Here is a 230,686-nt window from a genome sequence, read left to right as displayed (position 1 = left end):
AGCGTTATCCTGGCGTTTCCAGCTGGGAATCGCTTGAACATATCGGTCCGATGACGCGTAGCGTGCGCGACAGCGCGCTGATGATGTCGGTGATGGCCGGTCCGGACATGCGCGATCGGCACTCCATCCCATGCAGCGATGTTGACTGGCTGGCCAGTCTGGATCGGCCACTGCAGGGGTTGCGCATCGCTTTCAGCGCCGACTTTGGCTATATCGCCGTCGATGCGGAAGTGCGCGCCGTGGTCACCGCGGCCGCGCGTCGTTTCGCTGCGGCGCTGGGCGCAGAGCTGGAGGAGGTGGATCCCGGCATCGCTGACGAAAGCGCCAGCTTTGCTGCGCTGGTGGCGTTCGAAAGCGATCTGAGCGGCATGCGCCAGATGCAGAGTGAGCTGGGTGCTGCGATGTCACCGCACCTGAGTGCCATGCTGCAGCGCGACTGGCGCGCGGAGCATTTCACCGACGCCAATACCACGCGCAAAAAGCTCTGCAACCAGCTGTGGCGCTTTATGCAGCACTACGACCTGCTGCTGTCGCCGACGCTGGCGGTGCCGCCATTTGCGCTGCATATGCAGGGCCCGGAAGTCATTGATGGCCGCATGGTGCGCAGCGATCACTGGCTGTCGTTCTGCTTCCCGTTCAATTTTACCGGTCAGCCTGCCGCCTCGGTGCCTGCCGGCTTCACGGCCAGTGGTCTGCCGATCGGTATGCAAATTGTGGGTCGTCATCTGGACGATGGCCTGGTGCTGGCGGCCAGTGCCGCTTTTGAGCGCATCCAACCATGGAATCATCACTATCCTGCTGCTATTGGAGTTCTCCATGAGTAACAAATCTTCCCCTGCGCTGGAGCAGGAGTTCGAGCATGAGCCGGTGCCGCTTAGCCATCGCCACTCGACGGGTTCGGTGTCGGCGGTGTGGTTTGGCTTTCCGATGATCCTCACTAATGCGCTGTTCGGCGGCATTATCACCTGGCATCTTGGCTTCTGGCCGGCACTGCTGGCGATTTTGCTGGGTAACCTGGTGCTCTTTGCCTATGTCGGCGCACTTAGCTGGTTCGCCGGGCATACCGGTATGAACTTCGCGCTGCAGGCGAAGCGGACCTTTGGCACCAAAGGCTATATCCTGGTGTCCGGCTTTCTTTCTACCGTGGTGATAGGCTGGTACGCCTTCCAGACCGGCCTGACCGGGACGGTGATCAACCAGACTTTTGGCTGGAACGCGCTGGCGGTCACCGCGTTTGCCATGGTGCTGTATACCGGCGTCACCTTTCTCGGGGTGCGGGCGCTGTCGGTGCTGGGAATGATTGCCGCTCCGCTGTTTGTGGTGCTGGGGCTGGTGGCGCTGTGGCTGGTGAGCAAGGATCATGATTTCACCACGCTGACCCAGTGGCAGGGCAGTCCGGCAGCCGCTGGCGCCATGAGCATGGGCACGGCGGTCACCATGGTGATTGCCGGCTTTGCGGATTCCGGCACCATGACAGCGGATTTTACCCGCTGGTCGAAGGACGGCAAATCAGCGGTGATCGCCGCGTTTTCCGCGTTCCCGCTGGCGAATGTGATTTCCTATCTGTTTGGTGTGGTGATTGTCGCCGTCGGCGCGGCGGTCGATCCGCTCAGCAACGGCGGTAACTTCCTGCCGCTGCTGATGGGGCACGGCATGCTGCTCTCCGTCATTGCCTTTCTGTTTGTGTTTATCAACCTCGGTTCGGTGTGCACGCACTGCCTGTATAACGGCGCGGTCGGTTTCAGCCATCTGTTCAGTAGCAAAATGCGCCTGTGGACGCTGATCCTCGGGGCCATCGGTGGCGTGCTGGCGCTGGCCGGCGTGTGGTCCTGGTTCCTCGAATGGCTCAGCCTGCTTGGCATGGTGGTGCCGCCGTTTGGCGCAGTGATGATTGTTGATCTGATCTTTATGGCAAAAATCAGCGAACAGCGTCAAACCCGGCGCCTGCGCGGCAGCGCGTTCGCCGCCTGGGCCATCGGCAGCCTGTGTGCGGTGATGGCCCACCTCGAATTCCCGCAGTTTGGTGAAGCGGTTATCGGCCTGGTCACCGCGGCACTGAGCTATACGCTGATTGTGAAATGGAAACCGGAAAGCAGCACGGCGGTAATGGAGAAAAGCAATGCCTGATTATATCGTAGATTCAACCCCCTATCCGTGGCCGTTTGACGGCAACTGCACGGTGCAAAACACCGCGCTGCTGGTGATTGATATGCAAACCGACTTTTGCGGCAAGGGCGGTTATGTTGACACTATGGGTTACGACATCTCCCTGACACGCGCCCCCATCAAACCGCTGCAGCAGGTGTTAGCGCGCATGCGCGAATCCGGCTTCCCGATCATCCATACCCGTGAAGGCCATCGTCCGGACCTGAGCGATCTGCCGGCTAACAAGCGCTGGCGCTCGCGGCGCATGCAGGCGGAGATTGGTGCACCTGGGCCCTGTGGTCGCATTCTGGTGCGCGGTGAGCCAGGCTGGGAAATCATTCCCGAGCTGGCGCCGCTACCGGATGAAGTGATTATTGATAAACCCGGCAAGGGCTCTTTTTACGCCACCGACCTTGAGTTGATTCTGCACAGTCGCGGTATCCGCAACTTAATCATCAGCGGCATCACCACCGACGTTTGCGTGCATACCACACTGCGCGAAGCCAACGATCGCGGCTTTGAATGTCTGGTGCTGAGCGACTGCTGCGCGGCGACGGAGTTGAAGCATCATGAGGCGGCGCTCAGCATGATTCATATGCAGGGCGGTATTTTTGGCGCAGTGGCGGACTCGGCAACGCTGCTGGCCGCGCTGAACAGCCCGGCAGCGGCGCGGGTGAGCTAATCCGGCAACGGACGCGAATGGCGGGCTGGCCAGGCGTTGAGGTGCCGGGCCAGCCACAACCGCACACCAACCCTGCGCGGGCGTGATGATGCAGTCTGACCGGCCTCCGCCGGTCATGGCAAACTTCAGCCAACGTTGCCGGCAATCGTCAGATAGTCGGTATACATTTGCGGTGCGCCGGAGAACGAGGCCATGGTGCGCCATTCATCATACATACGCTCGCTCTCCTGATGGTTTTTCACAAACGTCAGCGATTTTTCAGTTGAGACGTCCATCGCCGGATGGAAGCTGTTGAGCGAGTCGAGGCTTTCGATCACCAGCATCACCGCATACTGCTCACTTCGATTACCGCCGGTGCCCTTCAGCATGTGAAACTTCCAGCCGGGATAGTCATCAATGCGCGCGACGTTCTCAATCATAAAGCGATCAAAGTCGGCAGCCGTCACGCCAGCGCGTAGTGCCAGATGATGAAAACCGACCACGCGTGCCACCGCAGGTTGAGCATCGGGCTGAAAGTTCGGGCCGGGCGGCAGTGAACTGTGGCGGTTTTCTGCCAGCAGCGAGAAGGTGGAGAACAGCGTTGGTAACTCCCCATAGGTAGCAAAGTTTTTCCACTCCTCAAGCAGCGCGCACGCCTCGGGCCGTTGTTGCCAGAAGGCGATGGCCTCAGCCGTGAGTTCGCCAGCCGGTGTGATATAGCGGTCATAGTCTGCCTGGCTGGGAGCCTGATACAGCATCAGGTATTGTTCCTGGCGTTCGCCACGCAGGCCTTTTAACAGCGACCATTGCCAGCCCGGATAAGCAGGAATCTGCGTGCCGCGCGCCTTGAGAAAGGCTTCGAAGGTCGCGGCATTAACGCCTTTCTTCAGATTGAGCCCGACGTAGTGCAGGCTGAACACCGGTTGCGTTGAGGTTGTCATAGAAACTCCTTGTGAATATGACAGGGCAGAGGCGCTATTTCGCTGCCAGAGCGAAACGCGCCGCGAAAGTCACCAGCAGCAACATCACGATGCCGGCGCTGAGCGTGGTGGTCAGGGACGTAAGCTGGGCGCTAAAGCCAATCAGCGCCGGGCCCAGCAGTAGCCCGGAGTAACCGCACAGCGTGACGGCCGGTATGGCGTAATGCGCGGCGACAGTGCGCTGGTTACCCGCCGCGTTGAATAAAATCGGCACGATATTGGCCAGACCGATACCCACCAGCACAAAGCCGAGCAGGGCACTCCACAGCCAGACGGAAAAAATCGCTAATGCCAGCCCTCCGCTGGCGACGAGACCGCCCCAGGTGAGCACGCGGCGACTGCCATAGTGATTAATCAGCCGATCGCCAAACAGGCGCAGCGTGGCGACAGCCGTGGCGTACAGCGTGAAGCTGAAACCGGCCAGCTGCATCGACATGGCGCGCTCACTGTTCACAAACACCGCTGACCAGTCGAGCATGGCGCCTTCGGTGAGGAACAGCAGGAAACACAGCAGGGCAATCAGCACCACGTTACGGTGCGTCAGGGCGCGCAGCGTACCGCGCGTTGGTTTTGCATCCGTGCGGCGACGGGGCAACAGGGCGGTATGGCTCATCAGCAGCAGCAATAAAATCAACACACACAGCGGCAGCAGCGCCAGCAGAGGCGCAACCTGCAGCCACAGCAGCAGACTCACCGCGCCGGCGCCAGCAATGCTGCCAAGACTGTAAAAGCCGTGAAAGCCCGACATCTTGCTGACCCCGGCCTCGCGCTCCACGATCACCGCCTGATAATTCATGCTGACATCCATCAGTCCGTTGATCGCGCCGAAGAGCAACAGCGCGCCCGCCATCGGCAGTGGTGAGGACAGCAGCATCAGCAGCGGCAGATCCAGGGCCAGTCCGGCACCGCACAGCAGCAGCAGTGTGCGACAGCCAAAGCGGGCAATCAGCGCGCCGGTAAAGGGCATAACTGACATGGAGCCTGCAGCGATACAGAACAGCAGCAGCCCCAGCATGCCGTCATTGATCGCCAGCTGCGCTTTGGCGAAGGGAATAAGCGGCGCCCAGGCGGCCATGCCCAGTCCGGCGATAAAAAATAGCGTGCGCGTCGCGCGCTGCTGGCGCAGGTTAAGCAGATTACTGTTCATCATCACATCCCGGTGTAGTACGGCGTTTAATCGCCTGGCCTTATCCATGGTCGGGCTACAGGTACACTGCAGCCTGTGCAGAGGCCCATAAAAACGTAATTAATATTTAACAGTAACAAGACTTGTCCTGGAAATGACGTAGCGTGTTCAGGTGGCTGTATTCAGTAGATTTTATTTATGGCATACACGGAAGGCATTTTAAAAAAGCGCGATGTGGGATGGGAGCGGTAATGACGGGTAAAGTCAACGATGACAAGAATTACTTTAATAAACTGAAATATATGGTAATTAGCCTGAGGTAATACAAGCTTCTCGCGCACTGTGTAGCGGTGCAACTTATTGCGCGATAAATCGCACCGCTATCCACCAGGATGAATTACCTGCACGTTGCTTAACTGAACAGCAGCGTTAATGTCATTAACCGGCAATTAAGAATATAAATATAGTTAATGATTTATCAGCGCGGTTAACAACCTGTAATCGTCAGCGCCAGGTCTCTTCACTTACTCATCCAGCTGTAAATAGCAGACACGCAGGCGGTGCCCGTCCGGGTCCAGCGCGGTAAAGGTGTAGCCAAAGTCCATGCGCACCGGCGATTGAATGATGGTGATTTCGCGCAGCACGCCCCATTCGTGATAAAGAAAATCGACATCGTCTTTGCGCGCGGTTTTAAACACAATTTCGCTACGCGCTGCACTGGCGGGCAGAGAGAGTGCGGGTTCAACGGTATACTGCGACCAGATACCCAGTTTAAAGCCGCTCTCAAACACAAACATGGCAAAGGTCGGGCTGAGTTCTGCGGGTTTGATGTCGAACAGCGCGGCATAAAAGTCAGCACTTTTCACGACGTTGGGCACATAAATAATGGTCATGTTAGCGGTAAGCATGGTGATCTCCTTGTGTGTTTACCGCTGCATAGTAGGGGGAGGCTGTGACAGATTTTGTCAGGAGTCTACCGGGTACCGCAGATTCTGATAATCCCGCCAGCGCTTCAGCAACTGATGACGCGTGCCGGGATAGAGTTCGCTGGTGACGCTGATCGCTTCAATGCGGTCGACGCGGAAGTTGCGGAACTCCTGGCGCAGTTCGCACCAGCCGCACAGCAGGCGCACGCGTTCAAAGTAGCCAATCACTACCGGCCAGATGGTGCGCGTGGAGAGGTTATCCTGCAGATCTTTGTAGCGCAGGCTGATCTTGCTGCGCTGATGGATTGCCTGGCGAATCTGCGGCAGATGGGTTTCGAACAAGGCTTCGCCCTGGGAGGCGATCAGCAGCGACTGGTGATCGATACTCTGCGTAAGATGGGACGGAATCACAGCCTGGACTTTGGCCAGCGCATGGCGCGCGGCGGACTTAAGCTCATCGTCGGTGTGTCGGGTGACCCAGTTGAGCCCGAGCACCAGCGCATCAATCTCCTGCCGGGAAAACATCAGCGGCGGCAAATGGCCGTCGGATTTCAGCAAATAGCCAACGCCCGCGCTGCCCTCAATCTCCACGCCCTGCTGCTGCAAACTAAGAATGTCACGATAGACGGTGCGCATGCTGATGTGCAGCTGTTCGGCGATACGCTGCGCGGTCAGCGGATAGCGATGACAGCGCAGCAATTGCAGCAGTTCAGGAAGCCGCTGAGTTTTAGACATGATACGCCAGCCTTAAGCGAAGAACGCGCGCCGCCAGGATTCAGGCGCGCAACAGTTGGCTTAATGTAGCCAAATCCGCCGTGCTTTGCAGCTCGCTGATAGCCAGTAACTGCTGCTGGCGCGCCGGCACTTCATGGCGCAGCGCCTGACGCAGTTTGGCCGCCACATCTACGCCATCCGCCAGCGACTGCTGCCGCGTGCGGCGCTGCTGCAGCTGACGACCCTCTTTCAGCGTCAGCGTGACGAGATGAAAACGCCGCGCCGGGTTGAGCGCATCGGGCGGCGCGGACGCATCCGGCGTGCGACGCACTTTGGCCGCCAGCGGCATAACCGCCGGATTGAGTGCACCTTCGGCAAAATCTTCCAGCCGTAAATCGTCGTACATCAGCATGGCGGCGATCACGTACTCCAGGCTAAAGCGTGCTTCGATGCCGTTAGCCGGCACGCGAACTGCCGCCGCGATGTCACCACCCGGCGGGAAGGCGACCGTGATGTCATCAATATTTTCCAGCAGCAAGTCCAGCGAGTGGCCTTCCGCCAGCCAGGCGCGCCGCAGCAGACGTGCCGCTTCGGCAGCGCTGTGAGTTCCGGCGCAGGTGGGGAAGGGTTTGAACTCCAGACCGGGGGTACTGATGCGCCACGGCGCGCCCCAGTTTTCCACCAGCCGTTGCGGCTGCGCCTCGCCGTTACTGCTGGCGGCGAGAAACGCGTCGAGCACGCCTTCATGCCGGCCATCGAATTTCGCCAGCGTCAGCTGCGCCGCCATCACCGCACGCTCTGCCGCCAGTCCGGCGTGCAGCGGCTTCACCGCTGAACCAAACTGAGCGCGCAGTCCGCTGGCCTGGGTCGCCGCGATGCCGATCAGCGTGGCGCAGTCGGTTGCATTAAGCTGCAGCAGACGTGCCAGCGCGGCCGCCGCCGCCAGCGTGCCCAGCGTGGCCGTGTTGTGATAACCCAGCGCATAGTGCTGCTGGCTGGCGGCCAGTCCCAGCCGGCCAGCCACTTCCACGCCGATGACATAGGCATCAAGGAACGCTTCGGCAGTGGCGGGCTGCTGCTGCTGCCAGGCAAACAGCGCGGGCAGAATCGCCACGCTGGGATGGCCACGAAAATCGGCATGGAAATCATCGTAATCCAGCGCATGGCCGGCATAGCCCAGCAGTAACGCCTGTGAGCGTACGCTGCCGTCGCCATAAACCTGTCGCAGCGCCGGTAAGCCGCTGTCCGGCACCTGCTGCTGTAACACCGGCCAGCTCACGGCGAGAAAATCCTGTATGCCAATGCGCGCGGCATCACGTGCCGCCGCATCCGGCTGGCTTTGCAGGATGCGCTCAGCCAGCGCGTGGCTCAGGTTCATGCCCGCTCCAGACTGCGCAGCGCCGCCACGGCGAGCTGCGCGAGGTAGCGTGAGGTGGGCAGTAACACCGCATCATTGATGCGAAAAGCCGGATGGTGCAGCGCATAAGGTTCGCCAGTGCCGATCATCACAAAGGCGCCGGGCAGTTGTTGCTGATAAAAAGCAAAATCTTCGCCGATCGGGCTGGCTTCTACCACGCGCGCCTCAAGTCCGCTGGCGGTGGCCTGTTGCAGAGCAAAATCCGCCCAGTGCGCATCATTCACTACCGCAGGCGGACCGGCGTGCCAGTTAAACTCAACCTCTGCGGCAAAAGCCGCACCTAGGCCGAGCACGATTTCGCGGAAGCGCTGCTCCAGTCGCTCACGCGTGGCCTGTGAGAAGGTGCGCACCGTGCCTTCCAGCCAGGCGCTGTCCGGAATAACGTTCCAGGTGCTGCCGCTGTGCAGCTGGGTGATCGACACCACCGCGTTGTCAGCGGAGGGGGCGTTACGGCTAATCAGCGTTTGCGCCGCGGAGACAATCTGCGCCGCGATAACGATCGGATCGTTGCCCTGATGCGGTTTGGCAGCATGGCTGCCGGTGCCGGTGATGCGGATATCGAAGCGATCTACCGCCGCGGTCAGCGCGCCGGCTTTGCTGCCCACCACGCCAGGCGGCAGCGACGGATCGTTGTGAATGCCGAAAATCGCCACCGCCTCCTGCAGCGCGCCGGTGGCGATGACATCCGGCGCGCCCTGGCCGGTCTCTTCGGCGGCCTGGAACAGAATCCGCACGCGGCCGGGCAGCGTTGCCTCCTGCTGCTTAAGCAGAATCGCCGCGCCAAGTGCAGCGGAAGCGTGAAAATCGTGGCCGCAGGCATGCATCACGCCGGGACGCTCCGAGCGAAAAGCGACGTCCGACTGCTCCTCAATCGGCAGCGCATCAATATCCGAACGCAGCACAATCAGCGGTCCCTGTGCCGGGCCGACCTCCGCCACCAGACCGGTTTTCAGTGGCAAATCAACGATGCGAATCTGGTGCTGTTCCAGCTGCTGGCGCAGGCGGGCGGTAGTTTCAAACTCCTGATTAGAGAGTTCCGGAAAACGGTGCAGTTCGTGGCGAAAGGCGATCAGCTGCTCGCCCAGCGCTGTTTCATTCAGTTGGCTCATGCCTGGCTTCCTTGTGATGCCGCCTGGCGCGTCAGCCAGGCATCGTGCGCGGTTTCATCCAGCACTTTTTTCATATATTGCGTGATGTGGCCTTTGCCGAGATCGGTGGTGTGCATGAGCACAAAACCGCGCTTGCGATACATATCAATTAGCCACGGATGGCTGATGGCGGTACCGAGCGATACCGCCGGTGCGCGTAACTGGCCGCGTAAAATTTCCTGCTCCAGACGATCCTGAACCTGGCGGCCAAACTGCTGCCCCGCATAGTCCGGGTGGGCGCCAAACCAGCCGATGTGCGGCAGGCCGAACGGACCCGGCAGCGGGCCCCATGGATAACGCACGGTGACCGAGGAGACCATCACGCCCTGGGCATACAGCGCGTACACGCCGTGGCTTTGCAGATGCCGCAGCGTTTTCTCGCGGTCGGCGGTGGCCGCATCAAATTTGATCCCCAGCGCCAGCGTGGGCGCATAGGCGGCATGCATCAGCGCCTGATAAGTGTCCACTTCGTCTTCAGTGACCTGACGAAACTCAAGTGTCATAGCTATCCCTTGGAAAACCGCCCGGCGGGCGATAAAAGAAAGAAGGCTCAGGGTAGCAGTAAAGCGCTGACGGGCTATATGTGAAATCCGGATAAGCTAATGCAAATTTGTGAAAATGAAATGGCGGCTTTTTCATTGCACAAATCGCCATTTACCGTAGTATGCATAAAATACATAGCGCTATAACTATTTCGCATTAATCCTCTGAAATATAACAATTTTGTTATGGCGTTTTTCCTAATCAGGGTGACAACGTGTTAGCGATTAAATCTCCGCGTGCCTACGCACACGAACCGGGACTGCGTGCGCGCACCGGTGAATTCATTAAACCTTATGCTACGCATATCCGTATTTTCACCTCTCCGCGCGCCTGGCAGGCGGTTAATCCGCAATTAACGCAAAGTCTGGAAACCTGTGGTATTCGCTGGGAAATCGAGTATTTGCACGGCGAATGCACCGATGCGGCCATTGATACGCTGAAAAGCAATCTGCAACAGCAGCAGGCTGAACTGTTGCTGGCAATTGGCGGCGGGCGCGTACTGGATGCGGCTAAAGCGGTCGGCAGTCAGTTACCGGAAATCACCGTCGTCAATTTCGCCACCGTCGCGGCGACCTGTGCCGCCTGGTCACCGGTAGCGATTATTTATGACGCGCAGGGCGGCCACGTGCGCAGCCAGCCGCTGGGCAAAATGCCTGAACTGGTACTGGTAGACAGCGAAGTGATTGCGCAAAGTGATGTGCGTTACCTCAAAGCGGGCATCGTTGACGCGCTGGCTAAATACTACGAGTTCTCTCCTTATCTGCGGCACAACCCCCACGATCTCGCCCTCGATCTTAAAGTGATGACCGCGCAGCGCGCGCTGGATGTTTATCGCCAGCACGGTGCCGCCGCCGTGCTGGCCAACCAGCAACAGCAGGTGACGCCGGAACTGGTGAAGGTGATCGATGCCAGTATTGTGCTGGCCGGCCTGGCCAACAGTGTGCGTGACGTGCTGCCAACGCCAGGCTTTGCCCATGCGATTCATAACCGTCTGACCCATCAGCCAGAGCTGCACCACTGGCTGCACGGTGAAAAAGTCGGTTACAGCCTGCTGGTGCAGTCGCTGATTGAGCACGACGGTGAGCCGGACGCCGCGCTGCTGGCGCTGCTGCGACAGTATGATATGCCGCTGACCTTAGCGCCGCTGCACGGTGATCGTCGCGCAGCCATCAGAAGCATTGCTGAACAGATCAAATTCCCGGCGTCCAGCGCCGAACGTCTGCCGTTCCGCATCAGCGCGGATGCCTTAGAGCAGGCGCTGCTGGCGACCGAGAACGCCTTTTAATTGTTATTGACCCTTTTATTGACCAGGAAAAAATATGGCTACTTCATCTTCACGCCGCATCCGTTTAGGGCTGTTTGTGCAACCGGTAGGACAGCACGTGAGCGGCTGGCGGCTGACGGAAAATCTGGGCGATCCGACGGATATTGACTGGCTGATCACCATCGCGAAAAAAGCCGAAGCCGGTAAGTTTGATCTGTTCTTCGTGGGTGATGCACTGGCGACCAGCATGTATCGTCTGCCTTCCACCATGGCGCGTCTGGAGCCGTTAACGCTGCTGTCGGCGCTGGCGGTCAACACCAAACGCATTGGCCTGGCGGCGACCGCCTCGACTACCTTCAGCGACCCGTTCACCATGGCACGCAGCTTCTCGTCGCTGGACCACATTAGCCGCGGCCGCGCCGCCTGGAACGTGGTGACGTCGTTCTCTACCGATGTGGCGCGTAACTTCAGCCGCAGCGATATGCCTAATCATGCGGAGCGCTACGCGCGCGCCCGTGAATTCCTTGATGTCACCTATAAGCTGTGGGACGGCTGGCAGGCGGGGGCGGTGCAGCCCAACAAAGAGACCGGTCAGTACTTCATTGATGACAAAATTCAGCCGATTAACCACGTCGGCGAGCATTTCCAGGTGCAGGGCCCGCTGAACATTACCCGCTCACCGCAGGGGCGTCCGGTGATTATCGAAGCCGGTTCTTCCAGCGATGGGCAGAAGCTGGCGGCAGAGACCGCCGAGGTGATTTTCACCGCCTCGGCCAGCCTGGAAGAAGCACAGAGCTTCTACCGTTCGCAGAAAGATCAGGTGATTGCCGCCGGACGCAATCCGGATCATGTGGTGATCATGCCTGGCGTGATGCCGATTGTTGGCCGCACGCGCGAAGAGGCCAAAGCGCTGTGGAAAGAGCTCAACACGCTGGTTGATATCGACAACGGTCTGCGTCAGCTCTCGCTGCGTTTCAATATGGATCTGAGCCAGTATCCGCTCGACGGTCCGGTGCCGGAAGTGCCGCTGGGTGAAGGCAACCAGAGCCGCGTGAAACTGATGACCGACATGGCGAAACGTGAAAATCTGACGCTGCGCGAACTGGCCGCGGTAGCTGCCGGATCGCGTGGTCACCGGGTAATCGTCGGTACCGCACAGGATATTGCCGATGACTTTGAGCTGTGGCTCAACGAGGGCGGCGCCGATGGTTTCAACATCATGCCGGCGATTATGTCCGAGCAGCTGGATTTGTTTGTGGAGCTGGTGATTCCGGAACTGCGCCGTCGCGGTCTGTTCCGCGAAGAGTACGAGTTCGCCACGCTGCGTGAAAACCTCGGCCTGCCGGTGGTGTGAGAGACAGACAGGAGCGAAACATGATCACCCTATCGAAGCGCGTACAGTCTGTGTCGCTCTCGGCTAACGCGGCTGCACGTCAGCTGACGCGCCAGCTAAAAGAGCAGGGCGTGGATATTCTTGACCTCACCACCGGTGAGCCGGATTTTGATACGCCCGCGCACATCCGTGCCGCCGCCAGCGCCGCGATGGATGGCGGTGAAACCCGTTATACGCCGACCAATGGCACCACCGCGCTGCGTAAAGCGGTGCAGGCCAAACTGGCGCGCGAGAACCAGCTGCAGTACGCGCTGGTTCAAATCTGTATCGCCAACGGCGCAAAGCAAATCATCTTCAACGCGTTTGCCGCGACGCTAAACGACGGCGACGAGGTGATTGTGCCCACGCCATACTGGCCAACTTTCCCGGACAGCGTGCGCTTCAACGGTGGCGAGGCGGTGCTGCTGCCTTGTCCGCTTGAGCAGCAGTACAAGCTGCAGCCGGCGCAGCTGGCGCAGGCGATCACTGAGAAAACCCGCTGGCTGGTGCTGAACAATCCCGGCAATCCCTCTGGCATGGTGTATAGCGCACAGGAGTTGCAGGCCCTGGCGACGGTGCTGCGCGATCATCCCAATGTGCTGATTATGCTGGATGAGCTGTACGAACATATCCTGTTTGACGATCGTCAGCACGTTAGCCTGCTGCAGGTGGCGCCGGATCTGGCTGAACGCGTTTTGCTGGTGGGAGGCGTGTCGAAAACCTATGCCATGACCGGCTGGCGCATTGGCTTTGCTGCCGGACCGCAGCCGCTGATTGATGCCATGGTGGTGGTGCAGTCGCAGAACAGTTCTGGTGCCAGCGCCATCAGCCAGGCGGCGGCGGTTGCAGCCTTTAACGGTGGGCTCGATTTCCTGCTACCGCAGCGCGCCGCGTATCAGGCGCGACGCGATGTCATTGTGCAGCAGTTGCAGCAGGTGGCCGGCATTGAAGTGCTGCAACCTCAGGGCGCATTTTTTGTCTTTTGTCGCTGTGCTGGTCTGTTGGGAAAAACCCGGCCTGACGGCGCCGTACTGCATGATGAACAGGATGTGCTGAATTATCTGCTGGAGAGCGGTGTGTCCGGCGTGGCGGGCAGTGCTTACGGCCTGTCGCCGTATTTCCGTTTGTCGATCGCCACGGATATCGATAGCGTTGAGGAGGCGGGTAAACGCATTGCGCGCGCCTGTGCAGCGTTAATCTGACGGGCGGGTGTGGTAAGGCGTAATGGCCTGATCACCTCGCGGTACACTGTATGAAAGGAATGCATGAAAGGAATGCATGAAAGGATTGCATGAAAGCATTTAGGGTGCCGCGATACAGGGGCGGTGATGCGGCAATTAGCCGGTTCCGCCCCGATTTCCTGCGACTGGATTAAATCAGAAAATCATCCAGCGAACCGCCAGCGTCAATCGCTGACTTTATCGGCGAGGGAGTACGACCCTGACCGGTCCAGAATTTCTCATTACCCTGTTCGTCGGTAAATTTATACTTCGCCGGACGCGGTGCACGTTTTGCTTTGCTCTTCGTTTCACCCTGGTTTAATTGCGCCAGTTCATTAATTGTAATGCCGTCTTTGCGCAGCATCTCTTTATATAACGCCAGCTTCTCTTCTTTTTCGCGCTGTGCAGCACTCTCTGCCGCCGTCTCTTCGCGGCGTTCGGCGACCACCACGGCAAACTTCTCCAGCATTTCGTTTAATACCGCAACCTCAATATTACGTGCTTCAGCACGCAGCGTACGAAGATTGTTCAATGCCTTGAGTGCATCGCTCATGTATAAACCCTTATTACTGATATCACTGATTTGAAAGCGTGCATTCTACGGCAATTTTATTCAAATGAAAATATTCACCCGCCGACAGATTTGTCCGGAAATATGCCCCGACCTGTACAGTTTTTGATTGGGCGTAAAGATTTTTGTCTATTCATTGATTACGCATAAACATGTTAGCGGCTGATTTAATATTGCCAGCCATATACGTTAAGCCGTTCATTTAACATCGCGGCATCTCACACAATATACGTCACGGCGATTTACAGCTTAATAAATTGCGCCATGTTAACAACGCAGCGATTGCTGCAGGGATTAAAAGCATAACTGGTCAACCTTAGCGCAGAAAAGGAAATTTTATAAACACCTTTCCCATCGGCAGCGTAATTATAAATCAATGGCGGTGACCGGGTACCAGGCTGGTAAATGCGTGGTGTTCAGATGCCAGATCAGGATGCAGGCATAACCGTTCAGGCGGGGAGGCCATAGGTTACGCACCGGATGGCCCAGATTAAGGATGATTTCAGGCGTGATAGTTTCCTGTAAAGCAGCCTCAGGGCCGTTACTCCCTGAAGCATAAGATTTTTTCGCAGTGTAAAGGCGTCAGAAAGGCCGTAACAATTTCTTGCAATGTTAATCTTAATGCGTATATTTCTCATTTGCTTTCTTAACCAAATGCTCACCACAAAATAACGATAAGCCGATTGAGGAATATTATGTCTTGCAAAGAGATGCGCGTCAGGGACGCAGGTCTTGCGCCGCAGCGCGCGCTGCGCCTGTCACTGCTGGCAGTGCTGGTTGCCTCGGGTGTCGCTCAGGCGGCCGATACGCAAAACAGTGAGGCCACCCTGACCGTAGATGCCAGCGCCAGCGCAGAAGCGCAGCAGGCGCAGGCCGCAGCGGATTACAGCGTACCGGTGACGCGGGCCGGCACCAAAATGGCGCTGACCGCACGTGATATTCCCCAGTCGGTCACCATCGTCAGCAAGCAGCGCATGCAGGATCAACAGCTGCAGTCGCTGAATGACGTACTGAGCAACACCACCGGCATCCACGGTGTGGCCGCCGATATGGACCGCATAAATTACTATTCGCGCGGTTTTCTGATTGATAACTATATGACCGACGGCATTCCGACCGCGTTTGCCCAGCGCTGGAACCTCGGTGATGCGCAGACCGATACCGCGCTGTACGAACGCGTCGAAGTAGTGCGTGGCGCAACGGGCCTGCTGACCGGACCGGGCAATCCTTCCGCTGCCATCAACATGGTGCGTAAACATGCCGACAGCAAAGAGTTTACCGGTAGCCTTGAAGCTGGCTATGGCAGCTGGAATAAGCAGCGTTACGTCGCCGATCTTTCTGCACCGCTGTCACCGGAAGGCAACGTGCGCGGTCGCCTGGTGGCCGGCTATGAAGACAAAAACAGCTTCATTGAACGCTACGGTGCCGATAAGAAGTTTATCTACGGCGTGGTCGACGCTGATGTGACGGACGCCACCAGACTGTCTGTTGGTTATGAATTCAGCCAGGTAAATACCGATTCACCGATGTGGGGCGGTGCGCCGCGCTGGTACACCGACGGCACGCAGATCCACTCCCGTCGCGGCTATAACACCGCACCTGAATGGGCTTACAACAACAAAGAAAATAAAAAGGTCTTTGTTAACCTGCAGCAGAATTTCGATAACGGCTGGAACATCACCCTTAACGGCACGCATAACGAGATGTTCCTCGACAGCAAGCAGCTGTATCTCGACGGTTACTTCGATAAAACCACTGGCGCAGGCGTCTCTGGCTATGCCGGCTATCCGGTGGTGGGCGGAACCGGCTACAACACCGGCAAACGTAAGGTGGATGCGGTAGACGCCTTCGCCAGCGGTCCTTATGAACTGCTGGGCCGCCAGCATGAACTGATGGTCGGGGTGAACTACAGCCGTCAGGACAACAAATATTACAGCGCCTGGGCCAACATTTCGTCAGCCGAGCTGGGCAACTTCAACCAGTTTAACGGCGATTTCCCGGAAACCGACTGGAATCCGCGTGAACCTGCGGCCGACACCCAACTGGTACGGCAGAAGTCAGCGTATCTTGCGACGCGCATCAATCTGGCCGATCCGCTGCACCTGATTGTCGGGGCGCGCTACACCAACTGGAACCGCCAGACGCTGACGGCAGAGATGGAGAAAAACAACATCACGCCGTACGGGGGGGTGATTTGGGACTTCTACGATAACTGGTCTGCCTACGCCAGCTACACTTCGGTGTTCCAGCCGCAGGATTATCAGGATGCGTCAGGCGCTTATCTCTCGCCGGTGATTGGCAAAAACTACGAAGCCGGCGTGAAGTCTGACTGGTTCAACAGCCGTCTGACCACCTCGGTATCGATCTTCCGCACCGAACTGGATAACGTCGGTCAGAGCACCGGACAGACCAATGCGCAGACCGGTAACACCATTTACGTGGCGAAGAAGGGCGTGGTAAGTCGTGGCGTCGAGTTTGAGGTGAATGGGGCGCTGACCGATAACTGGCAGATGACCTTTGGCGGGACTTCGTATGTGGCGGAAGACGCCAACGGCGATCGCTATAATTCACAGCTGCCGCGCACGTCGTTCAACCTGTTCACCAGCTATCGCCTGCCGATGCTGGACCAGCTGACGCTGGGCGGCGGGGTGAACTGGCAGGCGGGAACTTACGCGGATATCAGTGGCCCGGATGGCAATGGCACCTGGCGCACCCGACAGGGCAGCTATGCGCTGGTGGATCTGTTCGCGCGCTACGACGTGACCAAAAACCTCAGCCTGCAAGCCAACCTGAATAACCTGTTCGACAAAGAATACGACGAAAACGTCGACAGCACCGGCATCGTCTACGGCGAACCGCGCAATTTTATGCTGTCCGCGAAATACCGTTTCTGATCATTAAGCCAGAGCCCAAAGCGGCACCTGACGTTCCCTCTCCCTGGGAACAGGCCGCACCTGACATTCCCTCTCCCGCGTGCGGGAGAGGGTTAGGGTGAGGGGAAAACCGCACCCACCCCAAACCATGCACCTCAGCATCCCGCCGCAATATAATCCCCGTTGGCACTCACCGGCACCACGGTAAAAAACAGCACCAGCGCAAACATCACCAGCAATATCCCACCGGCGATCCGTACCGCTCTCAGCAGCGATGCCGCCTGCGGCGAGCGCTCTGCCAGCCATAGCTGCCCGGCGCGCTGACGGTAATGCTGCACAAACAGTGCCAGCGCCACCAGCGCCATGCCGGTACCGAGCGCCATACTCATCACCGCCAGCATGCCCCAGCGCGTAATGCCGATGACGCTGGCGAACAGCAGCACCGTCAGCGCACCGCTGCACGGCCGCACGCCGGTGGCAATAATAATACCCGCCCAGCTTTTCCAGTCCCTGCCGTGCCCAGCCGCGACGCCATGCGCGTGGCCGCAATGATCATGATGATGCTCCGCTGGTGGCCTGCGCCAGGCTTGCAGCAGCAGCATCACGCCCAGCCCGGCAATGAACACAGCGCTGGCTTTCTCCAGATACCAGCGGCTCAGGCTGAGATCGCCGGTGGTCAGGTTAAAACCAACCGCCAGAATAAAGACAAAGGCAATCGCGCTCAGGCCCTGCACCAGGCTGCCCAGCAGCGGCACGCTCAGCGCCACGCCGCGCGGGGGCTGATGGGTGGTCAGCCAGGTGGTAACGATAAATTTACCGTGCCCGGGACCCACCGCGTGCAGAATGCCGTAAATGAAGGTCACGGCCAGCAACCACAGTCCGGCACTGTACTGGCCGCTATTGATTTGCAGTAAATGGGTAACCAGCAGCCGGTGCAGCTGAATCTGACTTTGCAGCCCCCATGCCTGAAACGCGCTCCAGTGCAACGACAGCAGCGTCAGCGCGCTCAGCAGCAGCACGCTCGCGCAGAGAAATCCGGTTTTGGTGGCGGTCATAGTAATGAAGAATGTGGTCCTGAATGTCACCAGCATGCGGATTTCTGCCGCGTTGTAAAGCCACGGCGGTTAAACGGCTGCCGCTCTCCGCATCGTGACGCATTCCCCTGCCTTGTGCAGCTGTCTATAATCTGCCGACAATTTCTCACGGATGCCTTTTATGTCTGCTGATTCTCCTTTGCTGGCGGTACAAGACGTCACGCTGGCCGTGCAGGGGCGCACCTTGCTGACGCCGGTATCACTGCAGCTGTACGCAGGTGAAACGCTGTTGCTCACCGGCCCGTCCGGCAGCGGCAAAAGCACGTTGCTGAAAATTATTGCCTCACTGCTGGAGCCCGATAGCGGCCAGATCCTGTTTCAGCAGCGGGATATTCACTCGCTGAAAGTCGAACACTATCGCCAGCAGGTCTCCTACTGTTTCCAGACACCGCAACTGTTTGGTGACACGGTCTACGATAACCTGGCGCTGCCGTGGCAACTGCGTCAGCAACAACCGTCGCGCGAGCAGCTTGTGGCGGCGTTGCGCAGTCTGCATTTATCCGGCGACATGCTGGACAAAAACGTTGCCGGACTCTCTGGCGGTGAAAAGCAGCGGGTGGCTTTGCTGCGCAATCTGCAGTTTCTGCCACAGATATTGTTGCTGGACGAAGTGACCAGCGCACTGGACGAGCCCAATAAACAACGGGTTAACCAGCTGATTGCCACGCTGGTGGCGGAAAAAGGGCTGGCGGTGATCCGCATCAGCCATGACGTACAGGAGATTGATGCCGCTGAGCGTATTCTGCGGCTGACCCCACCCGCAGCGGGAGAACAGCATGAATCAGCATAATATCAGCGACAGCTCGCTGCTGCTTTCACTCATGCTGGTGCTGGTGGCGCTGCTGATTAGCCAGAAAGAGAAGCTGGGGATGAGCAAAGACATTTTGTGGAGTGTCACGCGCGCCATTATCCAGCTGGTGATCGTCGGTTACGTGCTGAAGTCAATTTTCGATGTCAATAATGACTGGCTGACGCTGCTGATGGTGCTGTTTATCTGCGTCAATGCAGCGCTGAATGCGCGCAAACGCAGCCGGCAGATCGATCATGGTTTTATCATCGCGCTGGTGGCGATTACCAGCGGTACGGCACTGACACTAACGGTGCTGTTGCTGAGCGGCGCCATTGCCTTTGTTCCCATGCAGGTGATCCCCATTTCCGGCATGATTGCCGGTAACGCCATGGTGGCGGTCGGGCTGTGTTTCACCAATCTCAATCAGCGCTTTAGCGACAACCAGCAAAAAATCATGGAGATGCTCAGCCTGGGGGCACCAATCAAACGCGCATCCGCCGGGCTGATGCGTGACAGTATTCGTGCCGCGATGATCCCCACCGTTGACGGCGCGAAAACGGTGGGGCTGGTGAGTCTGCCAGGCATGATGTCCGGGTTGATTTTCGCCGGGATCGATCCGGTAAAGGCCATCAAGTACCAGATCATGGTGACGTTTATGCTGATTGCCACCGCCAGCCTGTCGACCATCATCGCGGCGTATCTGTCCTACCGTCGCTTTTACACCGCGCGGGCGCAGCTCAAACAGTAGATTACGCCTGAAACCGCAGCGCCACGCCGCTGGCCTGTTCCGCGCTGACCATGATGGCGTCTGGCATTTCCTGTCAGCGACGATCAGCTAAAATCCGGGCAGGTTATATGCGACATCAGCTGCTGATAATGCTGATGCTTGCCCATCTTCAGCGCATCAGCAGCCTGCAACAGCGCGTTGTGATTGCTCTTATCCGCCAGAAAGGTCTGCTTGATTTTTTCGTCGTCGATGGAGACCGGCACGCGGCAGTGAGTGCGCAGATCGTTGATCATGGTCTGCTGCCGCAGCGCCAGCGCCAGATTCTCATACGGCGATACCGCCAGCGCAGACGTGGCACTCAGGGTGAGCAGGGCGATCATGGCAGTGAAAGGTAATGTTTTCATTTTGCTTCTCCTTGATGAACGGAAACGGCGGCCGGGCACTGGGCGGGATCGAACACCGTACCCCAGTCCTGTTTCATATCGACAACGGTCCAGCCATAGTGCGCGGCCAGCCTGAGACCGTTAACCAGTTTGCCGCTGGCCGGCGGATGCGCATCGTAGGCGTATTCCCGCTGCGCATCGGTGTGATGCACCAGCAGGCCGAAGGTGCTGGCGGCAGGGTTGCCCGAGGTGTATTGCAGCATCGGCACATCGCCGTCGCTGTTGCCGAACGCTGCTACTGGCCGATGACCCATGAACAGATGGATGGCCACCGGTTTGGCCGCTTCATCATCATAAAATGCACCATTCATGGTTTTCCGCAACTGCGTGCCGTTGTCGCTGAGTGAAAATTCCGCAAGGGAAAACGAGCCAACCACCTGCTCAGGTGGAATGCCGTACATCTGTTCCGCCAGCACGCGCATAAAATCGATGCCGCCGCCGGAGATAATCCAGGTGCGGAAACCGTGAGCGCGCAGATAATCCAGCAACTGGCGCATCGGCAGATAGCCCATGCGATCGTAGCGGCAGCCAAAACGCGTATCCCGCTGCGTCGCCACCCAGTTCTGCACGCGCCGGGCAAACTCATCGGTGGTGATACCGCTGTGAGTCAGCGTCAGCAAATGCATCAGCCCCTTTTTCCCGCTGGCGGCAATAGCGGCCGTGTTGTTGCTGAGCACTGCCTGTACCAGCGCATCCTGCTGCCACTGCGGATGCTGCGGCGCCAGCCGTTTCACTTCATCGAGCGCAAACTGCAGCTGAAAGGTGAGCGGTGCTTCCGGCCATAGCGTGCCGTCATTATCGAACACCACGTAGCGCTGGTTAAGAGGAATAAAGTCAGCGCTGCCGGCGCGGGTGGTGTCATCCACCCACTGTGTAATGGCACGCTTTGCCGCACCGTCACGCCAGGCGGAGAGATCGTCAGCCTGACTGACGCTAGCGAGGCACAGCGTGAGGCCCGCCAGTATAGAAACAGTTTTCATCGGCGACTCCTGTGATGTGGAACGAGATCGGGCAGCGTATGAATACGCCACAGGCGGCTCCACGCATGGCCGGCAAAGATCAGCGCCTGACGCAGTAAACGGCGGCCAGGCCACAGCACCGCGACGAGAAGAACCACGGTTGCGGCGAGCAGCAGCCACTGCCACCAGGGGCGTTCAGGCCCGGCACGCAGCACCTGTTCGCTGCCGGCCGTGCGCGCAGGCAGAATGTCATAATGATGGGCGGGCAGCGTGGCGAGCTGCCATGTCTGTTGTCGGGTATCCCACCAGCGCAGCTGCACCGGCGGCAGCGTCAGGCTGCCGGCGCTGTCCGGCAGATAGCGCAGCCGCTCGCGTCGCTGGCTGCCAGTGATTTCACCGCGTCCGCTGGTCAGGACGCTAACCTCGGGCGTCAGCAGCTGGGTACTGGCACCGGGCAAATCGATCAGCACCGGTGGAATCTGTCCGGCGACCACACCACTGGCCTGCAGCGTTATCTGCCGTTCCACCACGTCGCCGACATGCAGCGCGTCGCCCTGCGCGGCACGATACAGCGTCACTTTTTCCTGCAGATGCAGCGTGGCGGCGGGCAGGAAGCGATCCGGCTGCTGCACACCCGGCGGCCAGCGCACATTTTTTTCCAGCGCTGGCAGCGTAACGGTCTGCGGCGGCTGGCCCGCGGATTGCAGGGTGATGTCCAGCGCCGGCAGCTGCAGTTTGCCCTGATCCCAGGCCATCAGCTGGCGCTCCATGCGGATGCCGCTCCAGCTGACACCGTCACGCTGACGCGATACCAGCTGATTGGGAATGGCCGCCGGCAACAGCGTGCCGTTGCTGACCGGGAAGTCAGGCCACTGTGGCGGCGGGTTAAACCAGCTATCGGTCCAGTAGGTTACCGCGACGCGCAGCGGCTGACCCGGCACCAAACGGTCATCGCCAACCAGCTCGCGCGTGATGTCCATTGCGGCGCGCGCGGGCCCGGTCAGCAGCAGCAGGCAAATCAGCAGCGTTCTCATGGTGACTCCTGACGATAGAGATATTCCAGCAGGCCACCGGGCGACAGGCTGAGATTGTCGTACCACTGACTGACCTGCGGTGCCGCGTGACCTGCAGGCTGCATGACCTGCTGCGCGACGCCTTGCTGTTTGTGCAGGTCTTTTTTGCTGCCGTCAGGATCGTAATCCTGCTCTTTTCCCTGTGCCGCCTGGCGATCGCGCTCCTGCTGACGAAGCTGCATCACAATGCGCGCGATACTGGCGCGATTTTGCTGTGCCATTCGCCAGTCGGGACGCAGGCTCAGCGCCTGATCGTAATGCTGCAGCGCCTGCTGCCACTGTTTCTGCTGCGCCAGGCTGTTGCCCAGCCACAACAGCGATTCAGGCGTCACGGGTGCCTGACGAAAAGCGCCGCTGGCGGCGGAAAAATCACCGGCATAGTAGAGCGCAATGCCGCGGCGCAGCGGATCGACATAGTGCTGCGCCGCGCGCGCGTAATCCTGCCGTTGAAAGGCATGTTGCCCTTGCAGGTCGGGCGGGATAAACGCATCCAGCAGCGCGGCGGCGGCCGGCGGCGTTATCCCACCGAGCGGCAACACAATCAGCACGATCAGTATCTGACGACGCCACCACAGCAGCAGCAACAACATCGGCGCAATCAGCCAGTAGCCGCTGTTGTGCCACGGCAGATCCTCGCGACTGTTTTGCTGGGCGCTGAGGCTTTGCTGAATATGGCGTCTGATGGCAGGCAGATCGCTGTCATCGGGGGTGGCGAGCGTAACCGCCACGCCGTTGGCGCGTAGCTGCTGGAAGCGCGCCACGTTGAGGCGGGTATCAATAGCCTGACTGGCGAAAGCGGGCGGCAAGGGGCCGCCTGGCGCAGTGCCGGGCACCCACAGCTGCAGCGGCAGCGAGGTCTGGCCGAGCAACCGGGCATCATCCTGGCGCAACGTATCGGCCACCAGCACAATGCTGCGTGGCGTGTCCGGCAGATTATCATCGGCCAGCCTGAGAGCGGCCGCCAGGCCATTGCCCTGACCGTCCGGCAGTAACGTTGGCTGCTGCGCCTGCAGGAACAGCGAGTAAAAGGCCGGATCGTTGGTCAGCGGCGTGGTCAGCCAGGCACCGCCGCGATACACCACCAGGCCAAAGTGGCTGCCCGGCATCTGCTGCATCAGCTGGGCGATCTTATGTTGCATGCGCTGATGCCGGTCGGGCGGGAGATCCTGCGTCAGCATGGTGAGATCCTGTTGCAGAATCACCATCACGTTACTTTGCGGCGTAACGCCGCCCGGTAACGCCTTCTGCCATGACGGCCCTGCCAGCGCCAGCACGCCGAGCGCCAGCAGCCACGGTACGGGTGACAGCCGCTGCAGTCGCTTACCGGTAATCAGGGCGTGAAACGGCGCTGTCATAATGCGCTGCCAGGCGCTGCGCGGCGCGCGCAATAGCCACGCCAGTGCCAGACAAACCAGCAGCCCGGACAGCCACCACGGGTGCATAAAATGAAAGCCATTCATGCTGCACGCTCCCGCAGGCGCGCCAGCAACAACGCCGCGGTTAACAGCGCCAGCGCCGCGCCGAGCGGCCAGGCAAACAGCGGGCGCGTAAACGACAGACCGAGCGTCGCCACCTGCGCGGGCGTTTGGGCGTCAATGGTTTGCCAGACACGTTGCAGGGCGCTGCCTGAGGTAGCCGCCTGAAACGCGCTACCGCCGGTGATGCGGGCAATATCCTGCATCAGCGCGCTATCGACTTTGTCCTCGCCGCTGGCATTAAGATCGCCAAAGGCGATGGTATCAACCTGCACCTGATGCTCTGCTGCCAGCTGCGCAGCGAGGGCGGGCGGCAGCTGCGAAGCGGTATCGTTGCCGTCGGTAAGTAAAATCACCATGCGGCTGGCGTCCTGTTCCAGGCTGCTGTCCAGCAGTTTGACCGCCACCCCCAGCGCATCGCCGATGGCGGTTTGCTGGCCCACCATGCCGGGTGCCAGCTGGTTGATGCGCGCCAGCAGTGCCTGCTTATCGGCACTGATCGGCGCAAACGGCCACGCCTGACTGGCAAAAATCACCAGCCCGATGCGATCGAGGGTTCGCTGCAGCACAAAATTGTGCACCGAGCGCTGCACCGCCTGCAGGCGAGTGGTGCCCGCGCCGGCGTCGTTTTTCGCCATCGAACCGGAAACATCCAGCACCAGCACCACATTGCGCATCGGCTTATGCTGTAGCTGCGGTGGCAACAGCAGCTCAGGGCGCGCCAGCGCGGCCAGTAACAGCAGCCACACCAGCCAGAACAGCAGCGTCTGAGGCCAGCGGCTGGCCGGAGGGGCATTCTCCAGACGCAACTCCCTCACCAGTTCCGGCAGGAACGGCACGCGCACCTCTTCGCTGACCAGCTGGCGTTGCGGTAGCAGAAAGCGCATCAGCAGCGGCAGCGGCAACAGGAGCCAGATCCACGGCCAGGCAAAATCGAAGCGGGTAAGCAGTTCAGACATCGGGCAGTGCCTCCAGCCAGCGCCGCAGCTGTCTGCGCAGGCGCTGCATTTCATCAGGCGACAGGCTATTGTCCGGCTGGCAGTAGCCGCCAAGCAACCGCTGATAGGTCGCGGCATCCAGCGGTAGCTCCTGCAGTAACTGGCTGAGGCTCAGTTCACTCTCCTGAGCACGCGGCTGGTGCACCAGCCGCACCCGCTTAATCAGCCGCAGCCAGCTATCAATGCTGTTGTCGTGACGTAAAACCTGACGCGCTTCACGCCGCCAGCGGTTGCGCCGCCAGCGCGCTGTGCGCCACAGCGCCAGCAGCACAAGCAGGGCCGCTAACGCGCCTGCCAGCCACCACCAGCCCGCAGGAAGCGGCAGCCAGGAGACCGCGGGCGGCAGGTCAGGCTGCAGCAGTGGCGGAACGCTAAAGCCTTTTTCCAGCATGCTCGTCTCCCTGCGTCAGCTGACGCAATAACGGTTCACTCACCACAATGTGCTGCACGCGGATGCCGAGCCGCAGCAGTCGCGTTTGCTGCTGTGCCAGCCGGGCGGTGACCCGCTCGCTAATCTGCTGACGCAACGAGGGTGAAAGCGGCAGCGTAACGTGCTGATGCTGGTAATGCGCGGCGAGATAGCCCTGATGCGGAAGCCGCAGATGCAGATCGTCGAGCAGCACAAAGGCGGTGATATCACACCGGCGCGCCAGCGCCGCCAGCAGCGCGTCACTCTGAGCGTCAAGATCGTGGAAATCGCTGATCAGTGCCAGCCAGCTTCCGGCAGGCACCTGCGCCCGGATACGTTGCAGCACCTGATGGAGTGGCAGACTGCTGGCGGGCTCCTGCGGATAGCGCGCCGGCAGCTGATTATTCATTTGATGCAGGTCGTTCAGGCACGGCGCCAGGGCGAGTTTCGGCGAGCGGCAGCGCTGCAACCTCAGGGAATCATCGCTGAACACGGCGGCCCCGAGGCGATCGCCATCGTGCCAGCTACGCCACGCCAGCAGCGCTGCCAGATGGGCGGCGGCGACCGATTTGGTGTGTCCGCGTGTGGCGAAATACATGTCCAGGCGCTGATCAACCAGCAGAAATACCGGCCGCTCGCGCTCTTCGTTATACAACCGCACCCAGGGTGTGCGCAGACGCGCGGTGGCCTGCCAGTCGATCAGCCGCACATCATCGCCCGGCTGATAGCGGCGCAGGCTGTCAAAATTGAGTCCGCGTCCCTGCTGACGCGACACGCGCTCGCCGGCCATCGCGCCGGGCGGCAGCTGAGCCGGCGGATTGCGCAGCTGCTGCGCTGCACCCGCCAGCGCCAGTAGGCCGGGCAGGGTGACGGCCAGTGCGGTATCCGTCATGCGACCACCGCATCCAGCAGCATGCGTACCACGTCATCGGCGGTCACCTGGTCGGCGCTGGCCTGATAACTCAGCAGCAGACGATGCCGCAGCACGGCCGGGGCAATGCGCTGAATATCGTCCGGCAACACCGCATCACGCCCTTCGAGCCACGCCTGCGCGCGCCCGGCGCGGTCCAGTGCCAGCGTGCCGCGCGGGCTGATACCCAGCGCCACATAACTGGCAAAGGTGTCGCTGACCTGCTGCGGCTGGCGCGTCATTTCCACCAGCGAGACGATGTAATCTTCCACCGTGGGCGCGACGTAAATGTCGGAGATGGCCTGCCAGCAGCGACCCATATCCGCCTGGCTGATCCTCACTGGCGGCGGCGTAGCGGCGCTGACGGCAGGGGTGTCCTGTTCGCGATATTTTGCCTGCTGTTCGGCGCGCACCAGTTGCATCACGCGCTGTTCATTCTCTTTCGAGGGATAGTGCACCAGCACTTTCATCAGGAAGCGATCCAGCTGCGCTTCCGGCAGAGGCCAGGTGCCTTCCTGATCAACCGGGTTCTGCGTCGCCAGCACCATAAACACGCCGGGCAGCGGCCAGCTGTTGCCCGCCACCGTGACATGACGCTCCTCCATGGCTTCCAGCAACGCCGACTGCACGCGGGCCGAGGCGCGGTTGATCTCATCGGCCAGAATCAGGTTGCCGAACACCGGGCCTGGCCGGAAACGAAACTGCTCCTCTTCACGCGTGGCGTGTTGCTGATAAATTTCGCTGCCGGTGATATCCGAGGGCAGCAGATCCGGTGTGAACTGAATACGGCTGAAGTCGCCTTCAATGTGGCGCGCCAGCTCACGCACCGCACGGGTTTTGGCCAGTCCGGGCAGTCCTTCCAGCAGAACGTGGCCGTCGCACAGCAGCGCGATAATCAGCATGCGCACCAGCTCTGGCTGACCCAGCACCTGCTGGTTTATGCTCGCTTCCAGGTCGAGAAACCGTTGCCGCAGGGTCATTGCGTCACTCCCTGTTTTTCCCGCTCAAGCAGCGTGGCGATACCTACCAGGATCGGCTGAGCATAGGAAAAAAACGCTTTGATGCCGGGACAGAGATAGTTAAGGCCGGGTTCACCCTCTGCGCTGCGCACGATGCGGTTTTTCGGGCATTCGCCCCAGCATAATTTGAGGTAAGGACAGCGTTTGCAGACGGCGGGCAGGGTGTCGCGTTTCCCGAGGCCAAACGCTTTTTGCCGTTCGGAAAACGCCAGGTGCGCCAGTTTAGTGTTGGCAATATTGCCCAGCTGATACTCCGGATAGACGTAGTGATCGCAGGCATAGATATCACCGTTTTTTTCAATGGCGAGGCCTTTGCCGCAGAACTCTGAGGTCACGCAGATCTGGCCCGGCAGGCCCAGGGTTTGCGCCACTGCCGTTTCAAACAGGTTAACCTGTACGCGCCCTAAATCATTGTTTACCCACTCTTCAAACACGGCGATGAGAAAGCGTCCCCAGTCATCGGGATCGACCGACCAGTCGGTCACCACCGAGTCGAGATCGCCCGGCCGCGCGCGGCGGGAACCGCTCACCGGGATGCTGTCATCGCGCCAGAACTGCGGCGCGGTTTGGGTAAAATCGACCGGCTCGACGCAGGGATTGAATTGCAGATAGGTCGCGCCCAGTTCGCGCGTGAGAAAGCGGTACACCTGCAGCGGAAAGCGTGCATTGGTCCGGTTGACCGTGACCAGCGCGTTGAACGGCACGCCGTGGCGTTGCAGCGCCGCCACACCCGCCATCACTTTGTCGAAAGTCGGTTTACCGCTGCGCGTTACGCGATAGCGATCGTGCAGCTCGCGCGGGCCATCAATCGACAGCCCGACCAGAAAGTGATGCTGCTTCAGAAAGCGCGCCCAGCTATCGTTCAGCAGGATGCCATTGGTTTGCAGATCATTCTCGATGCGTTGTCCTGGCTTCTGATACTTTTGCTGCAGCGCCACCACCTTTTCGAACCACGGCAACCCCATCAGCGTCGGTTCACCGCCTTGCCAGGAGAACACCACCTGATCGCCATCCTGACTATCAATGTACTGGCGAATATAGTTTTCCAGCACCTCATCAGACATGCCGCTGTGATGATCCTGCTGCAGCAGTTGCTCTTTATGCAGGTAAAAACAGTAGTTGCAGTCGATATTGCAGCGCGAGCCGGTGGGCTTGGCCATCACGTGAAAGCGGCGTTTATACGCCGGGCCGATGCCGTTGTATTTTTCCGCCGAGGGCAACGGGCGAACCGGCAGTGTGGTGCTGTATTTCATCAATGCCTCCGAATACCGGGCACGGCGTGCCCGGCTGTGAGTGATAGCTCAGTTGGTGGCCGGGCTGCCTTCGTCAATCAGTTTCTGCACATCCGAAACGGTGAAGGAGCCGGGTTTCTGACGAGGCGGGAATTCTTTGAAGCTTTGCAGCATTTCTGCGGCATATTTCTGCGCGCCACCCAGCAGGAACAGACGGTCATAGAACCAGTGGTTGTAATCCATACCGCTGTCACCGCGCTCCAGCGGGTCGATCTCCAGGTCGAAGATCAGTGGCGTGCGCAGTTTAACGAACGGATATTTCCACAGGTCGAGGCCGGTGTGTTCCTGAATCATGAAATGCGCTTTCCAGCGACCGTAGCGCATCGCTAACAGATCGCCGTCATCGCTCCAGTAGAAGAACTCATTACGCTGGTCGGGCCCTTTGCCCTGCAGGAAATCCAGCTGGTTGTAACCGTCCAGATGCACTTTGTAGGTCATGGCGCTGGTCTTATAGCCTTTCAGCAGCTGCTGTTTGATATCCGGCACGCCCGCTGCGGCAACCAGCGTCGGGAACCAGTCATTGCTGCCGAAAATATCGTTGATCATCGTGCCAGGCTTAATGTGTCCCGGCCATTTGATCATCGCTGGGACGCGGAACCCGCCCTCCCAGCCGGTATTTTTCTCGCCGCGGAATGGCGTCATGCCGGAATCAGGCCAGGTGGCGATCATCGGACCGTTGTCGGTGGTGTAAATCACGATGGTGTTATCTTCGATACCCAGATCTTTGATTTTCTTCAGCACCTCGCCGATCATTTTATCGTGCTCAACCATGCCGTCTGCGTAGTCGCCGAGGCCGGTCACGCCCTGATCCTGCGGTTTAATGTGCGTTTTGTTGTGCATGCGCGTGGTGTTGAACCAGGTAAAAAACGGTTTGCCCGCTTTGACCTGACGCTCCATGAAATCGTTGTTGGCGGCGAGGAACTCTTCATCCACCGTGCCCATACGTTTCACGTTTAGGGGCCCGGTATCTTCAACCTTGCCATCCGCGCTGGCTTTAATGACGCCGCGCGGACCGAACTGTTTACGGTACTCAGGATCCTTCGGATAGTCCGGGTTCTCCGGTTCTTCTTCGGCGTTCAGGTGATACAGATTGCCAAAGAACTCATCGAAGCCGTGTGCGGTAGGCAGGAATTCATTGCGATCGCCCAGATGGTTTTTACCAAACTGACCGGTGGCATAGCCGAGCTGTTTCAGGATCGAGGCAATGGTCGGATCTTCTTTCTGCAGACCCTGCGGTGCACCTGGCATACCGACTTTACTCATGCCGGTGCGGAACGGCATCTGCCCGGTGATAAACGACGAGCGTCCGGCGGTGGAGCTTTGCTCCGCGTAATACGAGGTGAATTTAGCGCCCTCGGCGGCAATACTGTCGATGTTGGGCGTTTTGTATCCCATGGTACCCTGGTTATAGGAACTGATGTTCCAGTAGCCAATGTCATCGCCAAAAATCACCACGATGTTAGGCTTGCCCGAATTTTGCTCGGGCGCGGTAGAGGGCGTCGGGGATTGAGGAGCCGCATGGGCGCTCCAGGAACAGCAGGCCACAGATAGCATGGACGCTAATAGTGACTTGCTAAAAGGTAATCTGGACATTTCTGCACTCCGATAATTGTATTCCGACCAGGTCAGAATTTTTCCGACCGAATAAGTGCTGCGCAGACGGTTATTTCCTCCTTACCCTGAAAGGACGGCAGATGAATAAACGCATCTTTTTGATAGCTATTTCCCGGTGCGGAATGGCGGTGCTCAGTCAGTCTGATTATCTGTGATTTTAAATAGTTTTTATTAAAGCGTGGCCCGCTGCACGCAGGCTGCGTGCAGGCGAAAAATATGCGGTGTGCGAGAGGATATAAGTAACCAAGGTATAAAAATGCAAAAAATGAGCAGGCTGTGTATCTGGTTATGTAGCAACCATAGCGGCTCATAACTGGAATGCCAAGTGCTATTTTAAAAATGTGAGCGGCAGAGTGATTTTTTTCTGCTGTATCGCACTGCTCCGCATTTCGTCTAGGGAATTTCTTATTTTGAATAAGCTTAAAATAACTTAATATATTGTAATATATGAATAAATTTTCTGTGGGCTGAAAGTGGCTGGTTATTTTTTACGAGGCGGGTCATATTTTTCAGCGTTCAGGTTTGCGTTATTTTTATGGCTCACCTAAGCCTTAAAAGGCCATCCGGAACGGGATGGAATCAATTAATCTGGGGTGATTTATGAAAAAAATTACGGTAGCAATAATGTCATTGCTGGTGGCGTCAACTTTCTCTTTATCGGCTCTGGCAGCGCAGGAGATTACTAAAGAAGAGGCTAAGCAGTATCAGGAAGTTGGTAAGGTTAGTACCAATAATGAATACAGTTCACCGGCAGAGGCCATGGCTGAAATCTCGAAAAAGGCCGATGAGATGGGGGGTAAATATTTTGTGATCACCTCCGGCAAAGAAGGCAAGAAAATACAGGGTACGGCAACAGTGTATAAATAATAAATTATACGCTGCAAATCAGGCGTCATAGTCATTGCAACAGGCCGTTTTAATAACGGCCTGTTGTCGTGTTTCTATTTCTACAGTAAGCGATGAGATTAAGATCTGGTTCGCTTGCCAGGTCGTCAGCAGGCAATCTACTCCGACAATGCTTTCATAGCTGAAACCGCAGCGCCACGCCGCTGGCCTGTTCCGCGCTGACCACGATGGCGTCTGGCTCTTCGCGAAAAGGCACATCGCCCAGCAGCAGGCTGGCTTTCACCCTGCGTAAGTCGCTGCTGCGCAGCGTCAGCGCGGCCATACGCGCACTGCCGTCATAATCGGGCGGCAGGCCGGTAAAGCGCTGCGTCACATAGTGCGCAGCGGCAAAGCGCACGGTGGCCACGCCCGCTTTCAGCACAAACGCGCCCTGCTGGCAGGCGGTGAGCTTATCGGCACCAAATAAACGACTGTAGGGCAGCGCGGCGGCTGCCGGATCCTGGGCCACCACCACAAACTCAATAATATCGGTCACCGCGTTGGGATGCTGCTGCCACACTGTCTGCCAGACCGCCTGCGGTGTCTCATGCTGGCAGAAAAAACTGCGTCCATTTGGCACCAGAGCGGGGCGCAGGCGAACGGTGCGAAAACGCGCCTGCTGTGCGCTGCCATCCGGCAACTGCACCGGCCGGTAAAAACTGGCGGCGGGATCGCCATCAATACCCTGACTTTCCAGATAGCGCCACACCGCATCGGCATCGCCGGTTTTCCATACCAGACCGCTCAGGCCCGCCGGTGCCTGCCAGATATCCTGACGCTGGTGCGCACGACCGGCTTCATAGCCCAGCAGTTCCAGATAATTATCACCAAACACCGCCAGATGATTACTGGAGCCCAGCGAGTGATGGCCGCGTGGTGTGAGCTGGAAACCGAGCCGGCGATACAGCGCGCTGGCGTCATCCAGCCGATCGGCAACATTGATCACTGCATGATCGAGCTGTGGAACGGGTACCGGTATCGCCATTATCTGCCTCCTGGTTCGCATCATTAAGATGACCGCGATGTCGCGCTGCGTTCGGCTTCGCGTTGCGGTTGCCAGGCGAGCTGCGCGTCGGCGCCGAACGCCCGGGCAATATGGCTGACCAGCGTCGCGGCCTGCGCCGATGATCGCTGGCGCGCGCTGGCATCCTCGCTGTGCAGCACGCCTTCCACGACGACCTCTGGCGGCAGCACGTTCCAGCTGTTGCCACCCTGAAAGCGGGTGATATCCAGGCCGGCGGCCGCCAGCGCGCTGACGATGTGGCTGCCGGTAACGATACTGTCGATGCCCTCATGCGGACGTGCAGCGTGAGCGCCTTTGCCGTGAATGGTGATATAAAAATGGTCAGTAAACGCTGCCGGTGTGGCAGATAACGTGTGTGTCATGGTCATTCCTGCGGCTGTTCGGGTAAGAAAGGTTCGCCCAGCGTTAGCATCAGGCGGTTGGCCCAGGCAAAAAACGCGGCGGACTGGATCAGGTCCAGCAGTTGCAGCGTATCCAGTCCGTGCTCGCGCAGCGCCTGCAGTTGGGTCTGGCTGCTGGCGACCGGAGTTAGCGATAAGGTGGCGACAAAATCGATAATCGCCGCCCAGCGCGCGGACTGGCCGTGTGCCAGCTCGGCACCCGGCGCGACATTCAGGAGTTTCTGCACCGCAGTCTCATCTTTTGACAGCTGACTGGCTTTGCGGGCATGCACGGATGCGCAGTAAATGCAGCCGTTGACTTTACTCACTACCGTGGCCGCCAGTTCACGCTCGGCGCGAGGCAAACCGCCCGGCGTATAAAAGATGCCTTTATCCGTCAGCGTGCGTTGTTCCAGCAGCGGCAGATTGCGCGCCAGCAGACGGAAATAGTCGGACTCGCTATGACCGTTTTTTACCAGCGTCGCCTGTTCTTCCGCCGTAAACTCGCTGAGCGGTTTGGCTGCCAGCCACGGCTCCCAGCCCAACTCCTGCTGGGTAAACGCGGTGAGCGCAGTCTGTCCGCTGGCCGTGAGCGGGGCGCTATGCCATTTGCCGGCCACCGCATGCGGCTGCGCGCGCGATGCTTCACCGCTCAGCAGGCGCAGGCCGGTCAGCAGGCGACTCTGAAAGCTGACAAATCCCACCAGCTGCGCCAGCGTGACGATGCCGCGCGGCGTCCAGCCGGCATGGCGCAGCGTGGTCAGTTGTTGCGGTGTGGCGTCGACCGGATGCAGGCTCAGCAGTTCAGCAAAGGCGCGACCGGCGGCAAAGCGCGTATCTGTCGGGGTTTCGCTGGATTGCTGCTGATAGTGTGCCTGCAATGATGTGACGCCGTGCCAGCCCGCGACCTGCCCGGCGAGCGCGTAACGCTGCGCCAGCGGGAAATCGTCGTCATCCTGGCCAAACAGCACCTCATAGCTGCCCTGGGCGTGTCGGGTCGCGGCCTGACGCACGCTGCGCGCCTCTGCCAGTTGCGCCGCCGGGTCGATATCGGCCAGCGCCGCCAGTAAATCTGTAGCCTGAGACATGATTTTCTCCTGTTAAGCGGTCCCCAGCGCACGCAGCGTGGGGGCAATATGTTCAGCAATTAACGCCACCGAACGCAGCGTATCGGCGTGCGGCGGATCGATAGAGTGCACCTGGAAGGTGATGTCGGTGGCGCGCGTCAGCGTGCTGTCGGCCAGCAGCGAAGCCAGCACCGCGTCCGCATCGCCGATATGTGCATCAAGCTGGCGCGCGTGGCTCTCCAGCGTGCTGCCGGTGATGTCGTGGCCCGCCTTGCGAAACTGCTCCGCCTGGCGCTGCAGGCCGGGTGCGGCAAGGCGGCGCGCGTAGTCGTTCGAGTCGGCAACAAACGCGGTGCGCGAAGCCAGGATGCGGGGCGCCACGCCCGACGGCAGCGCCGCGAGATAAGCATCGATCATCGGGTTTTGCAGCTGCTGCAGCGACAGGTCCGGCTGGCCCGCCGGCCGCGGCTGGGTGCGCGATAACATCAGCCCGTGACCGGCCTGGCCGGCACGCGTCGCGCCTGCAACGGAAAAGGTGGCGATCCACACACGCTGCGCCAGCGTGGGAGCCGGCGGATAGAGATGATTGTCCGGATGGGCCAGCGTGTCGCCGCGCCACGCGCTGAGCAGCGTATGCAACTGGTCGGCAAACACGCCAGCGCGCTGTTCGCTGGTCAGGCCAAACGGCAAAAATGAGGTTGGCGTGCCGCCGGAGCCGAGCCCCACCTCCAGGCGTCCGTCGCTCAGCAGGTCCAGCACCGCCGCGTCTTCGGCCACGCGCAGGGCATTTTCCAGCGGCAGGGTGATGATGCCGGTGCCGAGGCGGATATGACGGGTGTGCGCGGCCACGTGGGCAAGAAACACCAGCGGTGAGGGCAGCCCGCCTTCTTTTTCATGAAAGTGGTGCTGCGCGATCCAGGCACTGTCAAATCCGCAGCGTTCAGCGTGCTGAATTTGTTCCGTCGCCAGCCGGTAGCGCTGTTGCGCCGTGGTGTCGTCGAGCAGGCGGGTAAAAAAACCGATGCGTTTGCGCGTCATGCAGACTCCTTAATCAGCGGACGGAAAACCGGAATGGCGTCAATCAACGCGCGGGTGTAAGGATGCTGCGGCGCATTGAACAGTGTGACGGTGTCACCTTGTTCAACCACTTCGCCGGCGCGCAGCACGGTAACGCTGTGTGCCAGTCGTCGTACGGTGGCTAAATCGTGGGTGATAAACAGATAGGTGAGGCCCAGCTCGCGCTGTAACTGTTGCAGCAATTGCAGAATCTGTGCCTGCACCGTGACGTCCAGCGCTGACGTTGCCTCATCCAGCACCAGGATCGCCGGTTGCGGGATCAACGCCCGTGCGATGGCGACGCGCTGACGCTGGCCGCCGGACAGCTCGCGCGGCTTGCGCGTCAGCAGATCCAGCGGCAGTGCCACCCGCTGCGCCACCTCGTGCACCCGCTGCTGGCGAGCGGCGGCGCTGAGCGAGCCAAAGTTGCGCAGCGGTTCTTCAACGATGTTAAACAGCGTCTGGCGCGGATCGAGCGAGGCGAACGGATTCTGGTAAACAAACTGGATTTTGCGCCGCAGCTGACGCAGCGCTTCGCCGCGCAGGCTGCTGGCATCAATGCCGTCGATCACCACTTTGCCGCGATCGGCGCGTTCAAAGCCAAGCAAAATGCGCGCCAGCGTGGTTTTGCCGGAGCCGGATTCACCCACCAGCGCGTGCGTCGTGCCGCGTGGCACCGTCAGGCTGACCGCTTTCGCCACCGTCAGCGTCTGCTGCCTGCCAAGCGCAAACTGTTTATCGATGGCGTTGAGCTGAATCGCCGGAGTGGAAAAACGGGCTGCGGACGGATAAGGCAGAGCGGTAACGTCGGGCACCGCGTCCTGTAACAGCTGGCGGGTATAAGGATGCTGTGGCGCGCTAACCAGTGTCGCTGCGCTTCCCTGTTCCTGGAACTCGCCGTGACGAAACACCAGCAGACGATCAGCGCGTTCCGCGGCCAGCGCCAGGTCGTGGGTGACAAACAGCACGGCGGTGGCGAACTCACGGCGCAGCTGGTCGAGCAGATCGAGAATGCGCTTTTGCACCGTGACATCGAGCGCACTGGTCGGCTCATCGGCGATGATCAACTGTGGTTGCAGGGCGAGCGCGATGGCAATCAGCACGCGCTGCTTCATCCCGCCAGAGAGCTGATGCGGATATTGATGCAGGCGCTGCTCAGGATGGCTCAGTCCAACTTTTTGCAGCAGTTCCAGCACGCGCTGCTGGCGCGCGGTCCGGCTAAGCTTCTGATGCAGCTGCAGGATCTCGCCAACCTGATCGCCAATGGTCTTCACCGGATTAAGCGAATTACCGGGATCCTGCGGCACCAGGCTGATATGCACGCCGCGCACGCTGTCCATGCGCCGGGATGACCAGCCAGCGATATCGGTGCCGTTCAGCAGGATTTTACCGCTATCGCGCCGGGCATTGTCCGCCAGCAGACCGATAATCGCCTGGGCCGTGGTGGTTTTACCTGAGCCGGATTCACCGACCAGCGCCACCATTTCGCCCGGCTGCAGGGAAAAGCTCACGTTATGCACCACTTCACGCCACACGCCGCGCTGGCGATAGCTGAGGCTGAGGTTTTCCACGCTTAATAGCGCTGTCATGCGTCACCTCCTGCCAGCTGACGGCTAACGCGGTTCGCCGCCAGCACCACGGCGACCACCACCACGCCGGGAAAGGTAGTCAGCCACCACGCGGTAGCCAGATAGTTGCGGCCTTCGGCGATCAGCAAACCCCATTCGGGGGTCGGTGGCGGCGTGCCATAGCCGAGAAAGCTGAGAGTTGAGAGCGCCAGAATGGCCTGACCAAACTGCAGTGCGGCGAAGGCAATCACCGCGGTCAGCGAGTTGGGGACAATGTGGCGCCACAGTACCTGCCAGAAACGGCCGCCACTGCCATAAGCCGCTTCCACATATTCACTGCGGCGTACCCGCACCACTTCGCCGCGCGCCAGCCGGGCAAAACTGGCAATCGAGGCGATGCCCACCGCCAGCGCAGCGTGCACGGTGCCAAAACCCAGCAGGATCAGCAGGCTTAATGACAGCAGCAGCGCCGGGATTGAAAGCAGCACATCAACCAGTCGCATCAGTGCCTGTTCAGTGCGGCCGCCCACGGCCCCGGCCAGGACGCCCAGCGCGGTCCCGCCAGTGAGCCCCATCGCCACCGCTGCGACCGCCGCAGAGAGCGACTGCGAGGCGCCATAGACGATGCGCGCCAGCAGGTCGCGTCCCAGTTGATCGGTGCCGAGCCAGTGCGCACTGTGCGGCGCTAAGCGCTGCGCGCCGGCAATGCCTTCGGTCGGGCTATAGTGGGTAAACAGCTGCGGTGCCACGGCCGCCACAAACGCCAGCGCCAGCACCGTCCATGCCAGCCACAAGCCGGGCTGCAGGCGGCGGGCACGATCGCGCCGCAAGGCCGGCTGTCCCTGACGCGCGGTAGAGTAATCGACCAGACTCATGAATTTCCTCCGGCTACGGTTTGCAGACGTGGGTCGAACAGCGGCATCAGCAGATCGACCAGCAGGTTGATCAGTACAAACGCCAGTGCGGAGATCATCACCACCGCCTGTAACACCGCCACATCCTGATTGTTGACCGCCTGCTGGGTCAGCTGGCCGATGCCGCTTAAGCCGAACACGGTTTCGGTAATCAGCGCGCCCGCGATCAGTTCCCCCAGCAGCAAACCGGCCACATTGAGCACCGGCAGTAGCGCGTTACGCATGATATGGCGCCACAGCACGTGTTGTGCGCTGGCACCTTTGGCGCGGGCCACGGCGACAAACGGCTGAATAGCAACCTGATCGATGCTGCGCAACAGAATCTGGGCCAGCGGGGCGGAGATGGGCACGGCGACGGTCAGCACCGGCAGAATCAGCCCCTGCAGGGGCGATGGGTTGATCACCGGGATCCAGCGCAGTTGAAAGGAGAACAGCTGAATCAGCGCGATACCAAGCCAGAACGTCGGCAGCGAAATAAACAGCGCCGGCAGCGACTGCAATAGCGCGCGTAGCAGGCGCAGCGCCGGCAGCCGCGCCAGCGCCGCCAGTGCGAAGGCCACCACGCAGGCAACGGCAAATCCGGCCAGCGCCAGCTGCAGCGTGGCGGGCAGATTGCTGCGCAGCAGATCGCTGACCGGCACACCTGCCTGCACCGAGTAGCCAAAGTCACCGCGCAGCATCGCCAGCAGCGTATGCAGATACTGCTGCCAGATCGGGCTATCGGCACCGTAGGCCTGCCGCATCTCTGCAATTTGCTGCGGGCTGAGACCCAGATCCGGATTCTGGAACTTGATCAGCACCGCATCGCCCGGCAGCACCTGCAGCAGCAGAAACGACAGGGTAAACGCCGCCCATAACACCAGCAGGCTTTGTCCCGCTCTATGCAGCAGTGCGTGTCGCATAATTATCCTCTCAATGTTTTTCCAGCCATGCGCCGTAGAACGACGGTCGGCCTACGGCTTCAAAGCTCACGCCCTTCAGCCACGGCGCGCCGGCAAACACCTGCGGCTCTTCAAAGATCGGGATCACATAAGCCTGATCCAGCAGATAACGCTGGGCGTCTCCGGTGAGCGCCAGACGTTTCGTCGGATCGACTTCGGCCGAGATCGCCACCAAAAGCTTGTTGAGTTGGTCGTCACGGAAATGCCGGACTTTGTCGCTGGAGCCGCCTTTTTGCAGCAGCGCATCGCGGTTGGCGGGATAAAACATGCTCTTCACCACGTCCGGGTCGGCGCGGCCCACTTCCGAGACCGTGAGCGGGGTTTTTAGCGGATCGAGGTTGTCCAGCGTGCGGCTGCCGGCGTCACCGGCTTTCACCGTGAGCTGGACGCCAACCTGACGCCACTGCTGAGCCACCAGCTGCAGCACTTCTTTGTTCTGCGGCTGCGGCAGCGATTCATACACGGTCAGGGCCAGCTTTTGCCCCGCTTTAGCGCGGATGCCGTCGCTGCCGGGCTGCCAGCCAGCCTCATCAAGCAGTTGCCTGGCGCGGGCGGGATCGTATTTCAGTTTGTCCGCGAGGTTGATATACCCGGCGGCCGAGGCGGCGAGTACCGAGGTGGCCTGCGGATAGTTAGGTGAAAACAGCGTTTGCACCACCTGCTGCGCGTTGGTCGCGTGCAACAGCGCCTGACGTACGCGCAGATCGCTGACCAGCGGGTTATCCGGGCGGAAGCTGATGCTGTCGTTGACGCCACGCGTCGGCGCTGCGTAAACCGGGAACGCCTGCTGCTGCGCCTGTTTTTCGTCATACGCCTGCACCTGGCGAATAAAATCGGCCTGGCCGGCCAGCAGTGCGCCGATGCGCACGCTATCTTCCGGTGTGACGATAAATTTGATGCCAGCCAGATTCGCCGGTCCCTGCTGGGTGCTGTTTTTCGGTCCCCACTGGTAATCTTTGCGCGCGGTTAAATCCACTTCCCGCCCGAGCTTTTCATCGCTGACCACAAACGGCCCGGAGCCAATAATATGGCGCGCATCGCCGAGCTGGTCGAAACTGCGTTGCAGCGTGCTGAGAGAAACCAGCCCGGAGCCAATGGTGGCCGTGCCCTGTAAAAATCCAGGTGAGGGCTGTTTGAAATAAAACTTCACCGTCTGGGGATCAATCACTTCGCTGCGTTCGTAATTATTAATCACTTCAGATACCGGCAGGCGCTGGGCTTTATTACCGAGTCCGTAAGTATCAAAGTTTTTCGCTACGGCATTCGCATCCAGCGGCGTGCCATCGGAAAAGGTGACGCCAGGACGAATTTTAAAGGTGTATTCCGTTTTATCCGCGTTGCTGCTCCAGCTTTCGGCAATCCACGGTTCCACCTGCAGCGTTTTCGGATTTTGCCACGTTAGTTTGTCGGTGATCTGATTGAGAATGCCGCCGTTGGGATAAAAACCCCCTGCCGGCGGATAAAGATTGGTATGTGCCTGCTGTTCCAGATAAATCAGCGTGCCGCCTTTGACCGGCGTCTCCGCCGCGTGGGCGCTAAATATCCCTGTCAGCAGGGCTAAGCTCAGCGCCCGCAAGTGAAAATGCGTCTTCATGATGATTTCCTTTGTTATCAAGTGCCCGGTGGGCTGAAATCATCATCAAATGTGCAACCCGTGAGTTGAACCAATGAATTGCACTAAGCTTTTGCGAAAATAACAAAAGCGGAGAATTAATTGTATGCCGCAATTACCGGGTTGTTTTCCTGGCCCGATAAAATTGTTTTTTCTCAACCTGAAAACCTGCGCTGATGTTATTGCTTCTGCGGATCATTACCTCCGCGCGTAATGTTAACCCGACAGAAAGCGAAATCCGCTTTACGAAAAATCAGGCTTTCATCCACCAGTATTATGACTATTTCTCATTTCCTGAATCGCTTTGCCGATTTAGTTGTTTTACGAAATATAAATCTCCCCGCCACACTAAGCGCCATATTCATCGCAACCCTATTCATCGAAATAAGGAACAGGCGCATGTCATACCGACTGAGTTTGCTCGACAAATCACCGATTGCAGCCGGTGAGAGCGCCACGCAGGCCCTGCATCGCACACTGCAGCTGGCTCAGCGCGCGGAAGCCTGGGGTTATCACCGCTTCTGGCTGGCGGAACACCACAACAGCGACCAGCTGGCGAGTCCTTCGCCGGAATTGTTGATTGCCTGGATCATTGGCCAGACCCGGCATATCCGCGTGGGTTCCGGCGGCGTGATGTTGCAGCACTACAGCCCTTATAAAGTGGCGGAAAACTTCAACCTGCTGGCTGCGCTGGCACCTGGACGTATCGACCTGGGCGTGGGTAAAGCGCCCGGCGGACTGCCGCTTTCTACCCGCGCGCTGCAACTGGGGGTGCGCCAGCAGGAGAAAGGCAGCTTTGCCGAACAGCTGGCGCTGCTGGATAGCTGGCTCAGTGTGCCGCCGGTGGGGGATGATGAGATCCTGCGCGCCACGCCGCAGCCGCCGCGTCCGGCCAATCGCTTTCTGCTCGGGGCCAGCGAAGCGAGCGCCCGACTGGCGGCAGAGCTCGGCTGGCAACTGGTGTTCGCCGCACACCACAACGGCGATCCTCAACTGATGGCGCAGGTGCTGAACAGCTATCGCCAGCACAGTCAGGGTCAGCGTGCGCTGGTGGCGGTACAGGTGGTGGTGGCGGATTCGCCGGCAGAAGCTGACCTGCTGGTCGACACACTGCGCATTTATCACGTCAGCGTGACGGGCGGACAGAGCGTTAACGTCGGCAGCATTGAACAGGCTGAGCGCTATGTGCGTCAGGGCGGGTTCAGTGACTACGTGATTGAGCCACGCACGCCGTCGCTGCTGAAAGGGACCGCGGCACAGGTGCACGCGCAGCTTGATGCGCTGCACCAGCGCTACGGCATTGAAGAGTTTGTTATCGATACGCCGGTGGCGAAGGAGCAGGCGCGGGTGAAATCCCTCGAACTGCTGGCGACGCATCGTCTGGTTAGCGCCTGACCGGGAGGTCCTGTGACGATAGTAAGCGAACAGCAGCTGATTGACTGGCGGCGCGAGCTGCACAGCTGGCCGGAACTCTCCGGTCATGAAGTGGAAACCAGCGCGCGGCTGCGCCGCTGGCTGCAGCAGGCTGACGTGCGCCTGCTGGATTATCCGCTGCACACCGGCGTGGTGGCGGAAGTGGGTCAGGGCGCGCCCCTGATTGCCCTGCGTGCCGATATCGATGCATTACCGATCCATGAAGCCACCGGGCTGCCTTTTCGTTCACGGCAAGCCGGCGTCATGCACGCCTGCGGTCACGATGTGCACAGTGCAGTGATACTGGGTGCCACGCTGCAGCTGAAAACACGGGAAGCTCAGCTAGCGGGGCGGGTGCGCATCCTGTTCCAGCCGGCGGAAGAGATTGCCCAGGGCGCGCGGCAGTTCATCGATGCGGGGGTGCTGGATCAGGTACAGGCGATTTTTGGCATGCACAACGAACCGGGTTTGCCCACGGGCACCTTTGCCACGCGCAGCGGTGCGTTTTATGCCAACGCCGATAAATTTGTGGTGCGCGTGCACAGCACCCGCGCGGACGTGAACAGCATCCTGGTCGCCAGCCAGATTATTCAGGCGCTGCAATCCCTCACCAGCCGCAGCTTTAATACGCTGGACAGTCTGGTGCTGAGCGTCACGCGGATTGATGCACACAGGCACGACGGTCAGCAGACGGCTGAAGCGGAATTTGGCGGCACGGTGCGCACGCACGATAAACAGGTGCGCGCGCAGCTGGAGCAGCGTGCACGCGAGGTGGTGGTCAATATCGCCGCCGCCAGCGGTGCCACGGCCACTTTTAGCTGGCATCCGGGGCCGCCGGTGCTGGAGAACGACGCCCACTGGGCACAGTTTGCCAGTCAGGTGGCGCAGCAGGTGGGTTATCAGGTGCAACAGGCTGAGCTGCACCTTGGCGGCGAAGATTTCGCTTATTACCTGCAGCAGCTACCGGGCGCGTTTGTCAGCATTGGCAGCGCCAGTGAATTTGGCCTGCATCACGGTGGCTTCAACCCCGATGAAGCGCTGATCGCCCCGGCGGCACACTACTTCAGTCAGCTGGCGCAACAGGCATTGCAGCAGCTAAACGCGCGATGTCGCGACGTCATCCTTAACTGATTTCCTTCCATTTCTGGCAGCGCTGTACGGCGATAAGGCTATCGCCGGCAGGCTGCGCCATGAGCAAAGAGAGACGATTATGACTGCAAGACAACTGCGCCTCGGCACCATTCTGCACGGCGCATCCGGCAACATGTCCGCCTGGCGTCATCCGGCGGCGCAGGCGGATGCCAGCATCAGTTTTGATTACGCCCGCCGTATCGCCCGTAAAGCCGAGGCTGGCAAACTGGATTTCCTGTTTGTCGCCGATGGCCTATTCATTAATGAAAAATCGATCCCGCACTTTCTTAACCGCTTCGAACCGCTGACGCTGCTGTCGGCGCTGGCCGGCGTCACCGAGCATCTCGGCCTGGTCGGTACGGTGTCCACCTCCTACAGTGAGCCGTTCACCGTCGCCCGCCAGTTCGCCAGTCTCGACCATCTCAGCGGCGGGCGCGCGGGCTGGAATGTGGTGACATCGCCGCTGGAGGGCTCGGCAAAAAACTTTTCGCGTCAGCAGCATCCCGAGCATGCGCTGCGCTACCGCATCGCCGACGAGTACCTGCAGGTGGTGAAAGGGTTGTGGGATTCCTGGGAAGAGGGCGCGTTTGTGCGCAATAAAGCCAGCGGTCAGTTCTATGCACCTGACAAACTGCACACGCTGAATCATCAAGGTGATTTTTTCCAGGTACAGGGGCCCCTGAACATTGAGCGCACACCGCAGGGCCGGCCGATTATCTTTCAGGCGGGCGCCTCGGAAGATGGCCGCAAGCTGGCGGCGCGTCATGCTGACGCCATCTTCACCCATCAGCCAACGCGCGAAGAGGCGCAGGTGTTCTACCGGGATGTGAAGCAGCAGCTGGTGGCGAACGGGCGTGAACCGGGCGAGCTGCACATTTTCCAGGGCGTCAGTGTGATCGTGGGGGAGAATGACGCAGACGTTGAGCGCCAGTACCAGACCACCGCGTCGCTGGTCTCAATTGAGGATGCACTCAACTACCTTGGTCGCTTCTTTGACCATCACGACTTCTCGCAGTATCCGCTCGACCAGCCGTTCCCGGACATTGGCGATATTGGCCAGAACAGCTTCCGTAGCACCACCGACGAAATCAAACGCAAAGCGCGTGAACACGGCCATACGCTGCGCCAGGCGGCGCTGGAAGCCGCAACGCCGCGTCCGCTGTTTCACGGCACGCCACAGCAGGTGGCGGATGGTCTGCAGCTGTGGTTCGAAACCGAAGCCACTGACGGTTTCATTATTCAGGGCGGCACGCCGGACACCTTCGAGCGTTTTGTTGATCAGGTGATTCCGGTTCTCCAGGCGCGCGGCCTGACGCGTCGCGAATACCCGGGTAGCACGCTGCGCGCCAGCTTTGGTCTGAAACAACCGCTCAACCAGTTCACACCACAATAACGATGAGAAAACACGCTATGCAGAAAAAATCCCTGATTGCGCTGCTGTTACTGGGCCTGAGCAGTGCGGCACTGGCCGAGGACGTGGCCGTCAATGGTCAGCAGGTGAGCCTTGCCGCCAATAAAACGCCCATCAACACGCCAGAGAATCCTGCCGCCGTGGCGCAAATTCCGGCGGGCCACAAATTTGCCGTGCCGGGATCGTTCACCGTGGCGGTGGCGGCACTCAACTCGCCGCCGCTCACGGTATTCAGCGACGACAATAAAACGCTGCTGGGCAGTGAGGTGGATATCGCGCGTCTGGTGGCCGACAGCCTCGGGCTGAAGCTCAACATCGTGCCCACCTCGTGGGAAGACTGGCCGCTGGGCGTGGCATCGGGCAAATATGACGCGGCGATCACCAACGTGACGGTGACCAAAGATCGTAAACAGCGTTTTGATTTTGCCACCTACCGCAAAGATTCGCTGGGCTTCTATGTGAAAACCAGCAGCCCGATTACCTCGCTGAGCAAGGCAGAAGATATCGCCGGCCTGCGCATCATCGTCGGCTCCGGCACCAATCAGGAGGCCATCCTGCTGGCCTGGGATAAAGAGAATCAGGCTAAGGGACTGAAGCCTTTCACACCGGTTTATACCAAAGATGACGCTGCGCAGACGCTGGCGCTACAGGCCGGGCGCGCCGACGCTTACTTCGGCCCTAACGTGATTGGCGCGTGGAAAGCGGCGCTGACCAAAAAGACCCGGCTGGTGGGCAGTGTGGACGGCGGCTGGCCGAAGGCGGCGCACATCGCGGTGACGGTGAAGAAAGACAACGGGCTGGTGCAGCCAATCAATACCGCGCTCAACGGCGTGATCAAAAACGGTGACTACGACAAAGTGCTGAACCGCTGGGGTGAAGGCGTGGAGCGTCTGGATCGTTCCGAGATCAATCCGCCCGGACTGGGCGATTAAGGAGGCGGCATGAGCCAGCAATTTTTCCGCGAAGTGTCACCGGAAGCGCCGGAGCTGCAGCCGATTCTTGACGGTCTGTTTGGTGAATATGCAGCACGCTACGGCGATTTCTTCAGGAAGCACAATGAAGTTGAGCTGACCGAGTGGTATTTGCCGCCGCGCGGGCTGTTCATCGTGCTGGAGCGCGACGGTGAGATCATCGCCATGGGCGCCTACAAACCGTGGGATGCTACCACCGCCGAACTGAAGCGTATCTGGACGCGGCGTGACCTGCGCCGTCAGGGACTGGCACTGCTGATCCTGCAGGAGCTGGAGCGCCGGGCGCTGCGCGCAGGCTATCAGCGCGTGTTTCTCACCACCGGTTTCCGTCAGCCGGAAGCGGTACAGCTGTATATCGGCCACGGCTATCAGCCGCAGTTTGAGCTGCGCGAAGATATGGAGATTTACGGCCAGCCGCCGCACGATGGCCGGCTGCGTTTTCTCAAAGTGATTGATGTGCACAACGTGGCGCAGGCCAGCTAAGGAGAGCCACCATGAGTAAGCAACAACCTTTGACCGTGGTGCCGGCACGCTATCCGGCGCGTACCGTCGGTGCCATCATCGCGCTATTTATCCTTGCGGCGGTGATCGATTCCGTGGCCTTTAATCCGCGCTGGGAGTGGAGCGTGTTTGCCCGCTGGTTTTTTGATCCGGTGATCCTTAATGGCCTGGGACAAACGCTGCTGCTGACGCTGTGCGGCACGCTGCTGAGCCTGATATTCGGCGGCCTGCTGGCCCTGGCGCGGCTCTCGTCATCGTGGCTGCTGAGCACGCTGGCGTTTGGCTATATCTGGCTGTTTCGCTCGCTGCCGCTGATTGTGGTGCTGATCATTCTGTATAACTTCTCGTACCTGTACGACACGCTGTCGTTCGGTATTCCGTTCACCGCCCTGTCGTGGGGGCACTTCCAGACCATCAACGTGCTCGGCCAGTTCCCGGCGGCGGTGATTGGCCTGACGCTGGTGCAGAGCGCGTACAGCGCGGAGATTATTCGCGGCGGGTTTCTCGGCGTCGATCACGGCCAGTTTGAAGCCGCTTCGGCGCTGGGATTATCGTCGTCGCGCCGCACGTTTCGCATCATTCTGCCGCAGGCGCTGCGCGCGATTATTCCCACCACCTTTAATGAGATCATCAGCCTCGCCAAGGGCACCTCGATGGTGTATGTGCTGGCGATGCCCGAGCTGTTTTACACCATCCAGATGATCTACAACCGCACCCAGCAGGTGATCCCGCTGCTGATGGTCGGAGCCGCCTGGTATCTGATCATCACCACCGTGCTGTCGCTGCTGCAGCACAGCGTCGAGCGCTGGCTGGCACGCAGCGTCACGCGTGAACCGCAACCTTCGCGCTGGCGCCAGTGGCGCAACCGCAGCGTGAACCCTGCCGTCAACGAGGAGCTGTCCCATGTCCGAAGCCATTGATTACCGCTATCTGCATACCACCGGCGCCATCAGTATTACCGGCGTCAGCAAGACGTTTGGCCGGCATAAAGCGCTGGATGAGGTGTCGCTTGAGCTGGCTCCCGGTTCGGTGACGGTGATCCTCGGGCCGTCCGGTTCTGGCAAATCGACGCTGCTGCGCACCATCAATCATCTGGAGCGCGTGGATGAAGGCTTTATTCAGATCGATGGCGATTACATCGGCTACCAGCGGCGCGGCGATAAACTCTATGAGCTGAAAGAGAAGGCGATTTTGCGGCAGCGCATCAACGTCGGCTATGTGTTCCAGAACTTCAATCTGTTTCCGCACCTGACGGTGCTGGAAAATCTGATTGAAGCGCCGATTGCCCATCGTCAGCTGTCGCGCCGGGCAGCGATCGATCGCGCCGGTGAGCTGCTGGATGTGGTCGGCCTGCGGCACAAAGCCGATGCCTGGCCGCGGCATCTCTCCGGCGGTCAGCAGCAGCGCATTGCGATTGCGCGTGCGCTGATGCTCAACCCGCGCGTGATGCTGTTTGATGAGCCGACTTCGGCGCTCGACCCGGAACTGGTGGGCGAAGTGCTGGATGTGATTAAAAAGCTGGCGCGCTCCGGCACCACACTGGTGATTGTCACGCACGAGATCGGCTTTGCGCGCGAAGTGGCGGATAACGTGGTGTTTATGGTTGACGGGCGCGTGGTTGAGCAGGGCAGCAGCCAGCAGGTGCTAAATCAGCCGCGTCATGAGCGCACCAAACGTTTCCTCGCCAGGGTGCTGTAATGAAGCAAGCGATCATAGTCGCGCTGGCGGGTGCGGTGCTGGCGGCACCCGCGACAGGCGCGCAACAGCTTGACGCCAGTCATAACGAAACGCCGATCACTATGGCGGCCAATCCGCAGGCGATCGCGAAGATCCCCGCCGGATTTCATTTTGTTCACCCCGGCTATTTAACCGTCGCCACTTCAGCCAGTAATTCACCGCCAATTGGCCTCTGGGCGTCCGATAATAAAACGCTGATCGGCAGCGACCCGGACATTGCGCGCCTGCTGGCCGACAGCCTCGGTCTGAAACTCAGGCTGGTGCCGGCGGCGTGGGAGGACTGGCCGCTGGGCATCACGGCAGGGCGCTATGATGTGGCGATGTTTAATATCGCGGTGACCGAGGAGCGCAAGCAGAAGTTTGATTTCGCCACCTATCGCGCGGATAACCACGCCTTCGCGGTGAAAGCGGACAGTAAAATCAGCGCGATTCGTCGCCGGGAAGACGTGGCCGGCAAACGGATTATTGTGGGCTCCGGTACCAATCAGGAGCGAATCTTACTGAGCTGGGATGCGAAGAATCGGGCGCAGGGCCTGGCCCCGGTGCAGCCGATTTATCTCAACGATGATGCCTCCGCCACGCTGGCGCTGCTCTCTGGCCGGGCCGATGCGTCATTCGGCCCGCAGGCCATGGCGGCGTGGAAAGTGGCTTCGCGCGGGCAAACCAAAATTGTCGGGCACGGACCGTTTCGCGCCTGGGTGGCGGTCACCACGAAGAAGGGCAATGGTCTGGACGTGGCGCTGCAGCAGGCGATCAACGGCGCTATCGCTGGCGGCCAGTACCACCAGGTGCTGGCAAGATGGGGTGAAGAGGGCGAGGCGGTGGAGATTTCGCAGGTTAATCCGCCCGGGATTGTTTATCAGGAGAATTAGGGCGGGGTGGTCAGGCGCACGGTGTGGTCACCATAAATGGCGACCCTACAGCTCGCATGGGCTTTCGTAGGGTGCACATTGATGCGCACCGGCTTTAAAAAATGAAGGCTCGCCCGGTTTATCCTGCTTTTTTTATCCACTGCAATGCTTCGGCGGCGGGCAGCGGGCGGGCAAAATGGTAACCCTGGAATAAATGGCAGCCCTTATTGCGCAGGTGCTCGAAATACTCCTCGCTCTCAATCCCTTCCGCCAGCACGTTCAGCCCCATCGCGCGCGACAGCTCAATGGTCTTTTGCACCACAATCGCTGCCGATTCGTTTTCAAAAATGTGCATGATCAGGGATTTATCAATCTTAATATCATCAATAGCGAAATCACTCAGCGACTTAAGCGAAGAGTAGCCGACGCCGAAATCGTCGATCGCCCATTTAATCCCTAACTGGCTGAAGTGGTTGATGACATCCCCAATGCGCTGCTGATCGTAAATAAAGGTGGTCTCGGTAATTTCAAACTTCAGCCGCTCGGGACGGATTTTGTAATGCGACAGCGTCAGCAGCGTGTCATGGGTGAAGTCGCGGTGCATCAACTGCAGCGGGCTGATATTGATGGAAAACACCAGCGGAGGCAGCCGCAGCACACGATCCCACTCGACGATTTGCTGCAGCATGCGCTCCAGCACCCACTTGCCAATATCAATGATCAGCCCGCTTTTTTCGGCTACCGGGATAAACACCTCCGGCGAGATAAAGCCTTTCTCCGGGTGCTTCCAGCGCAGCAGCGCTTCAAAACCGATGAGATTTTTGTCGCCATCGACCTGCGGCTGATAATAGAGCTCCAGCTGCTGGCGCTCGATGGCGGACGCGAGCTCGCGCTTGATAAGATCGGTGGCGGAATAATTGCCGCCATAGGTAAACACCGTCGACAGCAGTGCCGTCACCGGCACTGCACAATTGAAAACGGTAAAAACGGCTTCCTGCGGAATATTGAGATGAAAACGATTATTTTCCCAGATCAGACCGGTGGTGACAAAAAACAGATAACACAGCAGGCACAGCAGCGGAAATATTTTACTCAGATAAAAGGATTGCTGGCGCAACACCAGTGCCGAACCGATGATCAAGGCCACCAGATAGTTATATTCTGAACGCTTGCCGGCAGCGTGATGATTATCCACCAGCAACAGCACGATGATGGTGAATAATAACGCATGGGTAATGATCGCCAGATGCCGCTCCAGCCGGTCGCTGAAGGCGCCGATGATGATGTAGCCCCCAGCGCTATACTGGCGATATACAGACAGCCAATGTCATGATGACCGCGACTGAAATTCAGTGTTGCCATAAAGATACCGGCCACGATACTGGCGACGCCGGCAATCAGCAGCGTCAGGCGGAGCTTTTTTTCCGGGCTATCACCCTGCAGAATGAAGGGCAGATTACGGATGCGCGACCAGGCTGAACTCAACAAAGGGTTCATAAACGGTTCCGGGTTTTATTGTCATGACGCGTGAAGGTGTAAACGCCACATAATATATTTAAGCGAGACGACTGTCATAATTGTTTTCAGATTATTTGCGCGTTAAGCGCGGATTTTTATATTTGACATAAGCGGCGTCAAATAGCGCTATTAACGCATTCAGGTGCAATATTTAACGCCGTCAGCGATAAGCGATGCGCTATACCGGCGAAGGCGCGCGCAGCGCGACCCGATTGTTCCTCGCCAGTGGCGTCGCCGCAGAGTAGAATGACCACGCGGCACGGCGACAGCGTGCCGGACAATAACAGCCGGAACCGCAGCCGGATACGCGTCACCAGGTTGGACTAACCCACTTTCAACATACTGATTGCAATGAAAATTCGTTTCTTATCTGCTAATGAACTCAAGCTGGCCGAGGTGCGTACCATCCTTGAGCCGGTGGGTGTCGAAGTGGTGCCCATTGCGCGCCGTATTGAAGAGATTCAGACCGAAAATGAGGTGGAGCTGGTTCGTGACAAACTGACTAAAGCCTTTTCAATCATTGGCCGCCCGCTGTTTGTCGAGCATACCGGCCTATATCTGGATGGGCTCAATGGCCTGCCCGCCGGTCTGACGCGCATCTTCTGGAGCCGGCTGAACGCAGAACGCTTTACCAAACTGGTGAACGGACTGGACAGCCCGGGCGTGACCGCCAAAACCGTCCTCGGCTACTGTGACGGGCGCAAAATGTACCAGTTTGAAGGTCAGCTGCGCGGCACCATTGCCCGGGAGCCGGCGGGGCCGCGCGAATTTCAGTGGGACTGCGTCTTTATCCCGGAAGGGCACACCCAGACATTCGCTGAAATGGGCGAACTGAAAAACGAAATCTCGATGCGCCGCCTGGCGCTGGATCGCTTTGCCACCTTTCTGAAAACTTCGCGGGGACTGGCATGAAACCGGAACTCAAACGCGCTTACGATGCCGGCAAACTGATTCTGTTCGCCGGTGCGGGCATCTCACGCAATCTCGGACTGCCGGAGTGGCACGAGCTGATTGCACATCTGGCTAATGAGCTGGGCTACGATCCGAAGATCTTCAATACCTACGGCACCCATTTGTCGCTGGCGGAGTATTACAAACAGCGCAAAGGCTCGCTCGGCCCGCTGCGCAGCTGGATGGATCGCGAGTGGCACCGTCCGGACATCGACGTGCGCAGCTCTGAAATCCACACCATGATCACCCAGGGCAATTTCTCGCGCATCTATACCACCAATTACGACCGCTGGCTGGAGATGGCGCATGAAGCGCACAATGTGCCGTATAGCAAGGTCGCTAATGCCGCCGATCTGGTGTCGCTGACTGAAGATAAGCGCCATATTATTAAACTTCATGGCGATTTTGACGATGATACCTCCATCGTGCTGGATGAGAGCAGCTACTTCGAGCGGCTCTATTTTGACTCGCCGCTGGATATCAAACTGACCCATGATGTTATGGGTAACTCCGTGCTGTTTGTTGGCTACAGCATCAGCGATTTCAATATCCGCCTGCTGTTTTATCGCCTGACCAAGATGTGGGGCCGCACCGGGCTGGCGACCGCACGGCCTAAATCCTACCTGTTCACCAACCGTAATAATCCGGTGGCGAAAGAGGTACTGGGGCAGTGGGGCATTGAAATGATCGTGTCTGAAGAGGACGATCCGCGCAAAGCGCTGGCAACCTTCCTCGAAGAGCTGCTGGCTTAAACGGCAAGCAGAAAATCGTTGGCTAAAAAAGCTGAATGAAATATACTGTATATAAACACAGTAAATGAGGTGCATCATGGCAGTCGAAACCAAATATGTTGTGGTCAGAAAGGGTGAAGAGAAGATGACGTTTGCCAATAAAAAAGACGCAGATGCATGGGACAAGATGCTCGATATGGCCGACGCGTTCACCGACTGGCTGCAGCAACATCAGCCAGCGATGGATGAGGCCCAGGCCGAAGCGCTGGGTATGCTGCTGGCCGAACAGAAAGACGCGGTGCAACACATTCTGCGCACCAGCAAACTGCCGGACGCGGTGAAAGAAAGCGGCGAAACCGCTGCTGACGACAGCGATACGGCTGTGCCGGAAAAAGAGAAGAAGGTGCGTGCGGTCAAAGCCGCCTGAGGAACCGCGCGTTCGCTTTGTACTGCTGCTGAATCCGGGCCAGCCTCTGTGCTGGCCTGGGAACCGTGCTAAGGATCAGTGCGTGAAAAGAGAGAAGGTGCCTGAGTAGTAACTGACCATCCACGCCACATACACCAGCCAGACCACCATTAACCCTGCCAGACTCAATTTACCTGCCATGTTGCATTCCTCTTGTTATGCGGCGCGTTGCGCCCGTACGCAATAACCTGACAGCACAACGAAGTGGCGATCTTGCGCCAGATCAAATTCCCTCTTTTTTACTGCATCGTCTTAGCGTTTTTAATGGCGACTCAACGCCGCAACAGCGGTTGATGGTTTTCTGATCGGACCTGCCAGGCCATCAAGTTCCCGGATTGTGCGCCGATAGAGTGATTACAGGGATGCAGGTGCACAGGGCGTGATTCTTTTTCAGTAATAAAGTGTCAACACCAGGAGCGCCGACATGGCCACAACCGTATCTAATAAGAAAAAAATGAGCACCCGCACACAAATGCTGCTGACGGGCGCCTTAACCATCACCCTCGGCTTCGCCGTGACTATCGGCGTGCTCAGCTGGCAGTCCAGCAATGAGCAAAAATCGCTGGCGGAAAGTTACTTACAGCAGATTGCGCAGAGTCAGGCGCTGCAAATCCAGCAGGAGCTGAGTTACGCACGCGATGTCGCACACAACCTCGGCCACAGTCTGATTGCCCTGCCGGCTGCCGGCGTGCAGGACCGCAAAGTGGCCGATAAGCTGCTGGTCTCTGCACTGCGTGATAATCCGGACTATCTCTCTATTTCGGTCATCTTCGAAGAAAACGCATTTGACGGACGCGATGCTGAGTTTGCCTCTCAGGCTGGCGCGGCACCTAAAGGACGTTACGCCTATTTCGTCGATCGCGACCAGGGCGGCAATTTTGCCCTGCATCCGCTGACCTCAATCTTTACGCCAGGCCAGGGCGATTACTATCTGCTGCCGCAGAAAAGCCAGAAAGATACGCTGATCGAACCTTATAGCTATGCCTATAACGGTGTGCCAACGCTGCTGACCTCGGTGGCCGCGCCAATTATCAGCCAGGGCAAACTGTGGGGCGTGGTGACGTCCGATATCTCACTGGCGTCACTGCAGGAAAAAGTGAACAGCATCAAACCGTGGGAAGGCAGCGGTTACGCCATGCTGCTCTCCAGCGCGGGGAATGTGGTGTCTTATCCGGACAAAAGCCAGACCAGCAAAGCCTGGAAGGGCGACACGCATAATTTCAGCAGCACGGTCACCGAACAGCATGACGCTATTCTGGGCGAGGATGCGCTGGTAGCCTGGCGGCCTGTGGTGATCGGTAACAGCGATCAGAAATGGTATCTCGGCGTGGTGGCCCCGGTGAGCAAAGTCATGGAAGCGGCGCACCGTCAGCTGATTAACGCGGTGATTTTAATGGTGATTAGCATCCTGGTGGTGTGCGCACTGCTTGGGCTGGTATTTAGTCGCAAAGTGCTGAAGCCGATTGGCGGTGAGCCACTGACCGCAGCCACCATTGCGCTGGCGGTGGCCGATGGCAAACTGGATAACGCTATCCCGCTGAAAGCGCGCGACAGCAGCAGTCTGTTCTTCGCCTTGCACACTATGCAAAACCAGCTGCGCGAGATTGTCGGGCAGATTCAGGATGCCAGCGCCTCGGTGCGCCAGGGCGCGGGTGAAATCGCCAGCGGCAACCTCAACCTCGCGTCACGTACCGAAGAGCAGGCGGCCGCACTGGAACAAACTGCCGCCAGCATGGAGCAGATTACCGCGACGGTGAAACACAACGCTGCTAACGCGCATCAGGCGACGACGCTGACCGATAACGCCACGCACATCGCCAGCCGCGGTGAGTCACTGGTGGGCCAGGTAGTGCAGACCATGGCGCAAATCGACGACAGCGCGAAGAAAATCGGCGACATCACCGCCATTATCAACAGCATCGCCTTCCAGACCAACATTCTGGCGCTCAACGCCGCGGTTGAAGCGGCGCGCGCCGGGGAACAGGGACGCGGTTTTGCCGTGGTGGCGTCAGAAGTGCGTAATCTGGCACAGCGCAGCGCCAATGCGGTGAAGGATATCGCTGCGCTGATTGAAGAGTCCGGGCAGCGCGTCGGCAGCGGTGTGCAGCTGGTGCAGGATGCCGGTAAAACCATGCAGGAGATGACGCAGGCGGTGAACTCGGTGCGCACTATTATCGGCGAGATTGTTACCGCGTCAGACGAGCAGGCGCGCGGCATCAGCCAGGTAACGATCGCGGTGAACGAGATGGATGGCACCACCCAGCAGAACGCCGCGCTGGTCCAGCAGATGTCAGCCGCCGCCAGTTCGCTGGAAGACCAGGCGGCACAGCTGGCGCATACCGTGGGACGTTTTCACCTCAGCTGAGGTCGGTGACCGATCGCCGGCACGCTGCGTAAATCAGGACGGTCGCCACGTCAGGCGACCGTCTTATTCCTTTCATCCGTTTCGCCGTGACGGCATCATGCGCAGCAACGTATTGTCTTTAATCAGATAATGATGCACCAGCGCGGCCGCCGCGTGCAGACCAATCAGCCAGTAGCCGTATGGCGCGAGGGTTTCGTGCCAGTCGCTCAGCATATCGGCAAAGTCGGGATCCGGGCTGGCGCTGACCGGCATCGGAATCGCGAAAATCCACCAGTTACGGCCCATGTAGAAGCGCGAAAGGATGCCGAGAATCGGCAGCACGATAAAGAACAGATAAATCGCCAGATGCATCAGATGCGCCAGTCCGGTTTGCCAGTGTGGCGGCTGGGGTTCGATTTTCGGGCTGCGATGGCGAAAACGCAGCACAATGCGTGACAGCATCAGCAACAGCACACAACTGCCGGCGCTGAAATGTCCGACGATCATGGTGTAACCTTGCCAGGATCCGCGCGTGAATAAGCCGCGAAACTCCATGGTGCAGTAAGCGGTGGCCACCAGTACCAGCGTCAGCCAGTGAATAAAGATTTGCGCAGGGGCATATTTGTTACGCATAGCCAGTCCGAAAATAAGCGGTGTGGGATGCTTAACATAGCGAAAAACGCGCTGAATTAATTCATTTTTTGCCACATCCCGTTCGGCTTACTGTTCGGCTGCCTGCAACAGCTGGCGCAGCAGGGCGGCAAGCTGCTGCTGCTGCCGATCGTCCAGCGTGGACAGCAGCGCGTTCTGCGTTTGCGTATGCATCTGCAGCGCCTGCTCAATCTTTGCCAGGCCGGCCGGCGTCAGCATCACCAGCGTACTGCGCTTATCATCGGCATCGGCAACACGCGCAATCAATCCCTCTTCTTCCAGCCGGTTAAGCCGGTTAGTCATGGCACCGGAGGTGACCAGCAGCGATTTGTAGAGCTGCGTGGGCGACAGCCGGTAAGGTGCGCCAGCACGCCGCAGCGTCGCCAGCACATCAAATTCGCCATCGCGAAAACCAAAGGGCGCCAGCGCCTCAGCGCGCTTTTTCGCCAGATGCTTCATCAGGCGCAGCATGCGGCCAAAAATCGCCATGGAAGAGGCGTCCAGCTCCGGCATGGCGCTGGCCCATTGCGCAACGACAAAATCTACGTGGTCAGTCATGTTAATTCTCATCAGTTCACGGCGGGCAATGTGTCGCTTTGTGCGCACCCGCTATCGTTCTTCCGCAAAGTATCTTAACGTTAAGATACTTTGGTGTATGGAGACAGAATGTGAATCGTACCTTACCTGCTATTTGCATGTTTGCTTTACTGGTTTTTGTGGTGGCGCTGAATTTGCGTCCGGTGATGGCGGCCATCGGACCGCTGTTCCTGCAACTGCAGCACGATGCAGGTCTAAGTGCCACGCAGCTGAGCCTGCTGACGACGCTGCCGGTCATTATGATGGGGCTGGCGGCGCTGGCCGGGCCGCTGCTGCTGCGCAGGCTGGGTGAAGCGCGCGGCATTACCGCTGGCCTGATAGCGCTGGTGCTCGCGGGTGGCGCGCGTGGCGTTGATCACAGCGCCGCCATGCTAACCGCCAGCGCGCTGCTGGCCGGCTGCGGCATCGGGCTGATCCAGGCGCTGATGCCCGCGCTCATCAAACGTCACTTCGCCTCGCGTGCCGGTACGTTAATGGCACTGTTCACCACCGGTATTATGGCCGGAGCTGCAGTGGCCGCAGCCAGCGCCGCACCGCTCGCCAACCATGCCGGACTGACGATCGCCCTGATGCTGCCGTCGCTACCGGCGCTGATCGCATTGATACTGTGGCTGCGCCTGCAGCCTGTGACCACGAGGGTAAACACGCCACCGGCCGGCGGCGTACACCGCACGCCGCGCGCCTGGCTGTTGATGCTGTTTTTTGGCATCGGCACCGGTGCTTACACGCTGGTGCTGGCGTGGCTGCCGCCATTTTACATGCAACACGGCTGGCTGCCGGCGCAGAGCGGCTACGTGCTGGGCGCATTAACCCTGACCGAAGTCGCCGCCGGATTTATGCTCTCCGCGCTGATTCATCGCTGCCGCGATCGCCGCTGGCCGCTGCTGGTGGTGCTGGCTTCTATCCTGCTGGGGCTGATCGCACTGCTGTGGCTGGGCGGCGAACACGCCTGGTTGCCGACGCTGCTGCTGGGATTGGGGATCGGTGCGCTGTTTCCGCTATCGCTGATTGTCACGCTTGACCATGCCCGTACGCCGGAAGAAGCCACTGTGCTGCTGTCTTTCGTGCAGGGCGGCGGCTATATGCTGGCCGCACTGATGCCGCTGATGGCCGGCATTGTGCGCGATCGCGCGGCATCACTCGACAGCGCGTGGCAGATCATGGCGGCGGGCGTGCTGCTACTGATGCTGATGGCGCTGCGACTCAAACCCCAGCGATAACGGCAGGAAACCATTGTCAGACGGAATACGCTGTTTTATAAACCGTGCAGAGTGAGAGGATCGATAAATCAGGAGCAATGATGTCCCCGCAGGTCGGTGTTGGCGTATTAATTTTCCGCGATGGCAAGCTGTTGCTCGGCCAGCGTAAAGGCAGCCACGGTGCCGGTGACTGGTCGGCGCCGGGCGGCCATCTGGAGTTTGGTGAATCACCGGAAGCCTGTGCGCGTCGGGAAGTGCTGGAGGAGACCGGTTTACTGCTGCACAGCGTACACAACGGCGCCTTCGTCAGCGATGTGTTTCCGGCGGTCAACCGGCACTATATTACGCTGCTGATGGTAGCGCCGGACGCCAGCGGTGAGCCGCAGCTGCGGGAACCGGATAAGTGCACAGGCTGGCACTGGTTCGCGCCTGAGGCGCTGCCTGAACCGTTGTTTGCCCCGCTGCAAAGCTGGCTGGATCGCGACGGTCTGGCGGCACTGCAGGCGCTGGCCCAGCGTAAAGATCGCTAACCGTATTGCTTCATCGAGGCTTCGGCATCTTCTCCGGCCGGGATGCGCATCGGTGCGGCGGGATCGGTCGCGGCACGCCACACGGCAGCGGCAACGTCCTGTGCTTTAGTGGTTGGCTGGGGCTGCTGCATGCCGGCGATGATGCCATCAAACATCGGCTGGTAAGGCTCAAGCAAGGTGTTTTCCATGCGCGGCCGGGCGTTTTTGCCGAAGTCGGTGGTGGGTGCCAGCCCGGGTAATACCAGTCTCACCTGAACATTAAAGGGCTGCAGTTCCAGCGCCAGCGACTCGGTAAAGGCGTTGACTGCCGCTTTGCTGCCGGTATAAACCGCCAGCAGCGGCAGGGATTTCAGCGTCACCGTCGAGGTCACATTGATCACCATGCCACTGTTTTTAGCGCGAAACTGCGGGATGACCGCCTGCGTCATGGCGATGGTGCCCAGCGTGTTGGTTTCGAACACCTCCCGTACCGAGGACATCGGCGCGCCTTCCAGCGAAGTTAATAAACCGATGCCGGCATTGTTGACCAGCACATCAATCTCTCCTGCTTCAGCCAGCGTTTGCCTGATGCTGGTGGCATCGGTGACATCCAGTGGCAACAGGCGCAGATGGGCGGATTCAGGAAACAGTTCGGCGCGCGGGGTGCGCATGGTGGCGATGACTTTCCAGCCGCGCTCCAGAAACCAGAGCGCGGTAGCATGACCAAAACCAGAAGAGCAGCCGGTGATTAAAATGGTTTTCATGGTTCACTCCTGCATTGCGTTGGGTAAGAGCTCACTATAGAGTGCCACTACCGGACTCACTACAACGTACAGTCCTGGTTTCATTTGCAGGAGTCCATTATGATCGATCCGCTCGCCGAAATGGTGTCACTGTTACAGCCCGGGGCGGCTTATTCCAAACGCGCGCGTGCCAATGGATTATGGCGTGTGCAGCGCAGTGAGACCGGCCAGCCGTTTTACTGCGTGGTGCTGGAGGGGCGCACCCGGCTGGAAATGAAAGGTCATCCTCCGGTTGCGCTTGAGCAAGGGGATTTTGTCCTGATTCCGGCTGCGTGGGAGTTTTGCATGACCAGCGAGCAGCCACCGGCCGCAGATGCGCCTGATTCGATGCCGGAGATGCTTGCGCCGGGCGAAGTGTGGCTTGGCGATCGGCAGCAGCCAGCCGAGGTACAGACGCTGATTGGTTACTGCCAGTTTGCCGCACCCGACGCGGGATTGATTGTCTCGTTACTGCCACAGTTTATTCATGTGCGTGGCGCATCGCGCCTGACCACGCTGGTGCAGCTGGTCAGGGATGAGTGCCGTGCGCAGCGTCCGGCACGGCAGATCGTGCTGGAACGTTTGCTGGAATTACTGCTGATCGAAGCGCTGCGCGCAATGCCAGCGGCGAGTGCATCGCCTGGCGTGATGCGGGGACTGGCCGATGAGCGGCTGGCCGGGGCAATCCGCGCCATCCACGCCAGGCCAGCCCATGGCTGGACGGTACCCCAGCTGGCGAAACACGCGGCGCTATCGCGCTCGGCGTTTTTCGTACGTTTTCGCGATGCAGTGGGCATGGCACCGATGGCGTATCTGCTGACGTGGCGCATGGCGCTGGCGAAAAATCTGCTGCGAAGCAGCCGCCTGTCAGTGGCCGACGTGGCTGAACGGGTGGGTTACCGCTCTGCCAGCGCCTTCAGCATCGCTTTCACCCGCTTCACTGGCCAGACGCCGAGCGGCTTCGCTGGCGCGGAACGGCGCAGCGGCACCGCAGAAGCTGAGCCAGCAATCGCCCAGGTAAGTTAATCACGCCCGGAGTGGCGGCCAGCGTAAGATGGGCCGCCATAAAGCGTGCAATGCCGTTCAGTTCAAAAATACCCTGTTAATGCCGGTGCGCATCAATGCGCACCCTACAAAACCGTGCTGTACCCTGTCGGGTCACCATTTATGGCGACCTAAAACACGTTACAAAACCGTGCAATTAAACCGTAGGGTCGCCATTTATGGCGACCAGGGAATACTTGTGTAGGCAACAGACGACCATACAAGAATCGTTTTAAATCAAAGCATCGTTAAAACAAAGAATTACAACTTCATCACAGAGCAATAATTGCTTCAATTTCGATTTTCAGATCGGGGCAAAACAGCTGGCTAACCTGCACCAGTGAACTGGCGGGCAGGTGTTCGCCATAATGCCGGTAAAGCACGTCGCGCAATGCATTTATATCGGTGAATGAAGTGATAAAAATCGTCACTTTAATTAGATTTTTTAGCGAAGTATTCTCCTGAGCGGCGAGCAGATGTAGTTGCTGAAAAATCACTTCTGCCTGCGCAGCAATATCCGCCTGCTGCGCCGTTGTTGCGAAAGCGGTCAGACCCGAAACATAAAGCGTGTCGCCATGCTTCACGGCGTGCACGTAAGGCGCTTTTACTTCGCCCAGTTCTGGATAGTTTTTACGTACCAACATCTTCTTTTCCTTAAAAGATTTCCCTTCGCATCACGCTAACCTGTTCTGACGACACGATGCGCTGCTCGATTTCCTGCCAGCCATAGCGACGGTAAAACGCCTGCTGATCCGGCGTATACAGCCACAACTCTGGCATGTGGCGCTGGCGAGCTTCTTCAATTAAACGCAATACCAGAGCAGAGGCCACGCCTTTACCGCGGTGTGCCGCGACAGTCAGTACTTCGCCCATCCAGAACTGGCGTTCATGGATGTCATCAAGCTCGTGAAGAATCGTGCTGGCGGTGGCAAGCACTTCATTTTCTGCATTCAACGCGACCAGCGTAAACGTTTTTGCCGGCTGCGCGTTGCGCATCAGCAGGCGCTGACGAATGGCGCTCCGGTCGCGCCAGTGAGAAAACCCGGACCACTCCTGATGAAGCATAGTTGCCACCGTATCCAGCAACTGCGGACACTGGCTCAGTAAACTGATATTCATTGTTATCCCTCCGCGACAACCCGAGGGATAACACAGCGTGGTGGTAAAGACTACCGTTAATATGCCGCTACACTATCGCGTTAAGCCGTTTCACCGGTCAGCCAATCACCGGCTTAGCGTTTCGCCACCTGCTCGCCATCCGGGGTTTTGCCATGCCCGGCAGCAGCCAGCTCGGTATTAAAGTGGGAGACCAGCACCGAAAAAGTTTCCTCTGCTTTCATGCGGTACAGCTGTTCGGACGGATGAATACAATCGGGTGACATCAGCGACTGCCAGTCTTTCATCTGCAGGATGCGCTGATACTGACGCGCCAGCGGCACCGATTCTGCTTTAGCCAGCGCGTCCAGTTTGGTGACGTAAGGTGCAACGTGCCATTTCTCCGCGCGGCCACAAATCGGGTGCGGCTCCTGTAATATCACCTGCTTACCCTCTTCACGGGCAATAGTAATCAGCTGTGTCATCACCTGGGTATATTTGTCCGGGCTAACCTGGTAATCCTTTTCTATATCGCGGAAATGGAAATGGCGTGCATCGTTGGTGGCAAAATTCAGCAAAATGATTTTTGCCGGCGATTTCTTCATCTCTTCGCGCCAGCTTTTATTATTCTTGTAGAAATATTTGCCATTTAACAGGTCCATGGCCTGCGATGAGGACGCGCCTTTATTCACTACGCGAATGCCATCGCCATACTTCTCCTGTAGCCACTGGTTAATCAGAGCAATCTCATTGTCTTTAATATAGATTGCGCGCAATTTGCCATTTTCCTTTATCGCCATGGCACCGCGCGTACTGGAACCGCCATAGGCTTCAATAATAAAGTTATTATCGGGCTTGCCGCTTTCGGCGAATGCGGTATTGCACAGACAGGCTGTGGTAATCAGCAAAGTGACGATGCCAGATAGCGCTCGTTGCATAACAAATTTCCGCCTTTTGATACTCAAGGTTACATGGAGAATCGGTTGTTAACCGTAAGCGAATTACCTTAACAGGGGAGATTGCGGGTCAACAATCCGAAAGCACGGTTGCGGGGTGAAAATTAGGTCAACTCTGAGAAAAAAGCCGCTTGCTGAATAAAAGTTATTTAAATTCAATCAGGTAAAAACCAGCCCTGCCTAATAGCCTCCCTTCAGCCAGAAAATCCCGCATTGACGCCTGCTTAAAACATCACGGTTGCTTCAGGACATAACGCGGTTTGATTAGCGAATTTTCGCACTGCGAGTCGAACCGTTAATCCACAACCTGTTGTAAAAGAGTGGGTTTTCGCTATTTATCCGGCGGTTAGCAGCGAATAGGCGCTGCCTGACGATAACTTTTACCATCAGAACATTCTGGCTTAAGCTTTATGGCCATTGCACAGTGACATTCTTTACACTATGGCGAAATTCCGAAACGTTTCTAAACATAATGTATACAGATTAATCCGGTGTTAGCATTCTGACTGAATCATTATGATTGCGTTACAACTCATTTCAGGATGTGCAATGTGAAAACAGAATCCTTTTTATCCAGCCGTAATATTGGCCTGGATCTGCTGCGTGCCGGCCTAATTCTGGAAGGGGTGTTATTACACGCCTCACGGAGTTTGCCGGGAGAGAATGGCTGGTATTATGTCGCGCAGCGCGATCCCTCGGAAATATTTACGGCACTGCTGAGCATGGTGCACACCTTCAGGATGGAAGTGTTCTTCTTTCTTTCGGGCATGTTCTCCGCGCTGATTATTTTGCGCAAAGGGCAGAAATTCTTTACGGATAATCGCCGTAAGCGCGTCCTGATTCCGCTGATATCAGCCTATCTGTTTATTCCGCCGCTGATGTATTTTATCGCGGGACAGATGAATAACACCCCGCTGAGTCTCGAAGGCTGGCTAAACAGCTATACCATGATGCACCACCTGTGGTTCCTCGTGTCGCTGTCGGTGATGTCGCTGCTGGTACCCGGCGCGTTCTATCAGTGGAGCGCCCGTCAGCTGGGCAAAATGTCGTTGCCAATGCTGATCGCCACGCTGGTGGTTCTCGGTAACGCCTGCTTCGTGCTGAAGTTTCTGGTGAAAGGCCGCGGTGAATTTGTCGAGCTCATCCCGGTGACCGCACGCTTCCTCGTCTACTACACCGCCGGTTTTGCGTTATACGTCAACCGCGAGAAAATTGCCCGGTACGCCAACAGTAAACTGATGAATGGCTGGCTGGTGGCCGCGCTGGTGCTGGCGGTGTGGGCCGCCTGCTATGTCGTCGCGCACAACCACATCACCGGGGTGATGAAATATGTGCCGGTGATGCTGGGCAGCGTGCTGTCGGTGATGCTGTCCTACTGGCTGGTATTTAGCTTCGAACGCATCAACGTGAAAGAGAGTCGCATTCTGACGGCAATTGTGGATTCCGCGCTGATCATCTATTTGCTGCACTATCCGGTGGTGATCATTTTCTCATGGCTGCTGGATGTCTGGTTACCGGATAACCTGTCAGTCCTGTATGTCCTGATCGATTTTGCCCTCGGCATTGCGCTGAGCGCGGTGTGTTACGCTATCGTCAAACGTTCACGCTTCGCCTCATTCATGTTTGGCCTCAAGCCGAAAGATAAAAAGGTGGCGGTGCCGGTCGAAGCGCGACTGTAATTGTCATCATGCCCGGCCGCCACTGGCGTGCCGGGTATTATTTCCCGCCATCTGATTTTTGCCATTTTTTGCATTTTTAGTTCCAGATAATTATCTCAGGCCGTTAGCGCAATTCTTAAAGCTTATCGCCGTCATCACAATTCCTTAAGTCAAACTGGACGTTTTAACCTGATCGCGGTAATACTCATTTCAACGGATTTCCAGCCGTAAGCTATTACGACAATATATTTCGCTTCGCTATTTCCCCCGCACTGCGCATTCGCTGTGCGGCATTTGTCTTTTCTCTGGTGAGGAAAATAGTGTGTTTAAATTAAATCCCTTGTTACTGAGCCTGCTTGCTGCGCAGGGCTTAATGCTGTCTGCCACACCGGTATCGGCGGTGGTATTAAAACCTTTCACTCCCGAACGCAACGACAATAAAGTTGGCGCTTATTGCTTATGTAATGGTTCAACCCAGACCCTAAGCGGTATACCGCGCTTTACCGTTGGAGAAAGTGGCATGAGCAGCGTCACGCTGGGTGAACTACAAAAGGTTGGGCGTATTATTAATGACAATTTAATCGGCGAGCCCCGCCTGCAACTCGGCGCACAAAATTATGCTATTGGTATTCCGGATGAAGAAACAGGCAGTTATCGTGTCTATCAGGTTTATAACAGTGCGGAAATGATTACGCCGGCGGAAATTAATGGCGCTACGGTAGTGCCAGATTATTATGATGTGAACGATAAGCAATATATTGATGCGCGCGTAGCGACAGTCATTAATGGCCGGTTAAATATCAATATTGGTCAGCAAGGCGCAGCCGCTAACGCCAGCACCAATCGCTGGTCAATGGCTGCCAAACAGAGTCAGTTATTTGCCAGCAGTAATAACGGCCAGATTAACTGGGACAGCAATAACCGTATCCGCTTTACCGCCGCCACGCCGCCGTACGGTGGCGATCGGCTGGCATTTGATGCCGGAGGTGTGGTGACCTACGCCGGTCTGTTTGATGTCACGCTTAAGGATGGCAGCAGCAACGCCTATTACGTCAGTAACCTCAATGAATTGCGGAACTATAACGACTGGCTGATTGACCAGATTAGCGGCGGCAACCTGAGCCCGGAAAGTTATAACGCTGCGCTGAACCAGGCGTTCAGCCTGCGCGACGGTCGTGTGGTTTACCGCATGAGCACCGGTAATTACGATGATGAAGTGGCTGCCGCTCTCGGCGATCAGGTGGTGCTGAGCGCCGATGGCGCGAAAGCCAGTGTGAAAATCAATCGCGGCAAAACGCTGGAAGTGGCTAATAGCGCCAGCGCCGTGATGCGCGCCAGCAACGGTGCAACGACGATTATCGCCGGAAAACTGGCGACCAGTAACGCGCTCTCATCCGAAGCGGGCGCGCTGGAGCTGATCAGCGGCGCGCGCGGTATCAATAATGGTGTCATCAACAGCGGTTTTTTCAACGCCGCCAATGGACGCGGCGTGGCGGAGGATTCCCTCGGCTATGCGGGCACGGCGGTGTCAGCGATTTATGACAGCGACTTCCGCAATAACGGCGTGCTCAATGTGCATATCGGTGATGCGCCGTGGGGCACCGCCGGCTTATTCCTCGGCAGCAGCAGTGCGGTCAACCACGGCAATATTAACATCGGCATTAACGATGTGGCGAACGGCTCCTCAGCAGCGGCGGTGAGTTTCAGCGGCGAGGGCAGCTTCGTCAACGCGCGCGATGGCACGATTTATCTCGGCCGCACACCGCAAAATCACAAGGGCGACGTCACGCAGGATGTCGCGGTCAGCCTCGGCGGTGGCATCAGCGCCATTTCCGGCCTGCTCGACTCACGTGCCATCAATGATGGTCGTATTGTTATCGGCTCAAAAGTCGAGAACGCCGTTGGCATGCGCATCGAGGCCGGGCCCAATGCGGTGTCACTGAATAACGGTGTTATCGATGTCAACGGTATGGCGCAGGCGCTACCGCGCGAAAATATCGCTATGCTGGCGATGGATTCCGGCAGCGGCGGCCAGGTGGGCAACCGCGGCACCCTCAATCTGAATGGCTATAACAGCACCGGCCTGAAAGTGATCGCCACGGCGGGCAATCAGGCGCACGCCTTCTCCAGCGGGGCGATCAACGTGGCGGGTGACGCCGACCGCTTTGGCGGCACCAACAATACGGCGGTGTGGGTAACTGGCGAACCGGGCGGTCACGCCAGTGCTGATATCACCGGTCCAATCCGGCTCAGCGGTAAAGCGGGCATCGGGATTCGTGCTGAAGGCCAGGCAACGGTCAACGTTAGCGCCCGCGCCATTCCCACCTCCAGCGGCAGCGACAGCATGCTGGATAGCGGACAGATCAGTTTCTACCGTATCGGCCCGGATGCGCGCATTAATCTGCCGGCCAACGGCCGCTACAGCGCTTCCGTGTGGAACGGCACGATTTTTCGCCTCGAGCAGGGAGCGGATTTTGACGGGCGCGGCCTGACTCTGTCGATGAATAGCCCGTTTGCAACCGGTGTGTACGGCAGCGGCGCGGGCACCAACATTGATACCCACGGCGCGACGCTGAACATCGCCAGCTTTGCCAGCGGACTGACTATCACTGATGGCGCCCGCGCCACCATTGATGCCGCAACGCGTATTCACCTCAACGGGTCTGATGCCCGCGTCGCCATCGCTGACGGTAATCGCTATACGCTGCAGGGTAACGTTGTTAACCCTAATACGCAGTTCGACCCGAACACTTTACTGATCAATCAGGCGGCGATAGACGGCCGCGCCAATAACCAGCAGCCGTTTACCGTGATGAATCATGCGCGGCTGGTGAATCGTGGCGCTATCTCCCTGCGGGGTGAAAGCGTAACGGGTATCTACGCGCAGTATGGCGCCACGGTCGACAACCGCGGCGATATCAACATTTTACGTAACGGCCGGGCACTGTTCGCCGATGGTTATCCAGGCGCCGGCGACGGCAAAACCCTGACGGAGATTAACAATAGCGGCACGCTTAATCTCTACAGCGGCCAGAGCACCCAGCAAACCACCACCTTCGGTGCGGTCTCGTATCACCAGCTGGGGCGGATTAACCAGAACGGCACGATTAATCTGTACGGCGATAACGTGGTCGGCGCGAAAGCCTTTGCCGGCGGTCGTATTACGCTGGGCACGAACAGCCGCGTGGTGTTCCATGACGCACAGCAGATCGGCTATCAGGCTTTTGATCCCGGCTCACGCCTGATCGTCAACGGCAGCCCGGTTGATGTCAGCAGTCGTAACTCGACGTTGTATGAAATCCGCAACGGCGCGTGGCTGTACAACCAGGGCTTTGGCAACGTCATGCTGAGCGGCAGGGACAGCACCGGCATCGTGGTCAGCGGGACGGATGCGCTGGTATCCAGCACCGATGTTTATCAGGTCACCGGTAAGGGTGCCACCGTGCTGCGCGCCAGCGATCGCGCGAAGGGGATCATTACCAGCCTTATCGCGCTGAACGGCAAAAACACCCTCGGCGCGCAGGCGACAGGCGATGGCACCGAGGTCTACGCTGCCTCGCTCATCACCGGCACCGGGCGCAACGCCACGGCGTTTGATGTCAGCGGCGACGCGCGCCTGTTTAATCAGCAGCAGGGCGTAGTGGATTTGCGTGGCCGCAACAGTACCGGGGCCCGGGTGCATGATGGCGGTAACTTTATCAACCGCGGCTCGGTTAGCGTCGCCAGCGGCACCGGCGTGGATGTCAGCAGCGGTTATGGCCAGTATGTACCGCTCGACAGCACCTTACGCGTGAATGACGGCACCGCCGCGCTGCGCGTGGGCTCCGGCGGCGCGATGATAATTTACGGCGACGGGCAGGGGGCCAGCACGCTGGCGGCTTACGGCAAAGCCGATGGTTTGCTGCTCGACAGCGGTGCGCAGCGCTTTGAAGCCAACGACATCATCATCGGCGCTTACGGCAGCGGTACTGCGCTGAACAATCGCGCCGGCATCAGTGATATTTCGCTGAGTAATGTGCGCTTCGAGGCTAACGGTGGCACCGGCATTCGCTCTGCCACCTCGTTCGATCCGGCGGGCAGCGCGCAGATTCACGTCGGCGCAGGCGGTACCGGCTATCGCTTTGAAAACGCAGATGGATCTACCACGGGCAACGATTTGGTGATTGGGCGCGACTACCGCATTGAAGTCAACGGCAGCGGCACCGGCGTGCGTGCCAACACCCGTGGACGGGTAATCGCTCAGGGCCTGATTGATATCCGCGATGCCGATGGCGGTTCGGCGATTGTCACCCGCAGCGCTAGCCAGGTGATCAACCAGGGCACCATCCGTTCACAAAGCCGCGTCGCACCGCTCATTGATTTGCGCGGCGGTGAGACGGTGTTTATCAACCAGGGCACGCTGGATGCGCCGTACGCCGATCAGGTGGTAGTGGCGGGCGGCGCGACCCGTGATGTGGTGGCACTGCTGGCGGGCAAAGTCACGGGCGAAGTGAACACCGGCAACGGCAGCGATACGCTGCTGGTTACGGGCGGCACGCTGGATGGCGGCCTGAGTATGGGTGACGGCAGTGCGAATCAGGCGACGGTGCAGGCTATCAGCCTGAACCAGACCCGCCATATCACCAGCGGCGGCGCGGATAGCACGCTGAACCTCAGCCAGCTCAATGCGCGCGGCGGTTCGTTCCGGCAGGACGACCTCACCAAAGGCACCAACCTCGGCGCGGGCTGGAGCACGCTGAACTTCATCGATACGCAGTGGACGCTGAGCGACAACATTAAACTGGCGCACAGCACCATCAATATCGATACCGGATCCACGCTGTTCGCCGGCGATGGCGTCAACGCGCGGCTGCAGGGGGCCAGCAATGATTCGCTGGTAGTGAATAATGCCGGCACGCTCGACCTTACCAACGGTGGCAATGTGGCGGCAAATACCCTGACCATCGAAGGTAGTCTGGCCTCCGCGCAGGGCCGCCTGAAACTCAATTCGACAGCCACCCACAGCGACGTGCTGCTTGTTAACGGTAACGCCAGCGGCACCACCTGGGTGGATGACCGCCTGCAGGGCGGCGGACTGCTGGACAGCAATCGCGACAACGTCATCGCGGCCAGCGAAGGCGTCTCGCTGGTGCAGGTGACCGGCAGCGCCAGCGCCGACAGCTTCAGGCTGAGCAATGGCTATGTGGCAGCCGGGCCGTGGCAGTATGGTCTGTACAGCTTTGCATCGGGCAGTAGCGCGGGCGGCAACGCATGGGACTATCGTCTGGCAAACAATTTCATCTGCAGCGATGGCTCGCTGTGCCAGCCGCAGGCGGGCAGTGCGGTTAAGGCGGTCCGTCCGGCGGTTACGCCGCAGGTGCCGTCCTGGATCTCCGCACCGGTCGGGCTGGCGTACTACTCGCTGGCAGTCACTGACGATCTGCATAAGCGACTCGGCGAACTGCGCCAGCAGCCGGCAGACAACGCAGAGATGTTTATCCGCTACCTCGGTTCGGATTTGCAGTATCGAAGCAATCGCGGCCTGGACGCTTGGGGTTATGACTTCGACCTCAACTACAGCGCCGTACAGCTCGGCGGCAATTTGCTGCGCGCCGATGGCGCTGAAGATAGCGTACGTGGCGGCGTCGCCTATACGCGCGGCAATACGCGCATTCGCCCGCATGCCGCTGACGGGTACAGCTCCACCAGCTTTGATAGCGATACGTTGTCACTTTATGGCACCTGGCTGCGCAGCAGTGGCTGGTATGTAGATGGTTCGCTGAGCTGGAGCGGCTACCGTGGCGAAACCGACATTGCGCGGCAGAAAGCGGTCGCCAAACCCAAAGGGCACGGCTGGACGGCGTCAGTCGAGTCTGGCTATCCGCTGATGCTGGCGGGTGATGTGCGCCTGGAACCGCAGGCACAGGTTAGCTGGCTGCGTATGAACATGGACAGTTTTACCGATGCTGACGGCGCGCGTGTCTCTTATAACGATTACGATCAAACCATTGGCCGGCTCGGCGCACGCGTGGCGCGCAGCTGGCAGGACAGTAGTCAGAACCAGTACACTCCGTATCTGCGCGCTAACTACTATCGCGGCTGGGGCGGTACGGCGCAGGTCAGGGTTGGCGCCAGCGACAGCGACCTGAGCCAGAGCTTCAGCAGCGGCAAATTTGGCCAGATGTGGGACGTCGGCCTCGGCGGCACGGCGACCCTCATCAACAACGTGGCGCTGTATGCCGAGGCGGATTACCGCAAAGAGATTTCCGGCAACGGCGTCAAAGGCTGGCGCTACAATGCCGGGGTGCGCTGGTCGTTTTGATCGCTTAAACGTGCAATTACAGGCGGCGCTGTGATGCGGCGTCGAACAGCATCGCACGTTCGCTGTCGAGCGTGACCGGCAAAATATCACCGGCGCGCGCGCCGGAACGCTGGGTGGTAAACAGCATCAGCGGGTGGCCAAACAGCGAACCGTGAATCAGTTCGGACAGGCCGGTCGGCTCCACCAGCGACACTTCAAGAGGCAGCGCATGCTGCTCACCCGGCTGCGCCAGACTGATGTTTTCCGGCCGGATGCCGTAAATAACGTCGCGGCCAGCGGCCTGTGCCGCCCAGTGCGTATTCAGGGGCAACTGTGCGCTGTCGCTGATACGCACGCCGCTGGGGGTCATCACGCCGTTGATAAAATTCATCGACGGGGACCCGATAAAACTGGCGACAAACTTATTGGCCGGTGTGTCGTACAGCTCCAGCGGTGTGCCCACCTGCTGAATGACGCCGTGGTTGAGCACCACGATGCGGTCAGCCAGCGTCATGGCCTCAACCTGATCGTGGGTAACATAAACGATGGTGTTGTTCATTTGCTGATGCAGCTTTTTGATCTCCACGCGCATCTGGCCGCGCAGTTGCGCATCGAGGTTGGAAAGCGGCTCATCAAACAGAAACACCTGCGGCTGACGCACAATGGCGCGGCCCATCGCCACGCGCTGACGTTGTCCACCCGACAGCTCTTTTGGCCGGCGATCAAGCAGGTGTGTCAGGCTGAGAATCTCCGCCGCTCGCCGGACTTTCTCCTCAATCTCAGCACGCGGTCGTTTCTGAATTTCAAGGCTGAAGCCCATGTTGCGCGCGACCGTCAGATGCGGATAGAGCGCATAGCTCTGGAACACCATCGAAATATCGCGGTCTTTAGGCGCCACCTCGTTCATCAGCTGACTGCCGATATGGATATTGCCGCCCGTCGCTAATTCCAGGCCGGCAATGGTGCGCAGCAGGGTGGATTTACCACAGCCGGACGGGCCGACCAGCACCACGAACTCACCATCTTTAATGGTCAGATTGATGTCGCGCAGAACCTCAACGTTGCCATAGCGCTTTTCGATTTGCGCCAGCGTAATTTCAGCCATTGTTTACCCCTTAACCGCACCGGCGGTGAGTCCCTGAACCAGGTAGCGTTGAATGAAAGCGAAGAACAGACAGGCTGGAATTAACGCCAGCACGGCGGCAGCCATCATTTCGCCCCACGAAACGGCGAATTTGGAGACGAAACTGAGCAGCCCGACCGGAAAGGTTATGACTTCGTTTTTGTTGATCAGCATCAGTGAGAACAGCAACTCACTCCACGCGGCGGTGAAAACAAAGCCGAGCGTCGCTGCCATGCCGGGCAGCGTCAGCGGCATCAGCACGCGGTACAGCGCCTGAAAGCGGGTGCAGCCTTCCAGCATGGCGGACTCTTCGAGATCTTTCGGGATGGCATCAAAAAATGACTGCATCAGGAAGGTGGCGAACGGGACATTGAAGGCGCTGTAAATCAGAATCAGCCCCAGCAGACTATTCGTCAGTCCCAGCGGGGCCATCACCCGGTAAATCGGCGCAATGATCATCACCAGCGGAAACATCTGCGTAAACAGCAGCAGGGCCGCCATCACCATCTTGCCGCGAAACTGAAAGCGGGAAAAGGCATAGCCGGCAGCCGCGGCAATCAAGGTGGTCAGCGCGGCAGTGCTGCAGGAGACAATGAGACTGTTAATAAAAAACGTGGGGAAATCACTGTCGGTCAATACCTTCGCAAAGTGGCTCAGGGTGAAACCGCCAGGTAACAGCGTCACGCCCTGACTGAACAGCAAACTGTCCGGCGTGACGGCAATTTTAATGATCCAGTACAACGGAAACAGCGCAAACAGCAAATAGGTGGCGATGCTGAGACGATGACCGATCAACGGTAACAGGCGCATGCAGACTCCTTACTTAAGTAACTGATGGCGGATGCGCAGCAGTACCAGCGCATAGCAGGTCATCAGCAGTAACAGACACACCGCCATCGCTGAGGCATAACCAAAATCCAGTTTGCGGTAAGCGGTGGTGAAGATGTAGCTGGAGAGAATCGAGGTTGAACCGGCCGGACCGCCGTCGGTCATCACCACGATCAAATCGGCAAAGTTAGCGATCCAGATGGTACGCAGCATCACGGTAATGGCGATCATCGGGGCGAGAAACGGCAGGGTGACACGGCGAAACTGCTGCCAGCCGCTGGCACCGTCGATGGCTGCTGCTTCATACAAATCTTTGGGAATCGACTGCAGTGCCGCCAGTAAAGTGATGGCAAAAAACGGGATGCCGAACCAGACGTTAGCAATCACCGGCCCCCACATCGCCAGTTGCGGATCGGAAAGAATATTGTAAGGTTCACTGAGAATGCCTACGTCGCTGAGCCACTGTGGCAGCGGACCCACGACCGGGTTGAGCAGCCAGGACCAGGTCAGGCCGGAAAGAAACGCCGGCACCGCCCACGGTAAAAACACCAGCGCCTGCACCCAGCGGCGAAAGCGAAACTCGCGGTTAAGCAGCAGCGCCAGCGCGAGGCCGAAAAAGAACTGCAGCAGCAGTGAACTCAGCGTCCAGTTAAGGGTATGGCCGAGCGCGCGAAAGAAGCGGCGATCGTCAAGCATCTGCGCAAAGTTCGCCCAGCCAACCCAGCCGCTTTCCAGCGGATTGAGCAGGTTCATGCTCTGAAAAGCGTAAGAAATGCCGATCGCCATCGGCACGAAGATGAACAGGGCGATCAGCAACAGGCCCGGTGATAGATACCACCATGGCTCAGCAAGCCGGGTCCAGCGCCAGCGGCGACGCGCCGGGCTGGCAGGAAGAGAGATTTCAGGCGTCATTTCAGGGCTCCGGTTTACGCGGGATTACTGGCTGGCGAGCCAGGCTTTTTGCTCTTTACTCAGATAGCTGGCCCAGTCCTGCACCATATCTTTGGTGTCGTTTTCGCCCAGTAACGTCTCCTGGCTGCTCTCTTTCACGATCACTGAATTGAAATAGCCCCAGCCTTTGAGATGGGTCGGCATGGTGAGCGGCACATAATTTGGATCGTTCAGCTCCTTAAACCAGCCGGCAAACTGCGGCGTCTGATAGAACGGGTCCTGTTCCGCACCTTTATAGATGGGTAGCGTGCCGACAAACTTCGCCCACGCCAGGTTGTTGGTTTTATTACTGAGGAAGGTAATCAGCGGCCAGGCGACATCGTTTTGTTTACCCTGTTTGAACATCGCCCAGCCGGTATAGCCGATGGTTGGGAAGGCTTTACCGGACGGTCCGACCGGCATGGGCGCCACAGCAAAATCCTCAGCCGCCATGCTATTTTTAATCGCGATCAGCGCGTCCGGATCCTGATCGAGCATGGCGCATTTGCCGGAATAAAAGCCCGAGACAATCTCGTTAAAGCCCCAGTTCACGCTGTCTTTAGGTGCGCCACCTTGCTGATACAAATCGACCAGCAGTTGTGCCCCCTTTATCGCCCCCGGCTGGGTTAAAGTACTGTTGCCGTCTTTATCAAAGAAGGCAGGCGAACCGTTCATCGCCGCCATAAACATCATCCACGCATTGGTTCCCCCCACGCCGCCGCGCATGCAGTAGCCGCTGATACCGTTACCTGACTGACTAATACGCTTCGCGTCGCTGGCAAACTCTTCCATGGTTTTCGGCGGCTCACTCAGTCCTGCCTGCTTAAACAGCTTCTTATTCCAGAACAGCGCCCGCAGGTAAAAACCGTACGGCACCATGGTGGCTTTGCCGTTCGCGGCCCGCGCCATTGCCAGCGTTTTGTCAGTCAGCTGGGCGCTTTCAGGCCAGCTTTTCAGGCGGGGTTCAAGATCCTCCAGCATATTGTTGCTGGCGTATAAGCCTTGCCAGGTATCGGGCATCTCCACCACATCCGGTACCTGTCCGCTCTGTAACATGGTGCCCAGTTTTTCAAATGCCTGACCCCACGGCAGCGAAATCAGCTCAATCTCGGTACCAGGATGCTGCGTCTTGTATTCGTCGAGCATTTTTTGCAGAAGCGCGGTACGTGGCGGGCTGGTAATAACTTCCACCACGGTGAGTTTGGCTGCGAGGCTGCAAAAGGCGCTGCCTAAACCCACGGCGAGTACCAGGGCTTTCAGGGCGAAACGTGTTGTCATGGCTGGTTCTCCGGAGCGTGATTAACGGTGAGTGGCGGCAGCAAGTGCCTGATTCAGATCGGTCCAAAGATCGTCGGTCTCTTCGAGGCCAACAGAGATACGGATCAGGCGCGGCGAGACACCAAAATCCTGGGCTGAATTAAATTCACTGGCCTGATTAATGACCGAAATCGCCGGCATCACCAGGCTCTCGAAACCTCCCCAGCTAACGCCCATGTGGAACAGTTGCAGGGCGTTGCAGAATTGCGGTATGTCGACCTGTTCGGTCACGGCAAAGGAAAAAAGCCCGCTGTAACCGCGCAGCGTGGACCATGCAGGGGGATTGAGCCCGGGATGGCAAACCGCGCTGACCTGCGGATGGTCACGCAGCTTTTCCGCCAGCTGCAGGGCGCTTTGCTGATGCTGCTTCATGCGCAGCGGCAGCGTGCGCAGGCCACGCATCAGCAAAGACGCTTCGTTCGCAGACAGTTTGCCGCCAAGGAACGGACTAATGTGACGGGCAATGTTGTTGATGTGCTGGTGGCTGGCAATCACCAGGCCGGCCACTACATCGCTGTGGCCGCTGATGTACTTCGAGGCGGAGTGCACCACGATGTCGATACCACACAGCAGCGGCTGCTGGAAAATGGGCGAAGCCCAGCTGTTATCAATCAACGTGACGACGCCCGCATCGCGCGCCAGCGTGGCCAGCTGCCGCAGGTTCTGTTCACTCATCACCCAACTGGAGGGACTTTCCAGATAGAGCAGGCTGGCACCGGGCAGCGCGGCGGCCATCGCCGCTTCATCGTCGCCATCAACAAACTGCGTCGTGATACCGAAACGCTGACAAAAGCCGCGCAAAAAGCGGTAAGTATCGGGATAGACATGATTAACGCAGACCACTTTCGCACCTGGCTGAACCACACTCAAAATCGCGTTGCTGATGGCGGCCATGCCGCTGGCAAAGGCGAGGCAGGCGTCACCGCCTTCCAGCGCGGCAACTTTATCCTGTAGCGCTTTGACCGTCGGATTATCAACGCGGGAATAGAGCGGCTGGTCGCTCTCACCGCGAAAGCGGGCGATCATGCTGTCGTAATCGCTGAAGGTAAACAGCGAGGACTGATAAATCGGTGGCGTTACGGCGCCCTGTTCGTGGCGCTGGTCGTGGGTCAGCAGTGTTTGTTGCGCAATAGGTTTAGCGTTTGGCATGGATCACGTCCTTCATGTCGCGTTCGGTGATATCAAGAATCTGGTGGCAAAGGGCGCGCGCGGCCTGGCTGTCGCGGGCGCGGATGGCGTTAAACAGTTCACGGTGCAGGGGAAACGAGTCTGAAAACAGCGCCTGCTCCGGCGGGGACTCGAAAAAGGCATGCAGCGTGTCGTAGACGCCGTTAAGCATCTGCAACAGCAGCGGATTACCGGCGGCGCGGTAAATGCTGGTGTGGAAAGCCCAATCCTCCGGCCCGGCGGAACCGATAGCCAGGTGCACACGCTCCATCTCTTCCAGCCGCCGTTCGATTTCCAGCAGGTCGTCGGCGCTGGCGCGCTGCGCGGCCAGCACGCAGGATTCGGACTCAATGATGCGGCGCACTTCCAGCGCATGAAGCATGTTGGCGGAGTCGTTTTTAAAGCGCAGAGAGAGAAAGCTGTCATGCAGACCGACCTCCGCCTGCAGAAAGGTGCCGCTGCCTTTTTTGCGCACAATGATGCCGAGTGCTTCCCAGCGCTTGAGCGCCTCGCGCACCGTATTACGGCTGACGCCCAGTTTCTCCGCCAGCTCGCGCTCCGGCGGCAGGCGACTGCCCGGCTGCGCGCCGGCATGCGCCATGTAGCGCGTGAGCGCATCAAGAATCAGCGTATCGCTGCGCGTGGGAATGATGGGATGGAGTTCAGCCGGGTCATGCATCGCTTTGCCTTAATTGGTCCAACATCTCTACCAAAGACATAGCAACCCGCATGCCAGAATCGTGAGCTTTTGATTCAGCGAGAAATTTGATGTCTTAATAAGCGCAGATTATGAGATCTGCTGGTGCAAAACCCGCCAGGGTGCACCGTGGTGTGGCGGTATACAGCCGTTGCCCAGGGAACGATAGTGGTGCGTGACCAGGCAAATCAGCAGCAGGATGTTGCTGCACTTAGCCGCGACACCGAGCACGCTAATGACAGCATCAGCCCGATTTTCGACAAAGAGAAGGAGCAGAAACGCCTGCAGACGGCTCAGCTGATCGGTGAAATAGGCAGCCAGGTTGCTGATATCGCCCGGACGCAGGGGCAGATTGAGGCGACGGAAGCAGGTAAGAAGGAACTGGCAAAAAACAACATAAACCAGCCGGATGCCGACGCTCCTGCGGCTGAAAAGAAAGCGTATCAGGAAGCGCTGGAAAACAGCAGTGATTATAAGAAGACCATGGCACTCTGGGGCACCGGCAGCGATATCCAGAAAGGGATTCAGGCGGCGACTGCGGCAATTCAGGGTTTGGCGGGTGGCAATCTGGCGCAGGCAGCCAGCGGCGCAGCGGCACCGTATCTGGCCGAGCAGATACACAAATATACCGCCGACAATCAGGCCGCAAAAGCGATGGCTCATGCAGTGGTAGGTGCGGTAACATCGTGGGCTGCAGGCAACAGCGCGGCAGCAGGCGCGACCGGTGCGGTCAGCGGAGAGCTGATGGGTCAGTTGATCATGCATTCGATGTATCCGGGTAAACAGGTCAGTGACCTGCAGGAGTCGGATAAGCAGATCATCAGTGCACTGAGTACACTGGCTGCAGGTCTGGCAGGCGGCGTGACCGGCGGCAGTAGCGCCAGTGCGCTGGCCGGCGCTCAGGCAGGGAAGAATGCGGTTGAGAATAATGCGCTGAGTGACGGATTCCAGTTACCGAAAGGGATCACAGACTACGGGATGGCGGTGAGATCATGGGGGCAGTACGTACAGGATAATAATATCTCCCAGGAACAGAATCAGGCTGGGCTGGATAAACTGGCAAAAGGTGATTTACCGGAAGGTGCCAATATCCCGAAAGTAATCGTTGAAGCTTATAAAGATGGCGTCCTGGCTGCCGGGGCGGCTTATCTCGGACCTGCTGCATCTTTAGGGAAGGTGGCAGTGAGTGCTGTTATTGCCGGTATCGCGAATGGTAGTTATCAGTTGCTTGATATGAGCAGTTCAGGCAATGAAAGTAAGACGTATGATTACTGGAGTACTGCGACAGCCGCTGCTACTGGTGCTATGGCTCCGGGACGGGGAATTTGGGCGAATACAGGAATTGCGGCCGGTAGTGCTGTGTTTACGGACGGGCCAGATGCTGGGGCTGTTGGTGGAGCCGTTGCAGGTGCGGTGGCCGGAGGATACTTTGGTGAATATGCGCCCGGTTTACTTAAACCTGCTTTAGGGGCTTCGTCTGGTTTTTGGGCGGAAATAGGTAGTGCTTATACATCAGAAATTTTGGGGGACGCAACTAAAGATGCAATTAATAGGGGGGGGAATAATAAATGAATAAAAAACCTACATTTCATCTTCTTATTTTAAGCATGTTATATGGGGTTGTCTGTTTTTTCTGCTTAGGAATTGTTTTACGGCTAATCGTTAATTATTTACATATAGGTAATTTTCAAATTGGCTTAGATGCAATATATAAAACTATGGTCATGAGTGGAATAGCTGGAGTGGCCGCTGGTTTTGGCTCATGGATCTTTGCCAAGATAGATGAACATAAAACCCGAAAATCACCGCCTTCCGACCCCAAACCCTGAATAAAAATCCCGGCCAGCGAGCCGGGAATTTTATATTGTCACTCAGCTGCCGCCAGCCGGATGATCATCTGCCCCGGCGTGGTGATCACCTCGACCTTCTGCCCGATGTCAAATCCCAGCTCAGCCATCCAATGGCATCGTAGCGTGATAGACGGTGAAGGCCTGTGCTTCAGGTGATCGCGGATATAGTCCACAGTATAACGTCTTGATTTATTTGTGGGCGTGTCGGTCTCTGACTTATGATGAGTCTTAGCCATGATCAACTCCTCGTTAATTGCTTGCGGTCAGCGGGCTGGGGTATTCGAGCACCTCAATTCCGCGCCTGTTAGCTAATCCGTTTACCCATCACGTTATCCAGCATCTCAGAAATAAACTTCTGCTTCGCCATTAGCGTCTGTCGGATCGCATCGATCTGCCTTTCCAGCCGTGGCACCGTGCAGTGGCTAGTGTTATAAAATCGCGGGCGGCAGGAAACAGCGCGGCAGCAGGCGCGACGGGTACGGTCAGCGGAGAGTTGATGGGCCGCTGATCATGCATTCAATGTATCCGGGTAAACAGGTCAGCGACCTTCAGGGTCGGATAAGCAGATCATCAGTGCACTGAGTACCCTGGCTGCAGGTCTGGCAGGCGGCGTGACCGGCGGCAGTAGCGCCAGTGCGCTGGCCGACGCTCAGGCAGGGAAGAATGCGGTTGAGAATAACTCGCTCAGTGACCTGAGAGATGCATTGGCGCAGGGTAAGACTCCTCAGCAGGTCGCGAAAGGATGCGTTGAAGCAGAAAATGACCGCTATAAGAAGGAAAACTGTGCCGGGATGAGCGCGAAAGCGTGCTCGGTGAAGATGTACACTCAGCGTCAGGAAGAACTGAAAGATATCCTTTCAACGGGCGCAGACTTTATGCCGGTGGTCGGGACCATCAAAAGCGTAGATGAGGCATAATCGGCACTGGATTATCTTCTTTCTGCTGCCTCAGTGATCCCCGGAGAGCGCATTGCTTCCGGTGTTTTGAAAAATGTGGAAAAAGCTCTGGCTAAGGGCGATCACAATGAAGCATCCAAGCTGCTCAACTAGGCCAGCGATGAAATTTCTGGATATCTTCCTGGTCCAGGGAAAATATCCATACCAGCTTCTGGTATTGGTGCTGGTGCCAAGTTCTCGGTAACCAATGCACAGGTTGGGAAAAAACTGGGTAAACATGTTGAGGATTTTGCTGGGAATACATCAAATGCGGCCGACCGAGAACGTGTTTTAAATATTATAAATGATATATGCTCTAGTCCATATAAAGTTGTTGCAGGGAAATTTGCAGGGCAAGGAGCTGGGGCAGGTGCCAGTGGTGGTGATGTATTCTTCAGAATAAAAGGAAATGATGTTGTTGTTACTAAACCAGATGGTAGCTTTATTATCATCCTTAAAGATAGTGTGTTAAATAACACCTATGTGAAAAATGCACTGAAGGGGCCACCGCAATGATGCTTTTGGGGGAGGGGTATCAAGAGCTGTTACGTAATGTAGTTGGACAAAAACTTCAAAATGTAAATGGTCTGATATATGTTTATGACATTCCAGATTTAGGAGCGCCGCAACAACTTCATCTTGTTTTTTTTGATGAAAATCAAAGAATTGTATTCAGGTGCGGACTGGATGGGGCTTCACTTGAACTAACTGATTTGCCAATGCAAGAAAATGATCTCGGAGAGTATGGCAAAGAGGTAATCATGGATTTGTCAAATTCATGTTCGTTTCAGAAAGTTATTGGGAAAACACTCTTACGATTTAACGTGATTTATTCTGAAATTGAACAAAAAGTGATTGGGGTAAAGTTATTTTTTGATAAAGGTCTTACTTTAATAATTATTAACCTCGGGGATGAAATTAAAATTTTTGATTCTTTGCCAATTGAATATGAGCGAGACGAGAAAATTAATTACTTTGATGTTTCATCTATTTTTTAAAAACAGCCTTCCCGACAGTTAATCTCTTAACCGTCTGAGTCTCCTGACTCTCAGACTGCACCATCGCAGGTTTCTGAAGGGTGCCAGTCATAACGCTGATTATGCGTGGTTCGTCCTCCTGAACTGTGCATAACCCTGCATTATGTTGAATAGCTGCAGGCAATTTACCCGGTGGGTGGGTTCTTCAACGGGGGAGGTAGCGTGTTCAGGCTAAAAAGGCGCGTCGGGGCAAAAAGTTGTCGCACCGGAAGAGCGGCAGGCAAAAACGACGGTAATGAACGGAAAGTAACGGGAAAAATCGGCCTCGCCTCTGTAATCCGCGTCAGAGAAAGTTGTTGTTGAGAATAATGCGCTGAGTAAGGAAGATGAGAAGCGCCACGGTCTGCGGCCAGTAGATATGATTGACATCATTCCACTGTTCAACGGGACTGCTAAAGTTTTTGATGATATTATTGGTTCAGTAGGTGGAGAGTTTATAAATAACACTGTTGAGGATGAGGTTTATAAAAATGATAAGAAAAAATAAGCCTACAATATGGTTGTTGCTTATAAGTATTGTATATATGGTCTTTTGCTGCTTAGTTTTTTTCTCTTTGGCGCTGATAGCTGTTCAGCTAATCATTAGCCATATAATTGCTGTTGAACAGTCAGATATTAAATATATTCTGATTGCGAGTATCATTGCAGGAACAGCCGCAGCTTTTAGATCATGGCTTTTTGCCAAAATAGATGAGCGTAAAGCCCGTTAATCTCCGCCCTCCAAACCTGCATAACCTCAGAAATCCCGGTCCTAAAAACCCGGGAGTTTTCATCTGTCACTCAGCCAGCGGCCGGATTATCAGCTGTCCGTGACCCCGCCTCTTCAAGCCAGTTACCCTTCAGGTTAAGGCTGGGGTAACAGCTGTAACGGGTGGTTCTGCCGGTGAGGCGGCACTCATGGCGGATACTGGTATATCCGACCTTAAGCTGGCGTAACGCTTTGGAAATGCTCACTTCTGGCTTAGTATCGTGCTCAGCCATATCAACTACTGAAAAAACCTTTATAAATGCACCGGGAGGGCAATAATGAGGAATGGTCAGGAAATTTATAAAGATATCGGTACTGTTTTATATAGTATCGCTCCCGATAAAGCTAAGAAGATCATTATGCGAGCAGAATTGTCACCGGAAAATGATCATTGTGAATATGAATATGATTATCTTGATGATGATGATAAAACTCAATGGTTAACGGCAGGTGGAAGGGCGAATACAGATATCCTTCATTATCTGGTAGAGCTTCGTAACTATTATATTGAAAACAATCTGACCAATGGCCGCCCTGCGTGGCATGGATGTGAAGTGACTTTGGATGTTAAAAAAATGAAACTAAATATAGACTTCCGCTACGACGATTAGCCATCAATGAGCCCGGCTCTCAAACCGGGATCTTCTTATTTTTTAGCCGTCAAATTTACCCACAATGCCCGTTCCCGCGCTTGATCACCGGCAGATTGCCAGTGTCGTTCAGCGCGCCGGGGAACACCTTAAGTCACTGCTTCATCTTCGGCCTGTTGACGAATACCACGCCACATTTAGATAACACAAGAACTTATGAACATGAAACATACTTGTTAGTTCCAGAATCGAAAGTATTTTTTAACCCGCAAAAAAATAATGTAGTTGTGGTTGATAAAACAGGTAATTTTGTCAGTTGATGGAAGCTTGATCCTCAAACGAAACAGTATGATAACTTTATGGATAACGGGGTTTTAAGATGAGTCAATCACTTAAGAGCTACATTGATAGTTTTATATCGAGGGACATAACAGCTGGCTGCTTTGTGGACACTTATATGATTAAGTGGAAAACAGAACGTGATAATGAATTACTTGCACAGGATGATGATAATTTAAGTGAGTTACTATCCAGCGTATTTTGTATTGCTGATATGTATAACCCAGATAATGATCGTGAAGAACATGAATTTAATGAAAATAAACTTTGGTATGAAATAAATAAGCTAATAGCCGCTTATACAGATAACTAAAAGGAAATCCCGGCCATTGAGCCGGGATTTTTACATTATCAGTCCGCCGCCAGCCGGATAATCATCTGCCCCGGCGTGGTGATCATCTCGACCTTTTGCCCTGTCGCAAACCCCTGCTCAGCCATCCAGTGACCGCGCAGGTTAATGGACGGTCAAGGCCTGTGCTGCAGGTGATCGCGGATAAATCCCACGGTATAACGTCTTGATTTAGATGTGGACGTGTCGGTCTCTGACTTATGATGCGTGCCAGCCATAATCAGCTCCTCGTTAATTGCTTGCGGTCAGCGGGCTGGGATATTCGAGCACCACAGTTCCGCGCCTGTTAGCTAATCCGTTTACCCATCACGTTATCCAGCATCTCAGAAATAAACTTCTGCTTCGTCATTGGCATCTGTCGGATCTCATCGATCTGCCTTTCCAGCCGTGGCACCAGTGCAATGGTTCGTGTGATAAGATCGCGGGCGGCAGCACGGCAGCACGGCAGCACGGCAGCACGGCAGCAGGCGCGACCGGTGCGGTCAGCGGAGAGCTGATGGGTCAGTTGATCATGCATTCGATGTATCCGGGTAAAGAGGTCAGTGACCTGAAGGAGTCGGATAAGCAGATCATCAGTGCACTGAGTACCCTTGCTGCAGGTCTGGCCGGCGGCGTGACCGGCGGCAGTAGCGCCAGTGCGCTGGCCGGCGCTCAGGCAGGGAAGAATGCGGTTGAGAATAATTTCCTTGGTTCAACATCTTCAAAGAAACTCGACAAAGCCATTGATAAAATTAAAAACGGCGATAAAACATTAGCTACCGCTAATGAGCTTATTAAGCTGGAAAATGCTGACAAACGCAGTGATGCGCTGGTTTCTAAATTTACCAAAGACCCTTCTCAGATGAGTGGTACTGAACGTGCTGAACTGGCTGGTTATCTGCGGGTTTATGCATCTGAGATGGAGAAGGAATACGGCCCCGCTGTCTCACAGGAACTGGTTAAAGGTCTGCTGTCCGGGCAGGATTACGTTAAACGTACACCTGATTCTGAAGCCATGTCTAAAGCTCAGAGTATTATGAATACCTGGGGCTATCACAAGTCGAATGCCAGCATAGGCGATGTGCCGTTGATGTTTGGAAGCAGTGTGCTGGGGCTTACGGTGAAAGGTATGGCTGCTAATGCAGCAATCGGTGTGGGAGTTAATGCTGGCGTTCAGCTTGCCGGAAAAGATCCGTTCAGTTATGTGGATGTGATTATGGCAGGGGTAACAGCGGCAGCAACGACGGGTAAAGGTATTATAGCTTCAACACCTATCAATATGGGCGGCACAGTAATTGGCAGTAGTATTAAGGGGGAAGAACCAACAAACGCTGTTGCAGGTGCTGGAGCGGGTACTGTTATTGGTGGTCTCGGAGGGGAAGTAATAAAAGGAGCCGCCTCAAAACTAGGAAAAGATGCTATATCTGATTTAACAGGTACAGTTATCGGGGGTTACATCAGTGAGAAAACAGGAAATGCTGTAAAAGATCTTCTCGATAAAAAGGATGATGCGAATGCTAAAAAATAACCTTATTACATTATCTAAGTTGATATTATGCTGCCTGGCTTTGTTTTTAGTTGCTGATACGGCAGTAGTACTTCTTGCATCATTAATTGTATATTTTAAAAAAGATTTTTTTTCATTCAGTTGGCAGGACGTTTTTTCATCCTTTTGTGAATCAGGATATGTTGGAGGCCTTATTTTAGGTGTTGGGATATGGATAAAGGTCACGTTAGAAGAACGTAAGGACCGAAAAAAGCCAGCCAAATAATTCTATAACAAAAATCCTGGCCTAAAAAAGGCCGGTATTTTTTGTCTGCCAGTCAGAACCGCAGTTCAGTCTCAATCACCAGCCGCCCGCGCTCGACGGTAACGATAACGGACTGTCCGGTGTTAAAGCCGAGATCTTTGAGCCAGCGGCCCTTCAGTATGAGTTGCTGCTGCGGGTTGACCTTCATGCCATTGGGAGTGTAGCCGAGGGTGTAATGCCGTTGGGGTTCGTTTACTGCAGTTGCGCGGGGTTCTGCTTTAGAATCGCATTCAGCCTGCCGTAACGCTTTGGAAATGCTCACTTGTGGCTTAGTATCGTTCTCAGCCATGATTAACTACCTCTTATAGTTGGTTGTGGTTAGCAGGCTGGGGTGTTGGCGCACCTCAGTTCCGCGCCTGTTAGCTACTCCGTTTATCCATCACGTTATCCATCATCTCAGAAATAATCTTCTGCTTCGACATTGGTGTCAGTCGGATCGCATCGCTCTGCCTTTCCGGCCGAGGCACCAGTGCAATGGTTCGTGTGATAAGATCGCGGGCGGCAGGAAACAGCGCGGCAGAAAAACCCTTTGTTCGAGGTAAATTCTGTTCCTGGTTCGGGTGCTATTGAAAGCTTTCCAGCAGCCCTGTCGGCACTGGATTACCAGGCTGCAGCAATCGAAATTATTTCGGCTTCAGTTAACGCCGCCGCTTCGTCACTCAAAGCACCGTTCCTCACGCTGCGGTTACCAGCCCGAAATCCCTGACGTGCCGATCCACCCCGCAAATTTCTGCTCTCTGCCTGGTAAAGGCGCGCCTGCCTGACTACACCTTAAGCATCCTTGTTATCACTGTCCTTTCCGCTGTTTAAGCGGTTTTCAGCCTGCGCGACGGCATCCTGCGGCGCCGGCACCTTTAGCGGTCAGACATGACCTCTGGCCTGATTCGGAGTGAATGATGAAGAGTCGCAACCTGGCGCGATCGGCGGTCGCGTTTGCCACAGTGAGTTGCCTGTGTGTGCCGTTTAACGCTCTGGCGTGGGATAACCTGACGGTTTTCGGCGATAGCCTGAGCGACGGCGGTAATGTCGGGCGTTTTACTTATGATGGCGCGCAACATCCACTGTATGACGAGATCCTTGCTGCACAGTTCGGGCAAACGCTGCAGCCGTCGTCGCGCGGTGGCAGCAACTATGCACAGGGCGGCGGCGTTACCGTGCCGGCGCTGGATGCCAGCCTCAATACGCAAGACCAGCTGGCTGCTTATCTGCAATCCACCGGCGGACGCGCAGATAGCAACGTACTGTACATTCACTGGGTGGGCGCTAACGATATCGCGGCGGCGGTGACCAATCCGCTTACCGCGCGCGCGACCATCAGCAACAGCGCCAGCGCGGCGGTGTCGCAAATCAAAACCCTGCTGGATGCCGGTGCGGGGGCGGTGATCGTGCCAAACGTGCCGCAGCTCGGCTCCACGCCTTTCATGGTGCAGGCGGTGCTGAGTGTGCTGGGGCCGGCGGCGCAGTCGGCGATGGTCGCGGCGTTTGCCTCGCTGGACAGCCATGCCACGCCCGACGTGGCTGCGCGCCAGCAGGCGGTGCGCGACGCATTCGATCAGGCCGCCGCACAGGTATCGACCATCCCGGCGCTGCGTGCCGCGCTGGCGCAGCAGCTGTTTTCGGCCTGGCAGGTGCTCAGCGAGCAGGTGACGGCCCTCTCCGATGGCTATAACCAGCAGGAAGAGGCCGGGCTGGTGGCGCTGAATGGCAACATTGTGCGTGCCGACATCGCCGGCCTGTTCAACGAGGTAATTGCCGATCCGCAGCGCTATGGCCTGAGCAATACGCTGGGGATGGCCTGTCCGGTCGGCACCTCCGCCGCCGAATGCACCTCGTCAACGCCCGGTTTCAGTAACGCGCAGGCCTATCTGTTCGCCGACCGGCTGCATCCCAGCCCGGCGGTACATGCCATGATCGCCGACTACATTCAATCGATCCTTGACGCACCCGCGCAGGTGGCGGCACTGGCACGGGCGCCGCTGATGCTGTCGCGGGATATGCAGAACACCCTCGACGGCCATTTACAGCAGCAGCGTCAGCAGCGGGCCAGTGCCGGTCAGGTCAGCGTGTTTGGCGGCTATGCCGGTCAGCATATTGATTATCGCGGCGATAGCCTGCTTAACGGTGACGCCAATACCGGCAGCCTGACGCTGGGATTAGGCTATCAGTTCACGGATAACTGGCAGGCAGGTCTGCTGTTGTCCAGCACCGCGCAGCACCAGCATCCGTCGGCGCACTACGACTACAAGCTGCGCGGCAATTTGCTGGCGCTGTATAGCCAGCTGACGCTGCTGGAGCAGGGCTGGATCAATGCGGATGTGCACTATGCCGATCTCGATTTTGACAGCATCGAACGTCGCATCAATATCGGCCCGGCAACGCGCACCGAACAGGGCAGTAGCAGCGGAAAAATGCTCGGGCTACGGGTGCAAACCGGCTGGGATCTGCCGATAGGCGAACACCTTTCTACCGGTCCGGTTGCCAGCTACGCACTGGATTATGTGCGGGCAGGGGGCTACAGCGAAAACGGCGACAGCAGTACCGCTATGCGCTTTTCCGATCAAACCCTGCATTCGCAAATCGGCGCGCTTGGCTGGCGTATCGACAGCAAACAGTGGCCGGTGAATCCGTGGGCGCAGCTCAGTTATAACCACCAGTTCGGCGATACGCAGAACGCGGTGCGCGCCGGGCTGAAGTCAACGCAGACCGGCTTTGTACGCAGCGTCAGCGCCGGTGATAAAAACTGGCTGGATATGTCGCTGGGGGCCAGCGTGCCGCTGGGTGAAACGGTCAACGCCTTTGCCGGGGTTTCTGCGGTCGGTGGCAACAGCGCCTATCATCAGCTGAGCTGGAATATTGGCCTGAACGCGACATTTTGACGGCGACGCGCCAGTCGAAAATTTTTACTGGCGCGTTATCTCGCGTAAAAAATTAAACTGATGATCGCGGGAAATATTTCGATAATTCAAGCCATTCTTCTTCGTAAGTCAAATTAATCAGAACGTTCGTACCGGCGATTACCACAATTATTCTGCGATAAATCTGTAAAACGTAATTTTGTCGCTTCGCTTTCCTTCCGGAATCATATCGTTATTCTGTTCCGGCAAATCACCCCGCTGAAAAGCTCCCGTATAACCTGGCACAGGTCAATATATTAATTTTCAATCACTTATACTGCTGATGCTCTGTCGTATTACGTTAATAATTTATGGGGAACACCATGGCGAATACATCTGGCACCACCAGCACTACCACACCATCTGCCACCGGGACGGTGATTCAATTACATACCATTGACGATTTACGTAAACAGGAACCTGTTTCGATTGGCGAAATTGCGTCGGTGCTGGAATACAGCCGTGGCAGTCGGATGGGCGGCGGCGTGTTTGTCTACGATGCCACCGACAACAGCACGCCCGATGACGGCGGGCTGAATTTCGTGACGTCCGGTAAAAAGCGCTGGAAAAGAGTGGTCCTCGATTATAGCGCGGTCACGGTGGTGGATTTTGGCGCGATAGCCGATGGCACCACCGATTGTATTGATGCGGTAATCCGCATGTTTAAATGGTCGCAGCGTGTATTACCCTCCGCAGGCATTCGCTTTACTGCCGGTGAGTTCAGCCTGTCCGGCTTTGATTTAGCGGAAGTGCTGGGCAGCGACAGAGAGATTAACCGCTTTAAAATTTCCGGCGCGCCGGTCAACTTCGGTTATTTCCCCACCACCACGCTGAAATTTAACTGGGGACCGAAACCGCGCAAAACCCATTTCTTTAGCGTACGCGCACGCTATGTGGAAATTTCCGGCTTTGTGGTGAAAGGCATGAGTTCTGACAGCGGCGAAGACGGCGGCACGGCGTTTAATAATGTCGGCTTCTTTACCAACAGCATTATCGGTGGCCAGTTTCTGCGCGTCAGCAGCATGGAGTTTCGCTACCTCGGCGGGCGGGCACTGGAACTGATTGACACGCTGGACTGTAAAATCGACCAGTTTTATTCACGTGGTTGTCAGGGCAGTATTGTCTATGCGCGCTGGTCCGATCGGGAAAAAGGCGCCTGGGATCATTCGACCGCCATTGAACTCTCCAACTTTAATTTGCAGCGCAGCACCAGACAGCCGGTATTCGATCTGCCGCGCTGTACGCAATCGTTTATTCGCAATGGCTGGATCGAGCACTCCGAATTTGCCGGCGATCTCACCAATGGTCAGTGGACCATTGAAGGGCTGGTAATTGAATCGACGCAAAATCCCATGAAAATGGGCTATTGCCGCGCGATGATTATCCAGAAAAGCGTGCACCGCGACAGCGCGGGTTTTGACTTCAGTAAAGAGGGTATTGAGCCATGGACGCTGCTGGCGGAGGGCGATCGTGGCGTGATGGAGATTTCCGATCTCGGCGCGATCATTCAGGGATCGCTGAGTTATGACTTCACCACCTCGCAGCATCACATGGATAACCGTGGCAAAGACGCGAAATGGTTTTACGTCGGTGAATTTAATTTTTCCGACGCCACCTCACAAATTCACGTGCGCATTGTCGGCAGTGCGCAGTATGTTTCCCAGTCGGAAACGCAAACCGATTACAGCTACCGGACACCGGAGGGCGTGGCGCATATTTATCTGCAGGCGCGCAACGACGATAACACCATTGGCAGCTGGTACAGCGAAGGCTCCTCACCCGTAATTAAGGTGCATATCGAGGGCAAAGGCGCACACACCAAACTGTACGTTAAAATTGCGGCCTATACCGGCTTCTCGATTGCGCTGGTGGAAACCAACGGGCGCGATCGCTATCAGTCCGGTCAGTGTTTTATTTTCCGCAAAAGTTTTACCGCCTGCAGTGCGGAAGAAGCTACGGCGCTGGACAACCAGCCGGTCGTCGCCTTTGAACAGCACTGGGTGGGCAATAAAGATGTCGGCTTTGGCTACAACAATAATAAAGAACTGCTGCTGCGTGGGCCGTTTTTTGAACGGCAGGAGCAGGACGCCACGGGGAAGTGGATCACCCGCCGTTTCCTGAAAGTCCGCGTGAACGGCGTGCCGCGCAGTATTGAATTACTCGATCCGGATAACCCGCGCTAACGCTTCAGGCCAGCAGAGGAATACTGCTGGCCTGAATAAATCATTTTCCCCAGCGCTGACGTAAATAATCGACTGCCTGCTGCGTCTGCGGCTGATTAAGGTAATCTTCGCGAAACAGAATGGTGCCGTCGATGTGCGGCAGCGATTCATTCAGATCGAGCTGTTTTTTCAGTTCGGGAACGCCGCCCTGAACCGTCCAGTCCGGCTCACTTTTCGAGGCTTCACCCACCTTATACAGCGCCACGCCAATGTACAGCCGGGTGTGGGTTGGCTGTACCACATTGGCCCACCAGCGCGCCAGGACGTCATAGCGCGCAGCCTGGCGGGCAAACGGCCAGTAGAGCTGCGGCGCGATGTAATCCAGCAGGCCAAGCTGCACCCAGCGGCGCGTGTCGGCATAGGCTTCATCATAAGCCGCCGCACCGCGCGTATCGGAGCCGGCCGCATCGTGCGACAGATTACGCCATACGCCCGCCGGGCTGACGCCGAACTCAACGCCAGGCTTGAGCTGTTTTATCGTGCGGGAAACCTGTTCGATCAGCAGCTGGGTATTGTGCCGCCGCCAGTCGGCTTTGCTGGCAAAGCCCGCGCCGTACTGGCGGAAGGTGGCGCTGTCATTGAGCGGCGATGCCGCGGTTTCGGTGTAGAAATAGTCATCGAACTGAACGCCATCAATGGCGTAGTTTGACACCACTTCCGCCACGATGCTGGTGATCCAGTCGCGCGCCGCCGGAATGCCCGGATCGAGCACGAAGCGGTCGCTGGCGGTGCGGATCCAGTCACGATGCAGCACAAACACGCTGGCCGGCTGCAGCTGGAGCGTGTTGTTTAACGCCGTCACAGTCGCAGGTTTGGTATTGGTCGACACGCGATAAGGATTAAACCACGCATGCACCTTCATGCCGCGTTTGTGCGCCTCGTCGAGGATAAATTGCAGCGGATCGTAACCCGGATCCTGCCCGATATTGCCGGTCAGGGTATCGGACCATGGCAGGATACGCGAACGCCACAGCGCGGTGCCATCGGGCTTCACCTGGAAAAACACCGTGTTGATACCCAGACTATGCAGCTTATCCAGTTTGGCCGTCAGCGCCTGCTGCTGCTGGCTGATACGCAGTGCCGGGCTGGCTGTGACGGAGGATATCGGCGGCCAGTCGAGGCGCGACACCGTGGTGAGCCAGACGCCGCGCACTGGTTCAGCCTGCGCTGCGGGTTTAGCCGGAACAGGAGGTTTGGTCGGCGACGGAAACGGGGTGACCAGCGATTTTGGCGGCTCCGAGGCGCAGCTGGCCAGCAACAGCACGGCAGACAGCAGACGGGCGACGCGTTTAATGTGGGTAACAGAGAGGTAACGCGCTGAACAGGCTATGATAAACTCCGTTTCTTGTAGTCCGTTATTCGCAGGCGTTCATTCTCTGATCCTCAGACATAATGTCAAGACATTGGCTAAGATGAATGCCGCCGCGGCGCTGTCGCGCGTCCCGCATCTTACAGGAGTTCTCACTATGCAATACGAAGACCTTTATCGCCGCATTGGCCAGATCATTTTCAGCTGTGGCCCCGACGGTGCGCAGGTGCTGGTGGTGCAGGCGGAGCTGTTTGCCGATGAGGAGGGCGGGCAGTTTCAGTTTAACTACCTTGATGAAAACGGCGAACCGGACTGGTTCGAGCCGGACGCGCGCGCGATTGGCGATCTCAGTGCTGCGCTGAAAGACTTTCAGCAATACTTTATCGAACATGAGATGACTGAAGGGCAGCCGGTGTGGACGCACTGCACCGTGACGATTAACGTGGCGGAAGAGTCGATCAGTATTGATGTGCATTAACGGCGGGCTTCCGTGCCCGTCATGGCGAGCGTTACGAACGCAGCGCTACCATCTCCTCGCTGTTTTTACGCGCCGCGCGCTTGCGGTGCACTATCTGGCTGGCAACCAGCACCAGCAGCGTTAACAGCCCGGTGGCGATAATTTCTGAACGATGCTGCGCATTGAACAGCATTGACGTCAGTACGCCAACAATGAACACCATGGTGGCCCACGTCAGACCCGGGAACAGCCACATGCGATAGCTGAGCTGCTCGCCGCGCGCCTCGCGCTTTTTCCGCAGCACCAGATGCGAAGCGGCAATGACCAGATAAACCAGCAGCGCAATGGCGCCGGAGCTGGCCAGCAGGAACTCAAACACCGCGCTAGGCGCCAGATAGTTGGCGATCACCGCCAGAAATGCTGCGGCGGTAGACATCAGCACTGCGACCCACGGCGTGCCGCTGCGCGTGGTGCGCGAGGCCGCCGCTGGCGCATCCTGACGACGCGACAGGGAATAGAGCATGCGCGACGCGGTGTAAAGCGCAGAATTAAGACAGCTGCATACCGCGATCAGCACCACCACATCGACAATCTGCCGGGCATACGGCACGTTCATCATCTCCATCGCCGTCTGGTAAGACCCGGCTTTCATCAGCGACGGCGTGTTCCACGGTACCAGCGCCACCACCAGAAAGATCGATAGCAGATAAAACAGCGCGATACGCCAGATCACCGAGTTGGTGGCGTGGGTGATTTGCTTGCGTGGCTCATTGGATTCGGCGGCGGCAATGGTGACGATTTCCGTGCCCATGAAAGAGAACATGGTGGTAAGAATGGCGGCGAGCACGGCACTGATACCGTTAGGCATGAAGCCGTGAGTGTCGTACAGGTGTGAAATACCCTGCGTGCTGCTGCCGGGCAACAGGCCAAACAGCGCCAGGCTGCCGGCACAAAGGAAGGCGACGATAGCCACCACTTTCAGCAGCGCGAACCAGAACTCAAACTCACCGTAGTTTTTCACGCTGAACAGGTTGCTGATGGTCAGGAAGCTGGTGATCGCCAGCGTGTATTCCCACACCGCCACCTGCGGGAACCAGCCGTGCAGAATGGTGCCGGCGGCGTTGGCCTCCAGCGGGATCACCAGTACCCAGAACCACCAGTAAAGCCAGCCGATGGTAAAACCGGCCCAGCGGCCAAGGGACTTGTCGGCGTAGGTGGAGAAGGAGCCGGAGTCCGGTGAGGCGACCGCCATCTCCGCCAGCATGCGCATGATCAGTACCACCAGCGCGCCGGCGGCGATATAGGCCAGCAGCACCGCCGGCCCGGCTTCGGCAATCGCATGGCCGGAACCGACGAACAGCCCGGCGCCAATCACACCGGCAATCGACAGCATGCGCACGTGGCGGGGTTTCAGGCTTTGTGCCAGTACATCGGCATTCTGAGCAGTCATCAATATCTCTCCAGATCGTCTCTCAGGCAGGGCAGACCCCGCCTGTTATGCAGGTGAAACTTGCCTGCGCGCAGCAGGCAAGCGATCGGACAATGGGTGGAACGCTAAGGCTGGCTGAGCAGGCTGTCGAGAATATCCAGCGCCTGGCGGAACTGGGTATCCGGAATGGTGAGCGGATAGAGGAAGCGGATCACGTTACCCTGCGGGCCACAGGTCAGCAGCAGCAGACCGCGCGCCATCGCCTGTTGCTGCAGCGCCTGCGCCTGCTGCGCACTGGCAAACTCCACCGCTACCATTGAGCCCAGCGCACGCACGTCGGTAATCGACGCGTTAGCGCGGCGCGCGCGGTGCAGCAGTTCGCTCAGCGTCGCGCCCAGGTCGCTGGCGCGCTGGCACAGCTGTTCTTCGTCGATGACATCCAGCACCGCATGCGCGGCGGCAATCGACAGTGGATTGCCGGCGTAAGTACCGCCCAGCCCACCCGGACCGGGCGCATCCATGATGTCAGCGCGACCGCTCACCGCCGACAGCGGCATACCGCCCGCCAGACTTTTCGCCATGGTGATAAGATCGGGCTGCACGCTGTAGTGTTCCATGGCGAACAGCTTGCCGGTGCGGCCAAATCCGCTCTGTACCTCATCGGCAATCAGCAGAATGCCGTGCTCATCGGCCAGCGCGCGCAGCTGCGTAAGAAACTCTGCCGGCGCGATGTGGAAACCGCCTTCGCCCTGCACCGGTTCCAGTACGATAGCGGCCACATCCTGCGGCGCGATGTCGTGGCTGAACAGGTCGTGCAGGCTGGCGATAGCGTCCTCAACGCTGATGCCGGTCACCGCGTTAGGGTAGCGGGCGTGAAACACCGAGGCCGGCATCGGGCCAAAATCGCGCTTGTAAGGGGCCACTTTGCCGGTCATCGCCATGGTCATGAAGGTGCGGCCGTGAAAGGCGTTACCGAAGGTGATGATGCCGTGACGACGGGTGGCGGCGCGCGCCACTTTAACCGCATTCTCTACCGCTTCAGCGCCGGTGGTGAAAAAAGCGGTTTTGGCTTTACCGGCAATTGGCACCCGCTGATTGATGCGTTCCGCCAGCGCCACATAGCTCTCATACGGCGTGACCTGGAACGCGGTATGGGTGAATTTTGCTAACTGATCGGCAATGGCCTGCACGATGCGCGGATGACGGTGGCCGGTGTTGAGCACCGCGATGCCGCCAGCGAAATCAATCCAGCTATTGCCCTCAACATCACGCAGCGTGGCGTTTTCGGCCTGATCGACATACCACTGACAAAGATTACCGGTGCCGCGCGGCAGCGCGTCATCTTTGCGTTGTTGCAACTGGCTGTTTTTACCTTCCATAACCTTTCCTTAGCGATAAGCGTCTTTACAAATCACGACAAACACGCTTATTTATGCCTGCACTGAGCGCGGTTGCCAGAGCCAATTTCACTGAGAAGGATGGAGCCAATTGCGGAGTTTGTACGCCGATCATGTATTGGAACGACTACAGTTTGTCGCGGAAGGCACGCTGCAGCAGCGCCTGCTGCACTGCATGCAGGCGGCGATTGTAGAGGGCATTTTCCCGCGCGGCTCACGCCTGCCGGCGACGCGTGATTTAGCGCGCGAGCTGGCGGTGTCGCGTAATACGGTGCTCAACGTCTATGAGAATCTGGTCGCGCAGGGATATGTCAGCGCGCGCACCGGCAGCGGCACCTGGATTGCAGAAAACCTGCCGGAAGGGTGCCTGAACAGCGCGCCGGCGCTGCCGCTTAGTGAACCCCTGATGAGTAAACCGGCGGCGATCTCTAAACGCGGCGCCACGCTGCTCGGTCACGCCAATGCCTCGCCTTATCAGTGGGGTGCCTTTGTGCCCGGCGCGCCGGATGTGCGTGAGTTTCCGCATAAGTTGTTTAGCCAGATTCAGTCGCGCCTGAATCGCGAACCCGACATCGAGCGGCTGATTTACAGCAGTAACGGCGGCTGTCCGCAGCTGCGCCAGGCGCTGGCTGAGTATCTCAGCGTGGCGCGCTCGGTGCGTGCCGACGCCGATCAAATCATCATTACTGAAGGCATTCATCAGGCGGTGGATCTGGTGACGCGCGTGCTGTGCGACGCGGGCGATCCAGTGTGGATCGAGGAGCCAGGCTACTGGGGCACGCGCAACCTGTTACGCATTAACGGGCTAAAAATTCAGGCCAAAGCGGTGGATGAACAGGGCATTATCCCGGAGCTGGCACCGCGCAGCAAAGCGCCGAAGATGATTTTTGTGACACCGTCACACCAGTATCCGCTGGGTGTGCATCTCAGTCTGGAGCGGCGCAGACAGCTGCTCGACCTGGCGCGCAAACACAAAAGCTGGCTGGTGGAAGATGACTATGACAGCGAATTTCGCTTTGCCGGCCAGCCATTCCCCTCGCTGCAGGGCTTTGAGCCGGATGCGCCGGTTATCTATATGGGCACCTTCAGTAAAACGCTCTATCCCGCGCTGCGTCTCGGCTATCTGGTGGTACCAAAAGCGCTGGCGCAGCCGCTGCGCGTGGCGGCGGCCGAACTCTATCGCGGCGGGCATCTGCTGGTGCAGCGCGCGCTGGCGGAATTCATCCAGAAAGGCCACTACATGACGCATATCCGCCGCATGCGCAAACTCTATAGTCAGCGCCGGCGCTTTATGATGACGCTGATTGAGCGCTACCTGGGCGCGGCCTTTATGCCGGTGGTCAATCATGAAGCCGGGCTGCATCTGGTGCTGAATCTGCCCGCGGGCTGTGATGATGTGGCGATTGCCGCGCTGGCGCTGCGACGCGGCGTGAAGGTGCGGCCGCTGTCGCAATACTACATGCATCCGCAGGAGCGACGCGGTCTGCTGCTCGGTTACGCCTGCGTGGATGAGCGCCAGTGCCAGGATGCGTTTGGTGTGCTCAAAGCCTGCCTGATAGAAGCGGGCATCGCCGGGCGGGGATAGCCCCGGCGTGTGGCTTACGCCCGGCCAATGCTGTCCAGTTGCGCAACCACCTCCGGGCTCAGCGTCAGCGCCGCGCTGGCCAGATTTTGCTGCAGATGCTGCGGCGAGGAGGTGCCGGGAATCAGCAGAATATTATCTGAGCGTTGCAACAGCCAGGCGAGCGCCACCTGCAGCGTACTGGCGTTGAGCGTGCTGGCCACCGCGCTGAGCTGTTCCGACTGCAGCGGCGAAAAACCGCCGAGCGGAAAGAACGGCACGTAGGGAATGCCCTGTGTGGCCAGCTGGTCGATCAGCGCATCATCCTGACGATTGGCGAGATTAAACAGATTCTGTACGCAGGCAATCGGCGTCATCTGCTGTGCCTGCGCCACCTGACTGGCAGTCACGTTGCTCAGGCCAATGTGCCGAATCAGGCCACGCTGCTGCAACTTAATCATCGCCTCAATTTGCGGCTCCAGCGATCCTTCTGCTGGCCCATGAACGCTCAGCATCGAGCGTAAATTGACTACCTCCAGCACGTCGAGCCCCAGATTACGCAGGTTATCTTCAACCGCCTGCGTCAGCTCCTCCGGCGTGCTGGCGGGCAGCCAGCCGCCTTTGGCATCACGTCGGGCACCCACTTTGGTCACCAGCAGCAGATCGCTGGGGTAAGGATAAAGCGCTTTTTTGATCAGCTGATTGGTGATGTGCGGCCCGTAAAAATCACTGGTGTCGATGTGATTCACACCGGCAGCCACGGCATCGCGCAGCACCTGTAGCGCGCGGGCTTCATCTTTTGGCGGGCCAAATACGCCGGGACCGGCCAGCTGCATGGCACCGTAGCCGAGACGGGCAACCTGACGGTCGCCCAGCGTATAAGTAGTTGTAGCCTGTGACATGTAAACCTCCTTCATCGGATAGTGTTTAAATTGTAATCACAACGGTGCTGTGCGACTATCCGTGTAAATCAGGACAGACTGTACGGAGTGACGCACAATGGCGCTGGATATGGCGTTGCTGCATGCGGTAGTGGCGGTGGCAAAAGCCGGCGGGTTTCGCGAGGCGGCACGCATGAGCGGCAGCAATCCGTCGCGTTTGAGTGATGCGGTGCGGCGCGCCGAAGAGCAACTGGGCGTTCGGCTGTTCAATCGCACCACGCGAACGGTGGTACTGACCGAAGCGGGCCGGGCGCTGATGTCACGGCTGCTGCCCGCCATGAACGAAGTGGATGCGGCGCTGGATGCCCTGAACACGTTCCGTGACACGCCGGGCGGCACGCTACGGCTGAACGTGCCGGTCAGCGCGGCGCGGCTGGTATTACCGGCGATTGTGCCGGGATTTTTGCAGCGCTATCCCGACATCCGGCTGGAGATCGTGGCGGAAAGTAATGTGCAGGACATTTTTCGCGACAGCTGCGATGCCGGTATCCGTTATGACGATCATCTGGAGCAGGATATGGTGGCGCTGCCGATTGGTCCGCGCGTGCAGCGCTTTGCCGCGGCCGCGGCGCCGGCCTATCTGGCGGCTTACGGTACGCCGCAGCATCCGCGCGACCTGATGCAGCATCGCTGTCTGTATGGTCGTTATGCCACCGGGGTGACGGCCGAATGGGAGTTCAGCCGCGGCGCGGAACGCATCACGCTACAGCCGCAGGGGCCGCTGATTTGCAGCATCGGTGCGGCGATGGAGCTGACGGTGTCAACGGCCATCGCCGGTGCCGGCGTAGTGTATCTGTTTGAGGACTGGCTGAAGCCGGCGCTGGCCAACGGCAGTCTGCAACCGATTCTTGCCGACTGGTGGCTCAGCTTTCCCGGCCTGTGGCTGTATTACAACGATCGTCGGCTGATCCCGGCACCGCTGCAGGCGTTTCTCAGCTGGATACGCGAACTCAATGCGACGCCGGGTTGACCAGCAGCCCGGAAACCAGCAGCCGGAAGGCCTGCACCGCACGGGGCAGCGCCGCGACCGGCTCATCGGCAGCGGCAATCCACAGCGCGGCATTGAGCGCGGCGCCGTTGACCAGTTGCGCCGCCGCTTCGGTATCGACCGGTTTCACCGTACCTTCCTCAATCAGCTCCGCCAGCATGGCGGCGGTGGTGCGCAGACAGGCGGTCTGATTAGGCCAGCGCGACGGATCGCCCAGCACCGCCGGGCCATCCAGCAGCATGATGCGCTGGACTTCCGGCTCCAGCGACATCTCGATATAGGTAATGGCTTCCGCCAGAAACGCGTGCCAGCGAGTGTGATACTGCTGTCCGGCTGCGCGCATCTGCTCAAGAATCTCACCATCAATCTGGTCAATAACCGCCTGCAATAACCCTTTCTTATCGCCGAAATTATGATACAGCGCACCGCGCGTCAGCCCGGCGGCTGCCGTGAGGTCATCCATTGACGCTTCGCTGTAACCTTTCTGCGCGAACGCGCGTCGTGCAGCGGCAATCAGTTTGCCGCGTGTCTCTTCCACCTGGTCTGCCCGTCGTCTGGCTGCCATCGCTGTTCCTTAAATTTTGCATTGACATACGCCGCGTATGTAAAACATAGTAATACATACGCGGCGTATGTTAAAGCGAAAACGGGCATAGCTAACCCGCTTTCTTCTCTCATCTTCAGGAGTACGATTATGAACAAACGCGATGCTGTTTTTCCAGCGGGCCGTCAGGCGTTGTACAACATCAATAAATACTCTGCGGCGATTCGCTCCGGCGACCTGCTGTTTGTTTCCGGCCAGGTGGGCAGCCGGGATGATGGCACCGCCGAGCCCGATTTCACGCGTCAGGTTAATCAGGCATTTACTAACCTCACGGCGGTGCTGAAGGCCGCCGGTTGCAGTTTCGATGACGTGGTTGATGTCACTACGTTTCATACCGATCCGGAAGCGCAGTTCGCCACGGTGAACGAAGTACGGCTGCGCTTCTTCGGCGATGAGCCTTATCCCAACTGGACGGCGGTGGGCGTCAACTGGCTGGCGGGCTATGATTTTGAAATCAAGGTGATTGCGCGCATTCCGCAGTGAGCCAGCGTGCGGCGATCAGTCTGTAACCCATAAAAAAAGCCGCTAACCGTTGCCGGTTAGCGGCTTATTTACTTCACGCCTAATCAGGCGCTCAGCAATTGATCAGCAGTTTTTTCTACCAGCGCCAGCAGCAGCTTGATGTCTTCCAGCGTGACGGTCGGGTTCAGCAGCGTCAGCTTCAGGCAGGTCATGCCTGCATGCTCGGTCACACCGACATTAGCGCGGCCTGATTCCAGCAGCGCATCGCCGATACGCTGGTTGAACAGGGCGATCTGCGCGCTGTCGCTCAGCTGTTCTGGACGATAGCGGAACAGCACGCTGGCCAGCTGTGGCTGCATTACCAGTTCCAGACGCGGCTCAGATTCAACGAACTGCGCAACGTCCTGTGCCAGGCTCACACCGTGGTCGATAATCGCGGCGTACTGTTTCTGACCCAGCGCTTCCAGACCCATCCACAGTTTCAGCGCATCGAAACGACGCGTGGTCTGCAGTGATTTGGACACCAGGTTCGGCACGCCTGCTTCTTCATCGAACTCGGAGTTCAGGTAAGCCGCCTGATAACGCATCAGCTCATAGTGACGCGCGTCTTTCAGCAGGAACGCGCCGCAGCTGATGGTCTGGAAGTATTGTTTGTGGAAGTCGAGGGTGACGGAATCCACCAGCTCCAGACCATCCAGGTAATGACGATACTTTTCAGACAGCAGCAGCGCACCGCCCCAGGCCGCATCCACGTGCACCCAGATGTTGTGCTCAGCGGCGATGGCTGCGATTTCACGCAGCGGATCGATGGCACCGGCATCGGTGGTGCCTGCCGTCGCGACGATCGCCAGGATTTGTTCACCGTTGGCTTCAGCCTGCGCCAGTTTGGCTTTCAGGTCATTCACGTCCATACGGGCGAACTGATCCGACTTCACCTGCACCACAGACTGATAGCCGTGGCCCAGCAGCGCCATATTCTTCTGCACGGAGAAGTGGGCATTTTCTGAGCACAGCACTTTAATCTTGCGCAGATCGCCAGTGATGCCGTGCTGCTGCACGGAATGGCCCTGACGCGCATAGAAAGCGTCACGTGCCAGCATCAGGCCCATCAGGTTGCTCTGCGTACCGCCGCTGGTGAACACGCCCGCATCACCGGCCGGATAGCCAACCTGCGCACGCAGCCACTCAATCAGTTTGATTTCAATAATGGTGGCAGAAGGGCTCTGATCCCACGAATCCATACTCTGGTTAGTGGCGTTGATCAGCACTTCAGCCGCCTGGCTTACCACCAGGCTCGGACAGTGCAGGTGCGCAACGCACTGCGGATGGTGCACCGCCAGACTGTCTTTGAGGAAATATTCAATCGCACGTTCAATCGCGGCCTGGTTGCCCAGGCCGTTTGGATTGAAGTCGAGCGTGATACGCTCGCGCAGTTCGGCAACCGTTTTGCCCTGGTACATCTCAGGCTGTTGCAGCCACTGCACAACCGCGGCGCTGCTCTGGGCAATCGCCTGCTGGTACGCCTCAATGCTCGGGGCCGAGGCGGCCAGAATCGGGTTTACTTCAGACATTTACTCTTCCAGTCAAACAGGTTTGACGCCAGCGCCCAGCAGCGCCTGCTCAAATTTATCCAGGAACACGGCCAGCTCTTCGTTGCTGATCAGCAGTGATGGCAGCAGGCGCAGTACCGCACCATGACGACCGCCACGCTCCAGAATCAGACCGGCTTCGAAGCATTTTTTCTGCAGCAGTGCAGAGAGTTCGCCGTCGGCCGGGAAGCTGCCCATGTGGTCAGCTGGCTCGTGTGGCTTAACGATTTCGATACCGATCATCATCCCGAGGCCGCGTACGTGACCAATAACCGGGAAGCGTTTCGCCATCGCGTTCAGCTGGGCTTTCAGCCATTCACCCTGTTCTGCCACTTTGCCGGCGATGTTCTGCTCGGTCAGGATCTTCAGCGTCGCCAGACCGGTTGCCATCGCCAGCTGGTTGCCGCGGAAGGTACCGGTGTGGTGGCCAGGTGACCAGGCGTCAAACTGCTTTTTGATACCCAGCACGGCCAGAGGCAGACCGCCGCCCACCGCTTTAGACATCACGATGATGTCTGGCTCAATGCCCGCGTGTTCGAAGGCAAAGAACTTACCGGTACGGGCAAAGCCAGCCTGGACTTCGTCGAGGATCAGCAGAATGCCGTGTTCCTGAGTCACTTTGCGGATGCGCTGCAGCCACTCAGCTGGCGCCGGGTTCACGCCGCCTTCACCCTGAACCGCTTCGAGGATCACGGCCGCAGGCTTACGCACGCCGCTTTCAACGTCGTTGATCAGGTTTTCGAAGTAGTAGGTCAGGGCTTTCACGCCAGCTTCGCCGCCGAGGCCCAGCGGGCAACGGTACAGGTGCGGGTAAGGCATGAACTGCACTTCCGGCATCATGCCGTCAACCGCTTCTTTCGGCGACAGGTTGCCGGTCACGGACAGCGCGCCGTGCGTCATCCCGTGGTAACCGCCAGAGAAGCTGATTACGCCGCTGCGGCCGGTGACTTTTTTCGCCAGCTTCAGCGCCGCTTCAACGGCATCAGCACCGGATGGACCGGTGAACTGCAGGCAGTACTCTTTACCCTGACCTGGCAGCAGCGAGAGCAGAGATTCGGAGAACTGATCTTTCAGAGGCGTCGTCAGATCAAGAGTATGTAACGGCAAGCCGCTGGTAATGACATTTTGGATGCTCTGCAGAACATCAGGATGGTTATGACCAAGTGCCAGCGTCCCTGCGCCAGCCAGACAGTCAAGATATTGTTTGTTTTCAACATCCGTAATCCACACGCCATTGGCTTTGGCAATCGCTAAAGGCAACTTGCGCGGGTAACTCCTGACGTTTGATTCAAACTCAGCCTGACGGGCTAAGAATGCGTCGTTGTTTCCGTTGAATGAGTTGGCACCAAAAGTATCAATACGGACTTTATCCGTCATCATATCTCTCCTTCAACCGGGGCTCGAACAGGCTGGCCGATTGACTAGTTGAACAAAAAAGTATCAGTGGCTCAAAAAACGCGGCCAATATAGAGCCTTTTGACGCACATCACAATGATTAATTTTGTTTAGAATTGTTTATTCTTTTCATATAGGAATCAGGACGTTGGACAGAAACTGGCCACTTATTTTAGCGCCGCGATATGAACAGGCGATTAAATAATCGTGTGAATAAAAAGACTTATGCCCGCCAGTGCCAGCCACGGACCAAAGGGCAGCACGTGATACAGCTCGCGTTGCCAGCCTAATCGGGCCAGCAGAACAAACAAAATTGCGCCTGTGCAAGCCAGTAACAGCACAAAGGGTAAAAGCACCCAGCCGAGCCAGGCACCCAGCGCAGCCAGCAGTTTGGCGTCTCCGCCACCGAGGCCGGGGCGCTTGTTTATCAGCTGATAGAGTTCACCCACTAGCCACAGCGCGCTATATCCCGCTACTGCGCCGAACACGGCATCATTCAGCGTACCGGGCAGCCAGTGCAGCGCTTTGAACAGCAGGCCAAGCCACAGCAGTGAAAGGGTGAGAGCGTCCGGCAACAGCAGATGCTCAATGTCGATGAGGGTTAGCGCCAGCAGAATCCAGGCGAGCAACAGGGCGGCAGGCAGGCGGCTATCGGGCGGCAGCAACCAGGCCAGCGCCAGGCTGATCGCGGCGGTGAGCAGCTCCGTCAGCGGGTAGCGCAGGCTCACCGGGTGGTGGCAGTAGCGACAGCGTCCGCGTAACAACAGCCAGCTGAGCAGCGGCAGCATATCGATCGCGCGCAGCGTGGTCTGGCAGTGTGGACAGTGCGAGCGCGGCAGCAGCAGGGTAAGGCCGGGTTGCGGGTTCATTACCTGCTGCGGCAGGCGATAAATGACTACGTTGAGAAAGCTGCCGACACACAGCGCCAGCAGTGTACCGATCAGCCAGTAGGCGATTTCCATGAGGTTTTCTCCTGCTGTCCATGCAGCGTTGGGTTTTTCTGTCGCCATCAATAGCGACCGGGCAGGTCATGGCGCGGTTGCCGTGGAGGCGCATTTGTGCGTACCGGTGTAAACGGGGCGATTTTTGCCTGGTTGCACGACGGGTTGGCATAAAGGTGCCGCGTAACCCGTTTGCGCGATAAATCGCGCCGCTACCAGTTCTGTGCGGTTTGACGAAAGGTCGCCATAAATGGCGACCCTACAGGTTTCACAGGGTACGCATTTATGCGCACCGCGAAATCGCGCCGCTACGGATTTGTGCGGCTTGACGACAGGTCGCCATAAATGGTGACCCTACAGGTTTCGCAGGATGCACATTGATGCGCACCGCGAAATCGCGCCGCTACCAGTTCTGTGCGGTTTGGCGAAAGGTCGCCATAAATGGCGACCCTACAGGTTTCACAGGGGGCGCATTTATGCGCACCGCGAAATCGCGCCGCTACGGATTTGTGCGGTTTGACGACAGGTCCCCATAAATGGCGACCCTACAAAACCTGTAGGGTGCGCATTTATGCGCACCGCGATCTGTCGCTAACCCTGGCCGGTGTGCGAGAGGCACAATACGCCGGCGGAGACGGCGTGGCGAGCAGCAAAGCGGCGTTGCAGCGATTTGCAGCAGGATTTACGAGCGGGTTCCAGAGAACAGCGGAGATATAAGCGGGGGATGCCTGAGTGCTGTGTGCAGGCAATGACCTAATCGATGCGAAGACAGGCGAAAATCCAATCGATGGGCCAGTTGAGGCTGACAAAAATCTAATCACTACACCAGCGGAGACAGATACTAATCCAATCAATGCGCCAGCGAATTTACTGGCTCTGTTTAAACTGCTGCATGGCTTCCAGCACATTGCTGGTGGCGAGCGACATCACCCATTCGCTGTTGCGAAACACGTCGTAATGGCCGGCGTTATAGCGAAACACATACAGCTCACCGCGGAAACGCAATCCTTTTGTTTTCACGCCAATGTGATGCCGGCGCAGTGCTGCCTGTGAAAGTCTGTCAGTCGCGGTTCTCATCATCATTCTCCTGTCCAGCCTCTGGTGTCACTATCCCAGGGAAGAATAAGCAGCCAACCTTAGGATAACCTTAAGAACAGTATAGTCTCTTAGTTAATGTATTGAAAAATAGCCACTTTAATTGCCGTGTGTCGTCATGCAGGCCAATGATGTCTGATCCGATGCTGATTTCCGGCCCCGGCGCGCAATCTTCTACCAATCTTCAACATCACGTAAAAAAGTCAGCGTGCCGCTTTGCCATTTAATGTTCAGTTAAGTTTTCCCCCGTATTTTGGTTTCTTATAGCGATAAAACAGACCTGCTTAAGTTTTATTGCGCGCAGATGACAGCAGCCCTGCGAACGCACTCGTTTAAGTAACGTTTAAACAATAGGTTACAGGGTGTTTCATCAGGTTGTCATGCGCAGCAATAACGCTTGTTTTATTTTTCAGCATGTTTTCAGGCACAACAGTAAGGTTATCTTATGAGTTTCCTTCCGTTTTCGCGCCCGGCATTGGGTGAGGAAGAACTGGCCGCGGTGCAGGCGGTATTTGCATCGGGCTGGATTACCACCGGACCGCAGAATGCTGCGCTGGAGCAGGCGTTTTGCCAGCTCACCGGCAACCAGCACGCCATTGCCGTCAGCTCCGCCACAGCAGGCATGCACGTCACGTTGATGGCACTGGGTATCCAGCCCGGCGACGAGGTGATCACCCCGTCGCTGACCTGGGTTTCCACGCTCAATATCATTACGCTGCTGGGCGCCACGCCGGTGATGATCGATGTGGATCGCGATAACCTGATGGTGAGCGCAGAACAGATCGAAGCGGCCATTACGCCGCGCACCCGCGCCATCGTGCCGGTTCACTATGCCGGTGCGCCGGCGGATATCGACGCCCTTCGCGCCGTCAGCGCGCGCCACAATATCCCGCTGATTGAAGATGCGGCCCACGCGGTAGGTTGTTACTACAAAGGCCGGCACGTCGGGCAGCAGGGCACTGCAATCTTTTCGCTGCACGCCATCAAAAACATCACCTGCGCCGAAGGTGGCATCGTGGTGACCGATGACGCGCAGCTGGCTGACCGCCTGCGCAGCCTGAAATTCCACGGCCTCGGCGTCGATGCCTACGATCGCCATACCCATGGCCGCAAACCGCAGGCCGAAGTGATCATGCCCGGTTTTAAATACAACCTGCCAGACATCAACGCCGCGATTGCGCTGGTGCAGCTGCAAAAGTTGCCGGCCATCAATGCACGTCGCCAGGCTATCGCCGAGCGCTATTTGCGCGAGCTGGCAGATACGCCGTTGCTGCCGCTGGTGCAGCCGGCGTGGCCGCATCAGCATGCGTGGCATCTGTTTATCATTCGCGTGGACGAAACGCGCTGCGGTATCAGTCGCGATGCGCTGATGGAGCAGTTGAAAATTCATGACATTGGCACCGGCCTGCATTTCCGCGCCGCGCATACCCACAAGTATTACCGTGAAAGCTATCCGCAGCTCTCGCTGCCGGCCACCGAATGGAACAGTGAACGTATCTGCTCGCTGCCCCTGTTCCCCGACATGCACGATGACGATGTAACGCGTGTGATTGCTGCCTTACGCCACCTTGCGGGAGCCTGAGATGCTGGAAGAAAAACCGATTCGCAAAGTCTCCGTGGTGATCCCGGTGTACAACGAAGAACAGAGCCTGCCGGAGCTGGTGCGCCGCACCGACGCTGCCTGCCGCACGCTCGGCCTTGACTATGAAATCTTACTGGTGGATGACGGCAGCGCCGACCGCTCCGCGCAGATGATCGCCGATGCGGCGGATATGCCAGGCAGTCACGTGGTCGGCGTGCTGCTGAATCGCAACTACGGACAACACTCAGCGATTATGGCCGGTTTCAGCCATGTTTCCGGTGATGTGATCATTACGCTGGATGCCGATCTGCAAAACCCGCCGGAAGAGATCCCCAATCTGGTCAAAGCCGCGCAGCAAGGCTACGACGTGGTCGGCACCGTGCGTCAGAACCGTCAGGACAGCTGGTTCCGTCGCCGCGCCTCACGCACCATCAACCACCTGATTCAGCGCGTGACCGGCAAAGCGATGGGCGATTATGGCTGCATGCTGCGCGCCTATCGCCGCCACATTGTCGATGCGATGCTCAACTGCCACGAACGCAGCACCTTTATCCCGATTCTGGCGAACACCTTCGCGCGCCGCACCATTGAACTGCCGGTTACGCATGCCGAGCGTGAGTTTGGCGACTCCAAATACAGCTTCATGAAGCTGATCAACCTGATGTATGACCTGGTAACCTGCCTGACCACAACGCCGCTGCGTCTGCTGAGTATCGTCGGCAGCTTAATCGCGCTGGCCGGTTTCGCCTTTTCTCTGATCCTGATTGTGCTGCGCCTGTTCCTCGGTGCCAGCTGGGCCGGTGACGGTGTGTTCATGCTGTTTGCCGTGCTGTTTATTTTTGTCGGCGCGCAGTTTGTCGGTATGGGCCTGCTGGGCGAATACATCGGTCGTATTTATAACGACGTACGCGCCCGTCCGCGCTACTTCATTCAACGTGTTATCCATCCGCAACAAGATGCCCCGTCTGTACAGGAAATTAAGCAATGAAAACTATCGTCTTCGCCTATGCCGAAATGGGCTGTGCAGGCATCACTGCGCTGCTGAACGCAGGCTATGAAATCAGTGCCATCTTCACCCATGCGGATACCTCGCCGGAGAGCCATGCGTTTCCTTCGGTAGCACGCCTCGCGGCTGAGCAGGGCATTCCGGTTTATGCGCCGGAAGATGCTAACCATCCGCTGTGGGTGGATCGCATCCGCACCATGCAGCCGGATTTTATCTTCTCGTTTTATTATCGCGCACTGCTGAGCGACACCATCCTGAACTGTGCGCGGGTTGGCGCGTTTAACCTGCACGGTTCGCTGCTGCCGAAATACCGTGGTCGTGCGCCGCTTAACTGGGTGCTGGTCAACGGCGAGACGGAGACTGGCGTAACGCTGCACCGCATGGTGAAACGTGCCGATGCCGGCGACATTGTGGCGCAGCAGCGCGTGGCGATTGACCCGCAGGATAATGCGCTGACGCTGCACCGTAAGCTGGTGGCCTGCGCCGGCCAGCTGCTGGAAGGCGCGCTGCCGCCGATGAAGCGCGGTGAGATTGCCGCCACGCCGCAGAACGACGCGGAAGCGACCGTGGTCGGTCGCCGCACGCCGGAGGATGGCCGCATCAACTGGGAGCTGCCGGCGGCTAAAGTGAATAACCTGGTGCGTGCAGTCACCGATCCCTGGCCTGGTGCGTTTGCGTATGCCGGCACGGTGAAATTCGTGGTGTGGAAAGGGCGGGTTCACCAGGATGCGCCCAGCGCCAAACCGGGCACGGTGCTGTCAGTTGAGCCGTTCCTGATTGCCTGCGGCGAGGGCGCGCTCGAAGTGGTCACCGGGCAGAGCGACAACGGTGTTTACATGAACGGCAGCCAGCTGGCGCAGAGTCTGGGCATGGTGCCGGGTGCGCTGCTCTATTCGCAGCCGGTTGCTGCGGTGAAACGCCGCACGCGGGTGCTGATCCTCGGCGTAAACGGCTTTATCGGCAACCATCTCACCGAACGCCTGCTGCAGGATGATAACTTTGAGGTTTATGGCCTGGATATCGGTTCCGATGCCATCAGCCGCTTCCTGGATGAACCGCGCTTCCACTTCGTTGAAGGGGATATCAGCATCCACTCTGAATGGATTGAGTATCACATCAAGAAATGTGACGTGGTGCTGCCGCTGGTGGCGATCGCCACGCCGATCGAATATACCCGTAATCCGCTGCGCGTGTTCGAGCTGGATTTCGAAGAGAACCTGAAGATTATTCGTGACTGCGTGAAGTATAAAAAGCGCATCATTTTCCCGTCGACCTCCGAAGTGTACGGTATGTGTACCGATCAGCATTTCGACGAGGATCACTCCAACCTGGTGGTCGGACCGATCAATAAACAGCGCTGGATCTATTCAGTGTCGAAACAGCTGCTGGACCGGGTGATATGGGCCTATGGCGAAAAAGAGGGGCTGCGCTTTACGCTATTCCGTCCGTTTAACTGGATGGGCCCGCGTCTGGATAACCTCAACGCCGCGCGTATCGGCAGTTCTCGCGCCATCACCCAGCTGATCCTTAATCTGGTGGAAGGCTCGCCGATCAAGCTGATCGACGGCGGCGCGCAGAAGCGCTGTTTCACCGATATTCGCGACGGTATCGAAGCGCTGTTCCGCATTATCGAGAACAAACACAACAACTGCGATGGCCAGATCGTTAACATTGGTAACCCGGAGAACGAAGCCAGTATTAAAGAGCTGGCGGAACACCTGCTGGCCAGCTTTGAGCGCCACCCGCTGCGCGATCGCTTCCCGCCGTTTGCCGGTTTCCGTGAGGTAGAGAGCAGCAGCTACTACGGCAAAGGCTATCAGGACGTGGAGCACCGCAAGCCGTCGATTAAGAATGCCCGCCGCCTGCTCGACTGGACGCCAACCGTGGCGATGGATACCACCATCGACAACACGCTGGACTTCTTCCTGCGCACCGTTGAGCTACAGGAAAAGCCATGAAGCGAGTGGGTTTGCGTGTTGATGTCGATACCTGGCGCGGCACGCAACTGGGCGTACCGGCGCTGCTGCAGCAGTTCAGCCTGCATCAACTGCAGGCCAGCTTCTTCTTCAGCGTCGGGCCGGACAACATGGGGCGCCACCTGTGGCGCCTGATGAAGCCGCGCTTTCTGTGGAAGATGCTGCGTTCGCGCGCGGCCTCGCTGTACGGCTGGGATATTTTACTGGCCGGTACCGCCTGGCCGGGCCGCGAAATAGGTAAAGGGCTGGCTTCGATTATTCGCGCCACGGCAGATCACCATGAAGTGGGCTTACACGCCTGGGATCACTTTGCCTGGCAGACCTGGGCTGGCGTCTGGTCGCCACAGCAGCTGAATGCGCAGATTGCGCGCGGTAAAGCGGCGCTGGAAGCCATTTTGTGTGACAGTGTCACCTGCTCTGCGGTGGCAGGCTGGCGCGCCGACAGCCGGGTACTGGATGCCAAGCAGCCGTTTGGCTTTCGCTATAACAGCGACTGCCGCGGCAGTGGGCCGTTCATTCCGCGCCTCAGCGATGGCAGCCTCGGCACGGTGCAAATTCCGGTAACCCTGCCAACGTGGGATGAAGTGGTGGGCCAGCGGGTCAGCGCGGAGGGGTTTAACGACTTTATTCTCGCGCAGATACATACCGCCAGCGGTACGCCGGTCTATACCATTCACGCAGAGGTCGAAGGCATCGTCGGTTTGCCCGCCTTTGCCGATCTGCTGACGCGCGCGCAGCAGCAGGGCATCCGGTTTTGTCCACTGAGCGAGCTGCTGCCGGACGATCTCAGTACGCTGCCGCAGGGCCATGTGGTGCGCGGGCACATTGCCGGCCGGGAAGGCTGGCTGGGTTGCCAGAGTTAACATTTTACAGGACCCAAGTATGGAAACACCGATGCGCAGCCGCACCCGCATAGTGCTGCTGATAGCGCTTTTTGCTCTCTATTATCTGATCCCGGTGCCATTCCGCGATCTCTGGCAGCCGGATGAAACCCGCTATGCCGAAATCAGCCGCGAGATGCTGCTGAGCGGTAACTGGGTGGTGCCGCACTTTTTCGATTTGCGCTACTTCGAGAAGCCGATTGCCGGTTACTGGGTCAATAATCTTGGCCAGCTGTTATTTGGGCATAATAATTTTGGCGTGCGCGCCGGTGCGATTATCTGTACCACGCTGAGTGCCCTGCTGATCTACTGGCTGGGCAAGCGGATGTTCGCCAGCCGCAAAATAGCGCTCACCGCCAGCGTGATCTTTCTTACCTCGCTGCTGGTTTACGGCATCGGCACTTACGCCGTGCTCGATCCGATTCTGCTGTTGTGGCTGGTGGCGGCGATGTGCAGCTTTTGGTTTGCTGCGCAGGCGCACAGTACCTCACAGCGGCTGACGGGCTATGTGCTGCTCGGCGTGGCCTGTGCCATGGGCTTCATGACCAAAGGCTTTCTGGCGCTGGCGGTGCCGGTGCTGGCGATTGTGCCCTGGGTGCTCTGGCAGCGACGTTTTGGCGAACTGCTGCGCTGGGGCCCGCTTACTGTACTGGTGGCGGCCGCGATCAGCGCGCCCTGGGCGCTGTCCATTCAGCATCAGGAAGGCGATTTCTGGCACTACTTCTTCTGGGTCGAACATATTCAGCGCTTCGCGGAGAGCGATGCGCAGCACAAAGCCCCGTTCTGGTATTACCTGCCGGTGCTGCTGGCAGGCTGTTTGCCATGGCTCGGCCTGTTGCCGGGCGCGCTGAGCGGCGCATGGCGACAGCGTCAACAGCACGCTGCCGCGATCTATTTGCTTAGCTGGGTTGTACTGCCGCTGTTGTTCTTTAGCATCGCCAAAGGCAAACTGCCGACCTATATCCTGCCGTGCTTTGCGCCGCTGGCGTTGTTGATGGCGCATTATGCGCACGGTAACACCGCGCGCCTGAAACAGGCGTTGGCGGTAAATGGCTGGATTAACCTGCTGTTTGGTCTGGGCGCTACGCTGCTGGTTGTGGTGGTGCTGGCACCCTGGGGGCTGGCGCACCATCCGGTGTACGCGCGCGATGAGTTGCTGCGGGTACTGTGCGCTGCGCTGGCATTTGCCGGCTGGGCGGTGATGGGCTGGTTAAGCCTGAAAACAGGCCGCTGGCAACTGGCTGCGCTTTGCCCGCTGGCATTGGCGCTTCTGGTCGGGTTTGCTATCCCGCAAAAGGTGCGTGATAGCAAACAGCCGCAGAGCTTCGTCAGTGCCGTGCGGCCACAGCTGGCGCAGAGCCGCTATCTGGTGGTGGACAATTCCGGCATCGCTTCTGCGGTCGCATGGGAATTGCGCCGCAGCGATATCACTTTCTTCGATGAAAAAGGTGAGCTGGAGTACGGACTGGGTTATCCCGATGCAAAAACGCGCTACGTCGACGGGGAAGCCTTCGCCGACTGGCTGCGCCTGCATCGCCGGCAGGGTCCGGTAGCGCTGGTGCTGCTGCTGAATTCTGACGAAAAGCAAGCGGATGCGCATCTGCCGGTGCCGGACGATGTCTATCAGCAGGGACGGCTGGTCTACTACGGCTACAACGCGACACCATGAATCTGCTGCTGATCCTGCTGGTAAGCCTGCTCAGTTGTGCCGCCCAGCTGTGCCAGAAACAGGCGGCCCACTGCGGCGGGCACCGCCTGTTCGGCTGGCTGGTGCTCAGCCTGCTGCTGCTGGGGACGGCGATGGTGCTGTGGCTGGTGGTATTGCGCACCGTGCCGGTCAGCGTGGCTTACCCGATGCTGAGCCTGAATTTTGTGCTGGTGGCGGTGGCGGCGCGCGTCATCTGGCGTGAGACCTACACGCGGCGGCAGTGGCTGGGTACGCTGGCGATCGTTGCCGGGGTTGCGCTGATGGGGAGCCATCTGTGAAGGGCTGGCTGCTGGCGCTGGCCAGCGTGCTGCTGGTGTCACTGGCACAGCTGCTGCTGCGCACGGCGATGCTCGCACTGCCACCGCTGGATACATGGATCGCACTACCGTGGCAGCATGGTCTGATACCGTTAATCGGCGGACTGGCCGCCTACGGCTGCTCGATGCTGTGCTGGCTGCTGGCACTGCGGCTGTTGCCGCTCAACCGGCTCTATCCGCTGCTCAGTATGAGCTATGTGCTGGTGTGGCTGGCCGCCATTTCCCTGCCAGCCTTGCATGAAATCTTCCGCTGGAGCAGTCTTGCTGGCGTCATATTGATCGTCTGCGGCCTGCTGTGCGTGGCGCTGCCGCGCCGTTAACCGTTAATGCTGCTGCCATGGGTGATATTCACCCTGGCGGCGGGCTGGCGCCGTTTCCGGCAGACGCAGCAGGCCGAACAATGAAATCACCCCCAGCACTGCAACATACAGCGCCAGACCATACCAGTGGCCGTGGGTCACCTGCAGAATTTTCACCGCCACCAGTCCGAGTACGCCGCTGCCGATAAGCGAACCGATCTGCCAGATCACCGCGATACCGCTGCAGCGAATGTGCGTGGGAAACAGTTCGGGGAACCATGACGCCTGCGGGGCATAACACATGCTGTGACCCAGCGTCAGCGCCACGATCATCGCCAGCTGCGTGAGCCAGTAGCTGTTGTGCGCCAGCGCGAGAAAAAAGGGCACGATCGAGAGCATGATCAGCAGCGTGCCGATCAGGTAAACCGGCTTGCGACCGATGCGGTCGGAAAGGGCACCCATCAGCGGGATCGCCAGTACTTCGAGGATCACCGCGACGATCATACAGTTCATCAAAATGCCGGCATCAAGCTGATTAGCCTTACCCCAGGCAAGGATGATGACGGTAAACAGGGCGAAGGCGCAGGCTTCGATCAGTTTCGCTGCCACACCGTTGACCACCAGCCGCGGATTACCACGCAGCACCTCTTTTAACGGCCTGGATTCTGCTGCTTTGGTTTCACGAATGGCGGCGAAGACCGGCGATTCATCAATGCGCAGGCGAATAAACAGGCCGACAATCACCAGCAGGGCGCTGAGCAGAAAAGGCACGCGCCAGCCCCAGTCCATCATCTGCTCCGCGCTCAGCGCGGCATTAAGCACAGCGAACAGCGCCAGCGGCAGCAGAAACCCGACCGGAGCACCAATCTGCACCCAGCTGGCAAAGAAACCGCGCCGGGAAGGCTGCGCATATTCGGCCGTCATTAATACCGCGCCCGCCTGTTCGCCGCCGACGCCAAACCCCTGCAGCAAGCGGATGGCAATCAGTAATACCGGGGCCCAGACGCCAATTTTTTCGTAGGTTGGCAACAGGCCAATGCAGAACGTGCCAAGGCCCACGATCAGGATGGTCGCCACCAGCGCCTTTTTGCGTCCCACTTTGTCGCCGATGTGCCCAAACACCATGCCGCCAATGGGACGTGCGAGGAAGCCAACCGCATAAGTGGCGAAGGCAGCGAGTGTGCTGACCAGCGGATCGTGACTGGGAAAGAACAGATGGCCAAAGAACAGTACCGCTGCCGTACCGTAAGCGAAAAAGTCGTAATACTCTGCCGCTGTGCCTATCGCCGAGGCGCTGGCGACGCGGCGGATCAACGATTTAGGGTGAGCTTCAGCGGTATCAGATTGAGCAACAGTTGATGAGGCCATGACAAATCCCGAAGAGGTTAAAGAGCGACTACCATACAAGAAGGTTTGTGCAGTTGTTGCGCGATTGATCACAAAGCGTGGCGACTCTCGGCGTAAAGGGGCCGATCTGCTGCGCTTCCATAACCACCTCGCCCGATCTTCATTCGCCTTTTTTCGGCTGATGTAAATCCATCAAAATAAACCGGTCAAAAGGCTTGAACTCACAATTTGAAAAGCAGGTTTCAAATATAAATTAACATGAAATAAAAATGCCGATAGCCTGGACGCGCTGCTTTGTTCTGATGCTTTTCCTAACGCATTTTTTACCAGGAGGTATTATGGAAAAAGAACTTTATCTCTCCACCAACACCGCGTCCGGCCCCAACAGCACAACAAAAACCGAACCCTTCGTAAAAATCATCGCGCTGGTGGCGACACTCGGCGGGCTGCTGTTTGGTTACGATACCGGCGTGGTATCCGGTGCGCTGCTCTTCATGCGCAGTGATTTGCATCTCACGCCGTTCACTACCGGGCTGGTGACCAGTTCACTGTTGTTCGGCGCTGCCTTTGGCGCGCTGCTGGCAGGGCACTTCGCGGATGCCCTCGGGCGCCGCAAAATCATCATCACGCTGGCCTTTATTTTTGCCCTCGGCGCGGTCGGCTCTGCCTTCGCACCTGATGTGGTGACGATGATTGCGTCACGCCTGTTTCTTGGTATTGCCGTTGGCGGGGCGGCTGCCACCGTGCCGGTGTATATCGCGGAAATTGCCCCGGCGAATAAACGCGGTCAACTGGTGACTCTGCAGGAGCTGATGATTGTCTCTGGCCAGCTGCTGGCCTATGTCTCCAATGCCGCCTTCAATGAAATCTGGGGTGGCGAACACACCTGGCGCTGGATGCTGGCCATCTCCACCGTGCCCGCCGTGCTGTTGTGGATCGGGATGATCTTTATGCCGGAAAGTCCACGCTGGCACGTCATGCGCGGCAACACCGCTGGCGCGCGCAGGGTGCTGGAGAAAACCCGGGCGGCGGAGGACGTAGAGTGGGAACTGGAGGAGATCGAAGAGACCATCGAAGAGCATCGCCAGCAAGGCAAAGGTCGCCTGCGTGATCTGCGCACGCCATGGTTGCGCAAAGTGTTTTTACTGGGAATTGGCATTGCCGCCATCCAACAGCTGACCGGTGTGAATACCATCATGTACTACGCGCCAACCATGCTCACTGCTACCGGCCTGAGCAACGATGCGGCGTTGTTCGCCACCATCGCCAACGGCGTGATCTCGGTAATCATGACGCTGGTGGGGATCGTGATAATCGGTAAGGTTGGTCGTCGTCCGCTGGTGCTGATAGGGCAGATGGGATGTACCGCCTGCCTGTTCTTTATCGCTACGGTGTGCCTGCTAATGCCAGAGTATCACGCCGGTGGTGCGGTTAATCTGCTGCGGGCCTACCTGGTACTGGCCGGAATGCTGATGTTTTTATGTTTTCAGCAGGGCGCGCTGTCACCGGTCACCTGGTTGCTGCTGTCGGAAATCTTTCCGGCGCGCATGCGCGGCATTTGCATGGGGGGGGCCGTTTTTGCCTTGTGGATTGCCAACTTCGCCATTTCCATGGCCTTCCCGCTGTTGCTGGCCGCCTTTGGCCTGGCTGGCGCTTTCCTGACTTTCGCTGTGATCGGGATCGGCGGCGCCCTGTTTGTACTGCGCGCTATCCCGGAAACCAAAGGGCGCAGCCTGGAACAGGTCGAACACTATTTCTATGAACTGTATGACGGCAAAGGCTAAATGTGAGGGCGATCAGATTGCGCTCAGGCTGATGTAAATCACTCAAAGAAGCCGCAGAGCGGGCAAAAAAGATAACTTACTATCAGGGCATGTCAGTACCTTGCAGCAAACAGAACCTTACCCAGTGATTATTATCCAGGAAAGATCATGACCTACAAAATAAGCAGTGACCGATTCTGTGTTAACCGTAAAATTGCCCCTCATCTCAGCATGGCGGAATTCTTCGCGCTGGTGGAACAGCTGGGATTAAATAAAGTTGAAATACGCAATGATATGAAAAGCGGCAGCGTGACCGACGGCGCAGGCGGTGAGGAAGTGCGTCGCCTGGCAGCGCAGCATCAGCTTGAGATCGAAACCATCAACGCGGTGTATCCCTTCAACCAGTTAGATGATGCGGTGCTGGAAAAAACGCGCGCGCTGTTAGCCGATGCGCGCGCCACCGGGGCGAAAGCGCTGGTGCTCTGTCCGCTCAATGATGGGACGCCGGTGAGTAATGAGCAAACCGTACAGGCGCTGCAAATCCTGGCGCCGCTGTTTGCCGAATATGGTGTTGCCGGGCTGGTTGAACCGCTCGGTTTTCCGCAGAGCTCACTGCGCTCCGCCGCGCTGGCGCAGCAGCTTATCGCTCAGGCCGGCGTGCCGTTTAACATCGTACTCGATACCTTCCATCATCACCTGTACGAAGGCGCCGAACAGGATTTTGCCGGTGGCGTAGACGTGAATCACATCGGCCTGGTGCATCTCTCTGGCGTAACGGATGCGCGCCCGACTCATCAACTCACCGACGAAGAGCGCATCATGCTGAGCGCGGATGACCTGCTGAAATCCCGCGAGCAGGTGCAGCGCCTGGAAGAGATGGGCTATCGCGGTGTTTATGCTTTCGAGCCGTTTTCTTCGGTGATGGAGAGCTGGAGTGCCGAGGATATTGCGCGTGAAATCCGCAGCAGCATTGACTATCTCAACCACTAACCAATCCGGCATTTTGCTGAAGGAACCTCGCATGACACTCAATATTGGTGTAATCGGCACTGGCGCTATCGGCCGTGAACACATTCGTCGTTGCAGCCAGGTGCTGCAGCATGCGCGCGTGGTCGCGCTTAATGATATCAATCGCAGCAACTGTGAGCAGGTGATTAGCGAGCTCGGCTTGCAGGCGGAGATATACGACAACGCGCACGATTTAATCGCCGCGCCGGAGGTGCAGGCCATTCTGGTCACCTCATGGGGCCCGACTCATGAAGAGTTTGTGCTGGCAGCCATCAAAGCCGGCAAAGCGGTATTCTGCGAGAAGCCACTGGCAGTGACCGCGCAGGGCTGTATGAACATTGTCGAAGCGGAAATTGCCGCAGGCAAAAAACTGGTGCAGGTGGGTTTTATGCGACCGTACGACAGCGGCTATCGCGCGCTGAAAGCGATTATCGACGGCGGCACCCTGGGTGAGCCGCTGATGCTGCACTGCGCGCACCGCAATCCTGCGGTCGGCGATGCTTATACCACCGATATGGCGATCACCGATACGCTGATCCATGAACTTGACGTGCTGCGCTGGCTGCTGAATGATGATTATGTCAGTGCGCAGGTGATTTACCCACGCAAGACCCGCCACGCGTCATCGCACCTGAAGGATCCGCAGATTGTGCTGCTGGAAACCGCGAAGGGCATCCGCATTGATGTCGAGATCTTCGTTAACTGCGCCTATGGTTACGACATTCAGTGTGAGGTGGTTGGCGAGAGCGGCATTGCCCGCCTGCCTGAACCAATGTCGGTACAGACCCGCCACGCGGCGCAGCTCTCCACCGGCATTCTGACCGACTGGAAAAAGCGTTTTATCGCTGCGTATGACGTTGAGCTGCAGGATTTCATCAACAACGTGCTGTCGGGCAATATGACAGGCCCGTCGGCGTGGGACGGCTATGCCGCCGCCGTGGCAGCCGATGCCTGTGTTGCGGCACAGAACAACGGTGACATTGTCCCGATTACCATGCCGCCACGTCCGGCTTTCTATTGTTAATCCCGCAAAATCACGGCTGGCGCACCGGAACCGGTGCGCTTTTATGTGACATTGTCACCTGTTGACAGCTGTCTTCCCGTCAGTCACCGCCGCGCCTCACATTTGTTAGCGATCCCGTGTATCATCGCCGCCTTTATGTTGTGCAAGGAAAAGTGTGATGACGGAGAGCGTAATGGCGCGCCGCCAGCCCTCGATATGGTGGGGCGCCATGATCATCTGTGGGACGGTAGTGGGCGCCGGTATGTTTACGTTGCCGATCGTGATGGCCGGGGCGTGGTTTGGCTGGGCGCTGCTGCTGCTGGGCATCAGCTGGGGCGCAATGCTGCTCTCCGGGCTGCTGTTTATGCGTGTCAGCCTGCATTATCCGCCGGGCGCGGGTTACGATACGCTGACGCGCGATTTGCTCGGGCGCGGCTGGGCCAGTATCAATGGCCTCAGCATCCTGTTTGTGCTGGGCATTCTCACCTACGCTTATATTTCAGCCAGCGGTCCGGTTTATCAGCACTCGCTGAATCAGCTTGGCGTGCCGCTCTCAACCGCCGGGGCCAAAATCGCACTGACGTTGTGTGTCGCCGCCGTGGTGTGGCTCGGCACCACCGGTGTCAGTCGTTTGATGACGTTCTGCGTGCTGGCAAAAATCCTGCTATTGATTTTGCTGTTTGGCGGACTGTTAACCCAGGTAGACGTGCCCTCGCTGTTCGCTGCCGCCGCGCCGGGAGACAGCTACTGGCCTTACGCACTGGGCGTGCTGCCGTTCTGTCTGGCCTCTTTTGGCTATCACGGTAACATCACCGGACTGGTGAGTTATTATCAGCGCCGCGAGTCGCCGGTGACACGCGCGCTGGTGCTGGGCACGCTGATGTCGCTGGCGCTGTACCTGTTCTGGATTGTCTGCACCATGGGGAATTTGCCGCGCGCCGCGTTTCCTGACATCGTGCAGCAGGGTGGAGATATTGCCGCGCTGATGGCCGCGCTGCGCGATCATCTGCACGTGCGCGCGTTGTCGCTGATGATGTCGGTGTTCTCACATTTTGCGGTGATTGCCTCGTTTCTCGGCGTGACGGCGGGCCTGTTTGATTTCATCGCTGACCGCCTCGGCTGGGGGCATTCCCCGCGCGCGCGGCTGCAAACCGCGTGCCTGACATTTTTGCCGCCGCTGCTCGCTTCGCTATGGTGGCCGCATGGCTTCGTCGCCGCCATCGGTTTTGCCGGTCTGTTTGCCACGCTGTGGGCGGTGATTATTCCTGCGCTGCTGGCGCGGCGTGCGCAACAGCGTTTCGCCGATCGGCCGCGTACGCCACTGGCGATTGGCCTGGTGCTGCTTTTCGGCGCGTTGAATGTGCTGGCATGGACGCTGAGCTGGCTGGGTGTGTTACCGCAATTTGCTGCGGCCTGAGTGGCGAGAGCCATGGGGTTCAGAGGTATTCGTAGCGGCGCGATTTATCGCGCGAATCTGGCCACCGCGCCGTTGTAGATTGTGCGATAAATTGCACCGCTTACGGTCACAGCACCAGCTCGTAGCGGCGCGATTTATCGCGCTAATCCACCCGCCGCAGCGTTGAAATTATGCAATGAATTGCGCCGCTACCCGGCGCTGGGGCTACGACTGGGTTGAATAATTCACTCTGCTTAAATCAGCGATAAGACCCGGTCCGTTGGGCTGCCAGTTGAGCTGCTGCCGCGTCCAGGCACCGCTGGCACGCAGATCCAGCCTGGCGAAAGCGGCGAACCAGCCGAAATGCTCCGCGGCCTGATCGGCTTTCAGCGAAACGGCAGGAATACCCAGCCCTGCTGCCACGGTTTCAGCAATCAGCCGTGAGGCAATACTTTCCTCTGCTACCGCATGATACCGTTTGCCGCGTTCGCCTTGCTCAAGCACTTTTACGTACAGCCCGGCGACGTCATCAACGTGTGCCGCGCACCAGGCGTTTTCACCTCCGCCGATATAAGCTGCCGCGCCTTTCTCCCTGGCAAGAGCGATGTAATAGCTGATTAATCCCTGACGTTCGGTGTTGTGAACCTGAGGTAAACGCACCACACGTAGATCGATTCCCGATTCAAGGAGCTTAGTACCTTCCAGCTCCGAGGCGACGCGTGGGTTAGGGTGTGCCGGGTTGAAATTCTGCTCAAGAGCGGGCTGGCCGCTGCCGTCATCACCCATTCCAGTACCAGAAGTGATGAGCAGCGGACGCTGACTGCCCTGCAACACAGAGCCAATCGCGCGAATAACGCGGCGGTCTTTTTCGCAATTATCGACAAAACGACTGAAATCATGATCGAAAGCGGTATGGATCACCGCATCACATTGGTCAATGCCAGCAATCCACGCCTGGGGATCTTCCAGCGTACCGCGCTGGGCTGTCGCGCCCTTATCGTTTAACTGCTGAGCTGCTTCTTCTGAACGTACAAGACCGGTCACCTGATGGCCGCGAGCCTGCAGGGCCGATACTACGCGTGAGCCGATAAAGCCCGTCGCACCCGTTATAAAAATACGCATAGCCTGTCTCCTGAGTGATTTAGTGCGACAGCGTAAGCGCGGATCTTTTACTATTAAAGTAGTGAGGTTATCAGGGTATAAACATTAACAGGGTGATTTATGACGCTGCTTTCTGAAAATCCGCTGGGTGAGTTTTTAAGGGCACGCCGTCTGGCAATTGACCCGGCTTCGTTTGGTTTTTTGCCCGGCCGCCGCCGTACGCCGGGCCTGCGCCGCGAAGAAGTTGCCCAGCTCGCGAATATCAGCCCGACCTGGTACACCTGGCTTGAGCAGGGCCGGGGGGGAGCGCCCTCGCGTGAGGTACTGAACCGCATTGCTGCCGGACTGCGGCTTACGTCTACCGAGCGCGATCATCTGTTTATCCTCGCGTTTGGGCATCCGCCAGAAAACCGGGTAAGTCGGTCCGACAGCATAACCCCACGGCTGCAACGCGTACTGGAAAGCCTGACGATTCCGGCGATTATCAAAACCGCCACCTGGGATGTGGTGGCATGGAATCACCCGGCGACGGTTGTGCTGAAGGATTACGGGCAACTTCCGCCCGCGCGGCGCAATATTCTGCGCCTGCTTTTTACCGATCAGGATGCGCGGGGGATGCAAGACGACTGGGAGGGTGTGGCCCGGCTCATCGTCAACGCCTTTCGGGCGGATGCCGCGCGCCTGGGTGCTTCAGAGGAAATTGATCGACTGGTTGAGGAGCTATCCGCTCAAAGTGCTGACTTCGCCCGCCTGTGGCGTAACAACGATGTGGCCGGGCATGGCGAAGGGTTTAAGGTGCTGCATCATCCGCAAATGGGAACGATTGCCCTGGAGTTCTCGACCTTTTCTGTTGAAGGCAGGCCGGATTTAACGATGATGCTCTTTAATCCGGCAACCGATGAAAGCAGAGCGAAAACAGAGCGCTGGATTTCACAGAACCCAGCTCAGCGCGAAAGCTGAGTCAGGCAGTTTTTAATGCGTCAGCCAGCACGCTATAGCAATCACACCAGCCGAAAAAACAGGCTTACCCTGTAATGGGCAGGAGAAACGGAATAGAGATTCTCCTGCCTCATTCAATCGCTTAACGAGGCAACGGTTCAACAAAACGTACTGGTATAAATATACCGTCCGCAGCGCCTTTTTTGCTTAGTTGCCGCGATAGGTGGAGTAGCCGTACTGGCTGAGCAGCAGTGGAATATGGTAGTGCTGATCGGCATTATCCAGGTTGAACATCACCGGGATTTCCGGGAAGAAGGTCGGCTGACTGTTTTTTTTGTAATAGTCACCGGTTTTAAAAATTACGCGGTAAATCCCGATCTGCGCCTTCTGGCCCGCCGGGTAAAGCGCCGGAATACGTCCCTGTTCGTTGGTGGTGCCCTGCGCCAGTTTCACCCACTCTTCACCCTGTTTCTTATCCAGTTCGACCTCAATACCTGCGGTCGGTACACCGGTTTGCAGATTCAGCACATGCACGCTCAGGGGATTTTTCATCTCAGCGGCCAGGCCGCTCACGCTGAAAGCGCAGAGCGCGCCGCCCAGTAAATAATGCTGCAATTTCATCTCATCTTCCTTTTGGTTAATTGGCCGGGAAAGCATAAGACGAAAATAGTGCGGTCGCGCACAATGGGCTGAAATCTGTGAAATTTCCCAGAACAGAACAGAACAGAACCGGCAACCGGGCGGCTGCCGGTCAGGGGAACTACTGGTTGCTGATCAGGGTGCCTTTCAGGCCGTGCGGTTCGGAACGCAGATACTGCGGCGGCGCTTTGGCCTGCGCGCCCAGTTCGGCGGCGGCGTGCCATGGCCAGCGTGGGTCATACAGCACCGCGCGTGCCAGCGCAATCAAATCGGCATCCTGCTCCTGCAGCGCCTGCTCGGCCTGTTTCGGTTCGGTAATCAGCCCCACGCCAATCACCGGAATCGAGACCTGCTGGCGAATCTCGCGGGCGAACGGCAACTGATAACCTGGACCGACGCTGATTTGCTGCTGTGGCGCCAGGCCACCGCTGGAGACGTGAATATAGGCGCATCCTGCGGCTTCAAGCTGCTGGCTGAAAACAATCGATTGCTGATTATCCCAGCCGCCCTCGATCCAGTCGGTGGCAGACAGCCGCACGCCAACCGGGATTTCCGCTGGCAGCGCAGCGCGCAGCGCCTTGAACACCTCAAGCGGAAAACGCAGACGGTTCTCTAATGAGCCGCCATATTCATCGCCACGCTGGTTGCTGAGCGGCGACAGAAACTGGTGCAGCAAATAGCCGTGCGCAGCATGCAGTTCGACCAGCTGAATGCCGATGCGTACCGCGCGCAGAGCGCTATCGACAAAGGTTTTTTTGAGCTGCGCCAGATCCTGTTTGCTCAGTGCGGCCGGCGGACGTTCATCCTGTCCAAACGGCTGCGCAGACGGCGCGACGGTCTGCCAGCCGCCGTGTTCCTCAGAGAGCTGCGCACCGCCTTGCCATGGCGCAGCACAGGACGCTTTGCGCCCGGCGTGACCCAACTGAATGCCAATCGGCAGGGTAGCGTAGCGCCGCACGTCCTGCAGCACGCTGGCCAGCGCGGCTTCTGTCGCGTCGTCCCATAACCCCAGGTCGCCCGGCGTGATACGGCCAATGGGTTCCACTGCCGTCGCCTCGATAATCAGCAGTCCCGCGCCAGAGAGCGCCAGCTGGCCGAGATGAATGCGGTGCCAGGCCGTTGCCTGACCTTCTTCCGCTGAGTATTGGCACATCGGTGCAATCACAATACGATTTTCCAGCGACAACTCGCCAAGCTGCGTCGCGCTAAACAGTAAACTCATGCATACCTCATATCCGCACGTTAATGACTCACTACAGCATAGGAGCTACAGCCGGATTTGCAGCAATGCCAGATGTAAGCGGCAATGACACACATTAATTACAACATACTTTTAGTGATTGATATAATGGCGCCGGGTTCGGCTAACGCGCCGGTAAGGCTGATTAGCGCCTTCTATTCAAACCGGGGGCTGAGGTTTAACAGAACGCAAGCTAACGCTAAGGGATGCTGAATTGTTGGTAGGGTGTACGAGCAAGGATATTTAATAAAGCAAAGCCACAGATAAGGATGACAACGGTGTGCATTTCCGGCGCTCCTGTTTGCGTGTTAAAGCGACCGGCGAGCGATCCCGCCGGTCACGCCTGTTATCCTTCACACGACGGTGCTTTTGCTGGTGTCAGAAGATCGGACAGTCCAACCCGATGTAGCATTTCGGCGCGCAAACGGTCGATGACCGCAAAGCCGATATTCGCGCCGTCTTCGGACGGATCGTTATGCACACGAAATGGACGCGTACCAAAAGGCATACCGACAACATCGGCAATCTGTGCTGCAACGCGCGCCGGATCGGCATCTTCCGGCACTATCTCCGCAAAGGCCTTTTGCACAACATCTCCGAAACCGGCATAAGGACCTGCTTCATACTCCGCGACACGCCCGGTGTCGGCAGGACTTCCAGAATGGGCAAAATGGTTGGTCCCTTTGGTAAAGGCTCCCGGCACGATGATTGTCGTCTCAATGCCGAATCGGCTGAGCTCGCGCGCATACTGAACGGCAAGCGTATCCATCGCCGCTTTGGCGGCAAAATAAGGGGCCAGATAGGGCGGTGTGCCGCCGGTCACGCTGGAACTGGAAATCCAGACCAGCAGGCCTTCACGTCGGGAGCGCATATGCGGCAGTATGGCCCGGTTGACGCGCTGCGTTCCCAGTACGTTAACGTCATATTGCTGGGCGAACTGCTCTGGCGTGAAGGCTTCGGCCGGACCGAACATCATGTGGCCAGCATTGTGTACCACCACATCAAGCTTTCCGGCGTCGGATATTACCGTTTCAATGGCAGCATCAACCGATTTATCGCACTGAACATCAAGTTCCAGCGGCCGAAGGTCAATTCCTTCCCGCGTGGAAAGTTCGTTTAACTGGCGGACATTTGCGGCATTACGGCCCGCAATACCCCGCATTGATGCATAAACGGTATGGCCAGCACGAGCCAGCGCTTCGGCAGTCATGCGACCGAAGCCGCTTGACGATCCGGTCACCAGGATAATCTTCTGAGACATAACAGTACTCCTTTGACTCAATCTGCAGTTTGCGGCTCAGACCATTCCGCCATTGGCGCGCAGGATCTGTCCGTTCATCCAGCTGCCCTGTGGTCCGGCGAGGAAAGAAACAACACTGGCGATATCCTCAGGCGTGCCGAGGCGTTCCAGCGGATTCATTTTGGACATGCGCGCGATCAGTTCATCGCTTTTCCCGTTGAGGAAGAGGTCGGTGGCAGTCGGACCGGGCGCGACGGCATTGACGGTGATGCTGCGTCCGCGCATCTCTTTGGACATGATGGTTGTCAGTGTTTCGACGGCCGCCTTGGTCGCGGCATAGACGCTATAATTCTCAAGCTTAAGCCCGACAACCGACGTGGAGAAGTTGATGATGCGCCCGCCAGAACGCAGGCGGTTTGCCGCTTCGCGCAGGGTGTTAAACGTCCCCTTCAGATTGATGTCAATCTGCTTGGTAAGACTCTGATCGTCGGCGCTGGCCAGCGGAGACAGCATCATTACGCCGGCATTATTGACGAGCACATCAATAGCGCCAAACGCAGATTCGGCTAAATCGAACATGCGTTTTACCTGGCTGGCATCAGCAACGTCCGCCTGCGCGGTGATGGCTCTGCCACCGGCGGCTTCGATCTCCTCAACCACGGCGGCAGCAGCCTCTGCGTTGCCGGCATAGTTCACCACGATGGCAAAGCCGTCCGCAGCAAGCTGCCTGGCAATGGCGGCACCAATTCCGCGGGATGCACCGGTTACGATTGCAACTTTCTCTGAAGCAGACATAGATATTCTCCCATTTTCGCGCGGTATCGCGCCTGAACACGGAGAAACTCTAGCACTGTATCTTTTCCGGATAATCAGTCACTATCTGGTATCAGAATTCGATAATGACGAACAATACCATGGATAGAATTGATACGATGCGCGTCTTTACTCGTGTGGTAGCGCGCCGTAGCTTCACAAGGGCGGCGCAAGACCTCGGCCTGCCACGCTCGACCGTAACGGACGCAATTAAGCAACTTGAGTCGCGCCTCGGGATTAAGCTGCTGGAACGCACCACGCGTCACGTCAGCCCGACGCTGGACGGTGAAGCCTACTACAAGCGCTGCGTTTCTATACTGGACGATATCGAGGATGCCGAGGGGGCGTTTGCCGGCGCCCGACCGAAGGGATTGTTGCGTGTCGATGTTCATGGCACGCTGGCAAGACATTTTGTTCTGCCGCATCTTCCTTGTTTTCTCGAAGCTTATCCTGATATCGAAATCTATCTGAGCGAGGGTGACCGGCTGGTCGATCTGGTGCGTGAGGGAATTGATTGTGTCCTGCGTGTCGGAACGCCGCAGGACAGCGATATGATCGCACGGTGCGTCGCCACGCTGGAAGAGGTCACGGTCGCTTCGCCCGGTTACGTCTCCCGGTTCGGGCTTCCGTCGGATCCGGATGAACTGCATTCCGGCCACAGGATGATCGGATTCCGCACCACGGGCAGTAGCGGCATACTCCCGCTGGAATTCAGGGTGGACGGCAAGCGCATCACCACGACGATCAAAACTTCAATTACCGTTAATGCGGCTGATACCTTTGTATCCGTGGCGCGCATGGGTCTCGGCATCATCCAGGTGCCGCGTTATCACGTGGAAGATGATCTGAAGACGGGGGCGCTTGTCGAATTGCTCAAAGCCTTTCCACCTGAACCGTCTCCCGTCTCTGTCCTGTATCCGCGTAACCGACAGCTATCACCCAGAGTCAGGGTCTTCATCGAATGGCTAAAAGAACTCTTCCTGCAGCACGACGTGGATAGCAATGCCGGCAAGTAATCTGTGTGAAAATCGAAAACGGTGCAGAGGAGGCTGGCGCCGTCACAGATTACACAGATATTGATAGAGCTCCGCGTCCCGCTGATCTGGCGTAAAGCGCGGGCAGCTGTGGCACTGCTGGCTCAGCGTGCGGTAGTGCTGCAGTAAACCAAGTTCACGCAGCATGCGAAGCCAGCCCATCGGGCCATAACACTGCTGCTCATAAATTTTGTCGCGGATACTTTTCACGTCCACGCGCAGCAGCGTGGCGTTAAGGTCACTGTAATCCGGGTGCTTTTTGGTGCCGCCGACCTGTTTGAACAGAAAATTGCGCTCGTAAAACGCAGCAACCTTCTCTTTGACCTGAATAAAGATGTCATCCACCTGTTCAATGAAAATGGTGTAGATCATGATTTTCAGGTACAGCATAAACACAATATTTTCACTGTCTGCCTGATAGCGTACCGACAGCGTGCCAATCTCTACCACTTTGCGCTTTTCCAGCTGCAGGGCGGCCATCTCTTCACGGAAAAGTTTGCTGCATGGCAGACAGTTATTGTGATTGGCGATGACGCTTAGCGTGCCGAGGATATCCTGGCCTTTGCGGGCGAGAAACAGCGTGCTTTCCGGATTCAGCAGCCCTTCGTTATAGAGAAAAATTGAGCGTTTTTCCTTAACGATGCCACTGCGCCGGTACTGTTCGTTGGTCACCTCCATCCCTTTGAGGAAGTCAATCAATCCGCTTGCCGGTGTAATGCTGATGCGCTGATCGATACCATTAAGTATCCTGCACATTCTGTGGGTTCTTTTTGTCAGTACGCCATCAGAGATAGCGCTGCTAATCACTGATTTCCTTGTTAAATGCACTGTAATCCTCAACCAGTCCACATTAAAGTTTCGCTAATATAATAAATATAATTTAATGATTGAATAAATTTTTGCTGCAAATTTAGATCGCCTTAAAAGCGTGGCGGCAGCGGTTGAGGCGCGTTGCAGGGGAGAAAATACTAGCGGTAACAACCGGAACGATAGCAGGGTTAATGATTAGCATGATTTAATATTTGTCGTCGGACAAGCAGCGTGGCGCTTGCTGATTTCAACGCCTGGTCGCGACAAATGATTTTAACTGGTCAATAAACGCTCTCAGCGAGGCCGACATATGGGGATTGTTAACGTAATAGAGATGAAGTCCTGAAAACACTGCAGACCACTCGCCCAGTACCTGCCTGAGTTCGCCGCGTTCAATCCAGGGTTGTGCGAACTGATCGCTGATATAGGCCAGCCCGGTTCCTTTCAACGCGGCGTCGAGCACAAAATCCGTTTCGTTGGCGGTGACTATGCTTTCAACATTTACGCTGTGCGCGCCTTCCGGCCCATGAAATTCCCAACGTTGCAGCACCCCGGTATCGGCCCAGCGATAGGTGAGGCATTGATGCTGGCGCAAATCCTGCGGATGTTGTGGCTCGGGATGGCGTGAAAAGTAGTCCGGGGAACCGACCACAATCATCCGCATGTCGGGCGTCAGCCGCACGGCAATCATATCCTGCTGCACGAGTTGTCCCGATCTGATGCCGGCATCGAATCCCTTGCCGACAATGTCTGTGAGGCTGTCATCAATGACCACATCAAGAGAGACATGCGGATAGTTCTCCCTGAATAACGGCAGCATGGGCGCAATCAACATGCGGGCAGCAATACGCGGCAGATTGATGCGAACCCGTCCACGCGGCTCGTCCTGACAGGCACCGACGTCCCTGACGGCCGAGGCGATCTCTGCCATCGCCGGCATCAGGCGATTGAGCAGGACCTGTCCTGCTTCCGTCGGCGCCACACTGCGGGTGGTCCGGTTGAGTAGCCGGCTACCCAAACGCTCTTCGAGCGCGCGGATGGTATGACTCAGCGCGGAGGGCGATACACCCAGGCGCTGCGCCGCCCGTCTGAAACTGCGTTCCTCCGCGACACAAACAAATGCCCGGAGTTCGCTATATTCGCTGCCTTTCATTGTTGCTTCCCGGCTCAATAAGCTGTGTCGATTATAGCGTATTGTTATTCATAATCAGAAGCCGGAGACTAACAACACCAACAAAATTAATTACCTGGAAGGGCTTAACGATGACAAAACACATGCGGCGCTGGGAAACAGACGCCATCGGGCGCGATAACCTCGAACTGAGAACGGTCGCGATGCCGGTTCCGGGTCCGCAGCAGGTGCTGGTGAAAGTTGAAGCTGTTGCCCTGAATCACCGGGACAAGATGGTGATTGAGAATGGCCGGGGCCTGCCGCTTGCGTTTCCTTTTACACCGGGGTCCGATCTGGCCGGCGTTGTTGTTGGCCGGGGGGAAGGGGTCAGCCGCTTCAGCAACGGTGACCGGGTTATTTCAACGTTTACGCCCGACTGGATCGACGGTGTGCGTCCCGGCGATGCGCGCACGCCAGCCTATAAAACGCTGGGCGGCTATTATCCCGGCGTGCTGGCTGAATATGTGGTTATGCCGGAAGCGTGGCTGGTTACCGCCCCCGCGACGCTTAACCCGATTCAGGCTGCCACATTGCCCTGTGCCGGTCTCACCGCCTGGTTTGCGCTGGTCGAACGTGCCGGCTTGCAGGCTGGCGACATTGTGCTGATTCCCAGTACCGGCGGGGTTGCCCTGTTTGGTTTGCAGATTGCCAAAGCGCATGGCGCGCAGGTGATCGTCTCCGGCAGAGCCAGCAACGCCGACCGGGCAAAAGCGCTGGGGGCCGACCATTATGTGGATCGCCACCGTGAAGACTGGATGGAAGAAATTTACCGCATCACCGCCAATCACGGCGCCGATCATATCCTTGAAGTCATCGGTGGCGATCACCTGGGGAAATCCGTGCAGCTGGCGGCGGTCGGTGGGCACATCTGTCAGATCGGCGCGCTTGATGGCTTTGACTTTAGCTCACCGGCAATGCCGCTGATGATGAAAGACGTGACCCTTCATGGTATCGGCACCGGTAGCCGCCGCGCACTCACGCGCCTGATTCGTGCAGTTGATCGGACCAGCATAAAGCCGGTGATCGACTCAGTGTACGCGTTTTCTGACCTGCCATCAGCGCTGGACCATCTGGACCGGGGGCCTTTCGGTAAGGTGGTCATCACGATGAGCAGCGAGTGAGACGCGCGCTGATCGCTGGCGATTTATGCAAAATACAACCGTCGTCCAGCGGCCATCGCCACGCGTGACATCATTACCGTCTTTAATCCTGAAAATCCCGTCGCTGATTATGTGCTTAACTTAGCGTTGACACGGCAACAGGGTGAAACATGACGTTTAAAAGGAAAAATGAAGCGGCAATCATTTCAGGTTCCTCGCTGCTGCGCAGTATTTTGCTGTCCGGCGGATTGCTGATATGCGCGATCATTGCGCTCACCCTGTGGACGCTGCGGGAAGACTGGCACGGCGCGGTGCGCCAGACGGAAGAGATGGCGGTCAATCTTTCCCTGTCACAGTCACGTCAGGCGGAAGATACCGTGCTCCAGACCGAACTGGCCCTGCGTGAAGTGCAGCGCGACCTGCAGGCGCAGCCGCTGGAAAAGCTAAACGCCGCCAACCTGAGCCAGATTATGCGCGATCTGCAAAGCCGTCTGCCGCAGCTGCACGGGCTGTTTTACTACGATGAGCAGGGACGCTGGATCGCCACCTCCACGCGCAGCGTGCCGGTGGGCACCAACAACTCTGACCGTGAATATTTCCGCTATCATCGCAACAACAGCCGTGACAGTTTGCACATTGGCCCGGTGATTCGCAGCCGCAGCACTGGCGATCTGGTTATTCCGGTTTCCCTGCGCGTCAGCGATGCCGCGCGTGATTTCAAAGGCATCCTGTTAGCCACCATTAAGGTGGATTATTTCCGCCGTTTTTACAGTTACTACGAACTGGGGCCGCGCGACGTGCTGGTACTGATGCTGGCAGACAGCACGGTGCTTTATGCCCGTCCGATGCCCGACAGCTATATCGGCAAAAGTCTCTCCGCCAGCCATCTGTTCCAGCAGATGCTGGTGAAAGCCGATCGCGGCAGCGGCGAGTGGAACGCGGCGCTGGATGGCCAGGTGCGCATCTTCGGCTTCGCCAGCTCAGAACGCTATCCGCTGGTCGTCGCGGCGGGTTATGACAAGCGCAATCTGTATCTGCGCTGGGTGAAAGGAAGACTGCAGGATATTTCCCTGAACGTGGCGCTGCTGGTCGCGATTATCCTGCTGGGACTGTTTGTCATTCGTCAGGCTCGGCATAGCCAGCATTATCAGGAAGCGCTGCTCAAACTAAAAAACGACCTCGCCGATGCCAATCACCATCTGGATCAGCTGGCGTTTTTTGATGGGCTGACCGGTCTGGCTAACCGCAGACAGTTTGACCGCTTTTTGCAGAATGCTCTGCATAATCTGCGGGAAAAATCAGCACCGGTGTCGCTGATTTTGATGGATATTGACTACTTCAAACACTACAACGATCGCTACGGGCACGTGGCAGGCGATCACTGTTTACGCCAGGTGGCCGACGCGCTTAAACGCCTTAAGCTACGGCAGAGCGACATGGTCGCGCGCTATGGCGGCGAGGAGTTTGCCATCATCCTCGCCGGTGCCGATCAGCATGCGGCGCTGAATATTGCGCGTCAGGCAGTACAGGCGATTGCTGACCTGCATCTGCCTCACACCGCCTCCGCACTGCCCGACGCGCAGGTGACGCTCAGCGCGGGCTGTGCGACCACCTGGCATGACGATCAGGCCGGCAACCTGATCGAGCATGCTGATGCGGCGTTGTACCAGGCCAAGCATAGCGGACGCAATCAGGCGCAGGCCTGGCGGGCAGTGAGTGATTAACGGTTAAAACCAGGAATGAAGCGTGAAACATCGACTTCCATAAACTGCGAGCGCTGGAAGTTGTGTTTCAGGTCATACGGCACCGTACAGTCAAAAATGGTTTTACAGGTAATGCCATGGGCGCGAATCGAGTTGCTGAAGGCCGGATCCTGTGAGGGATCGAGCGGGTGACAGCGCACGCCGGGAATAAAGATGGTATCCGCGTCGCCCTGATAACGCGTGGTCATCGCCCAAATCACGTCATTTAAATCGAACACATCAACATCCTCATCGACCAGGAACACGTGCTTCAGCTCTGAAAAGGCCGAGAAAGCCAGCAGGGCAGCCTGACGCTGTCGTCCCTCATCCTGCGGGCCGCGCTTATTTATTTGCAGCACCGCAACATATTTCCCGGTGCCTGGCGAAGGGCAATGTACATTCTTCACCAGACCCGGTAACGCACGCTCAACCATATCGAGAATGCTGGCTTCGGTCGGGATTCCGGCCAGATTGGTGTGCTCGTCGCTCGGTCCGATGCAGGTTTGCAGGATGGGATTTTTGCGGTGCGTCACGGCTTTGACTTTAATCACCGGCACTGCCGCCTGCGCTTCACCTGTATAACCCGGGAATTCCGGCATCGCTTTACCGCTATGGGTATGCTGATCTTCCTGTACGCGATAATCCGGCACCAGTTCACCCTCAATCACGATCTCTGCATGGGCAATGGCGCGGGCATCAACGGCGACCCCCTTAACCAGCTCAACCGCCCGACCGCGCAGACCCCCGGCTATCGCCAGCTCATCAAAACCGAGCGGCGTGGTCGGCGGCTCGAAGCAGGCGCCAATTTCGATGGCCGGATCGACGCCAATACTGATGGTAATCGGCAACGCTTTGCCCGCCTGCTCAGCCTTAATGCGGAACTGATCAAGATGGCGGCCTGGCACAAAGTACATCGAGATCTCATCTTTGCCCTGAACACACAAGCGGTGAATAGTGACGTCATGTTCGCCGGTTTCCGGATCGGCGGCATAACACATCCCCATGGTGAAATAGGGGCCGGCATCTTCAGGCGTGTTGGTTGGCGCGGGCAGCAGGCGGCGGATATCAAAACCGTCGTCCGTGGCGAGGTGCACCACTTCCTGACAAACTGCCTGCTGCTGGCTTATTTCCACCGGTGCTATGGCGTTATGTACCGATGAACGCAGCAGATGCGCCAGCTTTTCTTTCGGCACCCCTAACAGGCGCGCCACGCGCTGCCGTGAAGCCAGCAAGCCAATCAGTACGCGAAAGTTGTCGTAACCTTTGATGTGATTAAACACCATCGCCGGTCCGGTCTGTGTGGGACGCATCACGGTGCCGCCCGCGCCAACGTAACGATAGACACCGGACAGTTCCGCTTCGGGATTCACCGGTTCATCGGTCTCAATATACTCACCATCAAATTGTTTCAGCAGTTCAATGGCAGAACGCAGATCGTAAACCTCACTGCTGTGCGAAGAGGGAGATGTGTTTGACATAGGCTGTTCCTTAATTTGAGAGTGTCAGGTCATCACTGGCGGGATGCAAACCCTGCCAGCGCGTGGCGCCAGCAGTGTCGATGCCAAGCTGATCCAGCACGCGACCCACGATATGATTTTCCACATCGGCAATCGTGGCCGGATGGTTGTACCAGGCCGGCACAGGGGGAATCAGGCTGACGCCCATGCGTGACAGCGCCAGCATGTTTTCCAGATGAATGGTGTTAAGCGGGGTTTCGCGCGGTACCAGAATCAGTTTGCGCTGCTCTTTCAGGATGACATCGGCGGCGCGGCCAATCAGCCCTTCCGCATACCCGCTGCGGATACCGGCCAGCGTTTTCATGCTGCAGGGAATAATCACCATCCCGTCGGTGACAAATGAGCCCGAAGAGAGAGTCGCGGCCTGGTCACCGGCCGGATGAAACACATCGGCCAGCTGTTTGATTTCGTTGAGAGAACAGTTGGTTTCATGTTCCAGCGTCACTTTTCCCCAGCGTGACAAAATGAGATGCGTTTCGATGTGCGGAATGTCCGCCAGCTGCCGCAGTAATCGCAGCGCGAGTGGGGCACCGGTGGCGCCGGTTACGCCGACAATGATGCGCATAAGGCCTCCTGTGAAAGGCAAAAAATTTCCGGCGCGTTTCTGCCGTCGCCGTCCTGCTGGCAAAGATAATGCGCTCGCTAATCAGGGTCTAATTGGTATTATGCTTTTATTAATAACGAATCCTTATCAGGTGTGGCATGGATTACCGTAAGCTGCGTTCTTTTCTGGCACTCGCCGATACGCTGCATTTCGCACGGGCGGCGGCGGCGGTTAACCTCACGCAACCGGCGTTGTCTCAGCATATTCAGGCACTGGAGCAGCAGTGGGGCGTGAAGTTATTTGCGCGCGACAAGCGTAAGGTGAGTCTGACGCGCGAAGGCGCATTGCTGCTCGGGGAAGTCCAGCAGACGGTGCAGCGTGTGGAGCATCTGCAGGACACGATTAAGCAGGTGGCCGCCGGACGACGCGGCATGTTACGCATTGGCTATGTGGGCACATCTATGCTGGAGCCGGCGCTGGTCAAAATTATCCGTGCCTTCAGGCGTGATTTTCCACAGATCGCGCTGCAACCCGTGGAGTACAGTGTCAACCAACAGCTAAGCCTGCTGGAGAGCGGCGATTTGGATATCGGCATCCTGCGCGGGCCGCTGCCGGAACGTCGCCAGATTAGCCGGCAAATTCTGCATCAAACCTCGCTGTGTGCGGTGCTGGCCGACGACCATGCGCTGGCGCAGCAGGCCTGCGTCTCGCTGGCTGATTTAGCGGCGGAGCCGCTGATTTTGCAGGAAGATCCGGAAGGCATCGGGCTGGGTGGCGCGGTACTTAATCTCTATGCGGTCGCCAGGCAGATTCCCGCCAGCGTGCTCCGCGCGCGCGATGTGGCCACCGCCGTCGACCTCGCCGCGCTGGGTCTGGGCGTGACCTTCATCCCCCACGCCCCGGAGAGATTTTTGCGGCAGGATGTGGCACTGCTGCCGCTGGCGCAGCAGGATGTCACAACGGCACTCTACCTGTGCTGGAAAACCGGCGCTGCTAACCCGGAGATCCGGCGCTTTGCCGGGTACGCGCAGTCACAGTATGGTGAGGAACCCGCTGCGTAATCAGCCGGGCATTCCAGCCTCAGCGGCGTTATGGAGATCAATATGGCGAATTGCTATGCCTTATCGGCCAACTTGTGATTCACTGACCTAATCTATTGTCAGATTATGCGTGAGAAGCGCAGTCATGAAGCCAACACTGAATCAGCTAATGAGTTTTTGTACCGTGGCAGAAGTGGGGAATATAGGCCGGGCAGCAGAAAAGTTGAATATTTCGCAGCCACCGCTAAGCAGACAAATAGCCCAGCTCGAACGTGATGTGGGTGCGAAACTGTTTACCCGTAATGCCAAAGGCATGAAACTTACCTTTGCCGGCGAGCAATTTTTAAAAGATGCTTACGCCGTATTAAGAATGATGCAGCAGGCGTGTAGTAATGTGCAGGCTGTTTCAGAAGGGCAAATGGGATTGATTAAGCTGGGCGCAACCATGTACGCATCGTACAGTGTTGTGCCGCAACTGGTCATGAAACACAGAATGAATTATCCCAGTATTGATCTGCAATTCCAGGAAATGATCCCGACCGGGTTAAACGCTGCGCTGGAGGATGGGCGGCTGGACGTTGCGATCAGCTTTTCGGAAGTCACCAGCTCCGCGATTAACTCGCTGGTGTTATTGCGTGAACCGTTAATTGTCGCGCTGCCTGCGGATCATCCCCAGGCTAATGTCGAAAATTTCGCCCTGGAAACGCTGGCCAATGACCCGTTTATCATTGTGCCTCGCCCTATGTCGCCGCTGCTTTATGACAGAATTTTTAATCAATGTCTGAAAGCCGGTTTTAGTCCACACATTGGCGTTGAGGTTTCAGTCCAGCAAACCATCGTTAATTTCGTCGCTCATGGATTAGGGGTGGCCATCATTCCGGCAAGTATGGCGACAGCGCAGATAAGAGGCATTAATTATCGGAAAATTGCGGACGCAAATACCATCGAAAATATCCTGATGTGGTCTTCTGGTAATAAAAATCCAGCGCTGGAACACTTTGTTAACCAATGCCGTGCCCTCGCAGAGGAGTTAAGCACGGCAACGGATACCCGCATCAGTTCTTAGCAATCACGATTTCGATCAGGCTGGGTTTACCGCTGGCGATAGCCTCCTCGACAGCCGCAGCGATCTGTGAAGCCACCTCAATCTTACGCGTTTTCAGCCCCAGCGCGGTGCCAAGTGCCTGATAATCAATCACAGGATCTACCAAATCCATGGCGATAAAGCGATTGGTTTGCGCCGAGGTATAATCTTCTTTAGACCGCATAAAGTTCTTAAGAACATTATATTCAGTATTGTTCATCACAATAAAGGTTACCGGCAATTGCTCATGGGCGGCGGTCCACAGCGACTGAGGCGAATACATTGCCGCACCATCCCCCACAAAACAGACAACAGGGGCTTTGCCCAGTCCGAGGGAATATCCCACTGCAGCGGGCATTCCCCAGCCCAGACCGCCACCGCGCATAAAAGCATATTGATCTGCTCTGTTACTCGACAGCGATCTACGCAGCGATTGTGAGGTCGCAATGGCCTCGTCAACAATTGTTATATCCGGACCAATAGCGCGCGCGGCCTCAAATGCGGCGATCAATGGCGTAATCTTCGTGGCCGACTGCTGCTCTTGTACCGACTGTAATAAGTTCTCTTTAGTTTGTTCGAACTGTGCTGCCGCAGCCGCGAAACGACGCTGATAATCCGGGCGATTATGCGCGGTAGCCTCTTTCAGCTCAGGTAGCAGCACCGCCAGCGATAATTTAATATCGCCGAGAGTTGAGAGCTCGCTACGATAAGTTCGTCCCAAATCGCCTGCATCGGCTGAGAGCTGGAACACTTTACAATGCTCCGGCACGGCACGCCCCTCGGTATAGAGGATGGTGATGAGCGATTTACCGCCGAGCGCAAAGATTGCATCGTATTGATCAAGCGCATTGGCAATGTCCGTCGCCTGAGTAGAGAGATTGCCTCGCCACAGAGGATGCGCGGTGGGATACGGAATCCGATTCGGCCAGGTTGAGCCGTAAACGTCAGCGGCCAGCAACTCAGCCAGTGCGACAACTTCCGCAGCCGCGCCGCTTTGATGAATCTCATCGCCGGCAATAATCGCGACCTTGCCAGGGTTGAAGGCGGCTAACTTTTTGGCTAACAGCGGCAGTGAACCTGCGACCGCTTTACGATCAACGTTAGACGGCGCGCCGATGTCGACGGAGCTCATGGCTTCCATCACATCCATCGGTAAAGAGAGGAAAACCGGGCCTTTGGGCGCAGCGTCCGCATCATGAAAAGCACGGCGAACCAGGATTGGTAACTGGTCAACGCTGGTGACTTCCTTCGACCATTTGGAAAAAATCTTACCCATACTCACTAAATCCCCCAACAGCAGGGGATCGGTGATGCTGTGGCGTAAATCCTGCTGGCCAGCCGTCACCACTAATGGCGTTTGCGAGCAAACCGCATTGTGCAGATTGCCCATGCCGTGCCCCAGACCACCGGCCGTGTGCAGATTGAGAAAACCGGGCTTACCGGCAGCCTGCGCGTAACCATCGGCCATCGCAACCGCACTGGCTTCCTGCAAGGCAAGCACATAGTTGATGTTGGGATTTCTGAGCAGGGCATCCATGAACGGTAATTCAGTCGTACCTGGGTTACCGAACACATACTCAACGCCTTCGCTCTCTAACACTTCCAGCAGGACATCACCACCGCGGCGTACCGGGGTGTCGTTTAATTTTGCAATGGGTTTATTCATCGTTGTTCACCTCTGACTATCGGTTAATAATCCGCCAGTTTCCGGGCTGAATTTATCTTAGAAGCAGGGTGAGCGTTGATTCCAATACTAAGATTGGCCTGTTTGATACCCTAAAAGGTATGGCAATGAAGCAAAGCCGCGTGATTAAAGGTGCCCATTCATCAAATCCACCATCGCCCCGGCATGGGCATCAACGTGGCGAATATAGCGCATCACCGTTTCCGGCTTCTTCCAGGTGCCTTCCTGCATGATCTGCGCGGTGCTGTACTTATTGCTGGCCATGTCGATGGCGGCCCCGACCCGGGTGCTATGTCCCGACCAGCCGCGATAACGATTCTTATTGGGTTGCACGCCGGTACCCGGTCCCGCTTCACGCCAGGCACGGACGAAAATATCCTCCAGCGCGCGGGTTGAGAGCGGTTTATCGCAGACAATCTGCGCCTGGTTGGCGCGGTGCACCGGGCCAAAAATGAACGCGTCGGGTTCAGCGATCAGCCCGGATGCCACCAACCATTCGGTCAGCCGTTGTGATGAGAGATCGCCGAGTGCCTTAATTAGTCCTCCGGTCATCACAATGGTTTTGGTCCAGGCGACATCAAGAATGATAAGGCCATCGGCCGAGCGCGAAATGTCACGCACCCGCAGGCGGCTCAGTTCACTGATGCGTAACAGCGTGGCGTAAGCTACATGCAAAAATGCCAGATCGCGCTGTTGCTGCAGGCGGTCAGAGCCCGCCCAGCGCTGATCCAGCTTAAGTAAATCGCGAATGCGAAAGGGGATAGCCTGACCGGCACGTTCACCGGCTATCACCGCGCTACGATTGATTTTTTTCACTGCGCGAAACACCAGCGGCGAAACATTGGGCGGCACCAGACCGGCGTTACGGTGTAACATGGAAATTAATGCAGCATGGGTCGCGATGGTCGAAGAGGCGCGCCCAGATGACTGAAGCCACAGCAGGTAATCACGCAGATCGGCAGGATCCATCGGCAAAAATTGCCGGCCATGTTCAGTCGCCCAGCGGCTGCCGATCCGCATAACGCTCAGCAACTGTCGCCACGTGTTGTTAGAGAACGCTTCTTTATCACTAACAAATTCTCTCAGGCGTTCAGCAATATCCTCATCAGCACTGTGCATCAGGGCCGGCCTGGCAGTAATCCCGGGCAGGGTGTCCGTTTTACTCATTAATTTATGACGTCGCTACGTGAATTCTGTGCATGTAGCAGGGTCATCACCCGCCAGATTTAACGTAGCGGTGCCGGTTTTTTATGCACGGCGTGGCACTGACACACTGCATCATGTTAACCAAAGGTGATGATCCTGCGGATCCTGACTTCATATAATGCCAATTATATGAAGTCAGCTATTCTAACCGCTGAAAATCTGGATGGACAGCGGTAAAGGGGATGGAAAACGGTGATGGTGAAGTTTTTTCACCTGACAATCGCGCCGTCAGCTGTCAGGCTAAGGATGGGCAGTGTGATAGCGCAGATTAGCGCCTGATTTTGCAGGTTTTTTGCCCAACCTTTGCTTACTTACCCTCAGCGCGAGCCTGGTGCAGGCAACATGAAGTTAGCTCATCTTGCTTTGAAATTTAATCACTTTTCCTCACGCAGGGACTCTGGCATAACTAAGGTCATGTTAAATATTTTCGACAATATGACCACTGCTGAATTTGCAAACCTGTAAACGTTTTGAGAACTCCGGTAAAGGAGAGAACAGCGTCAGGTTGCAAGCAGAAATCAGGATGCCCGCTCGCGATGAAAAATGATTTTACCTTTAGTATAAAAAGCACGCGCTTCGATGAGAATTACAATCCCTCCAAAGATACGCGCATTACCACCAATTTTGCCAACCTGGCGCGCGGCAGCAATCGTGAAGAGAATCTGCGCAATGCGCTGATCATGATGAATAACCGTTTCAATTCGCTGGCGAACTGGGACAACCCGAAAGGCGATCGCTATGCGGTTGAACTGGATATCATTTCTGTGGAAATGAATCTGGGTGCAGGCGGCGAGGGCAAAAGCTTTCCGGCGATTGAGATCCTGAAGACCAACATCGTTGATAAAAAAACCAGTGAGCGCATTGAAGGGATCACCGGCAATAACTTCTCTTCATACGTGCGTGATTATGATTTCAGCGTTTTGCTGTCCGAGCATAATAAAGGCCGTACCGGTTTCAGTATTCCAGATGACTTCGGCGTGCTGCACGGCAATATTTTCCGCCATTTTGTCAACTCAGAGACGTATAAAGCCAACTTCCGCAAAGCGCCGGTCATTTGCCTCAGCGTCTCCAGCAAAAATATTTACCGTCGTACCGGTAACCAGCATCCGGTGCTGGGCATTGAGTATCAGCAAAATGAATCTTCATTGACCGATCTCTATTTCGCCAAAATGGGACTCAGGGCGCGCTATTTCATGCCGGCCAACAGCGTGGCGCCGTTCGCCTTCTACTTCGCCGGTGATTTGCTCAGTGATTACAGTAACCTGGAGCTGATCAGCACCATCAGTACCATGGAAACCTTCCAGAAGATTTACCGCCCGGAGATTTACAATGCGAACTCACCGGCGGGCATTGAATATCAGCCAGACCTGTATCATCAGGATCACTCGCTGACCAAAATTGTTTACGATCGCGAAGAGCGTACCCGCCTGGCGATTGAGCAGGGTAAATTTACCGAAGAGCAGTTTATTAAGCCTTACCACAGCATTCTGAAACAGTGGTCTGATCATTTCGCTCTTTGATTAACGAATAAATAAGGTTATTGATTAATGAAAACATTATTACCGACGTCAACGGCTGGCAGCTTACCGAAACCTTCCTGGCTGGCACAGCCAGAGACATTATGGTCGCCTTGGAAATTGCAGGGCGATGAGCTGATTCAGGGCAAACAGGATGCGCTGCGTTTATGTCTGGACGACCAGCAGCAGGCCGGTATTGATATCGTCAGCGACGGCGAGCAAACGCGCCAGCACTTCGTCACCACCTTTATCGAACACCTTAACGGCGTTGACTTTGAAAACCGCAAAACGGTGCGTATCCGTAATCGTTATGATGCCAGCGTACCCGGCGTGGTGGGCGAAGTGAGCCGGCAGAAACCAGTCTTTGTCGATGATGCCAAATACCTGCGTCAGCTGACGCAGCGTCCAATTAAATGGGCGTTGCCTGGCCCGATGACCATGATCGACACGCTGTATGATGATCACTATAAAAGCCGTGAGAAGCTGGCGTGGGAATTCGCTAAAATTCTCAACCAGGAAGCGCGCGAATTAGAAGCCGCTGGCGTTGATATTATTCAGTTTGACGAACCCGCCTTTAACGTCTTTTTCGACGAGGTGAATGACTGGGGCATTGCCGCCTTAGAACGCGCTATCGAAGGACTTAAATGTGAGACCGCAGTGCATATTTGCTACGGCTACGGCATCAAAGCCAACACCGACTGGAAGAAAACGCTGGGTACCGAGTGGCGCCAGTATGAGGAGATCTTCCCTAAACTGCAGAGTTCCGGTATCGATATCGTTTCGCTGGAGTGTCAGAACTCACGCGTTCCGATGGATTTGATTGAACTGATTCGTGGTAAAAAAGTCATGGTTGGCGCGATTGATGTCGCCACCAACACCATCGAAACACCGGAAGAAGTGGCTGCCACGCTGCGTAAAGCGCTGCAGTTTGTAGATGCCGATAAACTCTATCCAAGCACCAACTGTGGCATGACGCCGCTGTCGCGTCATGTGGCTTACGGTAAGCTGCAGGCATTAAGTGCCGGCGCAGAGATTGTGCGGAAAGAACTGCAGGGCTAACGCGTAACGCCTAATTTGTCTCTGATTCAGTCCGCAGGGTTTAAATACCCTGCGGACTGAGCGTTTGTCATTAACATCTTTGCCGTGCCGCCTCTAAGGCCGCCAATATGTCGCCGATGGCAATACCATCCTGAAGAATCAGGTGGGCGATCACGCACTGCCGGAATAATACAGCGCAGTCAGCAAACAGAGTGGAGCCACAGCGCTCCACTTTTTTTATGCCTGTAATAAAAACGGCGGCCATTGGCCGCCAAAACCTCAACAGGTGGTTGCCGTTGAGGAAGCAGTGGTACTGATGAATCTTTAACCTTTTACACCGCCCGCCGTCAGCCCGCTCACCAGCCAGCGCTGTGCCAGTAAAAACACCAGCGTGATGGGAATGGCGGACAGCACAGCCGCCGCGGCGAAATCGCCCCACAGATAGTTCTGCGGATTAAGATACTGTTGCATCCCGACCGCGAGGGTATAGCTGTTGACGTCGCGCAGCAGCAGCGAGGCGACCGGTACTTCGGTGACCGCAGCGATAAACGCCAGGATAAACACCACCGCGAGGATTGGCACCGAAAGCGGCAGCAATACCAGACGAAACGCCTGCCAAGGCGTGGCACCATCCAGCGCCGCCGCTTCCTCCAGCGAACCATCAATGGTTTCGAAATAGCCCTTAATGGTCCAGACGTGCAGCGCAATGCCGCCCAGATAGGCGAAAATCACGCCGCCGTGGGTATTGAGGCCGAGAAACGGCAGATATTGCCCCAGCCGGTCAAACAGCGCATAAAGCGCCACCAGCGACAGCACCGCCGGGAACATCTGAAAAATCAGCATGCCCTTTAGCAAACTGGCGCGACCGGCGAAGCGCATGCGGGCAAACGCATAGGCGCAGGTGGTCGAGAGTGCCACAATCCCCAGTGCACTAATGGCGGCGATCTTCACCGAATTCCACAGCCACAGCAGCACCGGGAAGGGCGGCGGCGTCACGCGACCATCGGCATGGGTGACGCTGAACCCGAGCGCCAGCCGCCAGTGTTCCCATGAAATCTGTTCCGGGATCAGACTGCCGGTGGCGAAATTGCCGCTGCGTAGCGAGATGGCAATCACCATCAGCAGCGGGAACAGAATTGCCGCGATAAACAGCAGCAGCAGCAGATGCGTCAGCAGCAGACGCAGCTTCTGCGATTTCGGTTGTACCATGGCCATAACGCCTCCTTAATCAAACTTCATGCGTAGCGCTTTCAGGTTAATCACCGCCAGCGCACCGACCAGCAGGAAGATCAGCGTGGCGATGGCTGCCGCCAGGCCGAAGTCCTGACCGCCGCCGCCCTCAAAGGCGATGCGCCAGGTGTAGTTGACCAGCAGATCGGTGTAGCCCGCCGGCGTAGTGGTGCCGAGTCGATCGGGGCCACCATTAGTCAGCAGCTGCACCAGTACGAAATTATTGAAGTTAAAAGCAAAGCTGGCGATCATCAGCGGCAGTAGCGGTTTCAGCAGCAGCGGCAGCGTAATCAAAAAGAAATTTTGCAGCGGCCCGGCGCCATCCATCGCGGACGCTTCATACAGATCGTCCGGGATCGCCTTGAGCAAGCCCATGCACAGGATCATCATGTAGGGATAACCCAGCCAGGTATTGACGATCACCAGCATGGCGCGCGCCAGTGTCGGATCGCTGAACCACGCTGGCTTGAAGCCAAACAGCGCATTGAGCATGACGTTGATTTCGCCAAAACTCTGGTTAAACAGCCCCTTGAAAATCAGTATCGAAATGAATGCCGGTACCGCGTAGGGAAGAATCAGCATCACGCGATAGATGGCCTTGCCCCGCAGCGCTTCCCACTGCACCAGACACGCCAGCACCATGCCCACCGCGACCGTCAGCAGCACGGTCAACAGCGAAAACAGCAGCGTCCAGCCAAATATCGCCAGGAACGGTTTCTGAATGCCTTCGTCGGTGAACACGCGGGCAAAGTTTTTCCAGCCCGCGCCAACGGTAAAGCCGGGGCTGAGCTGTTCGCTGGCCCAGCTGCCATCGGCGTTGATCTGCTGATAGAACCCAGTGTCCCGGTTGGCCTGATAGCGGGCGCCGTTTTGCTGATTTCTCAGCTGTCCCGGTGCGTCCAGCACATACAGCGGCCGCGTGCCGGAAAACTGGCGCAGCGAACTCATCACCAGCTCGCGACCGTCCGGCAGCCGGGCAGTTAACTGACTCAGCGCCTGACGGTTTTGGGTGATGATTTTTAAGCTGGCGCGCGCGGTGGCGGGCAGCGCGGCTGGTGTGAGGCTGAGCTGCTTTTCACCACCCAGCGTAAACGGCGCAGACAGGAAGCTGTTTTCGCCCGCGCTGAGCGCCAGCTGCCAGCGATCGCCCTGCGGATAGAGCGCGAAGTTCATCGCGTCCCCGGCCTGATACTGTCGACTCAGCAGCACCTGCTGCGCGCGCGCCTCACTGAGCTGATTGGTACTGCTGTAGTTGGTGAAGGCAATGGCGACGGTACAGGCCAGTGGAAACAGGACGAACAGCGCCATGCCGGCCAGTCCCGGATACACATAGCGCCAGGCATAGGCACGCCGGTTGGTGTAAATCCACAGGCCTGCCGCGCTGACTACCAGCGTGACCAGCGCAAACAGGTATTCACCCTGAGCATACATCAGCACCAGAAGGTAGCCGACCAGCAGACAGCCGATCCCGACCAGCAGGCTGCGCAGCACCAGGCTGTGCCGTCTCTTTTGCGGTATTCCTGACATGATACGGTGTTCCTTAACAGCCAGTGGCGAGCCGACAGCCGTCGGCTCCGTAACAGCATTACTTATTGAGACGCGCCTGCGCATCCTTCAGCGCCGCATCGACGTTTTGACGACCACTCAGCGCATTCAGCGTCGCGGTGCGCATCGCATACCAGAAGGCCGCCATCTGCGGGATGTTAGGCATGATGTCGCCATTGCGCGCATTGTTCATGGTGGCGGCGATGCGCGCGTCTTTCTCCAGCGTTTGCTGGAATGACTTCAGGGTGACCGCGCCCAGCGGCTTGTCCTTGTTAACCGCGTTGAGACCGGCGTCAGTCAGCAGGTAATTTTCCAGAAACTCTTTTGCCAGCTCTTTATTAGGACTGGCCGCATTGATGCCCGCGCTCAGTACGCCGACAAAGGTTTTGGTCGGCTTGCCGTTCAGCGTCGGTAACAGCGTAACGCCGTAGTTAATGCCGCTTTTGTCGATATTGCTCCACGCCCACGGACCGTTGATGGTCATCGCGGTTTGGCCTTTATTGAAGGCCGCTTCGGCAATTGAATAGTCGGTATCGGCATTAAGGATTTTGGCTTTCACCTGATCGACGAGGAACTGCATGCCTGCTTTCGCGCCGGCGTTGTCGACGCCGGTATCTTTCACGTCATAGCCGCTATCGGTCTTTTTGAAAGCATAGGCGCCACCGGCGGCCAGCAGCGGCCAGGTGAAATAGGGTTCCTGCAGGTTAAACATGATGGCGCTCTTGCCTTTGGCGCGCAGCTGCTTATCCAGCGCCGCCATCTCTTCCCAGCTTTTCGGCGGGGTGGGCAGCAGATCTTTGTTGTAAATCAGCGATAGCGACTCCACAGACACCGGATAGCCAATCAGTTTGCCGTTGAAGCGCACCGCATCCCAGGTAAACGGAAACAGTTTTTGCTGGAAGTTTTGATCCGGTGTGACTTCGGCGAGCAGCCCTGACTGGGCATAGCCGCCAAAGCGATCGTGCGCCCAGAAGATGATGTCCGGCCCGTCACCCGTCGCGGCGACCTGCGGGTATTTCTCTTCCATTTTGTCAGGGTGTTCGACCGTCACGCTGATACCGGTGTCCTGCTCGAATTTTTTGCCTACCTCGGCGAGGCCGTTATAGCCCTTATCACCGTTGATCCAGATGACCAGTTTACCTTCTTCAATTTTGGCCACGGCCGAAGCCGAAAACAGTACGGCCGTAAGGGCGGAAAGGGCCAGAACGCGTGCGCCGGTTTTCATTGTCATAACTCCATCCTGTTAGCGGAAGCGGAAATCATTAGTGGCATCATTGTGCGGCGTTATGCCATTTCCTCATCCTCCTGCGCTCTACGCCCAAAGGCACTAAGCCGTGATCGCGCTTGCAAAACAGCGCCTTAATACGCGCTGGCGCACACTATTGACGCATCAGCTCTGCGTGACAGCTCACAAAATTGCCGTGAACGTCGCGCCGGCGCGGCTGGCGTGCGCGTACTCCTCCTCCCGCCTCATCCCCCAGTAAAAACCCACACGGTGGAGGATGTTGCGCCGTCTGCGCCTGCCCATAGTGGTCGCCGGAGTCTGCCTGCGGTGCTGCAGGCAAGCATGAGCCTGCGAAGAGGAAAGCATCATGGCGAGCGTTGCGTTACACCATGTCACCAAGGCCTGGGGCGATACCGAGGTATCAAAAGACATCAATCTGGAGATCGGCGAAGGGGAATTTGTAGTGTTCGTCGGTCCATCCGGCTGCGGCAAATCAACGCTGCTGCGTATGATCGCCGGCCTGGAAACCATCACCCGCGGCGATCTGCTGATTGGCGGTCAGCGTATGAACGATGTTCCGCCCGCTGAGCGTGGCATCGGCATGGTGTTTCAGTCTTACGCCCTTTATCCCCACCTTTCAGTGGCCGAAAACATGTCGTTTGGCCTGAAGCTGGCCGGCGTAAAGCGTGCTGAGATCCAGCAGCGCGTCAATCAGGTGGCGGAGGTGTTACAGCTGGCGCACCTGCTGGAACGGCGACCCAAAGCGCTATCGGGCGGACAGCGGCAGCGCGTGGCCATCGGGCGCACGCTGGTGGCCGAACCGCGTGTGTTTCTGCTCGACGAGCCATTGTCCAATCTTGATGCCGCGCTGCGCGTACAGATGCGCATCGAAATCTCACGCCTGCATAAGCGCCTGAAGCGCACCATGATTTACGTTACGCACGATCAAATCGAAGCGATGACGCTGGCCGACAAGATCGTGGTGCTGGACGCCGGTCGCATCGCCCAGGTCGGTAAGCCGCTCGAACTCTATCACTATCCCGCTAACCGCTTCGTTGCCGGTTTTATCGGCTCGCCGCGCATGAATTTTCTGCCCGTCAAAGTGACCGCCACCGCCATCGATCAGGTGCAGGTGCGCTTGCCCAACGATCAGCGGGTCTGGCTGCCGGTGGAGAGCGCCGGCGTCCAGGTCGGCAGCAACATGTCGCTGGGTATTCGTCCGGAACATCTGCTCTCCAGCGACATCGCCGATGTCACGCTGGAGGGCGAAGTGCAGGTGGTTGAGCAGCTCGGCCACGAGACGCAGATCCATATCCAGATCCCCGCCATTCGTCAGAACCTGGTGTACCGCCAGGAGGACGTGGTGCTGGTAGAAGAGGGCGCCCTGATGGGTATTGGCCTGCCGCCGGAGCGTTGTCACCTGTTCCGCGAGGACGGGAGCGCCTGCCGCAGGCTGCATCAGGAACCCGGTGTTTAGCCCTGCAAAACAATAAAAGCAATGACCTCAGGAGATAGAAAATGTTAACTCTGCGCAAACTTCCCGTCGCGATTGCCATCGCAGCGGGTACGCTCTCCGCTCAAGCCATGGCGGTCGATTTTACGGGTTACGCCCGTTCAGGTATCGGCTGGACCGGCAGCGGCGGCGAGCAACAGTGCTTTCAGGCTACCGGCGCGCAAAGCAAATACCGTCTGGGCAACGAATGTGAAACCTATGCTGAACTGAAACTGGGTCAGGAAGTGTGGAAAGAGGGCGATAAAAGTTTCTATTTCGATACCAACGTCGCCTATTCCGTTTCCCAGCAGAATGACTGGGAAGCGACTTCACCGGCCTTCCGTGAAGCCAACGTGAAAGGTAAAAACCTGATCGATGCGCTGCCGGGTTCCACCATCTGGGCCGGTAAACGTTTTTATCAGCGTCATGATGTTCACATGATCGACTTCTACTACTGGGATATCTCCGGTCCGGGTGCCGGTCTGGAAGATGTCGATCTCGGGTTTGGTAAGCTCTCGTTCGCCGCGACGCGCTCTTCCGAAGCGGGCGGCTCTTATACCTTCTCCAGTGACCAGATCCGTGATTACGCCACCAGTACCGCCAATGACGTTTTTGATGTGCGTCTCGCCGGCCTGGAAACTAACCCCAATGGCGTGCTGGAACTGGGTGTCGACTATGGCCGCGCCAACGCGCGTGACGGCTATCGCTTAGACGACGGCGCGTCGAAAGATGGCTGGATGTTCACCGCGGAACACACGCAGAGCATGCTGAAAGGCTACAACAAGTTTGTGCTGCAGTACGCCACTGATGCGCTGACCTCGCAGGGCAAAGGCCTGCCGCAGGGCAGCAACATCAATAACAACGGCAATATGTACCGCATCCTCGATCACGGTGCGATCTCGCTGGCCGATCGCTGGGATCTGATGTACGTGGCGATGTACCAGAACGTCGATCTGGATAACAACCGCGGAACTGAGTGGTACACCGTCGGCGTACGGCCTATGTACAAATGGACGCCGATCATGAGCACCCTGCTGGAAGTCGGCTATGACAACGTTAAGTCCCAGCAGGTCAGCGAACGCAACGGCCAGTACAAAATTACCCTGGCGCAGCAGTGGCAGGCTGGCGATAGCATCTGGTCACGTCCGGCGCTGCGCCTGTTCGCCACCTACGCCAAATGGGATGAGAAGTGGGGCTACAGCAAAGACGCCTCCGGCGATATCACGTCGCTGGCCGCGGCGGACAGCAGCGGCAACGGTCTGTTCACCAACAGCCGTGGCGACAACGATGAGTGGACCTTCGGCGCACAGATGGAAATCTGGTGGTAAGGCGCTGCGCAGGTTAAGCAAACATCCGCCGTGCGTCAGACGCACGGCGTTTTCGGACAGCGGCGGCCATTGCCTGGTCCACGCCGCTGCCTGACAGCTTGTTGGGATATCACAATGCAAAAAAATCTTATCGCTTTCTGCCTGAGCAGCGCGCTGCTGACCGGCGTCATTGCGCCAGTCCAGGCCGACATCAATCTGGTGCCGCAGGATCTTTCCGCGGCGCCGTCCATTCCCACCGCGCGGCTGCAGCAGCTCAGCTGGCAGCCGGTGGATGCAATGCGTGCACAAACCACCACGCTGACACAAAGCGCAACGCCGCTGGATGTACGTGGCGTCACGGGGGCCATCGCGGCTTACAGCCTGCCTGCCAATCAGGGCGAGCTGACGGTTACGCTGAGCAGCGAGGTGGTACACAATCAGGTCTTTGCCCCTAATGTGCTGGTACTGGATGAAAACCTGCAGCCGGCCGCGTGGTTTCCGAGCCGCTTCTTTAGCTATCAGCAGCCCGGCGTGATGAGCGCCGATCGGCTGGAAGGGGTGATGAAGCTGACGCCGGTGCCGGGCCAGCAGAAGATCTATTTGCTGGTGTTCACCACCGACCAGGATTTAACCCAGACCACCACGCTGCTGGATCCGGCCAAAGCTTATGCCAAAGGCACCGGCCATGCGGTACCGGATATTCCCGATCCGGTGGCGCGTCACAGTCGCGACGGCAAAATCAAACTGAAAGTGGCAACCAGTTCCGGCTCCTCGATTCTGGTCGGCCCGCTGTTTGGCTCAGCCGCGCCTGCCGCTGTCACCGTTGGCAGCACCCGGCCGGCCATGGCCGCCACGACGGCGCACGCGCCAGCGCCTGAACCGGCACCGCTGGTGAATGAGACGGAAAGCTATTTCAATCAGAGCATTCGTCAGGCGGTGCAACAGGGCAATATCGATAAAGCGCTGAAGCTGCTGGATGAAGCAGAGCGTCTGGGATCGACATCGGCGCGGCAAACCTTTATCAGCAGTGTTAAAGGCAAGGGGTGAAACTGCCCCGACAGTGCTGAGTTGCCCCACCTGGTGCGCTTCGGCGCACCTTTTTTATGGCACTCCGACCTGCACGCAGCAGGTCGGTTTCGTGCTACTTACGCTGACGCTGACGTGATTGTACCGCCGTTAGCAACGCATCGATCCTGTCATCCTCCGCCATCGCTTCCAGCGTTACACTCAGTTTACGTCGCCAGTTGGGATACTGATCGACGGTGCCCGGCACGTTGACCGGCAGTGCCATATCCAGCCACTCTTCCGGCTGCAAACCGAGCAGCGCACATTGGCTGCGGGCCAGATAGCGATGGATCGCCTGACTAAGCTGATGACTCATGCGGACGCTGGCCCGCCGGAAGCGGCGGCGCGGCGGCAGGTCACCGCTGCGCAACAGCGTACGCAGCAACGCCTGTTTAGCCAGGCGCCGATCGCGATACAGGCCAGCGAGAATCGCCCGATCGGGGTAAAGCCCCAGCGCACTGCCCAGCCGCAAATCGTCACTTTGCCACCAGCCGCGCAGCGTCGGCATATCATGGGTGGTGGTAACGGCCATCGCCTGACGCGGCCACGTCGCTGGCGCGCGGAAGTGGCGCTGCGATTCCTGCTCAAAGTAGAGCACTTTGTAGGAGTACACCCCGGCGTCGCGCAGTTTATCAACGATGGCTTCCGGCACGGTGCCCAGATCCTCGCCAATCACCATGCAACGATGGCGCTGGCTCTCCAGTGCCAGAATCGCCAGCAAATCATCCACCGGATAGTGCACATAGGCACCGTGCGCCGCGCTTTCGTCCTTCGGTATCCACCATAAACGCAGCAGCGCCATTACATGGTCAATGCGCAGCGCGCCGCAGTCGCGCATGCTGGCGCGCAGCAGGTCGATCCACGGCTCGTAGCCGCGCGCGGCCATCACCTGCGGGTCCATCGGCGGCAATCCCCAGTTCTGACCGAGCGGACCGAGGATATCCGGCGGCGCGCCAATGCTGGCGTCCAGGCAGTAAAGCTGCCGATCGCGCCAGGTTTCCGCGCCATCCGCCGCCACGCCCACCGCCTGGTCGCGATACAGCCCGATCGCCATCTGCTGCTGCTGACACAGCTGCCAGCAGGCGGCGAATTGCTCTGCCGCCAGCCACTGCAGCCACATGTAGAAACGCACCTCGTCGCTGTGCTCAATGCGAAACGCCAGCACTGTCGCACTGTTGGCCTGCTGCCATTCGGCCGGCCAGTGTTGCCAGCCATAGCCCGTGCCATCCTGGGCGCTGCGCGCCGCGTGCAGCGTATCAAACAGTCCCTGATGCAGCAGGCTGTCGCCCCCGGCACGCACAAACTCCGCAAACGCCTGCGCCTGCGCATCATCTGCCGTGCGCCGGCGAAACTGCTGCCAGGCAAGCCGCAGTCCCTGCAACTTAAGCCGGGTGACGGCAGTGTAATCCACCCACGCGGCATCACGCGCTGCCCGAATCGCCTGCTGCGTCTCCTCAGCTTGCCACCAGGCTTGCGCCGCGTCGCTGAGGCCAAAATCGGCCACGGCGCTCACATCGATATAGAGGATGTTGAGCCAGCGCCGGGACGAGGGACTGTAAGGGCTGGCGCTTTCCGGTGCGGCAGGAAACAGCGCGTGCAGCGGATTGAGCCCGACAAACGCGCCGCCGCGCCGCGCGGTTTCAGCGATCATCTGCCGCAGATCGCCGAAATCCCCGATGCCCCAGTTAGCCGCAGAGCGCAGCGTATACAGCTGAATACAGCTGCCCCACAGCGATTCACCCGCCAGCAGTTCCGCAGGTTCGTAGCAGCGGCGGGGTGCCACTATAATCGGGCAACAGTGACACTGTAACTCCTGGGTCAGTGTCAGCTGGTGATAACCGGCGGGCAACGCGGGCAACACCAACGCTTCACCCGGCTGGCAGCGCCCGGACCAGCTTTCGCCGCTTTCGCTCGTCAGCTGCCATTCCGCGCTGGCGTTGAGCAGCGGTGCCAGACTCAGTGGCTGTCCGACATAAAAAATCACCACCGGCGGCAGCGGTGCGGAGCCGTTCGCAGGGGCCTGCATCAGCGCGGCGAGACGCTGATGGGTAAGAGCAGAAATCTGCCGCGGTTTTCCGTGCGCATCAATATATTCCGCAGCAATAAGCGCGTCAGCACGGCGATCAAGAACATCTTTGGGTTTCATGGCGTTCCTTAGCGGCTGGCCTGCCAGATGCGTTGCTGATAGTCACGAATGGCGCGATCGGCACTGAACATGCCGCAACGCGCGGTATTGAGGATTGCGGCGCGCGTCCAGGCCTCAGGATCGGCCCACAGTGCTTCAACCTGCTGCTGCGCGTTGAGATAGTGGCGAAAATCAGCCAGTACCAGATAAGGATCGCCACCTTGCGCGCCCAGACTGTTGACCAGATCGCTAAACGCCGTGCGGTCGCCGTTACTGAAGGTGCCATCTTCCAGCGCGGTCAGCGCGCGATCGAGCTGCGCGTCCTTACTGCGCCAGTTCAATGGCGAGTAACCGGCCTGTTTCAGCGCGCTGACCTGCTCTACGGTATGGCCAAAGATAAAGATATTCTCTTCACCGACCTGCTGCGCGATTTCAACGTTGGCCCCATCCAGCGTACCGATGGTGAGTGCGCCGTTCAGCGCCAGCTTCATATTGCCAGTACCGGATGCTTCTTTGCCCGCAGTAGAGATCTGTTCCGAGAGATCGGCGGCCGGGATCAGGCGCTCGGCAACCGACACGTTGTAATCAGGGATAAAAACAATTTTCAGCCGATCGCCAACGCGCGCATCGTGGTTGATGGTTTCCGCCACTTTATTGATGGCGTAGATGATGTTTTTTGCCAGCGCATAACCCGGCGCCGCTTTGGCACCAAACAGCATCACGCGCGGAGCCAGATTGGCCTGCGGATCACTGACCAGCGTTTGCCACAGCGCAATCATGTGCAGCAGCATCAGGTGCTGCCGTTTGTATTCGTGCAGCCGCTTGATCTGGACGTCAAACAGCGCATCAGGCTGCACCGCAATGCCGGTTCGGGCGGCGATCCACTCTGTCAGTGCCTGCTTGTTGTGCTGCTTAATAGCGCGATATTCGGCGCGGAAGGCGGCATCATCGGCGAATGGCGTCAGATCCTGCAGCGCATCGAGATCGTTAAGCCACGGACGCTGCAGCGTTTTGTTGATCAGCGCCGCCAGCGCCGGATTGCACTGGTTCATCCAGCGACGCGGCGTGATGCCGTTGGTGACATTGTGGAACTTCTCCGGCCACAGCGCGTGATACTCGGGGAACAGGTCCTGTACCACCAGCCGCGAATGCAGCGCCGCCACGCCGTTGACTGCAAAGCTGCCGACCACGCACAGATTTGCCATGCGCAGTTGCTGATCGTGCACCAGCGCCAGTTTTGACCAGATCGCCTGATTACCCGGCCAGCGTGCCTCAACCTGCTGTTTCAGCTGCGCATTGAGCGTATTGATGATCAGCAGATGGCGCGGCAGCAGGCTACGCACCAGGCGCAGGTTCCAGCACTCCAGCGCTTCCGGCATCAGCGTGTGGTTGGTGTAGGCGAAGGTGCGCTGGGTAATGCGCCAGGCGTCCTGCCAGCTGAGCCGGTGCTCATCCAGCAGCAGGCGCAACAGCTCCGGGATGGCCAGCGTCGGATGCGTATCGTTCAGCTGGATCACTTCATAATCCGCTAACGTTTCGATGGATCGTCCCGCCGCCTGATGACGACGCAGAATATCCGCCAGCGTACAGGCACACTGGAAATACTGCTGCATCAGACGCAGCTTTTTGCCGGCCTGATGGTTGTCATTCGGGTAGAGCACTTTGGTCAGTTTTTCCGCCTCAATGCCTTGCTGTTCCGCGCGCAGAAAATCGCCGTTATTGAAACGCTGGAGATCAAACGGACGGGCATGCTTTGCCTGCCACAGACGCAAGGGCTGCGTGATGCCGTTGCGGAAACCAACCACCGGCAGATCCCAGGCTTCACCCTGCACAACAAAAGCAGGCTGCCAGTGCGTCACGCCGTCAATGGTGGTCACGCTGCCGCCCAGTCCGACCTGCACGTCAAGCGCCGCGTTGTGGCGAAACCAGGGATAACGATCGCGCTGCCAGTCATCCGGATGTTCGTGCTGCGCGCCCCCGACAAAATGCTGGCGAAACAGACCGTACTGGTAGTTCAGGCCATAGCCGATCGCAGGCTGGCCGGTGGTCGCCATCGCATCGAGAAAACAGGCGGCCAGCCGTCCCAGACCGCCGTTGCCCAGCGCCGGATCGGTTTCACGCTCCAGCACGTCACTCAGCGTCACGCCTGCGGCGGCCAGCGTCGCTTTGACGCCGTCGTACCAGCCGAGATTCAGCAGATTGTTGCCGGTCAGCCTGCCCAGCAGAAACTCCATTGACAGATAATTAACGTGGCGCTGTCCGCCAGCGGCCGGCTGCACCGGTATATCCGCCAGCAGTTCGGCCAGCGCGCCGCTCAGCGCCTGCCACCACTGGTCGGGGCTCATTTCCTGCGCATCCGGCAGGCCAAAACGTTGCCACTGGCGCACCAGCGCGGCAGAAAAACGGTCAGGGTCAAATGTGGGCAGTGCCATAGGGAAACTCCAGTCAAATAAATAGGGTTTCAGGCAGTGTGACGCTGCCGCCAGGCGGCTACCTCCTCCTGTAAAAAATTCCACGGGGAGGACAGGGAGGGTGGCGAGGCTGAGGTAAATCTGAAAGCGCGGCAGGAGTGTGATAACACTCGCTTTTGTAAAGCGTAACTAATCAGTTCGCTTGCATTCAGTAACCGAATCTCCGAACGTGTATGACTATTAATTACGAAGCGTAAAAAAATGATGCGCTGAACGTTAACGGAGAAGCGTGCGCCCATGTTGATACCCTCAAAACTGAGTCGTCCCGTTCGTCCTGAAAGCACGGTTACCCGCGATCGTCTGCTGCAAAAGCTCAGCGCAGCGGCGAATTACCGGCTGGTGCTGATTGCCAGCCCGGCGGGCTACGGCAAAACCACGCTGGTATCGCAGTGGGCGGCTGATAAAAGCGAGCTGGGCTGGTATTCATTAGACGAGGGCGACAATCAGCCGGAGCGCTTCGCCGATTACCTGATCGCCGCGCTGCAGCAGGCTACCCGCGGCGCATGCAGCCGCAGCGAGACGCTGGCGCAAAAGCGTCAGTACGTGAACCTCAATGCGCTGTTCGCCCAGCTGTTCAATGAGCTGGCCGCGTGGCAGCAGCCGCTGTGGCTGATCATCGATGATTATCATCACATCACCAATCCTGCCGTGCATGAAGCGATGCGCTTTTTCCTGCGCCATCAGCCGCATAACCTGACGCTGGTGGTGCTGTCCCGCAATCTGCCGCAATTGGGTATTGCTAACCTGCGCGTGCGTGAACAACTGCTGGAGCTGGGCAGCCAGCAGCTGGCCTTCACCCATCAGGAGGCGAAACAGTTCTTCGACTGCCGCCTGAGCGCGCCGCTCGCGCCGGATGAGAGCAACCGTCTGTGTGATGATGTAGCAGGCTGGGCGACCGCGTTACAGCTGATCGCACTCTCCACCCGTCAGGGCGCGGCATCGGCGCAGGACTCCGCACGCCGGCTCTCCGGTATTAATGCCAGCCACCTTTCCGATTATCTGGTCGAGGAAGTGCTGGATAACGTCGATGCCGCCACGCGCCATTTTTTGCTGAAGAGCGCGTTATTGCAGTCGATGAATGATGCGCTGGTCGCCTGCGTGACCGGTGAAGACAACGGGCGCATGCGGCTGGAAGAAATTGAACGTCAGGGGCTGTTTATTCAGCGCATGGATGATTCAGGACAGTGGTTCAGCTATCACCCGCTGTTCGGCAGCTTTTTGCGTCAGCGCTGCGAATGGGAGCTGGCCAGCGAGCTACCGGCCATTCACCGCGCGGCCGCGCAAAGCTGGATGGCGCAGGGTTTTCCCGGCGAGGCGATTCATCACGCGCTGGCGTCCGGCGATACCGATATGCTGCGTGACGTGCTGCTCCAGCACGCGTGGACGCTGTTCAACCGCAGCGAACTGGCACTGCTGGAACAGTCGCTGAATGCGCTGCCGTGGCGCACGCTGCTGGCCAGTCCGAAACTGGTACTGCTGCAGGCCTGGTTGATGCAGAGCCAGCATCGCTTTTCTGAAGTTAACCGGCTGCTGGCGCGCTTTGAGGAAGGCTGCGACTGCGAAATTGACGCCGCGCTGCAGGGCGAATTCAATGCGGTGCGCGCACAGGTGGCCATCAATCACGGCAACGCCGACGAAGCAGAGCGACTGGCACGGCTGGCGCTGGAAACGCTGCCGGAAACGCGTCGCTACAGTCGCATTGTGGCCACCTCAGTGCACGGCGAAGTGATGCATTGCAAAGGTGACCTGACCAACTCGCTGGCGCTGATGCGGCAAACCGAACAGATGGCGCGCCGCGATGAAGCCTGGCACTACGCGCTGTGGAGTCTGATTCAGCAAAGCGAAATCCTGTTCGCACAGGGTTTTTTACAGTCAGCGTGGGAGATTCAGGAAAAAGCGTTTGTGCTGGTGAGTGAACAGCACCTGGCTAACATCCCGCTGCACGAGTTTTTACTGCGCATCCGTGCGCAGCTGATGTGGGCGTGGGGCCGGCTGGATGAAGCCGAACAGGCGGCGCGCGCGGGCATCAAAGTCCTGAAAGGCTATCCGCCCCAGCAGCAAATCCAGTGCCTTGGGCTATTAATTCAGTGCTCGCTGGCACGCGGCAATCTGGATAATGCGCGCAGCTATCTCAGCCGGCTGGAAAACCTGATGAATAACGGTGTGCTGCACAGCGACTGGATTGCCAACGCCGACAAAGTGCGGCTGATCTACTGGCAGATGACGGGCGATGCGCAGAGCGCCAGCCACTGGATGCGCCATACCGATAAACCCGCCTTTGCCAACAATCATTTTTTGCAGGGCCAGTGGCGCAATGTGGCGCGGGCGCAGATCCTGCTGGGCAATCTCAGCCAGGCCGAAGTGATCCTCGATGAGCTGAATGAAAATGCGCACGCGCTGCGGCTGATGAGTGATTTAAACCGTAACCTGCTGCTGCTGAATCAAATCTACTGGCAAACCGCGCGCAAAGCAGAGGCACAGCAGGCGCTGATCGAAGCGCTGAAGCTGGCACGCAGCACCGGCTTCGTCAGCCACTTCGTGATTGAGGGCGAAATGATGGCGCAGCAGCTGCGCCAGTTAATTCAGCTTAATACGCTGAGCGAACTCGATCAGCATCGGGCCCGGCGCATTCTCAGTGAGATCAACAAGTATCACCGGCATAAGTTTGCCCATTTCGATGAGGGCTTCGTCAGCCGGCTGCTGAACCACCCGGATGTGCCGGAGCTGATTCGCACCAGCCCGCTGACCCAGCGCGAATGGCAGGTGCTGGGGTTGATCTACTCCGGCTACAGCAACGATCAGATCGCCGGCGAGCTGGACGTCGCGGCAACCACCATCAAAACCCATATCCGTAATCTGTACCAGAAGCTGGGCGTCACCCATCGCGCCGAAGCGATGCACCAGGCACAGTCAATGCTGAAACTGATGGGCTACGTTTAAGGCAGAAGTCGTGTGGCGGTGAATCTCATTACCTGCAGAGCGCGTATAACGCTGGGCAGGACTTGATATATACATGAGGGAGTGAAATACTTGTAATGACATTTGTATGTACAAGAGGAGTAGGACATGGGCAGCATCAACCTGCGTATTGATGATGAACTCAAAGCACGTTCTTACGCTGCGCTTGAAAAAATGGGGGTGACTCCCTCTGAAGCGCTTCGTCTCATGCTTGAGTATATCGCCGAAAATGAACGTTTACCGTTCAAACAGACACTGCTGAGCGACGAAGATGCTGAGCTGGTCGAAATAGTGAAAGAGCGGCTTCGCAATCCTAAGCCAGTTCGTGTGACGCTGGATGACCTTTGATGGCCTATTTTCTGGATTTTGACGAGCGGGCACTAAAGGAATGGCGAAAGCTGGGCTCGACGGTACGTGAACAAAAAAAAAAAAGCTGGCTGAAGTACTTGAGGCACCCCGTATTGAAGCGAACAAGCTTCGCGGTATGCCTGACTGCTACAAAATAAAGCTCAGGTCTTCAGGTTATCGCCTTGTCTATCAGGTGATAGACGAGAAGGTGGTGGTTTTCGTGATTTCGGTTGGTAAAAGAGAACGCGCGGAGGTTTATAGCGAGGCCGTGAAGCGCACTCTCTAAAACTAAGCCGGGCATTTCTGTTTCACCTTTAAAGTATCATTTTGCTTTAAGCTAACAGACTCATCGTATTGCCACGGACTCTGCTCCAGACGCTCCCCGGCGTACACTGAACCACACCTCAGCGTTGTGCCGCGAGCTGGCGCGTCAGCCACGCATCCAGCTCGCTTTCCGGCAGCGGGCGCGCATAGAAGTAACCCTGCGCCTGATCGCAGCCGTACTCCGCCAGCGCGGCAACGGTGTCGACATTCTCTACGCCTTCAGCCAGTACGGTGTAATCCAGCTGTTTCAGCATGGTAATGATGCTGCGCGCGATAATCCGCGACGCGGTATCTGAGGCGATTTCGCTGATCAGCGCGCGATCAAGCTTGATCACATCCAGCGGCATCCGTCGCAGGTAGCCGATATTGCTGTAGCCGGTGCCAAAGTCATCCAGCGAGATGCCAAACCCACGCAGCTTCAGCATCTCCAGCCCCTGTAGCGCCGCGGGACTGTTAATAATCTGCTCGGTCTCCAGGCATTCAATGCCCAGCAGCGAGGTCGGCAGGCGGGCCTGCAGCATTTTCATTTCCAGCGCATCGGCAAAACCGGGATCTGAGAAGTCGCGACTGCTGATATTGATGGTCACCGGCAGCTGGAGGGGGCTGTGCTGCAGGCGTTTTAACCTGGCGATCGCCTTGTCGGTCACCCAGCTGGTTAAGGCACTGAGCAGCTCGGTCTGTTCCGCCAGCGGGATAAACAGATCGGGAGCGAGTTCGCCGCGCTGCGGATGCCGCCAGCGCACCAGTGCCTCCAGGCCAACGGGCCGGCCACTGTTCAGGCAGATCTTCGGCTGGAACGCCAGCCACAGGCCCTGATCCTGTTGCAATGCCGCAGCCAGATCGTTCATCAGAAGAAAGTCCTGAGTGCGGCGCTGATCGGCTACCAGGCTGAAGCTCATGGCGGGCACCCGGTTGCCAATCGCCTCATGCAGCGCACTCACCGCCCGGCGCAGCACTTCCTGCGCGCGAAGTTCTGCTGGAATGAAAATGACCTCGCCGGTAAAGCAGGTGAGGGCGACAGAGATGCCCGCGTCCAAATCCGCGCTGATCCCTGCCAGGTTTTCTGCCACCGATGCGGCGGTCAGCGGGCTGTTGTCCATGGTGAGAATCGCAAAACGCCCGGTGGCGACGGTATAAATGATGTCGTCCGCACCGGGCTGCAGGCGCAAAGGCAGTAACGTGGTGACGTGCTTCAGCAGGCTTTCCACCGGCCCCATGCCCATGGAGCGCGCCAGCTCATAGGCGCGCGGCATATCAATGCAGTCGATCAGGATCAGCCGCTGCGGCGTCCGGTCCCCGATGGAGGCCAGACGCTGCAGGTCACGAATCAGGCGCTGGCGGTTAGGCAGTGCCGTGACCGGATCGGTGAAGCCGGCGCAGTGCCACGCTTCGAGGAAGGACATCACCAGATCGGCCAGCAGCTGTAATACCTTCACCTGATCAGCGCTGAACGCGTGTGGCGCGACGTCCGTGACGCACAGCGTGCCCAGCACATAGCCATCGCGATGCCTGAGCGGCACACCGGCGTAAAAGCGGATAAAAGGGGCACCGATGATCAGCGGATGGCGGGCAAAACGCGCATCCAGCAGGGTGTCGGAGATAACTACCGCGCCGTCACTGTCTACGGCGTGGCGGCACAGCGAGTCCTCGCGGGACGAGTGCTCCAGCGCAAAATTGTGGGCGGCGCAGATATGCTGATGTTCATCATCCAGAACGGAGACAAAGCTACCTGGAATACCCAGTGCCTGACTGGTCAGCCGGACAAAGTTTTGCAATACGTCGTCACGGCTTTCGTCGCGACTGCGCAGCGCCTTCAATGCCCGTGCGCGGCGATCATCGTCACCGTTGAAATTCATCAGCATAATTTCCTCCGCGCCGGCCTGGTTCCGGTGCGAAATTTAACAGCAAAAAGTACAGTATGCGGCCTGCAACACCCTGCCGCTGGCGTGGTTAATAAGCGTAAATATTATAATGGTCTTTCTCATGGTAGGCTTAACACCGGCATCTGTCATTTTTATTTTCTTTAACGAAATTTTTAAGCAGCGACGATTCTGATAATTTATCGTAATATTTTTATCAGTCTGATAGATAACAGGTTACGCGTCCTTACTGCTAACTCTAATTAAGTAGAAGGTGCAGGTATTAGACATTGCCAATGAAGACGTTATTAATTTCTGGCAGGGTGAGTCGGGTAATAATGCTGATTTTTAGTGATTGATGAGCAAAATAATAGTATCGCTGCGTATTATTATCCTGATAAAAACGCACCTGCCGGTATATTTATTATCCCGGCTAATGTTATATAAGCGTATTGTTCAGTCCGCTCTGTCACCACAGACATCAGATTTCCCCATCAAATTATTCCCCGTTAAGCAAACTCAGCAGGTGTAACACCGTTTTGGCTGGATGATTACGCCGCCAGGCAAAGGCAATGTCGGTGAACAGCGTATTGTTTTCAATGTCACGAAATACCAGCTGTGGATTGTTGACGCAGCACAGCGAAGCCGGCACCAGCGCAATCCCGCAGCCTGCGCCCACCATGCCGAGCGAGGAGGTAATCTGCGGAGCCTGCTGAAAGCGTGTTGCATCAAAGCCGGCGCGCAGACAGGCACTGACGATTAATTCGTACAGGCTGGGCGCCACCTCGCGCGGGAAAATAATCAGTGATTCTTCGGCCAGCTGCGTTAGCGCAACACTTTGCTGCTGGCTGAGCGCATGGCTGGCCGGCAGCGCCACTTTCATCTCCTCGGTAGCGATCACTTTCAGGTTAAACGCCTTACTGCTCTCACACGGCAGACGAATGAACGCCGCATCCAGCAAACCTTCCCCTAAGTCCTGCATCAGCAGCGCCATGTTCTCTTCCCGGGTGATGAGCTCCATCGCCGGGTAGCGCGTTTTGAAGGCGCGAATCAGATCAAACACCGGCGCGCCAAACGCCACCGAGCTGGCAAAACCCAGTGACATCTGGCCGCTCATGCCGCGCGCCACGCCGCGCGCCTTTTCCAGCGCCATATCGGCCAGCTGCACAATCGCTATTGCATCGGGCAGAAACGCGCGGCCCGCATCGGTCAGTTCCACGCCGCGCGTCAGGCGCTTCAGCAACGGCGTGCCGATCTCGTGCTCCAGCCGCTGGATTTGCTGGCTGAGCGGTGGCTGCGACATGCCCAGCAACTCGGCGGCGCGGGTAAAGTGCTGCGTTTCAGCAACGGCAACGAAATAACGCAGGTGGCGAAGTTCCATATCAAAAACGTCTCGAAGTTGGCAGTTTTCACTATTGGATTCTGTGAGCTATGTAGCCCACCATGATATTAACACGGCTTAACTATCTGATTGTGAGGCAGCAAATGTGTAACTTTGTATCTGATTGTTCATGCGAAGATCAGCTAAAGGCATCCGTCACTCAACTGGGACAGCAATCACCAGAAAAGGTTATCTATCAGACCTCCCTGATGAGTGCGTTGCTCAACGGCGTCTATGACGGTTCAACCACCGTCGCGCAGCTGTTACAGAAGGGCGATTTTGGCCTCGGCACGTTCAATCAGCTGGATGGAGAACTGGTGGCATTTGACCGGCAGGTTTATCAGCTGCGCGCCGATGGCAGCGCCAGCCCGGCACGGCCTGAACAACAAACCCCGTTCGCCGTGATGACCTTCTTCAAACCGGAACATCAGCACCGCTTTGCGCATACCGCCACGCGTGATGACGTCCATCAGGTGATTGATCGCATTATCACCTCCGATAACCATTTCTGCGCGCTGCGTTTGAGCGGACGATTTGCCTCGGTGCAGACGCGCACCGTGCCCTGCCAGTGCCGCCCGTATCGCTCGATGCCGGAAGTGCTCGGCAATCAGCCCACCTTCGATTTTCGCCAGCGCGACGGTGAGCTGATTGGATTCCGCACGCCGCAATATATGCAGGGTATTAACGTCGCCGGCTATCACGAGCACTTCATCACTGACGATCGTCAGGGCGGCGGGCATATCCTCGATTATGTGCTGGAGCAGGGCACGCTGACGTTTGGTGCCATCAGCAAGCTGGTGGTCGACCTGCCACAGGATCGCGAGTTTTTACAGGCCGATCTCAATCCTCAGGATCTGGATGCCGCGATCCGTTCCGTCGAAAGTTAATCGCAGAGGTGATCATGAAACAGCTTAAAACCCAGACGCTGTGGAACAGTGGCGCAGACCTGGTTGTCGCTCAGCTGGAAGCGCAGGGCGTAAACCATATTTTTGGCATTCCCGGTGCCAAAATCGACAAGGTGTTTGATTCGCTGGTAGATTCTTCCATTCAGCTGATTCCGGTGCGTCATGAGGCTAACGCGGCGTTTATGGCCGCGGCAATGGGCCGCCTGACCGGCCACGCCGGCGTAGCGCTGGTGACTTCCGGGCCCGGCTGCTCAAACCTGGTGACCGGCATGGCCACCGCCACCAGCGAAGGCGATCCGGTGGTGGCGATCGGCGGGGCGGTTAAGCGCTCCGACAGTGCCAAACAGGTGCATCAAAGCATGGATACGGTGGCGATGTTTCGCCCGGTGACCAAATTTGCCGTAGAAGTCACTGATGCCTCGGCGCTCGCGGAGTGCGTATCGAACGCGTTTCGCCATGCCGAAAACGGGCGCGGCGGCGCATCGTTCCTCAGTCTGCCGCAGGACATTGTTGACCAGCCGGTGTCAGGCAGCCTGTTACAGCGTTCAGGACACATCACGCTGGGCGCTGCGCCCGACGCGCTGGTGAATGCCGTAAGCCGCGAGATTGCGCGGGCGAAAAATCCGGTGATCCTGCTGGGCCTGATGGCCAGCCAGCCGGAAAACAGCGCGGCAATTCATGAATTGTTAACCAAAAGCCGTATTCCGGTGACCAGCACCTATCAGGCGGCGGGCGCGGTGCGGCAGGATCACTTCTCACGCTTTGCCGGGCGGGTTGGCCTGTTTAACAATCAGGCCGGTGACCGATTGCTCCAGCAGGCGGATTTGATTATCACCATCGGTTACAGCCCGGTCGAGTATGAACCGGCCATGTGGAACAGAAGCAACGCCTTGCTGGTGCACATCGACGTGCTGCCCGCCGAGACCGATAACCACTATCAACCCGACGCTGAACTGGTGGGCGATATCGCCGGGACAGTGCGCAAAATCGCCGCGCAAATCGCGTCACCGCTGCAGCTCAGCGACGCTGCCGCCACCATTCTGCAGGATCGTCAGCAACAGCGTCAGCTGCTGGCGATGCAGGGTGCCAGCCTCGATCAATTCGCCCTGCATCCGCTGCGTATCGTCCGGGCGATGCAGGATATCATTAACAGTGACGTCAGCCTGACGGTCGACATGGGCAGTTTTCATATCTGGATTGCCCGTTATCTCTACAGCTTCCGGGCACGGCAAATCATGATTTCCAACGGGCAGCAAACCATGGGCGTGGCGCTGCCGTGGGCGATTGGCGCCTGGCTGGTCGATCCGTCCCGTAAAGTGGTTTCGGTGTCGGGCGACGGCGGCTTTCTGCAATCCAGCATGGAGCTGGAAACCGCCGTCAGGTTAAAGGCCAATATTCTGCACATCATCTGGGTCGACAATGGCTATAACATGGTGGCGATTCAGGAAGAGAAGAAATACCAGCGCGTGTCCGGTGTGAACTTTGGGCCGGTGGATTTCAAAGCTTACGCGCAGGCGTTTGGTGCCGCTGGATTTTCGGTGAACAGCGCCGCTGAACTGGAACCCACGTTGCGGCGGGCGATAGAGGTGGAAGGACCGGCCGTGGTGGCTATCCCGGTAGATTACAGCGATAACCCGCTGCTGATGGGGCAGCTGCACCTCAGCCAGCTGCTTTGATCGGCTGTCACCTGAGCCAGTCCGGACCGGCCGTCAACGTCACGGCGGTCCGGAGTAATGCGCTATTTAGCGCCAGGCTGGCCGTATTGGGTTAAAAGCTCTGCCAGTCCGCGTCCATGCCGTGACCGGCGGCCACGGGTACAGCAGCCGGACGTTTCAGCGCGGAGACCGTTTTCGGGCGCTCAGCAGGTCGCGCGGACCCGGCCAGTGAAAACTGATTCACCAGGCCGGACAGGGTTTGCGCCTGATCCTGCAATGACGCCGATGCGGCAGAGGCCTCCTCTACCAGCGCCGCATTCTGCTGCGTCACATCATCCATCTGATTGATCGCCAGGTGCACCTGCGAGATGCCGGTGTTTTGCTCTTCCGCAGCCGCCGCAATTTCGCTGACTAAATCATTCACCTGGCGGAACGCGGTTTTCAGTCCTGTCATGTTCTCTTCCACCGCTTCGGCCTGTACCGCACCCGATTCCACCAGGCTGTAGGAGGTATCAATCAGCTGTTTGATCTCCCTGGCTGCCTGGGTTGAACGCTGCGAGAGGTTGCGCACTTCACCCGCGACCACCGCAAAGCCCTTTCCGTGTTCGCCGGCGCGCGCCGCTTCGACGGCAGCATTCAGTGCCAGAATATTGGTCTGGAAGGCAATGCCTTCGATCAGCGTGACAATTTCGGTGATTTTTTTCGAGCTGGAGCGGATCTCCGCCATGGTGTTGAGCATATTGCCCAGCGACACCGCGCTGGCGTCTGAAAGTTCTGTCGCGTTACCGGCCAGACGATTAGCCTGCCGGGTATTGTCGGCCGTCTGACGCACGGTTTCGCTCAGTTCCGCCATACTGGCCGCCGTCTGTTCCAGCGAGGCGGCCTGCTGTTCCGTCCGCGAGGAGAGATCTTCGTTGCCGGCGGCGATTTGTGCCGACGCCGAACTGACGGCGTGAGAAGCGGTACTGACCTGCGCCAGCGCGCTGCCAACCCGGTCAAGTAGCTGGTTAAAGGCGCGGGCCATATTGCCGACTTCGTCTTTTTTGCTGTCATCGGCGGTGACGCTCAGATCAAGGCTGCTGCCAACGTGATCCATCACCTGCCCAATTGCTTTCAGGCTGTGACGAATGCGCATCAGGGTTAACGCGGTGAGCGTACCCAGTAACAGCAGTGTCAGCGTGACCCCGGCACTCAATCCCCAGAATGTGCGGTGATAGATCTCCTGGTTCACCACGCGCAAGCCGTCACCCAGCGACAAATTAAGCGCCATCTGCTGGCGATAATCATTTTTTAACTGGCTGATGGCGCCGCCAATACCGCTCTCGGCTTCCAGCATGCCGAGCGTGACGTCATCCTGATGAGCATGCGAAGCAGCAAGAAACGCCGGCAACCGTGATTCAACCACGCGCAGCGTCGCCAGGCCTTTAATGGTCATCTGCTTATCTTCGTCGCTGGAGATATCATTGGCTAAATAATATTCTGCCAGCGTTTTAATGTCGGCCAGGCGCTGAGCGATTTCTTTCTCGACCGGCGGCATACGCGCATTGTCAGTCTGGCTTTGATGTTTATACAGGGAGAGCGACAGTTTATTGCTGCGATCGATCAGCTCGGATAAATCGCGAATAGAGGGAATCGCATTGACCTGAACATATTCAAAGCGCTCCTGAAAACCGCCTAACAGTCGTACAGAAATAATGCCCGTCACCACCAGTGAAGCTGAGAGTAAAATGAAAGCCAGGGTAAGTCTTTGAGTAATATTCATCATATTGTTACCTGGTAAAAAGTTAAAAGGAATAAAACGACAACCCACCGTACATCGGCAAGACCTCACAAAAGGTTATTTCAAAAATTATGAATAAATTAACTTTTCAGGATCATTAATTTTGAAGTAATTAAATAACTTTCAAAATGCGTGACGTATTATTTTGCGCTAATTACCCGCGCCTTACGGTGTGCAATCCACTCACGATACTGGGCCGGCGTCATCGCCATCACCTGATGGAAGGCTTTACGAAAGGCGGTATCTTCGCTGTAACCGCACTGCAAGGCGGTCTGACGCACGCTGGCGTCGGTGCTGGCCAGAATGGTACAGGCCAGTTCAATGCGGATGCGGGTAATAAACTCTTTTGGCGTTTCCTGCGACAGGGCTTTCATTCTGCGCTGCAGGGTGCGCCCGGTAACGTTGAGTGCGGTTGCTAGCTGCGCGGCATTGATGGCGGGATTTTCCAGGCGGATGATCTCCTGCGCCCGCACCAGAAACGGCGTGCTGCTTTTCCCCGTACCCGGCAAGCCGGGAAGGTGGGTGTGCAGCACAGGGTTATCGGCCAGCGACATCTCCCGGGTGAGATCCGCCACCGCCTTGCCGGCGCTTTTTTCAATGATATACAGGGCCAACGATATCCACGAAAAACAGCCACCGCTGGTAATGACGCGATCGTCTTCCTCCAGCGTTTTGCCTTTCGCCAGTCGCGCCTGCGGATAGCGCGCCTGCAGCATATGGCTGACCCACCAGGTGGTGGTAAAGGAACGGTCATTCAGCAAACCCGCCTCGCCGAGGATCACGCCACCGGTGCCCGCAGCAGCAACCCAGACACCCTGCTGATAGAGTTTGTTAAACCAGCCGGCAGCCTGGCGGATACTGTCGAGGTTGATCGGTTGCAGGTCGGGCCCCAGCAACATGCCGGGCGCAATTACCACATCAACCGCACCGGCCCCCTGAAATGAGCTGTCGATGTGAATCAGGCGGCCTTCCGTATCCCACACCGGGTCACCGTTGGCGCTGACAATCAGCGTTTCAAAAGCTTTATCGGGAAAGCGTGCGGCGTGCACGGGGGAAGAGGCAATCGCTTTGTTGGTTATCCAGAAAAGGTCGGTCATTCCGGCAACGGCGGACAGTACGCTGCCTTCCAGGGCGAGTATGGCGATACGCATAAGGGATTTCCTGTGTTCAGATTGTCGTGATTTGCGTGAAAAATGTGACATTTTCCGCCGCTGAAGCTTAGTGGCCTCAATAGCGGACTCTTATTTTATCTGGCCCTGGCGGTTGTCATCGGAAAAGAAACCGGCAATACGCGGATATCAGACCAGCAGGGAAGCGAAAAGGGCGCGTGGATGAAGCGATGGGATCGGGCAAACGAGAGGTGTGTGACAGACAACAGGGCGTGTAGCCAGCGCCACCATCATCGTGGCGCTGGTCATGACGTTAGCTGAATCTTTCCGGGCGGAAGGTCGCCAGCATCGGGTGTTTAACGCCGGTGAGTATCTCCTGCGTCAGTATCTCACCGAGGATCAATGCCAGCGTGGCGCCGGAATGGGTGAAGACAACAAAACAGCCGGGAACCTGCTGCAGCTCACCGACCACCGGTTCGCCATCGCCAGGAATCGGTTTGAGACCGATTTTCCAGCTGCTGGCTTTCAGCGGCGCGCCGTCAGCGATCAGGTTACCCGCTTCCGCCATCAGCTGGTTAATGACTGCGGTATCAATGCTGTACTGCCCGTCGGCCTGCGCGACGATGTGCTCTTCATACCAGTCATGATCGACGGCGATGGTGTTGCCGGGATTGGGCCGGACCGCCGCGCGCGGCGTATTCATTACCACCTGCAGCCGGTGATCGCCGGGCTGGCTGGTTACCAGCATAGAGACCGGAGAACCGTTGGGGATGTGCACGCCGAGCGGGGCAACCACTTCCGGCGTCCACGGGCCACACGCTACCAGTACGCGATCGGCCAGCAGCTCACCGTGTTTTTCGCTGCGAATGCCGCTGGCCCGGCCGTCTTTGGTGATCACGCTGGCTTTACCGGCGTGCTCAACGATCTCTCCGCCCAGCGCGCGCAATGCCTGAACCAGATGCTCAACCAGATGCGGCAGGCTGACCCAGCCTTCACCGGGGTTGGCAATCGCCACCTGACTCAGACTGGCCGGATTCACCTGCGCATCGACATCACCGACCGAGGTGCGATTGATCAGCTTTGAGTCGTAGCCCTGCGCTTTTTCATAGTGATGACGCGCTTTGGTGCCCGCGTCATCGTCAGCGGCCCAGTAAATCGCGCCATCGAAGCGCAGCCAGTCGAGCTGCGGATGACGGGCAAACAGCGTGCGATAGCGGTCAATGCCCGCCATGCGCAGCGCATGGTAAGGCTGCGAACGCTCGCCCGCGGAGTTGAGCCAGGAGAGGGATCGGCCGGTGGCACCGGAGCAGAGTGCCGCTTCCGTCACCAGCGTGACCTGCGCGCCCGCCTGCGCCAGCTGCCAGGCGGTTGAGACGCCGAGGATGCCGCCACCCAGCACGATGACGGTTTTTGCCACGGTTTTGTCAGACATCATTCATTCCTTCTGTTAAAAAATGTTCGCCCTTCAGGCAATACGTACGCGATGCTGCTGATGGAGCTGCTCAATAAGCTGTAAAACGCCGAGCGCTTCACGCGCATCAACCGGCGGCGGCCCGCCATGTAACAGCGCGTTGGCTAACAGTTGATAGAAAGCGGGGTAGTGACCACGTTCAATCGGCACCGTTGTGGTTGCCCCGACCGTGCCGGCCCGGGCAGAGTTTTCTGCCGGCGTGACGCCGTACTGGCTATCGCCGGGCGACATGCCCGCCGCCAGCTGCGGCTCCTGATTGTCCAGCCCCCAGTGGGTGAAGGCGCCTTTGCTGCCCAGCAGGTGAAAGCGCGGCGCATTCAGTGCCGCCTGGCCATTCATCCACAGCCGCGAGCGTACGCCGTTGTGGTGCAGCAATGAGACAAAACAGTCCTCGTCGCTGTCCGATTGCGGGCCGGAATGGCGCGCCAGCTCTGCCGTGGCATGGGCGACCGGGCCAAAGAGCTGGATGGCCTGATCAATCAGATGGCTGCCGAGATCCAGCAATAAACCACCGCCCTGTGCCAGCGTGACGCTGTCACGCCAGTTGCCGAATCCCTGCGGTCGCCACCACTCGAAACGCGACTCAAAACTCCTTACGGTGCCGAAGGCTTCCTGGTGCACCAGGCGCTGCAACGTCAGAAAGTCGCCGTCCCAGCGTCGGTTATGAAACACGGTGAGCAAGGTATTGGCCTGCTGCGCGGCGGCGATCATCATTTCTGCCGCCTGCACGTCTGGTGCGAACGGTTTATCCACCACCAGATGGATCGCGCGCTGGCTGGCCTGCACAGCCTGCTCCGCGTGTTGCGCCGACGGCGTGGCCAGCACGATGAGATCGATGCCGATCTCGCCGCCATCAATGGCCTTAAGCAGCGCAGGCCAGTCCGGCAGCACGCGCGCCTGGGGGTAACGTTGCTGCGCGGTCGCTACGCGTTGGGCATCGCCTGTGACGATAACGTCGAGACGATAGTCGGCGTTATGGGCAAGCAGCGGTGCATGAAACACGCTGCCGGCGACGCCAAATCCCACCAGCGCCGTGCGGACTGGGCCGCTAACCTGAAGATGTGTCATTACAGCACCTCCGACAGAAAACGCTGCAGGCGCGCGGACTGCGGACGGTCAAAGATTTGTTCCGGCGTGCCGGCTTCCACGATTTCACCTTCATCCATAAACACCACCTGGTCGGCCACGCGCCGGGCGAAGCCCATCTCATGGGTCACGACCACCATGGTCATGCCGCGCTGGCACAAATCGGCCATTAACGTCAGAACGCCTTTCACCAGCTCAGGGTCGAGTGCCGAGGTGGCTTCATCGAACAGCATCACTTCCGGTTCCATCGCCAGCGCGCGCGCTATTGCCACGCGCTGCTGCTGACCTCCGGAGAGATCGCGCGGACGGTGATCGGCTCGCTGAGCAAGCCCCACCTCGGCCAGCCGCTGACGGGCAATCTCCAGTGCTTCGGCTTTAGGACGGCCTTTTACTTTCCACGGTGCCAGCGCCACGTTTTCCAGCGCGCTGTGATCGGGAAACAGGTTGAAATGCTGAAACACCATGCCAATTCTCAGCCGCAGCGCATCGGGCTTGTCCTTCAGCACAGAACGCCCGGCAAGTAAGACATCGCCGTTCTTCGGCTCATGCAGGCGATTGATGCCGCGCAGTAGGGTGGATTTTCCCGATCCCGAGGGACCGATGATGCAGGTGGTGGTGCCCGGTTCGATGCTCAGCGACACATTGCGCAGCACCTCAATCGGGCCGTACGCCAGCGTCAGATTGCGCAGCTCGAGGCTGGCGCCGTGAAATGCAGATGGCATGGCCATATTAATGTCCTCGCTCGCTGGTAAGGGAGACCGCCGGAACCACGTTGCGCTTTTGCTGCACTTCATCGAGCTCCTTCAGGCCGCTTTGTGGCGCGGTGGCGCGGCGACGTCCGGTACGGTAGCGGACGTCGATGTAGTTCACGGCGTGGGTGAGCGGCACGGTGATCACCAGATAGAACAGCCCGGCCAGCATCAGGGGTGACAGGTTGCCGCTCAGCACGGCGGCATCCTGACCGACGCGGAACAGCTCACGCTGACCGGTCATCAGACCCAGCAGATAAACCAGCGACGAGTCTTTGATGATGGCGATGAACTGATTGACTATCGCAGGCAACACGCGGCGGATGCCCTGCGGAATGATCACCAGGCGCATCGCCCGGCCATAGCTCATTCCCAGCGCCCGGCAGGCTTCCATCTGCCCCTGTTCCACGCTCTGGATACCGGAGCGGAAAATCTCGCCCATGTAGGCGCTGGCAATCAGGCTCAGGGCAAAAATGCCGAGCGGATACGGCGTCGGGCCAAACAGTTGATAGCTAAAACGCGCCAGACCCTGACCAATCAACAGAATGGTGAGGATGGAAGGCAGGCCGCGAAACAGATCGGTATACAGCCGCGCGGGCACGCGCAGCCAGCGCGAGGGCGAGATGCCCATCAGCGCCAGTATCAGGCCGAATAACGTGCCCAGCACGGTGGCCGCCACGGAGATAATGATGGTGTTGACCAGTCCGGTTGCCAGCAGTTGTGGCAGGACGTCCATCATCGATGGAATATCAAAAAACGTACGGGAAAGAATAGTGATCAGATCCATAGCCGATTCTCGGTTGCGGGTGACGGACATGCGCCGTCACCGGATGCAGTCTCACGCATAACGATGCGCAGGGTTATTGGCCGCCGGGCAGATACTGTTGCGGCATTGGCGAACCCGGGAACCACTTCTGGTACAGCTGTTTCCAGGTCCCATCCTGCATCGCCGCTTTGATGGCTTTATCCAGCGCCGCTTTGAACTCCGGCTTGCCTTTGGCGATGGCGACACCCGCAGGCGCGTCAAATGAAGGGATGTTCGCCGCCGTGACCAGCTTAAAGCGGGTGGCATAATCTTTGGCGGCTTCGTAATCGAGGAACATAGCATCCAGCGTGCCGTTATTCAGCGCGGACACCGCTGCGTTGTTATCGGGGAAACGCACCAGATCGGTCTGTTTGAAGTGCTGCAGCGCATAGTTCTCCTGCAGCGTGCCCTGAATCACTCCGAGCCGTTTATGCGCCAGGGTTTCTACGTTTTTCACCCCGGAATCGCTGCGGGTCAGCACCGTCAGATAGCCCGCAAGATAGCCGGTGGAGAAATCGACGGTTTTTTCGCGCAGCGGCGTGATGCCAATCGCGGCGACGCCGGCATCATACTGGCCATTTGCCACTGCCGGCAGAATGGCGGAGAAGTCCTGACCGATAAAATCCACCTGATCGATGCCCATGCGATGCGCCACATTTTTGAAGAATTCGACGTCAAAGCCGGTGAAGTTGCCGTTTTTATCGGTGAAGGTGTAGGGCTTCGCGTCGCCGAGGCTGGCAACGCGGAGATGACCGGGTTCGATCAAACCCCAGGGATTACTGTCGCTGGCGGCATGGGCGCTCCAGCTGGCGGAAACCAGCATTGCCGTGCCGAACAGGGCGGCGGTCAGGTGATTGAAACGTTTGTGCGATGTCATAAGGCTCTTCCGTCTGTGCAGGTGAAACTTCAGAGTTCGCCAAGCCGGTTTATTGTTATTGAGACCGGTCTCAACGCGGGGCAAAATGAAACCGGCTCTGGTTGTGAGACCGGTCTCATTCGGATATACTGATATTAAGCACACGCTATCAGCAGCGTCAATTATGTTGTTATCAACTTGTGATTCGAAATAATTATGACCAATGAAAATGCTCGTTCACGCGGTCCGACCGTTGCCGACGTCGCCCGCGCCGCCAATGTTTCCAAAGCTCAGGCGGCACGTGCGCTGGGCGGGTATGGTTCCGTCAGTGAAGATGTGCAGTCGCGGGTGAATCAGGCTGCTGAAGCGCTGGGATACCGACCGAACGAGCTGGCGCGCAGCATGAACACCGGCCGCTCCAATACTATCGGGGTGATTGTCGGCGACATTGAAAACCCGCACTTTGGCCTCGCGCTGCGCGGCATGGCCGACGTCGCGCGCCAGGCGGGCTTTCACCTGCTGCTGAGTAACAGTGATGAAACGCTGGACGAGGAACGGGAAGCCGTACGCGTGATGCTGGATAAGCGCGTCGATGGCATCATCGTCGCGCCGTGCAGCTCATTGTTTGAGGATAACGAACATCTGCGCCAGGTGCTGGCAGAAGGGCGTTCATTAATGATGTTCGACCGGGCAGTGCAGGGGATGGAAGTGGAGACCATCCAGGCGAACTTTGTCGCAGTGGCCAAACAGGCGACGGAGCTATTACTGGCGGCCGGGCATCAGCGTATTGCTTATCTCTCCAGCATGCGCAGCGCTGCACCGTATTCGCCGGCAATCACGCTGGGCCCCACGCCGGTGGCGCAACGTGTTAGTGGAATGATTGATGCCTACCGGGCCGCAGGTAAGGAACTGGATCCAGCGCTGATTCGGCTTAATGCACTCAGCGAAGCCATCATTGAGCAGATCCTGACTGAACTGCTGGCGCTCGCCGAACCACCCAGCGCGCTGATTGCCTCCGATAACCTGATTGCGATGGGCATCCTGCGCGGTCTGGCCAAACGCGGCCTGCGCGTACCCGAAGATATCTCTTTTGTGATGTACGACGATTTTCCCTGGACCGAGCTGATGTCACCGCCGCTGACCGTGGTCGCCCAGCCGGTGTATGAAATGGGGCGCGAAGCCGCGCGCCGGTTGATTTGCCACATCCGCCAGCAATCCGCCGGCGCCTTACCCGCATTTGACAGCTGGATGGTGGTGCGCGGTTCGGTGGGAGAAAACCCGTCGGCCCGGTGATACAATGTGCGGCGGCGGGTTTGTGCTAATTACTGCCTGCTGTTTTTTTTGGTCGCCATAAATGGCGACCCTACAGAAAACGGCGCAGTTTTGTCCTTTCATACGCGCCAGAGAAAAAGTAAATTGTGCGATGCCTCGCAGGGTGCGCATTCATGCACACCGGAGAAACATTAAATTGTGCGATATCTCGTAGGGTGCGCATTCATGCGCACCTGGATAACACTGCATAGGCGTAATCAAGGAGATACCCTCGTTTCATTAATTTGTCAGAGTGGGTAAGTTTTAAATCCAGCGCTATGATTAATGAGATGGTTGTAATAACCCCGGATAAATTTCAGCGCTTGCCAGTAGTTATAAAGCGATTCTCTTTTGATTTGAGTTAGCGCAGCACACAACATCAAATTAACTGCTATCAAAGAATCATTCTCGTTTTATTTCTCCATCAGGAACTTTCTGATTGTTTAAGTGATATTCTGCGCAAGCAGGCTTACAAAACATTTACAATCAATTTCACTTAAGTCTTCTATGATGGCAAATACAGGGAAGTTACTGGCGCTAAGCGTCAGCTTATTTACTGCTTCAGCGCTGGCCGCACCGTTGAATCCCGGCGACCGCGACTATATTCAGAATCAGCAGCAACAGCGACTGCAGCAAGACCAGCAGCAGCGAGACGCGCTTTGGAACACTGCCGCGCCGCAGGCCACAGCATCTGAAGAATCAGGTGCATCAGGCCCATGTTTTCCTGTACATCATATCAGTCTACGCAATGCCTCTTTACTGCCTCAAAGTGAGCAACAGAATATTACCGCAACCTATATTAACCGCTGCCTGAACTTAACGGAAATTAATTCACTGGTTCACGCCATTTCCGACTGGTACATGCAGCGGGGTTATATCACCAGTCGGGCTTTTTTAACCGAACAGGATTTATCCACTGGTGAGCTGGTTATTCCAGTGCTTGAAGGAAAACTTGACGAAATACGCCTCGACGGCCAGCATCCGCGATCGCTGGCTATGGCGTTTCCCGGACTCGAAGGAAAAGTACTCAACCTGCGCGATATTGAGCAGGGCATGGAGCAGATTAACCGCGTGCAGACCACGCCGGTGCAGATTGAAATTCAGCCGTCGCCCAAAGCCGGATATTCCGTCGTGAACCTTACGGCAAAGCCAGAGTTCCCTCTCAGCGCCTCGCTGGGCTTTGATAACAGCGGACAGAAGAGCACCGGCACCGGCCAGCTGAACGCCTCGCTCACCGGTAACAACCTGCTGGGTCTCGCTGACCGCTGGTTTGTTAGTGGCGGGCGCAGTAGCGCCTTCAGCGAATGGCGCGACGCCCAGAATTTACAGGCTGGCGTCAGCGTGCCTTACGGCTACGGACTGCTCGACTACAGCTATAGCTGGAGCAGCTACCACAGTAGCTTTATCAATAATGGCTTTACCTGGCTAAGCAATGGCGACAATGTCGCGCACCGCCTGAACGGCTCCTGGGTCCTGTTCCGTAACGGTGATATCAAAACCGGTGTGCAGCTTGGCCTGAATCACTACTCCAGCCATAACTTTCTCAATAACACGCTTTTGCAGAGCAGCAGCCGCAAAATCACCAGTCTGCAAATCGGGCTGAACCACACGCAGAAGATCTTCGGCGGCGTAGCCACGCTCAACCCGACTTTCAGTCGCGGCATGCCATGGTTTGATGCCGAAAGCGATGACGGCAAAAACGGCGACCTGCCAAAAGCACAGTTTCGCAAATGGAGCCTCAGCGGAAGCTTCCAGCGCCCGCTGACCAATAACCTCTGGTGGCTCAGCAGCGTGTACGGTCAGTGGTCGCCGGACCGCCTGTACGGCAGTGAGCGTCTGACGCTCGGCGGCGAAAGCTCGGTGCGCGGCTTTAAGGAACAGTATCTCTCCGGCGATGCCGGGGGCTATCTACGTAACGAGCTGAACTATAACCTTTTCACCTTACCGGTGTTCGGGGAGGTCAGCGCGCTGGTCGCCGTTGACGGCGGATGGATCCAAAGCGATACGCAGAACCGTGAGTCCACCGGCACGCTGTGGGGCAGCGCGGTGGGCCTGAGTACCCGCGGTCGTTATTTCTACACCCAGTACACCGTCGGCATGCCGCTCAGCTATCCCGGTCACCTGCAGCCGGATCACGTCAGCATTTACGCCCGCGTCGGGCTGGTTTTTTAAGAGGCAAAGATTATGGACGATCGTCAACCCGTTTCTCTCGCCCGTCGCGCGCTGAGCTACCTCATCTGTTATCTGGTGGCGGTACAGCCAATGCTGCCCGCTATGGCGGCACAAATCACCCCGGTGACACCCGGCACAAAAATGGATGCTGCTGGCAACGGCGTGCCGGTGGTCAACATCGCTACCCCCAACGGAGCGGGCGTGTCGCATAACCAGTACCAGCAGTATAACGTCGGTCAGGAAGGGCTGATCCTCAACAACGCCACCGGCCAGCTCAACCAGACGCAACTCGGCGGCCTGATCCAGAATAACCCCAACCTGAAGGCCGGGCAGGAAGCGAAGGCCATCATCAATGAAGTCACGGGCGCAAATCGTTCACAGCTGCAGGGTTACACCGAAGTGGCAGGCAAAGCGGCCAACGTCATGGTGGCCAACCCTTACGGCATCACCTGCAACGGTTGCGGCTTTATCAATACCCCGAACGTCACGCTCACCACCGGCAAGCCGCAGCTGGACGCAAACGGCAACCTGTCAGCCCTGGAAGTCACTAAAGGCTCGGTGACTTTCGAAGGCAAAGGGCTGGACGGCAGCAGCGCCGACGCGGTGTCGATCGTCGCGCGCGCCACCGAGATCAACGCCGGGATTTACGCGAAGGACCTGTCGGTCACGGCAGGGGCCAACCGCGTGGGCGCAGACGGCTCCGTCACGCCGATAGCTGGAGAGGGCACCGCGCCTTCGGTTGCGGTGGATACCGGCGCGCTGGGCGGCATGTACGCTAACCGTATTCATCTGGTGTCTAGCGAAAAGGGCGTGGGGGTCAACCTCGGCAATCTCGCTGCGAAGCAGGGTGATATTCAGCTGAATGCGAACGGTAAACTGACGCTCGGCAACGCGCAGTCCAGCGGCGACGTCAGGATTTCGGCCCAGGACGTTGTGTTACAGGGTGAGCAACAGGCTGCCTCTGCGCTTCAGGTGCAGTCGCGTGGGGATATCGCGCTGAACAGGAGCAAACTTAGCGCAGGCACGCTGAACGCTGAAGCCACTGGCACAATAACACAGGATGAAAACAGCGCAGCCACGACCAGTGGCAGCACCTCAGTGAGCGCCGGAAGCCTGGTGCTTGCCGGCACGTTAAGTAGTGGTAACGCGCTCTCACTGCGGGCAGGGCAACTGACCGCCACTCGAAATGCGTCAGTCAGCAGTGTCGGGAACAGCAGGCTTGAGATTGCCGGAGATTCTGACTGGCAGGGTTCGCTGACGTCTGGGGGCGATCTGTCCGTGACGGCCGCAAAACTGACAAACCAGGGGCAGCTGGCGGCAAACCGTGACACGACGTTAACTTTACAGCAACTCAATAACAGTGGCCGGATCCAGGCCAAAGGCAATCAGACACTGAAGGCCGATCGCCTGCAAAATGCCGGCACTTTGCAGGCGGGTGGGTCACAGTCGCTGATCTCTCAGACGCTGAGCAGTAGCGGCGTGATTGCGGCACAGCAGGGGCTGGATTTTGATGTGGCAGACGGGCTGACACTGGGCGGAAGCAGCACTGGCAATCTGCTCAACATCAGCGCCGGACAGACAATCCTCAGCGGCAGCGCCTACGGACTGCAGGGCACGTCCCTGCAGGGTGATTTTTCAGGGCTGGAAAATTCGCAGCTCCTCAGTGGCGGTAATCTGTCGTTACAGGGCAACCGTTTAAGTCTTGCGGGGCTGATCTCAGCAGATAAACAGCTTGAACTAAACGCAGATACCCTGACAAGTGGCGCAACCGCGCAGACTCAGGCGCAGAATGCCCTGACGGGACATTTCCGCGAGGCCACGCTGGCGGGCAGTTTCACCACGCCGGGGGCGCTGCATTTTAACGTTGGCAGGGCAGATAACCGCGCGTTATTCAGCGGCGAGACCATTGGCTGGCAGGGCAGCAGTCTTTTACAACAGGGTCGCATTGCCGCTGATCAGAATCTTGACCTGAACGTCGCGGCAATTGATCAGCAGGGAAGCCTGCTGGCGGGCAACAGCCTGAAGATCACCGGCAATACGCTCAACAACAGCGGCACCACCTCCGCCGGAGAAATGCAGGCTCAGCTTACTGGCGGGCTGCAAAATACCGGGGCACTTATTGCACAGGGCGCTCAGACACTTGCAGCCGCCGGGCTCGATAACAGCGGCACGCTAGCCGCTGGTGATTTGCACGTTCAGGCCAGCGATATCAGTAACCGTGGACGCATTCAGGCCAGCCGCTCGGGTGAGCTCAACGGGAACCTGAGCAACCAGACTCCGGGGGTGATAGTAACAGGCGGCAGCCTTCACACTCACGGCAACAACCTCAGTAACGACGGTAAGCTGCAGGGACAGCAGCTACAACTTGAGGCCGGTGACATCCGCAACGGCGGCAGCGTTCTGGCAGGCGGACCGCTGGTATTGAGGGCGCAAAACCAGCTGAACAATACCGGTCAGCTGATGGGGCAGCAGGATACCCAGATCAATGCCGCTGCGGTGAATAACCGAGGGGATATTCTCAGCCAGGGCGCGTTACAGGTTTCTGCCCCCACGCTGGACAACAGCGGAAAGCTGCAGGCTGATAGCCTGAATCTGAGCGGCACGCAGCTCAACAATAGTGGCAACCTGAGCGCGCTGAAAGATATCGTCTTACAGCTGCAGCAGGATGTCAGCAATCTGCAGAACGGACAGATGCTCGCAGGTAATGCGCTAAGCATCAATGCCGCCAGCCTGACTAATGCCGGGAAGCTGACCGGGGTGAACCAGCTCAGCGCGACCAGTAGCGGCATGACGCAGCAATTCGCCAGCGGACAGATGCTCAGCCAGGGAGACCTGGTGCTAACGGCTGCACAACTGACTAACAGCGGACGGCTGCAGGCGCAGGATACCCGGTTGCGCGGGGGTGGACTGACCAACAGCGGACAAATTAATGCCATCAACAGTCTGGATGGGCAGTTTACCGGTGCACTGGATCATCAGGCCGCAGGGTCGCTGTTCAGCCAGAATAGCCTGCTGCTAAGCGCAAAAACGCTCAACAGCGCTGGCAACGTGCAGGCCGGTGGCGCGACTTCACTCTCAGCGGATTCCCTGACCAACCGCGGCACGCTGGTGACGGGGGGCAAACTTAACCTCCAACTCCCGGTGCTGGTCAATATTGGCTGGCTGCAAGGCAATCAGCTGGAATATCGCGGCAACAGCCTCAGCAATAGCGGCACGCTGATCAGCGATAATGCCGGCGAATATCATTTCACGTCACTTGAAAATGCCGGCACTCTGCAGGGGCGTGACCTCACCCTCAGCGGGCAGAGCCTGACCAATAGTGGCACATTGATGGCAGCGCATCAGCTTAATGCCACAGCTGATCATCTCCTCAACAACGCCGGCGGACGGATACTCAGCGCAGGTGGTGCAGTGCTGATCGGCTCCACATTCAGCCAGCTGGGACAAATTGCGGCACTCGGCGATGCGGTGTTGAAAGTGAGCGATGCGTTTGCCCAGCGCGGTACGCTGGCTGCGGGCGGGCATCTTCAGCTCAGCAGTACCGGTAATCTGACAATTGAAGGTGCGACCCAGGGTAATCAACTCACGCTGAGCAGCGACGGCAGCATAGTGAACAATAATAAGCTGCAGGGCGGTAGCGGGCCGTTGAATATTACCGCAGCCAACATTACTAACAGCGCCAGCGGATCAATTCAGTCCGGTGGCGCGGCAAGCCTCACCAGTCATGGCACTCTCACCAATAACGGCTTTATTGGTGCGGCAGGCGACATGGTGCTGAACAGTGCCGGGCAGTTGCTAAATACCGCGCTGCTGTACAGCACGGGCAATATGCGTCTGTTCTCTGCGAGCCTGAATAACCTGCGTGGTGATGTACTGGCAGACAATAATCTGACCATCGCGCGCAATGCTTCGGGTCAGGCCAACGATGAGGTCATCAACACTTCCGGCAATATTGAAACCGCGAACGGTGATATTACGATTTCAACCGGGCATCTGCTGAACCAGAGGGATGGTTATCGGGTAACAGAAGAAACGCACCAGTATTTTGATGGCAGTTCCGCTTACATCGATTTGCCTTTCTCCAGATTCGACGCAACACAGTACACACTAACCAAAGATGAGAGCTGTGGGGGCGGACGGAACGACAGTTGCCACGTAAGATATCCACTGACACTTAATCAGGAAGTACGCGATCAAAAAGTATTAATTAGTGAAAAAACTGTTGGGGCAGTCGCTGATGGAGGGGCTGCACGTATTGCGTCAGGCCGGGATTTAACCATCACCGCCACAACCCTTGACAATCTTGCAAGTAATCTTCTTGCAAACAGGAATGGTAACCTCTCCGGTTCCAGCCTAAACAATAGTTCTTCAGAGACGGGTAGCTATCAGATCTGGCAGACCTATAACTGTAACACCGCTGGCAACTCAGGCTGCACTCAATATATTAAAGATGGCAAAATAACTAACGCCTATCCTTTCCGTTTTGGCATTGTCGGGCAGCCGGAATACATTGAAATCACTAATGGCAGTTCGTATCGTGCCGTCATTCAGGCGGGTGCAAATCTCAGTGCCAATTTCAGCCAGAACATCAGCAACACCAGCCTGACGGCGAATGCAGGATCGATTGGTCAGCCAACAATTCAGAAACCTGCTCTGACAACGGGCATATCTACCGGGCAGGTCAATGGTGCTCAGACAAAATCACTCAGTCAGAACAGTGCAGCACCCGGCGCGGAAACCGGCTGGCAAAACAGTCTGAAAAATGCGCTCGGTAGCCTGGGCAATAGCGCTGCCTCTCTGGGCGATTACCCGATACCGACCGGTAACAACGGCCTGTTCGTGCCGACAGATAAGCCTGACAGCCCCTACCTGATCGTCACAAATCCCAATATTGCCGGGCTCGGTAAACTGGACAGTAGCTTGTTCAAGGGACTTGATATCTCTTCATTGACTGCACCACAGGAAGTGCGCAGTCAGTTTACCGATACCAGTAAAGTTCTTGGTTCGAGCTATTTCCTTGATCGCCTGAATCTGAAACCCGAAAGCGACTACCGTTTCCTGGGCGATGCCGCATTTGATACCCGCTATGTGTCGAACGCCGTGCTTAGCCAGACAGGCCAACGTTATATTCATGGCGTGGGTTCTGACCTCGATCAAATGCAGACACTCATTGATAACGCCGCCCATCAGCAGCAGAGTCTTGGCCTGCAACTGGGGGTCAGCCTGACACCTGAGCAGGTTGCAGCGCTAACCGAAAGTATCGTCTGGTGGGAGACCGTTGAGATTGACGGCCAGAAAGTACTGGCGCCCAAACTCTATCTGGCCACCCAGGATGTTCAACCTCTCACCGGCAGCACCATCCTGGCAAATAACGTCAGCCTGAAGGGCGGAACCCTCACCAACGCGGGCAGTACCTTGCAGGGCGGCAGTAGCCTGAGCCTTGCCAGTGACAGCACCATCAGCAACACCCAGCAGGGTGTAATAACCAGCAGCGGAGCGCTGAATCTGAGCGCGCTGGATGATATCCGTAATATTGGGTCCAGCATCTCCGGCCAGCAGATCACACTGGAAAGCACAAACGGCAGCATCATCAATCAGACTGAAACGCGCCAGTGGACAGCAGCAGGTAAGAGTTTCACCGGCGCGATGTCGATGTCACGGACTGAAACCGGAGCAGCTGCAACCATCAGTGCGTCAGACAGTCTCGAACTAAATGCCGGGCAGAATATCGTGTTGCAGGGCAGCAAACTCGACTCTAAAGGGGACATGTCGTTACAGGCAGGCAATGACGTTCAACTTCTGGCAAATCAGACGCTGGCAGCAGATTCGACGAGCAACAGGAGTGGTCTGAGGCAATCCAGCACCAGCGGATTTAATGCCAGCGTGCTTTCCAGTGGCGGCAATTTGACGATTAAAGCCGGGCAGGATATCACCAGCCAGGCGGCAGCGCTGGCAGCCGAAAGCGATATCGGCCTGCAGGCAGGGCGCGATATTAACCTGAACACGGCTGAAAACCGCACCGGTAATAGCCAGCACAGCAGCAAGAAAACCGTGATTAACGAAACGGTGCGTCAACAGGGTACCGAAATTATCAGCGGTGGCAGCACCACGCTGCTGGCGGGTAATGACATCACCAGTAAGGCTGCGACAATCACCGCTAATAAGGCTCTGGCACTGCAGGCCGGACACGACGTCAACATCACTACCGCGACGGAAAGTGATTACGCCTACCGCGAAGAGACCAAAACCAAAAAAGGTCTTTTCAGCAAGAAAACTACACATACCGTTAGTGAAGACAGTTCAACCGCAGAAAAGAGCTCCAGCCTGAGTGGCGATCGCGTCTCGATTATTGCCGGTAATGACCTTCTGGTAAAAGGCTCAGCGGTGGTAGGCCAAAGCAATGTCGGCCTGAAAGCGGGCAACGACCTTACCGTCACGGCCGCCACCGATACCCAGACAAGCTATCGCCTGAGCGAGACCAAAAAAAGCGGCATGTTTAGCGGAGGTGGTATTGGAGTGACCTTCGGCAGTGCATCGTCGAAACAGGAGCTGAAGCAGAACGGCATAACCGAAAGCCAGAGCGCCAGCACCATCGGCAGCACGGCTGGAAACGTGACGCTGGTTGCGGGACATGACGCACACATAGCGGGTTCGGATGTGATTGCGAAGCAGGACATCAGTGTGGTTGGCGGATCGGTCACTATAGATCCGGGCAACGACACCCTGTCGCGTCGTCAAAGCTTTGAACAGAAGCAGAGCGGCCTGACGCTTCAGCTTACCAGTCCAATCACGGATGCGCTGCTAAGCCTCGGCTCACAAGCTAAAGCCGCCGGTGAGGCGGGCGACGATCGTCTCAAAGCGCTTAACGCTGTGAAGATGCTGGAAAGCGGCTGGGCGATGTCGGGGGCCGCCGGGCAATCGGCAACAGCGCTGGCGAAGGGCGACATGAAAGATGCTGGCATCAAAATTTCACTCAGCGTAGGGGCCAGCAAAAGCAAATCATCATCGGAGTTCAGCAGTAACACCGTCAGCGGCAGTTCGCTCAGCGGCGGTGGCAATATCGCCGTGGTTGCGACCGGTACAAACGGCGCCAGCGGCGATGTAACACTGGCAGGCAGCGGCATAACCGGCAATAACGTCACACTTGCCGCCGCACATGACCTGAATCTGGTTGCTGCCAGCAACAACACCGAGCAGAAGAGCAGTAATAAATCATCCGGCTGGAGCGCAGGCGTGCACATCGCTATAGGCAAGGAAACCGGCTTTGGCGTGCAGGCGAGTGGCTATATGGCCGACGGCTCGGAAAACGGCAGCAGCACCGAATACGTAAACAGCCGTGTGAATGCCAAAGACAACCTGACGCTGAGCAGCGGCAATGACACGCTGCTATCTGGTGCCCAGGCGCTGGGCAACAGTATCAACGTTAATGCCGGTAATAACCTGACATTGGCCAGCCTGCAGGATACCGACAATTATCACAGCAAGCAGCAGAGCGCCAGCGGCGGCTTCAGTTTTACCTTTGGTTCAATGACGGGCTCATTAGGGCTTAGCCTGAGTAAAAGTAAAGTAAACAGCGAATATGCCAGCGTCGGTGACCAGAGCGGGCTATTCGCGGGAGATGGCGGCTATAACATTTTCGTCGGTAACCACACTCAGCTGAATGGCGCTGTGATTGCTTCAACAGCGGAGGCGGCAAACAACAAACTGTCGACTGGTACGCTCGGGTGGGACAACATCAATAATCACGCTGAGTATTCAGCCAACAGTACGTCTGTTGGAATCAATCTGAGTTCGTCAGGGCAACAGTTTGCCGGCGGAGCGCTCCCTGCAGTTGTCAACATGCATGAAAGTGCATCCGGTACCACACGCTCGGCGGTGGCTGACGGGACAATTACTGTACGTGATGAGCTGAATCAGAAACAAAACGTTGCAGATCTGAGTCGGGATACCGAAAACGCCAATGGCAGCATTGGGAAGATTTTCGACAAGGAGAAAGTTGCCAACCAGATGGCTTTTGCGAAGGGCGTGCAAGAGCTGGCTGGAAGTGTTGTCGGCGACTTAAAAGCCTACAAAATGGATGCGGCGGAAAAAGAAACCTCTGACCGCCTGCTTAAAGAACATCCTGAATACGCAAACCTCTCGGAAGATGAGTTTAATGCGCGCGTACAGAGCGATCCTGCCTATAAAGCAGTAGCAGATTTGTGGGGCACAGGTGGTACCTATTCGATGGTGGCAACGGCGGTTGCGGGTGCTCTGGGCGGACTGAGTGCCAGCAATCTCGGCGCGGCGGCCAGCGGGGCGATGGCCCCTTATATCGCTAACGCGATTAAGCAGGCCACTACAACTCATAACGCTGACGGCACTGAGAACGTCAACCTCGTAGCAAATACTATGGCCCACGCCGTAGCGGGTGCTGTACTGGCTCAGATGTCCGGCAGCAGTGCGGTCTCGGGCGCGGCCGGAGCGGCCGGTGGTGAACTGGCTGCGCGTGCGATTGTAAAAGTGATGTATCCGGACACAGACATCAGTAGTCTGACCGAAAGTCAGAAGCAGATGGTCAGTACGTTGAGCCAGCTTGCAGCAGGACTGGCTGGCGGTATTGCGTCGGATTCGTCAATGGGGATTGGAACCGGAGTCAGCGCCGGGAAAAATTCGGTTGAGAATAATGCGCTGAGCGATATTGCTGAGAACAAAGTATCTGGCATTTCGCAACAGGAGAAATACCAGAAAGCCCAGGATGATCTCAAAAAAGTAACCGATGACTTCAAGGCGAAGCACTGTATCGGACTTAGTTCAGCAGCCTGTGGTGCGACGATGGATGCTCACCGGGATGAACTGCTGGCAGGCTTCGCAGAAGCGGGCAGTGACTTTATTCCTATCTACGGGGATATTAAAAGCTTCCAGGAAGCAGACAGTGCGCTGGGTTATCTGGCCGCTGTTGTTGGTATACTGCCGGGGCTTGGCGATGAAGCCGGAGCTTTACTTAAAGGTGCGGATAAGGCACTCAAAGCAGGCGATCTTGAGGCAGCGTCTAAACTGATCGCGAGAGCTGGTGATAATATCAGTTCTGCGAAATACTTTGGTCAGGAGAGAAAGTTCTGGTCAGCAGAGCCAGTTGAGTTTAGTGGTAATAAAGTTTATCAACGTAATGATCTATTTGATCCTCAACAAGTGTCCTCTTGGAAGGAAAAAGGCCAAACTGTGACAGGTACTAATATTGAAAGAATGGCATCGGGAAGGGCGCCTATAGGAACTGATGGTAAATCTGTGAACTTGCACCATATGACGCAAAGCCAAAATGGGCCTATCGCGGAAGTGACTCAGTCATTCCATCAAGAAAATAGTGCAGTCATTCATATAAATCCTAATACGACGCCATCAGGGATAAATAGACCTGTTTTTGATAAGTGGAAAACTCAATATTGGCAGCAGCGTGCTGCGGGATATGGTAAATAAATTATGAGCGAATATACGTTATCAGATGTTGCGAAGCTTATTGCTAATAATAGTGATTTTGTCGATTTTGGAAATGCTGAAAATGCCGTTGATAGTGAGTGGATTGAACGAGCTGAAAAAACTCTTGGTCTTCCATTTACGCCATCCTATAAAGCTTTTTTAAAGGAGTATGTTGGCGGCGAAATTGGTGGCGAGGAAATATATAGTATTTATGGCATAGATTTTAAGGATGTCTGTGGTGGAGATATTGTTTATCAGAATCTAACTGACGTGAAAAATGGTAAGGCAAAAGAAAAACAACTAGTTGTGAGTGAAACTGATTTTGGTGAAATATTCTATTTTGACTACTCGCAACTTAAAGATGGAGAGTGTCCAATATTTCAGAGGTTACCCTCTGGGAATTCACTGCATTATGCGAACAACTTCTATGAGTTTTTGTGTAAGCGAATTAAAGCTCACCTGAAATAGGGGGGGTTAGCTTGCCTTTAAGCTACATCTGACTGATCGAAATGATATTCTTAAGCCTTAATGGTGAAGAGCTGAGTAAGGGAAGATTCACTGTTACACGCACTATTTTGACCCAACAAATACAATCCCGGCCATCGAGCCGGGAATGTTAAGAGTATCAGTCAATAATCATCAGTGCCGCTGTGGGGATAAGAGGCGTAAAGGACGAAACTGAAGGACTGCGATACCTGACGAGACGTTTTATTTAACATAATCATGATTATGCGCACTTTGACCCGAAAGGTGAATCAGTAGTATCCGCACACAGCCCCATTTGTTTAATGGCTACCAATTATGGCGCACTCACCATATTTAAACCCTCGCCGGCAATAACGGATAACACTTCGTCCAGTTGTAGTTAGTCTTCGCCAGCATCAGTTCTCCCGCCACCGCACCAAAATTGATGTCCTGACGTTCATAAAAGAATTGACGCAAAACTGCGGGTAAAAACTCAGCGCTGTAGCGCAGTAGCGTGCTATGCCAGAATGGTGCCGGCAACGAGCTGTTGCCATGCCGCATCAGCAATTCATTTTTCCAGTCTGAATCGAGAACCTTTTCACAGAATGAATGGCGCATGGCAATCGCAGGCGTATCAGGTATGCCCGCAAGCAATAACTGACTGGGCAACGCCACTAAGCGCAGATCCCGGATAAGGATTTTTTTCGCAGCAAATTCCTGCCAGATTGTGGTCATTTGTGCCGCTTTCGCTGGTAAAGGCTCGTTGACGTTATACAGCGGTAAAGTCAGAGGCAAAAAAGTAAAATGAAGGCCTTGCGCTGGCAGCGTATCGGCAAGCGGATCTGCCAGTGTGAGTCGTTGCAATTCATCAATCAGACGTAACACCGGTAAGGAAACTGACGGCTTTATCCCTGCGGCAAGCGCCAGTTTTACCGGATCGTAGTAGTTCTCTTCACGGATGTTCCCGATGCCTGCATTTTTCGCCCACAGCGCAATGGTGTTCTCGTTTGCAGAACGGTATCGGGTTTGCAGACTGATTGGTTGCATGTCAGACCTTAGGGTATTTGGATGAGCGCAGATAATTAATTATGAAACGTTTTTTAGAAGATACCCCAGCCTGATTGTGGTGAAAACGCGTGATTATCTCATGCCTGTTCAACCCCGCTTAAACGATGCGCGATTTGTCTTCGCTCTGACGGAGCAAAGCGTCTACAATGCCGGCGAAATTTTTACTGATGAGGATACACAATTGGACACCTGTCCCACACGATTACAATCGGTGCCGATGCTGAGATAGCCTCATCGCTGTCTTAGCCCTGCGTTAAGACGGTGGATTTCCCTCCCCCCTTTTTCCTGCGTTCTGTCTGGCCCCGCTGTAATCCATTCTTATAACCCTGAACATCCATTGCCCGGCGGTGATGGAGTGAGGTCTGACATGGACTGGAAAATCTTTTTATTGCGCGTCACGGTCGCGCTGATTCTGGGCGCGCTGATTGGCAGCGAGCGCCAGCTGCGCCAGCGCCTGACCGGGCTGCGCACCAATGCGCTGGTCAGCACCGGTGCCTGTTTGTTTGTACTGATGACGCAAAGCGTGCCGGGAATTGCCGCAGATGCCTCGCGCGTCGCCGCCTATGTGGTTTCCGGCATTGGCTTCCTCGGCGGTGGCGTCATTATGCGCGATGGCCTGAATGTGCGCGGCCTTAACACCGCGGCCACGCTGTGGTGTACCGCGGCGATTGGCGTGTTATGCAGCATGGGCTTGTTGCTGGAGGCAGGCATCGGTTGTGTGGTTATTCTGTGCGCCAACATCCTGCTGCGCGAGATGGCACAGGGTATCAATCGGCAGAGCATCATTACTGCGGAAGACGCCAGCCAGTATTACAAAGTGCAGATCATCTGTCTGGCGGCCGATGAGGTGCAGGTGCGCAGCCTGATGCTGCACAGCCTTGGCGGCAGCGGTCTGCGGCTGCAATCCCTGCACAGTGAGGATCTGGAACCCTCACACCGCATGGCGGTAAATGCGGAAGTGCTGGGTAAACCCAGCCTGACCGATCAGCTGGAAAATCTGGTCAGCCGCATCAGCCTGGAAAAAGGCGTCAGCTCGGTCAGATGGCAGGTGTGTGAGCCGGAGACCGATTGAGTCGTGAAACGCAATGCGGCTGCGCTACTTGCCAAAGCGCAGCCGCAGCGTTGCCGGCAGCACGGTATGCTGGCTGATGGGGTCATCGCCGTTAATCATGGTAGTGAGCAGCGTAAAACACTCCTGCGCCAGGCGCGGCACATCCTGCTCGACGGTATCGATCGGCAGTGTCAGTGAGTCATACAGATAGTGATCGTCAAAGCTGGCCACGCGGATGTCGCTGTGCAGCAGGTGATGCTGGCTCATGTAGCGTAACACCCCTTCCAGCAGGCCGCAGGCGGCGGTGAAAATCGCTTTGGGTGGACGCCCCAGCCGGGCGCACAGCGCGGCAAACATTTCATAACCGCTGCTCGGGTGATAGTTGCCGTGAATGATCCACTCCGGCCGTGGCGTCACACCTGCCCGCTCAAGACCCTGCATAAAACCGGCCAGACGGTCTTTGGTGGGTGACAGACGCGGCTGACCGCCGAGGAAATAAATCTCATCCGGATTGGCACGCGCCAGCCGTTCCACCAGCTCGGCAGTCGGCGTGACCGAATCGGTCATCACCAGCGGCAACTGCGTATCATTAACGTAGCGGTCAAACAGCACAATCGGCAGTTGATCGCTCAATTTGACGTAGTCACTGTCGCTTAACATGCTGGACGCCACAATCAGCCCATCCACCTGACGCGCCACCAGATTATCCACCACCACCCGCTCCTGCCCGGCGTTCTCGTCAGTGCAGGAGATCAGCAGCTGTAAGCCCGCCTCGCGACACAGATTTTCCAGCGCGTGCGAGAACACGGCAAAACCATGGTTGGTGATCTCCGGCACCACTAAACCCAGCGTATGGCTGCGATTATCGCGCAGCGAGCGCGCGTGAATACTGGCCTGGTAGTGATGTTCGCGCGCCAGCGTCACTACCCGTTCGCGCGTCTCTTTCGCCACGCGCAACTCTTTGCCACGGCCATTCAGCACCAGGCTGGCGGTGGCTTTGGACACCCCCGCCAGCGCGGCGATATCCGCTATGGTAACGCGTTTGGTTTTTCTCACGTCAGTGCATCGGTTAAGGAAACAATGACTTATTCTACCATGCACGGCCGCAACGACCAGTAGCGCGCCGTCACTTCTGCGTGTCCGGTCAGGGTTAATTGCGCCGGATGCGCCGGGAAGTAGCGGCTGCTCATCACCCCTTCCCCTTCATTAATGAAAATCTCAACGCTGGAGTGATCGCACAGTAACTGGAGCTGACTCACCGCGCCGCGCCAGTAACGGAACTGCCACTCGCCGTTTGCCAGACTGCGCCGCGCGAGCCGCAGCCCGTCGGCGCGCCACTCCAGCCGTAGCTGGTCGGCGAAATTCAGGGTGATGTCGCCCTGCCCGCTCAGCAGTAACTCCAGCCGCTGCGCATCAATGACCGGCGCATCATCTGCCGGGCCCTGATAGTGCTGTTCAGCGCTGCGCAGCGCCTGCAGTTCAGTAACCGGACGCTGGAACAGCCGGCCATCACGCGTGCCCAGTTCGCGCACGCAGGTCATCTGATGGATCCAGCCATTGGCCACCGTAGGCTGTAGCATCTCCTCGCCATCCGGCACGCCCATCCATCCCACCAGCAGCCGGCGTCCGTCGGCGGTTAGCGTGGTTTGCGGCGCGTAAAATTCGAAACCGGCGTCAAGCTCATGCAATTCGCCATGGTTAAAGCTGGCGTTAGCGTAATCAAGATCGCCGGAGAGCCACGCGCTGGGATGTGCATTGAGAAAACGATGCTGTTCCTGCGCAAGCCCCTGCGGACAGCAAATCAGGAAGGTGGTATCGCCGAGGGTAAACATGTCCGGGCATTCCCACATGTAACTGGCTGCCGCCAGCCCGTTCAGGCCGCTACCGGCAATCTCGCCCAGATTGTGCCACTGCCGCAGGTCCGCCGAGCGCAGCAGCAATACTTTGCCCTGCTTTTGCAAATCCTGCGCGCCCAGCACCATGAACCAGTGTTCGCCATGCCGCCACACTTTCGGGTCGCGCACGTGTCCGGTATAGCCGTCGGGCAGCGCGATCACCGGCCCGAGCTTGTCAAAGCCGCCCTGCGCATTCTGCACCGCCAGACACTGCCAGGCGGTACGCGCGCCATCGGCAAACTTCACGTTGCCGGTATAGATCAGGGTCAGCGCGCCATTATCGTCAACGGCGCTGCCCGAATAGCAGCCGCTGCGGTCATACTCTTCATCCGGCATTAACGCTATGGGTTCATGCTGCCAGTGCAGCAGATCGGCTGAACTCCAGTGGCCCCAGCATTTATGCTGATGCTGGCAGCCCAGCGCATTCCATTGATAGAACAGATGGTAACGCCCGGCGAAGTGAATAAAGCCGTTCGGATCGTTAAGCAATCCGGTGACGGGTGCCAGATGCCAGCCCGGATAATGCGCATCGTTCAGCGCGCGCGGCTGACCGCGCATCACCGCCTGTAAAATATCGGGTAACAATGTAGAAGCCGCCATTATTCCGCGTCCGTTTTGTATTTGAGCAGATAAGAGATCATAAATGCGCTGCTGAACGCAATCACCATGCCAATGGCATAGTTAAGCAACGAACTGGCCTGCACAATCGCCATGCCCGGCAGCCCGGTGAGACCGACAGCCGTCATATACACATGCACCGACACTACCCAGGCACCGCCCAGCGCGCCGCCAATCAGGCCGGCGATAAAGGGTTTCATAAAGCGCAGGTTGATACCGAAAATCGCCGCCTCGGTAATACCCAGCAGCGCTGAAAAGCCGGACGGCAGCGAGATGGCTTTGATTTTCACATCTTTGGTTTTGAACCATACCGCCAGACAGGCACCGCCCTGCGCCACGTTAGCCATCGCCCAAATCGGCAGCAGGAAGTTGACGCCAATCGCCGGATTGCCCAGCAGCCCGGCTTCAATCGCATGGAAGCTGTGGTGCACGCCGGTGATCACGATAACTGAGTAAAGCCCGCCAAACACCAGTCCGGCCAGCCAGCCGGCATGGGCAATCAGCGTGCTGAGGACGAATGAAATACCATCGCCCAGCATCCGCCCTGCCGGACCAATCACCAGCAGCGCAACGAAGCCGGCGATAATCACCGTCAGGAACGGCGTCAGGATCAGATCCAGCGCGTCCGGAATCACCCGGCGCAGCTGCTTCTCCAGCACGCTCATAAACCACACCGCCAGCAGCACCGGAAACACCGTGCCCTGGTAGCCGATCATCGCCACTTCGATACCGAAAAAGTTCATGGTATGGAAGCCGGCCGCCACGCCCCAGGCGTTGGTGAGCGCCGGATGCGTCAGGATGCCGCCGAGCGTGGCGCCGAGGAACGGGTTACCGCCAAACTCACGCGCCGCGGTGAAGCCAATCAGGATTGGCAGGATAATAAAGGCCGCCGAGCTGCACATATCCAGCATGATATACAGCGCGTTGTCGGGGTTAACCCAGCCGTAGGTTTTAACCATGCCGAGCAGTCCCATCAGCAGGCCAGAGGCCACAATCGCCGGGATGATCGGTACAAAAATGTTCGACAGCAGACGCGCAATACGCTGGAACGGATTGAGCTTGCGCGCGGCGATGTCCGCGGCTTCAGATTTACTGGTTTCACTGATGCCAGCTTCGCGGATAAACGCGGCATACACTTTATTCACCACGCCAGTGCCAAAAATCACCTGCAGCTGTCCGGCATTGCGAAAACAGCCCTTCACACCCTCCAGTTTGCCAATCGCGGCGGTGTCGGCTTTGGCATCATCCACCAGTACCAGGCGCAAACGTGTGGCACAGTGCGCCGCACTGGCGATATTTTCCCGGCCTCCCAGCAGCGGCAGCAGCGACCGGGAAAGAGTAACAAAATCCATAGTAACCTCTGTTTTTGGTTGTTATGCCATCATGCGCTAAGCGGCCCGCATGCGGGCCGTTTCATCAGAACCAGGTTTCCATTTGCACGCCAAAGTTCCACTCGCCGCCGGACTTAAAGCCGGTGCTGCCAAAGGCGTCATCGCTGGCGTAGTTATCCAGACGATGATCCCAGTCCATCCAGCTGGCGAACAGGCGGATTTCCGGACGCTTGAGGAATTCGCCCACGTCGCTGGCTTTGAGCGTGGGGGCAACGGTGAGCTTGTAGAAGTTGCCGCTGACGGCCTGGCGATTGTTATAGCCTTCAGGCCGCAGATCCATGTACTGATATGAGCCTTCATACTGCATCTCAAAGTTCTGGGTAAATTCCTGTATCAGGCGCAGGTTCACGGTGGCCCACTCATAGCTGTCGCCTTTGACATAGCGGTCTTTGCTGCTCTGCGCCAGCAGCGCCGGCGCGATGTGCCAGCCCGCGCCCAGCGGCGTCATGCCGTAGCTGGCGAGCCGCCAGGTGTTCGCCTGCGGCAACAGCGCGCCGTCGGAACCAATACTCTTCACTTCTGCACCGAGGCCATGACCGTACAGCAGCGCGGTTTTCGCTGAACCTTCACCCAGACCGTAGAAGCTGTCGTTGTGCAATCCGACCAGGGCGTGCACACCGTCACTGGCGGCATCACTTTTCACGCGGTTGCCGTCAATATCGGTGCGCTGATCGTTATCTTTCGCGCGCATGCCGCTCACCATCAGCTGCAGCGGCCCGACGAAGTTATTCAGCGACAGAATGTAGTTTTGCGCGGTGTTGTCGTTATTTTCGATGTCCCCGAAGGTGCGACCATAAATCGACAGGTTGCTGCGGGCGTCATCGCCCCACTTCATGTCGTAAATACCGGCCCCTGTTCCGGCGAGAAACACCACATCGGAATCGATCCAGTGGATGTCGAAGTTATCGCGGTCGAAACGCTTACCGGCCCACACCGTGGAGTCTTTGAACGCACCGGTGAAGGTCGGTAGCTGCCCCAGTTCGACAAACGCCTGACGCAGGTTGAGATCGCTGCTGGCGGCAGTCCAGTCGTTGTAGGTGCGCTGTCCGTCGGCCAGCATCGCCTTGAAGCGCGTGGTGGCACCGTTGGCCAGCGTTTGTTTATGTTCGAGGTTAAGTTCAACGTAGGTATCCGGCTCATTGCCGAGCCGCCCGACGTGACCGCCGGTCTCACCGGCTGGCGTGACGGTGGGCCCGCCCAGAGTTTTCGCAGCGGAGCTGTTCATCAACAGGCCAGAGCGTGCGTAGCCATGAAACTCAAAGCCCTCTGACTCGCTGCTGGCGGCGGGCGCAACAGGCTGAGCGGCGCGCGGTTCGGTCTGTGCGACGGCAACCGGCGTCGGGTTCTGCTGCTGCACCACAGCCAGCTTTTGCACCTGCTGTTCCGCCGCCTGCGCGCGCTGCTCCGCCACGCTGGCACGCTGTTCAGCCGCGGCTAGCCGTTTTTCCATCGCCGCCAGGCGCGCTTCAATACTGCTCATGTCGTCTGCCGCCCAGGCTGAGCCTGAGCCTAATACGGTACTAAGGGTTATCGCGATTATGCTTTTTTTCACTGTTTTGCATCCCTGAGGCAAGGCTATCATCAGATGTATTTTTTTGCTAAACCGGTTTAGGCACCGCATCATAGCGGTGCCATTTTTTAAAGCGCAATGGATTTTGCTAAACCGATTTAGTGGATGTGAGATACATCGCAAAACAGGGAAAACGGCGGGGTCAGATACTGTGCTGCTGTAGCTGTTGATGGTTGGGTAACGCGGTCATCGCGCCTTTGGCGGTAGTGGCCAGCGCCCCGCACGCCTGCGCCGTGCGCAGGCAGGCCGCCAGCTGCGCTTCATCCGCCGGCAGGCCCTGCTGCGCCAGTTCCCACAGCAGTCCCGCCACGAAGGCATCGCCGGCACCGGTGGTATCCACGCTGATCACCGCGCGCGCGGGATAGTGAATTTGCCGGCCATTAAAATAAGCACGCACGCCAGCGCTGCCCTGCGTGACTAGTAACAATTTAACGGAGAAGCGCTGCGCCAGTTGCGCGATGCCGCTGTCAATGTCGGCGGTGTCCGTCATAAAGGCCAGTTCTTCCACGGAGAGCTTCACCACATCCGCCCGTTGCAGGGCCGCACTGAGGCATTGCAACAACTCCGCCGCATCGGACCACAAATCGAGACGGATATTGGGATCGAAGCTGACAAAACCGCCCGCCTCACGCACGCGCTGCATGGCGGTTAACGCCGCCGTGCGCGACGGCTCGGCGAGTAACGCAATCGAACAGCTGTGCAGCCACTCGCCACACTGAAATCGCGGCAAATCGTCCGGCGTGAGAAATAAGTCGGCGCTGGGGCGCACCATGAAGGTGAAGGTACGCTCGCCCTGCTCATCCAGGGCCACGACCACCGTGGAGGTGCGCTGCTGCGCATCTTTGCGCATATGGGAAACATCCACCTTTTCCTGCGCCAGCGTGCGACACAAAAACTGGCCAAAAGGATCGTCGCCCACCCGTCCGATAAATCCGCTACTGCCCGCCAGCCGGGCGATACCCACTGCCACATTGGCGGGCGCGCCGCCGGGACACTGCAACAAACGGCCTGCGTCATCAGGCAGCAAATCCACTACGGCATCACCCAGACACCAGATACGTTTCATCATGATTTAGTCTCACTTAATCGCTAAAACGGTTTAGCAAAGCATGCATATTAATCATGAATGTGGGTATTTGTCACCGTGAACAGTCCGACAGGCTTCAGACTTGTCCGTTGCTGAGATCCGTTTCCCCCTGCCGCATGGTCGTCTGCGTATTGACGTCTATGCTTAAAGTTTTCCAAAACCTTATAAAAATCGGTGTCATTGAGATTTCATTTCGCCACTTGTCCGGAGGCAAAGGCATGAGCAACCCACGCGATGAGAAGACGCAGCGGTATTCACCGCAGCAGGAAGAGACAGAGCGAGCCCGGCTGACAGCCGGTGCCGGTTCCGCCGCGCCGGCCCCCGTCACGGTGCCAGTCACGCTGCAGGTGAACGGCGAACCTCAGCAGCTTAACGTGGATACCCGTACCACGCTGCTGGACGCGCTGCGCGAACATTTACACCTGACCGGCACCAAAAAAGGCTGCGATCACGGTCAGTGCGGCGCCTGTACCGTGCTGGTCAATGGCCGGCGCATCAACGCCTGCCTCACTCTTGCGGTGATGCAGCAGGATGCCGAAGTGACCACCATTGAAGGCGTCGGCACGCCTGATGATCTGCACCCGCTGCAGTCCGCCTTTATCCGCCACGACGGCTATCAGTGCGGCTACTGCACGCCGGGGCAAATCTGCTCCTCGCTGGCGGTGCTGCAGGAAATTGCGGCGGGCATTCCCAGCCATGTCACGGGCGATCTGACCGCCGTGCCAGCGCTGAGCGATGAAGAGATTCGTGAACGCATGAGCGGCAACATCTGCCGCTGCGGCGCCTATGCCAACATTCTTGCCGCCATTGAAGAGTACGCCGGAGGCCAGAAAGCATGAGAGCCTTTACCTTTGAACGGGCTGCGACGCCTGCACAGGCCGCCAGCAGCGCGATGCAGCATCCGGGCGCACGCTTTATCGCCGGCGGTACCAATCTGCTCGATTTGATGAAGCTGGAAATTGAAACCCCGTCGCACCTGATTGATGTTAACGGACTGGCGCTGGACAGCATTGAACCCACCGCCGGGGGCGGCTTACGTATTGGTGCGCTGGTGCGCAATACCGATCTGGCGGCAGATGCGCGCATCCGGCGCGACTATGCCGTGCTGACGCGCGCGCTGGTGGCGGGTGCTTCAGGCCAGCTGCGCAATCAGGCCACCACCGCTGGCAACCTGCTGCAGCGCACGCGCTGTCCCTATTTTTATGATGTTAATCAACCCTGTAATAAGCGTCAGCCGGGTACGGGCTGTGCCGCACGCGAAGGATTCAGCCGCCAGCATGCGGTGGTGGGGGTCAGCGAAGCCTGTATTGCCACCCATCCCAGCGATATGGCGGTGGCGATGCGAGTGCTGGATGCGGTGATTGAAACCGTCAGCCCTGATGGCAGCCAGCGCGCTATTCCCATCGCTGAATTCTACTGCGCACCGGGCGACACGCCGCATATCGAAACCGTGCTGCAGCCGGGTGAGCTGATCGTCGCGGTTACCCTGCCTGCACCGCTGGGTGGCACGCACATTTACCGTAAGGTGCGCGATCGCGCTTCTTACGCCTTTGCGCTGGTCTCAGTAGCAGCGGTTATCCTGCCTGAGGGTGGCGGCCGGGTGGCCGTCGGCGGCGTGGCCCATCAGCCGTGGCGCAGCGCGGCGGCGGATGCTGAACTTCCTCACGGGGCACAGGCGGTCTGCGACGTGCTGTTTGCTGATGCGCGTCCCACTGAAGCCAACCGATACAAACTGTTGCTGGCGCAGCGCACGCTCGCCTCAGCGATCGCGGAAGCGAGGAGCAACGCATGAAATTTGACACACCTGCAACCGCCAATCCTATCGACCAGCAGCGCGTCGTCGGCCAGCCGCTGGCACGCATCGACGGGCCGTTAAAAACCACCGGCTCGGCGCATTACGCCTATGAATGGCACGCTGAAGCACCGGATGCGGCCTACGGTTATGTGGTCGGCGCGCCAGTTGCCAAAGGCAATATTCTCTCGATTGACACCCACGCCGCAGCACAGGCACCGGGCGTGCTCGGCATCGTCACCGGAGCAACCGCCGGTAAGCTCAACAAGGCAGAGCGCAACACCGCGACGCTGCTGGCAAATAATAAAATCGAACACTACCACCAGGCCGTGGCGCTGGTGGTGGCGGAGACCTTTGAGCAGGCACGTGCAGCCGCGCAGCTGGTTAAGGTTAACTGCCAGGCTGAAACGGGAGCTTACGATCTTGAAGCGGCCCAGCCAGAGGTGACAACGTCACCCGAAGGTGAGCCGGATAAAACACTGGGCGACGTCGATGCTGCCCTGCACAGCGCAGCCTTTACGCTGGACGCCACCTACACCACGCCCGATCAAAGCCATATGGCAATGGAACCGCACGCTTCCATGGCGCTGTGGCAGGACGATCACCTGACGGTCTGGACCTCGAATCAGATGATTAACTGGTGCCATACCGACCTGGCGCACACGCTCGACATGCCGATGGAAAAGGTGCGCGTGCTGTCTCCTTACGTCGGCGGTGGCTTCGGCAGCAAACTGTTTTTACGAAGCGATGCGCTGCTGGCGGCTCTGGGCGCGCGCGCCGTGGGACGCGCGGTGAAAGTGATGGTGCCGCGCCCGATGATCCCCAACAACACTACGCACCGGCCAGCGACGCGGCAGCGCATCCGATTAGCTACCGATGCGCAAGGCCATCTCACCGCCATTGCCCATGAAAGCTGGTCCGGTAATCTGCCGGGCGGAACGCCGGAAACTGCGGTGCAGCAGACTGAATTACTCTACGCCGCCGCCAATCGGCTTACCGGGCTGCGCCTCGCCGAACTCGATCTTCCCGAGGGCAACGCGATGCGTGCGCCGGGTGAAGCACCCGGTCTGATGGCGCTGGAGATTGCCATGGATGAAATGGCCGCCATCGCCGGTATCGACCCGGTTGAGTTTCGCATCATCAATGATACACAGGTCGATCCGCTGCATCCGGAGCGCTTCTTTTCACGCCGCCAGCTGGTGCAGTGCCTGCGCACCGGCGCCAGCAAATTTGGCTGGGCGGAGCGCTGTGCTAAACCCGGGCAACGGCGCGAGGGGCGCTGGCTGGTGGGCATGGGCGTGGCAGCCGGTTTCCGTAACAACCTGCTGGCGCCCTCTGCCGCGCGCGTGCAGCTGGATGCGCAAGGCACAATCACCGTCGAAACCGACATGACCGATATCGGCACCGGCAGCTATACCATCATCGCCCAGACGGCAGCCGAGATGATGGGCGTGCCGATTGAGCTGGTCAGCGTGCGGCTCGGCGATTCGGCGTTTCCTGTCTCGGCGGGTTCGGGTGGCCAGTGGGGAGCCAACACCTCCACGGCCGGAGTGTATGCGGCCTGCGTCCGGCTACGCGAGAAGGTTGCCGCTCAGTTGGGTCTGGATGCGGAAAGTGCAGAGTTTGCCGATGGGCACATTCACGCCAACGGGCAGCGCCTGCCGCTTACTGCGGCGGGTCCGCTGATGGCGGAAGAGACCATGGAATTCGGCGATCTGGACAAAACCTTCCAGCAATCCACCTTTGCCGGCCATTTCGTCGAAGTGGCGGTCGACAGCGCCACCGGCGAAGTGCGCGTGCGGCGCATGCTGGCGGTGTGTGCCGCGGGGCGCATCCTCAACCCCAAAACCGCGCGCAGTCAGGTGATCGGCGCGATGACCATGGGCCTCGGCGCCGCGCTGATGGAGGAGCTGGCGGTGGACACCCGGCTCGGCTACTTCGTCAATCACGACATGGCAGGCTATGAAGTGCCGGTACACGCCGATGTGCCCGAGCAGGAGGTGATTTTCCTCGATGACACCGATCCGGTCTCTTCGCCGATGAAAGCCAAAGGCGTCGGTGAACTGGGGCTGTGTGGCGTCGGTGCCGCTCTGGTTAATGCGGTCTACAATGCCACCGGCGTTCGGGTGAGAGACTATCCGGTGACGCTGGATAAGTTACTCGCCGCGCTGCCCGATCAGCCGTAATGCAGGCCCCCTCCGCCAATGCATGCGGGCTGGCGGAGGGGGGAAAATGTGAATGGCTAAGCCGTCAGGACTGGTTAACAGGTCATCAAGCTGATAATATTGAGACCTGTTAACCAGTCTGGAGAGACGTATGCCAAACATCATTCTCAGCGATATGAGCGCCAGCGTCAGTGAATTAAAAAAGAATCCTATGGCGACCGTCAATGCGGGAGAAGGCTTGCCGGTGGCGATTCTCAATCGTAATCAGCCCGCCTTTTATTGTGTTCCCGCACAACTTTACGAGCAAATGCTGGAAGCGCTGGACGATCAGGAACTGGTTAAAAAGGTAACTGAACGCCAACAGCAGCCGCTGATTGACGTGGATTTGGACAGCTTTCTGTGACATGGACAGTTAAGTTCAGGGAAGAAGCCCTGAAGGAGTGGCATAAGCTGGATAAAGCCATTCAGCAGCAGTTTGCCAAAAAGCTCAAAAAATGTTGTGAAAATCCTCATATCCCCTCAGCCAAATTGCGTGGCATTAAAGACTGCTACAAAATTAAACTCAGGGCTTCCGGGTTTCGCCTGGTTTATCAGGTGATTGATGACCAGTTGATCATCGCCGTGGTCGCGGTGGGTAAACGCGAGCGCAGTGACGTTTATCACCTTGCCAGTGACAGAATGCGCTAACGCATGACGCCGGCCCTCTGCGGCCAGCGTCACTGCGGTGGTTAATGCTCTCAGCGCCCCGCTTCCTTCGCCAGCCCGCACCAGTGCACCAGCGTCAGCGCAATGGCTTTGGTACAGGCCACCAGATCGGCAATCGGCACATGTTCGTTAGGCTGATGCGACAACGCCGGATCGCCGGGACCAAAGTTGACCGTCGGCGTCTGGCCCAGCGTGCTGGGCAGGCCAATGTCGCTGTGGGCACCAAAGCCGGCCAGCTGCGGATTCAGTGCCGCGGCGCTGACACCCTGCTGAAAAGCGCTGACAAACGGATGATCGGCCGGGATCTCGGCGCAGTCGGCATCCAGTATCCACTCCACGCGCGCCGGATGCTTTGCCAGATAGGGATCCAGCGCGCATACCTTCGCCACGTGCGCCTCAATCTCCTGTTTTACCTTACCGCCCAGCCCCATCTCATCCTTTTCTGCCGGCAGATACTGCACGTCTATGACGATCTCGGCGCGGCCGGCAATCGACGCCGGATGCTCGCCCACTTTTAGCTGCGTCACGATAATCTGGTTGGGCAGATCCATGAGTGGATGGTTTTTGTCGGGCTGCGTCTGCCAGCGGCGGTTCAGCACATCGAGCCCGTCCAGCATCTGGCGACACAACATCACGGCATCAACCGGACCGCTGCTGTCCCAGCTGTTCGGCGTTAATTCCGCATGGCCGCCGATGCCATCGAGGATGATGCGCGCCCACAAAATGCCGTGGCAAATCGGCGCGATGCGGTTGGCAGTGGGCTCCGTCATGATACCGGCATCGGCTTTGAAGCCGCGATCCACCATTGCCAGCGAGCCCATGCCGCCGATCTCTTCATCCACTACCGTGGTGAACACCACGTCGCCGGCCAGCTGCACGTTGAGATCCTGCAGCAGCTCCACCGCCATCAGCATGCAGGCCACGCCGCCTTTCATATCGACCGCGCCGCGGCCATACACCGCCTCGTTGCGGATCTCCGGCACAAATGGATCGCTGTGCCAGTGCTCCGCCGGACCCGGTGGTACCACGTCAATATGGCCGGTAAGCATCAGCGACCTGCCGCCACCGGATCCGCTCAGGGTGCCGCCCAGATTCGGCCGGCCTTCGAAGGTGCGGCCTTTATTGGCGCCCGGACGGCCCTGATACTTCTGGTACAGCGCCGGGCCATCCGGATCCCACAAATCAGTGTCCATGCCCAGCGCCATCAGCCGCTGCTGCAGATAGCACTGGCAGTCGCGCTCGCCTGGCCCGGCCTCGCGCGGATCGACCTTTACCACCGAGGGAAACGCCAGCAGGTCGCATAATGTCTGCGCGATACGCTGCGCGCTGGCATCGACGTGTGCGCTAATTTTTTCAGTCAGACTCATGTGTTATCTCCGATAGATAAAAAGTCGTTGTGCCATTAACACCATGATTAACAGCATGCCCACCACGCCCAGTTGCCACACGCTGTTCAGCCCCAGCTGCAACATGCAGGTTTTGAGGGTGACCAGCATCAGCGCGGCGGCGAGAACGCCAGCTACGCTGCCGCGCCCGCCAAAGATCGCCACGCCACCCAGCAGCGCGGCGGTCAGCGACTCCAGCTCAAGATTCACGCCGATTTCCGGACGGGCGCTGCCGAGCCAGCACAGGGAAATAAAGCCGGCGCAGCCCGCCAGCGCACCGCTCAGGCAGTAAACCAGCAGCCGCAGGCGATCGACCGGAATGCCCACCAGCCGCGTGGCGTGCTCGTTGAAGCCGCAGGCGTAGATCCATTTGCCCCACGCGCTATTGCTGAGGATCAGCCACGCCAGCAGAAACGCCGGGATGACACAGGTTAAGAAAGGCAACGGAACGGACAGCATGGCCGCCCGGCCCCACTGCGTCAGCAGCGGCGGCACGCCGGCCAGCGCCGCACCGCCGGTTAATGCCAGCGCCAGGCCGGAGAACAGATAAAAACTGCCCAGCGTAACGATCAGCGGCCAGAGGCGTAAGCGCGCCACCAGCAGGCCGTTCAGCGCGCCGGCCAGGCTACCGCTCAGCAGGCAAATCAGCGGCAGCCAGCCGGACGCAATGCCCTGATCGAGCGCCAGCATGCCGATGACCGCCGAGAGCGAAACGTTACCGCCAACCGACAAATCAATGCCGCCGCCGCCAGTCATCACCACCAGCGACTGCCCGAGCGCCACCAGCGACAGCAGCGTGGCAAACTGCAGGATGGAGGTCAGCGACCATGCCGCCAGCATCTGCGGCAGCACAATCGCGATGGCGCCCAGCAGCAACAGCCACAGCGCCAGCAGCAGCGTCAGGTCGGGGGCTTTGCGCCACAATTTCATGCCAGCCTCCTTAGCGATAACAGCCGCCCACTGGCTGCTTCACTGCTCAGCACCAGCAACAGCACCGCCCCGGTGACCACGGTTTGCCACAGCGAGGGCACGCCAATCAGCAGCAGGCCATTTTGCAGAATGCGCAACAGCAGCACGCCGAGCAGCGTGCCGAGCAGACTGCAGGAGCCGCCGGTAATGCGCGTGCCGCCCAGCACCACTGCGGCAATCGCCTCCAGTGCCAGCGTGCCGCCGACGGTCATCTCCACGTTACGATAGGTGGCGATGTAGCAGGTGGCGGCCAGGCCGCACAGCACGCCGCTGAGAGCAAAGGTCGCGACACGCACCTGGGTTACCGGAATGCCCGCCAGCCGCGCTTTTTCTTCGGAGTTGCCGGCGGCCAGCAGCCATAACCCGTACGGCGTATGGCGCAGCGCCAGCCACACCAGCGCCCAGGCCGCGATAATCAGCCAGGCCATCAGCGGCAGCCCCAGCAGCGGCCGCATCAGCGCGTGCGTCAGATCGCCCGGCAGACCGGAAAGCCACTGCCCGCCCAGCAGCACAAACAGCGCCGTGCGCCAGACGCCGAACAGCCCCAGCGTGCCAACAATCGCCGGAATGCGGCCAATCACCACTACCAGCGCGGTGATCAGCCCTGCCAGCAGGCCAATAAGCGGTCCGGCCAGCGCCGCCAGCAGCGGGGATTGCAGCATCAGCAGTTGTCCAACGCCCCACGCGGCCACGCCCATCACCACGCCCACCGAGACGTCCACGCCGCCCATGGCGATCACCAGCGTCATACCCAGCGCGATCAACAGCAGTTCGCTGCTGTTGCGCAGAATGGTCAGCAGGTTGTCAGCGGTGGCAAACCACGGCGAAAACCACGTAAAGCAAGCGCCAGCCAGCACGGCGATCGCCAGCAGAACGATTTCCCGCGAAGTCATATGCATCACAGGCCTCGTCAGAATTTGAACTGGTCGACGTTATCTTTGGTGAACACCGCCGGCTTGCCGAGCAGCAGCACACCGGTTTTGCTGTCAAAGGTCACCGGTTGGGCAAAGCCGGGAACGTGGTTTTCGGCGGCAAAGGCTTTCCCGTCGATCAGCTGTTTGCCCGCCCACACCGTCAGATAGCCAAGCTTTTCCGGGTCCCACAGCACGGTATAGCCAAACGCCCCGCTTTTCAGATAGGCGCGCGCGGTGTTCGGGCTGCAGAAACCGCTGCCAATTACCTTGCCGTTTTTGCCGGCGGTTTCGATGGCCTGCGCCACGCCCGGACAGGTTGTAGAGGCCATGGCAATCACCCCTTTCAGATCGGGGTTAGCGGACATCAAATCGGTGGTGATTTGCGCCGCGCGGCTGGCGGAGCCGCCGGCGTACTGGGGTTTGAGCAGCGTAATGTGCGGGTATTTGCTTTTCACCCGCTGCTGCATAAAGCCAATCCAGCTGTTGAGGTTTGACGCGGTGGCTTCGCCGGAGACGATGCCAATTTTGCCGCGCTCGCCGACGCGTTTGACCATCTCATCGATCACCGTATCGCCCAGGCCCTCATCGGTGGCCTGCGCCACATAGACCGGCCGCCCGCTGTCGGGCGCATCGCTGTCGCTGGTGAACAGATGCACATTACTCGCCTGCGCCTGCGCCATCACCGGCGCAATACTGGAGGCATCCAGCACGCTGATGCCAATCGCATTGACCTTCTGCGCAATCAGGTTCTGCACGATCTGCAGCTGATCCATCGGGTTGGTATCTACCGGACCGCTGTAGACAAACTCCACGCCGAGATCGTGCGCGGCGCGCTTGCCGCCCGCCTCCATCGCCTGAAAATAGGGAATACCGATGATTTGCGGCACGAAGGCCACCTTTTGTGCCGCGAAGGCGTAACCCGATACCAGCAGCGACAGCGAACAAACAGCAGTAGCAATGCGATGCATGATGATTTCCCCTGGTGTGAGTGCTTAGGTGTTTTCGAAAATGCGCGCATCAGGATGCGCACCGGTAATGAGTGCAACGATTTCGTCTGGCGTGGTGTCCGCGTGACGGCGCTCGGCGATTTTGCGGCCGCGACGAAACACCACCATGCGATCGGCCACGGCAAACACATCGCTGATGTTGTGGCTGATCAGCACCACGGCGCAGCCGCGTTCCGCCAGGCGGCGCGTCAGCTGCAGGACTTTCTGCGTCTCCGCGACCGCCAGCGCGGCGGTGGGTTCATCCATGATCACCAGCTGCGCGTTGAGATTGAGTGCGCGACAGATCGCCACCGCCTGGCGCTGGCCGCCGGACAGACTGCCAACCGCCGCTTCGGCATCGGAAATGTGCGCATCGAGTTCGGTCAGTAGTCGATCCACCGTTTCGCGCATCGCGCGGCGGCGCAGAAAAGGAATGCCGAGCACGCGGCGCTTCAGCTCGCGGCCAAGAAACACGTTCTCGGCAATCGACAGATTCTCTGCCAGCGCCAGCTCCTGATAGATGGTGGCAATACCGTGCTCGGCGGCCTGGCGCGGCGAGGTGAATTTCACCGCCCTGCCGTCTACCCACAGCTCGCCGTCGCTGGCGCTATACGCTCCGGATAACACTTTGGTAAAGGTCGATTTGCCTGCGCCGTTGTCACCCAGCAGCGCCAGCACTTCGCCGCGATGGATCGACAGATTGACCTGGCTTAGCGCTGTTAACGCGCCGAAGCGTTTGCCAATGTTGCGCGCTTCGATGAAACAGCTAGTCATGGGCGCTCTCCGGATAAGCCGCGCTGTGGAAATCGATCTCCCACTGCAGCACGCGGGCGTAAAGCTGCGACAGCTGAGCCTGTTGCGCCGCGCTGAGCGTCAGTGCACACTGGTCCAGCTCGGTTTTCAGCCACTGCGCCTGCTGATGGAACTCGTCTTCGGCATGCATCTCTACCCAGCGGCGCACGTCAGCGTCCTGCTGCGATTGCGCGCTGACGCGCAGGCACCAGTGGTAATACATCCACTCGGCACCGAACATCAGGGTGATGATTTCCGCATAGCTGCCCTGCTGCGCGACTTTCAGCATGCCATCGCGGAATGCGCTGACGCCGGGCAGATCGTCCGGATAATCCGCTGGCTGAATGCCGCGCCGCGCCAGCACCGCCTCAAACCAGGCGATTTGCGTATCCACCAGCGCATTGAGCACGCCAATCAGCCAGCGCTGCTGACGAATGCCGGGTGCCTTGCTCACCGCCAGCGCAAAAATAGCGATGGCGGTGGCGACGAAGTTACCCTCAAACACCAGATAGCGATTAAACACGCTGTCCGGCAGCCGATCGTGCTCAATGTCGACGACAAAGCGGTGCTGCTGCATCGCCTGCCATAGCGCCTGATGCTGCGTCAGCAGCCGGTCGCTGAAGCTTTCCATCACGCCTCCTCCAGCGCAGCCTGCGCCACCGCCATAAAGTGCTTCACGCGCGCAAGTTCCACCGGGTTCCACCACACGCCATCAACTTTCAGCGTGCTGGCGACAATCACCCCCTGCGTGCGGCCAAGGATCTGGCAGACGTTGTCCGGCGTCACGCCTGAGCCCACCAGCAGCGGCAAGGCCGTTGCGGCGCGGATTTCGTCGATCTCACTCAGCGTGGCGCTGTCGCCGGTGCGCTGGCCGGTGGCGATCACCGCATCGGCTTCGAAGAAGTCGACGTCACGCGTCAGCTCCTGAATCGAGCGGTCGGCGACAATCGCGTGGCTGCCGTGTTTAACATGGCTATCGGCAAACACGCGGATGTGATCGGCCCGCAGCTGATTGCGATAGCGCAGCGCTTTAGCGGCTGCCCCTTCGATAAAACCTTCATTGGCGATATAGGCATTGGCCCACTGGTTAACGCGCACAAAATCTGCCCCGCCGGCTAATGCCGTAGCAATCGCCGGAATTGCCGCATTGGCCAGCACGTTAATACCCAGCGGTGCAGCAAAACGCTCGCGAATTTTATCGGTGATCACCGCCATAAATGCCGCTGTTTCCGGACCAATATCGTCGGGCTTGGCAAAGGGAATATCGCCATGATTCTCAACGATTAAACCGTGTACGCCGCCAGCCAGATAATTATCCGCATCGCGCAGAGCGCAATCGATAATTTCACTCACCGATTTACCACGATATTTCGGCGAGCCGGGAAAAGCATCACAGTGAATAACACCAATCACCGCTTTACTGCGTGAAAAAATATCTTGTATCGCGTTACTTTTTTCTGCTGATATAGAAGCCATCTCTTTCACCTTATTAACGAGAAAACTATGCGTGTCTATGTTGCAGGCAATATTGTGGTGGATGAAACCTGGTCCATCGATCAACTCCCTGAAAAAGGCGCCTCAATTCATGGCAAAAAAATTGCGCAGGATATCGGTGGCAAAGGTGCCAATCAGGCAATCATACTTTCGCGTTGCGGCATCGATACGCGCTTAATTAGCGCCACCGGCGATGATATTAACGGCCAGTGGATCCGCGAACGCATCCGGCACGAGAAATTAACCTTACTGCCGCCTCAGTTTTTGTCTGCTCACAGTGACACCTCAATTATTTTTAATAGCAGCGATGGCGATAATGCCATTATTACTACCACCGCCGCGGCCGACGCGCTGGCAGCGGATATTATCCTGGCTTACTTAGCCGATGCCGCTGCCGGCGATATTCTGCTGCAGCAGGGCAATTTTTCTACGGATAAAACCCGCCGGTTATTTAGCTGGGCAAAAGCGCACGGCTTAACCACGGTATTTAATCCTTCGCCGGTCAATCCGGACTTCGCCGATCTCTGGCCACTGATTGACATCGCGGTAGTCAATCAACCGGAAGCCGATCTGCTGCAACCCGCCGGCGTTAACACGCTGGTAATTACCCAGGGTGCTGCCGGTGCGCTGCTGATACGCGGCAATCAGCGCGTGTACTGCCCGGCGATCAACGTCGCGGCCGTCGATACCACCGGCGCCGGTGACACCTTCCTCGCCGTGCTGCTGGCGTCTGCCCTGCTGCGCGGCGTCGCGCCCGACCTGCTGGCGCTGCAGCATGCCAGCGCGGCGGCGGCGATCACCGTCAGTCGCACTGGCACGCTGAACGCGTTTCCCGATGCTGATGAATTACAACGTATTCTGGCACAGCGCTAAGCCCGGGCGCAGACGTTCGCGTCTGCGCCTGGCGGTTACTTAAACAGCGAACGGTAGCTATCGACGTTGGCTTTGGTCACCACCGTGGCCGGAACCAGAATGGTTTTGCTCACGGTTTTGCCGGCCGTCAGGCTATTCAGCGCTTTCAGCGCTTCTTCACCCATTTTCTTCGGATCCTGCTGCAGCACGGCGGTAACGTAGCCACCGTCAATGCCGCTGATGGCTTTTGCCGTCAGATCCCAGCCGAATACCTTGATGTCCTTCTGCCGTCCCTGGTTTTCTACTGCGGCAATGGCACCCAGCAGCGCCGGCTCGCCGGTGGCATAGATCGCGGTGAGATCCGGGTTGCCGGTAATCAGGTTTTCGGCAGCGGTCATGGCGTTGTCCTGAATATTCTGGCCATCGACCACATCGGCGACCGTTATCTGGCTGTTGCTTTTAATCGTCTCTTCAAAACCTTTCTGACGCTGGTTTTGGATGGCCGAATTGAGCGCGCCGACAATTCCCAGTCGCGCTTTGCCGCCCATCTCTTTCGCAACATAATCGACAAAGTATTTACCAAGGATTTTTCCGCCTTCGAGGTTATCTACGCCCACCTGCGCTGCCTGCGGACCGGCAGGCAATACGGCATCAATCGCAATCACCGGAATATTCGCCGCTGCGGCTTCTTTTATCGCTGGCATAATACCGTTGACATCGATTGCATCCACCAGAATGCCTTTCACTCCCTGCTGAATATAGTTTTCAATCGCATCGTTTTGCGCCACGGGATTATCATTGGCGTTATAAATCACCAGCTGTTTACCGCTGGCTTTGGCCGCTTCCTGCGCGCCCTGATTCATCAGGTTAAAAAAAAGCGCCTGCTGATTAATCTGGACTAACGCATAAGTGGGTGCGGCATGAGCCTGAACGCATAATGAACCTGCGGCGAGTAAACCACTCGCAATGAACAGTGAACGCAGTTTTCCGCTGAAAGATGACATCATTGAGTTCCTCGTCGGGAATAATAATAACCAGCGCTTCTCAGCGACGTACCGCTGAGCGTTTTTTTTGGCAGGTAAATATCAGTTCAATGATTCTGAGCACGGCGATAATGCCGTGTTTTGATGCCGCCGGCGTTGTCTTTTTCGGCATCCCATCCACTGGGAGTGCGGGGTGAAAAAAAACAATGTCGGGTTGGGAAGTTAATCCCGGTACTGCGGTAAACGCTTTATACAATTCGCCCGACGAATTTTTTTGTCAAGTGTTTATTTCTCCAGCAATGCAATCGGGAAAGCGCTGTATTAGTCGCGCTTAACTGTGTTACAGATAAGCCACCCCGGCAAACATGGCGGAATGGATGAGTACAAAACGCGTGTTGTTATCTGACGTGGCAAAGCTGGCTGGCCTGTCAAAAGCCACGGTGTCACGCTATCTGAATCACAGTATTGTGTTGCCGCAGGACACCGTTGACCGCATTGAAAGCGCGATCCGCACGCTGGACTATCGCGGTAATTCTCTTGCGCGGCGTTTAAGCAAAGGCGGCAGCGAAACCCTGGGCCTGGTGCTGCCGGATATCACTAACCCGTTTTTTGCCGAACTGGCGGATGCCGCCGAAGAAGCGGCGTCAGCGCACGGTTACAGTCTGGTGCTGTGCATCACGCGTAACAACCCGGACAAAGAGGCGCAGTTTATCCGCTGGCTGGATACGCGCCAGGTAGATGGCCTGCTGTTCACCACCAACCGGCCGGACAACGGCCTGCTGCGCGATGAAATTCAGCGGCAGCGCCATGTGGTGCTGCTGGATGAAGACATTCCCGGCAGTAACGTGCCGAAGGTCTTTGCAGATAACGTGCAGGGTGGCCGCATGGCCACCGAGCAGCTGATCGCCGCCGGGCACACGCAGATTGCGTTTATCGGCGGCCCGGAGCAGCTGATGAGCGTGCGCGAACGCTATCTTGGCTTTTGCACCGCGATGCAGCAGGCCGGTTTAACCGTACCGCCGCAATGGGTGATGTATGGCAACTACGAACGCGAATTTGGTCAGCAGGCGTTGCAGCACCTGTTCCGCTGCACGCCGCGCCCTAGCGCCGTGTTCGCCGCCAGTGACTATCTGGTGCTGGGACTGCTCGACGGTCTGCGCGCCATCGGCCTGCAGGCACCGGCGGCACTGTCGCTGGTCGGCTTCGATGACGCCAACTACAGCGATCTGACCCAGCCGCGTATCTCCACCATCCGCCAGCCAGCGCGCCAGCTGGGCCACACGGCGGTGAGCATCATGCTGCGCCTGCTCAACAACGACAGCAGCATCCCGATGGAGACACGTTTACCGGTGGAATGGATCGGTCGCGATTCGGTGGGATTTGTTAGCGATGTCCCAAAATGAGGCAAAACTGCACAATCATGGCGCAAAAAGTGAGCGATTTTTTCCGTTAGCGGTATAGTGAGTAAACCGGTTTACTTGCTGATTACATAACATACGATGTATTACAACAAGTTAGCCGCGAGTGCAGTGCCTGTTATTCAGGCTGGCATGGATGCTGCAATGTCATACCTGGCGAGTAAATATCATTGTAGCGTTTACCCTGTTGCTGTGAGTTAAGGGTTTATCTGACAGGTAAACCGGTTTACTAGATTGTAAATCGTGTTAGATAGCCTCTTTTTCGCGACCGGCTAAACATTTCCCACAGGCGTTGATGGGAGTGATCCAATGCAGCAATTACAAGCTCTTCCGGCCCGGGTGGAGATGATTAACATCACCAAAACCTACGGCTCAATTCGTTCACTGCGCGGTGTCAATCTGCAGCTGGCCCCCGGTGAAGTGCTCGGTCTGGTGGGCGACAACGGCGCCGGCAAATCGACGCTGACCAAAGTGCTGTCCGGCGCGGTGATCCCTACCAGTGGCGCGATCCGCATTGATGGCGAACAGCAGCACTTCAGCAATCCGGCGGATTCGCGCCGTTGCCATATCGAAATGGTTTATCAGGATCTGTCGCTGTGCGACACGGTCGACGTGGCCGGTAACCTGTTCATGGGCCGCGAACCGACCAGACGCATCCTCGGCGTGCCGTTTCTCGATCAGGCCACAATGCATGCGCAGGCGCGAGAGATGCTGAAAGGTCTGGGCATCTCGATTCCCGATACCCGTCTGCTGGTGCGTAACCTCTCCGGCGGGCAGCGTCAGGCCATTGCTATCGCCCGTGCCGCCGCGTTCGATCCTAAAGTGCTGATTATGGATGAACCCACTGCCGCGCTGGCGGTAGCGGAAGTCGAAGCGGTGCTGGAACTGATTCGCCGCGTGTCGGCGCGCGGCGTCAGCGTGATCCTCATCACCCATCGGCTGCAGGATCTGTTCCTGGTGTGCGATCGCATCATGGTGATGTACGAGGGCACCAACGTGGCCGACCGCCGTGTGGCGGACACCAGCCTGAGCGATATCGTCAACCTGATCGTAGGTGAGAAATTTACCGCGCAGTCCGCGGCAGCACACTGAGGTAACAGGATGAGCATCATGAATTTAGGCAGTTCACGCATGATCCAGCACTCTCTGCCGCGCCGCTTGTTGCATAACCATTCGGGTGTGGTGAGCATCGCGCTGTTTTTTGTCTTTTGCTGCGTGGTGTTTTCGCTGATAACCAGCAACTTTCTTACCAGTACCAACTGGCTGAATATCATCCGGCAAAGTGCGCCGCTGCTGATCGTCGCCACTGCGATGACGCTGGTGATTACTACCGGCGGCATCGATTTGTCGGTCGGCTCGACGCTGGCGCTGGTGGGCGCGCTGTCGGCCATTGCGCTCAATAACTGGGGCCTGCCGTGGCCGGTAGTGCTGCTGGGCGGGCTGCTGCTCGGCGCGCTGGTGGGTGCTATCAACGGCTTCTTTATCGCCTGGGAAGGAATACCGGCATTTATCGTCACGCTGGCCACGCTGGCAGTGGTGCGCGGCATCGCGCTGCTGGTGACGCAGGGCTATTCGATTCCGGTGCCGGCTGACAGCCTGTTCACCTTTATGGGTCGCGCCTGGGTGCTGGGGATTCCCATGCCGGCGCTGATCGGCATCGTGGTGCTGCTGGCGGGTCACATTGTGCTTAATCACCTGCGCTTTGGCCGCTACGTCACCGCCATCGGTGCCAACGCGGAAGGCGCACGGCGCAGCGGTATCAATACCAAAGCGGTGACCATGAAAGTGTACATTCTCAGCGGCATGGCGGCGGCGCTGGCTGGCATGATCATCACCGCGCGCCTCGGCAGCGGCTCCTCTAACCAGGGCGAAGGTTTTGAACTGCAGGTGATTGCGGCGGTGGTGCTGGGCAGTACCAGCCTGTTTGGCGGCTTTGGAACCGTGATCGGTACGCTGCTCGGCGCGCTGTCGATTGCCATTATCCAGAACGGCCTGATTTTATCGCATATCTCACCGTTTTATACCCAGATCGCCACTGGCACCATCATTCTGCTCGCCATCTGGCTCAACACCCGCATTCTCAACCCGAGCCGCGCGCCCGCCAAAGGATAGCCCATGAAAGGATCAATTTTTCGCCATGCAGATCCGTTGCCGCTCGGCGTCAGCAGCGGTCAGGTGATGACGGTACTCGGTCCGCTGCCGGTGGCGGAGATGGGCGTCACGCTGATGCACGAGCACATTTTACTGGATGCCTCCGGTAAATGGGTGCCGCCCTGCTGCTGTAGCGACCGCCACATTGCTGAAATGCCGGTGCGCATCGAGAACCTCGGCGAGCTGTCGCTTAACCCGCTGATGAGTCGCGACAACTGCCAGCTGTTTGACGTCGATACCGCGATTGACGAGCTGATGAAATACCGCGCGCTGGGCGGCGAAACGGTGATCGATCCGACCAATATCGGCATCGGCCGCGATGGTAAAGCGCTGCAGCGCATCGCCCGTCTCACCGGCCTGAATATTGTAATGGGCACCGGCCTGTATCTGGAGCCGTCGCATCCGGAGTGGGTAAAAACCATCAGCGTGGAACAGCTGACCGACAAGCTGATTTATGACCTCGGCGGACTGCCGGAGAAGCCGGAGGTGCTGGCCGGGCTGATCGGTGAAATCGGCATATCCAGCCGCTTCACGCCCGATGAAGAAAAATCGCTGCGTGCCGCCGGGCGCGCCAGTGCGGCCACCGGCGTACCGATTCAGGTGCATCTGCCCGGCTGGGAACGGCTCGGCCATAAGGTGCTGGATATTCTGGCGCAGGAAGGTGCCGATCTGCGCCACACCGTGCTGTGTCACATGAACCCCAGCTTTGCCGACAAAACCTACCAGCGCGAGCTGGCGGATCGCGGCGTGTTCCTCGAATACGACATGATCGGCATGAGCTACTACTACGCCGACGAATCGGCGCAGTCACCGTCCGATGAGGAGAACGCGCGCGCCATTTGCGCACTGATCGACGACGGTTATCTGCCGCAGATTTTGCTGTCGCAGGATGTCTTCCTGAAAACCATGCTGACGCGCTACGGCGGTCACGGCTATGGCTACATCCTCAAACATTTTGTGCCGCGCCTGAAACGTCATGGCGTCAGCGGCGAACAACTCGAAACCCTGATGATCACTAATCCGCAACGGGTGTTTGGCGGATAAACGGAGAAGTTGGCATGCAAAAGAACGTCTTGCTGGTTGGTGAATCCTGGACCAGTACCGCAACGCACGTAAAAGGCTTTGATCAGTTTGCTACCGCCACCTGGCACAGCGGTGCGGCGGATTTTCTTGCCGCGCTGCAGGAGAGCGCCTATGCCGTCACGCATATGCCGGCCCACGCCGCCGCCACCGATTTTCCGCAGACGCTGGAGGATTTGCAGCGCTGGGACGTGATTATTCTGTCCGATATCGGTGCCAATACCCTGCTGCTGCATCCGGACACCTGGCTGAAAAGCCGGCGCACGCCCAATCGCCTGGCGCTGATTCACGACTATGTTGCCGCGGGTGGCGCATTGATGATGGTAGGCGGTTATTACAGTTTTCAGGGAATTAACGGCGGCGCACGCTATCGCAATACGCTGGTGGAGAAAGTGCTGCCGGTGCGCTGTCTGGCCTGGGACGACCGTATCGAAACGCCGGAAGGCAGTTACGCTGAGGTGACAACGTCACACAAAGTGGTTGCCGATCTTCCCGGCGACTGGCCGTGGCTGCTCGGTTACAACGAAGTGGAGATGCAGCCGGAAGGCACGCTGTTGGCCACCGTGGCGGGCACCGGCCATCCGCTGCTGGCGGTGCGCGAGTATCAGCAAGGCCGCTCGCTGGTGTGGACCAGTGACATGTCAGCCCACTGGCTGCCGGAAGAGTTCAGCCGCTGGCCGGGCTATCGCCAGCTGTGGATTAACTGTCTCGACTGGCTGACGGAGCGTGACTGATGCCAGCGCGCTCACTGCCTCTGGCGCAGCAGCTGCTGAGCTTTGACACCATCAATCCACCGGGCAATGAGCTGGCCTGTCTGCAATTCCTCGCCGCGTGGCTACAGAAGCAGGGCTTCGTGGTCGAACTGACGGGGTTTGGCGAGCAGCGCGCCAACCTGATCGCCCGCCTGCCGGGCCAGATGCCGGGCAAACCGCTGGCCTTTACCGGCCATCTGGACACCGTGCCGCTGGGTAATCAGCCGTGGCAGTTTGATCCGTTTGGTCACGACATTGATGGCGACCGGCTGTACGGGCGCGGTGCCAGCGATATGAAAGCGGCGGTAGCGGCGTTTGTGCTGGCCTGCGTGCAGCACAAAGCGGCGATTGCCGCCGGGCGCGGCGTGGTACTGCTGCTGACCGGCGGTGAAGAGACCGGCTGCCACGGTGCGCAGGCGCTGATCGCGGCCGGGCAGTTGCCTGAGGTTGGCGCGCTGATCGTGGGCGAGCCGACCGCCAACCAGCCGGTGATCGGCCACAAAGGCGCGCTGTGGCTGCGCTGCGAAACGCGTGGCAAAACCGCGCACGGAGCCATGCCGGAGCTGGGCATAAACGCTATCTACCTGGCGGCCGATGCGCTGGGTAAAATTCGTCACTTTTCACCGGGCGCGCCGCATCCACTGATGAAACAGCCGACGCTGAACGTCGGCCGCATTGAGGGCGGCCTCAACATTAACTCGGTGCCGGACCGCGCCGCGTTTGATGTGGATATCCGCAGCGCGCCCAACCTGCAACACGCGGTGATTCGCCAGCAACTGGCGACCTTTCTCGGTGACAGCGTGCACATCAGCACGCTGGTCGATCTGCCGGCGGTGCTGAGCCCGGAGCGGCACCAGTGGATTCAGTCGGTGTACCGTGCCTGCGAAGACGTGACGCAGCAACCTGCGGAAGCGCGTATCGTGCCCTATTTTACCGATGCCTCGCTGCTGCTGCCGGCGCTCGGCGATCCGCCCTGCATCATTCTCGGTCCCGGTGAGCCGACGCAGGCGCACCAGACCGATGAATACTGCCTGGTGAGCCGTCTGAGCGAGGCTGAGCAGATTTACGGGCAGCTCATTGCTGACTGGATGCGCTGAGTGCCGCTGATGCGCTAAAAACGGATTTTTTCCCTCTGCGCCGCCGGAAACGCGCAGCAGCCTGTTACACTCGTCGGCTATAACAACTTTTTAACGTCAGCGGCGCAGTGTGCTGGCGTTATTACGCAGGATAGTCGCGGTTATGCCCGTCAATTTTGACCTCAACGATCTCTACGCCTTCCGCGCGCTGGTGGAGTACGGCAACTTTCGTCTGGCGGCGGAGTCAATCTGCCTGTCGCAGTCAGCGCTCAGCCGCAGAATTGAGAAGCTGGAAGCGGCGCTCGGCACCCGGCTGTTTGACCGCACCACGCGGCGCGTCACGCTAACGCTGTATGGCCAGAACTTTGCTCAGCGCTCGGAGCAGCTGCTGGATAATGTCGAATCGATGCTGGCCGACGTCGAGCGCGCCAGCCAGGATCGCACCGGCCTGATCACCGTCGCTACCGTGCCCTCGGGCGCGTACTATTTTATGCCGGAGGTGATCCGCCGCTTTCAGGCGCGTTACCCGCGCGTGCGCATCAAGCTGATTGATAGCAGCGTCGGCAACGTGATGGATGCAGTGAGCAGCGGACAGGCCGATTTCGGTATCTGTTTTGCGCGTAATCTACCGCCGGAGCTCACCTTCACGCCGCTGGTGGAAGATGTTTACGTCGCCGCCTGTCGCCACGATCATCCGCTGGCGACGCGCCAGCAGCTCAGCTGGCAGGAGTATTTTGCGCAGGATTATGTGGCGCTGGATAAAGTGTCCGGCAACCGCAATCTGCTGGACAGTGCGCTGGCGCATCTTAGGCCCGCCCGGCAAAGTATCTGCGAAACGCGCCATGTCACGACGCTGCTGGGGATGGTAGAAGCGGGCATCGGCATTGCTGCCGTGCCCGCGATGTCGATGCCGGCGAACGGGCATCCGCTGCTGCGCCAGCTGGCGCTGACCGATCCACAGGTCACCCGTTCGGTGGGATTAATTCGCCGCAGCGGACGTATGCAATCTTACGTCGCTGCGGAGCTGGAAAAGCTGATTATCGAACAGTCTCAGCACGCTTAACGCGCGGTTTGCAACGTCAGCGCGCGGCGGCGATACAGGTACAGCGTCGCCAGCAGCGCGCAAATCGCCGCGAAGCTCATCCAGTAACCCGGTGACGCTTTGTCGCCGGTGTATTCGATCAGCGCGGTAGAGACCACCGGCGTGAAGCCGCCAAACAGCGCGGTGGCCAGGCTGTAGGCCAGCGAGAAACCGGCGACGCGCACTTCTGCCGGCATCACTTCGGTCAGCGCCGGGATCATTGCACCGTTATACAGGCCGTAAATAAACGACAGCCACAGCAGCACGCTCAGCATCATGCTGAAGGTCGGCGTCTGCGCTAGCAGCGTCAGTGCCGGATAAGCGGTCGCCAGCGCCAGCAGCGTCATCGCCAGCAACACCGGTTTACGCCCAAAGCGGTCCGACAGCGCACCGCCAATTGGCAGCCAGATAAAGTTGGAGATCGCCACCAGCAGCGTCACCAGCAGGCTGTCCGAGGCGCTCAGCATCAGCACCTTTTTGCCAAAGGTAGGCGCATAGACGGTAATGAGGTAGAACGCGGTGGTGGTCATCGCCACCATCAGCATCCCGGCAATCACCACCGGCCAGTTCTGCAACAGCGTGCTAAATACCTGACGCATATCCAGATGATGACGGCGCGCGCTGAACTCCTGCGTTTCCTCCAGACGGCGACGCAGAATAAAGATAAACGGCACGATCAGGCAGCCAAACAGGAATGGAATACGCCAGCCCCAGGCGCTGATGGCGCTCTGCTCCAGCGCGGCATTGAGCGCGAAGCCCATCGCGGCCGCGACCATGATGGCAACCTGCTGACTGCCGGATTGCCAGCTGGTGTAGAAACCTTTGCGCCCCGGTGTGGCAATCTCTGCCAGATAAACCGACACGCCACCCAGTTCAGCCCCGGCCGAGAAGCCCTGCAGCAGACGACCAATCAGCACCAGCAGCGGCGCCCACAGCCCAATCGACTGGTACGACGGAATCAGCACGATCAGAAAGGTGCCCGCCGCCATGATCGACAGCGTGACGATCAGCCCTTTGCGCCGGCCAACCTTATCGATATAAGCGCCCAGCACAATCGCGCCAATCGGCCGCATCAGGAAGCCGGCACCGAACACCGCAAAGGTCATCATCAGCGACGCGAATTCACTGCTGGCGGGGAAAAAGGTGTGCGCGATATAGGTGGCATAGAAACCGAACAGAAAGAAATCGAACTGTTCGAGGAAGTTGCCGGAGGTGACGCGGAAAATAGCGCCAACCCGGGCTCGGGTGGTCATCGGTAAGGCAGAGGAATGCATAAGTATCTCCAGTTTGTCCCTGGCGCTGTTATCAATCGCGCCTGCTTCGGAAGACTGGATCAGAACGTTAAGGTTAATAAGCGCAATAAACGCATGGCGTGATGCGTCTGACGCATTAATCGCTGCCGGAAACGGGCCGCCCCCAATATTAACAATGAGTTAACAAAGCCAGCCCCGTTTTTACTCCGCTCAGGCCCGCGGGCAATACAGTACAGATTTGTGACCGGCTTCAAGCCTCCCACCGTGAGCCTGGCGCATCACAGAATTAACACATCTCTTTTTTCGCATATGTAGTTGACTTCATCACGTCGCCGCAGGACACTATCGGCTTTCCATCCAGGAGGTATTATGTCGCCGCTAACGCCACTGCAGCTGTTTAAAAACCTTTCCGACGAGACGCGTCTGACGCTGGTGCTGCTGCTGAAAGAACGCCAGGAGCTGTGCGTGTGCGAGCTGTCTGCCATCCTGCAACTGCCGCAGCCGAAGATTTCCCGTCATCTGGCGCTGTTACGCAACAGCGGTTTGCTGAGCGATCGCCGTGACGGCAAGTGGATCCACTATCGCCTTTCGCCACATATGCCGGTGTGGGCAGCGACGGTGATCGAACAGGCATGGCAATGTCAGCGCGATGCGATCTATGCCCTGCTGCTGCCGGTGCAGCGCGACCAGCTGACCACCGATGGCCGGGCGGTGTGTCTGTAAAAAATTTTACCCATACATATTCGATTTTCCATATATGAAACGAACACAACCTGACTTTCCGGAGGAAACATGTTACTGGCAGGGACTATTTTCGCCATTACTTTACTGCTGGTGATCTGGCAACCGCGCGGGCTGGGCATTGGCTGGAGCGCCAGCGCCGGCGCGCTTCTGGCGCTGCTGACGGGCGTGGTGCATCCCGGCGATATCCCGGCGGTGTGGCAGATTGTCTGGAACGCCACTGCCACCTTTATCGCGGTGATCATCATCAGCCTGCTGCTTGATGAGGCCGGCTTTTTTGCCTGGGCGGCACTGCACGTGGCGCGCTGGGGCGGTGGCAGCGGTAAAAAATTGTTCTCCTTTATTATCCTGCTGGGTGCCGCAGTCGCCGCGCTGTTTGCCAATGACGGCGCCGCGCTGATTCTGACGCCTATCGTGATCGCGATGCTGCTGGCGGTGGGTTTCAGCCGGCGGGCCACGCTGGCGTTTGTCATGGCGGCCGGGTTCATCGCCGATACCGCCAGCCTGCCGCTGGTGGTGTCCAATCTGGTTAACATCGTCTCGGCCGACTATTTCCGGCTCGGCTTTGGCGATTACGCCGCTGTGATGGTGCCGGTCACGCTCGCAGCGGTGCTGGCGACATTGCTGATGCTGCATCTGTTTTTCCGCAAAGAGCTACCGCTCAGCTACGATCGCGCCCGGCTGACGTCGCCTGCGGCGGCAATTCGGGATCGAGCTACTTTCCGCGCGGGATGGCTGGTGCTGCTCTTGTTGCTGGTCGGCTTTTTTGCCCTTGAGCCGCTGGGCGTACCGGTGAGCGCCGTGGCCGCCGCAGGCGCACTGATGCTGTGGCTGGTGGCGCGGCGGGGTCAGGTAATTGATACGCGTAAAGTGCTGCGCAGCGCGCCGTGGCAGATTGTGGTGTTTTCGCTCGGCATGTACCTGGTGGTGTATGGTTTGCGCAACGCCGGGCTGACCGTCTGGCTTACCGGCTTGCTGGATAGTTTTTCTGCAATCGGCCTGTGGGGCGCAACGTTTGCCACGGGCTTCTTCAGCGCCCTGCTCTCCTCCATCATGAACAATATGCCGACGGTGCTGGTGGGTGCACTGGCGATTGATGCCAGCACGGCGCAGGGCGTGGTGCGCGAGGCGATGATTTACGCCAACATTATCGGCTGCGATCTGGGTCCGAAAATCACTCCGATTGGCAGTCTGGCAACGCTGCTATGGCTGCACGTGCTGGCGCAAAAAGAGATTCGCATCAGCTGGGGCTACTATTTTCGCGTCGGCATCACCCTGACGTTACCGGTGCTGGCCGTGACGCTGGCAGCGCTGGCGCTGCGCCTTTCCCTTTGACCGTTAAGAGACTGACAATGACTAACATTACGATCTATCACAACCCGGACTGCGGCACCTCGCGCAATACGCTGGCACTGATTCGCAACAGCGGCGTCGAGCCCACCATTGTGCTTTATCTGGTTACGCCACCCACGCGTGAAACGCTGCAGCAATTGATCGACGCCATGGGGATTGGCCTGCGCGCGCTGGTGCGTCAAAACACCGACGCCTGGCAGGCGCTGGGGCCCGCACGTGAAACGCTGAGCGATGAGCAGCTGCTGGATGTCATGCTGGCGCAGCCGATTCTCATCAACCGCCCGATTGTGGTGACGCCACTGGGAACGCGTCTGTGCCGTCCTTCTGAGCAGGTGCTGGATATCCTGCCCGATGCGCAGCGCGGTCCGTTTACTAAAGAGGATGGTGAGGTGGTGATTGATGCGCAGGGCCGGCGCGTCAGTCTTTAGTCGGTCAGAAATCGTCCCGGATAATCTGCTTCAATCGCGTGCACCTGGTCATAACGGCCAAACAGGCGATAGCGATTGCGGGCAATCAGGTTGTAGATCAGATTAGTGAGCCCGTCCGGCAGATAACGCAGAACGCCGCAGGCGCGCCACGGCCAGGGCAGCGAGTGCATAATGCGACAGATAGCCTGCGCGCGCAGCCAGTGCTGCCCATCGCGCAGTAACACGATGGTGCGGATGTTATCGTGCGGTAATCCGGCGCGCTGCAGCAGCTGTTTGCCGCGCTCGCTCTGGATCGCCGCAAAGTGATAATCGCGCGGCAGGCGGTGGCGCAGCAGAAAAATCACCCAGGCATTGCACAGCTTGCATTGTCCATCATAAAGAATGATCGGCTGGCCGGACTCGGGTTGTACGGATGATGACACCTGACCTCCGCATTGCAGATACAAAAAAACCGGTGAGGCGACACGCCCCACCGGTTCTATTATATGTCACTTATCAGAAGCTGACTTTCACGCCCGCCACCGCGCAGGTGAGCGCGGTTTCAGGCGCATCAGAATTGCGCGAGAGTCTGCAGGGTTTCAGGATTTTGCTGCACCATGCGAATCAGCAGTACGGCCTGAGCGTTAGGTTTTGCCCTGCCCTGTTCCCAGTTCTGATAGGTAGTTTCGCCCGTGTGAAGATAGTGCGCAAAAACGGCCTGTGACAGGTTAAGCTTTTCGCGCACGTCGCGCAGCTCCTGCGGCGCAATGGTGACAGGCGCGCGCTTACTAACCTTATAGGTCTTAAGCGTGATTTTTCCGTCCTGGTGGTCTTTCAGCTCCTGCATACCCGCCATCAGTTCACTGAAAATGTCGCGTTCAGTCATGTCTCAGCCCCTTTTTGATCACGTTCAGCGCCTCCGCCAGGGCATCGCGCTGTTGTTTGGTCAGATCGTCGCGTTGATCTTTATCATATATGCTGAACAGGATGAACTGGCCTTTTTCATTCGTCCAGTAATAGATAACTCTAATTCCGCCTCGCGCTCCCTTGTTCCGGCGTTCATCCCTGAAACGAACTTTACGAAGCCCGCCCGTATCGGGAATGACGTCGCCCTTTTCAGGGTCGGCCAGCAACATATTCTGAAACAGCCTGAATTGATCGTCGCTCAGGTAATCTGCCCGGTATTTCTGAAAGCTGGAAAGCTCAATAAACGTCGCTTGCATGGCCCTTTCCCTGTCCCCATCTAAGGGACATCATATCCCCATATTGGGGATAGTTCAACTCAGGTAAAAAAGAAAGGGCCCCCGTTAGGGAGCCGTTCATTATCAGAAGCTTACTTTCACGCCCGCCACCGCGCTGGTGTCGCTGTAACTGTGGTTGCCCAGCTGCTGCGCCACGCTGCCCCACAGGTTGACGTTCGCGTTCAGCCGCGCGTCCACGCCCAGCTTCACCTCGGCGGCGTTACGCGTGCCCGCCTGCTGGATGTTCACGCCGTTCAGCGCGGTGCCGAACGCCTTGCTGTTGTGCAGCCAGTTGGCCTCGGCGTACGGCTCGATGGCGCTCTGCGACTGCGGGTCGAGCAGCGTGCGCAGCGAGGCGCGCACACCGAGTCGGCTCTGCAGGTTGTCCTCGCCGGTGGCCTGCACGCGGCTGCCGTTCTGCTCTTTTACGTCGTCCGCCTTCACGCCCTGCCAGTTCAGCTGCGCCTGCGGACGCAGCCACAGGCTGGTGCTGTCGCTCAGCGTCGCCACCTGTGCGCGGTAGCCGCCGGCCAGCGACGCGCTGATGCCTTTGGATTTATACGACTGCTGGCCGATGTCGTCGCCCTTGACGCTGTTGTTAAACCAGCCGTAGCTCAGCGAGCTGTCAACAAATGCACCGCTCTGCTCTGCCGCGTTCTGCAGCCAGCTGCCGTACACGCCCAGGCTGTAGCCGTTCACCTGGCCGCGCGACTGGTAGCCGCTTACCGACGAGCGCGATTTGCTCTGCGCGTTGCCGTAGCCGGCCATCGCGCCGAAGCGCAGGCTGTCGCTGCCGGTCAGCGTGCCGCTCGCCACGTCGCCGCCCAGCTGGATGGCGTAGCGGCTGGTGTCGGACTTCAGCTGGCCGCTGCTGTCTTTCACCCGGCTGTGGCCGGCGCTGTTGTGCAGCCACAGGCGCGTGCTCTGCTGCTGGCCGTTCGCGTCGGTGTAGAAGGTTTCCGCCGGACGGTCGTCCATGCCGGTGGTAAACAGCGTGTTGGCCGCCGCGAGGTTGGCGCTGTAGCTCGCCGCTTCCGGACGCACGATCATGTTGTGCTGATTTACCGGCGGCTCGACGATCTGGCCGCCCTCGCCTTCGCCCGGCGTCACCACCGGATCGGGCTCGCTGCCGTTTTTATCGCTCACCAGATACCAGCCGTGCTGATCCGCGCCCTTCACCAGGTTGTAGTCATAGGCACCGGCGACAATACGCCCTTTCTGACGGAACTCGCCGTTGTTAGCGCCGTCCACCTGAATGATGTTCAGGCCCTGGATAGTCTGCGCGCCGCTGCCGCCGGCGTTGTTGACCACCACGTCGGTGCTGCCGCTGCTGTCGCCGAGGATGTGAAGTTTATCCGTCGCCGAGTTGTCGTCGCCCAGCGCCGCGTTCATCACCAGCGTGCTGTTGTCGCCGCTGTAGTTACCGTTGACCGTCAGGGTGCTGAAGCCGGCGCCGTCGTGGGTGAAGTTCAGCGTGCTGTTGCTGGCGTTGAGCGTATCGACGCTGCTGTCGCCGGTGATGTTCCACTGGCTGTTGTCGTTCAGCGTCAGCGTATTCAGGCCGGATGACGCGCCGGTCCACACCGAGCTGCCGCTCAGGTTGATCTGGCTGTCAGCGGTCTGGCTGCGGTCAATATCCACGTTACCCTCGAACAGCGAGTGGTTGCTGCCGTTCAGCACCACCGAGCCGGCGGTCGAACCTTCTGCTGTGTTATAGCCGGTTTTCAGCAGCGTGCTGCCGCTCAGCACTGAATTATCCGCGTCGATATTCATACTGGTGCCGGTCAGCACGTTAACGGCGGTGCCGCCGGTGGCGGTGACGCGGGTATTCGAAAGTTTTATATCCGCCAGCGTGGTTTGATACTGCGATAGAATACCGGTGGCGTTTTCGCCGGATACATCAATATCGGAATCGCTCAGGGAAAGAGTATTCCGTGGATCCGGATAATATAAATTCAGCACGTTGATGGCTGCGTTAAAGCCTTGAGAATCTGTGCCGCTTTTTTCAATGGTAACGTTATTACCCTTAAATGTGCCTCCGTCCTGAACTTCAATACCGTAACCGCCGCTGCGCGCCAGTATGGAAACATTCTCAGCTTTGATATTGCCTGAATATCCTGAAGCCAGGGCTGCATTGTTCGCATCAGTGATAATATTAACGTTTTTCAGGTTGATGGTTGCACTGTAATTGCTTAAAGCAGCGTATCCGCTATTCTGGCCGATGTTGATTCGACTGTCAGAGAGATTGAGGACCGTTCCGGAACCACTGGCGGCCACGCCTGAGCCACTGCCGGTGACTTTTATGTCAGCATTTGAGGCATTCAGTGTCGATTTTGCGTCTGCATTCAGGCCATTAGCGCCTGCGCCGCTCACTGCAAATGAACTGTTGTCCACGTTCAGCACAGTGCCCTCGCCGCTGGCGTAGCCGCCGTGTGCATTCCGGCCAGAAGTGCCGACCTGCTCATCGCTGACGTTCAGGGTCGAGCCGGTTCTGGCATATAAGCCATGCGCACCCTGTCCGGTCGTTGCCACTTCCCCGCCACTTATGGTTAATACTGTGCCTGCACTTTCCGTGACTGCGCCGTGTGCCTTATCACCGCTGGTGGTGACCTTTACGTTTCTGGCATTTAAGGTTGAAGCGCTGCCGGCATACAGACCAAAAGCACTTGCTCCGGTGGTTTCGAACGTACTGTTATCCAGGTTCACTTGCGTACCGGCATTGTTTGCAGTCACTCCATTCGACTGGTTACCGCTGGTGCTGACCTTTACGTTTCTGGCATTTAAGGCTGAAGCGCTGCCGGCATACAGACCAAAAGCACTTGCTCCGGCGGTTTCGAACGTACTGTTATCCAGGTTCACTTCCGTACCGACATTGTTTGCAGTCACGCCATTCGACTGGTTACCGCTGGTGGTGACCTGCACGCCGCTGGCATTGAGTTTGCTGCCGGTACCCGCGGCCAGACCGTAGGCTTTGGTGCCGGTCGTGGTCACTTTGCCGCCCGTCATCGTCAGTTCACTGTTTTTGTCTGTGGCCATCACAGCATAAGACTGATCGCCGCTGGTGCTCACCTGCACATCGCTGGTATTAAGTTGGCCGCCGGAGCCTGCGAACAGACCGTAGGCTTTCGCACCGCCAGTGGTGACGCTGCCGCCGGTTAAATCGATTAGCGAACCGGTGGCACGGGAATAAGCACCGTGGGCACTGTCGCCGTGCGTAACATAGTCTGCGTTCAGGCTGTTAATGATCCCGGCCGAAGAGGCATAGGCGCCGTAGGCGGCCTGTCCGGTGGTTTCCACGCGGGTGCCATTGAGTTTTAAGGTGCCAGTCCGGCTGGCGACCACGCCGTAGCCACCGGTGCCCGTGGTTTGCACGCTGCCACGCGTCATTTCAGTCGCTGAAGACGCCAGGGTGGAGAAGACACCGTAGCCGTTATTGCCGGCATTCAGCACCGTCACATCCGTGGCGCTTGCCTTGCCGCCATTCTGCACCAGCAGTCCATAGGCTTTGTCACCGGTCGCCTGCAGCGTCTGATTATTCAGTTCAACCGGCTGCGCCGGATCGCTGATGGTGGCACCGTTGGCCGCCAGCGCCGCCGGTGAACCGGCCAGCAGCAGCGCCGAGCCCAGCGCGCCGCCGATCAGTGCTGATTTATTCGCCGCTTTACCGGAGCAGGATGATTTGACTTTGCCGCGCGCCAGTTCCGAGGTGACGACATAACATTGCAGGGCATAATTCCAGATAACGCGATAGCTCTTGTTCATATTCTTTTCCTGATTCAGGTTAAAGCAATCCCTTCCGGCAATAAGCGGAATAAGCGGTTATTAACGGGCAGGCGCGGAAGAAACAGCCATCACGCTATTTACGGTGACGCGCTGTCTTACCGGCCTTAATTAATCTCTGCCAGAGCGGCTGATGGGAAAATATTCGCAAAATCGCGGAAGGGTGAATATGAGAGCACCGGCATACGGCTGTAGTCGCAGGACTACAAAAAGTAAGTCGCCGCGCTATGTTCCAGATCAATTAATTCTGTGTTAACACGTCAGGTGAGCAGTAAACAAAAGCGGAGAACGCAGGCGGGCATAAAAAAACGGCCCCCGTTGCGGGAGCCGTTGAGCATCAGAAGCTGACCTTCACGCCGGCGATGGCGCTGGTGTCGCTGTAGCTGTGGCTACTCAGCTGCTGCGCTACGCCGCCCCACAGGTTGACGTTGGCATTCAGCGTGGCATCGACGCCCAGCTTCAGCTCACCGGCGTTGCGCGTGCCGGCCTGATGGATGGTAACGCCGTTCATTGAGGTGCCCAGCGCGCGGGTGTTGTGCACCCAGCTGGCCTCGACGTACGGCTCCACGCTGCGCCCCTGCTCCAGCCCGGAGCGCAGTGAGGCGCGCACGCCGACGTGGCTCTGCAGGTTATTTTCACCGGTGCCGCGCACGCGGGTGCCGTTGCCTTCCGTCAGGTCATCGCCCTTCACGCCCTGCCAGTTCAGCATCGCCTGCGGACGCAGCCAGAAGCCGGTCGACTCGGAGAGCGTCGCCACTTCGGCGCTATAGCCGCCGGCCAGCGACGCCAGGATGCCCTTCGACTTGTAGGACTCCTCGCCGATGTCCTCGCCCTTGATGCTGTTGTCGAACCAGCTGTAGCTCAGCGTGCTGTCGATAAACGCGCCGCTGCGCGCCGCCGCGTTCTGCTGCCAGGTGCCGTAAATGCCCAGGTTGTAGCCGTGCACCTGACCGCGCGACTGATAGCCGCTCACCGCCGACCGCGATTTACTCTGCGCGTTGCCGTAGCCGGCCATCGCGCCGAGGCGCAGGCTGTCCGTGCCGTGCAGCGTGCCGGTCGCCACGTCGCCGCCCAGCTGGATAGCGTAGCGGTTGGTGTCGGTTTTCAGCTGGCCGCTGCTGTCTTTCTGATGGTTGTGACCGCCGCTGTTGCGCAGCCACAGGCGGGTGTGCTGCTGCCGGCCGTTCGCGTCCGTGTACTGCGTGACGCCAGGGCGGTCGTCCATGCTGGTGGCGAACAGCGTGTTGGCCGCCGCGAGGTTGGCGCTGTAGCTCGCCGCTTCCGGGCGCACGATCATATTGTGCTGCTCCACCGGCGGCGCGATGATGTCACCGCCGGTGCCTTCGCCCGGTGCGGTCACCGGATCGGTGTTAACCGGATCGGTCTCGCTGCCGTTTTTGTCGCTCACCAGATACCAGCCGTGCTGATCGGCGCCTTTTACCAGGTTGTAGTCATAGGCACCGGCGACAATACGCCCTTTCTGACGGAATTCGCCGTTGGTCGCGCCGTCCACCTGAATCAGTTGCAGGCCCTGAATGGTCTGCGCGCCGCTGCCGCCGGCGTTGTTCACCACCACGTCGGTGTTGCCGTTGACGTCACCCAGCACGTGCAGCCGGTCGGTGGCCGAGGTGTCGCCGCCCAGCGCCGCATTCATCACCAGCGTGGCGTTGTCCGCCGTGTAGTTGCCGTTAACAGTCAGCACCGTGAAGTTCGCGGTGTTGTGCGCCACGTTGATCACGCTGTTGTTCGCGGTCAGCGCATCGACGCTGCTGTTGTCCATGATATTCCACTGGCTGTTGTCGCTGAGCGTCAGCGTCTGCAGGCCGCTGGAGGCGCCAGTCCACACCGAGCTGCCGCTCAGGTTGATCTGGCTGGCGGTGGTCTGGCTGCGGTCAATGTCCACGTCACCGATGAACAGCGAGCGGTTGCTGCCGTTCAGCACCACCGAGCCAGCGGTCGAACCTTCTGCTGTGTCATAGCCGGTTTTCATCAGCGTACTACCGCTCAGCAGCGAGTTGTCGGCGTCGATATGCATATCGGTGCCGGTCAGCACGTTGACGGCGGTGCCGTCAGTGGCGGTGATGGTGGTATTCGCAAGCTTAATGTCCGCCAGCGTGGCCTGTCGTCTGGAAAGAATGCCGGTGGCATTTTCGCCGGGTACATTGATATCTGAATCGCTCAGGGAAAGAGTATTCCGTGCATCAGGATAATATAAATTCGTCATATTTATTGCAGCATTAAACCCTTCAGAGTCCGTGCCACTTTTTTGAATTGTAATATTATTACCGCTGAAAGTACTGCCATCCTGGACCTGAATGCCAAAACCCCCGCTGCGCGCCTGCACGTTAACATTATCGCTGTTTAATGTAGCGCCATAACCCACTGCCAAAGCAGCATTACTGGCGTCAGTGATGATTTCAACATTTTTGAGGTTGGTCGTGCTGTTATACGTCCCCAGTGCTGCGTTTCCGGCATTCTGCCCCATGTGAATGTGACTGTCGGACAGGTTCAGCACCGTGCCTGTTCCCGATGCGTAAGTGCCTGAGCCGTCGCCCGTAATCTCAATCGCGGTGTTTGTGGCATTAAGCGTCGATTTTCCGTCCGCCTGCAGGCCATTAGCTTCTGCGCCACTGACAATAAACGAACTGTTGTCCACATTCAGTACAGAGCCTTCGCCAGTAACGTAGCCGCCGTGCGCATTTTTGCCAGCGGTGTTGACTATCACGTTGCCGACGTTAAGAGTTGAATTAGTTCTGGCATATAAGCCATATGCACCTTGTCCGCCAGTCGTCACTTCTCCACCCGTGAAAGTCAGTGCAGTGCCGGCACTTTCGGACACTACGCCATAGGCCTTATCACCACTGGTAGTGACCTGCACATTACTGGCATCCAACGTTGAAGCACCACTGGCATACAGACCAAATGCACTGGCTCCGGCGGTAGTAACCTTGCTGTTATCCAGATTCACTTTCGTACCGGCATTGCTGGCAGTTACGCCATTCGACTGGTCACCGCTGGTGTTCACCTGCACGCCGCTGGCGCTGAGTTTGCCGCCGGAACCCGCCGCCAGACCGTAGGCTTTAGTGCCGCTGGTGGTGACGCTGCCGCCTTGCAGAGTGACTTCCGTGCGGGCCAGGTTGCTAAAAACACCCGATGAATCGTTACCCTGGGTAATAACGGTCACATCGCTGGCATTAAGTCTGCCGCCGGAACCCGCCACCAGACCATAAGCTTTAGTGCCACTGGTGGTGACGCTGCCGCCTATGATATCGATCAGCGAACCCGCAGCGCGCGAATAAACACCGTAGGCACTGTCGCCGTGAGTGACATAGTCGGTGTCAGTGCTGTTAATGATACCGGCCGAAGAAGCGTAGGCGCCGTAGGCTGTTTTTCCCGTGGTTTCTACACGGGTGCCATCAATTTTTAATGCGCCGGTCAGGCTGGAGACCACGCCGTAGCCGCCATCGCCCGTGGTTTGCACGCTGCCGCGCGTCATCTCAATCGCAGAAGACGCAAGGGTGGAGAATACACCGTAGCCGTTATTGCCATCATTGAGCACGATGACATCCGTGGCGCTGGCCTTAGCGCCGCTCTCAACCAGCAGCCCGTGATGATCTTTGCCCGTCGCCTGTAGCGTCTGGTTGCTGAGATTCAGGGTTTGTTCCGGTCCGGTTGCAGTCGCGCCATTATCTGCCAGCGCCGCCGGTGAACCAGCCAGCAGCAGCGCCGAGCCCAGCGCGCCAATAATCAGTGATGATTTATTTGTCGCTGCACCAGAGCAGGAAGACTTCACTTTGCCGCGCGCCAGTTCCGAGGCCACGACATAACATTGCTGGGCGTAATTCCAGATAACACGATAGTTTTTGTTCATGCTTTTTCCTGATTCTGATTATGTCGAACCCTGACGGATACGACGTAACGTTTTAAACGGCGGCGATGCGATAAGAATTTTCTCCTTCACCTGATGCCGCAAAATAATTAAAGCTACGGGATTGGGCTGAATTCTAACGTTGAGACAGGTCTTAACCTCTTTAAGACCTGTCTCAAAACCTATCGCCAGACAAATAAAAACCATCAGGTTACGCTGTAGGCTGAGGACTACAGGTTTACTCACCTTGAAATTTAAATAATTCAAAAACAATGCATCAGCGCAACCTGAGTGCGCAGAGAATAAACGCCACATCTCCCTTTGCAACCTGCAATGCAGCGTGGTTAATTCAGCGTTTATTCATTTACCCGAATTACTGCACGTCCGGCTTTTTACCTAAATACAACAACAACGGCTAATTTATTTATCAAATAATTCATCTGATGCAGATCTCATAACTTACCCATAACATCAAACATTTAAATGGTTACGGTAAGTCGCTGTTATTAAAGCGCTAACCTTGCCACCCTCTGTTGCCATGTTAACTTTTTAAAAACTTACGAACCTTTAATCTTCAGCACTTAAGTTTAATAAATTCGCGCCGTTTATCCTTAGTGAATAATCTTTATGCTAAGCAGAAAAGTCGCAGGCGAGATTTTATCGTTGTAAATAAGACAGCCAGTAATCAGCTGTAAGCTATGGACTACATTTAAAAATAAATGCCCATGTACAGAATGATCTTGAGTTGATTAAGATGACATTATATAAGTGTGCTTTTGAACGAGCGTACTCAGTTTAATTAAGAGAAAGGCAGTGCGTATGGCTAACTTTGTTATTGTTGATGATCATCCCATTGTGCGCGTGGCGATAAGACTGGTGCTGGAAAATGCCGGGCATCGTGTTTCAGCAGAGGCTGTTGATGGCGACAATATATTTAGCCTGATCAAAGAGAATGGCGCCGATGCGGCAATTATTGATATAGATCTGCCCGGCATTGATGGTATTGAAGCGGTCAGGAATCTTCGCACCGCGGGCTCATTAATTCCGGTGATTGTCATGAGCGGGAAAAACGCGGAATTTTACGCCTATAAGAGTAAAAAAGCCGGTGCCAATGGTTTTATCAGTAAAAAGAACAATCTGAACGACCTGGCACAAGCCGTTGACGCGGTGCTTTCCGGCTATAGTTTTTTCCCGCTGCGCCTGAGTCACCAGGCAGAGGGCGATCAGCTGGTGCAGGACAGCGACAAATTACTGCTGCTGTCGCATCGCGAATACGAAGTGCTGCGTTACCTCGGTGAAGGCACCGAGATTGTCAAAATTGCCAACCGCATGAAGCTCAGCAATAAAACGGTCAGCACCTATAAAGCCAGACTGATGGAAAAGTTATCGCTGAAAAATCAAAAGGATTTACTCGATTTCACCCGCCGGAACCAGATTAACTGATGCGACTTTTTTCCCTGTGCGCGCTGTGCTGCGCGCTGCTGCTGGTCGCCCCACTGCGCGCGGCGGTGCAGCAGCTTAACTATCAGCCCAACGATTTGCCGGCGATGCCCGCGCCGATGCTCAATGACGCCGACTGGCACTGGCTGGGGCAAAAGCGCGACAGCATGATTGGCATCTATGGGCCGGATCGGCCACCGATGTTGCGCACCAATCCTGAGGGAAGAGTGTTTGGCTACATTCCCGATGCGGCTTACGCTGCGCTACACAGCCTGGGTATCAGTTTTCGCGTCAAACATTACGACACCGCGCCCGAAGCCTTTGCCGCGCTGGCGCGCGAAGAGCTGGATATGATATTTGTGCCGGCCGGTGAAGCGGTGCCGGCGCATGTTAACGACACCATTAGCGTAACCGCGCTGAAAGCCAGCCCGGTTCGGGTGGTACGCAGCAGCAGTAACCCGCTGGCCGGTCAGGAGTTTTTACCCGGCCCGGCGATAACTTCCCCTTACAGCCAATTGCCGCAGGTCGCAATGGGTACGCTGCCCTATGCCGATGTGCCGGCGGTGGAAGCCTATTACCTGATTGAACGCAACTACCTGAATACGCTGACCATCGATCACATTCTGCCCGATCTCAGCTCGCCGTATCGCTTTGTGGTTAACAGCAAAGAGCACGTGCTGGCGCGGGCGATGCGTATTGCCTTTGACGCGCTGCAGCGCCACGCGGCCGGCGAGATCATCGCTGCGCGCTGGGATATTGCCAACATCACGCGCTTTGTTACTACACCGCTGTCGCTGACGCCCACCGAGCAGGCCTGGCTGCAGACGCACAACCAAATCAACATGGCGGTCACGGACCTGGTCGCACCATTCTTTATTAAAAACGCGCAGGGCGAAATCACCGGCATCGTGCCGGAGTTGCTCAACCTGATTGAAATGCGCACCGGACTGAGCTTCAACTTTGTTGAAATTAGCGACAGTCGCGATCTTACCGCGCGGATGAAACGCGGCGATGTCACGATTGCTGCACCGCTGATCTGGAGCCAGCAGCGCAGCCGTGACTTTTTGATGACCACACCGTTTATGTTCACGCCGGAAGTGCTGGTGACCAACACGGCCGCGCAGGATGCGCCGCCAAAACGCGCCGCGCTGGTACGCGAGCAGGATGCCTCCCACTGGTTTCTGAAAAAATATCCCGATGTGCCAGTTGATTATGTTGGCAATCCCAGTCTGGCGATGCAGTGGGTGGCGGATGGGCAAACCGACGCCACCATTAATACGCTGGTGGGCGCACGCTATCTCTCCGAAGGTCTGTATCCCGGCAAACTGCGTTTAACCGAGCTGAAACCGGCGCAGGAAGCGGCTATCGCCTTTGGCATCAGCCGCAGCGAGCCGGAACTGCAGGACATCATGAACAAAGCGCTGGCCGCGATTCCGGCCGGCATGATGACCGATGTATTAACCCACTGGCAGGCCACGCCCGCCGCGCATTTCGACACCTGGAAGCTGTACCGCAAAGAGTTTTATGTCGGCGCGCTGGGCGCAGCCACCATCATCGCCGTCACCTTTGTCTGGGCAGTGTTGCTGATGCGGCAGGTCAAACGCACGCGCCGCACCAAAGCGCTGCTGCGCCAGGAAATTCAGCTGCGCGATCGCCTGATCAATGGTCCGCCGCGGCCGTTTTATGTGGCCTCGCTGGATGGGATGATCGTGCACACCAATCCGGCGTTTACCCAGTTTTTCACCCCGGAAGAGCAAACCCATCTGGGCTATTCGCTATATGACTGTCGCCATCCGCTCTATCACGTGTGGCAGCAGATCGACAAAAACATCCAGCCCGGCGACATTCCGGAAGAAGCAGAATTTGTTATTGATGACGGGCGGCAAAAGCGCCATATCCGTCACTGGATGACGTCGTACACCGGCGATGAAGTCGGCAGCGGCGGGCTGATTTGCGGCTGGCAGGATGTCACCGACTACCTGCAATTGCTGGAAGATCTTTCGCTGGCGCGCGAAGCCACTGAGCTGGCCAGCCAGAGCAAAAGCGACTTCCTCGCCACCATGAGCCATGAAATTCGCACGCCGCTCAGCGCGGTGATTGGCCTGCTGGAACTGCAGACGCAGGAAGGCCGCGCCGATACCGAACTGATTCGCGTAGCGCACGAAGCGGCGGTCAGCCTGATGGATATCGTCGGTGATATTCTGGATATGGCGAAAATTGAGTCCGGCCGCATGACGCTGCAGCCGCAGTGGGTTAGCCTGCATGCGCTGGTGCGCCCGGTGATCTGTGCCTTTGACGGACTGGCGCGACAAAAAGGCATCAACCTGAACCTGATGCTGCCGGTCGGCGATGACGATCTGTTTTGCGATGCCAGCCGCGTACGCCAGGTGCTGTCTAACCTGGTGGGTAACGCCGTTAAGTTCACCGATCAGGGTGAAGTGAAGGTGACGGTGGGTCTGACGCCGCTGGAAAGTCATACCGAGCTGCGGATTCAGGTAGCCGATACCGGACGCGGCATCGATAAAGCGGCGCAAAATGCGCTGTTCCGCCCGTTCGAACAGGCGGGCCTGTCGGATAACGCCGGCACCGGGCTGGGCCTGTTTATCTGCCAGGAGATCACCCGCCTGATGGGCGGCAGCATCGAACTGGAGAGCGAACCCGGCGTCGGCACCGTGCTGAACGTCGCCGTGCCGGTCAGCGTGCGTGATATCGCTACCCCGCTGCCGTCTCCGGTCGCGGAACCGTTGCCCGCTGCGCCGCTGGTCGCGCTGAATGTGCTGATCATTGACGATCATCCGGCCAACCGCCTGCTGATTTCGCGTCAGCTGACGCTGTTAGGTCATAGTTTCCGCGAAGCGAACAACGGTGAAGAAGGCCTGGCGCAGTGGCGGCAGCAGAAGCCGGATGTGATCATTACCGATTGCAATATGCCGGTGATGAACGGTCTGGACATGACGCGCAACATCCGCCGGGAAGATAAGAGCACCTACATCATTGGTATCACCGCCAACGCGCAGCAGTCCGAACGTCAGCGCTGTCTCGAAGCGGGGATGAACGAATGCGTGTTCCGGCCGGTTAAGCTGGCGCAGTTAACCACGATTCTGAGCCAGATTCACAGCGCCAGCGCGCTGTCGGTCGGTGATGATTTTTCTGACTGGGTCGACATCGCCGAAATCGAGAAATATATGCCCAACAGCCCCGGCGCTATCGCGGATTTTCTCGACATCGTGATTAATGAAGCACGCACCGATCTGACGCAGGCGATTGACGTGGTGCAAAGCGGCGATCTCGCCACTGCCGCCAGCCTGTTTCATCGCATCACCGGATCGCTGCGCGTCACCGGCATCCGTCAGCTGACGGAGCAGTGCGAAATGCTGGAAGAGCTGGCGGAAATGCAGGAGGACCGGGAAATTATCCTGCTGCATTTACGGGAAGCGCTAACGCTGGTGGACAGGATGGAAGCTTCGTTCCGAAATCAAACCACACCCGCCCAGGCCGGCGCGCACTGATTGTGCGCCGTCAGGCGGTTTTGATCAGCTTATGCAGCAGCGGATGAGTAATCTGCTCAAACATCCCGGCGTTATTAAATGCCCGCGCCGCCAGCATCGCGCCGTGCACGCTGGCCATCAGCGTTTTGGCTTCGTTTTCAGCGCTGTCGCTGAGCTGGAAAACGCCGCTGGCGGCGCCTTTACTCAGCTGGCGCGCTAACCAGCCGGAGAGATCGCTGAAGTGGCCGCTGACTTCCGTGGCAACATCCGGCGGCAGCGTGGGCATTTCCGCCGCCAGCATCGCGCAGATGCAGAAAGGCGAAGTTCCCTCTTTAATGCAGTGCGCCCAGTAATCGACGTAGGCTTTTACTTCGTTCAGCGGATCGTTGATCTGTTCATCCATCGCCTGCATGCCCGCCTGCGCTTCAGCACGATATTCCTCTACCACCGCTTTCACCAAATCGGCTTTGCCGGGAAAATGGTGGTGGATGCTGGCCTTGCGGATATCCACCTGGGCGGCAATATCGGCATAGCTAAAGCTTTTATAGCCGCCGGCAGTGAGCAACTGGCGGGTGCAGGCCATGATTTCGCGGGCTTTAGAGGAACGGGCAGTCATAACGCAATCCGGTAGAACAACAGAGATCGGTCAACCTACTGGCAGGCAGGGAAGAAGTCAAGCCAGCGGCCTGGCGCGCACTTTTTTCATTTGTTCAGCAATATTTTCATCGCTGATTCGTCTACCTCATCACCAACCCTGTTTATCACCGTAATGAGGAACCCCAATGAGAGATTTTGACAGACATCAGCATTCACGTGGTCACCGTTTTGGTCATCACCGCATGGCGAAACCGCTGCTGCTCGGCGTGGTGCTGTTTGCTGCCCTTGGCCTGCTGGTGATGTCGCTGTGGAATGCGCTGCTGCCGGAACTGACCGGCGTAAAAAGTATTGGCTTCTGGCAGGCGCTGGGACTGCTGGTGCTGTGTCGCATCCTGTTTGGCGGGCTGGGCTTCCATCCCGGCATGTTTGGCATGGCACGCCGCCGCATGCATGAACGCTGGATGCAGATGACGCCGGAGCAGCGTGAAGCCTTTATGCAGCAGCGGCGCGAGCGGTTTGGCGGCCGTGGTCATCATGGTGGACGCTGTGACTGGCACGATCGCCGCAGCCAGCGTGACGATCCGCGCCCGCCCGCGGACGATGCGCCCGCCAAATCCCCGGATGCAGAGTAAGCGGTATGGCGCAGGATTCGCGGCTGCTGGCGGCCCTCAGCGCCTGCCGCACTAAGCTCAGCGCCTTTATTCGCGGCCGCAGCGAGCGGCACGATGAGGCCGAAGATATCCTGCAGGAGATCAGCTGGAAACTGCTGCAGGTGGAACAGCCGGTGGAGAACGTCAGCGCCTGGCTGTTTCGCGCCGCGCGCAACGAGATCACCGATCGATCGCGAAAAAAACGCGAACTCTCGCTGTTTAACGCCGCCGGAGACGAGGATTTTCCCGAAGATGAAATTGCCGAAACGCTGTTTGGCGTGGCGCAGACGCCGGAGGATGAGTATCTGAAAACGCTGCTGTGGGAAGAGCTGGACGATGCGCTCGCGGAACTGCCTGCTGCGCAGCGCGAGGTATTTGAAAAGACCGAGCTGCTCGGCTTCAGCTATCAGGATCTGGCCGCCGAAAGCGGCGACAGCGTGCAGGCGCTGCTGTCGCGCAAACATAAAGCGGTTCTGTTTCTGCGCACCCGGCTGCGCAGCCTCTACGACGAACTCACTGCCTGACCTGCGCAACCCGATAGCCAAACGGCCATCGGGTTGCGTGCTTTACCACCAGGCCGCGGTGGGCTGCGGCTGTAACAGATCAATGCCCTCGCCCAGCATCGGCAGACACAGTGCAACCTGATGCTCCGCCGCCAGCTGGACGATTTGGGTAAACGGATCGTCCCAGCGGTGAAACGCTAAATCAAAAGCCGCGTTGTGAATCGGAAACAGCCAGCGTGCGTTGAGATCCTGAAACGCGCGCAGCGTGTCCTGCGGCAGCATATGAATGTCGGCCCAGCGCGCATCGTAAGCGCCATTTTCCAGAAACGCCGCATCAAACGGACCGTATTTCCGGCCAATCGCTTTGAAACCGTCAAAGTAACCGGAGTCACCGCCAAAAAACAGGCGGAACTGGTCAGAAATCAGCGTCCACGAACACCACAACCGTTTGTTGCTGTCGAACAGGCCACGGCCGGAAAAGTGCTGCGACGGCGTTGCGACAAAGTGGATGCCGCCGATATCCCGCGACTGCCACCAGTCGAGCTGGATGACTTTCTCTGGCGCAACACCCCACTTAATCAGCAAATCGCCGACGCCGAGCGGGGTGAGAAAGTGCTTCACCCGATCTTTCAGCTGCATGATGATGTGGTAATCGAGATGATCGTAATGGTCGTGCGACAAAATAATGCCTTCGATCGGCGGCAGATCGGCCACGGCAATTGGCGCTGGCTGAAAGCGCTTTGGTCCCAGTCGCTTAAAGGGCGACGCGCGCTCGGCGAACACCGGATCGGTCAGCCAGAACTGGCCATTGAGCTTCAGCAACAGCGAAGAGTGGCCGAGGCGAAAGACGCTGTTGGGCGCGGCCTGTGCCAGCGCGGCGGCCGTGATGGGCTGCACCGGCAGCGCGGCCGGCGGCTGGGTATCTTTCGGTTTATTGAACAGGAAATCCCACAGCATTTTGCGGTAGTCGCCAAAGCTCAGCGACTGACGCGGCTGGACGTTGCGAAACTTTTTGCCATCAAACTGAGCGGAGTGCGGATACTCCCTGATTGCACCCCGGCAGAGGCTGGAACCCTTCAACATAGCGCGGATACCTCGAAAAAGAGAAAGCTGGCTGGCAGCAGCGGTAAACATCTGCGGCTACGTTAACCGTTTTATGCCGCGCGCGTCCTCACATTACGAGCCATCGCACAACCGGTAACGCAGAATTTCGCTGCCGGTGTGGCCTTCCTCTGGCGGATGACAGGGCGGCAGCAGGCAGGTAAAGTAGCGCTTTTGCATGATTTTACGAGGGAAAATGAACACGCTTTTCGTTTACGGCACGCTGCAGCCGGGCCAGTGCAATGCGCATATCCTGGAAAACATCGGCGGTGAGTGGCTGGCAGGGACGGTCGCCGGCACTTACTATGCCAACGGCTGGGGCGCGGCCGCTGATTTTCCCGGCATCGTACTTGATGAGCACGGCGCGCGCGTGCCGGGTTATCTGTTCATCTCGGACCGGCTGGCGCTGCACTGGCCGATGCTGGATGAGTTTGAAGATGGCTACGACCGGGTGCCGGTTGAGGTCACCACGACCGACGGCCAGCAGCGGACGGCGTGGATTTATCAGCTGCAGCCACAGCAGGACGTCGCGCGCTAACCTCGTACCTTGCCTACACTGATCCTCACCGGACTGTGAGGAGAAGCCATGATCACCATTTGTACCGCCTGCGGCACGTCTTATCAGCAGCAGCAACTAGCCCTTACGCAGTGTCGCATTTGTCAGGATGAACGCCAGTTTGTGCCGCCCGGCGGGCAGCAGTGGATCGATCAGTCTGCGCTGCGCGCCTCGCATCAAAACCAGTGGCAACAGCTGGCGCCCGGGCTGCTCAGCCTGCAAACCGTACCGGATTTTGCCATCAACCAGCGAGCCTTTGTGCTGCAAACGCCGCACGGCAATATCCTGTGGGATTGCATCGCGCATCTGGATGACGCCACCGTCACGCTGCTGCGTGCACTCGGCGGCCTGCACGCCATCGCCATCTCCCATCCCCACTATTACAGCACCATGCAGGACTGGGCCGACGCCTTCGACGCACCGGTGTATCTGCACGCCAGCGACAGCGAGTGGATCATGCGCGCATCGCCCCGTCTGCAGCCCTGGCACGGCGACAGCTGTGACCTGCTGCCGGGCGTGCGGCTGTTACGTCTCGGCGGTCACTTTGC

The 230,686-nt window shown here is 57.8% G+C and carries 200 protein-coding genes and 1 pseudogene (2 of these 201 only partly in view); 97 read left to right on the top strand and 104 right to left on the bottom strand.

What is annotated here, in order from left to right:
- The 3 genes in view from AC6I7J_RS21240 to biuH are tightly spaced (each overlapping or abutting the next) and all read left to right on the top strand, a layout consistent with a single transcriptional unit that may run on beyond the window.
- Window positions 1-824, top strand: partial view of an amidase gene (locus AC6I7J_RS21240; RefSeq protein ID WP_498007296.1) — the 3' portion only. It extends 625 nt beyond the left edge of the window; the window shows 824 of its 1,449 coding nt (coding positions 626-1,449); the start codon falls outside the window, past its left edge; the stop codon is at window positions 822-824.
- Complete coding sequence (locus AC6I7J_RS21235) at window positions 817-2,127, top strand: purine-cytosine permease family protein (protein ID WP_021509019.1); 1,311 nt, start codon at window positions 817-819, stop codon at window positions 2,125-2,127. The genes AC6I7J_RS21240 and AC6I7J_RS21235 overlap by 8 nt, the downstream gene beginning before the upstream one ends.
- Entirely contained in the window at window positions 2,120-2,827 is a 708-nt protein-coding gene (gene biuH, locus AC6I7J_RS21230) for a biuret amidohydrolase (protein WP_021509020.1), read from the top strand. Before AC6I7J_RS21235 ends, biuH begins: the two co-directional genes overlap by 8 nt.
- 125 nt (window positions 2,828-2,952) lie before the next feature.
- On the opposite strand, the gene AC6I7J_RS21225 is transcribed toward biuH, so the two are convergent.
- From AC6I7J_RS21225 to AC6I7J_RS21195, 7 genes are all read right to left on the bottom strand, one after another.
- Window positions 2,953-3,747, bottom strand: a complete 795-nt coding sequence (locus tag AC6I7J_RS21225) for a hypothetical protein (RefSeq protein ID WP_058770261.1) — start codon at window positions 3,745-3,747, stop codon at window positions 2,953-2,955.
- A 34-nt stretch (window positions 3,748-3,781) separates the two neighbouring features.
- The gene (locus tag AC6I7J_RS21220; RefSeq protein ID WP_159377665.1) at window positions 3,782-4,936 is read right to left on the bottom strand and encodes an MFS transporter; all 1,155 of its coding nucleotides are present in this window, start codon (window positions 4,934-4,936) and stop codon (window positions 3,782-3,784) included.
- Between the two features lie 500 nt (window positions 4,937-5,436).
- Window positions 5,437-5,820 (bottom strand): VOC family protein, encoded by a 384-nt coding sequence (locus tag AC6I7J_RS21215; RefSeq protein WP_058759086.1) that lies wholly within the window; start codon window positions 5,818-5,820, stop codon window positions 5,437-5,439.
- Between the two features lie 57 nt (window positions 5,821-5,877).
- A complete protein-coding gene (locus tag AC6I7J_RS21210; protein WP_498007295.1) occupies window positions 5,878-6,573 on the bottom strand; it encodes a helix-turn-helix transcriptional regulator in 696 nt (231 codons plus the stop codon).
- A 40-nt stretch (window positions 6,574-6,613) separates the two neighbouring features.
- Window positions 6,614-7,930: an MmgE/PrpD family protein gene (locus AC6I7J_RS21205; RefSeq protein ID WP_498007294.1), complete on the bottom strand. Its 1,317-nt coding sequence runs from the start codon at window positions 7,928-7,930 to the stop codon at window positions 6,614-6,616.
- Entirely contained in the window at window positions 7,927-9,078 is a 1,152-nt protein-coding gene (locus AC6I7J_RS21200) for an amidohydrolase (RefSeq protein ID WP_264251808.1), read from the bottom strand. The genes AC6I7J_RS21205 and AC6I7J_RS21200 overlap by 4 nt, the downstream gene beginning before the upstream one ends.
- Window positions 9,075-9,620 carry a GNAT family N-acetyltransferase gene (locus AC6I7J_RS21195; protein WP_021509027.1) on the bottom strand — a complete coding sequence of 182 codons (546 nt, stop codon included), beginning with the start codon at window positions 9,618-9,620 and terminating at the stop codon, window positions 9,075-9,077. The genes AC6I7J_RS21200 and AC6I7J_RS21195 overlap by 4 nt, the downstream gene beginning before the upstream one ends.
- Before the next feature lie 254 nt (window positions 9,621-9,874).
- On the opposite strand from AC6I7J_RS21195, the gene AC6I7J_RS21190 reads away from it, so the two are divergent.
- The 3 genes from AC6I7J_RS21190 to AC6I7J_RS21180 are packed head-to-tail and all read left to right on the top strand — an operon-like array spanning window position 9,875 to window position 13,498.
- Window positions 9,875-10,945 carry an iron-containing alcohol dehydrogenase family protein gene (locus tag AC6I7J_RS21190; protein WP_498007293.1) on the top strand — a complete coding sequence of 357 codons (1,071 nt, stop codon included), beginning with the start codon at window positions 9,875-9,877 and terminating at the stop codon, window positions 10,943-10,945.
- 34 nt (window positions 10,946-10,979) lie between these two features.
- Window positions 10,980-12,278 (top strand): LLM class flavin-dependent oxidoreductase, encoded by a 1,299-nt coding sequence (locus AC6I7J_RS21185; protein WP_058770255.1) that lies wholly within the window; start codon window positions 10,980-10,982, stop codon window positions 12,276-12,278.
- A 20-nt stretch (window positions 12,279-12,298) separates the two neighbouring features.
- Entirely contained in the window at window positions 12,299-13,498 is a 1,200-nt protein-coding gene (locus AC6I7J_RS21180) for an aminotransferase class I/II-fold pyridoxal phosphate-dependent enzyme (protein ID WP_498007292.1), read from the top strand.
- Window positions 13,499-13,667: 169 nt separating this feature from the next.
- Here AC6I7J_RS21180 and AC6I7J_RS21175 read toward each other — a convergent pair whose 3' ends face one another.
- Window positions 13,668-14,069, bottom strand: a complete 402-nt coding sequence (locus AC6I7J_RS21175) for an H-NS family histone-like protein (protein ID WP_021509031.1) — start codon at window positions 14,067-14,069, stop codon at window positions 13,668-13,670.
- A gap of 713 nt (window positions 14,070-14,782) precedes the next feature.
- Here AC6I7J_RS21175 and fhuE point away from each other — a divergent pair.
- Entirely contained in the window at window positions 14,783-16,981 is a 2,199-nt protein-coding gene (gene fhuE / locus AC6I7J_RS21170; RefSeq protein WP_088517323.1) for a ferric-rhodotorulic acid/ferric-coprogen receptor FhuE, read from the top strand.
- Window positions 16,982-17,115: 134 nt separating this feature from the next.
- Here fhuE and AC6I7J_RS21165 read toward each other — a convergent pair whose 3' ends face one another.
- Window positions 17,116-18,015, bottom strand: a complete 900-nt coding sequence (locus tag AC6I7J_RS21165; protein WP_498007475.1) for a nickel/cobalt transporter — start codon at window positions 18,013-18,015, stop codon at window positions 17,116-17,118.
- A 160-nt stretch (window positions 18,016-18,175) separates the two neighbouring features.
- On the opposite strand from AC6I7J_RS21165, the gene fetA reads away from it, so the two are divergent.
- Window positions 18,176-18,844 carry an iron efflux ABC transporter ATP-binding subunit FetA gene (fetA, locus tag AC6I7J_RS21160; protein WP_498007291.1) on the top strand — a complete coding sequence of 223 codons (669 nt, stop codon included), beginning with the start codon at window positions 18,176-18,178 and terminating at the stop codon, window positions 18,842-18,844.
- A complete protein-coding gene (gene fetB / locus AC6I7J_RS21155; RefSeq protein ID WP_498007290.1) occupies window positions 18,831-19,592 on the top strand; it encodes an iron efflux ABC transporter permease subunit FetB in 762 nt (253 codons plus the stop codon). Before fetA ends, fetB begins: the two co-directional genes overlap by 14 nt.
- Before the next feature lie 83 nt (window positions 19,593-19,675).
- Here fetB and AC6I7J_RS21150 read toward each other — a convergent pair whose 3' ends face one another.
- The 10 genes from AC6I7J_RS21150 to AC6I7J_RS21105 are packed head-to-tail and all read right to left on the bottom strand — an operon-like array spanning window position 19,676 to window position 29,742.
- Window positions 19,676-19,975, bottom strand: a complete 300-nt coding sequence (locus tag AC6I7J_RS21150; RefSeq protein ID WP_394516515.1) for a YicS family protein — start codon at window positions 19,973-19,975, stop codon at window positions 19,676-19,678.
- Window positions 19,972-20,994 (bottom strand): HAD family hydrolase, encoded by a 1,023-nt coding sequence (locus AC6I7J_RS21145; protein ID WP_394516514.1) that lies wholly within the window; start codon window positions 20,992-20,994, stop codon window positions 19,972-19,974. Before AC6I7J_RS21145 ends, AC6I7J_RS21150 begins: the two co-directional genes overlap by 4 nt.
- Window positions 20,991-22,007 (bottom strand): oxygen tolerance domain protein, encoded by a 1,017-nt coding sequence (locus AC6I7J_RS21140; protein WP_498007289.1) that lies wholly within the window; start codon window positions 22,005-22,007, stop codon window positions 20,991-20,993. The genes AC6I7J_RS21145 and AC6I7J_RS21140 overlap by 4 nt, the downstream gene beginning before the upstream one ends.
- Window positions 22,004-23,506 (bottom strand): VWA domain-containing protein, encoded by a 1,503-nt coding sequence (locus tag AC6I7J_RS21135; protein ID WP_498007288.1) that lies wholly within the window; start codon window positions 23,504-23,506, stop codon window positions 22,004-22,006. Before AC6I7J_RS21135 ends, AC6I7J_RS21140 begins: the two co-directional genes overlap by 4 nt.
- Window positions 23,503-24,480: a VWA domain-containing protein gene (locus AC6I7J_RS21130; protein ID WP_264251801.1), complete on the bottom strand. Its 978-nt coding sequence runs from the start codon at window positions 24,478-24,480 to the stop codon at window positions 23,503-23,505. The genes AC6I7J_RS21135 and AC6I7J_RS21130 overlap by 4 nt, the downstream gene beginning before the upstream one ends.
- On the bottom strand, window positions 24,473-24,910 hold the full coding sequence (locus tag AC6I7J_RS21125) for a DUF4381 family protein (protein WP_498007287.1): 438 nt from the start codon (window positions 24,908-24,910) through the stop codon (window positions 24,473-24,475). Before AC6I7J_RS21125 ends, AC6I7J_RS21130 begins: the two co-directional genes overlap by 8 nt.
- Window positions 24,891-25,820, bottom strand: a complete 930-nt coding sequence (locus AC6I7J_RS21120) for a DUF58 domain-containing protein (protein ID WP_481658215.1) — start codon at window positions 25,818-25,820, stop codon at window positions 24,891-24,893. The genes AC6I7J_RS21125 and AC6I7J_RS21120 overlap by 20 nt, the downstream gene beginning before the upstream one ends.
- Window positions 25,817-26,818 (bottom strand): AAA family ATPase, encoded by a 1,002-nt coding sequence (locus tag AC6I7J_RS21115; RefSeq protein WP_159377679.1) that lies wholly within the window; start codon window positions 26,816-26,818, stop codon window positions 25,817-25,819. The genes AC6I7J_RS21120 and AC6I7J_RS21115 overlap by 4 nt, the downstream gene beginning before the upstream one ends.
- The gene (locus tag AC6I7J_RS21110; protein WP_166710413.1) at window positions 26,815-28,110 is read right to left on the bottom strand and encodes an anaerobic sulfatase maturase; all 1,296 of its coding nucleotides are present in this window, start codon (window positions 28,108-28,110) and stop codon (window positions 26,815-26,817) included. Before AC6I7J_RS21110 ends, AC6I7J_RS21115 begins: the two co-directional genes overlap by 4 nt.
- A 48-nt stretch (window positions 28,111-28,158) precedes the next feature.
- The gene (locus tag AC6I7J_RS21105) at window positions 28,159-29,742 is read right to left on the bottom strand and encodes an arylsulfatase (RefSeq protein WP_127834936.1); all 1,584 of its coding nucleotides are present in this window, start codon (window positions 29,740-29,742) and stop codon (window positions 28,159-28,161) included.
- Window positions 29,743-30,363: 621 nt separating this feature from the next.
- On the opposite strand from AC6I7J_RS21105, the gene AC6I7J_RS21100 reads away from it, so the two are divergent.
- Window positions 30,364-30,630: a YdgH/BhsA/McbA-like domain containing protein gene (locus tag AC6I7J_RS21100; RefSeq protein ID WP_058770242.1), complete on the top strand. Its 267-nt coding sequence runs from the start codon at window positions 30,364-30,366 to the stop codon at window positions 30,628-30,630.
- A gap of 154 nt (window positions 30,631-30,784) precedes the next feature.
- On the opposite strand, the gene AC6I7J_RS21095 is transcribed toward AC6I7J_RS21100, so the two are convergent.
- The 8 genes from AC6I7J_RS21095 to AC6I7J_RS21060 are packed head-to-tail and all read right to left on the bottom strand — an operon-like array spanning window position 30,785 to window position 39,192.
- On the bottom strand, window positions 30,785-31,633 hold the full coding sequence (locus AC6I7J_RS21095; RefSeq protein ID WP_498007286.1) for a VOC family protein: 849 nt from the start codon (window positions 31,631-31,633) through the stop codon (window positions 30,785-30,787).
- 23 nt (window positions 31,634-31,656) lie between these two features.
- Window positions 31,657-32,034, bottom strand: a complete 378-nt coding sequence (locus AC6I7J_RS21090) for a peptidase dimerization domain-containing protein (protein ID WP_421039539.1) — start codon at window positions 32,032-32,034, stop codon at window positions 31,657-31,659.
- Window positions 32,035-32,036: 2 nt separating this feature from the next.
- Window positions 32,037-33,140, bottom strand: coding sequence for an alkylhydroperoxidase domain protein (locus AC6I7J_RS21085; RefSeq protein ID WP_421039538.1), 1,104 nt, complete (start codon window positions 33,138-33,140; stop codon window positions 32,037-32,039).
- Window positions 33,141-33,152: 12 nt separating this feature from the next.
- Complete coding sequence (locus AC6I7J_RS21080) at window positions 33,153-34,157, bottom strand: putative FMN-dependent luciferase-like monooxygenase (protein ID WP_021509049.1); 1,005 nt, start codon at window positions 34,155-34,157, stop codon at window positions 33,153-33,155.
- Complete coding sequence (locus AC6I7J_RS21075; protein ID WP_498007285.1) at window positions 34,154-35,764, bottom strand: dipeptide ABC transporter ATP-binding protein; 1,611 nt, start codon at window positions 35,762-35,764, stop codon at window positions 34,154-34,156. The genes AC6I7J_RS21080 and AC6I7J_RS21075 overlap by 4 nt, the downstream gene beginning before the upstream one ends.
- A complete protein-coding gene (locus tag AC6I7J_RS21070; RefSeq protein WP_021509051.1) occupies window positions 35,761-36,618 on the bottom strand; it encodes an ABC transporter permease in 858 nt (285 codons plus the stop codon). The genes AC6I7J_RS21075 and AC6I7J_RS21070 overlap by 4 nt, the downstream gene beginning before the upstream one ends.
- On the bottom strand, window positions 36,615-37,559 hold the full coding sequence (locus AC6I7J_RS21065; RefSeq protein ID WP_021509052.1) for an ABC transporter permease: 945 nt from the start codon (window positions 37,557-37,559) through the stop codon (window positions 36,615-36,617). Before AC6I7J_RS21065 ends, AC6I7J_RS21070 begins: the two co-directional genes overlap by 4 nt.
- A gap of 10 nt (window positions 37,560-37,569) precedes the next feature.
- A complete protein-coding gene (locus tag AC6I7J_RS21060) occupies window positions 37,570-39,192 on the bottom strand; it encodes a TIGR04028 family ABC transporter substrate-binding protein (RefSeq protein WP_021509053.1) in 1,623 nt (540 codons plus the stop codon).
- A gap of 417 nt (window positions 39,193-39,609) precedes the next feature.
- On the opposite strand from AC6I7J_RS21060, the gene AC6I7J_RS21055 reads away from it, so the two are divergent.
- The 8 genes from AC6I7J_RS21055 to AC6I7J_RS21020 all read left to right on the top strand — a co-directional run bounded on the left by AC6I7J_RS21055 (window position 39,610) and on the right by AC6I7J_RS21020 (window position 47,246).
- Complete coding sequence (locus AC6I7J_RS21055) at window positions 39,610-40,605, top strand: MsnO8 family LLM class oxidoreductase (RefSeq protein ID WP_498007284.1); 996 nt, start codon at window positions 39,610-39,612, stop codon at window positions 40,603-40,605.
- Window positions 40,606-40,617: 12 nt separating this feature from the next.
- Window positions 40,618-41,754, top strand: coding sequence for an amidohydrolase (locus AC6I7J_RS21050; RefSeq protein ID WP_021509056.1), 1,137 nt, complete (start codon window positions 40,618-40,620; stop codon window positions 41,752-41,754).
- Between the two features lie 79 nt (window positions 41,755-41,833).
- Window positions 41,834-43,147, top strand: a complete 1,314-nt coding sequence (locus AC6I7J_RS21045) for an LLM class flavin-dependent oxidoreductase (protein ID WP_498007283.1) — start codon at window positions 41,834-41,836, stop codon at window positions 43,145-43,147.
- Window positions 43,148-43,164: 17 nt separating this feature from the next.
- On the top strand, window positions 43,165-44,097 hold the full coding sequence (locus AC6I7J_RS21040) for an ABC transporter substrate-binding protein (RefSeq protein ID WP_058759106.1): 933 nt from the start codon (window positions 43,165-43,167) through the stop codon (window positions 44,095-44,097).
- Window positions 44,098-44,106: 9 nt separating this feature from the next.
- Window positions 44,107-44,619, top strand: coding sequence for a GNAT family N-acetyltransferase (locus AC6I7J_RS21035; protein WP_021509059.1), 513 nt, complete (start codon window positions 44,107-44,109; stop codon window positions 44,617-44,619).
- An 11-nt stretch (window positions 44,620-44,630) separates the two neighbouring features.
- On the top strand, window positions 44,631-45,557 hold the full coding sequence (locus tag AC6I7J_RS21030; protein WP_021509060.1) for an amino acid ABC transporter permease: 927 nt from the start codon (window positions 44,631-44,633) through the stop codon (window positions 45,555-45,557).
- Window positions 45,541-46,335 (top strand): amino acid ABC transporter ATP-binding protein, encoded by a 795-nt coding sequence (locus AC6I7J_RS21025; RefSeq protein ID WP_021509061.1) that lies wholly within the window; start codon window positions 45,541-45,543, stop codon window positions 46,333-46,335. Before AC6I7J_RS21030 ends, AC6I7J_RS21025 begins: the two co-directional genes overlap by 17 nt.
- On the top strand, window positions 46,335-47,246 hold the full coding sequence (locus AC6I7J_RS21020; RefSeq protein ID WP_498007282.1) for an ABC transporter substrate-binding protein: 912 nt from the start codon (window positions 46,335-46,337) through the stop codon (window positions 47,244-47,246). Before AC6I7J_RS21025 ends, AC6I7J_RS21020 begins: the two co-directional genes overlap by 1 nt.
- A gap of 118 nt (window positions 47,247-47,364) precedes the next feature.
- Here the strand turns inward: AC6I7J_RS21020 and AC6I7J_RS21015 are convergent, their stop codons facing one another.
- On the bottom strand, window positions 47,365-48,420 hold the full coding sequence (locus AC6I7J_RS21015) for a putative bifunctional diguanylate cyclase/phosphodiesterase (RefSeq protein WP_283342331.1): 1,056 nt from the start codon (window positions 48,418-48,420) through the stop codon (window positions 47,365-47,367).
- Window positions 48,363-48,722, bottom strand: a complete 360-nt coding sequence (locus tag AC6I7J_RS21010; RefSeq protein ID WP_498007281.1) for a hypothetical protein — start codon at window positions 48,720-48,722, stop codon at window positions 48,363-48,365. The genes AC6I7J_RS21015 and AC6I7J_RS21010 overlap by 58 nt, the downstream gene beginning before the upstream one ends.
- A 372-nt stretch (window positions 48,723-49,094) precedes the next feature.
- Between AC6I7J_RS21010 and AC6I7J_RS21005 the strand changes: the two genes are divergently transcribed.
- The 4 genes from AC6I7J_RS21005 (at window position 49,095) to AC6I7J_RS20990 (ending at window position 53,256) form a co-directional block, all read left to right on the top strand.
- On the top strand, window positions 49,095-49,655 hold the full coding sequence (locus AC6I7J_RS21005; RefSeq protein WP_010618047.1) for a non-canonical purine NTP pyrophosphatase: 561 nt from the start codon (window positions 49,095-49,097) through the stop codon (window positions 49,653-49,655).
- Window positions 49,652-50,446: an SIR2 family protein gene (locus AC6I7J_RS21000; RefSeq protein ID WP_010618046.1), complete on the top strand. Its 795-nt coding sequence runs from the start codon at window positions 49,652-49,654 to the stop codon at window positions 50,444-50,446. The genes AC6I7J_RS21005 and AC6I7J_RS21000 overlap by 4 nt, the downstream gene beginning before the upstream one ends.
- 76 nt (window positions 50,447-50,522) lie before the next feature.
- The gene (locus AC6I7J_RS20995) at window positions 50,523-50,852 is read left to right on the top strand and encodes a YebG family protein (protein WP_498007280.1); all 330 of its coding nucleotides are present in this window, start codon (window positions 50,523-50,525) and stop codon (window positions 50,850-50,852) included.
- A 463-nt stretch (window positions 50,853-51,315) separates the two neighbouring features.
- On the top strand, window positions 51,316-53,256 hold the full coding sequence (locus tag AC6I7J_RS20990; protein ID WP_021509066.1) for a methyl-accepting chemotaxis protein: 1,941 nt from the start codon (window positions 51,316-51,318) through the stop codon (window positions 53,254-53,256).
- Between the two features lie 72 nt (window positions 53,257-53,328).
- Here the strand turns inward: AC6I7J_RS20990 and cybB are convergent, their stop codons facing one another.
- Entirely contained in the window at window positions 53,329-53,868 is a 540-nt protein-coding gene (cybB, locus tag AC6I7J_RS20985; RefSeq protein ID WP_031280003.1) for a cytochrome b561, read from the bottom strand.
- 87 nt (window positions 53,869-53,955) lie between these two features.
- Window positions 53,956-54,444, bottom strand: coding sequence for a MarR family winged helix-turn-helix transcriptional regulator (locus AC6I7J_RS20980; protein ID WP_264251790.1), 489 nt, complete (start codon window positions 54,442-54,444; stop codon window positions 53,956-53,958).
- A gap of 110 nt (window positions 54,445-54,554) precedes the next feature.
- On the opposite strand from AC6I7J_RS20980, the gene AC6I7J_RS20975 reads away from it, so the two are divergent.
- The gene (locus AC6I7J_RS20975; RefSeq protein ID WP_498007279.1) at window positions 54,555-55,703 is read left to right on the top strand and encodes an MFS transporter; all 1,149 of its coding nucleotides are present in this window, start codon (window positions 54,555-54,557) and stop codon (window positions 55,701-55,703) included.
- Window positions 55,704-55,783: 80 nt separating this feature from the next.
- Entirely contained in the window at window positions 55,784-56,212 is a 429-nt protein-coding gene (locus tag AC6I7J_RS20970) for a nucleotide triphosphate diphosphatase NUDT15 (RefSeq protein ID WP_498007474.1), read from the top strand.
- Here AC6I7J_RS20970 and AC6I7J_RS20965 read toward each other — a convergent pair.
- Window positions 56,209-56,955, bottom strand: a complete 747-nt coding sequence (locus AC6I7J_RS20965) for an SDR family oxidoreductase (protein WP_059011255.1) — start codon at window positions 56,953-56,955, stop codon at window positions 56,209-56,211. The genes AC6I7J_RS20970 and AC6I7J_RS20965 overlap by 4 nt on opposite strands.
- 99 nt (window positions 56,956-57,054) lie before the next feature.
- On the opposite strand from AC6I7J_RS20965, the gene AC6I7J_RS20960 reads away from it, so the two are divergent.
- The gene (locus tag AC6I7J_RS20960) at window positions 57,055-57,999 is read left to right on the top strand and encodes an AraC family transcriptional regulator (protein WP_498007278.1); all 945 of its coding nucleotides are present in this window, start codon (window positions 57,055-57,057) and stop codon (window positions 57,997-57,999) included.
- A 290-nt stretch (window positions 58,000-58,289) separates the two neighbouring features.
- Here AC6I7J_RS20960 and AC6I7J_RS20955 read toward each other — a convergent pair whose 3' ends face one another.
- The 3 genes from AC6I7J_RS20955 to AC6I7J_RS20945 form a co-directional block, all read right to left on the bottom strand.
- Window positions 58,290-58,661, bottom strand: coding sequence for a RidA family protein (locus AC6I7J_RS20955; RefSeq protein WP_132463041.1), 372 nt, complete (start codon window positions 58,659-58,661; stop codon window positions 58,290-58,292).
- Between the two features lie 10 nt (window positions 58,662-58,671).
- Window positions 58,672-59,136, bottom strand: a complete 465-nt coding sequence (locus AC6I7J_RS20950; RefSeq protein ID WP_132463038.1) for a GNAT family N-acetyltransferase — start codon at window positions 59,134-59,136, stop codon at window positions 58,672-58,674.
- Window positions 59,137-59,249: 113 nt separating this feature from the next.
- Window positions 59,250-60,050, bottom strand: a complete 801-nt coding sequence (locus AC6I7J_RS20945) for an SGNH/GDSL hydrolase family protein (protein ID WP_071813634.1) — start codon at window positions 60,048-60,050, stop codon at window positions 59,250-59,252.
- Between the two features lie 569 nt (window positions 60,051-60,619).
- On the opposite strand from AC6I7J_RS20945, the gene AC6I7J_RS20940 reads away from it, so the two are divergent.
- Together AC6I7J_RS20940 and AC6I7J_RS20935 are read left to right on the top strand one after the other, a co-directional pair.
- Entirely contained in the window at window positions 60,620-61,747 is a 1,128-nt protein-coding gene (locus AC6I7J_RS20940; protein WP_150058972.1) for an acyltransferase family protein, read from the top strand.
- Between the two features lie 499 nt (window positions 61,748-62,246).
- Window positions 62,247-68,027 carry an autotransporter outer membrane beta-barrel domain-containing protein gene (locus AC6I7J_RS20935; RefSeq protein ID WP_498007277.1) on the top strand — a complete coding sequence of 1,927 codons (5,781 nt, stop codon included), beginning with the start codon at window positions 62,247-62,249 and terminating at the stop codon, window positions 68,025-68,027.
- Window positions 68,028-68,043: 16 nt separating this feature from the next.
- On the opposite strand, the gene AC6I7J_RS20930 is transcribed toward AC6I7J_RS20935, so the two are convergent.
- From AC6I7J_RS20930 to AC6I7J_RS20905, 6 genes are read right to left on the bottom strand one after another with little or no spacing between them, the layout of a single operon-like run.
- A complete protein-coding gene (locus AC6I7J_RS20930) occupies window positions 68,044-69,111 on the bottom strand; it encodes an ABC transporter ATP-binding protein (RefSeq protein WP_088517298.1) in 1,068 nt (355 codons plus the stop codon).
- A 3-nt stretch (window positions 69,112-69,114) separates the two neighbouring features.
- Complete coding sequence (locus tag AC6I7J_RS20925; RefSeq protein WP_498007276.1) at window positions 69,115-69,939, bottom strand: carbohydrate ABC transporter permease; 825 nt, start codon at window positions 69,937-69,939, stop codon at window positions 69,115-69,117.
- Window positions 69,940-69,948: 9 nt separating this feature from the next.
- Window positions 69,949-70,869: a carbohydrate ABC transporter permease gene (locus AC6I7J_RS20920; protein WP_132463025.1), complete on the bottom strand. Its 921-nt coding sequence runs from the start codon at window positions 70,867-70,869 to the stop codon at window positions 69,949-69,951.
- 24 nt (window positions 70,870-70,893) lie between these two features.
- On the bottom strand, window positions 70,894-72,165 hold the full coding sequence (locus AC6I7J_RS20915) for an ABC transporter substrate-binding protein (RefSeq protein ID WP_088517297.1): 1,272 nt from the start codon (window positions 72,163-72,165) through the stop codon (window positions 70,894-70,896).
- Between the two features lie 21 nt (window positions 72,166-72,186).
- Window positions 72,187-73,353, bottom strand: a complete 1,167-nt coding sequence (locus AC6I7J_RS20910; RefSeq protein ID WP_498007275.1) for a PLP-dependent transferase — start codon at window positions 73,351-73,353, stop codon at window positions 72,187-72,189.
- Entirely contained in the window at window positions 73,340-74,050 is a 711-nt protein-coding gene (locus AC6I7J_RS20905; RefSeq protein WP_021509083.1) for a FadR/GntR family transcriptional regulator, read from the bottom strand. Before AC6I7J_RS20905 ends, AC6I7J_RS20910 begins: the two co-directional genes overlap by 14 nt.
- A gap of 189 nt (window positions 74,051-74,239) precedes the next feature.
- On the opposite strand from AC6I7J_RS20905, the gene AC6I7J_RS20900 reads away from it, so the two are divergent.
- Complete coding sequence (locus AC6I7J_RS20900; RefSeq protein ID WP_498007274.1) at window positions 74,240-75,640, top strand: VENN motif pre-toxin domain-containing protein; 1,401 nt, start codon at window positions 74,240-74,242, stop codon at window positions 75,638-75,640.
- On the top strand, window positions 75,637-75,897 hold the full coding sequence (locus tag AC6I7J_RS20895; RefSeq protein WP_254185881.1) for a hypothetical protein: 261 nt from the start codon (window positions 75,637-75,639) through the stop codon (window positions 75,895-75,897). The genes AC6I7J_RS20900 and AC6I7J_RS20895 overlap by 4 nt, the downstream gene beginning before the upstream one ends.
- Window positions 75,898-75,935: 38 nt before the next feature.
- On the opposite strand, the gene AC6I7J_RS20890 is transcribed toward AC6I7J_RS20895, so the two are convergent.
- Entirely contained in the window at window positions 75,936-76,154 is a 219-nt protein-coding gene (locus AC6I7J_RS20890) for a SymE family type I addiction module toxin (protein ID WP_260640893.1), read from the bottom strand.
- A gap of 375 nt (window positions 76,155-76,529) precedes the next feature.
- On the opposite strand from AC6I7J_RS20890, the gene AC6I7J_RS20885 reads away from it, so the two are divergent.
- From AC6I7J_RS20885 to AC6I7J_RS20870, 4 genes are all read left to right on the top strand, one after another.
- The gene (locus AC6I7J_RS20885) at window positions 76,530-76,835 is read left to right on the top strand and encodes a VENN motif pre-toxin domain-containing protein (protein ID WP_498007273.1); all 306 of its coding nucleotides are present in this window, start codon (window positions 76,530-76,532) and stop codon (window positions 76,833-76,835) included.
- Window positions 76,836-77,365: 530 nt separating this feature from the next.
- Window positions 77,366-77,851, top strand: a complete 486-nt coding sequence (locus AC6I7J_RS20880) for a hypothetical protein (RefSeq protein ID WP_498007272.1) — start codon at window positions 77,366-77,368, stop codon at window positions 77,849-77,851.
- 397 nt (window positions 77,852-78,248) lie between these two features.
- Window positions 78,249-78,377, top strand: coding sequence for a hypothetical protein (locus AC6I7J_RS20875; protein WP_276523025.1), 129 nt, complete (start codon window positions 78,249-78,251; stop codon window positions 78,375-78,377).
- Window positions 78,361-78,600 carry a hypothetical protein gene (locus AC6I7J_RS20870; RefSeq protein WP_498007271.1) on the top strand — a complete coding sequence of 80 codons (240 nt, stop codon included), beginning with the start codon at window positions 78,361-78,363 and terminating at the stop codon, window positions 78,598-78,600. Before AC6I7J_RS20875 ends, AC6I7J_RS20870 begins: the two co-directional genes overlap by 17 nt.
- 70 nt (window positions 78,601-78,670) lie before the next feature.
- Here the strand turns inward: AC6I7J_RS20870 and AC6I7J_RS20865 are convergent, their stop codons facing one another.
- Window positions 78,671-78,871 (bottom strand): SymE family type I addiction module toxin, encoded by a 201-nt coding sequence (locus AC6I7J_RS20865; RefSeq protein ID WP_088517278.1) that lies wholly within the window; start codon window positions 78,869-78,871, stop codon window positions 78,671-78,673.
- A gap of 45 nt (window positions 78,872-78,916) precedes the next feature.
- On the opposite strand from AC6I7J_RS20865, the gene AC6I7J_RS20860 reads away from it, so the two are divergent.
- Together AC6I7J_RS20860 and AC6I7J_RS20855 are read left to right on the top strand one after the other, a co-directional pair.
- The gene (locus tag AC6I7J_RS20860; RefSeq protein WP_088517277.1) at window positions 78,917-79,249 is read left to right on the top strand and encodes a hypothetical protein; all 333 of its coding nucleotides are present in this window, start codon (window positions 78,917-78,919) and stop codon (window positions 79,247-79,249) included.
- A gap of 358 nt (window positions 79,250-79,607) precedes the next feature.
- Window positions 79,608-79,880 (top strand): colicin immunity domain-containing protein, encoded by a 273-nt coding sequence (locus AC6I7J_RS20855; protein ID WP_498007270.1) that lies wholly within the window; start codon window positions 79,608-79,610, stop codon window positions 79,878-79,880.
- Window positions 79,881-79,918: 38 nt separating this feature from the next.
- On the opposite strand, the gene AC6I7J_RS20850 is transcribed toward AC6I7J_RS20855, so the two are convergent.
- Both AC6I7J_RS20850 and AC6I7J_RS20845 read right to left on the bottom strand, forming a co-directional pair.
- Entirely contained in the window at window positions 79,919-80,020 is a 102-nt protein-coding gene (locus tag AC6I7J_RS20850) for a SymE family type I addiction module toxin (protein ID WP_254919543.1), read from the bottom strand.
- 182 nt (window positions 80,021-80,202) lie between these two features.
- On the bottom strand, window positions 80,203-80,433 hold the full coding sequence (locus tag AC6I7J_RS20845) for a hypothetical protein (RefSeq protein WP_498007269.1): 231 nt from the start codon (window positions 80,431-80,433) through the stop codon (window positions 80,203-80,205).
- On the opposite strand from AC6I7J_RS20845, the gene AC6I7J_RS20840 reads away from it, so the two are divergent.
- Both AC6I7J_RS20840 and AC6I7J_RS20835 read left to right on the top strand, forming a co-directional pair.
- A complete protein-coding gene (locus tag AC6I7J_RS20840; protein ID WP_498007268.1) occupies window positions 80,413-81,423 on the top strand; it encodes a VENN motif pre-toxin domain-containing protein in 1,011 nt (336 codons plus the stop codon). The genes AC6I7J_RS20845 and AC6I7J_RS20840 overlap by 21 nt on opposite strands.
- The gene (locus AC6I7J_RS20835; RefSeq protein ID WP_072208602.1) at window positions 81,410-81,667 is read left to right on the top strand and encodes a hypothetical protein; all 258 of its coding nucleotides are present in this window, start codon (window positions 81,410-81,412) and stop codon (window positions 81,665-81,667) included. Before AC6I7J_RS20840 ends, AC6I7J_RS20835 begins: the two co-directional genes overlap by 14 nt.
- A gap of 52 nt (window positions 81,668-81,719) precedes the next feature.
- On the opposite strand, the gene AC6I7J_RS20830 is transcribed toward AC6I7J_RS20835, so the two are convergent.
- On the bottom strand, window positions 81,720-81,995 hold the full coding sequence (locus AC6I7J_RS20830) for a SymE family type I addiction module toxin (RefSeq protein ID WP_498007267.1): 276 nt from the start codon (window positions 81,993-81,995) through the stop codon (window positions 81,720-81,722).
- 604 nt (window positions 81,996-82,599) lie between these two features.
- Between AC6I7J_RS20830 and AC6I7J_RS20825 the strand changes: the two genes are divergently transcribed.
- Complete coding sequence (locus tag AC6I7J_RS20825; protein WP_498007266.1) at window positions 82,600-84,582, top strand: autotransporter outer membrane beta-barrel domain-containing protein; 1,983 nt, start codon at window positions 82,600-82,602, stop codon at window positions 84,580-84,582.
- A 341-nt stretch (window positions 84,583-84,923) separates the two neighbouring features.
- Window positions 84,924-86,783: a putative phage tail protein gene (locus tag AC6I7J_RS20820; RefSeq protein WP_264251768.1), complete on the top strand. Its 1,860-nt coding sequence runs from the start codon at window positions 84,924-84,926 to the stop codon at window positions 86,781-86,783.
- Between the two features lie 40 nt (window positions 86,784-86,823).
- On the opposite strand, the gene AC6I7J_RS20815 is transcribed toward AC6I7J_RS20820, so the two are convergent.
- A complete protein-coding gene (locus AC6I7J_RS20815; protein ID WP_498007473.1) occupies window positions 86,824-88,116 on the bottom strand; it encodes a glycoside hydrolase family 10-like protein in 1,293 nt (430 codons plus the stop codon).
- 172 nt (window positions 88,117-88,288) lie between these two features.
- Here AC6I7J_RS20815 and AC6I7J_RS20810 point away from each other — a divergent pair, with 172 nt between their 5' ends.
- Window positions 88,289-88,609, top strand: a complete 321-nt coding sequence (locus AC6I7J_RS20810; RefSeq protein WP_498007265.1) for a hypothetical protein — start codon at window positions 88,289-88,291, stop codon at window positions 88,607-88,609.
- Window positions 88,610-88,640: 31 nt separating this feature from the next.
- Here the strand turns inward: AC6I7J_RS20810 and gabP are convergent, their stop codons facing one another.
- Together gabP and gabT are read right to left on the bottom strand one after the other, a co-directional pair.
- Window positions 88,641-90,038: a GABA permease gene (gene gabP, locus AC6I7J_RS20805; protein WP_021509088.1), complete on the bottom strand. Its 1,398-nt coding sequence runs from the start codon at window positions 90,036-90,038 to the stop codon at window positions 88,641-88,643.
- Window positions 90,039-90,142: 104 nt separating this feature from the next.
- Window positions 90,143-91,396, bottom strand: a complete 1,254-nt coding sequence (gene gabT / locus AC6I7J_RS20800; protein WP_498007264.1) for a 4-aminobutyrate--2-oxoglutarate transaminase — start codon at window positions 91,394-91,396, stop codon at window positions 90,143-90,145.
- 109 nt (window positions 91,397-91,505) lie between these two features.
- On the opposite strand from gabT, the gene pdxR reads away from it, so the two are divergent.
- A complete protein-coding gene (gene pdxR / locus AC6I7J_RS20795; RefSeq protein WP_211072895.1) occupies window positions 91,506-92,999 on the top strand; it encodes a MocR-like pyridoxine biosynthesis transcription factor PdxR in 1,494 nt (497 codons plus the stop codon).
- A gap of 14 nt (window positions 93,000-93,013) precedes the next feature.
- Here the strand turns inward: pdxR and AC6I7J_RS20790 are convergent, their stop codons facing one another.
- On the bottom strand, window positions 93,014-93,877 hold the full coding sequence (locus AC6I7J_RS20790) for an aldo/keto reductase family oxidoreductase (protein WP_498007263.1): 864 nt from the start codon (window positions 93,875-93,877) through the stop codon (window positions 93,014-93,016).
- Window positions 93,878-93,974: 97 nt separating this feature from the next.
- Here AC6I7J_RS20790 and AC6I7J_RS20785 point away from each other — a divergent pair, with 97 nt between their 5' ends.
- Window positions 93,975-94,886 carry a LysR substrate-binding domain-containing protein gene (locus AC6I7J_RS20785; RefSeq protein ID WP_058759128.1) on the top strand — a complete coding sequence of 304 codons (912 nt, stop codon included), beginning with the start codon at window positions 93,975-93,977 and terminating at the stop codon, window positions 94,884-94,886.
- On the opposite strand, the gene AC6I7J_RS20780 is transcribed toward AC6I7J_RS20785, so the two are convergent.
- Window positions 94,867-95,469 carry a TetR/AcrR family transcriptional regulator gene (locus AC6I7J_RS20780; RefSeq protein WP_021509093.1) on the bottom strand — a complete coding sequence of 201 codons (603 nt, stop codon included), beginning with the start codon at window positions 95,467-95,469 and terminating at the stop codon, window positions 94,867-94,869. The two genes, AC6I7J_RS20785 and AC6I7J_RS20780, sit on opposite strands and share 20 nt — an antisense overlap.
- Window positions 95,470-95,598: 129 nt before the next feature.
- On the opposite strand from AC6I7J_RS20780, the gene AC6I7J_RS20775 reads away from it, so the two are divergent.
- Window positions 95,599-95,991: a RidA family protein gene (locus AC6I7J_RS20775; protein WP_021509094.1), complete on the top strand. Its 393-nt coding sequence runs from the start codon at window positions 95,599-95,601 to the stop codon at window positions 95,989-95,991.
- Window positions 95,992-96,074: 83 nt separating this feature from the next.
- Here AC6I7J_RS20775 and AC6I7J_RS20770 read toward each other — a convergent pair whose 3' ends face one another.
- From AC6I7J_RS20770 to AC6I7J_RS20755, 4 genes are all read right to left on the bottom strand, one after another.
- On the bottom strand, window positions 96,075-97,541 hold the full coding sequence (locus AC6I7J_RS20770) for a pyridoxal phosphate-dependent decarboxylase family protein (protein ID WP_264251765.1): 1,467 nt from the start codon (window positions 97,539-97,541) through the stop codon (window positions 96,075-96,077).
- A 12-nt stretch (window positions 97,542-97,553) separates the two neighbouring features.
- Complete coding sequence (locus tag AC6I7J_RS20765) at window positions 97,554-98,936, bottom strand: diaminobutyrate--2-oxoglutarate transaminase (RefSeq protein ID WP_021509096.1); 1,383 nt, start codon at window positions 98,934-98,936, stop codon at window positions 97,554-97,556.
- 215 nt (window positions 98,937-99,151) lie between these two features.
- Window positions 99,152-99,916: a prepilin peptidase gene (locus AC6I7J_RS20760; RefSeq protein WP_498007262.1), complete on the bottom strand. Its 765-nt coding sequence runs from the start codon at window positions 99,914-99,916 to the stop codon at window positions 99,152-99,154.
- Window positions 99,917-100,762: 846 nt separating this feature from the next.
- Window positions 100,763-100,978 carry a hypothetical protein gene (locus tag AC6I7J_RS20755; protein ID WP_227746467.1) on the bottom strand — a complete coding sequence of 72 codons (216 nt, stop codon included), beginning with the start codon at window positions 100,976-100,978 and terminating at the stop codon, window positions 100,763-100,765.
- Window positions 100,979-101,435: 457 nt separating this feature from the next.
- Between AC6I7J_RS20755 and arnB the strand changes: the two genes are divergently transcribed.
- The 7 genes from arnB to arnF are packed head-to-tail and all read left to right on the top strand — an operon-like array spanning window position 101,436 to window position 108,780.
- Window positions 101,436-102,572, top strand: coding sequence for a UDP-4-amino-4-deoxy-L-arabinose aminotransferase (arnB, locus tag AC6I7J_RS20750; RefSeq protein ID WP_152390775.1), 1,137 nt, complete (start codon window positions 101,436-101,438; stop codon window positions 102,570-102,572).
- A gap of 1 nt (window position 102,573) precedes the next feature.
- Complete coding sequence (gene arnC, locus AC6I7J_RS20745) at window positions 102,574-103,560, top strand: undecaprenyl-phosphate 4-deoxy-4-formamido-L-arabinose transferase (protein ID WP_021509379.1); 987 nt, start codon at window positions 102,574-102,576, stop codon at window positions 103,558-103,560.
- Window positions 103,557-105,536, top strand: coding sequence for a bifunctional UDP-4-amino-4-deoxy-L-arabinose formyltransferase/UDP-glucuronic acid oxidase ArnA (gene arnA, locus AC6I7J_RS20740; RefSeq protein ID WP_058759134.1), 1,980 nt, complete (start codon window positions 103,557-103,559; stop codon window positions 105,534-105,536). Before arnC ends, arnA begins: the two co-directional genes overlap by 4 nt.
- Complete coding sequence (arnD, locus tag AC6I7J_RS20735) at window positions 105,533-106,417, top strand: 4-deoxy-4-formamido-L-arabinose-phosphoundecaprenol deformylase (RefSeq protein WP_498007261.1); 885 nt, start codon at window positions 105,533-105,535, stop codon at window positions 106,415-106,417. The genes arnA and arnD overlap by 4 nt, the downstream gene beginning before the upstream one ends.
- Before the next feature lie 19 nt (window positions 106,418-106,436).
- Window positions 106,437-108,104, top strand: coding sequence for a lipid IV(A) 4-amino-4-deoxy-L-arabinosyltransferase (gene arnT / locus AC6I7J_RS20730; protein ID WP_498007260.1), 1,668 nt, complete (start codon window positions 106,437-106,439; stop codon window positions 108,102-108,104).
- Window positions 108,101-108,421, top strand: coding sequence for a 4-amino-4-deoxy-L-arabinose-phosphoundecaprenol flippase subunit ArnE (arnE, locus tag AC6I7J_RS20725; RefSeq protein WP_058770201.1), 321 nt, complete (start codon window positions 108,101-108,103; stop codon window positions 108,419-108,421). Before arnT ends, arnE begins: the two co-directional genes overlap by 4 nt.
- On the top strand, window positions 108,418-108,780 hold the full coding sequence (arnF, locus tag AC6I7J_RS20720) for a 4-amino-4-deoxy-L-arabinose-phosphoundecaprenol flippase subunit ArnF (RefSeq protein ID WP_498007259.1): 363 nt from the start codon (window positions 108,418-108,420) through the stop codon (window positions 108,778-108,780). Before arnE ends, arnF begins: the two co-directional genes overlap by 4 nt.
- A 3-nt stretch (window positions 108,781-108,783) precedes the next feature.
- Here the strand turns inward: arnF and AC6I7J_RS20715 are convergent, their stop codons facing one another.
- A complete protein-coding gene (locus AC6I7J_RS20715; RefSeq protein ID WP_498007258.1) occupies window positions 108,784-110,127 on the bottom strand; it encodes an MFS transporter in 1,344 nt (447 codons plus the stop codon).
- 317 nt (window positions 110,128-110,444) lie between these two features.
- Here AC6I7J_RS20715 and AC6I7J_RS20710 point away from each other — a divergent pair, with 317 nt between their 5' ends.
- The 4 genes from AC6I7J_RS20710 to AC6I7J_RS20695 all read left to right on the top strand — a co-directional run bounded on the left by AC6I7J_RS20710 (window position 110,445) and on the right by AC6I7J_RS20695 (window position 115,297).
- Window positions 110,445-111,890, top strand: coding sequence for a sugar porter family MFS transporter (locus AC6I7J_RS20710; protein WP_411672205.1), 1,446 nt, complete (start codon window positions 110,445-110,447; stop codon window positions 111,888-111,890).
- Window positions 111,891-112,037: 147 nt separating this feature from the next.
- On the top strand, window positions 112,038-112,859 hold the full coding sequence (locus AC6I7J_RS20705) for a TIM barrel protein (RefSeq protein WP_021509387.1): 822 nt from the start codon (window positions 112,038-112,040) through the stop codon (window positions 112,857-112,859).
- A 31-nt stretch (window positions 112,860-112,890) separates the two neighbouring features.
- Entirely contained in the window at window positions 112,891-113,901 is a 1,011-nt protein-coding gene (gene iolG, locus AC6I7J_RS20700; RefSeq protein ID WP_222952077.1) for a bifunctional inositol 2-dehydrogenase/D-chiro-inositol 1-dehydrogenase, read from the top strand.
- A 157-nt stretch (window positions 113,902-114,058) separates the two neighbouring features.
- On the top strand, window positions 114,059-115,297 hold the full coding sequence (locus AC6I7J_RS20695; protein ID WP_498007257.1) for an aromatic amino acid transporter: 1,239 nt from the start codon (window positions 114,059-114,061) through the stop codon (window positions 115,295-115,297).
- A 204-nt stretch (window positions 115,298-115,501) separates the two neighbouring features.
- Here AC6I7J_RS20695 and AC6I7J_RS20690 read toward each other — a convergent pair whose 3' ends face one another.
- Window positions 115,502-116,398: an SDR family oxidoreductase gene (locus tag AC6I7J_RS20690; protein WP_498007256.1), complete on the bottom strand. Its 897-nt coding sequence runs from the start codon at window positions 116,396-116,398 to the stop codon at window positions 115,502-115,504.
- Between the two features lie 99 nt (window positions 116,399-116,497).
- Between AC6I7J_RS20690 and AC6I7J_RS20685 the strand changes: the two genes are divergently transcribed.
- On the top strand, window positions 116,498-117,337 hold the full coding sequence (locus AC6I7J_RS20685; protein WP_498007255.1) for a helix-turn-helix transcriptional regulator: 840 nt from the start codon (window positions 116,498-116,500) through the stop codon (window positions 117,335-117,337).
- A gap of 186 nt (window positions 117,338-117,523) precedes the next feature.
- On the opposite strand, the gene uraH is transcribed toward AC6I7J_RS20685, so the two are convergent.
- From uraH to AC6I7J_RS20665, 4 genes are all read right to left on the bottom strand, one after another.
- On the bottom strand, window positions 117,524-117,937 hold the full coding sequence (gene uraH, locus AC6I7J_RS20680) for a hydroxyisourate hydrolase (RefSeq protein ID WP_498007254.1): 414 nt from the start codon (window positions 117,935-117,937) through the stop codon (window positions 117,524-117,526).
- 139 nt (window positions 117,938-118,076) lie between these two features.
- Complete coding sequence (locus AC6I7J_RS20675) at window positions 118,077-119,177, bottom strand: NADH:flavin oxidoreductase/NADH oxidase (protein ID WP_498007253.1); 1,101 nt, start codon at window positions 119,175-119,177, stop codon at window positions 118,077-118,079.
- Window positions 119,178-119,541: 364 nt separating this feature from the next.
- The gene (locus AC6I7J_RS20670) at window positions 119,542-120,456 is read right to left on the bottom strand and encodes an SDR family oxidoreductase (protein ID WP_498007252.1); all 915 of its coding nucleotides are present in this window, start codon (window positions 120,454-120,456) and stop codon (window positions 119,542-119,544) included.
- Between the two features lie 36 nt (window positions 120,457-120,492).
- Window positions 120,493-121,230, bottom strand: coding sequence for an SDR family oxidoreductase (locus AC6I7J_RS20665; RefSeq protein ID WP_498007251.1), 738 nt, complete (start codon window positions 121,228-121,230; stop codon window positions 120,493-120,495).
- 119 nt (window positions 121,231-121,349) lie between these two features.
- On the opposite strand from AC6I7J_RS20665, the gene AC6I7J_RS20660 reads away from it, so the two are divergent.
- Window positions 121,350-122,264 (top strand): LysR family transcriptional regulator, encoded by a 915-nt coding sequence (locus AC6I7J_RS20660; protein WP_498007472.1) that lies wholly within the window; start codon window positions 121,350-121,352, stop codon window positions 122,262-122,264.
- A 42-nt stretch (window positions 122,265-122,306) separates the two neighbouring features.
- On the opposite strand, the gene AC6I7J_RS20655 is transcribed toward AC6I7J_RS20660, so the two are convergent.
- Together AC6I7J_RS20655 and AC6I7J_RS20650 are read right to left on the bottom strand one after the other, a co-directional pair.
- On the bottom strand, window positions 122,307-123,038 hold the full coding sequence (locus AC6I7J_RS20655; RefSeq protein WP_498007250.1) for an N-acyl amino acid synthase FeeM domain-containing protein: 732 nt from the start codon (window positions 123,036-123,038) through the stop codon (window positions 122,307-122,309).
- Between the two features lie 301 nt (window positions 123,039-123,339).
- Window positions 123,340-124,245 carry a LysR family transcriptional regulator gene (locus AC6I7J_RS20650; RefSeq protein ID WP_498007249.1) on the bottom strand — a complete coding sequence of 302 codons (906 nt, stop codon included), beginning with the start codon at window positions 124,243-124,245 and terminating at the stop codon, window positions 123,340-123,342.
- Window positions 124,246-124,355: 110 nt separating this feature from the next.
- Between AC6I7J_RS20650 and AC6I7J_RS20645 the strand changes: the two genes are divergently transcribed.
- Together AC6I7J_RS20645 and AC6I7J_RS20640 are read left to right on the top strand one after the other, a co-directional pair.
- Window positions 124,356-125,384 carry a zinc-dependent alcohol dehydrogenase family protein gene (locus AC6I7J_RS20645; protein WP_498007248.1) on the top strand — a complete coding sequence of 343 codons (1,029 nt, stop codon included), beginning with the start codon at window positions 124,356-124,358 and terminating at the stop codon, window positions 125,382-125,384.
- Window positions 125,385-125,533: 149 nt separating this feature from the next.
- The gene (locus tag AC6I7J_RS20640) at window positions 125,534-127,087 is read left to right on the top strand and encodes a GGDEF domain-containing protein (RefSeq protein WP_498007466.1); all 1,554 of its coding nucleotides are present in this window, start codon (window positions 125,534-125,536) and stop codon (window positions 127,085-127,087) included.
- Here AC6I7J_RS20640 and AC6I7J_RS20635 read toward each other — a convergent pair.
- Both AC6I7J_RS20635 and AC6I7J_RS20630 read right to left on the bottom strand, forming a co-directional pair.
- Window positions 127,084-128,583, bottom strand: a complete 1,500-nt coding sequence (locus tag AC6I7J_RS20635; protein WP_021509403.1) for a UbiD family decarboxylase — start codon at window positions 128,581-128,583, stop codon at window positions 127,084-127,086. The genes AC6I7J_RS20640 and AC6I7J_RS20635 overlap by 4 nt on opposite strands.
- Before the next feature lie 10 nt (window positions 128,584-128,593).
- Window positions 128,594-129,187 carry a UbiX family flavin prenyltransferase gene (locus tag AC6I7J_RS20630; protein WP_498007465.1) on the bottom strand — a complete coding sequence of 198 codons (594 nt, stop codon included), beginning with the start codon at window positions 129,185-129,187 and terminating at the stop codon, window positions 128,594-128,596.
- 137 nt (window positions 129,188-129,324) lie between these two features.
- Here AC6I7J_RS20630 and AC6I7J_RS20625 point away from each other — a divergent pair, with 137 nt between their 5' ends.
- Window positions 129,325-130,227 (top strand): LysR family transcriptional regulator, encoded by a 903-nt coding sequence (locus AC6I7J_RS20625; RefSeq protein ID WP_498007464.1) that lies wholly within the window; start codon window positions 129,325-129,327, stop codon window positions 130,225-130,227.
- Between the two features lie 124 nt (window positions 130,228-130,351).
- Entirely contained in the window at window positions 130,352-131,272 is a 921-nt protein-coding gene (locus AC6I7J_RS20620) for a LysR family transcriptional regulator (protein ID WP_498007463.1), read from the top strand.
- Here the strand turns inward: AC6I7J_RS20620 and AC6I7J_RS20615 are convergent.
- Both AC6I7J_RS20615 and AC6I7J_RS20610 read right to left on the bottom strand, forming a co-directional pair.
- A complete protein-coding gene (locus AC6I7J_RS20615) occupies window positions 131,262-132,956 on the bottom strand; it encodes a thiamine pyrophosphate-binding protein (protein WP_498007462.1) in 1,695 nt (564 codons plus the stop codon). The two genes, AC6I7J_RS20620 and AC6I7J_RS20615, sit on opposite strands and share 11 nt — an antisense overlap.
- Before the next feature lie 144 nt (window positions 132,957-133,100).
- Complete coding sequence (locus AC6I7J_RS20610) at window positions 133,101-134,093, bottom strand: tyrosine-type recombinase/integrase (RefSeq protein WP_498007461.1); 993 nt, start codon at window positions 134,091-134,093, stop codon at window positions 133,101-133,103.
- A 623-nt stretch (window positions 134,094-134,716) separates the two neighbouring features.
- On the opposite strand from AC6I7J_RS20610, the gene AC6I7J_RS20605 reads away from it, so the two are divergent.
- Entirely contained in the window at window positions 134,717-135,700 is a 984-nt protein-coding gene (locus AC6I7J_RS20605) for a DUF1852 domain-containing protein (protein WP_215481328.1), read from the top strand.
- 27 nt (window positions 135,701-135,727) lie between these two features.
- Complete coding sequence (locus AC6I7J_RS20600) at window positions 135,728-136,756, top strand: methionine synthase (RefSeq protein ID WP_021509410.1); 1,029 nt, start codon at window positions 135,728-135,730, stop codon at window positions 136,754-136,756.
- A 303-nt stretch (window positions 136,757-137,059) separates the two neighbouring features.
- Here the strand turns inward: AC6I7J_RS20600 and malG are convergent, their stop codons facing one another.
- Genes malG through malE form a run of 3 tightly spaced genes read right to left on the bottom strand, consistent with a single transcriptional unit; the run spans window position 137,060 to window position 140,741 of the window.
- A complete protein-coding gene (gene malG, locus AC6I7J_RS20595) occupies window positions 137,060-137,950 on the bottom strand; it encodes a maltose ABC transporter permease MalG (protein ID WP_058759158.1) in 891 nt (296 codons plus the stop codon).
- 9 nt (window positions 137,951-137,959) lie between these two features.
- Entirely contained in the window at window positions 137,960-139,492 is a 1,533-nt protein-coding gene (malF, locus tag AC6I7J_RS20590) for a maltose ABC transporter permease MalF (RefSeq protein ID WP_498007460.1), read from the bottom strand.
- Between the two features lie 58 nt (window positions 139,493-139,550).
- The gene (malE, locus tag AC6I7J_RS20585; RefSeq protein ID WP_165899346.1) at window positions 139,551-140,741 is read right to left on the bottom strand and encodes a maltose/maltodextrin ABC transporter substrate-binding protein MalE; all 1,191 of its coding nucleotides are present in this window, start codon (window positions 140,739-140,741) and stop codon (window positions 139,551-139,553) included.
- Window positions 140,742-141,102: 361 nt separating this feature from the next.
- Between malE and malK the strand changes: the two genes are divergently transcribed.
- From malK to malM, 3 genes are all read left to right on the top strand, one after another.
- The gene (gene malK, locus AC6I7J_RS20580) at window positions 141,103-142,212 is read left to right on the top strand and encodes a maltose/maltodextrin ABC transporter ATP-binding protein MalK (RefSeq protein ID WP_058759161.1); all 1,110 of its coding nucleotides are present in this window, start codon (window positions 141,103-141,105) and stop codon (window positions 142,210-142,212) included.
- A 41-nt stretch (window positions 142,213-142,253) separates the two neighbouring features.
- Complete coding sequence (locus AC6I7J_RS20575) at window positions 142,254-143,555, top strand: maltoporin (protein ID WP_058759162.1); 1,302 nt, start codon at window positions 142,254-142,256, stop codon at window positions 143,553-143,555.
- Between the two features lie 114 nt (window positions 143,556-143,669).
- Window positions 143,670-144,581: a maltose operon protein MalM gene (malM, locus tag AC6I7J_RS20570; protein WP_498007459.1), complete on the top strand. Its 912-nt coding sequence runs from the start codon at window positions 143,670-143,672 to the stop codon at window positions 144,579-144,581.
- A 94-nt stretch (window positions 144,582-144,675) separates the two neighbouring features.
- Here the strand turns inward: malM and malQ are convergent, their stop codons facing one another.
- Both malQ and malP read right to left on the bottom strand, forming a co-directional pair.
- Window positions 144,676-146,745: a 4-alpha-glucanotransferase gene (gene malQ / locus AC6I7J_RS20565; RefSeq protein ID WP_498007458.1), complete on the bottom strand. Its 2,070-nt coding sequence runs from the start codon at window positions 146,743-146,745 to the stop codon at window positions 144,676-144,678.
- Window positions 146,746-146,753: 8 nt separating this feature from the next.
- Entirely contained in the window at window positions 146,754-149,156 is a 2,403-nt protein-coding gene (gene malP, locus AC6I7J_RS20560) for a maltodextrin phosphorylase (protein ID WP_498007457.1), read from the bottom strand.
- A 276-nt stretch (window positions 149,157-149,432) separates the two neighbouring features.
- Here malP and malT point away from each other — a divergent pair, with 276 nt between their 5' ends.
- The 3 genes and pseudogenes from malT to AC6I7J_RS20545 all read left to right on the top strand — a co-directional run bounded on the left by malT (window position 149,433) and on the right by AC6I7J_RS20545 (window position 152,787).
- Entirely contained in the window at window positions 149,433-152,135 is a 2,703-nt protein-coding gene (malT, locus tag AC6I7J_RS20555) for an HTH-type transcriptional regulator MalT (protein WP_498007456.1), read from the top strand.
- A gap of 126 nt (window positions 152,136-152,261) precedes the next feature.
- The gene (gene relB / locus AC6I7J_RS20550) at window positions 152,262-152,501 is read left to right on the top strand and encodes a type II toxin-antitoxin system antitoxin RelB (RefSeq protein ID WP_058759167.1); all 240 of its coding nucleotides are present in this window, start codon (window positions 152,262-152,264) and stop codon (window positions 152,499-152,501) included.
- A pseudogene (locus AC6I7J_RS20545) lies at window positions 152,501-152,787 on the top strand (type II toxin-antitoxin system RelE family toxin). The gene relB and the pseudogene AC6I7J_RS20545 overlap by 1 nt, the downstream one beginning before the upstream one ends.
- A gap of 118 nt (window positions 152,788-152,905) precedes the next feature.
- Here AC6I7J_RS20545 and AC6I7J_RS20540 read toward each other — a convergent pair.
- Both AC6I7J_RS20540 and AC6I7J_RS20535 read right to left on the bottom strand, forming a co-directional pair.
- Window positions 152,906-154,687, bottom strand: a complete 1,782-nt coding sequence (locus tag AC6I7J_RS20540; RefSeq protein ID WP_150059020.1) for a bifunctional diguanylate cyclase/phosphodiesterase — start codon at window positions 154,685-154,687, stop codon at window positions 152,906-152,908.
- Window positions 154,688-155,183: 496 nt separating this feature from the next.
- Window positions 155,184-156,065, bottom strand: coding sequence for a LysR family transcriptional regulator (locus AC6I7J_RS20535; RefSeq protein WP_150059021.1), 882 nt, complete (start codon window positions 156,063-156,065; stop codon window positions 155,184-155,186).
- Window positions 156,066-156,169: 104 nt separating this feature from the next.
- Between AC6I7J_RS20535 and budA the strand changes: the two genes are divergently transcribed.
- Together budA and alsS are read left to right on the top strand one after the other, a co-directional pair.
- Complete coding sequence (gene budA, locus AC6I7J_RS20530) at window positions 156,170-156,952, top strand: acetolactate decarboxylase (RefSeq protein WP_031280091.1); 783 nt, start codon at window positions 156,170-156,172, stop codon at window positions 156,950-156,952.
- Window positions 156,953-156,966: 14 nt separating this feature from the next.
- Window positions 156,967-158,646: an acetolactate synthase AlsS gene (gene alsS, locus AC6I7J_RS20525; RefSeq protein ID WP_498007455.1), complete on the top strand. Its 1,680-nt coding sequence runs from the start codon at window positions 156,967-156,969 to the stop codon at window positions 158,644-158,646.
- 91 nt (window positions 158,647-158,737) lie between these two features.
- Here alsS and AC6I7J_RS20520 read toward each other — a convergent pair whose 3' ends face one another.
- The 7 genes from AC6I7J_RS20520 to AC6I7J_RS20490 form a co-directional block, all read right to left on the bottom strand.
- Window positions 158,738-160,387 carry a methyl-accepting chemotaxis protein gene (locus AC6I7J_RS20520; protein WP_058776389.1) on the bottom strand — a complete coding sequence of 550 codons (1,650 nt, stop codon included), beginning with the start codon at window positions 160,385-160,387 and terminating at the stop codon, window positions 158,738-158,740.
- 158 nt (window positions 160,388-160,545) lie between these two features.
- Entirely contained in the window at window positions 160,546-161,556 is a 1,011-nt protein-coding gene (locus AC6I7J_RS20515; RefSeq protein WP_498007454.1) for a GlxA family transcriptional regulator, read from the bottom strand.
- Between the two features lie 271 nt (window positions 161,557-161,827).
- On the bottom strand, window positions 161,828-162,946 hold the full coding sequence (locus tag AC6I7J_RS20510) for an NAD(P)/FAD-dependent oxidoreductase (RefSeq protein WP_498007471.1): 1,119 nt from the start codon (window positions 162,944-162,946) through the stop codon (window positions 161,828-161,830).
- A 33-nt stretch (window positions 162,947-162,979) separates the two neighbouring features.
- Window positions 162,980-164,053 (bottom strand): Gfo/Idh/MocA family protein, encoded by a 1,074-nt coding sequence (locus tag AC6I7J_RS20505; RefSeq protein ID WP_498007453.1) that lies wholly within the window; start codon window positions 164,051-164,053, stop codon window positions 162,980-162,982.
- Window positions 164,053-164,799 (bottom strand): amino acid ABC transporter ATP-binding protein, encoded by a 747-nt coding sequence (locus tag AC6I7J_RS20500; protein WP_021509433.1) that lies wholly within the window; start codon window positions 164,797-164,799, stop codon window positions 164,053-164,055. Before AC6I7J_RS20500 ends, AC6I7J_RS20505 begins: the two co-directional genes overlap by 1 nt.
- A 1-nt stretch (window position 164,800) precedes the next feature.
- Window positions 164,801-165,607: an amino acid ABC transporter permease gene (locus AC6I7J_RS20495; protein ID WP_021509434.1), complete on the bottom strand. Its 807-nt coding sequence runs from the start codon at window positions 165,605-165,607 to the stop codon at window positions 164,801-164,803.
- Between the two features lie 73 nt (window positions 165,608-165,680).
- Window positions 165,681-166,502 (bottom strand): ABC transporter substrate-binding protein, encoded by an 822-nt coding sequence (locus tag AC6I7J_RS20490; protein ID WP_058759175.1) that lies wholly within the window; start codon window positions 166,500-166,502, stop codon window positions 165,681-165,683.
- Window positions 166,503-166,697: 195 nt separating this feature from the next.
- Here AC6I7J_RS20490 and AC6I7J_RS20485 point away from each other — a divergent pair, with 195 nt between their 5' ends.
- The 4 genes from AC6I7J_RS20485 (at window position 166,698) to AC6I7J_RS20470 (ending at window position 179,888) form a co-directional block, all read left to right on the top strand.
- Window positions 166,698-167,774, top strand: a complete 1,077-nt coding sequence (locus AC6I7J_RS20485) for a LacI family DNA-binding transcriptional regulator (RefSeq protein WP_215481339.1) — start codon at window positions 166,698-166,700, stop codon at window positions 167,772-167,774.
- 525 nt (window positions 167,775-168,299) lie between these two features.
- Window positions 168,300-169,964 (top strand): ShlB/FhaC/HecB family hemolysin secretion/activation protein, encoded by a 1,665-nt coding sequence (locus AC6I7J_RS20480; protein ID WP_498007452.1) that lies wholly within the window; start codon window positions 168,300-168,302, stop codon window positions 169,962-169,964.
- A gap of 12 nt (window positions 169,965-169,976) precedes the next feature.
- Window positions 169,977-179,420 (top strand): hemagglutinin repeat-containing protein, encoded by a 9,444-nt coding sequence (locus AC6I7J_RS20475; RefSeq protein WP_498007451.1) that lies wholly within the window; start codon window positions 169,977-169,979, stop codon window positions 179,418-179,420.
- A gap of 3 nt (window positions 179,421-179,423) precedes the next feature.
- On the top strand, window positions 179,424-179,888 hold the full coding sequence (locus AC6I7J_RS20470) for an SMI1/KNR4 family protein (protein WP_211727130.1): 465 nt from the start codon (window positions 179,424-179,426) through the stop codon (window positions 179,886-179,888).
- Between the two features lie 351 nt (window positions 179,889-180,239).
- On the opposite strand, the gene AC6I7J_RS20465 is transcribed toward AC6I7J_RS20470, so the two are convergent.
- Window positions 180,240-180,932, bottom strand: coding sequence for a hypothetical protein (locus AC6I7J_RS20465; protein WP_498007450.1), 693 nt, complete (start codon window positions 180,930-180,932; stop codon window positions 180,240-180,242).
- A 388-nt stretch (window positions 180,933-181,320) separates the two neighbouring features.
- On the opposite strand from AC6I7J_RS20465, the gene AC6I7J_RS20460 reads away from it, so the two are divergent.
- Entirely contained in the window at window positions 181,321-182,025 is a 705-nt protein-coding gene (locus tag AC6I7J_RS20460) for an MgtC/SapB family protein (protein ID WP_215800981.1), read from the top strand.
- Window positions 182,026-182,049: 24 nt separating this feature from the next.
- Here the strand turns inward: AC6I7J_RS20460 and AC6I7J_RS20455 are convergent, their stop codons facing one another.
- From AC6I7J_RS20455 to cscK, 5 genes are all read right to left on the bottom strand, one after another.
- Window positions 182,050-183,060, bottom strand: a complete 1,011-nt coding sequence (locus AC6I7J_RS20455) for a substrate-binding domain-containing protein (RefSeq protein ID WP_264252000.1) — start codon at window positions 183,058-183,060, stop codon at window positions 182,050-182,052.
- A gap of 29 nt (window positions 183,061-183,089) precedes the next feature.
- A complete protein-coding gene (locus AC6I7J_RS20450) occupies window positions 183,090-184,499 on the bottom strand; it encodes a sucrose-6-phosphate hydrolase (protein WP_498007449.1) in 1,410 nt (469 codons plus the stop codon).
- Entirely contained in the window at window positions 184,499-185,869 is a 1,371-nt protein-coding gene (locus tag AC6I7J_RS20445; protein ID WP_021509443.1) for a sucrose-specific PTS transporter subunit IIBC, read from the bottom strand. The genes AC6I7J_RS20450 and AC6I7J_RS20445 overlap by 1 nt, the downstream gene beginning before the upstream one ends.
- A 64-nt stretch (window positions 185,870-185,933) precedes the next feature.
- Complete coding sequence (locus AC6I7J_RS20440; protein WP_498007448.1) at window positions 185,934-187,490, bottom strand: carbohydrate porin; 1,557 nt, start codon at window positions 187,488-187,490, stop codon at window positions 185,934-185,936.
- A 130-nt stretch (window positions 187,491-187,620) separates the two neighbouring features.
- Window positions 187,621-188,547: a fructokinase gene (cscK, locus tag AC6I7J_RS20435; RefSeq protein ID WP_059010876.1), complete on the bottom strand. Its 927-nt coding sequence runs from the start codon at window positions 188,545-188,547 to the stop codon at window positions 187,621-187,623.
- Window positions 188,548-188,783: 236 nt separating this feature from the next.
- Between cscK and paoA the strand changes: the two genes are divergently transcribed.
- The 5 genes from paoA to AC6I7J_RS20410 all read left to right on the top strand — a co-directional run bounded on the left by paoA (window position 188,784) and on the right by AC6I7J_RS20410 (window position 193,209).
- Window positions 188,784-189,404, top strand: coding sequence for an aldehyde dehydrogenase iron-sulfur subunit PaoA (gene paoA, locus AC6I7J_RS20430; RefSeq protein ID WP_498007447.1), 621 nt, complete (start codon window positions 188,784-188,786; stop codon window positions 189,402-189,404).
- Entirely contained in the window at window positions 189,401-190,357 is a 957-nt protein-coding gene (locus AC6I7J_RS20425) for an FAD binding domain-containing protein (RefSeq protein ID WP_059010878.1), read from the top strand. Before paoA ends, AC6I7J_RS20425 begins: the two co-directional genes overlap by 4 nt.
- Window positions 190,354-192,543: an aldehyde oxidoreductase molybdenum-binding subunit PaoC gene (gene paoC, locus AC6I7J_RS20420; RefSeq protein WP_498007446.1), complete on the top strand. Its 2,190-nt coding sequence runs from the start codon at window positions 190,354-190,356 to the stop codon at window positions 192,541-192,543. Before AC6I7J_RS20425 ends, paoC begins: the two co-directional genes overlap by 4 nt.
- Before the next feature lie 130 nt (window positions 192,544-192,673).
- The gene (locus AC6I7J_RS20415; protein ID WP_104093611.1) at window positions 192,674-192,925 is read left to right on the top strand and encodes a type II toxin-antitoxin system Phd/YefM family antitoxin; all 252 of its coding nucleotides are present in this window, start codon (window positions 192,674-192,676) and stop codon (window positions 192,923-192,925) included.
- Window positions 192,922-193,209: a type II toxin-antitoxin system RelE family toxin gene (locus tag AC6I7J_RS20410; protein WP_058770149.1), complete on the top strand. Its 288-nt coding sequence runs from the start codon at window positions 192,922-192,924 to the stop codon at window positions 193,207-193,209. Before AC6I7J_RS20415 ends, AC6I7J_RS20410 begins: the two co-directional genes overlap by 4 nt.
- A 50-nt stretch (window positions 193,210-193,259) precedes the next feature.
- On the opposite strand, the gene AC6I7J_RS20405 is transcribed toward AC6I7J_RS20410, so the two are convergent.
- The 7 genes from AC6I7J_RS20405 to AC6I7J_RS20375 are packed head-to-tail and all read right to left on the bottom strand — an operon-like array spanning window position 193,260 to window position 199,749.
- Window positions 193,260-194,594 (bottom strand): M20 family metallopeptidase, encoded by a 1,335-nt coding sequence (locus AC6I7J_RS20405; RefSeq protein ID WP_498007445.1) that lies wholly within the window; start codon window positions 194,592-194,594, stop codon window positions 193,260-193,262.
- A gap of 3 nt (window positions 194,595-194,597) precedes the next feature.
- Window positions 194,598-195,542, bottom strand: a complete 945-nt coding sequence (locus AC6I7J_RS20400; RefSeq protein ID WP_282995709.1) for an ABC transporter permease — start codon at window positions 195,540-195,542, stop codon at window positions 194,598-194,600.
- The gene (locus tag AC6I7J_RS20395) at window positions 195,539-196,480 is read right to left on the bottom strand and encodes an ABC transporter permease (RefSeq protein ID WP_262258584.1); all 942 of its coding nucleotides are present in this window, start codon (window positions 196,478-196,480) and stop codon (window positions 195,539-195,541) included. Before AC6I7J_RS20395 ends, AC6I7J_RS20400 begins: the two co-directional genes overlap by 4 nt.
- Before the next feature lie 11 nt (window positions 196,481-196,491).
- Complete coding sequence (locus AC6I7J_RS20390; protein WP_058758760.1) at window positions 196,492-197,463, bottom strand: autoinducer 2 ABC transporter substrate-binding protein; 972 nt, start codon at window positions 197,461-197,463, stop codon at window positions 196,492-196,494.
- Window positions 197,464-197,487: 24 nt separating this feature from the next.
- Window positions 197,488-198,255 carry an ATP-binding cassette domain-containing protein gene (locus tag AC6I7J_RS20385; protein ID WP_058770147.1) on the bottom strand — a complete coding sequence of 256 codons (768 nt, stop codon included), beginning with the start codon at window positions 198,253-198,255 and terminating at the stop codon, window positions 197,488-197,490.
- The gene (locus AC6I7J_RS20380; protein ID WP_159377741.1) at window positions 198,248-198,904 is read right to left on the bottom strand and encodes a TenA family protein; all 657 of its coding nucleotides are present in this window, start codon (window positions 198,902-198,904) and stop codon (window positions 198,248-198,250) included. The genes AC6I7J_RS20385 and AC6I7J_RS20380 overlap by 8 nt, the downstream gene beginning before the upstream one ends.
- The gene (locus tag AC6I7J_RS20375; protein ID WP_058770146.1) at window positions 198,904-199,749 is read right to left on the bottom strand and encodes a BtpA/SgcQ family protein; all 846 of its coding nucleotides are present in this window, start codon (window positions 199,747-199,749) and stop codon (window positions 198,904-198,906) included. Before AC6I7J_RS20375 ends, AC6I7J_RS20380 begins: the two co-directional genes overlap by 1 nt.
- A gap of 27 nt (window positions 199,750-199,776) precedes the next feature.
- Between AC6I7J_RS20375 and AC6I7J_RS20370 the strand changes: the two genes are divergently transcribed.
- Window positions 199,777-200,640: a PfkB family carbohydrate kinase gene (locus AC6I7J_RS20370; RefSeq protein WP_498007444.1), complete on the top strand. Its 864-nt coding sequence runs from the start codon at window positions 199,777-199,779 to the stop codon at window positions 200,638-200,640.
- 35 nt (window positions 200,641-200,675) lie between these two features.
- On the opposite strand, the gene AC6I7J_RS20365 is transcribed toward AC6I7J_RS20370, so the two are convergent.
- Window positions 200,676-201,626: an ABC transporter substrate-binding protein gene (locus tag AC6I7J_RS20365; RefSeq protein WP_058758765.1), complete on the bottom strand. Its 951-nt coding sequence runs from the start codon at window positions 201,624-201,626 to the stop codon at window positions 200,676-200,678.
- Window positions 201,627-201,967: 341 nt separating this feature from the next.
- Between AC6I7J_RS20365 and AC6I7J_RS20360 the strand changes: the two genes are divergently transcribed.
- From AC6I7J_RS20360 to psrA, 7 genes are all read left to right on the top strand, one after another.
- Window positions 201,968-203,005 (top strand): LacI family DNA-binding transcriptional regulator, encoded by a 1,038-nt coding sequence (locus AC6I7J_RS20360; RefSeq protein WP_152390824.1) that lies wholly within the window; start codon window positions 201,968-201,970, stop codon window positions 203,003-203,005.
- 360 nt (window positions 203,006-203,365) lie between these two features.
- Complete coding sequence (locus tag AC6I7J_RS20355) at window positions 203,366-204,112, top strand: ATP-binding cassette domain-containing protein (RefSeq protein ID WP_021509459.1); 747 nt, start codon at window positions 203,366-203,368, stop codon at window positions 204,110-204,112.
- An 18-nt stretch (window positions 204,113-204,130) separates the two neighbouring features.
- A complete protein-coding gene (locus tag AC6I7J_RS20350; RefSeq protein WP_166719223.1) occupies window positions 204,131-205,132 on the top strand; it encodes an ABC transporter permease in 1,002 nt (333 codons plus the stop codon).
- Between the two features lie 3 nt (window positions 205,133-205,135).
- Entirely contained in the window at window positions 205,136-206,215 is a 1,080-nt protein-coding gene (locus AC6I7J_RS20345) for a phosphotriesterase family protein (RefSeq protein WP_132463775.1), read from the top strand.
- A 14-nt stretch (window positions 206,216-206,229) separates the two neighbouring features.
- Window positions 206,230-206,985, top strand: a complete 756-nt coding sequence (locus AC6I7J_RS20340) for a glutamine amidotransferase (protein WP_150360247.1) — start codon at window positions 206,230-206,232, stop codon at window positions 206,983-206,985.
- A complete protein-coding gene (locus AC6I7J_RS20335; RefSeq protein ID WP_498007443.1) occupies window positions 206,985-208,100 on the top strand; it encodes a M20 family metallopeptidase in 1,116 nt (371 codons plus the stop codon). Before AC6I7J_RS20340 ends, AC6I7J_RS20335 begins: the two co-directional genes overlap by 1 nt.
- Before the next feature lie 142 nt (window positions 208,101-208,242).
- The gene (gene psrA, locus AC6I7J_RS20330; protein WP_498007442.1) at window positions 208,243-209,142 is read left to right on the top strand and encodes an L-proline-binding transcription factor PsrA; all 900 of its coding nucleotides are present in this window, start codon (window positions 208,243-208,245) and stop codon (window positions 209,140-209,142) included.
- Here psrA and AC6I7J_RS20325 read toward each other — a convergent pair.
- Complete coding sequence (locus tag AC6I7J_RS20325) at window positions 209,139-210,434, bottom strand: MFS transporter (protein ID WP_021509465.1); 1,296 nt, start codon at window positions 210,432-210,434, stop codon at window positions 209,139-209,141. The genes psrA and AC6I7J_RS20325 overlap by 4 nt on opposite strands.
- 348 nt (window positions 210,435-210,782) lie before the next feature.
- Here AC6I7J_RS20325 and AC6I7J_RS20320 point away from each other — a divergent pair, with 348 nt between their 5' ends.
- The 3 genes from AC6I7J_RS20320 (at window position 210,783) to arsC (ending at window position 212,935) form a co-directional block, all read left to right on the top strand.
- Window positions 210,783-211,136 carry a metalloregulator ArsR/SmtB family transcription factor gene (locus AC6I7J_RS20320; protein ID WP_498007441.1) on the top strand — a complete coding sequence of 118 codons (354 nt, stop codon included), beginning with the start codon at window positions 210,783-210,785 and terminating at the stop codon, window positions 211,134-211,136.
- Window positions 211,137-211,205: 69 nt separating this feature from the next.
- Entirely contained in the window at window positions 211,206-212,489 is a 1,284-nt protein-coding gene (locus tag AC6I7J_RS20315; protein WP_498007440.1) for an arsenic transporter, read from the top strand.
- A gap of 17 nt (window positions 212,490-212,506) precedes the next feature.
- Entirely contained in the window at window positions 212,507-212,935 is a 429-nt protein-coding gene (gene arsC / locus AC6I7J_RS20310; RefSeq protein WP_498007439.1) for an arsenate reductase (glutaredoxin), read from the top strand.
- On the opposite strand, the gene AC6I7J_RS20305 is transcribed toward arsC, so the two are convergent.
- The 6 genes from AC6I7J_RS20305 to AC6I7J_RS20280 form a co-directional block, all read right to left on the bottom strand.
- On the bottom strand, window positions 212,932-213,357 hold the full coding sequence (locus AC6I7J_RS20305; RefSeq protein ID WP_021509469.1) for a thiol-disulfide oxidoreductase DCC family protein: 426 nt from the start codon (window positions 213,355-213,357) through the stop codon (window positions 212,932-212,934). The two genes, arsC and AC6I7J_RS20305, sit on opposite strands and share 4 nt — an antisense overlap.
- Before the next feature lie 128 nt (window positions 213,358-213,485).
- Window positions 213,486-213,800: a helix-turn-helix domain-containing protein gene (locus tag AC6I7J_RS20300; RefSeq protein WP_058758775.1), complete on the bottom strand. Its 315-nt coding sequence runs from the start codon at window positions 213,798-213,800 to the stop codon at window positions 213,486-213,488.
- The gene (locus tag AC6I7J_RS20295) at window positions 213,793-214,137 is read right to left on the bottom strand and encodes a toxin (protein ID WP_278426887.1); all 345 of its coding nucleotides are present in this window, start codon (window positions 214,135-214,137) and stop codon (window positions 213,793-213,795) included. The genes AC6I7J_RS20300 and AC6I7J_RS20295 overlap by 8 nt, the downstream gene beginning before the upstream one ends.
- A gap of 102 nt (window positions 214,138-214,239) precedes the next feature.
- Complete coding sequence (locus AC6I7J_RS20290) at window positions 214,240-217,917, bottom strand: autotransporter outer membrane beta-barrel domain-containing protein (RefSeq protein ID WP_498007438.1); 3,678 nt, start codon at window positions 217,915-217,917, stop codon at window positions 214,240-214,242.
- A 355-nt stretch (window positions 217,918-218,272) separates the two neighbouring features.
- Window positions 218,273-221,806, bottom strand: coding sequence for an autotransporter outer membrane beta-barrel domain-containing protein (locus tag AC6I7J_RS20285; RefSeq protein ID WP_498007437.1), 3,534 nt, complete (start codon window positions 221,804-221,806; stop codon window positions 218,273-218,275).
- An 18-nt stretch (window positions 221,807-221,824) separates the two neighbouring features.
- Window positions 221,825-222,118, bottom strand: coding sequence for a hypothetical protein (locus tag AC6I7J_RS20280; protein ID WP_498007436.1), 294 nt, complete (start codon window positions 222,116-222,118; stop codon window positions 221,825-221,827).
- Window positions 222,119-222,622: 504 nt separating this feature from the next.
- Here AC6I7J_RS20280 and AC6I7J_RS20275 point away from each other — a divergent pair.
- Both AC6I7J_RS20275 and AC6I7J_RS20270 read left to right on the top strand, forming a co-directional pair.
- The gene (locus AC6I7J_RS20275; RefSeq protein WP_264251984.1) at window positions 222,623-223,246 is read left to right on the top strand and encodes a response regulator; all 624 of its coding nucleotides are present in this window, start codon (window positions 222,623-222,625) and stop codon (window positions 223,244-223,246) included.
- Window positions 223,246-226,752 (top strand): response regulator, encoded by a 3,507-nt coding sequence (locus tag AC6I7J_RS20270; protein WP_498007435.1) that lies wholly within the window; start codon window positions 223,246-223,248, stop codon window positions 226,750-226,752. The genes AC6I7J_RS20275 and AC6I7J_RS20270 overlap by 1 nt, the downstream gene beginning before the upstream one ends.
- 10 nt (window positions 226,753-226,762) lie before the next feature.
- Here the strand turns inward: AC6I7J_RS20270 and AC6I7J_RS20265 are convergent, their stop codons facing one another.
- The gene (locus AC6I7J_RS20265; RefSeq protein ID WP_021509474.1) at window positions 226,763-227,347 is read right to left on the bottom strand and encodes a TetR/AcrR family transcriptional regulator; all 585 of its coding nucleotides are present in this window, start codon (window positions 227,345-227,347) and stop codon (window positions 226,763-226,765) included.
- 166 nt (window positions 227,348-227,513) lie between these two features.
- Between AC6I7J_RS20265 and AC6I7J_RS20260 the strand changes: the two genes are divergently transcribed.
- A complete protein-coding gene (locus AC6I7J_RS20260; protein WP_058770132.1) occupies window positions 227,514-227,960 on the top strand; it encodes a hypothetical protein in 447 nt (148 codons plus the stop codon).
- 5 nt (window positions 227,961-227,965) lie between these two features.
- A complete protein-coding gene (locus tag AC6I7J_RS20255; protein ID WP_088517637.1) occupies window positions 227,966-228,502 on the top strand; it encodes an RNA polymerase sigma factor in 537 nt (178 codons plus the stop codon).
- Between the two features lie 42 nt (window positions 228,503-228,544).
- Here AC6I7J_RS20255 and AC6I7J_RS20250 read toward each other — a convergent pair whose 3' ends face one another.
- Window positions 228,545-229,564, bottom strand: coding sequence for an MBL fold metallo-hydrolase (locus tag AC6I7J_RS20250; RefSeq protein WP_498007434.1), 1,020 nt, complete (start codon window positions 229,562-229,564; stop codon window positions 228,545-228,547).
- A gap of 214 nt (window positions 229,565-229,778) precedes the next feature.
- Between AC6I7J_RS20250 and AC6I7J_RS20245 the strand changes: the two genes are divergently transcribed.
- Together AC6I7J_RS20245 and AC6I7J_RS20240 are read left to right on the top strand one after the other, a co-directional pair.
- Window positions 229,779-230,120: a gamma-glutamylcyclotransferase family protein gene (locus AC6I7J_RS20245; protein ID WP_058770129.1), complete on the top strand. Its 342-nt coding sequence runs from the start codon at window positions 229,779-229,781 to the stop codon at window positions 230,118-230,120.
- Between the two features lie 48 nt (window positions 230,121-230,168).
- Window positions 230,169-230,686, top strand: the 5' portion of a protein-coding gene (locus AC6I7J_RS20240) for an MBL fold metallo-hydrolase (RefSeq protein WP_498007433.1). It continues 286 nt past the right edge of the window; 518 of the gene's 804 nt are visible here — the first part of the coding sequence; it begins with the start codon at window positions 230,169-230,171; the stop codon falls past the right edge of the window.

The organism is Type-C symbiont of Plautia stali, from assembly GCF_059730935.1.
Note: the sequence above shows the minus strand (reverse complement) of the source record. Positions and strands in the feature narration are given on the sequence as shown.

Bases quoted from the DNA above. Each gene is read 5' to 3' on its own strand.
- AC6I7J_RS21235 (WP_021509019.1), top strand. From the start codon at position 817: ATGAGTAACAAATCTTCCCCTGCGCTGGAGCAGGAGTTCGAGCATGAG.
- biuH (WP_021509020.1), top strand. From the start codon at position 2,120: ATGCCTGATTATATCGTAGATTCAACCCCCTATCCGTGGCCGTTTGAC.
- AC6I7J_RS21225 (WP_058770261.1), bottom strand. From the start codon at position 3,747: ATGACAACCTCAACGCAACCGGTGTTCAGCCTGCACTACGTCGGGCTC.
- AC6I7J_RS21220 (WP_159377665.1), bottom strand. From the start codon at position 4,936: ATGATGAACAGTAATCTGCTTAACCTGCGCCAGCAGCGCGCGACGCGC.
- AC6I7J_RS21215 (WP_058759086.1), bottom strand. From the start codon at position 5,820: ATGCTTACCGCTAACATGACCATTATTTATGTGCCCAACGTCGTGAAA.
- AC6I7J_RS21210 (WP_498007295.1), bottom strand. From the start codon at position 6,573: ATGTCTAAAACTCAGCGGCTTCCTGAACTGCTGCAATTGCTGCGCTGT.
- AC6I7J_RS21205 (WP_498007294.1), bottom strand. From the start codon at position 7,930: ATGAACCTGAGCCACGCGCTGGCTGAGCGCATCCTGCAAAGCCAGCCG.
- AC6I7J_RS21200 (WP_264251808.1), bottom strand. From the start codon at position 9,078: ATGAGCCAACTGAATGAAACAGCGCTGGGCGAGCAGCTGATCGCCTTT.
- AC6I7J_RS21195 (WP_021509027.1), bottom strand. From the start codon at position 9,620: ATGACACTTGAGTTTCGTCAGGTCACTGAAGACGAAGTGGACACTTAT.
- AC6I7J_RS21185 (WP_058770255.1), top strand. From the start codon at position 10,980: ATGGCTACTTCATCTTCACGCCGCATCCGTTTAGGGCTGTTTGTGCAA.
- AC6I7J_RS21180 (WP_498007292.1), top strand. From the start codon at position 12,299: ATGATCACCCTATCGAAGCGCGTACAGTCTGTGTCGCTCTCGGCTAAC.
- AC6I7J_RS21175 (WP_021509031.1), bottom strand. From the start codon at position 14,069: ATGAGCGATGCACTCAAGGCATTGAACAATCTTCGTACGCTGCGTGCT.
- fhuE (WP_088517323.1), top strand. From the start codon at position 14,783: ATGTCTTGCAAAGAGATGCGCGTCAGGGACGCAGGTCTTGCGCCGCAG.
- AC6I7J_RS21165 (WP_498007475.1), bottom strand. From the start codon at position 18,015: ATGACCGCCACCAAAACCGGATTTCTCTGCGCGAGCGTGCTGCTGCTG.
- fetA (WP_498007291.1), top strand. From the start codon at position 18,176: ATGTCTGCTGATTCTCCTTTGCTGGCGGTACAAGACGTCACGCTGGCC.
- fetB (WP_498007290.1), top strand. From the start codon at position 18,831: ATGAATCAGCATAATATCAGCGACAGCTCGCTGCTGCTTTCACTCATG.
- AC6I7J_RS21150 (WP_394516515.1), bottom strand. From the start codon at position 19,975: ATGAAAACATTACCTTTCACTGCCATGATCGCCCTGCTCACCCTGAGT.
- AC6I7J_RS21145 (WP_394516514.1), bottom strand. From the start codon at position 20,994: ATGAAAACTGTTTCTATACTGGCGGGCCTCACGCTGTGCCTCGCTAGC.
- AC6I7J_RS21140 (WP_498007289.1), bottom strand. From the start codon at position 22,007: ATGAGAACGCTGCTGATTTGCCTGCTGCTGCTGACCGGGCCCGCGCGC.
- AC6I7J_RS21135 (WP_498007288.1), bottom strand. From the start codon at position 23,506: ATGAATGGCTTTCATTTTATGCACCCGTGGTGGCTGTCCGGGCTGCTG.
- AC6I7J_RS21130 (WP_264251801.1), bottom strand. From the start codon at position 24,480: ATGTCTGAACTGCTTACCCGCTTCGATTTTGCCTGGCCGTGGATCTGG.
- AC6I7J_RS21125 (WP_498007287.1), bottom strand. From the start codon at position 24,910: ATGCTGGAAAAAGGCTTTAGCGTTCCGCCACTGCTGCAGCCTGACCTG.
- AC6I7J_RS21120 (WP_481658215.1), bottom strand. From the start codon at position 25,820: ATGACGGATACCGCACTGGCCGTCACCCTGCCCGGCCTACTGGCGCTG.
- AC6I7J_RS21115 (WP_159377679.1), bottom strand. From the start codon at position 26,818: ATGACCCTGCGGCAACGGTTTCTCGACCTGGAAGCGAGCATAAACCAG.
- AC6I7J_RS21110 (WP_166710413.1), bottom strand. From the start codon at position 28,110: ATGAAATACAGCACCACACTGCCGGTTCGCCCGTTGCCCTCGGCGGAA.
- AC6I7J_RS21105 (WP_127834936.1), bottom strand. From the start codon at position 29,742: ATGTCCAGATTACCTTTTAGCAAGTCACTATTAGCGTCCATGCTATCT.
- AC6I7J_RS21100 (WP_058770242.1), top strand. From the start codon at position 30,364: ATGAAAAAAATTACGGTAGCAATAATGTCATTGCTGGTGGCGTCAACT.
- AC6I7J_RS21095 (WP_498007286.1), bottom strand. From the start codon at position 31,633: ATGGCGATACCGGTACCCGTTCCACAGCTCGATCATGCAGTGATCAAT.
- AC6I7J_RS21090 (WP_421039539.1), bottom strand. From the start codon at position 32,034: ATGACACACACGTTATCTGCCACACCGGCAGCGTTTACTGACCATTTT.
- AC6I7J_RS21085 (WP_421039538.1), bottom strand. From the start codon at position 33,140: ATGTCTCAGGCTACAGATTTACTGGCGGCGCTGGCCGATATCGACCCG.
- AC6I7J_RS21080 (WP_021509049.1), bottom strand. From the start codon at position 34,157: ATGACGCGCAAACGCATCGGTTTTTTTACCCGCCTGCTCGACGACACC.
- AC6I7J_RS21075 (WP_498007285.1), bottom strand. From the start codon at position 35,764: ATGACAGCGCTATTAAGCGTGGAAAACCTCAGCCTCAGCTATCGCCAG.
- AC6I7J_RS21070 (WP_021509051.1), bottom strand. From the start codon at position 36,618: ATGAGTCTGGTCGATTACTCTACCGCGCGTCAGGGACAGCCGGCCTTG.
- AC6I7J_RS21065 (WP_021509052.1), bottom strand. From the start codon at position 37,559: ATGCGACACGCACTGCTGCATAGAGCGGGACAAAGCCTGCTGGTGTTA.
- AC6I7J_RS21060 (WP_021509053.1), bottom strand. From the start codon at position 39,192: ATGAAGACGCATTTTCACTTGCGGGCGCTGAGCTTAGCCCTGCTGACA.
- AC6I7J_RS21055 (WP_498007284.1), top strand. From the start codon at position 39,610: ATGTCATACCGACTGAGTTTGCTCGACAAATCACCGATTGCAGCCGGT.
- AC6I7J_RS21045 (WP_498007283.1), top strand. From the start codon at position 41,834: ATGACTGCAAGACAACTGCGCCTCGGCACCATTCTGCACGGCGCATCC.
- AC6I7J_RS21040 (WP_058759106.1), top strand. From the start codon at position 43,165: ATGCAGAAAAAATCCCTGATTGCGCTGCTGTTACTGGGCCTGAGCAGT.
- AC6I7J_RS21035 (WP_021509059.1), top strand. From the start codon at position 44,107: ATGAGCCAGCAATTTTTCCGCGAAGTGTCACCGGAAGCGCCGGAGCTG.
- AC6I7J_RS21030 (WP_021509060.1), top strand. From the start codon at position 44,631: ATGAGTAAGCAACAACCTTTGACCGTGGTGCCGGCACGCTATCCGGCG.
- AC6I7J_RS21025 (WP_021509061.1), top strand. From the start codon at position 45,541: ATGTCCGAAGCCATTGATTACCGCTATCTGCATACCACCGGCGCCATC.
- AC6I7J_RS21020 (WP_498007282.1), top strand. From the start codon at position 46,335: ATGAAGCAAGCGATCATAGTCGCGCTGGCGGGTGCGGTGCTGGCGGCA.
- AC6I7J_RS21010 (WP_498007281.1), bottom strand. From the start codon at position 48,722: ATGAACCCTTTGTTGAGTTCAGCCTGGTCGCGCATCCGTAATCTGCCC.
- AC6I7J_RS21005 (WP_010618047.1), top strand. From the start codon at position 49,095: ATGAAAATTCGTTTCTTATCTGCTAATGAACTCAAGCTGGCCGAGGTG.
- AC6I7J_RS21000 (WP_010618046.1), top strand. From the start codon at position 49,652: ATGAAACCGGAACTCAAACGCGCTTACGATGCCGGCAAACTGATTCTG.
- AC6I7J_RS20995 (WP_498007280.1), top strand. From the start codon at position 50,523: ATGGCAGTCGAAACCAAATATGTTGTGGTCAGAAAGGGTGAAGAGAAG.
- AC6I7J_RS20990 (WP_021509066.1), top strand. From the start codon at position 51,316: ATGGCCACAACCGTATCTAATAAGAAAAAAATGAGCACCCGCACACAA.
- cybB (WP_031280003.1), bottom strand. From the start codon at position 53,868: ATGCGTAACAAATATGCCCCTGCGCAAATCTTTATTCACTGGCTGACG.
- AC6I7J_RS20980 (WP_264251790.1), bottom strand. From the start codon at position 54,444: ATGACTGACCACGTAGATTTTGTCGTTGCGCAATGGGCCAGCGCCATG.
- AC6I7J_RS20970 (WP_498007474.1), top strand. From the start codon at position 55,784: ATGTCCCCGCAGGTCGGTGTTGGCGTATTAATTTTCCGCGATGGCAAG.
- AC6I7J_RS20965 (WP_059011255.1), bottom strand. From the start codon at position 56,955: ATGAAAACCATTTTAATCACCGGCTGCTCTTCTGGTTTTGGTCATGCT.
- AC6I7J_RS20960 (WP_498007278.1), top strand. From the start codon at position 57,055: ATGATCGATCCGCTCGCCGAAATGGTGTCACTGTTACAGCCCGGGGCG.
- AC6I7J_RS20955 (WP_132463041.1), bottom strand. From the start codon at position 58,661: ATGTTGGTACGTAAAAACTATCCAGAACTGGGCGAAGTAAAAGCGCCT.
- AC6I7J_RS20950 (WP_132463038.1), bottom strand. From the start codon at position 59,136: ATGAATATCAGTTTACTGAGCCAGTGTCCGCAGTTGCTGGATACGGTG.
- AC6I7J_RS20945 (WP_071813634.1), bottom strand. From the start codon at position 60,050: ATGCAACGAGCGCTATCTGGCATCGTCACTTTGCTGATTACCACAGCC.
- AC6I7J_RS20935 (WP_498007277.1), top strand. From the start codon at position 62,247: ATGAGCAGCGTCACGCTGGGTGAACTACAAAAGGTTGGGCGTATTATT.
- AC6I7J_RS20930 (WP_088517298.1), bottom strand. From the start codon at position 69,111: ATGGCTGAAATTACGCTGGCGCAAATCGAAAAGCGCTATGGCAACGTT.
- AC6I7J_RS20925 (WP_498007276.1), bottom strand. From the start codon at position 69,939: ATGCGCCTGTTACCGTTGATCGGTCATCGTCTCAGCATCGCCACCTAT.
- AC6I7J_RS20920 (WP_132463025.1), bottom strand. From the start codon at position 70,869: ATGACGCCTGAAATCTCTCTTCCTGCCAGCCCGGCGCGTCGCCGCTGG.
- AC6I7J_RS20915 (WP_088517297.1), bottom strand. From the start codon at position 72,165: ATGACAACACGTTTCGCCCTGAAAGCCCTGGTACTCGCCGTGGGTTTA.
- AC6I7J_RS20910 (WP_498007275.1), bottom strand. From the start codon at position 73,353: ATGCCAAACGCTAAACCTATTGCGCAACAAACACTGCTGACCCACGAC.
- AC6I7J_RS20905 (WP_021509083.1), bottom strand. From the start codon at position 74,050: ATGCATGACCCGGCTGAACTCCATCCCATCATTCCCACGCGCAGCGAT.
- AC6I7J_RS20895 (WP_254185881.1), top strand. From the start codon at position 75,637: ATGAATAAAAAACCTACATTTCATCTTCTTATTTTAAGCATGTTATAT.
- AC6I7J_RS20890 (WP_260640893.1), bottom strand. From the start codon at position 76,154: ATGGCTAAGACTCATCATAAGTCAGAGACCGACACGCCCACAAATAAA.
- AC6I7J_RS20880 (WP_498007272.1), top strand. From the start codon at position 77,366: ATGATGCTTTTGGGGGAGGGGTATCAAGAGCTGTTACGTAATGTAGTT.
- AC6I7J_RS20875 (WP_276523025.1), top strand. From the start codon at position 78,249: ATGATTGACATCATTCCACTGTTCAACGGGACTGCTAAAGTTTTTGAT.
- AC6I7J_RS20870 (WP_498007271.1), top strand. From the start codon at position 78,361: ATGATAAGAAAAAATAAGCCTACAATATGGTTGTTGCTTATAAGTATT.
- AC6I7J_RS20865 (WP_088517278.1), bottom strand. From the start codon at position 78,871: ATGGCTGAGCACGATACTAAGCCAGAAGTGAGCATTTCCAAAGCGTTA.
- AC6I7J_RS20860 (WP_088517277.1), top strand. From the start codon at position 78,917: ATGAGGAATGGTCAGGAAATTTATAAAGATATCGGTACTGTTTTATAT.
- AC6I7J_RS20855 (WP_498007270.1), top strand. From the start codon at position 79,608: ATGAGTCAATCACTTAAGAGCTACATTGATAGTTTTATATCGAGGGAC.
- AC6I7J_RS20840 (WP_498007268.1), top strand. From the start codon at position 80,413: ATGGGTCAGTTGATCATGCATTCGATGTATCCGGGTAAAGAGGTCAGT.
- AC6I7J_RS20845 (WP_498007269.1), bottom strand. From the start codon at position 80,433: ATGCATGATCAACTGACCCATCAGCTCTCCGCTGACCGCACCGGTCGC.
- AC6I7J_RS20835 (WP_072208602.1), top strand. From the start codon at position 81,410: ATGCTAAAAAATAACCTTATTACATTATCTAAGTTGATATTATGCTGC.
- AC6I7J_RS20830 (WP_498007267.1), bottom strand. From the start codon at position 81,995: ATGGCTGAGAACGATACTAAGCCACAAGTGAGCATTTCCAAAGCGTTA.
- AC6I7J_RS20825 (WP_498007266.1), top strand. From the start codon at position 82,600: ATGATGAAGAGTCGCAACCTGGCGCGATCGGCGGTCGCGTTTGCCACA.
- AC6I7J_RS20820 (WP_264251768.1), top strand. From the start codon at position 84,924: ATGGCGAATACATCTGGCACCACCAGCACTACCACACCATCTGCCACC.
- AC6I7J_RS20810 (WP_498007265.1), top strand. From the start codon at position 88,289: ATGCAATACGAAGACCTTTATCGCCGCATTGGCCAGATCATTTTCAGC.
- gabP (WP_021509088.1), bottom strand. From the start codon at position 90,038: ATGACTGCTCAGAATGCCGATGTACTGGCACAAAGCCTGAAACCCCGC.
- gabT (WP_498007264.1), bottom strand. From the start codon at position 91,396: ATGGAAGGTAAAAACAGCCAGTTGCAACAACGCAAAGATGACGCGCTG.
- AC6I7J_RS20790 (WP_498007263.1), bottom strand. From the start codon at position 93,877: ATGTCACAGGCTACAACTACTTATACGCTGGGCGACCGTCAGGTTGCC.
- AC6I7J_RS20785 (WP_058759128.1), top strand. From the start codon at position 93,975: ATGGCGCTGGATATGGCGTTGCTGCATGCGGTAGTGGCGGTGGCAAAA.
- AC6I7J_RS20780 (WP_021509093.1), bottom strand. From the start codon at position 95,469: ATGGCAGCCAGACGACGGGCAGACCAGGTGGAAGAGACACGCGGCAAA.
- AC6I7J_RS20775 (WP_021509094.1), top strand. From the start codon at position 95,599: ATGAACAAACGCGATGCTGTTTTTCCAGCGGGCCGTCAGGCGTTGTAC.
- AC6I7J_RS20770 (WP_264251765.1), bottom strand. From the start codon at position 97,541: ATGTCTGAAGTAAACCCGATTCTGGCCGCCTCGGCCCCGAGCATTGAG.
- AC6I7J_RS20765 (WP_021509096.1), bottom strand. From the start codon at position 98,936: ATGACGGATAAAGTCCGTATTGATACTTTTGGTGCCAACTCATTCAAC.
- AC6I7J_RS20760 (WP_498007262.1), bottom strand. From the start codon at position 99,916: ATGGAAATCGCCTACTGGCTGATCGGTACACTGCTGGCGCTGTGTGTC.
- AC6I7J_RS20755 (WP_227746467.1), bottom strand. From the start codon at position 100,978: ATGATGATGAGAACCGCGACTGACAGACTTTCACAGGCAGCACTGCGC.
- arnB (WP_152390775.1), top strand. From the start codon at position 101,436: ATGAGTTTCCTTCCGTTTTCGCGCCCGGCATTGGGTGAGGAAGAACTG.
- arnC (WP_021509379.1), top strand. From the start codon at position 102,574: ATGCTGGAAGAAAAACCGATTCGCAAAGTCTCCGTGGTGATCCCGGTG.
- arnA (WP_058759134.1), top strand. From the start codon at position 103,557: ATGAAAACTATCGTCTTCGCCTATGCCGAAATGGGCTGTGCAGGCATC.
- arnD (WP_498007261.1), top strand. From the start codon at position 105,533: ATGAAGCGAGTGGGTTTGCGTGTTGATGTCGATACCTGGCGCGGCACG.
- arnT (WP_498007260.1), top strand. From the start codon at position 106,437: ATGGAAACACCGATGCGCAGCCGCACCCGCATAGTGCTGCTGATAGCG.
- arnE (WP_058770201.1), top strand. From the start codon at position 108,101: ATGAATCTGCTGCTGATCCTGCTGGTAAGCCTGCTCAGTTGTGCCGCC.
- AC6I7J_RS20715 (WP_498007258.1), bottom strand. From the start codon at position 110,127: ATGGCCTCATCAACTGTTGCTCAATCTGATACCGCTGAAGCTCACCCT.
- AC6I7J_RS20710 (WP_411672205.1), top strand. From the start codon at position 110,445: ATGGAAAAAGAACTTTATCTCTCCACCAACACCGCGTCCGGCCCCAAC.
- AC6I7J_RS20705 (WP_021509387.1), top strand. From the start codon at position 112,038: ATGACCTACAAAATAAGCAGTGACCGATTCTGTGTTAACCGTAAAATT.
- iolG (WP_222952077.1), top strand. From the start codon at position 112,891: ATGACACTCAATATTGGTGTAATCGGCACTGGCGCTATCGGCCGTGAA.
- AC6I7J_RS20695 (WP_498007257.1), top strand. From the start codon at position 114,059: ATGACGGAGAGCGTAATGGCGCGCCGCCAGCCCTCGATATGGTGGGGC.
- AC6I7J_RS20690 (WP_498007256.1), bottom strand. From the start codon at position 116,398: ATGCGTATTTTTATAACGGGTGCGACGGGCTTTATCGGCTCACGCGTA.
- AC6I7J_RS20685 (WP_498007255.1), top strand. From the start codon at position 116,498: ATGACGCTGCTTTCTGAAAATCCGCTGGGTGAGTTTTTAAGGGCACGC.
- uraH (WP_498007254.1), bottom strand. From the start codon at position 117,937: ATGAAATTGCAGCATTATTTACTGGGCGGCGCGCTCTGCGCTTTCAGC.
- AC6I7J_RS20675 (WP_498007253.1), bottom strand. From the start codon at position 119,177: ATGAGTTTACTGTTTAGCGCGACGCAGCTTGGCGAGTTGTCGCTGGAA.
- AC6I7J_RS20670 (WP_498007252.1), bottom strand. From the start codon at position 120,456: ATGTCTCAGAAGATTATCCTGGTGACCGGATCGTCAAGCGGCTTCGGT.
- AC6I7J_RS20665 (WP_498007251.1), bottom strand. From the start codon at position 121,230: ATGTCTGCTTCAGAGAAAGTTGCAATCGTAACCGGTGCATCCCGCGGA.
- AC6I7J_RS20660 (WP_498007472.1), top strand. From the start codon at position 121,350: ATGGATAGAATTGATACGATGCGCGTCTTTACTCGTGTGGTAGCGCGC.
- AC6I7J_RS20655 (WP_498007250.1), bottom strand. From the start codon at position 123,038: ATGTGCAGGATACTTAATGGTATCGATCAGCGCATCAGCATTACACCG.
- AC6I7J_RS20650 (WP_498007249.1), bottom strand. From the start codon at position 124,245: ATGAAAGGCAGCGAATATAGCGAACTCCGGGCATTTGTTTGTGTCGCG.
- AC6I7J_RS20645 (WP_498007248.1), top strand. From the start codon at position 124,356: ATGACAAAACACATGCGGCGCTGGGAAACAGACGCCATCGGGCGCGAT.
- AC6I7J_RS20640 (WP_498007466.1), top strand. From the start codon at position 125,534: ATGACGTTTAAAAGGAAAAATGAAGCGGCAATCATTTCAGGTTCCTCG.
- AC6I7J_RS20635 (WP_021509403.1), bottom strand. From the start codon at position 128,583: ATGTCAAACACATCTCCCTCTTCGCACAGCAGTGAGGTTTACGATCTG.
- AC6I7J_RS20630 (WP_498007465.1), bottom strand. From the start codon at position 129,187: ATGCGCATCATTGTCGGCGTAACCGGCGCCACCGGTGCCCCACTCGCG.
- AC6I7J_RS20625 (WP_498007464.1), top strand. From the start codon at position 129,325: ATGGATTACCGTAAGCTGCGTTCTTTTCTGGCACTCGCCGATACGCTG.
- AC6I7J_RS20620 (WP_498007463.1), top strand. From the start codon at position 130,352: ATGAAGCCAACACTGAATCAGCTAATGAGTTTTTGTACCGTGGCAGAA.
- AC6I7J_RS20615 (WP_498007462.1), bottom strand. From the start codon at position 132,956: ATGAATAAACCCATTGCAAAATTAAACGACACCCCGGTACGCCGCGGT.
- AC6I7J_RS20610 (WP_498007461.1), bottom strand. From the start codon at position 134,093: ATGCACAGTGCTGATGAGGATATTGCTGAACGCCTGAGAGAATTTGTT.
- AC6I7J_RS20605 (WP_215481328.1), top strand. From the start codon at position 134,717: ATGAAAAATGATTTTACCTTTAGTATAAAAAGCACGCGCTTCGATGAG.
- AC6I7J_RS20600 (WP_021509410.1), top strand. From the start codon at position 135,728: ATGAAAACATTATTACCGACGTCAACGGCTGGCAGCTTACCGAAACCT.
- malG (WP_058759158.1), bottom strand. From the start codon at position 137,950: ATGGCCATGGTACAACCGAAATCGCAGAAGCTGCGTCTGCTGCTGACG.
- malF (WP_498007460.1), bottom strand. From the start codon at position 139,492: ATGTCAGGAATACCGCAAAAGAGACGGCACAGCCTGGTGCTGCGCAGC.
- malE (WP_165899346.1), bottom strand. From the start codon at position 140,741: ATGACAATGAAAACCGGCGCACGCGTTCTGGCCCTTTCCGCCCTTACG.
- malK (WP_058759161.1), top strand. From the start codon at position 141,103: ATGGCGAGCGTTGCGTTACACCATGTCACCAAGGCCTGGGGCGATACC.
- AC6I7J_RS20575 (WP_058759162.1), top strand. From the start codon at position 142,254: ATGTTAACTCTGCGCAAACTTCCCGTCGCGATTGCCATCGCAGCGGGT.
- malM (WP_498007459.1), top strand. From the start codon at position 143,670: ATGCAAAAAAATCTTATCGCTTTCTGCCTGAGCAGCGCGCTGCTGACC.
- malQ (WP_498007458.1), bottom strand. From the start codon at position 146,745: ATGAAACCCAAAGATGTTCTTGATCGCCGTGCTGACGCGCTTATTGCT.
- malP (WP_498007457.1), bottom strand. From the start codon at position 149,156: ATGGCACTGCCCACATTTGACCCTGACCGTTTTTCTGCCGCGCTGGTG.
- malT (WP_498007456.1), top strand. From the start codon at position 149,433: ATGTTGATACCCTCAAAACTGAGTCGTCCCGTTCGTCCTGAAAGCACG.
- relB (WP_058759167.1), top strand. From the start codon at position 152,262: ATGGGCAGCATCAACCTGCGTATTGATGATGAACTCAAAGCACGTTCT.
- AC6I7J_RS20540 (WP_150059020.1), bottom strand. From the start codon at position 154,687: ATGCTGATGAATTTCAACGGTGACGATGATCGCCGCGCACGGGCATTG.
- AC6I7J_RS20535 (WP_150059021.1), bottom strand. From the start codon at position 156,065: ATGGAACTTCGCCACCTGCGTTATTTCGTTGCCGTTGCTGAAACGCAG.
- budA (WP_031280091.1), top strand. From the start codon at position 156,170: ATGTGTAACTTTGTATCTGATTGTTCATGCGAAGATCAGCTAAAGGCA.
- alsS (WP_498007455.1), top strand. From the start codon at position 156,967: ATGAAACAGCTTAAAACCCAGACGCTGTGGAACAGTGGCGCAGACCTG.
- AC6I7J_RS20520 (WP_058776389.1), bottom strand. From the start codon at position 160,387: ATGAATATTACTCAAAGACTTACCCTGGCTTTCATTTTACTCTCAGCT.
- AC6I7J_RS20515 (WP_498007454.1), bottom strand. From the start codon at position 161,556: ATGCGTATCGCCATACTCGCCCTGGAAGGCAGCGTACTGTCCGCCGTT.
- AC6I7J_RS20510 (WP_498007471.1), bottom strand. From the start codon at position 162,946: ATGTCTGACAAAACCGTGGCAAAAACCGTCATCGTGCTGGGTGGCGGC.
- AC6I7J_RS20505 (WP_498007453.1), bottom strand. From the start codon at position 164,053: ATGACACATCTTCAGGTTAGCGGCCCAGTCCGCACGGCGCTGGTGGGA.
- AC6I7J_RS20500 (WP_021509433.1), bottom strand. From the start codon at position 164,799: ATGGCCATGCCATCTGCATTTCACGGCGCCAGCCTCGAGCTGCGCAAT.
- AC6I7J_RS20495 (WP_021509434.1), bottom strand. From the start codon at position 165,607: ATGGATCTGATCACTATTCTTTCCCGTACGTTTTTTGATATTCCATCG.
- AC6I7J_RS20490 (WP_058759175.1), bottom strand. From the start codon at position 166,502: ATGACATCGCACAAACGTTTCAATCACCTGACCGCCGCCCTGTTCGGC.
- AC6I7J_RS20485 (WP_215481339.1), top strand. From the start codon at position 166,698: ATGACCAATGAAAATGCTCGTTCACGCGGTCCGACCGTTGCCGACGTC.
- AC6I7J_RS20480 (WP_498007452.1), top strand. From the start codon at position 168,300: ATGATGGCAAATACAGGGAAGTTACTGGCGCTAAGCGTCAGCTTATTT.
- AC6I7J_RS20475 (WP_498007451.1), top strand. From the start codon at position 169,977: ATGGACGATCGTCAACCCGTTTCTCTCGCCCGTCGCGCGCTGAGCTAC.
- AC6I7J_RS20470 (WP_211727130.1), top strand. From the start codon at position 179,424: ATGAGCGAATATACGTTATCAGATGTTGCGAAGCTTATTGCTAATAAT.
- AC6I7J_RS20465 (WP_498007450.1), bottom strand. From the start codon at position 180,932: ATGCAACCAATCAGTCTGCAAACCCGATACCGTTCTGCAAACGAGAAC.
- AC6I7J_RS20460 (WP_215800981.1), top strand. From the start codon at position 181,321: ATGGACTGGAAAATCTTTTTATTGCGCGTCACGGTCGCGCTGATTCTG.
- AC6I7J_RS20450 (WP_498007449.1), bottom strand. From the start codon at position 184,499: ATGGCGGCTTCTACATTGTTACCCGATATTTTACAGGCGGTGATGCGC.
- AC6I7J_RS20445 (WP_021509443.1), bottom strand. From the start codon at position 185,869: ATGGATTTTGTTACTCTTTCCCGGTCGCTGCTGCCGCTGCTGGGAGGC.
- AC6I7J_RS20440 (WP_498007448.1), bottom strand. From the start codon at position 187,490: ATGATAGCCTTGCCTCAGGGATGCAAAACAGTGAAAAAAAGCATAATC.
- cscK (WP_059010876.1), bottom strand. From the start codon at position 188,547: ATGATGAAACGTATCTGGTGTCTGGGTGATGCCGTAGTGGATTTGCTG.
- paoA (WP_498007447.1), top strand. From the start codon at position 188,784: ATGAGCAACCCACGCGATGAGAAGACGCAGCGGTATTCACCGCAGCAG.
- AC6I7J_RS20425 (WP_059010878.1), top strand. From the start codon at position 189,401: ATGAGAGCCTTTACCTTTGAACGGGCTGCGACGCCTGCACAGGCCGCC.
- paoC (WP_498007446.1), top strand. From the start codon at position 190,354: ATGAAATTTGACACACCTGCAACCGCCAATCCTATCGACCAGCAGCGC.
- AC6I7J_RS20415 (WP_104093611.1), top strand. From the start codon at position 192,674: ATGCCAAACATCATTCTCAGCGATATGAGCGCCAGCGTCAGTGAATTA.
- AC6I7J_RS20405 (WP_498007445.1), bottom strand. From the start codon at position 194,594: ATGAGTCTGACTGAAAAAATTAGCGCACACGTCGATGCCAGCGCGCAG.
- AC6I7J_RS20400 (WP_282995709.1), bottom strand. From the start codon at position 195,542: ATGAAATTGTGGCGCAAAGCCCCCGACCTGACGCTGCTGCTGGCGCTG.
- AC6I7J_RS20395 (WP_262258584.1), bottom strand. From the start codon at position 196,480: ATGCATATGACTTCGCGGGAAATCGTTCTGCTGGCGATCGCCGTGCTG.
- AC6I7J_RS20390 (WP_058758760.1), bottom strand. From the start codon at position 197,463: ATGCATCGCATTGCTACTGCTGTTTGTTCGCTGTCGCTGCTGGTATCG.
- AC6I7J_RS20385 (WP_058770147.1), bottom strand. From the start codon at position 198,255: ATGACTAGCTGTTTCATCGAAGCGCGCAACATTGGCAAACGCTTCGGC.
- AC6I7J_RS20380 (WP_159377741.1), bottom strand. From the start codon at position 198,904: ATGGAAAGCTTCAGCGACCGGCTGCTGACGCAGCATCAGGCGCTATGG.
- AC6I7J_RS20375 (WP_058770146.1), bottom strand. From the start codon at position 199,749: ATGGCTTCTATATCAGCAGAAAAAAGTAACGCGATACAAGATATTTTT.
- AC6I7J_RS20370 (WP_498007444.1), top strand. From the start codon at position 199,777: ATGCGTGTCTATGTTGCAGGCAATATTGTGGTGGATGAAACCTGGTCC.
- AC6I7J_RS20365 (WP_058758765.1), bottom strand. From the start codon at position 201,626: ATGATGTCATCTTTCAGCGGAAAACTGCGTTCACTGTTCATTGCGAGT.
- AC6I7J_RS20360 (WP_152390824.1), top strand. From the start codon at position 201,968: ATGGCGGAATGGATGAGTACAAAACGCGTGTTGTTATCTGACGTGGCA.
- AC6I7J_RS20355 (WP_021509459.1), top strand. From the start codon at position 203,366: ATGATTAACATCACCAAAACCTACGGCTCAATTCGTTCACTGCGCGGT.
- AC6I7J_RS20350 (WP_166719223.1), top strand. From the start codon at position 204,131: ATGAATTTAGGCAGTTCACGCATGATCCAGCACTCTCTGCCGCGCCGC.
- AC6I7J_RS20345 (WP_132463775.1), top strand. From the start codon at position 205,136: ATGAAAGGATCAATTTTTCGCCATGCAGATCCGTTGCCGCTCGGCGTC.
- AC6I7J_RS20340 (WP_150360247.1), top strand. From the start codon at position 206,230: ATGCAAAAGAACGTCTTGCTGGTTGGTGAATCCTGGACCAGTACCGCA.
- AC6I7J_RS20335 (WP_498007443.1), top strand. From the start codon at position 206,985: ATGCCAGCGCGCTCACTGCCTCTGGCGCAGCAGCTGCTGAGCTTTGAC.
- psrA (WP_498007442.1), top strand. From the start codon at position 208,243: ATGCCCGTCAATTTTGACCTCAACGATCTCTACGCCTTCCGCGCGCTG.
- AC6I7J_RS20325 (WP_021509465.1), bottom strand. From the start codon at position 210,434: ATGCATTCCTCTGCCTTACCGATGACCACCCGAGCCCGGGTTGGCGCT.
- AC6I7J_RS20320 (WP_498007441.1), top strand. From the start codon at position 210,783: ATGTCGCCGCTAACGCCACTGCAGCTGTTTAAAAACCTTTCCGACGAG.
- AC6I7J_RS20315 (WP_498007440.1), top strand. From the start codon at position 211,206: ATGTTACTGGCAGGGACTATTTTCGCCATTACTTTACTGCTGGTGATC.
- arsC (WP_498007439.1), top strand. From the start codon at position 212,507: ATGACTAACATTACGATCTATCACAACCCGGACTGCGGCACCTCGCGC.
- AC6I7J_RS20300 (WP_058758775.1), bottom strand. From the start codon at position 213,800: ATGACTGAACGCGACATTTTCAGTGAACTGATGGCGGGTATGCAGGAG.
- AC6I7J_RS20295 (WP_278426887.1), bottom strand. From the start codon at position 214,137: ATGCAAGCGACGTTTATTGAGCTTTCCAGCTTTCAGAAATACCGGGCA.
- AC6I7J_RS20290 (WP_498007438.1), bottom strand. From the start codon at position 217,917: ATGAACAAGAGCTATCGCGTTATCTGGAATTATGCCCTGCAATGTTAT.
- AC6I7J_RS20285 (WP_498007437.1), bottom strand. From the start codon at position 221,806: ATGAACAAAAACTATCGTGTTATCTGGAATTACGCCCAGCAATGTTAT.
- AC6I7J_RS20280 (WP_498007436.1), bottom strand. From the start codon at position 222,118: ATGTGGCGTTTATTCTCTGCGCACTCAGGTTGCGCTGATGCATTGTTT.
- AC6I7J_RS20275 (WP_264251984.1), top strand. From the start codon at position 222,623: ATGGCTAACTTTGTTATTGTTGATGATCATCCCATTGTGCGCGTGGCG.
- AC6I7J_RS20270 (WP_498007435.1), top strand. From the start codon at position 223,246: ATGCGACTTTTTTCCCTGTGCGCGCTGTGCTGCGCGCTGCTGCTGGTC.
- AC6I7J_RS20265 (WP_021509474.1), bottom strand. From the start codon at position 227,347: ATGACTGCCCGTTCCTCTAAAGCCCGCGAAATCATGGCCTGCACCCGC.
- AC6I7J_RS20260 (WP_058770132.1), top strand. From the start codon at position 227,514: ATGAGAGATTTTGACAGACATCAGCATTCACGTGGTCACCGTTTTGGT.
- AC6I7J_RS20255 (WP_088517637.1), top strand. From the start codon at position 227,966: ATGGCGCAGGATTCGCGGCTGCTGGCGGCCCTCAGCGCCTGCCGCACT.
- AC6I7J_RS20250 (WP_498007434.1), bottom strand. From the start codon at position 229,564: ATGTTGAAGGGTTCCAGCCTCTGCCGGGGTGCAATCAGGGAGTATCCG.
- AC6I7J_RS20245 (WP_058770129.1), top strand. From the start codon at position 229,779: ATGAACACGCTTTTCGTTTACGGCACGCTGCAGCCGGGCCAGTGCAAT.